We start from the raw sequence: 230686 nt of genomic DNA on the forward strand, positions 1-230686 counted from the left end.
TGGCCGCGCGTTGCGCCTGGTTCTTCGGGCCGGCACGCGTCATCATCATCGACCATATCGACTACCGATTAGAATTCGCCCGGAATTACGCCAAATGCGAAGCTTATAATTTTAAAGAGATGGCTGACCCGGTCGTATTCCTGAAAAAACTTACCGACTGGTATGGAGCGGACGTTTGCATTGACTGCGTGGGTTGTGAAGCCGAAGGCAATACTTTGCAAACCTTCAGCGGCCGCGTTACTTTAATGCAGGCCGGTGCAGCCACCGCTTTTCAATGGGCCATTAATTCCGTAAAGAAAGGCGGTATTGTCTCGGTGGTTGGTGTTTACGGCCCCCCGTTCAATCTTGCGCCCATTGGAAATATTGTCAACAAAGGCATCACCATCCGCGCCAACCAGGCTTCGGTTAAACGCCTCCTGCCCAAACTGATCGACCATGTGCTGTCGGGCAGGTTAAGCCCTAAAGAGTTAATTACCCACCGTGTTCCCTTAGCCGAAGTCGCAGACGCTTACCGCCTGTTCTCTTCCAAACTGGATAACTGTATCAAAACCGTATTGATCCCATGATAACGCAAAACGAAGACTATAAAAATATACCCGGCTGGGGCATGGATGCCGACCCGGAAAACGAACCGACCTACCCGATGAAAAATTATACCGGGGATGATCATAGTCGGATCAATTACGAACGCGCCGAACATCAGCCACAGGACGTGGAGATCCTGATGTCCAATGAACGGCCGGCGATGACCCGTGTTTTCGGTACTGCTGTACCGCCCTCGGGCTTGAGCGGCATGATCCGCCGCTATGCTTTCCAGCACAGCGAGGACCGTTACCGGCATTGGATACCCCTGATCCTGGCTGACCGGGTCAACGTATTCGAAGGTCTTATAGCAGACATCGGCACCGGCCATTTACCCAACTTCATCAAAGAACGCGGCCTGGCCATGGAATGGAAATACAACCGCACCGGCCTCCTTAAAAAGGCAGCTACAGCAGCGGTCATCGGCGTCGTATTAGTTGCCTGGATACGCAAAAAGAAATAAAGAAAAAGGTTGAATAGTGTAGAGGTAGGGCCGTCCCGGTAAAATGGGCGGCCTTTTTTGTCTACAAGTCTGCTAGTTCGATCCACACCGGCGCATGGTCGCTGGAATGATCCCAGCCGCGAACATGCTTATCGACGGCAGCCGATGCCAGCCGGCAAAGCAAAACGTCATTCAGCAGAAAATGATCTAACCGCAGACCCGCATCCCGGCCATAAGCATTCCGCAAATAATCCCAAAAAGTATAAATCCTTTCGTCAGGGTACAATTTACGGATGGCGTCTGTCCAGCCCGACTTGACCAACGCCCGCCACAGCTTGCGAGCCTCCGGTCTGAACAAAGCATTTTCGACATACTTTTCTGGTTTATACGTATCCAGTTCCGTCGGCATGATGTTATAATCACCGATCAAGGCCACCGGTAAACCAAAGCTCAATAATTTATCCGCATGCGCCTGCAGCCGTTTGATACAGCGCAGCTTATAATCAAATTTTGGCCCCGGGAAAGGATTACCGTTCGGCAAATACAAACAACCGATAACGACGCCGTTAATAAACGCTTCGATATACCGACTGTGCAGATCTTCATCCTCGCCATCCAAACCGCGACGGGTTTCCTGAATTTCTCCGTATCGGGAAAGGATCGCCACCCCGTTCCAGCTTTTTTGGCCCTGCCAGATCGCATGATAATCCGCGTCTAATAAAGTCCGTTTCGGGAACTTATGTTCCTCGCATTTCAATTCCTGCAAACACACCACGTCCGGCCTGGCATCCGCCAGCCAGCGCAGCAGGTTGTCGATGCGGCCATTGATACCGTTAATATTATAGGTTGCGATCTTCACCCGATGATAACACCAGTTATCCTTTGTAGTTTTCAATCGTTTCGCCGGAACGCATCTTCGCCCGTTCGGGATCATCACCCGCATCCCGGAATGCCCGGCGCTGGCGCAGCAAATCCCAGTACTGGTCCAGTTCGGACTGCACCGCATGCAGCGTTTTGATATCATCCTCACTCAAGTCCGGGTTGCCATACAGGTCTTCTTCCTTTTCGGTCAGCTGTTTAATGTGGTCCAGTACAGACTGGTCTTTGGTGTTTTCTTCCATGATCGTATATTTTAATTAGTCATTTTTCCATTGCCAGTCCAGAATCTCCGGCATATCTTTTCCGTTCGCGCCGATATAATGTTTATGCTCGATCAGCTTGTCCAGCAATTGTTGCTTCAGGTGGACACCCTTGCTGCCTGTTTGGGGCAAGCGGTCGATGACATCCATGACCAGGTGGAAACGATCCATCTCGTTGAGTACGGTCATGTCAAACGAGGTGGTGATCGTACCTTCCTCTTTGTAACCCCTGACGTGCATGTAAGCATTATTCGCGCGGTTATAGGTCAAACGGTGCACTAACCAGGGATAACCGTGAAACGCAAAGATCACCGGCTTGTCCATCGTGAACAGTTCATTATAAGCGTCGTCTGACAAGCCGTGGCTATGCTCACTGCTTTTTTGAAGCTTAAATAGATCCACGACATTAATTACCCTGACCTTGAGTTCCGGCAAATGTTCCCTTAAGATCGACACCGCCGCCAAAGTTTCAAGGGTAGGTACATCACCGCTGCAGGCCATTACTACATCAGGTTCCAATTCCTGCTCATTACTCGCGAAATCCCAGATTCCGATACCACGTGTACAATGGTTGACCGCCTGTTCCATCGTCAGCCATTGGGGCGCAGGGTGTTTACCTGCGACGATCACATTCACGTATTGCACACTGCGCAGGCAATGATCCATCACTGATAATAAACAATTGGCATCCGGCGGTAAATAGACCCGCACGATGGTTGCTTTCTTATTCACCACATGATCAATAAAGCCTGGGTCCTGGTGCGTAAAACCGTTATGGTCCTGCCGCCAAACGGTAGAGGTCAGCAAAATATTTAGCGAGGCAATGTTTCGTCTCCAGGGTAATTCCGAACTGGCCTTTAACCATTTCGCGTGCTGGTTAAACATCGAATCGACAATATGGATAAAGGCTTCATAGCAATTGAACAGACCGTGTCGGCCGGTTAAGAGATAACCTTCCAGCCAGCCCTCGCACTGGTGTTCGCTCAGCATTTCCATCACCCGGCCATCGGCGGCCTGGAACTCGTCTGTATTCACGACCGGTCCTTCCCATTGGCGGTTCGTCGCTTCAAAGATCACATCGAACCTATTGGAAACCGTTTCATCCGGCCCAAAAATGCGGAAGTTCCGTTCCTGGTCATTGGCTTTAATAATGTCCCGCAGAAAGCGGCCCGAGACGTAGGTGTCACCTTCACCCGCACAACCGGGCGCGGCTACTTCCGTCGCATAAGCCCGGAAGTCCGGTAAATGCAGTTGCTGGAGCAATTGCCCGCCATTGGCATGCGGGTTGGCACCCATACGGCATTTGCCCTGTGGGGCGAGTTCCTGGAGTTCGCTACGTAAGGTGCCGTTTTCGTCAAACAGCTCTTCCGGGTGATAGCTTTTCATCCAGTCTTCCAGCAGTTGCAGGTGTTCCGGCGGTGCCGATGCGGAAACCGCGAGCGGGATCTGGTGCGCACGGAAGTTGCCTTCTATTTTAAACCCGTCTACTTCTTTTGGCCCGGTCCAGCCTTTTGGCGAGCGCAGCACGATCATCGGCCAGCGCGCTCTTTCGGTCAGGCCGTTCGCTTTCGCATCGCATTTGATCTGGTGGATCTGGGTGATAACCTTTTCTAAGGTATTCGCCATGGCTTCATGCATCAGCATTGGGTCGTCGCCTTCCACGAAATAAGGTGTCCAGCCATATCCCATAAATAACTGTTCCAGTTCTTCATGAGTGATCCGCGCCAGAACCGTAGGATTAGAGATCTTATAGCCATTCAAATGCAGAATAGGCAGCACCACACCATCAGTTAACGGGTTCAGGAATTTATTGGAATGCCAAGCCGTAGCCAGCGGGCCCGTCTCGGCCTCGCCGTCACCCACCACGCAGGCCGCGATCAGTTCGGGGTTATCCAGCACTGCCCCAAAAGCGTGGCTTAATGAATACCCCAGTTCCCCGCCTTCATGGATAGAACCGGGTGTCTGGGGCGAAGCATGGCTGGAGATCCCGCCTGGATAAGAAAACTGCGTAAACAATTTCTGCAAGCCTTCCTCATCCTGCGAAATATCCGGGTAAACTTCACTGTAGGTTCCTTCCAGGTAAGTGGAGGCTACTACCGCCGGCCCGCCATGGCCAGGCCCGGAGATGTAAATCATGTCCAGGTCAAAGCGCTTGATCACCCGGTTCAGGTGGGTATAAATAAAGTTCTGTCCGGGCGTCGTTCCCCAGTGGCCCAGCAGCATGGCTTTGACATGCTCCAGCAGCAGCGGTTTTTTGAGCAAAGGATTATGCCGCAGGTAGAGCTGCCCGACCGACAGGTAGTTAGCCGCGCGCCAGTAAGCATCTATTTTTTGCAAAAGCTCATCCGTTAGGGTATCCTGTTCAGGGTTAATCAATACAGTTTCCATATCTTTTTATTTATTATCGTTTGGTATAACCCGCGTAATTAAGCGGGCCATCATTAAGGCTTCGTTGGTGGGTATCACATAGACTCGGGTCTTGCCGGTTGAAATAACTTCGGCGTTAATTAAATTCTGGCGGCTATCCAGTTCGATGCCCAGGAAGCCCAGCTTGCGGCAGATCTGGCCGCGGACTTCCGGTAGGTGTTCGCCGATGCCGCCGGAAAAGACAAGCGTGTCGATGCCGCCCATTGCTGCGGCATAAGCCCCGATATATTTGCTGACTTGGTAACAAAACAAGTTGATCGCATCAGCGGCCCGGTCATCCTGCTCCCGGATCTTTAGCAGCTCTTTGATATCCGGACTGGTTCCTGAAACCGACAGCAGGCCAGATTCATGGTTGACCAGGTGGTTGAATTGTTCACTATCTGATTTGACTTGCCGGAAGAGGTAGGCGGCTACGCCGGGGTCCATATCACCGCAGCGCGTACTCATGACCAATCCCGCACCCGGTGTAAAACCCATGCTGGTATCCATGCTCTTCCCGTTTTGGATGGCTGCCACACTGGCGCCGCTGCCCAGGTGAGCTATTACCACATTTTCATGTGGGATAGCTGTACTGACCTGTTCCAGATATTCGCACAAGTATTGATAAGAAAGACCATGGAACCCGTACCTGCGTAAGCCCAGCTGGCGATATTTGTCGGGGATAGCAATGGTTGTAGCCACCGCCGGCATCGTCTGATGAAACATCGTATCAAAGCAGGCCATTTGTTTAACTTCGTGAAATGCGGCAACAAATTCTTCGATCAGTTTAATTTCAGCGGGCATATGTTCCGGATCATAACTGACATAGGTTTTGAGTTCCGCAATGAGTGCCGGTGTGATCATTTCTGGCTGCGTATGTGCCATGCCATGGACAACCCGGTGCGCGATGGCGGAAAGCTGACCGATACCGGGCTGCTGCCGCAACCAGTCTATCAGATCCTGGTCTGCCGGCAGATCGGCCGTGTTCCCGGAAAAGAGCAAAGTTTCTTCGGCTCCCAACTGATAAAGCGCGAACTTCACGCTGGACGAACCGGCATTGATGGCTAAAACAAAATTTTGAGTGTCCCGCATGATCAGTTTTTTACGGGCTGGTGGGGTGGTGATCCAATCCCCGGACCGGTTAGCGGGGAAAAGGTAGTGTAATATGTAATTGAACAAGCACTCAAACCGTTTTATGTTTGAGCAAAGACGAACTATACTTAGGCGCCAGCCTTTCCGATCAGCTCAGCTACCAAGCCGGTCAGTCTGGCCACATCAAAAGGCTTGCACAAAAAACCGTCCGCACCACAAGCCTTACAGATGAGGTTCAGGTCGCATTCGGCCGACAAAAGGATAACCGGCAGGTCATGGGTAGCGGCAACCGATTTCAAGAGCAGACAGACCGCATCCCCGTTCTTTAACGCGCCTTTAAGCTGGACATCCATTAAGATCAGGTCCGGGAAAGGCTCGGCCATATCCCCCGCGGCATCACCGTTCTCTGAAAGTTCGACCTCGTAGCCTTCTTCCACAAAAATGTAGTAAAGAACCGCTTGAATATCCAGATCATCTTCAATGATCAATAATTTTTTGGGCATAATCGGGTATGGGTAAGCACTACTGCAATAAACCGCCCGTGATCGGCCGGCCAAGCCTTTTAATCCTTAACACGCTGCTTTGCACCACAATAGAAATCAAGCGTAATTTGGAGTCAGTCAATGCGCCGCTGTTATTAAGCCACAGCCGACACTTTGTTTTCATAAGTAGTCGTTTTAGGAAATATACCTTGCCCTATATAAAACTTAATTAACACCCAACGCTTGTATAGTCTATGGCAACAATCAAAAATGTGCAGCCACTCAGCGCGGAAAAGCTGTTTGACGTATTAAAAACAGGTTTCGCGGACTATATTAATGATAAACTGGGTTCCAACCTTGCTATCGAATACGCGCATGTATTCGATGAGATCAACGTGTCTTTTCCCGAAGTGATCGAAGGACCGGCGCTGAATATTACCGTGACCGATGTAGAACTGACGGTTAATGTATTGGCAACGGAGTCCGACTATAATACGGAATTATTGGAAGAGAACCTGATCAGTTTTTTGGCGCAACAGGCTGGGTAATGGGCAATATCGCTTTAGTCGTCGGTGCCAGCGGCATTGCCGGCAGCAACCTCGCCAAACAACTCATCGCGCAAGGCTGGGAAACATACGGCCTGGCCCGGAATCCGGCACCGATCGAGGGTTTAAACCCGGTCGCGGCAGACCTCTTAAATATAGCAAGCTTGCAGTCGGCCTTAGCCGCTGTTTCGCCGACACATGTCTACATCACCACCTGGATGCGAAATGATACGGAGGCGGAGAACATTCGGGTGAACAGCCTGATGATCCGCAATCTGCTCAACGCGCTTTCTCCAAAAAGATCGGTTCAGCACGTCGCGCTGGTTACCGGCCTGAAACATTATTTAGGCCCGTTCGAGGCTTACGCACAAGAAGGCTTTCTACCGGAAACCCCACTGCGGGAAGAACATCCGCGACTGACCATCGAGAATTTTTATTATGCCCAGGAGGACGAGGTCTATGCAGCCGCCGAACGCGACGGCTTTAGCTGGAGCATCCACCGCCCGCATACAGTCATCGGCCAGGCCGTGGGTAACGCGATGAACCTCGGCACAACCCTGGCGGTCTATGCAACAATTTGCAAAGAAACCGGCCGCCCTCTTATCTTTCCCGGTTCTGCCGCCCAATGGAACGGCTTATCCGATGTGACCGACGCAAGGATACTGGCCGCGCAACTCATGTGGGCATCGACTAACGATGCCGCCAGTAACCAAGCGTTCAATATCGTCAATGGCGATGTCTTCCGCTGGAGCCGCTTATGGAACCGGTTGGCGCGGTATTTTGCGATTGAACCGCAAGGTTTTGACGGCACCATTCATCCCTTAGAGCAAACCATGGCGAACGATAGCGACATCTGGAAAAATATCGCGCAAAAGTATAATTTGGAAGAAGCCGAACTTAGCCGCCTCGCCAGTCCGTGGCATACCGACCTGGATCTCGGCAGGCCCATAGAAGTGATGACCGATATGTCCAAAAGCCGCAAATTCGGCTTTACCGTTTATCAGGATACAGAAGATAGCTTTTATGACTTGTTTGCACAATTAAAGGAAGCAAGGCTTATTCCGTAAAGCTTAGCGCTTCAGACAAATAGTTCCTGCACCTTGGTATAGTAAGTCGTCCGTCCGCCGATCTTATCTTTTAAAATCTCTTCTCCCCTCGCCGTCTTTTTTATCGCCGGGTTATGGATAGCCATAAAATCGCGCAGTTCGCCGGTAAGTTCATCACCATTCGCTTCAGCAATATCCGCAATCGCCTTTTCTAATACCACCCGGATACTTTTAAAAAGCCGGAGCGCGGCTTTGTCCGGAATGGCATTGGCAATACTAAACGGCGAAATATGCGCATGGTAAAGAATTTCGTCGGCATAAGAATTGCCGATCCCGCGCATCACTTTTGGGTCCATCAGCAGGGTTTTAATGACCGAGCGTTTTTTTGCTAATAAATTGATAAAAGTGTCCTTTTCCAATTGCAGGGCATCCGGTGTTTCCGCCGGTTTGGGCTGCAAAGTCGGTGTGGCTGCTTTTTGCAGGTCAACGACCGCAAAGCCTCCGCCACCCTTGAAATGAAAGGCTATGATCTGAAAGCGAGGTACTTCGTCACTGTCCAAACTGATCACTTCGCCCCGGAGCATCAGGTGCAGACCTAAGACCTGGCCGCCCGCAAAATGAAACTGCAGGGTCTTGCCCTCACGGGAAACACCGGAAAGCTCGCGACCTTCCAGCGCTGACTTCAGTTCCGCTACGGTAACATTGAGTTTTTTAGTCACGGTCAACTCTACATGTGCCAGCACTTTACCTTTAAATCTCCTGGTCAGGATCTGCGCGAATACGGTCAGGTCGGGTAGTTCAGCCATGATGGTCTTTTTAAGGTCAACAGCTAAGCAGCTAAACTGTTGCCGGAAAACATAAAAACAATGGCGCCGGGCACCTGTTAGCAAAGGCATGGAATTTAAAGGGTTGGTAAAAGTTAAAGGTGCTCGGGAACATAACCTCAAAAACGTCAGCCTGGAAATTCCGCGGGATGCGCTCGTCGTGTTTACCGGTATCTCCGGCTCGGGCAAATCCTCCCTGGCATTCGGCACCTTATACGCCGAAGCGCAGCGCCGCTACCTCGAATCAGTGTCTCCCTATGCCCGCCGCCTGTTCAACCAGATGGCTATCCCCGAAGTGGATGAGATTGAGGGATTGCCGCCTGCCGTGGCTTTGCAGCAGCAGCGCGGTTCGGCCAGCACCCGTTCCTCGGTCGGTAGTGTCACCACCTTATCGAACCTGCTCCGCATGTTATACTCCCGCGCGGGCGATTACCCCGCAGGTCAGGAAATTATTTACGCAGAATCCTTTTCACCCAATACACCTGAAGGTGCCTGTCCGGAGTGCCACGGGCTAGGAAGGGTTTATGAGATCACGGAACAAACCATGGTGCCGGATGACAATTTGACCATCCGGGAAAAGGCTATTGCCGCCTGGCCCTCGGCCTGGCAGGGGCAGAACCAGCGCGACATTCTGACGACCCTGGGATACGACATCGATATTCCCTGGAAGGATATTCCCCAAAAAGACCGCAACTGGATCCTGTTCACCGAAGAGCAGCCGGTCGTACCGGTCTATTCAGGGTACAATCATGAAGAAATCCAGCGGTTCATCAAAAACAAGCGTCAGCCGGATTATATGGGCACCTTTACCGATGCCCGCCGCTATGTTCGCCATACGTTTGCTAATTCGCAAAGCGCGCTGATGAAAAAAAGGGTAAGCCATTACATGCTGAGCAGCGAATGCCCTTTGTGCCAGGGCAAAAGGCTGAAGCAGGAATCACTGAGCATTAAATTTGCCGGTTATGATATTGCCGAGCTGCCCGGCCTGGCGCTGAACAAGCTGGCTACGATCTTCCAGCGCTATGCCAAGGGGGATGCACCGGCACTGAAAAAGCTGGAAGCAAAAAATCCGGAAAAAGTGATCGTCGCCAAACGTATCGCCGAGGATTTCCTGGCGCGGCTGCAGGTCATGCTGGACCTCGGTCTGGGTTACCTGACCATAGAGCGTAGCACGCCGACCTTATCGCCGGGTGAGCTGCAGCGGTTAAGACTGGCCACCCAAGTGCGCTCTAATCTATTCGGTGTGGTTTATGTGTTGGATGAACCTTCAGCGGGTCTGCACCCGGCCGATACGGAGGCTTTGCTCCGGGCGCTGGATAAGTTAAAGGCGTCCGGCAATTCACTGTTCGTCGTCGAACACGAGATCGATGTCATCCGCCATGCCGACTGGATTGTCGATGTCGGCCCCGCACCCGGTGAAAAAGGCGGCCACATCCTGTATAGCGGTTTGCCCGAAGGTTTAAAAAAGGTGGAAGCTTCGCTGACCCGGCATTATATCTACGGAGAGGCAGCCAAACCAGCTAACGATCCACGGGAACCCAAAGGCTGGTTAAAGCTGGAAGGCGTCACCCGCAATAACCTCAACCAGTTAAATGCAGAATTTCCCCTTGGTGTGCTGACCAGCGTGACCGGCGTATCTGGTTCCGGTAAAAGCAGCCTGGTCAGCCAGGTGCTGGTGGAACTGGTCGCCGAACATTTAGGCGTGCAGGTGGATATCACCGATGAAACCGATGCGGATCCGCTAGAACAAACCGAAGTCCAAACGCTTGGGGGACGCATTACCGCGGGTGTGGATCAACTAAAACGGCTGGTCGTAGTCGACCAAAAGCCCATCGGCCGCACACCGCGTTCCAACTTGGCCACCTACACCGGACTGTTCGACCATGTGCGCAAACTCTTCGCGGCAACACCCATGGCCAAAACTAAAAAGTATGATGCCGGCCGCTTTTCTTTTAACGTGGCCAAAGGCCGCTGCCCGCATTGCGAAGGAGAAGGTTTTGTGATGGTCGAACTGCTGTTTCTGCCCAGTGTTTACACGCCCTGCCCGACCTGCGTCGGTACCCGTTATAATCCCCAAACCCTGGCCGTGGCTTATAAGGAAAAAAATATCGCTGAAGTGTTAGGCCTGACCGTAGACGAGGCGGCCAATTTCTTTGATGAAGAACCTGCCATCAGCCGCGCGCTGGAGGTCGTCCGCGAAGTAGGACTCGGCTATCTGCGCTTAGGTCAGCCGGCGACCGAACTTTCCGGCGGCGAGGCGCAGCGCATCAAGTTGGCCACTGAACTGCAGCGCGCACAGCACGGGCAAACTCTTTATATCCTGGACGAACCCACCACTGGCCTGCATCCCTCGGATGTCGAACGGCTGATGCTGCAACTGAACCGCCTGGTAGATGCCGGCAACACCGTGATCCTGGTGGAGCATGATATGAGCGTTATCGCAGCCAGCGACTGGGTGATCGATATCGGGCCGGGCGCGGGTGAAGACGGGGGCATAATCGTCGCCTCCGGGACACCTCCGGCCATTGCCCGGCACAGCTCCAGCCGGACCGCGCCCTACCTGGCCAAACACCTGAACTAACAATCCGGGGCTGACATTGTAGTAACAACATGGGAATTCAAACAAAGCATGGCTTAATGATCGATATGGATGGCGTGATCTACGCCGGTGAAGAACTCATCAAGGGCGCGGATGTTTTTATAAAACGGCTGCTGAAAGATAAGATACCATTCACCTTCTTGTCCAACAATAGTTCCAAGAGTCGCGCCGATGCCGTTGAAAAACTCGCGACTTTGGGCATAAAGGTCACTGAAAAACATATCTATACCAGCGCCATGGCAACGGCTACTTTTCTGACCGAACATTACCCGGACTGCAGCGTCCATGTGCTGGGCGAAGGGGGCTTATTGAAGAGTATCAAAAACGCCGGCATCCGTATGGTCGACAAAAAACCGGACCTGGTCGTCCTGGGTGAGGGCCTGGAATTCAGTCTCGATAAGGTTCACCAGGCGGTCGATATGATCCTGGCCGGGGCGCGGTTCATCGCTACGAACCGCGACCCTTCACCACGGCGCGAAGGCTGGAACAACCTGGGGATTGCCGCTACGGCCGCGATGATCGAAGAAGCTACGGGACGCGAACCATTCGTGATCGGTAAGCCCAGCCCGGTGATGATGCGCTCGGCCGCAGCTTATATGGACCTGCGGCCGGAACAGGTCACCGTTATCGGCGACACCATGGAAACGGATATCATTGGGGGGATCTATATGGGGTTCAAAACGATACTCGTCCTTTCCGGGATTGCGGACGAGGAAGAACTGATCAAGTATGGCTACCGGCCCAACCTCGTCGTTGGCTCCGTGAACAAGATCGAATTCCCGTTAAAGTGGTGGGCATAAGGATCGCACCTATTCGAACAACTCCTGACCTTCCGTATAATACGTTTTCCGGCTGGCGATCTCGGCAACAATGATAGGCTCGCCCTTGGGTGTGACCTTATGCTTAGGCAGATGCACCTTGAGAAAATCCCGTTCCTTTTCGGTAATGGTATCGGGGAAGTTCTTGCGGATATGGGCTTCCGCTTCTACCAGTACTTCTTCAATTGCTTTGGTCAGGACGCCGATCTTCTTTTCCGGTATTTTAGCAGCAATGGAGAATGGCGATAAATTCGCTGCATAAAGGATCTCGTCCACATAAGCGTTACCAATGCCCTGCACGACCTTTCCCTCCTGCAGTACGGTTTTGATGGGTTTGTTCTTCCCTTTTAACGCCTTTACGAGGTAGCCGACAGGCAAATGCAGCGCGTCAGGTACTTTGGAAACTTCCGGGTCAAGGGATAAGATCACCGCCTTTTGCCAGTCGGTAATGGCCAAACCGATACCGTCCGAAAACTGCAGCTCCGCTATCGTGAACTTGTTGTCGTTCTTGCCCTCGTACCAATGCATCGACCCGTAGAGCATCAATTGCAGGCTTAACACATGCTTATTCGCAAACTCGAAATACAATTGCTTACCGACCCGGTTGATCGCTACCAGCTTGTGTGCTTCCAGCGCTGTTTTGAAGTCCGCTTCCGGCAGTTTCAGCCTCCGGTCAATGAGGATACGGATATCTTTTAGCTTTTTCCCGACCAGCCGCTCAGCGAGGTTGGTACAAAATATATTCAGATCGGGTATTTCAGGCATAAGTGCTTTTATGATTGATTAAATATTCGGCTCCTGGTAGCTATCGATAAAAACCGCTAACCAGGCTTGCTCGGCATGGCTAAGGACATCGCCTTCAAAATGCTGCAATTCACCCTGCTTAAAGACAAATTTCCCGAGGTAGTCCGGGTTTTGTTCGTCCGGCAGTGCAGCATGTTCCTCGCTTTCTACCGGCTCGGTAAATAAATGCGTTTCGTCGCCAAAAGCGTCTTTATTACCTTGAACACACCGGTTGACCGCAGGCCCTGATCGCCATTCTTTTCCAGGACCGGCTCAATGATCACATAACGGTCGCTACCATCCGGCTGCGGGATCGTCGTTTGTACAGGATTGATCATCAGGCGCCTTTTTTTACTTTTAAACTGCTCATCAGCTGATCGTACAGATCATCACCCTTGGCCGCTTTCGGTTTTAATTTCTTGATGGTCGGGCGTTTGCCTTTAGCTTTCTGCTCAATAATATTCATCAGTTCCGTATGGTACTCATCCTTATATTTGGACAGGTCCAGCGGTTCGGCGTACTGTTCGATCAGCGCCAGGCCCATTTTTAGTTCCTTATCGCTGACTTTGATATCCTCATCCAGGTTAAGGTCTTCCTGGCTGCGGATCTGCTGGGCGAAACGGATACGGGTGACCACGATATCATTTTCTACCGGGTGCACGATACACAAACTCTCCGTGCTGCGCAGTACGAAGCGCGCCAGGCCTGCTTTACCGGATTTCTTCAAAGCGGCAAGCAGCAATGCATAGGCCTTATTTTTCTTGGTCGCCGGTTCGGTATAATACGAAGTTTCATAATACATCGGGTTGACCGACGCTACATCTACGAAGCTTTCGATCTCGATCACTTTACTCTTCTCCGGCGCCGCGGCCTCGAAGTCTGCATCCTCGATGATCACATAGTCCTCATCATATTTATAACCCTTAACGATCTTATCATAAGGAACTTCTTTCTTCGTGTTCTCGTTCACCCGCTGGAACTTGATATGCGCGTGGTCGCGGCTGTCCAGCATGTCCAGGTCAAGCCGGGTTTCCTGCACGGCCGAAAATAGTTTAATGGGGATGCTCACCAGGCCAAAGCCGATCGAACCGGTCCAGATACTTCTCATAGCTTTAATTTTCTAATGTTATCATTGATGCCATGCGGGTGGTGCCCTTCAATTTGGTCGGCCAGTAAGTGCAGTACTTCTTCATTAATCTCACCGGGGTTCTGGCAGACATGCAGAAAGTCCTGCGCATCCGGCTCAAAGCTGGCGACATACACGCCATTCTCAAATACTTTATACTTGCACTGCTCCTCATTATGGTGGGGATATTCGCCCACCTCGAAATGATGCATTGCTTTATCGACACTGATCGTGATCGGGTAATTTGCCATACTTACATAACTGTTTAACAACCGCATTGTTTAAGCGGTGCCTTTTGCGGATGTTTCCTGAATGATCTGGTCGAACTCATCGGCGCTCAGGGCCAGCATATTCATCAGTTCCTCACGCTCGGCCTCACTTTCTGCGCTGCGTAATAATTTGGTAAGGCCCATGATATTGGCGAGTGGCTTCCGTACCCCATGAGACTGGATAAAGCTGATCTCGTCCAGGTGCGTTTCGGCCAGGTTCAGTTTCGTTTTGATGTCTACAAACTCGGTAATATTATAACCTATGCAGAAAATATCCTGGGGCAAACCCTGCTTATCCAGCATCGCCTGCATTTGCCATTGGGTGGTCACGAACCCGCCCTGGCCATCATGTTTACGTAAAGTGACGGGAAAGAGGCGGCCGGGGTCCTGGAAACATTGCGGGCCGGCGGCTTCACAGAGGCGTACATCTTCCGGATGGAGCGTAACCGAAAAATGCTGTCCGCGCAACGTACCCTTGCCGAAACTAAAGTTCCGGTCATAGTTCGGGCTCACATAGGTATAAACGCTGTCCATACCGATCGCGATCGTATAAAAGAACGCCGAGGCATTTAAGAATTGGTTGATCTGTTCATAACGATGCATGCTGTCATAAGCGGGCCGGCGCCGGATTTGTTTTAAATTATTAATCACAACAATCCTTATAAAACTGCTGAATGCGATCCGGGAAAACATAGACTTATAGTTTAAGTCCGATACGAATTGGTCCTTTCACCGGTTCGCCGGTAACGGGCATCCCTTTTTGGGTAATCACCACCTGTCCTTTCTCCTGTAATTGAAAAGCTACGCCGCGCACTTCGTCCATGTGGCTACGCCATTCCGACGGAAAAAGCGCCCGGGCAATCTCGGAAGGGCAGGTCGTTTTCAAAGCACCGCGTTCTGCGGCGCTTTGCAGGATCGCTTTGGCGATATCAGGCTTAACGGACATGAGGTCAAAATAATCAGGACGCCTGTTTTAGTTTGGCGGCCATGCTCATGGTCGTATGCGGCACGGCGCGCAGGCGTTCTGCCGGAATCAGTGTTCCTGTCACCTTGCAAATACCATAAGTTTTATTTTGGATGCGGACCAGCGCGGCTTCCAGTTGTTCGATGAACTTTTTCTGACGGGCTGCCAATTGGTTGGTTTGTTCCTTTTCATAGGTCGCCGAACCGTCCTCCAGCGTTTTACCCGCAATGGCCGCATCATCGCCATTGCTGTTCGATGAGCTCAAGGCACCGGTCAATTCGCCCAGTTCTTCCCGGGCAATTTTTATTTTATTTTCTATGAGCTGCTGAAATTCCTGCAGCTCGGTGTCGTTATAGCGGGTTTTGTTGTATTCGTTTTGCATGTGCTTTCAACAACAGAACAGCCGGATGGTTTGCTGAAAACCTTTAATGTTCATGCTTTGTCCACACCAGTTTGGAGAAATCGTAACCTAAGCCCTGCGCCTGCTTAAGGTAAGCGCTCTGAATGGCCGGCGTGATACTTTTTTCTCGGGACAACAACCATAAATAGTTCAGTTTATTGCCGGCCACCAGGGCGTAACGGTAATCCGGATCTACTGCGATCACATTATAACCGGCATAGAACGGTCCAAAGAAGGATACCTTCAGGCGGCCTGTTCCGGCATCTTCGGCCGGCTTCGCTTTACCGATGCTTTCTTTCCATTTTTGCTGGACATAGTTATAGCCTTTATTATCCACCCGGATCGTACCGTCTGCGTTCAGCGAATAGGTCGCGCTCACGTCGGACAGGTTCTTTTCGAATTTAAAATCCATACGCGCTATCTCGTACCAGGTACCCAGGTAGCGGTGCTGATCGAAGGGCCTTACGGCTTTAGCGCCTTTTGGAATAGTGACACAGGAATTTAATAATACGGCAACGGTCGCAGCAGCGAGGCCGGTAGCGAGGCCGATCTCCCAGGTTTTTATTTTCATACAGGATTAACGCCTGAAACGCCGGTATGTTTAGTTACCCATACCGAACTATTTAGCCTCGGCTTTGTTGACAACCTATCAAAGCATATTAAAACACCAGATAATGAATAATTTTTTTCGTGGAATCATTGCCGCCTGGGGCGCCAAAAAACTGGGCAGCGGCTGTCTGTCCACTGTAGTGATCTTTGTGGTGATCTATATGCTGCTGGGTAAATGCAATAACGATCCCCGCGCCGAAACTATCAAACCCAAGCCGGTGGCTGTATGCGGCAAGATGCCCGGGAAGTGATACGGCACAGTCTTTGTAAAGCTTTGATGAACAGGCTAAAACATGACTGCATGATGACCTCGGATGAATTCAGAACCCTTAGCTATACCGAAAAAACAGAAGCTGTTTTAACCGGGACATTCCTGGCGACGCGGTCGAATGAGCACTGTTATATCAAACTGTATAATGTTGAAAATTTCTACGTGGAGGTATTCTTCGATAACCGCAGCCAGCTGATCATCCATTTCCGCGCATTTGAGCATACGCTTTTTGTGCTGCCTTACCTGGAAGATCTAAAGATCGCGGTTTAAGCGGAGTGTTCCCCCCTGATCTTTTCCCGGTGCTGCTTACCCATTTGATCATTTCCAGGATAATTTCACCAAAACTCTGGCAATAATCGGTCACGGTATACTCGACCGACACCGGCGTATCTGCAGTCACGGTGCGCTTCAGCAATTGATTCGCTTCCATTTCTTTGAGCTCGCGTGAAAGCATGCGGGTCGTAATGCCGGGGATACTCCTTTCAATATCGCGGAACCGCTTATTCCCGTTACATAATGAATTGATGATGGGAGCTTCCACTTCCCGCCAATAACATAGATCGTGTCCTGCAGAGCCTGAACCTCTTCCCGTTGGTTGCGCGGGTCCGATAAGATCGCCGCCGCCTTTTCCTGTTTCGTCATATTGGTATACTCGGTGATACTGGTAACAAATTTATACCAATTCCACGATAGATTTGCGGCATGGAAACACTAAAAAACAAAATAGCTCTGGTTACCGGGGGTAACAGCGGCATCGGCTATGCGACTGCCATGGAATTAAAAGCACAGGGTGCTACCGTCATCATCACAGGACGCCGCCAGGAAGCGGTAGACAAGGCAGCTGTGGAATTAGGCGTCACTGGCCTGATAGCTGATCAGTCCAGCGTCGCACAAATAGCAGCACTCGCACACCAGGTCAGCGCGAAATTCGAGAAGATCGATATCCTGTTCATCAATGCCGGCATCGTCGGCACAGCCGCCATCGCCGAAACCACAGAGGAACTTTTTGACGGCGTTTTCGATATTAATTTTAAGGGCGCATATTTTACCCTCAGCAAATTCATTCCCCTGCTCAACGATGGCGCTTCGGTCGTATTACTATCCTCCAACACCGCCAGTATGAACGGGGTCAATTCTTCGGTTTACTCTTCCGGGAAAGCGGCGCTGAACGCCGTGATGAGGATCGCGGCACTGGAACTGGCACCACGCCGTATCCGGGTCAATGCCGTCAGCCCGGGGCCGACGAAAACCGAGATCCTGAACAAACTGGGCCTGGACGAGACCGCCCGCAAAGGGCTGGATGACTGGATGATCGAAAGGATCCCGCTGAAAAAGATCGGTACCGCAGATGACGTCGGCCGGATGGTGGCCTATTTTTGCGGCGATGCGGCCAGCTTCATTACCGGAGCCGAAGTAGTCATGGATGGTGGGATGTCGCTGGCTTAACTAAACAAAGTCTGGGGCAATGCGTTCTTCCTTAAAAAGGAGGAAACCATGCCCTGGCCAAAAGGAGAATACCCGCCATCGTATAAGAACCAACCCAAATACCTGCGCGACAAAGCGGTCGAGATCGCTAACGAGGTATTAAAGACGACGCATAATGAAGGCGAAGCGATCGCCACCGGCCTCAAGCAGGCCCGTATCCATTTTGAACACCACCCGGAAGAAGTGCCGGCCGGACGAAAGAAAAAACCATGAGCGAGTTGAAACGTTTTTTGGAAGCCCAGCAGCGGGATTATGCAACAGCCCTGAGCGAGATCAAAGCCGGCCGCAAACGCAGCCACTGGATGTGGTACATCTTTCCGCAGATCGATGGGTTGGGTTATAGCGATATGGCGAAACGCTACGCGATCAAAGATTTGGCTGAAGCAACGGATTACTTAGCGCATCCAGTACTTGGAAAACGTTTAAAGGAAATTGCTGCGGCGCTACTGCAACTACCTGGCAACAATGCTACTCAGGTCATGGGCAGTCCCGACGACCTGAAGCTCCGTTCATCGATGACACTGTTCACACTTGTGGAGGGTAATGATTCGGTATTCGACAAGGTGCTCAAAAAACTCTTTGACGGCCATAAAGATCCGGCTACGCTGCAATTGGTACGGTAAGCTTAATATTCCTTCTCCACCGTGATCTTGAGTGTTTCCGGCAAACAAGGATGGCTCTGTCAATAAGCCGTGCGCTGCTGCCCGGTCAGGTTGCCATTCAGCCAGGTCTTCACATCGCCGCGCTCCAGGATCGCCGGCATCCGGTCATGGATCTCGGCCATCGCCCGGTTCGGCGGCATGGTGATCATCAAACAGGTTGGCAATAACACGTTCGTATCTATATCCATCCAGATATCCCAAAGCCCGGTAATATAGAACGGCTTCCCATCGGCGCGCTCGATGCGGTAAGATTTCTTTTGCTCCTTGTTGTATTCAAAAAAAGCCTGGATACGGATGACGCAATGCTTCCTGCTCAACTGCTGACGCCAAACGGTATGCAAATTTTCAATTTTCGCATGTTTGTGTCTTGCATGGATCTTCTCATCATCGGCTGTTTAACAGTCCCTAACGGTACTGCTGCACCTTATCCGGCAGCGCATCCGTCACCACCGTCAGCATACTGCCCGGGTTGCCGGTGCTGTTCGGCTTGGGCTTGAACTGCCGGCCATCCCGGCCCGTGATCACGATATCTTTCTGTTCGCCTACTAAAACGCTTCCGCACATAATAAATCCTAAACGAACAAAATTACTAAATATTTTAGTAATTAATTGAATTTATTAACTCAAACGATTTTGGAGTTCATTCCTTATTGCTTTATGAAACGTTTGCTTTGCCTTTTACTCCTGATCTCCTCGACGGCCCTGGCCCAGCAGAATATCATGTTAAGTACTTACGAGTATCCTTATCTCGTTAGTTACCTGGAGCTGAATAGTCAGCACCAGCAACTAAAGATGGCCTATATGGATGTTAAGCCGCAACGTCCGAATGGTCAGGTGGTCGTACTTCTCCACGGCAAAAACTTTGGTGGTGCTTACTGGAAAACGACGATAGCGGCGCTGAGCGAAGAAGGCTACCGGGTGATCGCACCCGACCAGATCGGCTTTGGCAAATCATCCAAGCCGGTAGGTTACCAGTTCACCTTTCAGCAACTGGCTATTAATACCAAAGCGCTGCTGGATAAATTGGGTATCAAGAAAATCTTCTTACTCGGTCATTCGATGGGTGGCATGCTCTCCATGCGTTTCACCTTAATGTATCCGGAGATAGTTGCTAAACTCATACTGGAAGATCCGCTCGGATTGGAAGATTGGAAACGCATGGCGCCTTACGCATCGATTGATTCCAATTACCAAAAAGAATTGAAAACCGATTTCGCCTCAGCCAAAAAATACCAGCAGGAAAACTATTACCACGGCAGCTGGAAACCTGAATATGATGAATGGGTCAAACTGCAAACAGCCGCTGTCGGCGACCCGCAATACCCCGTAGTGGCGATGAATAATGCGCTTACGTCCGACATGATCTTTACCCAGCCGGTGATTTATGAACTGAACCTGATCAAAGCGCCGACACTGCTGATCATTGGCAGCCTGGACAAAACCGCGATCAATAGGGACCTGGTCAAAGACCCGGCGGTGAAAGCACAAATGGGCAATTATCCCAAAATCGCTAAAGCAGCACAACAGCAGATCCCCGGTTCACAACTGGTCCTCATCGACGGCGTGGGACACCTGCCGCACATCGAAGCCTTTGACCGCTTTATCGGGCCTTTGGAACCTTTCCTGAAGAACTAAAACGCAACGCCGGTCAATCGCGCACATTCGGCCAGTAAGTGATCCTGCGCTGTAACATCGTACGCGGCATGATTGTACCGCGCCTGTTGCTGATGGTGAAAATACTGCCCGCTTACCTGCGTTGCCTGATCGTCGCTGGTAGCGAGCCAAACCTGCGTTTCATAACCTTTTTGCAGATTATCGGGGGCGCCTTTGCCGCCCATCTTCGTCGGCACCCAACCCGGATCGACCGCATTGGCATAAACCTCCGGCCATTTTCTGGCCAGTGCCTTCGCCAGCATCAGCATATGAAGCTTCGTATCCGAATAAGACGGCCGCTCCGTCCAATCCGGCTGGCCGGATAAATGCATACCCGAACTCAAATAGATCAATCTTTGGGGTCGGTGCATCAGCGCTGTAAGGCTATAGGGAGCTAATGTATTGACATGTAACAATTGCTGCGCACTTGCTTGATACACACCGGCATTGTGGATCACCGCGTCGAAAGTACCTAAAGCGTTGGCTTTTGCTGCCAGCGCTTTAACTTCCTCGATATCCGACAGATCGGCGATCAGCACCTCCTTGGCACCGGGGGCTTGTTGCAAAGCTTCTTGTCCGCGTATTTCACTGCGCGCATGAAGGACGACTTCGTGCCCTTGTTTTACTAATGCTTTTGCCGCCAGCAGGCCTAAGCCATCAGCTGAACCGGTAATAAATATCTTTGCCATGATTTGATAACAGCGTTCATTCATCTTTGTTGCAATGAAAAAACCGATGCCGTTTGATTTTTTGCTGGACTACCTGCCAGTAAATGTAGTGGTCAAACCCGCTATCGGCATGCACTATATTTATTTTGAAGGCAAGATCGTTTTGATCTTCCGCAAGGTCGCTAAAAATCCCCAGCTTAATGGCATTTGGATCGCCGCCCGGCGTGAAGATCACGCCAGTCTGAAATCGGCCATTCCTGCTTTCACTGATTTCGATTTTGGCGCGGAGGTTTTTGAACCCAATTGGCTGCAATTGAAAGACGGCCATGAAGATTTTGAAGCAGCCGCTATCGCCCTTTGCGAACTGGTGACCCGCCGCGACCCGCGGGTCGGCAAACCAACTGCCAAAGCCGTCCTGTTCACGAAAGGATAGCCGGGCAACCATTCATAAAAACATCTTTTATAGCGATCATTGCGGTTGTTTCTTTATTTTAGCATTTATCAATCGCTTAATCCTTGAAATAGCTCGCCTCCAAAATAAGCCGTTGCACATTAAAGTTGCTTTTAGTTTAATGACAGCAGACCGGTTATTGAATGAAAACAAACCTGATAGTGCGAATATGATAATACAGCCTATTCATCTTGAGAACCCGGATCTAATAGAACCACTATTATTATACAAAGCAAAAATAGCGGATGCTGCCAATCTTACTAAAATGGGTTACGATAGTATGGTTGTGCACTACAGTAAGAAGCCAAGTGGCAACTTGCAGAGAGCGATGGTTTTTTATGGAACCAAACTAGGCCTAACAAATGACGAAATAAGAAGGCAGGTTGATCGGCGACGTGATTCGACCAGCTATATCGCAACAAACTTTAGCCTATATAATTACCGGACCCTAAAAAGCGTAAGCTTGTCCGACTATTTAGGCAAGGTAATTTTGCTGACGTACTGGTACCCCGGATGCGGGCCCTGTCGGGCGGAATTTCCTTTTTTTGAGAAAGCAATAAAAAAGTTCAGCGGAAAAGATGTAGTTTATTTAGGTATAAACACATCAGAGTCTCAAAGCGGGTTTGTCCTCCCTTTTCTTAAAACAACAGGACATAGTTTTATACCTTTACTGGATAGCCCAAATCGAAACAAGGGAACGTTACCATCTCCATATGAACCTGCGAACTACCTAATTAATCAAAAAGGTAAAATTGTATTCAAGGACTTCCAAATCAGCGATCAAAATGAAGAAACCTTGGTATTAATGATAAGTGAATTATTAAAAGAAGGTCTCCAATTTGAAAATATGACTTCACTGGATTCCGCTAAAATGAAATGAAGCCATTACATATTGGTCAAAATCGAATCGTCAAATTTTTTCATAGTACTCTAGACATATTCATCATCAATTTTAAAGTAAAGTTGAGCGTAAAAGATTTCCTGCGATTGCCAAATTAGAAATATTTGGTAAGTGGCGGAAATGAAAGTGATATCCTTGCTTTGGTAGTAAATAAAACGGTCGTTTTGTTTACCAAACCTTTTTGAGTGTTCGCTAAAAATCACAGCACCAAAACCTCAATGTTAATATTATCGTATTTGGAAAAGATCAAAGCCCGTGATTGCGGGTTTGACGACATTTATTAAATCAACTCTCACTTCCGTAGACATGGCCCCTGATAACAATATCAGGGGCTTTCTTTTAGGTAATTATCTTTAAAAGAACAAGTCTTTCCCAGGTCATCCCACCTACCCCATGCTCTTTTGGTTGCCTATCAGCTTCGCCTGATTTGGAAGTTGTTTATGGAGTCAAGCATGATCCTAACTCGATATCAGCACACGAATTGATTTTTAAGTAATAAGTTGTTTTATTAACAATTGAGAAGGGCACTAAAAATACACAAATTGATTTAGACACTAACGTACCGTAAATAGGCCTAAAAACATCTTTGTGATCAATTATTGATCGAAATTTAAGGAGTTAAAAAGACACAAATTGTTTCGAACGACGCAAATATCTTAGGTTTGGGTTCGACGGCTTTTTGAAAAAGCTATTCGATCTGGAAACGTCGTACGCTTCAATACTACATTTCTCCTATAAACCTAAAAGGCATCGCGCTCCTAAGAATAAAAATATCTCCTGAATGCCTAAACAAAATTTTCAACAAATTCTCTTTAGGGTGTTGATCATACTATCAATCACATTAGCTGTTATATACTTATTGGCAACAGGATATTACTACTTTATTAACATTAAAATATCAATGGGTTGAGAGGCTATATGATTTTCACTTTACCGATGACCAATTCATCATATTTAGACCAATAATTCAGAAACTTCGATTTCCAGGTAATCAGCTATTACCATCAGGTTCAAGAGCGTCAATTTAGTTTTTCCTGTCTCTAATTTGCTATAAGCATTCTGAGAAATCTGTAATCTTCGAGCGACTTGTTCCTGAGACTTTCCTTTTGCTTTACGACTTTTCCGTACGTTGGACGCAACATTTTTTACTTTACTGTCTATTTCCCCACCCATAATGTTTGAATTAGCCTATACGGGTAGTGCTTCAAATGAGTAACATATACGGGGATAGATATATATAAGGAGTAATATCTATTTTTGTTTTAACTGTCTGATTTACAGATTATTTAAATGTGTTTAGCGAGGCTATCTATAAGTCGCGATCCCAAGTCACCAATATACATTCTTCCTCTCATTTAAATATTCAGGTTAGCCAAATCTCGCTCAATAGATCGCAACAACATCCTTCTGACCTTTACAAAAGCGTTTCTTTTGATCGCAATCAACATGCCTTTGGATTTAATAACCGGCATTTTTTTTTCGATGAATTGAATGGTTCCAACGGACTGTAGATATCCAGGCAGGTTTACGGTACTAAGGTGTTCGATAACGCCGTCATATCTTGCCAATGAGCGCTCAAGTGTTGCAACGTCTGCTTGACAAACCTCTTTTAAACCGCTGATTTCATTCTTGATTTCTAGTAGCTCTTGATGATAATTTTTCACTTCTCCTCCAGTTTTGTCCAATGCTAAACTTCAAAATTAACAAGCTTTCATGCACCGCAACGAGCGGGTATTAAATAGCTGTTAGTTAATAAGTTCTCCAGGGTTCTTTTGCTATCGATGGCTTCCTTTAAGGATAAGTTCATTAAGGCCGCAACGGTTCTGGGATAAAGATTTACGGCAAGATCAGAAAGAAGCTTAAAGGAGGCGATCTCGATAGCTTCCGCAACGATCAGGTGTGTTAAGATGATGGCATCTGTCTCTATGGATTTTTCCCCCACATGACCATGAAGAAACTTATCCAGGTCAAGGTTCCCTATTATATCTTTGGGTTCGGCTCCTTTTTGCAGTAACATAATTGCTAACCGAAGTCGAATCCGCTGCCCGTTGATGATCGTGCCTAAGTTAAGAATCGTGAACTTTAATTCATTTGATGTTGTTTTGCAAACGATAGAAGGCAGTAGGATCATCAGACAACTCTTAGACGTATATACATCTGCCAGGGTGATCACAAATAGGTTTACTATCTCCTGATGGGTTAACTTAGGTTGTTCTTCGGACGGCATTACCACGGAATTTTCCATTGGGCATCAATTTAAGGTATTGACAGCCAGGGACTCGTAGGTGCAGTAAATAATTGGTTTCTGAAAAGAGCTGTAACGTAATATACAATTTTTCCTCCAGGTTTTCCTTAAATTATTTAGTCTCTCCTATGACTTTTAAAATGAAGTTGTCTTAATGTTAAAGTGTGAAAATTTATTGTTCCTGATCTGGCAGGGTAAACCAAAATGTTGCACCTTCGCCCAAAGTGCTGTTAACACCAATTTCTCCCCCGTGCCGGCTGATTATCTGAGCGGAAATGTATAAGCCAAGACCCAATCCTGAAGTTTGGTTCTTATTGAATTTGGCGCGGTAATACCGGTCGAATACCTTGTTAAGGTCATCAGCGAGTAAACCTTGCCCCTTGTCGGTCACTGAAATTTTCACATCGTGCAATCGTTTTTCGGCCCGGATAATAATTTCCATTGAATTTGGTGCATACTTCACGGCATTGGTAACAAAGTTGACCAATACCTGGTCGATCTTCTGATGATCACCAAACACCTCTAAGTATTGTTCCCCATGAAATTTAATATTGTACTTACCTTCCATTTGTATATGACTGCAACAACTTTCAACAAGTTCGGATACAATAAAGCGGCTCTTATTTAAGGCAAGTTCTCCCTGTTCAATTTTTGTTGTATTGAGAAGATCAACAACTAAAAGGGATAATTTAGTAGCGCTTCGCTCTGCACGAACAAGTAGTTTTTTTAAGTTATCGGGAAACTGAATATCGTTAGAAACAATTCTGGAAATCAACTGCAAGGTAGCTTTTAAACTGGTGAGAGGCGTTTTCAGTTCGTGACTGGCTACGCTTATAAATTCCTCCTTTTGCTGACGGAGATTATATTTTTCAGTTACATCTTCGATGATCGTATAACCGAGAGTTTGCCCGTTATCGGGAAATAAAATAGACGTAATCTGGCACCAAATGATCGTACCATCTTTTTTTATTAGCTGTGTTTCCAGGCTAAACGATGGGGTTAATTCCTTCCAAAGCTTTTCCTGTAAATAAGACCAGTCCTTATGATGATCTATTGGAGCGAAATCAAGAATCCTTGTACCTACCAAATCCTCTTTTTGATCGTAACCGAGCAACTGTACCAAAGCTTGATTAACTTAAATAATTTTTAAGTCCGGGCCAATGATCTTATTGCCCAGACGCGAATTTTCAAATATCGTAGTGAAGCGCAGGTGTGTCTCCCGGAAAGCCTGGTTTTCTTTTTTGAGTACCGCGATTTCTTGCTTTAGAGATTGGGTTGTTTCCGGCATAGCATTTTTATCAGTGGAACCTAATAAAATGAGCCGGTTAAGCAAACTTAAGCGATCCTTCGTTTAGGAGTTATGTTAATAACAAATGCTGTCTAAATTGTTTGAGTGGCTTAACGTAAAAGGGGAAATTATTTAGTTAACAATCAGAAATATCCTTAAATAATAATGATTTGTTTTAGACACTCAATACTCACAAAATGCTTTATTCTACAATTGCTGTGTCGTACAGCAAAGCTTAATTTAAATAACTAATGAACTTGCATTTTGATCCGGCAGTGTGAACCAAAAAGCCGATCCTTCCCCGGGTTTACTTTCAACTCCAATATCGCCTCCATGACGCCGAATAATCTCTGCCGAAATATAGAGGCCGAGTCCCAGGCCAGAGCCCTGATGTGTATTTTCTTCTACGCGATAGTAGCGTTCAAACAACCGGCTTAGATGTCGCTGCGATATTCCCGCTCCCTCATCAATTACTGTAATTTTCACGCCAGATAGTAAGCGCTCCACACGCATGGTGATGACCAGACTTTCCGGAGCGTATTTCATAGCGTTATTAACCAAGTTCATAAGCACTTGCTCAACCTTTTGTTGATCGGCAAACATGACAATGGAATGATCGCCCTGAAAGGTCAACAGATACTTTCCTTCCAGTTCAATATGATTACAACAGCTATCCATAATTTCACTAACGGGAAAAGTGGTTTGGTTTAAGGCCAGTTGACCCTGCTCAATCCTAGTGGTGTTTAAAAGGTCTGTGATCAGATAATCTAATTTCCCGGTATTCTTTTCAGCTCCGCCTGCCAAACGGCGCAGGCCTTCACTTCCAATCTGTTCTTTATCCAACATTCGGTTCAGCAACTGCAAGGTCGCCTTCAATGAGGTTACCGGGGTTTTAAGTTCATGGCTGGCGACGCTTATAAATTCTTCCTTCTGCTTGCGTAAGTTATATTGTCCTGTGATATCCTCAATGATGGTATACCCCAGGGTTTGGTTATTATCGTTAAAAAGTATGGAAGTAACCTGGCACCAAACAATAGTGCAATCTTTGCGGATAAGGCACGTTTCCAGACTGAAAGAAGGGGCTGTAAGTTTCCATAGCTGTTGTTGAAGGTGCCTCCATGCTTGATGTTCTTCCGGCGGCGAGTAATCAAGGATTAGTTTACCTATTATATCATCTTTAGCGGTATATCCAAGTAGTTTTACAAGCGCTGCGTTAACCTGTAGAATTTTTAAATCGGAAGCAATGATTTTGTTTCCCATGCGCGAGGCCTCAAAAATCGCCTGGAAACGCGATTGACTTTCCTGATAAGCCCGGTTAACTTCTGCCGTCTGAATTGCAAGTTCGCTTAACCGCTCATTCTCGGCAGTAAGTTCTGCATTCTGTTTTTTTAGCGAATTGATTATATCCATATTATATCATAAAACAAAACGACACTTGAGTCATTTAAGTAGTGCCTAACACGTGACCAAACGGCTAATATCGTTGCCTGGTGGAGCCATTTATAAGTTTTAAAAAGAATAATATCACTGGTTCATACCTTTAAATTTAAACTCGTACATATTTAAAGCGACTATTATCATCACTTCTTTTTCTGTGGAGCCGTTTCTGTTTTACAAGCTTTAGTAAAATGTCGGAAAATTCTGGAGCCCTTACCTTCGAGCCGAATTGTTCTTTACAATGGTCAACAATGGCAGCGATCGACCGAGACTCGTTAAAGAAAGCAGTTTGAAGCAACTTACGCAGCATTTTAGTGGCACCAGGCTTTTTAAGTGCTATGGCCCCCATGTTTTTATTAGCTGCATTAATTTGACTTCCTTCGAGTGCAAGAAAATCGGAAGCACGATTTTCCATATCTTCAAATCCCATCTCTTGCAGTAATCGATCTACAATTCTGATCTGGACGGCTTCTGACTGAAAGGCATTTACAATCCTTGCCAATTCAGCAAGTTGATTTTTGAGTTTTTCTATGTGTTTGATCATTTACTACCTTAAAGCTATATATAGAAACTCGCGCGTTCGTATTCGTGTACCCACACCCCTTGGGAAGCAACGGCTATGCATAAGCGTAATCTATAAGCCCACGCGCATCTTTACTTAACGGTTTTCACGTGAGTTTATTTAAGCGATAATTATTTTCTTATAATGATAACAATCTGATTCTGTTTTTGTTAGTAATAAAACATTATTTAACATCAATATGGAAAATCAAACAAAATCGAGAAGCGAAGGCAAGGTTGCAACAGCAATTGAAGAACAAACAGCCAAGCTGCCCTCTGACCTGTTTTTATGGGCTGCCTTAGGGTCTATGGCTGCGTCACTAACCTTGAAAATCATGTCCAAGAAACATACAGCATTATTCATAGGGCAATGGGCGGCTCCATTTTTACTATTGGGCGTCTATAATAAACTGGTAAAACTGGACGGCCATGACCAGGAAAATAAAGCGTAGTCATAGCCCTTTGGCTTTTTTGTTACTAATTACCCATTAATCCTATGAAAAAAATTCTTTCCATTTTCGGCCTCCTAACAGTTTTCGCAGCTGTAGGGTGTAAGGGCCCATCAACCAGCGACAGCAAGGATGCAGCTGATAGTACCAATCAAGCGAAGACAGATAGCGGAACAATGAAAGTCGCATCATCGGCATCGGTGGATGACAGCAAATTCGCGGTCGCGGCCGCCAGCGGAGGTCTTGCAGAAGTCGAGCTTGGCCATCTTGCAGAACAGACATCGAAGGATCCAAGGGTGAAAGAATTTGGTTCCATGATGGTAGCAGATCATTCCAAAGCCAATAACGAGCTCGCTGACCTAGCCAAATCCAAGAACATCACCTTACCTCCGATACCTGGTGAAGAGGAGCAGAAGATAAAAAAGGATTTGACCGTAAAATCAGGTAAATACTTTGACAAAGCTTATATCAGCGAAATGGTGAAAGATCACGAAAAAGATATAAAACTTTTTGTCGACGCGCGTTCGACAGTGAAAGACCCTGATCTGTTAATGTATATCGACAAAACGCTTCCTGTGCTCAAAAGGCACTTACAGCATGTAGAAGGCATTAAGAAGAAAGTTAAATAGTTCTGGCGGATAATAGCATTACAAACTGGCAGTGAGTTGATTAGGCTAATATTACGTCAGACGGGTCTACAATTTATTGTATTGATAATTATTATGTTCACCTGAACGAGATCTTATAAGACGTTGTTTTTTAACAAGCTGTAACAAAACGCCAGATACTTCGGAAGCTTTGATATCAGCGTCAAACTCATTGTTTCCATGATCAACAATTTCCGCAATTGAATGCGGGGTATCGAAAAAATCAGTGAGCAATATTTGATTTAGTATTTTTGTAGCACCAGGCTTAATTGGCTTCGCCTTTGTAATTGAAAGAGCCGGATACTCTGGATTAGCTGTTTTATCTTGCATCAAAACCTGTATAACCCAGTCCACAACGCGGGTCTGTACAGCCTCAGACCGAAATGCATTAATCGCTTCTGCCAACAGCATTAATTGATTTTTTATTTGCTCTACTCGTTTGCTCATATTTTATAAGATGGACCGCAATCTGCTGGTAAAATGTTAACTCTTATTTAATAAGTTAGTTTGGGAGGTATCTACATATTTATATAAGGTAGGTTTGGTAATACCGACAAGTTCGCAGATTTTGCCTACCGTCATTTCGCGTTCATTGTAAAGCTTGATCACCAACTCCTTTTTATCCTTGTTCAATTTTTGGGGCCGTCCTCCTACCCGTCCCCTTGCCCTGGCTGATGACAGGCCAGCGTGCGAGCGTTTTTTAATAACGTTACTTTCAAATTCCGCAAGCGCACCGAAAATTTGAAAGATCAGTTTTCCGGACGATGTTGAGGTGTCCATGTTTTCCTGCAAACTCTTAAGTGCTATCTCTTCCTGCTCCAGCCAGGCCATCCACTCCAGCAAGTTTTTTAGAGACCGCCCAAGGCGATCCAACCGCCAAACTACAAAGGTGTCCCCTTTCCGCAAAAGTTCGCGGGCGTTCATAAGTGCTGGCCTTTCATTGGAGCTGCCCATAATTTTATCATTAAAAATCTATTCGCAGCCGGCTTGCTTCAAGGCATCAGTCTGCAAATTTGAAGTTTGGTCTAAAGTTGATACACGTTAATAGCCGATTAGCATGCAAAATAAATCTAAGAGTGAAACCATATTTTAATAGCAAATTAAACGGTCGTTTTATTTACTCGCAAAGGCCGCTATGTTGTTGATCTGTAGGGAAGCCACAGAATGGGCGGCATTAATTGGTTTCTCGAATAAGTTGAGGTGGCATAATATCTGAATAAGTTTAAATAGGTTGTCTCCACTAAAATTATTTTAAAAAATTATTTAAGAATAATTAATCGTTACCTTCACCTTGAGTTCTCCGTACTTTGTCATCTTCAGAAGTGCATTTTCGCACCCCGGCCATACTCTTTACATTTTTAATTCTTATAGTATGTGTACGGTTGAATTTGCAGTAAAATATCTATATGCTATTGAAAGAAAAAATCAAAAGTATTTAGTGACTATTATACCACAATAATGGCTTATGTTTTAATAATTGGCAAACAACCAATAAGTGTCCATGTCATTAATGAAGATTTACCCTTCGAAATTAAATATGAGATTGAATCTCTGTTTTGGATAAACTGAATAAAATCATCGTTTACTTGCCCCCTTTAAATCGACCGTCACAAGATATCCTTGTTAATTAGTTTCGTATTAGTTAACTTTGTTTTATTTCAAGCCGATACGTTTAAGCCGATACTACCCGTCTAATGACGGGTTTTTTATTTCAAGCCCGCCTACTCTGTTGGGTCAATTAGCGCCTTTTTATAAACAACTTTTTAATTTTGGCTTTACCTTGAAGTTTCCTAACGGATGTTCTGTTTTGTAATTGGTAAGTTCTTCAATGATCATCTTGAGGCACTCTATTTTGAAAGCAACACAACAGCATTTCAATCAATATGGCCGTCGACAAGATTTATCGTGGGTGACATTTGATGTTCCTGACAAATCAGTTTACGTACTTCATTCTGAATAAGTAAGCGGAAAATTTCCATAACTGTAAGTTAAGGGTAAGTTATAATCACTCAAGGGAGAGATGAGTCTTAATTTGGGCTTTAAAAATCGTTACGGAAGACGGATAACTAATCTAATAATGTGTAAGTTAACTAATGTTTAACGAGAGATTGCATTTAAATTTACTATGTCCAATTTCTCACTCTACTACACATTCAAAGCAAGCGGCTATATCTCGGGTATTTTAGGTTATACCTCAAATCGACTCAGCAATTCCATAGTAACAAGTATTTAGGGGTAAAATAGCATAATTGGAATATGTTGTTTTATTAACAATGTAAAAGCTACTAAAAATGGAATAATTTGTTTTATACACTAAGTGTATGTGATCGGCGACCATAGAAGGGCTTTTGAGATGACATCAGTGATTTCAAGACGGAACAATACACCACTTTTTTATGTATTGTCTAAAACAAATTGTGTGCGTTGTACCAAATAAATCACTCCCCATTAATAAAACAATTGTTAGTGATTTTATTTTATGGGGTTGTTCTAAACAAATGTAGTCGATGTTGAAAATTTATCGTTGTCAAAGCTTTCAGGACTGTAATGCGCCAATTTGCTGTAATAAAGCCAGGAAATCCGGTTGACCGAACTCTTCAATAATTTGACCATTTGAAAATAGGTAAAAATTAATCGCCCTAACTTCAATGCTTTTCCCAGTAGCTGGTATCCCTAAAAACACACCTTGATGGGTGCCTCGCATTGTAAACCGGGCAGCTATCTTATCGTCTTCTGAGATCATGTCCTCCAGTGTCCATTGAATATCTGGAAAACCAGAACGCATCATATTTATAATATCTATATAGCCGGATGGGCCTTTCAATGGGTTAGCTTGACCAGGGACGAAAAATAAGGCATTAGTTGAAATCAGCTCTTTTGCCAGTTCTTTATTCGCAGAGTTGATGAATTGGACAAAGCGCTCCATCGTTTGTTTATTATTCATATCCATTAAATTTTCTGTCCAAAGATCGATTAACCACATGAAACAATACCTTAATAAGTTTTAAGAAATAACCATAAGATATCTTAAGTTTCGTCTATTTTTTCACCAGATTGTTGCGAATGGTGCTCAGAAATTCAGGCGTAATGCCAAGATATGAGGCAATTTGTGATAGAGGAAGGCGGTTCGCAAGATGGGGAAATTGACCGACAAAAAACAAATACCGCTGCTCTGCAGTCGCGCTGATGTTTTGAAGTACTCGATCTTGAAGTTCGATGTATTTTTGTTCAATAATAACGCGAAAATTGCGATCAAATTTTGGATAGTGCGTGTACAAATTCAACATATCGTCATGCGAAATTTGCAGTACGATCATTGATTCTACAGCTTCGATATATAACTGGCTCGGCCTTTCAGAATAAAAGCTGCTTAGATCGGTTGCCCATTCATTTTCAATAATGAACTGGATATTATGTGCTTTTGCGTTCTGATCAACAGCAAACATCTTCGCACAACCTGTTATGACAAACGTAAAGTGACGACAAACATCACCCTGCTGGAGGAGGAACTGTTTTCTTCTAATCCTTCTTTCTACAAAAACAGATGCAATTGCGTCGAACTCCTCATCATTAAGTGGTAGGAAGTTATTGAAGTGTATATTTAGTTTTTCAATGGATAGCATCGCATAGTGTTTGTATAGAAATGGAAGTAAATTGCATAACTAAAGGCTTTTTTCATTCATTGACAATTTATCAAAAATAATCCAACCCGTGATTTTGAAATTAACAACTCACCGATTTTGTCCCATTACGAATTTACTATTATCAGATATAAACTTAAAGTTAGATAGCGCAAGCTACTGTTCTCCAAAAAAATTGTTCAAAAACGGCCGTTTTATGAACAGGGTGAAAAACAGCCATATTTCATGTGTTCAAATATTAGCCTTCAATAATGAACATGTTCATATATATTTGATACGTTATTGAACAGCTTGATCAAGTCTAAGGAACGTGACAAGTGGATTGAAATACGAATCAAGGCATTGATAGTTTCTTAAAAACGGCGATCTGGTAAATTTTTCCAATAGGTATTTCCAGTCTGCCTAACTGTATATGTGTCTTATTGAAAGAGATTACTTGGTTTATTGCGATTATATATGACCGATGTACCCGCAAAAACATCCCAGCTGGTAGCATCGCTTCCATTGCTGCCATGGAATACTTGGTAATAACCTGGCCGTCTGGGATTACAATTTTTACATAATCCTTGAGGCTTTCCACATATAGAATTTCTTTCAAAACTACTTTCACCATTTTGCGGTCAGCCCGGAAATATAGAAAATTTTCTTTTGCCAAAGTAGAGATATCTGCTTTTGTAACTGGGGGAGGTTGGTAATTCGGAAGAGCCCTGTTCACCGCTTTTACAAAGCGTTCAAATTTTATGGGCTTGAGCAGATAATCGGTCGCCTCAAGATCGTAACTTTCCAATGCATATTCGCTGTAGGCTGTTGTAAAAATAATCTTGGGGCGCCCCACTAGGGAGCTCACCAGTTCAAGCCCATTAAGCTGTGGCATTCGAATATCTAAAAACATAATATCCACCGGATTGGCGTGAAGGAAAGCAATCACCTGAAGCGCGTTGCTGCATTCACCTATAAGATTCAGCATGGGCAGTTTTGTTATGTAGCGTTTCAACACTTCGCGAGCGGGAGGTTCATCATCTACGATGAGGCAATTATATGTAGGCAGACTCATAATTCGCTTTCCGGTTGAGTTCAATGTTTAACGTTACAATGTACATTTCTTCTTCAGCGAGTATCTGCAGATCATGCCGCTGTGGGTATAATAAATTTAATCTCTTTCGGACATTGTCGATACCGATCCCACCTGGCTGGGGTACCAGTTCCTTGGTTTTGCCGTTGATGATTTTTAATGACATGGAATCCCCGTTCATGTTTAGTTGAATATTAATCCAAGGCATTTCCAGCACATCACTGGTTCCATGTTTGAAGCAGTTTTCGATAAATGGCAGGATCATCAGTGGCGCGATTAATAACTCAGCAGGAACGACAGGTAGCTGCACACTGATCTCCAGGTTATTGCCGTAGCGCTGCTTTTCCAGTCCCATGTATTCCAGCAACATATCTAATTCTTGCTTTAAAGGAACCAGCGGAGCATTGCAGGAATAAAGCATGTATCTCAACAGGGCAGAAAGTCCCAGGAGCATATCTGCCGCTACAGGGGCTTTATCCTGCGCATGAGCATAAATATTGTTTAGGGTATTGAATAAAAAATGTGGATGCAATTGTGCTTTTAGTGAGTGCAGTTCTGCCACCGCTTTTTCCTGTTCCAATATTAGTGCATGCTGTTGCTTTTCATAAAAGTATTTCATCAGTTTTATAGCCGCTGCCAGACCGCCTATGGTGATACTTCCGCGAAGCCCGGAGATCCATGCTAGAAACAACTGGATTGCGAATGGTGTTGGCCCTTGCCCAGGTAATAATCCCGGATGGCTAAGAAGATATTGTTGCCGATAATATTCTATGACAGTTAACGATACCAGGGCAGATAAACCGCCGGTAACGAACAATAGGCTAATGATGGCCAGAATAGCTTTAAAGTACTTAGCTGGTATAACAAGATTAGGAATCACCCAATAAAGCAATGTATAGGTAAGAAACAAAGCTGGAAACATATACCAGAAACTTTCGCCAAGGTTGACGCCGACCCGCTGCCAGAACGTTAACTTATTGAGCACGGGAGATGGTGTAAAGGAATAAAGGTAAACCTGAAAGACATACCAGCTAAACCAGAAAGTAATGTGGCGGCAGGCGCGCCATTTGAATTGACCCGAGAATACGAAATTTAATTGAGTCACAGGCATCGTTAATTTCATTAAAGGTAAGCAGCAGAAAAACTAATCACTAATCATTTCCGATAAAATAGACTAAGACCATTTTTTTAACAATGAAACGGTTTTGTCGTCGATAAAAGTTGTTTGTCATTTACAACCACCTTTGTAACCATCTTTAAGCCCCACTGGTCTACTTTAATAAAAAGCAACTATGGTAAATAATATTTTTGATGAAACATAAACTCAAATGATGAAAAAAGTATTTGTTATGCTATGGATCTTGGCCGGCACAATCCTCATAGTCAAAGCGCAAGACAGGTCGCTCGATGAAGCAGGCATCAAATCTACATTAGCACGTTTCGGAAACAGTTGGAAAAAAGGAGACTTTCGTGATATGAACGAATACCTGACGCCGGATTGCCACTGGATAAATATTGTCGGTATGCATTGGCATAATCTAAAAGAGGTGCAGTTCGCACACCAAGCATTTATTGGCTCTGCGTTAAAAGGCGTAGAAACAAAAGAGATTAGTATTGCTATCCGTTTTATAACTCAAGATGTCGCGATTGCCTATTGGCTCACCCATATAGGCACATTTTATCCGCCTGATGGTATTAACCGTGGCGGTAATAAACAGGGGGATAAAGATAATATTGCAACGGTGGTGCTGGTGAAGCAAAAGGGGCAGTGGTGGATAACTTCAGCGCAAAACAATGACGTGATCTCCCAGGCCGCAGCGAGCGACCCGGTCTTGCACATGAACAAGTAGGAGCTGATTTCCGAACTAAATTAAAGATGGATGCTGTCATCACTGCCGAAAAACTGAAACAACAATTGGAACCTTTGTTTAAAGCGAGCCAATTAGCGACAAGTGTCGTCGAATTAACTGTTTATAAATCAGGAAAAGGATTAAACGTTATCCGTAATTGATGAGAAAATACAAAACATCGAAAAATATTTAAATGAACCACAGTTAGCAGAATATCGGAAAATTTTGTCGGAGAACGACCTTTACTTATCTGACTGATTGTCCAATCGGATTGTGACGTTGTTTTTTGCAAATCCCTTTTAGCGTTCACCTATCTATAAGGGCTAAACTAAAAACAACTCACGTATTTCCCGCACGTTAAATCGGTAAAAACCATGATTATATGCATTTGATTATCACAGATATTTGAATGATTTAACGATCGAAATTCTGCTTCCGGCGCTTAAGGGTCGGCAAGTGAGCCAGTTTAATACCATTATTATTAAAAACAACTCTATGAAAACAACTCTTTACACCCTATTCTTTTGCTTAATTTTAGCACTGGGATCTTGTAAACCCGAAAGTCCGGTTGATCCTGAAAATCCATCAATTTCATTGGCGAAGACTGACGACAAGCCAAATCCTTTACCAATGCCTGGTGTTCCTTCTGCACTCCTACCCATAGTTATCGCGGGACAACCGAATGCTCCCGGTTTCGTGAACGGGCCGGGCCAGGTTGCACGGTTCAACCAGCCGCTGGGCATCTTTGTGAATCTTGACGGATCGATATTGGTTGCTGATTATGCAAATCAGTCCATTAGAAAGATCATTAGCAATAATTCAGTTAGTACGTTGGTCAAGGCAGACGATGTGGTACTTGATGTTGCCGCACTGAATAACGGAACCGTAGGAATCATCACCGACTCCGAAATAGAGTTTTACAAAAATGGTGTATTCAGACAACCATTTTATGAATGTTTTCATTGTACATTAACGGGTATTGACAAAGATCCTCGCGGTACTTTCTTTTGGTATACCGATTCAGAATCGGCCGGCCTCAACACTATTCAAAGTTACGTAAGCTCCATTACTGAAAACTTAACCACTCCACAGCCATCTAAAGGGATTACGAATACCTATAGTTCATCAATTAGCGTGTCTTCTAAAATAAATAAATTTTTCACTACGGAAAATGGTCTGTTCACATGCACCCAAAGCGGTTCCGTATCGGAAATATTACCAAACGTACCGTTTGCAGGACTGCAAGCCGTGGTTACAAATAAAGATAATACCAAATTGTATATAGCTGACGGTCGGGATATTAAATTAATAACACGATGTCCAACCTGCCCGACCTTGCTTACCAAATTAGTTTCAAACGTAGACGCTTCAGGGCTCGCCTTATCAAATAGCGAAAAGGTGCTTTATTTCACGAGTGCAAAACATCATACTGTTAGTAAAATCAACTTGTAGGATCATATCCTTTCATAGGAAGTATTAGAGTGGTAATAATATACTTAATAACCAATGGGGCATGTTAGTCATGTAACAGTGTCTTTTGCTTAGCTGGCGGCCAGGATACACAATCAATTTTTCAAAGACCTTCAATACAAAGTTATTATCAGAGGCATTTCTTTGTGAAACTGGGGTCATTTTTTTACTTTTAAGATTTTAAAAATGGGAATCATCATGGAGAACTTTTGAATCAGTCAGTTGTTCGTTTATTAGACTTAAAATAAATTTACCGTATTTTGAAAAGATCAAAGCCAGCGATTGCAGGTTGACGACATTTACTAATCAACTCTCATTTCAATAGACATGCCCCTGATGTTTTTATCAGGGGCTTCCTTTTAGGTAAGTATCTTGAAAAGAACAAGTCTTTCCCGTTCATGCCATTTACCCAATGCTCTTTTAGTTGCCTATCAACTTCGCCTGATTTTAAAGGTGTATAGAGAGTCAAACATGTTCCTAACTCGATATCAGCACACGAATTGATTTAAGTAATAAATTGTTATATTAACAATCGAGAAGAGTACTAAAAAGACACAATTTGGTTTAGACATGAATGTGAGGTAAATAGGCGTAAAAACATCTGTGATCAATTATTGATCGAAACTTAAAGAATAAAAAAAGACACAATTTGTTTGGAACAAGCATATTTATGAGCTGTTCCAAACAAATTAGTATCGTTCTGAAAAAACTATCAGTTTTTAATATAATAAACGGATCCAAGTTCAAAATAAATTTCAAATCAGTACGACGTAAAATAGCCTCCTGTTTGTACTTGACCTTAAAGCAGTTACTGTAAAACTATTGAATAATTACAGTTACGATTTCATTTAATTTGATTGTGCAAGAACCTATATAATATTCATCAGAAACGCGCTGTAAATAATTAATTTATTATAACAAACTGTTTATTAATATTTTATGGATATTTTTATTCTTTAATTTTAGCTATGAAAAAGTCTTGGACTGGATTTGTAATCTTGATAATTCGTATAACCTACATTGTATTTTGTGTAGCGCCTTTCATTCTTTATGCCTATTCTAAAATCTCTCCACTGTTGTGTTTGTCAATTGCATCTTTAAACGCTGTGTTAATAATCATTTGGTCATCTAGAAAAACCAAAATTACCTTCAAATATTTAAAATTTGACCGGCAGAAAGATGCGATCTCTGATGATCTGAAGGTAACAATGGTAGCTGCAACTTGTGGCCCAAATGACTCAAAAACGTTAGCCGGTCATTCGGAGAGATTTCCGAAATCAATACAAGACTTGGACATTGGTTTTGTTAAACATAAATTTCCAGAGGAAATGAAGGTAGGCGTTCAAGAAGAAGCTAGCATACAAATTTCGTTTAATAAAGAGTCTTTTTCTTTCTTAGAAAGTGAATCAACAGTTGAGGAACTGCGCATTACAAAGCTTATGAAAGCTTTTCTTCTAGATCAGGATGGGAAATTTGAGATCATTTCAGCAAATAATCCAGATCAAATCATTTTAGAAAACGACGAAACTTCTTGGAAGTGGTACATCAAACCAATAAAATCTGGACACGCATCTCTTGAATTAATAGTTAGTGCATATCTAAATGCAGATGGCCTCGGTTTAACAATGAAAGATATCGAGTCCTTTAAAAAAACTATTATTGTGCACATTAATCCATTGTATAGCACTAATCAGTTTTTGTTGAAAAATTGGCAGTGGATTATTGGAACAATTTGCGGTTCAGGTATATTCTTCACAATTTTGAAATTGACACATGTCATCCCAAGTTAATTTAGGAAGATACCCTTCCCAACGTAGCGGAATGCATGAACTCGTCCAAGAACAAATCGATCAACCTTTAGAAGAAGTCCGCCTCCATCTTGCCGACCGAGGCACGTACCAGGTCGAGCGGGCGTGAATTTAAACCTTCTTAAGGTGTTGTATTAAATCTATTAGTCAAGAATGACAAATAGGTTTGCTCTGAAATCAGGTGGTCAATATCAGCATGGCGCGGCTGAAAAGAAGTTAAGTAAGAAATAAGTAGTACTGATGCTCCTTAATTAAGCCCTACGATACTTATTATTACTCTAACATTGATACGCATAAAACCCAAGCGGCATAATCAAGTAAATTATCTCTTTAAACATATATATAAAATATACCGTGATTTGTTTACTAGGTTCTTTACTATTCATCATATGTAGGCAAATTAAAATTATTTGAATTATCTCATCAACTGATCAATTACATAGGTTTTATGTTCGTTTATCAGCGCTGGCAGAGAAAGAGGATGATTCAACCTGTGCCCATTCCATTGATGCAGCCGAAGAAGATCATATGGTGAAATCAAATAGATATAGTGGTAGTAAAACGGGACGCAAAATACTCCGATTGGTGAAGCACCACCGATTAAAGGAAAAAAGCCTGAAAAGCGTTAGAATTGTCAAACCAAAATTTGGCGAAAACGGAAGCAGCTGAAAGAGCGCCACCACTTTGTAGGATGAAGTTAAAAGTATGTTGCCAAGGTATAAAAAAAGGTGCTTAAGGCTCCTTTAAGTATTATTGTTGGAATGTATTATTTGTTCGGTTGGTGCTGAATCGTTAACCACATTCACTGCGATTTTCGTAAGCAGGCCATTAGTTTTCTTTTCTTCCTCCAACGTTTGCGTGAAAGTAACTCTTCGGCCTCCATATGTCTCAGTACGGCGGCAAGAGTATTTAATGTATCATAAAAAGCTATTGTGAGTAATAGGACCAAAACATGTTTTGTGAACTATTATTGATCAAACTAATACATGTCCCATTTATCAACGCTGATTTTTTGCTTTAAATTCACTTTGTTTTCAATTACTAATCTGTTATCAAATCTCATCTTAGAAACTAAATATCGGACATACAATTTGCGAAAAAGATGATGTAGGTTAATAAATGAAAATACTGACCCGGATAATATCCTAAGTTTTATTGAATTCTAAACCGCGGCTTGACCCTGTATCAGCAGGCGAGATATTGTGAAATGCAATTAAAAGAAACCCATTATTTATTTCGAACGATTTTGTTGCGCATCCTGCTGAGAAATTCCGGCGTTATGCCTAGATAAGAAGCAATCTGTTTTTGTGATAAGTGATCAACCATAATTGGGTAGCGCTTGCAGAAATTACTGAATCTTTCTTCAGCGGTCAGGGTGATATTATTCAAAAGGCGTTGCTGATTGGCAACCAATGCATTTTCAGTTAAAATTTGGAGAAAGCGTTCAAATTTTGGCACGTGATGATATAGGTTTCCTTATTCGTATTAGAAAGCATGAGGGTAGTTGTATCCGTTATCGCCGCAATATATAAACTTCCGGGGCGTTGGGAGAACAGGCTATACAGATCGGCAATCCACCATCCTGGTGGAGCGAAACTTAGCACATGTTCATTTCCCCGCTTATCAACTGTATAGCCGCGTAAACAGCCTTCCGTAATAAAAATAGAGTGTTTACAGATTTCACCATCAGTTAAAAGAAACGCTTTACGCTTCAAAAATTTAGTTTGAAGCAAACTAAGAAAGAATTCCTTTTCAAATTGATCAAGGTGAATGTGTTTTGAAACTTTATTTAACAGGAGTTCGAAGGTCAGTGCCCAGGAAATGCAGGTTCAGCAATTGGAAATAATAGAAATTGCAAAATTTATTCAGAAAAAGCAATCCTTGTAAATTTATGCTATAACGTTTGACTCGGGAATTGTAATGACATTATCAGCTATTACAAGTTTTGACAGGGTCAAATATCAGCCAAATATCAATAAACCGTTATGGGGATTGTAGGCTCCTGTTGATCAGATGAACGCTGAGGGATCAAACTCGCAAAATAATGTTATCCGAGTCGGATCAACTCGGATTAACTTTCAATTTTCTTCAGTCAATTTTGTATCAAAACGATGCATCTATTAGCGCGATGCATTAGGTTAAGCTCATGTCATCAGACATTTACGCAACCCAGATCAAATGATTTAACAAAATTGAGGATTATGGCAACAGAAATTATCACAAGGGAGGACCTGACCGAGTTCGGAGAAAAACTCGTAGGTCAGATCAAGGCATTATTGTTAGGCGGGTCGGCCGAAGGTCAACCGGCAAAATATCTTAAGAGTTACCAGGTCAAAAACCTGCTCAAAATCTCCAGCAATACCCTCCAGACACTCAGGGACAACGGTACCATTCCGTTCACCAAGATCGGTGGCATCTTATATTACAGCTTCGAGGATATTCAGAAAGTTTTGAGAGGGGAAGTTCAGAGCAAGCGAATTCGTATAGCAAAATAAAACTGTCTTTATAATATGGAGCAAGCCATGTTTTCGCTACGCTTAAACGGCTTGCTCCTTCGGAGGTAAGCAAGATTTTGCACTTCGTTTAAAATTAAAGATCATGGGAAGACCGGCTTTACAGGAATAGAATAAAAGGACTATTCAGGTCAATATCCGGCTCACGAAAGAAGAGAACGATATGGTTTGCAACTATGCCCAGGCATCGGCCATGACACCAGCTAACTGGATCAGGCAGAAAGCATTTACCGGCAGGTTCCCTGCCATCAAGCTGTCACCTATCAATGCAGCGCTTTACCAAGAGCTGCATAAGATCGGTGTTAACCTGAACCAGGCTGTTAAGCAACTGAACGCAGGTAAGTTATCTCCAGCTTTCGTAACGATACTGACTATTTTGATAAAAACCCAGAAGGACATACTTAACTGCTTAATGAAATGACAGCGGACCAGGTAAAAGGAAAGGGATTTAGGGGCGCATTGCGCTACAACCTGCAAAAGGTCGAGCATGGTAAGGCGAAAGTTCTGGATATGACTTTTACATCGGGCAAAGAGGATTCTATCATGCGTGAGGTGGCTTTGATCAGAATGTTAAGGCCAAACCTTCAAAAGTACTTCTATCATACCTCCCTCAACTTTCCGCCGAATGAGAACCTGGGTGATGAACAAATGAACATTATTGCAAATGAATATTTGAACAACATGGGATTTGACCAGCACCAGTTTGCCATCTTCCGACATTATGATGCGGATCATCCGCACCTGCATATCCTTGTTAACCGTATCGGCTACGACGGCAAAGTCGTTTCGGACAGCAAAGACTACCAGCGCAGCGAGCAGGTACTCAGAATGCTGGAAAAGCAGTATGGCTTGACAGAGGTCATCTCAAGTAGACAAGCCCAAGAAAGGGCGATGACGAAGAACGAACTAGAAATGATGAAGCGGACGAAGGAGCCGTCCTCCAAAATGAAATTGCAAGAAATCATTAAAGATGTGCTCAGCAAGAAGCCCAATACAGCACAATTCATTCAGGCCTTGGAATCTAAGGGTATCAACGTATTGTTTAACCGGGCCAGTACCGGTTTTGTGAGCGGCATATCCTACGGCTATGAAGGTATGCAGTTCAAAGGCGCTCAATTAGGTAATGTTTACAAATGGCAGGCCATTAAAAATGCTATCAGTTATGAACAAGAAAGAGATCGCACAGCAATTCACCAGGCAAATATTAGGACAAGAGCCTGGCAACAATCAGCAACAGCCGGTGAATCCGCCGCAAGAGGAACAGCAGCGGGAACTTACGGAGATACAAAAGTTGCTGCCGGAAATAGAAAGGCTATACAGCAAGGCGCTGGAAAACTACAGGATCAGATCAGAGCAAAAGATAGCAGAGACCAGCAGGCGGCTGGAGCTGATGGACAGCACAGCAACCAACCTCGCCTTTCAGATTCAAAGAATAGTCTCCAGCGCGGAACAGATCTACCAAGCCAACAACAAGTTCGGCAGCAGATGGTTCATCAGACTATACCTGGTAGCAATCTTATCGGGAGTTTGCTCGGCACTAATCACCCTACTGGTGATATGGATCAAAATGCATTGAATGAGTTCAAACGCAAACGTAAGAAGAGAAAAGGGCAAAGATTGGGTTAGTTATTAAGCTGGTTATTACAAAGTCCTTCGTGGCCTTTTCTTTCGTTCCTCGCTGCCTGGCCTAATTACCTTTTGATAAACGGGCTGTCTTTGCGGAGAAGAGGCTTTGGGCGAGTAGCTCGGTTTTGCAGCTGTTTCCTCATTGAGCTTAACGGTGAGTTGTTTCCCGTTCAGGTCAGAACCGTCCAATGCTTCCACTGCCGCCTCAGCTCCTTCCCGGTCATTCATTTCGATAAAGGCATAACCCTTACAAATCCGTGTTTTCTTATCACGGACGATCTTAATGGTGCTAATGTCACCATGCGGTGCAAACAACTTGGCCAGTTCCAGTTCGTCGATCTCCAGCGGGAAGCCGCCAACAAATAGTTTTACCAATTCCATAAGTAGCCTGCAAATGTAGAGATATAGAATCTAGATTTCTGTATTTGTAGAAATGAACATTTCTGTAAATGCAGAAAGTTAGAAATGCAGAAATATGCATTTCTAATAAACGAACTATGAAGGTCACGATAGCAAATAAAAAAAGCCCCTTTCGGAGCTTAATATTATTTGGAGTTTTTTAGAAGCTCGGTTTTTTCTCGTTCACTGGCTAGTAACCTTTCATAAAGATCAACAATTTTTTCTATCGTATTAAAAGTAGGTTGGTAGTTTAATGAACTTGCAATCAAGGTTGAACTGTCACTACTGGTATTATGGAATGTATTTGAAATGATATTAAATACGGCTTCTTCTGTAAAGGCTTTAATTGCTTCAGGCGTAAGGCCTAAGACATTAGCGATTTTGGCTAAAGCATCATCTTCCACCTCGGCGCTTTGTTCAATCTTGGAAACGGCTTGCTGACTGATACCAAGTTCTAAGGCAAGCGTTTCCTGCTTCATGCCGCGCAACTCACGAAGCTTGCTGATTTTTCTTCCGATGTGTAAAGTCTCTGCCATGGCGTAAATGTATCAATTATTGTAAATGTACGAAACAACCGCATCATTGTAAAGTACAAAATCGCTATGGTTCGGCACGTGGGTTTACTGCTATTCTTTTGTGTTGTCGGTCAATGCAGGCCGGTCACAATCCTTGAGTATGATCTCCACCAACTGGTTTAAGCCAAGCTGTTCAGCGGGTGTAATAGCTTCGTTAAACCTGCAATTGAAATTCATTAATGGCAATCTTACTGAATACCTCTTTACCTGCGTAGATGCTAACTCACCAGATCCATCTACGCTCTTTTTAAACGTTGGTTCGATCTCTCGCTGCTTGATGATCCATGCTGCTTCGTAAAGCTTTTGCATGTTCTCATATAAATAGATCACATCGCTGGTATCTAAGAACTCATCTGCCGAATGATTGGACAGGCCCGTTTCCAGCCACTCGTAAAGAAGATCAAGGTACTGATCGACTGTATAGACCTTGAAGAAATGACTAATGGCCAAATATGGGTTAATGCGTTCAACAGAGGACAGGTGAACAGGATAATGAAGCCATTCCTGCTCTTCCTGCTGCAATTGTTGATCGAAGTTAATATTAATCGCATCGGCAAGCTTCGACGCTCTTTTAGTACGGCTGATTAAGTAAACTGCCTCCACCAGCTTAGCATTTAACTGGTGCGTAAAGAGCAACCCGGCCGGACTTTTCTTAGGTTCATCCGTATAATAACCCTCTTCGATCACATGCTTACGCCATTCCAGTAAGCTTTCTAAATGTCCGGGTAGCCAGTCTGCGGAAAAGAAATCACTGATCACATTCAAAGGCTCGTCGATCTCATCCGGATCAAGATGTTTGGGATAAAAGTTCTGTACATCATATTGCTTTAAGTCCATGACTGATGCTATTGGTTGAGTCTGTATTAATGATCCTTCACCTTGGGACACATCCAGACCCTGACACCTTTTATCTTTTGATAATCACTAAGGAGCAAGACAAAACATCGGAACATCAGCTCTTAGATAAGATCGAGAAGAAATGCGGTCATCTGATTAATGTTTGTGCTATCGTTCATAAATCAGATGCTTTTATTAGGGGGCTTGAAGACGGAAGCCGCTTTTTCATCAATACATTACAAAAAAATAAGATTGCTTACCGGTCATCAAAGCTGGAGTTACCCGAACTACAAATTCCGGATGAAAAGTCTATCAGAGGTCAGGTAGAAGCTATATGGAACCGTTGGGGTAAGCAAGCAAAGGACTTTCTCGATACATCTTTAACTTGCGTTGATGATGGTAATTATAACTTAGCGGTGTTCCTGATGCATCAGGCAGTAGAAAGCACGCTAGTTCCATTATAAGAGTTAATTTAGGTTACCGGCTCTCCATTCATAATCTGGCCAGACAGCTAAAGATAACGTTGATCTGCACGGATGACTTAAAGAATGTATTTGACTTTAGTGTTGTAAGCGATGTGCAGCTTTTTGAGTTGTTACAAACGGCCTATTCGGCAGCAAGGTATAAAGACGATTTTTACGCTGACAAGGAAACAGTAAAGGCGTTATCGGACAAAGTTTGCAAGCTGTTCATAACTGCTGAAGGAATGTTTCAACAGATAATAGAGCAAATGAAAGATTAGCCCTTGCAGGAAGGCAGACAGTTTAACCACACGCTATCGCTACGGGTTCCATTACACCGACAACCTTCTTGCCGCTCAGGCAATACTATGGCTCGTTATCTCTCACCATAGCATTGCTTTACTCTCTGCATGGCAACTGACCACTACACCGCCATCACAAAATTAGCATCGCAGTAAAACTATCAAGGGTACATGAACGCTGCAACTATTTGATTTTATTGGCAGCAGCGCCCTTGACAGCTTTCCTGCTTGCTGCTGCCGGTTGTTTAAGCGATGCAATGGAGAAGTGTGTTTGAGAAAGTATGAAACATACTAAACAACTTCATCGTCTAGCATGTTACGGTTTTTAGGAACCGCATTTGCCATACAATGTTAAGGGTTTAGCAGACTATTATATCCCTAACATCTTTCATTTAGGGAAGATGTTACCATAATCCTACCCCACTACTAGCCCACTAGCCCAAATAAAACTATCTTTTAATGCCAAGGCTAATCCTCCAATGAGTTCCCCGGATGGATAAGCTTTGATTTCAGCTGATGTAGTTGGCGTGTGGCTTCCAAAGTTTCCAGCAATTTTCCGGATGGAAGTTAGCGTAGAAAAAACGTGTACAGGAACATCATCGTGATCATTAAGGTAATCCAAAATATCTTTAAGCCTAGTACCCGGGCTGTGTATTAAAGCTGCTCCAGCGAGGTACTTATCATTGATAATGTCTACAAGATGTTCGACTGTCCTACGCAAGGCGGACAAATTGTTTATTCTTAAAGGCACACTGGAAGAGAAATAGTTTTTGTTAATAAACAAATTGAACAGTAGTGCGAATGCTGCATCATCAAAATAGTTGTCTGCGAATTCAAATATTTCTGGATATGACCCAAGAAGGATTGCTTTATCAGTTTGCAAGTATTGCTCCCATATATGATTAATTAGCTGGTCTTCGTTACCTTTTTCGTAGATCGGACATTTAACCCTACTGGATAACCTTAACTTTAAGTCTGCGAATCCTGTGTTTATACAATAAGGTAATGTTAAACAATATTCCTTTTTTAATTCGTCTAAATCTCGCAATATAGCTACCAAGTTCATCTCATCCTCGGTTCCCTCTGCTTGCCCTTCATGCATATAAGCACGCGCATCTAAAACTACAAACTGATACTTCCTTGGGGAAGCTTTGATGATTTCAAATAATTCATCTGCATTATCAACCCATTTTGTTATAATACGCTGTTTTTGGGCTGTTGTCTTAAAACTTCCTGCATAATCTGCTTTATCGTCATATAATAAAATACTGATCGGTTTATCTGGTCTGGTCATGGAAGATAAATTTTAAAACGTACTTTAAATTGTGATTCACCTATTTCCTTCTTATCGGCTAAATGTAGCTCTCCATGGTGACTTTCTATAATTCTTTTAATATGGAAACCACCAAAGCCGGTACCTCTATGCCTATTAGTAGTTTGACCAACCATTTGGAATTTGGCTATATCAAATTCGACAGGAAATTCCTTGCCGTTGTTTTCTACAATAATCTCGTTAAAATCCTTGTTTACCGATTTATTTAAGATTCTTATGTTGATGAGGTTTTCCGCTTTTTTTAATCTTCCATGAAATCCGTGTTTGATGGCATTCTCAATTAGTCTTTTAAAAAGCACCTCCATCTGATATTTATCAGCCATTATTTCACGTTCATCGCCCTGTATAGAAATAGTACAATTAGTATTTGCAAATAAAGGCTTTATCACTTGGTTCAGGTATTGTTTTAACGGTATTTTTTCAGGAGCAAATACTCCTCCGCCTATATTAAGAATTTCCTCTGCTTTTGTAAGGGTGGTTTGCGCATCCTTAATTGCTGACACCATTCGATTCATGACATTCCTAAATAGCAAGTGCTTTTCTTCATCTGGATTTTGCCCTGGAAGTAATGGAACTACATGCTCATTCCAAGACAATGGGTCACCTGATTCAATTTTTCGTTCAAAAAAATCATTAAGAGTCGAAATGTCCATCCCTAGTGAAGAGACAGGTTGTTTCAACTCATGTTTCAAACTTGCTATAATGTTGTAAAGATCATCCTCCCGCTGTAGATCAACTGTATTTTTTACTTCTTCTAACTTTTTTCCATAGTATGAAGCAATAAAGTTTCGTTGATCCTCAATGGGAAGTGCTTTAATATGAATGTTGGTGAAGTCTGCCTTACTAAAATGCGGGACACCAATATTATGTCTTATGGCGTCAATCTGTTTAAGGACGTAATCACTTTGAAGTTGTGTAATTAAATATTCAGGCAGTAATTGACCTTCTAAAGTTTTTACAACTATGATATTCGGGTTACATAATGCAGGGCCATCATATCTGTACAAAGACGGTTTAAGTTTACTGCCGACCTTTGCTATCAAAACCGCTTTGTTAGGAATATATCTAGGGTTTTTCGTCAATAGTTCTTCATCACTGATAAAGTATTCTGCCTTAGAATTATCAACCTCATTTAGTCCTGTTGTTTCTGTTAAATCACCTAATTGCAAATAAGGTACACCGTGATCTTTATTGATATTACTTTTATTTACCCCCATTCCGGTGTAAATAATCTCACATAAACTTTGAAGAGGAACGTAGTTGCCGCCAATTGGCAATTCAAGAAGATAGCGCTTAGGGCTTAGATCATAATTTTTAAACGGAATTTCGTCTGGATTAACAAACGTGCTACTTTCTATACGAAGCTCATTATGATAGGCATTTATTATTTCAATTGACTTTGCTTCGAATGCATCAACAGTAAGTTTAGAACTATCAAAAAGAAATATTCCGCCCTTACGAGTTGTGTTTTTCTCGATAATTAATAGTGAGGTAGAAACGGAAAAATAAGGACGGAAGGTTGCACTTGGTAAAGAGATAATACCCTTTAATAAATTGGCGTGAATAAGCACTTGCCTTAAAAATAAGAAATCACGTTTTGCGCTAAAAAGAACGCCATCCGGAACAACAATGACCGCTTTGCCACCATCCTTTAACAAAGAAACAGTGGACAATATTCCAGCAGCAGTCGTATCAATCGATCCATCAAATGAGTTCCATTGATAATTGCTGAATAATCCGGGGTAGACACCTTTAAGTTCATATAGATATTTTTTTTGTCTTAATCCGAAAGGTGGTACTGTAACTACTAGATCTGCAGATTTCTCGCCTAGTGGACTTTCAAAAAAGTCATTAACAAAATATTCCACCTGATGATATCCGCTAACATATATATTCAATGCACCTATTATACTGGCAGAAAGAGAAATGTCATTTGCGATAAGCTTTGGCAAAAATTTATAATTGTGTTTATATGCTTGAAGCAAAGAACTTGCCGTACCGGCAAACGGGTCAACGATTGTTCCTTTTTCCGGCACCGAGAATATTGAACCCATGAAGGTGGAAAGAAATTGCGGGGATGAGTACTCACCGTTATGCAGGCTGTCTGCATTAGTAAACTCATTTACAATATCATTAAAGAATTTACTAAAATCACGCAATGGTGGCTTTGTAAAAGAACCGAATCTGAACAAGGAATTCCAAAACCAATGGAAGCGCTTATCATTAGCTCTCCGGATGAGACTATAGACTTCTTCCTGGCCGTTTGTTGGCAAAAAATCAAGGTTCGTCCTTATAAGTTTTCGAATATTATCTAAATCTGGAGTAATGAAATGTAACGTTGGGTCGTTATCTCGCCATCCAATAAATAACGCGATTACAGCAAGAAGTTTGTATTCAAAATAGCCGGACTTATCATCTCTTAGTTCATTTAAGATGTGGTAATATTCGTTTTTGAATTTTATAATATCTTTATTCACCAACGAAATATTTCCTTCAGGACTGATGTGGAATAACTGTGAATACTGGTTTACTCTAGCTGCTATCTGAGTAGCACTAACAGGCTGGCCATCCTTTCTTCTATAAATTTGAAGGGAATTAATTTTTTCAGCAATTTCTAGACTCGATTGCGGACCTTCTGAAAAAATCAATAGCTCTTGTATAGCCTCGTGTAACGTCATTGATGCAAAGATTATTCTCATCTGTGCAGTGTATCTGCACAGAACTTTATTGATCAAAGTTAACTACGCAAAGTTTGATTTGCCATTCAAATCATCGATTATGCCAATAATTTTCAAAGCATCATCGTCCTTAAAGATGCCAAGTATCCCCTGGTGATTAATGTCGGTGAACGGCCTATCAAAAAGCATAGCCCTATCTATAGTGCCGTTAATAGAAAGGTAGTTGATCAACGTGTCGATGAAGGTAATCTGCTCGGCTGATATTCCTTCTCGGTTTATGAATTCTGCAAAAAGAGCTTTTGCTGCTTGTATATCCAAACCAATGATGGAACGAACAAACTGGATAAAATGCTTACCGCTTAATACTTCTTCTAAATGCTGTGCGGCATCAGGATCTTCAGTAAATAGCAGGTTTTTAACCTGCTCAAGTTCCTCGGTAGAAATGGGCTCGTTATGCTTGATCTTGTTGATAGCGATATAATTAGCATGTTTTCTGATAAAAGAAGCCACCCGATCGTTATATCTTGCCAGTCCTGCTAAGGGGCCAATAATATCGACTACTTCGATTTCGCCGGTCAGTTCATCCTCAAAATCGGTATATACTTTGGGTTGATTCTGCTTTTCAATGAACTTCATAAGAGAACGGATATCCTCCCTTAAGCTTTCAAGCCCTTTTACTGTTATATTTTGCCAGTAGGTTTCGTTAAGCAGTGACTGCAGGACTTCCTTTTTCGCAGCTACTTGGGGAATAGTCGTTTGCTTTAAAAGTTCAACGGCTAAGTTTTTTACCAGCCTTATAAAACTTGCCAGTTGTTTATCCTCTCTAAGGTATGCGTCTGTAAGCCTATAACTTACAGAGTCGAATTTACGGGCATCAAAATCCGTGTCGGCAGACATTACAAGCGGTGCAAGATTTCTTTGTAGATCACGCACCTTTTCTTCAGTCAGACTGTTCCAATAATCACGATTGGAGAATTGCTCTATGAGGCGTAAATGCGGACGGTTAACGAAACTATCGCGGTTAAGCGCTGAGACATCCGAACACAGCTCATTTAGTAATTGTGCACGGTACTCACACAATTCGTCATCCTCTACAAGCGATTCTAAAGTAACAGCCAGCTTAACCTTCAACAGAAAGATGCGCTGTGTGAGTGACATGGAAGCGCTTGGTTCAACACCGTTGGGATTATCGCCAAAAAACTCAATGTTGCCGCAATAGTCAAATAGGTAAAAGATCTCTTTGTCTACGCCCGGCCCAAACACGTCTGGGCATAAGCGCGTACCTCTACCAACCATTTGCCAGTATTTTGCACTTGACTTTACCTCTTTAAAGAAAATGAGATTTAATATTTCCGGAACGTCAATACCGGTATCCAGCATGTCCACAGATACTACTATCTGTGGCAGCTTATCGGCTTGCTTAAACAGGTCAATTGTATTTTCAGGTTTATCAGATGCATAAGTAACTACTTCTAAAAAGTGCCCTTTAAGCATCGGGTACATTTGGTTAAAACAAGCTTCGATAAATTTTGCATGATTCTGGTTTTTAGCGAAGATGATGGTTTTACCTATCGTGTCGCCATTATTAACTTTTAAACCATTATCCATTAAAAGCTGCAACACTTTGTTGACTGTGTTTGCATTAAACAACCATTCGTTTAAGGCAGCCGAGTCAATTTGATCAGGAACATATTCGCTGTTCTCCGCAAATGTATCCTCGTATCGTTGTTTGTCCTCGTCAGATAATTCTGCGTATTTGATGCCTTGCCTTGGGAACTTAAGCGGCACTTTCATCGCCAGCGGCGGCCTCAAAAATTGATCGCTTACTGCCTGGTTCAACTCATAGGAGAATGTCGGTACACCTGTTTCGCAATGAAACAGTTCATAGGTGTCTTTTTGTGTTTCAGCTTTTGGCGTGGCTGTTAACCCCAACCGGATAGCATCAAAGTAGTTAAATATAGCTTTATACTTTTGGTAGATAGAACGGTGTACCTCGTCAAAAATGACCAGATCAAAGTACCCGACTGTAAATAATCGACGATCCCCCTCGAACTGCTCATCAATCTGATTGATCATTGTTTGATAGGTGGAAAAAACCATCCTAACCTGATCAAAAGCTTTTTCCTTTGAAAGGTTAACAGATGTCAACTGCGGTAGATATGCATTAAAGTTGTTTTTTGCTTGGCTTACCAGAGGTGTGCGGTCGGCAAGAAAGAGCACCCGTTTTACCCTGCCGCTTTTGATAAGTACATCGACGAGTGCGGCAGCCGTACGGGTTTTACCGCTGCCTGTCGCCATAATAAATAGCAAATCGCGCTTATGGGCTTCTAACGACTCTTTTGCGCGTTGTATGGCTTCTATCTGGTAGTGCCTGCCTGCAATATCGGTATTGACAGCTTGAGTGCTTAGCGGCTTCGCGGTAATGCGGCGGTTGATCAGCTTCTCCAGATCTTCTTTACTGTAAAATCCTTGTATCTGCCGGTACGGGTAATTGGTATCATCCCATATGTAATGCTCAAACCCGTTACTCACAAAAATAACGGGGCGTTTTCCAAATTCTCTTTGCAGCGCGTCGGCGTAGCGTTTGCCTTGGCCCAACCCTTGGTCTTTGCCGTCGACAGAGGTCTTTTTAGCTTCTACCACGGCAAGCGGTTTGCCATCGCTGCCTAACAGTACATAATCGGCCTTATCAGAGCCATTGGCGCTGTATTTTAAATTATACTCAGCAATGGTGCTGCTATCGCCAACTGTCCACCCGGCTTCTTTAAGCAATATGTCAATGTAAAGCTCGCGGGTAAGCTTTTCTGACGGCGAATGATAAACAACACCTTCCGGTGTTTCAGTAACGTTTGCCTCGGCAAGCGGAATTTGGGCTAACTCTTGGATTGGTGCTGTTAGTGCAACCTCTTCCTGAATTTTTGAGGTACGGAACGGCTCGCGGTAAACCGTATCGCCGTAATAGCTGGCCAGCCATTGCGCAAAGGCATGCAGGTTAAGCAGGCAAGTATACGCATCCTTGGTAGTTACCTTTCGCTTATTGTCTACGTGCACGGCCAGGTTACCTGTTTTACGAATGATATTGACATCCGTAAATAAGCTTTGGCCAACCAAGCGTATAAAGCCGGGCTTGTGCATCAGGATATTCAGTGTAGCATCTTCGTCAGGATGAATGGTTTCGAGCTGGCGATCTTGGTCGAACATCCAGATCACCATTTCTTCCAATGCTTTACGGCAAAAAATAGCGCAGGCTTCTTCATCCTGCTGCAAAAAGGTTTCGGCCTTCCGAGCAGCTTTGTAAAAAGCCCCGAACCTATCTGTTAAAAAATAAAAGTTACCCTCTTGCTGCATTGTGAAAAAGCCCTGGTTTTATAGGCTAATATAAAAAATTAATTTAAACCGCCATTGAACGCCTGTTGCAGTAGCGCCTGGAATAAATGTTCTGACTCCTGCATTTGGGCCTTTACTTTTTGCTTTTGCTGTTCTATGTTCTGAAATGTTTGAGCAAAATCGTTTTGAAGCTGGATTGGAGGAACGGGAGCCCAAAAGGATTTTACATCTTGTTGATTTATGCTCGATTGATTTATTGAATCTTTCGCTCGTCCCAATATTTGAGCCTTCATAAAGGGTTGTATAAGTATACGTGTTAAAAATACTGGATTGACAATGCTTTTATCAATTTCTAACCTCATCATATTTGATTCGAACAGTGTAGGTTCCTGAAGTTTGGGAATTAATGCACATTTTCCTAAATGACTTCTACTGTTTACACGATTAATGACTATATCACCCTCATAGATTTGAAACAGTTTTACTTCTTTCTCTGTTGCGTTGACTCTTTTCAATTTATCAACATTATACACAACACCATCATAAAACGAATCTATTCGCAGGATGGGTATCCCTGATCCATAGTCGTTTGCACTTTTATAAAGTCCATTTTGTGGCCCATCAAAGATCAAATTTCCTAATGTCTCAGTATTCCATCCTTTCTCATTTCGCAAAGGATCGCCAAACATATCAATGAACAAGCTTTGGGCAAGGTCGTCGTAGTGCTTTAGCAGTTGCTGGTTTTTTTTGCGCAAGGCGTCAGCTTTGTCTAATATTTCGGCGATGCGTTTTTGGGTGGTGAGGGGTGGTAGGGGAATTACTAAGTTATCAATATCTTCATTCCGTATATTATTGATATTTGCACCAGCTGATAGATGAGAAATTGTGCGTCTATAAGATGACGACCGGAAGTAATTAGCTAAATATCCATGGTCAATTCTCTCATTGGGTCTTACTACTTTGCAAAATGCGCCAAATGATGCCTCAATATCGTTCTCAATTGAAATTGCGCGACCAACAATATGCTTACTTCCACTACTAGCGGCAATTAGAATATCACCTTTCTTTAATAACTGCTTTTCAGAAATGCATTTCCGGCTAACATATACTAAATCATCTAACTTGATACCATATTCAGTAATGTTGTTGGCACGCAATATTGTTAAATAGTCTTTCGATAAAGTATCCGAAACGTCGGATGGCTTGTATGATACTCCTCTTATTTGTTTAGCGACATCATGTATTTTGACAATACTCATTTCTTCTATTTATACTGCTTCAATCCGTTGTTCACTCTGTTAATTATCGGTATTATTTTAATAAGGTTGTATATCTTAAGCCGATTCTCAGCAAGTCTGGTGTAAGAATTATACTGTGGCATTTTGCTGTTGAAGTAAGGCTTTTAATTCGGTCATCATTTCGCTACGTTCTTTATCCAGTTCAGTAATTCGCTCAATTATCACTTCCGGAACATCATAGATTTTCTCTTCGTGCTCCACCTCTTTGTAACGGTTAATGCTCAGGTCGTACCCGGCAGCATGTATTTCGGCATGAGGCACAAAAAAGCTTTGTTCGGTACGTAGGCGGTTAGATTCTGCATGGCGGTTGTTCCAGCGGGCAATAATATCCGGTATATTATTCTCGGCAACAGGCTGGCGCTTATCATCAAGACTTAGCCCGTCAGCCTTCATATCATAAAACCAAACTTTGTCCGTGCCGCCTGCACCGGTTTTGGTGAAAAATAACACGGCCGTGCTTACTCCTGCATAGGGCTTAAACACTCCACTCGGCATACTGATCACCCCGGTAAGCTGGTTGTTGTCCAGTATTTCTTTACGTATCTGCTTGTGGGCATTCGACGAACCGAAAAGCACGCCATCAGGCACGATGACCGCTGCACGACCGCCAACTTTAAGTCCCCGGAGTATCAAGGCCAGGAACAGCAATTCAGTTTTGGTAGTTTTCACAACGCTGCTCAAGCTGCCGTCAACCGAATCATGATCTAACGATCCTTTGAATGGCGGATTGGCCAGTATTAAAGTTGCCTTGTTCCTGAAGCTGCTGTTGGCCTCGCTCAATGCATCCACGTCCACCAATTGCGGATTTTCAATACCATGCAAGAGGAGGTTCATAGCGCCAATGCGGATCATGGTAGCATCGAACTCCATACCCATAAACATGTCATTCTCGTAATGCTTGCGCATTTCCGCATTCGTTAAAAGGTTGGGATGCTTTTCCAATATATATTCAGCAGCCTTTACCAAAAATCCGGAGGTACCCGCAGAAGGATCGCAAATCACATCTTCGGGGCCGGGATTGGTCATCTCCACCATCATGCGAATAATATGCCTTGGCGTACGGAATTGTCCGTTAGTGCCTGCGCTGGCTATTTTACTAAGCAGATACTCGTATACATCACCTTTGGTATCCCGGTCGTTCATGTCCACCGCCGAAAGCAAATCTACTACCAGTTGTAGCAAACGAGGCGTAGGTATCATAAAGGTAGCACCCTTCATGTACTTATTGAAAGACGAATCTTTAGATGCGCCCTTATTCTTCATAAAGTCGAAGACGCCGTCAACCTTTCTAAAAAGCTCGAACATAGATTCGGCGTCCATGTCCTTAAATACACCCCAGCGTAATGGCTGATCATCGATCTGATATATCGGGTCTTCCACAGATGTCCCTAATAAGGTAGCCTTACGTTCCTTTAAGGTCTGCAATTCGTCCAACCGACGGATGAACAGCAGGTAGGTAATCTGCTCAATTACTGTCAAAGGGTTGGATATACCACCCGACCAAAAGGTGGTCCATATCTTGTCTATTTGTGATCGTAGAGATTGGTTAAGCATTTAGTTTAAATATAAAATCGGTCCAAATTTAATCTTTATATTTCGTTGCAGCTTGTTGTAGCCGTTGATTTATTTTGTCTTGTAAGTGCAGTGGCGAAATAACCTTAACCCTATCTCCAAATGACAGAAGCAAGCTTTCTAACTCGAAATTACACATCACCTCGATAGATATTAATGTTCGTTCTTCCGTCTTAATTGTCTTTTGCGACCCATGCAGTGGTTTAGATAATACATAGGGTAAAGTTGATTCATTAAACTCTAAAAGTATCTTTTCAATTACACCTTCATCCGGCCTCGTTACACCAATAATATCTTCAAAATATTCGTTGAAATTATATTTGTCGTTATCATGATACGGCACGTCGCAAGTTGCTATGGATACTATCCGGTCAAGCGCTAGGTTAGTTAGTTTTTTAAGTTTTTCGTTAAGCCCAAATAAGAACCATCTGTTATTGTATTGCTTTAAATGATAAGGATGGATAATAAATTCGCCTGGCGCCAAACTTTTGTAAGATTGGTAACTGATTCTAACAACCTTCTTGTTTAGTACAGCATGGAATAGAGGACTGATATGTTCTACTCCTTTTAAATATTCATTACCGTCCAGTCCAATTATTGGATTGTCCGATTCAACTGTTAAAGATTGCTCTAATTTGGGAGCGAACTCATTTACCCACTCAAACTGCGGTAAACCTTTAAATCGCGATAGAATTTCGGCAGCAGCACTAAGTTGTTCTATCTCAGCGGAATTTAATGGCTGATTATCGATCGAAAAATTGATATCACGATACCTGAAATGCTTTTTCTTTCCAAAAGGTATGCGATCTATCTCTGCAGACCAGCCTTCTGCACTTTCCATGTATTGAATATCGTAAAGAATCTGCCTACGTTGAATGCCTTTTGAGTTGGGATCTATTTCAAAAAGTTGCTTATTACATTCTTCAATTAAATCCTCTATAAAATATTTTTTACCTGGATTGCGGAAACATCGATCTAAGATTTTATACCTTATAAGTGCTGCTTTATTAACTGCCATAGCTTCAATTTGTGATAGTGTTGGGCCTTTAAAAATACAAAATTCCTGTGCAGATACATTGCACAAGTACTTCTCACCTTTGATTTTATAAAGGAACGAATTCAATCAAAAGGAGATTCACAATGCAAGATTACAGACAACTTACCCGACAGTTAAGAAGCAGGCTTGATCCTGAAAATTTAATATTTGAGAAATCCATCAACGAAGAGCTTTCGAGTATCAGCTATGCAGACGTTTTGGAATATGTTCGATATGCAATGAACGGTGTTGAGCCAGCTTATACACAGCGAAGCAAAGAAGCTGGTGAAAGGGTGAAAACGCATTTAAAAAATGGTGGCATTTTAGATGCCGATTTTCAATATCAAGGTTCTGTATTGACTGATACTCACATTAAAGGATACAGCGATATAGACTTATTAGTTATTTCGAACAAATTTTATAGTTGGGATAGTGCAGGTGTAAGGCAGATTCTAAATGAAGGATATACCTCCGGTTATCAAACTACACAGTTGCAAAAACTTCGCTATGAGACAGAGTTAACTAACTATGCAGGAAACGCTTTAGACGATTTAAGAAAGCTAAGACTCGACAGTGAAGTAACTCTTCAAAGCAAATATCTGGTTTGCGATATCAACAAACCTAAATCCATTAAGATTGAGAACAAGGATTTGAAGAGGGAGGTAGATATTGTAATTGCCAATTGGTACGATGATGTGCTATCAATAGTAAATAATAAAGGTGCTTATCGCGGAATACAGGTTTATAATAAACATGAACACGCCAAGGGTAAGGTAGATTATCCATCTATAAGCATTGAGCGAATTAATGAAAGGAGCGCTTTGACTGCAGGCCGATTAAAGAAAATGATACGTTTTCTAAAAAATCTGAAAGCAAAGTCTGACTTGACCATTGACCTTACAAGCTTTGATATTAATGCAATTTGCTATGATATACAAGTATCAAGGTATCAAACAGCCGCGTTCTATCAACTTGTACCTATTCTTTATGCGCAACTGAAGCGACTTGCTGATAATATCAATGCTGCATATGCTTTGAAATCTGTAGATGGGAGAGAATATATTTTCTTTGGCAAACCGGAGAAGTTACAAAGCTTGCGCAACCTCATGACTGAAATAGATTCTATTTTAACTGATCTCAAAAACTCCCGTATAGTATTATGAAGAAACGAATTTTTATCGGATCATCATCCGAGCAGCTTACTACTTTAAATGAGATTATTACCCTCTTAGGTGATTCCGTTGAATGTATTCCCTGGACTGACGCTTTTGGATTGAATAAAAGCGGGCTTGACTCGCTCATCAAGCAAACAAAGTTGGCAGATTTCTCTATTCTATTAGCCACCAAAGATGATTTAACCAAGCAGCGCGGCGAGTCTTTAACTAAACCCCGCGATAACGTCGTTTTTGAGTTCGGATTATTTTTAGGTTCTGCAGGTTCAGAAAAATGCTATCTAATAGCTGAAGAAGATGCCGATTTACCGTCAGACCTGGATGGCATCACCGTAGCTAAATTTACCAGAAACCCAGGCCAGTATAATTCGCTGGACAAGATAGTAGAAAATATAAAATCGCAAATTGCTAAGGTCGGGGAAATGGCTCAACTTGGTTTGCTACCATCTACAGCGCTAGCTATAGGTTATTATAACAGTTTTCTAAAACGTGTATGCGAGGAGCTTCACAATTCTGGTGTTATAGAAATTGAAGGAAAGAAGCTAAGTGTAAAATGCTTTAAGATAAATGTAATAATTCCTGAGCGCCTTGATGATAATGGCGTTTCAAATTTTACAACACTATATAATAAAAAGCATAAGCTTAGCAAAGCTTCCACAACGAACAACACAGTAAGTCAAGGTACGCGTGGCTATCCCTTTCACTTTAAAGTTGACCCACCAGACGCCAATCAAGACAACCCTGTTGAAATTCAATTGTCTGACATACCTTCAACTTTAAGCACTATAGTAGATAGTCTCAAGCTATACTTGCCAACAAATCAGGTAGGACAAGATTTTGATACTGATTATCTTGAAATGAGAGAGCTCGAAAACTTCGCAAAAGTGTTAAATTTTCTCATTGGTAGGAACGCTGCTACCAAAGGGTTTGTGACGGTTTTCACGAATGTGAAACTTTAAAATGATCCGTTGAAGAAACTTGCAAATAATTCGTAAAAAGCACAACACAAAGAAGTTTTTAAAGATTGGTGCCATCGCTTAGATGCAAAAGTTATTATATTTGTATAACGATAGTACTTTAAAACGACGCAATTAATACGGTGGCCAATTAGTGCCTTCTGATTTTTGCGGTATATAATCGATTGAAAATTAATCCCTTATAGGAGTGGTTCGAGTCCCGTCCAAGCTGAATCATATCACGCAATATTTGAAATATTAGCATCAAAAGCAACCTTTGCTTGACAAGTTGTCATGAATTGATTATTTTTGCTAAAAGTAAAAAGCATGAAGACGATGACCGTTGGCGAATTCAAAAGCCATTTCTCGGATGTAGTTGACCAGGTTAAGGCCGGGGCTAGCTTTGCCGTCACTTATGGGCGCAAAAAAGAAATTGTTGGTTATTTCCTACCGGAAGCGCAAATAGTTAAACCGAAACGCAAACTGGGAATATTGGAAGGAAAGGCTAAGGCTACTTTCAAATCGGACTACCAGATGACTGAAGAAGATTTTTTAGGATGAATTATATTCTCGATTCCCACGTCTTCCTCTGGTCTTTGTTAGCGCCCAATAAATTAACTAAAAAAGTAAGGAAGATACTGGAAAACTCAGGTAATAACGTATTTATCAGCGCTGTCACTTTTTGGGAGATATCCTTGAAATTTGGTCTCGGAAAGCTTGATCTTAATGGCGTGTCACCCGATGAGCTGCCCAGGCTTGCAGAGCAAACAGGATTTGAACTGTTACCATTATTTTCGGAAGAGTCCGCAACTTATCATAAAGTGGAGGCGGCCTGGCACCGCGATCCATTCGACAGAATGCTGATTCGCCAGGCTATTTTAAAAGATTTTATTCTGATAAGCAAAGACGAGAAAGTCGCTCTTTACAAATCAATTGGTCTGAAGGTTGAGTGGTAGTCTATTTCTACAACTGCTACAATATCGATTAAATTGACCAAGAGGGTTGGAAATCGAAATGGGTTGAGATATTTCCGTTGTTGTGAAAAATACTTAATTTTGGGATGTCATCAGGCAGTGTACCAAAGTGAGTACCAGTTAAATTGAGCGGTCGATAACTAATTGTAGATCAGTCTATAATATTACAAGGTTCGGGGACAGTAACTCCCACCAAACGAAGCCCTTCAGATTAAGTTCTGAGGGGTTTTTTGTTGTAATAAAGTTTTTTGTTTAGCTTAAACAAGCTATAGTTTGTTTTCTTAAACAGCATGGCATGATTACTATCTATATAACTTAATTAATGGTGAAAACTATACTTATAAATTTTATCTGTAGTTTATATTTATGCGGATGTGCGGGCACAGGTAATAAGCATGAAAGTTTAGATTCAGCGCAAATTTTAAAGAGCCTATTTAACTCTGACAAAGTAATGGATGGGATTCCAAAAAACGTTAATACAATTTATGTAATTAAATCGCACAGGTTTAAATATTATAATAAATCCTGGCCGGGGGAAGTGAATAGGTTGAAAATTAGATATATTGAGGAAACCAAGAACTCAAATGAATCTCTAATACCCAAGGCAAAAATAACTGATAAACCTTTGAGGTATGTTGTGTCTAAGTTTTCTATAAATAGTAACGATTCGGCATTAGTTTCTCTTTATAGCATAAATCAGCGAATAGATTACAATTGCAAGTTTGTTAAAAAGAATGGTAAGTGGATAATTTCGCATATCAGTTGGCAAATCGAATGAAGGGGAAATCGAATGAAGGAGTTTACATGATCAAATCTGCTCTCTTCCACCAAATGAAGCCCTTCAGATTAAGTTCTGAGGGGCTTTTTGTTGGAATAAGGTTTTTTGTTTAGCTTACTCATAGAGCAACTATTTATTATTTTCTCTTCCAAATAAAACTAATGTAAACTTAAGGTTTACTCAAATTGTGTCAATTTAGTTTTATCTACAAATTATTATCAGTGCACTTTATCCAAAACGGGTTGTACGGGTGCTATGATCTGCTTATGAGCTAAAAATTTTGTGATCGTTGTAAATGATAGTCCTTGTTGCTTAAAACCCGCTATAAGTTGATGCATACGTTCGCTCATTTGCTTGCCGCTGTTTTTTGACACGTAGCCCGGAAAGCCAAAACGTGTTTTATCCTGCAAATCGGTAAACTCCCAGGGATGAAAGTAGATGTTTAAATAGCCATCGCGCCGATAGGTTTTATTGCACAACAACCTATAAAGCCATAGTGGAAAATTATGGAATGAGAGCCAGAATAAAGGGATACGCAACAGCGGACTTACCGATGCCGGTAATTGAATTACACTCTTTTCCAGAAAACAGGTGCGCGGCTTTTTCAGATTGTTGTACCGCCCGGGTAAGTATGTGGGGTTAATAGAACTGTTGTAAACATAGCCGGCTTTGTACACCTCTTCTTCGTCAACAGGCATCATACGCGCCATCCTGAAGCCATTTACAGGCTCGCAGGTAAGTTGCTCAAGTACTTGTTTGGATAGGGCCAGATGACTTGTCTCAAATTCTGAATGAAAATAACCATGCGAAGCCACTTCATGCCCTGCCTCAATTATATTTTTTATTAACTGTGGAGCCGCCAACGCAAATGTTGCTGTGCAAAAAAAGGTCGCTTTTACATTGTGCTTTTTCAATATACTCAATATCTCCCGGGTGCCTTGGGTAGATATTGCCATCTGATCATCAAACGAGATAGTTCGACCGTATTCAAAAGGCATGTCAAATTCCTCTATATCAAAACTTAGCAAGATCATAGCGCTTATCTAAACTGGTATTTCTGATGATATAATTAGGTCTTAATTTAGTTTGCAGGAATATTTTGCCTACATATATGCCTATCACTCCCATAAGCGTGATCTGCAAGCCGCCAAAAAACACAATGGTGGTGATGATTGACGCCCAGCCGGCAATAGCTTTACCGGCCATCAGGCTGTAAATTACATAAGGAAAGTATAACAGGGACAAAAAGGAAATACTAAATCCGATAAACACTGCGGTATACAAGGGTCTGATGCTAAATGAGGTGATGCCCTGCATGGCCAGCCTGAACATCTTTTTCAGTGAGTATTTACTTTTATCGGAAAAACGCTGTTCGGCATCGTAATCAATAGCATATTGCGAAAAGCCTACCCATTTCACAATTCCACGCAAAAAGGGCTCAATTTCGTTGAACTGCAATAAGATATCGGCAACCTTACGGTCAATAAGGCGAAAGTCGGCCGTGCCTTGTTCCAGCTTTACTTCAGATACCTTGTTGAGCAGGTTATAGAATAAGTTGGATGTGAATTTTTTATAAGCTGAATTACCTTCGCTGGCCCGGCGACGGCTGTATACAATTTCGTGCCCTTCTTCCCATTTTGATATGAATAGCGGCAGTAATTCGGGAGGGTGTTGCAGGTCACCATCCATCGAAATAATGCAATCCCCGCTGGCCATATCCATCCCGGCCTTTAAGGCATTCTGATGCCCAAAGTTTTTACTTAGTTCAATGTAATGGATGTTGCCGTTAAGTTCATGCATGCTTTTAAGCACGTCGGCTGTTGTGTCAACACTACCATCATCCACAAAAATATATTCATGATGATAGTTGAGCCGCATAAAAACTTTGTCTAACCGTTCGATGACTTTCAGAATATTGGTTGATTCATTGTATACAGGAATCACTACCGATATTTTTCTCGACGGATTTTCCCTCGAATAATTGTAATCAATTACAGATACCATAACCTGCTAATAATAGCTTAATTTAATTGTGAATAAGGAGTTGGTGTATTTCGTTTAAAGAGCATTTGATAGATCACTGCAAGCCAAACCAGCAGGTATGGTAAAACCTTTAACCTATAGGGTTTAATAATATTTACCCGCCATGATTTAGGAAAAAGATCGGTTGCGAAAAGGCTGCCAAAATAAATGGCAAACAACAATAAGCCTATTTCTAATTTGTTTACAGGTTGTTCAATCGACATATACCAGATGCCCACACCTGCAAACGCAATGATGTAAGTAACAAGTTCTGACCCTGAACTGAACAATACGGTAAACATCAGTATTGACGATAATGCCAGAAAACGGAACGATTGTTCGCTATATCTGCTGATACGTAAAAAGGGTAACGCCAACAGCAACATACCGCCGGCAATAAAAGGTAATGATGGTAAGCCATCATTATTAAATATTCGCCGTATCATCCCTGCTACAGATACGTCCTGGTATTGGCTCAATACATTTAATTGATTTTTTTGTACCAGGGAGTGATACCATCCCCCATAGGAGTTAATGATAAACTGCGGCGAAAAGAAGATCATTGGCAATACAAAAAGTATTACCGCCCAAAACAAAAGGCTTCCGATAAACTTCAGCTTCTGTTCGGAAAAAAGGAAAAATACTATCCCTACAATTCCGTATAGTTTAACGTATAGGCCAACTATAATACAAAATGCCGCCCAAAAGTCACTTCGGTTTTGGATAAATACCCAGCTTAAAATAATAAGCGCTGCAACAGCCCCATTGGTTTGAAACTCAATGAGCGAGGTATAAAGTTCCTGCGTGCATACAAAGCAAATGATGTTTTTATTTAATGTAGAAAGCGGTAATTGATGTATGGCAAAAAACAAAAGAAATACGTTGAAAATTTGCCAGGCATATAATTGTATCACATCGCTCATAATGGCGAAGGGAGCCATTATTAAACTGAACAGCGGGCCATAATGATTAGTGTCTCCATAAAATGTAGATGCTGCGTACAGATCTGTATGGTTTACTGCGTTTATAAACGCGTATTTAAATATGAGGTAATTATTAATAGCGTTTGCGTTTAGCCTGCCGTTGGTTATAAATACCGCCATGATAGCCCATATCACGAGCATTGAATATTTTCCGGTTGACAGTTTTTGCGCAACGCCCAGGTATTTTGAAAAAATACCGCGTTTTTCAGGCAAATCAATAGTATTAGTCATTAAAGCAATGCCTTATGGGCTTATTTCTTAATATTAATCAGGATTGTAATAAATCTATTACAAGATTACGTATAATGTATCACATTCGTTACAATCAAAGTGTCAATAATTTTCAATTTTTTTAGGCGCAAAAATAAATAGACGGGGAGTGAAACTAACTCGGGTTTATAGTGTAAAAAGGAGAAAGAATAAGCACCAAAAAGCCGGGAATCCAATTGAAGTTCCTGAATATAAATGATGGCAATATATTCCATTCCGGATACTATGATATGTCAATCTCTGAGGCGGGTAATGAACTTAGATTTTAGCCAAAACTTAATTTTAATTACAACTAAAAGAAATGGCGGTTAATTCGTGAATTAACCGCCATATATGCGTGAATGTAGCTATATTAAAATCGTTTATTCATTGCTTACTATCCAATTCGCCTCTTCTTTTCCTGATAGCATGATCACTGTATTTGAATCGGTAGTTTCCTTTTTTGACGGGGTAACAAGCTTAAATCGCTTTTCTTTAAAAACAGCAGACAGGTCGACAGCAAAACGACGCGGCTTGTTTGATAAATTCTTTAGCTTGAAACCTTTTGATGTAATTGTATAACGAATATTGTATTGCGGATTAGTAAACTCTATTGTTCCATAACCGTTTAGGTTTGGTTTGATACGTAAATCGGCATTTAATGCATGTTGGATACCTAAAAAATTATCTATAAGTACAGAGGTATAAACACATGGATATTCATAATACATATCGGCACCGTGCCAGTCTTTGTTATCCACATAATATACATGGTTCATGTCATATCTTTCACCCATGTAATAGGAGTCTTTCAGGGCTTCAGCGGCAACAGTTTGGAGTTGTTTATAAAGCATATCATTGTTGTTTCGCCATTTCCAGTATGAGGCATCCCACCACCAATAGCGCCCGGCGGCACAAAGATCATATGGGCCGCCGTCACCAATTTCATATTTATTGTAAGCCGCAACATCTGCCGAAATAAAACTTGGAAACCTTTGAAATTCGGCCAGGTTTGCATTCACCAGATTGCCCACCGCCTTGGTTTGCGCTTCTGTAGTATAGCCAAACATTACCGGCAATATGTTTGCCAGCAAGTGTATATGGTTATGTTTTACCCCGCTTCTGTCTACCCAATCTACAAACCGTTGTTCCTTTTCGTCCCAAAAGCCTTGTGGTAATGGCTGAACCAGTTGCCGGGCAATTTTTTTGGAGATACCGGTGTAATAGTCTGATTGTTGGCCCCGGTTCAAAATGCTTTCCATTTGCGCCAATAATTGAAAAGTGTAAGCAGCCAATGCACCCGACATGGTTTCCCGCCCGTCTTTCATTACCTGGTCCTCATAATATACGTCTGACCATACACGCCCATACTGGTCGGTGTTTGCGATGGTAAGTGCAGCTGCTTTTTCAAGGTTCCCAATATTTTTATTGAGCCATGACGAATCTTTGGTAGCTTCAAAATAGTGAAACGATTCTTCAAGAACTTCCATATTGCCCGTTAACAAAAACATATTGGCGTTCACCTTACCATTTTGGCTATTGCGGCGGATATGGTATTCCCGCTCACCACTGGGTTGCACAGAGCACGGGTCACGGAATAATCCTTCAGGGTCATCCTGCATTAATTTGAACTGAAGTTCAATCATTCGTTTCACCACATCAATATCAAGGTCGGAGGCAAAGGCAAGTCGTCCTTTTATTTGGAACTCATGATCTACATCGGGGTAAGAACCGGCATAAGCCTTCGGGTTTAATGTGCTGATCACGTATCCGCTTGAGTAGGGATAGTTTTTTGCTTTGGTTTTTTCAATTACTGATTGCAGCATGGTTCCCCAGTAAAAGCCTGCTAAAGTGTTTGCAAGGTTATCGCCACCTTGTATGCCGAGTGTATAACGGTTGTTAAAGCAATCGCTATGTGGGCGGGCTTCGGCTGTATAAAGCTCAAACCTTTTAGCATACACTTTTACTTTTAAATTGCCATTTTCGGTGATACTTGTGAGGGAGTCGGTGCCTGATAATTTGATCAGATATGAATTATCCTTTGAAAGTGCATCCTGAGGCAAAACCCACAAATTGGTGTTCGCGCTAATTTTTTCAGACAATCCATTTACGGGAAGTACATACCATTTATTATCCTCGCGATTTATACCTACGCAGGTTTGCGTTTGAAATGTTAGTTCAATGGGATTGTTGCCATCCGCGGCATTTACTTCCGAATGATCTTTTACAGTTTTGGTGTTTGCATTTTTAATGTTTAAAAGAATGCCCTTATGGTTTGATTGAGCATGGATCGCAAAGCTGTTGAGCAAAAGGATTGCGACTAAAAATTTTCTCATATATAATTGGTTTTGGGAAATACAAGCTTATTCGGGAACCAATATAAATGTTTAATGCCGCCTTCGGAAATTTGAGGGAAGGGATAAAGTAAGTAAGTACATCCTCCTAAGGTTTTTAGAGTATCACACCGCTGGCACAGGTTTTCTTTTAACTATTTTAAACAACGCAAAGGTAAGTAAGCCAGATGCCAAACCTGCAACAATGGCAAGGGATATGCTGCCGTATAAATATTGTTCGAGGTGAAGGCTTATTGATTTTAGAGAGAGGCTACCATCAAAAGGCATATCTGTAGTTTTATCACCAACCCAAAAGCCACCGGCTTTATAGCTCAGAAAAATAATGACCGGTATCATAGGGGCAAAGCTAATGTGGGCCGCTAAAATAACCAATGCTTTATTTAACCTGAACAGCATGGCCAGGGAAAACGCCACTAACAATTGAAAGCCCCATATAGGTACTATACCCATAAATATCCCGAAACCGATTGATAAAGCCTTGAGTTGCGCAGAATGATCAGGGTTAAACAGGTGTTGCTTTAAAAACTGCCTGCCTTTTTCTTTACTGAACAAACCGATGAAGGTATTGCCGTAGCGGGCTATCCAACGCCAAAGTTCTGAAAGTTTTATGCCTGCTTTTTTTATATAACTCATTGGTTTTAAGTTAAACAAAGCTTACCCAGTTAGGCTTCATTAAACCGGTGCAAAGATATGCATCTTTATTATACAGTAAGGCGATAACCACAATTGAGTTGATAATATGCTGATGCTCGCCCCCAATATAACAACCTAATGCACTAATGTAAATTGCAAGTTATAACGCACATTATTAGATAAATACGTGTTAAATTTTTATTAAAAAATTAGTCTACTAATCCTATAGTGCATATATTTGTAACAATTGTTAATTATCGTTCTAACCAATTAGTTCTTTATGGTAAATAATGAGGTCAGTCAACTAAAAAGAGAAAGCCATAAGCTTTCTCTTTTTCTCCCCCTTTAACAGCTGAGCCCTTTATTTTATTTGCCATAAAATTAAACAACCACTCATAGATGGTGTTAACCTTAAAACACATCACGCTATGATCGATCCTAAAGACACCTCACCTGCTGCCAAAGATGGCAAGTATGAATTTCATATCAGTTACTCGGGCCGGGAGCTGGCCTGCCGGGTAGAAAAAGAGCAGAACAAGTTGCATGTTTTTATAGATAACAACATCAACTCGGAACTGGAGATACAGCCGGATGGTAGTGTTATTCAAACCGGAGGTACTGATCTCCCCGATTCAAGCATTGAGTTTATTAAGAAACATGTTTTAGAACATTCGGATCAGTAGATCACGACAGTACTTCTTCCAGCACATCTGCCGAGCGTATATTGCCGAAGCCCTCAATATGCAGGGCATAGTACTCCAGTATTTTTTGTATCAGGTAACGGCGTTCATCATTGCTGAACTTTAATTGCTGCATATTTTCAAAACTGCATTGCAGCAACAAGCCAAAGTTTTGGGTGTGCGGTGGGGAAAGATATAGAAGACTATCGGGCCTGTACCTGCTGAAGGTGCCGTTTTTCATATCAAAATAATCGGCATTGGAGGCTAAATACCTGTCGGGGAAAAAGCCAAGATAGCGGGTAAGGTGAGCCAGGAACAGGAGATGGAAGTTGGATACATTGCCTGCCTGATGATCCAACCACTCTATGGCACTAAACACAAAGTCAAATAAACTTTCATCAGCCGATTGTTGCTTGATGGCCTTATATAACACTTCGTTCAAAAAAATAGCAATACAGCTTTTAATAACATCATAAGGGATGGTTTGCAATACCGGCGAGTTTTTTAGCTCGGATATGCGCTGTACACTGCCGGTGCTTTTATGATAAACCACCAGGTCAAGCAGGTGCAGCGGTTGCAGCATATTGCGGCCTATTTTGGCCTTTGGCTTTTTTGCTCCGTTAATGATGTATGATTGCAGGCCAAATTTTTCGGTAAACAGCTGCACTATCACGCTGCTTTCGCCATAATCAGTGGCTTTAAGTACAATACCCCTTGTTTTGTGCAGCATGTTTAAAACAATGAAATAATTTTAGGCACAAATATGATGGCTCCTGCCAGCAGGGCAAATGCAGCAACTATAACAACAGCACCGGCGCTTACATCTTTCACATGGCCGGCTTTGATATTGTAAGTAGGCGAAACCAGATCGGTCAGTGTTTCAATAGCTGTATTTAAAAGTTCGGCCGAGAGTACTGCCGCAATGCACAGGATTACCCATAGCCATTCCCCTGCAGAAATTTGCAATACAAAGCCGAGGGCCACAGCAATGGAGCCAGCCGTTAAATGTATCCGGAAATTAGGCTGGGTATCAAAGGCGTATTTTATTCCTTTAAACGCAAAGCCAAAACTTCTAAACAGTCTTTTCATATACAAAAATACACGTAATTAAGCTTTTAAAATCCAGTTATTTGAACTTGGCATCATTAAAAATTACAATTGAAGTTATGGTTTTGTCACAATGTCAACACGGGCAATCCGCACATAGATCAAAATTCGTAGTTTAGCAGCGCCCTTAATTCACTTATAATGTTCTGGAAATATATTGCTTCTTTTATCCTCAAAAACAGGCTCACCGTATTTATATGCGTTTTAATATTGAGCGCCTTTATGGGGTTTGAGGCATCAAAAGTAAAGATAACCTTTAACGGCGGCAAAGTATTGCCCGTTACCGACTCGGCCTATATACGGTACAATGAGTTCAAAAAAACCTTTGGCCAGGATGCTTCATCCATGGTAATCGGTATCAAATCAGACAAGATCTTTGATAAAGATGTATTTAACGACTGGTACCAGATAGGCACTCAGTTAAAAAAAGTTAAAGGCATCAAGGCAGTGGTATCTGTAGCCAATGTTTACAATCTGGAAAAAGATACCGCCCAGCACCGCTTTGTAGTAAAACCCCTGGTTAGTGGCATATTGCCATCGGCACAGGCGGTTGACAGCGTTAAGCAGCAATTGGCAAAGCTTCCTTTTTATAAAGGCCTGGTGTTGAGCAACGATGGCAAATCAACCCTGATGGCTATCACTTTTGATGATAAGATCATCAACACCCCATACAGGGTACCTATCATTAAAAAAATAGATCAGCTTGGCCATGAGTTTGAGCAAAAGCACGGCATAAAGGTACATTACTCCGGTCTGCCGCTTATACGCACTGTTGTGGGCGACCTGGTTTCGCATGAGTTTTCCATGTTTCTGAGCCTTTCTATTCTTATTACTGCACTAATACTGCTGCTATTCTTCCGCTCGTTTTTTCCAGTCATTTTCCCTGTGCTTATTGTGGTGCTTGGGGTAGTATGGAGTTTGGGCACGCTGGTTTTAATGCATTACGAAATGACCATCCTTACCGGTATCATCCCGCCGCTGGTGGTAGTTATCGGTATCCCCAACACTATTTTTATACTCAATAAATATTACCACGAGTTTGAACTATCGGGCGATAAAATGGGCGCCTTGAAAATAGCACTTGAAAAGGCAGGTATAACCACCTTTATAGCTAACATAACCACCGCTATTGGCTTTGGTGTATTGTGCTTTACCAACAGCGAATTGCTTACCCAGTTTGGTTTGGTAGCCTCTTTAAGCATACTGGCAACATTTGCGTTAAGCCTTATATTGGTGCCTATTGTATTTAGTTATTTGCCTCAGCCAAAGGCAAAACAGGCAGGTATTAAAGATGGCAAGTTAATGAAGAGCTTGTTGATTGGTTTAGATAATCTGGTGCATAACAAACGCAAAACTATCTACATCACCACCTTGGTATTGCTCATCATTTCGGCAGTTGGTGTTTACCGTATCAATATTAATGGTTATGTGGTTGATGATCTGCCGCAGCATAATCATACGCTGGAAGATCTTAAATTCTTTGAATCAAACTTTAACGGGGTGCTACCTTTGGAAGTAAGTATTGACAGCAAACGCAAAAATGGTGTGATGAACCAGGCAGTTATGCGCAAAGTTGAAAAGCTTGAAACCCTTATTTCTTCGTACCCGCAGTTTAGCCGGTCAATTTCCTTGATCCAGGTATTGAAATTTTCAACCCAGGCATTTTACGGCGGCAACCCTGAATACTACCGTTTACCCGATGGCATTGAACAAAATTTTATCCTCAACTACGCCAGTAACTCGGGCAAAAGCTCCTCGGGTGCGCTGAATACCTATTTGGATAGCACCCGGCGTGTAACCCGCGTAACATTTGAAATGGTGGATGCAGGGTCAAAAAAAATGAATGCCGTACTGGCCGAACTTCAGCCCCGCATCGATTCAATTTTTAATCCGGCTAAATTTCATGTAGAACTTACCGGCTCGAGCATTATATTTATAAAGGGGACTAATTACCTGTTAAAGAATTTATATGAGAGTTTGGCCTGGGCTATTTTTCTGATTGCCTGCGTTATGTGGATATTATTCAGGGGGGTGAAAATGATTGCTGTTTCGCTGGTGCCTAACCTGATACCGCTTATCATTACGGCCGGTATCATGGGCTTTTTCGGCATCCCCTTAAAACCATCAACCATACTGATATTCAGTATAGCAATGGGTATCTCGTCTGACCAAACCATATATTTTATAACCCGCTACCGTCACGAGTTGAGGCATACCAATAAAGGGATATCGCAAATAGTATCAGATACCATTCGCGAAACCGGAGTAAGTATGATATTTATTGCAACGGTACTGTTTTTTGGCTTTGGTATATTCGCGGTATCTAAATTTGGTGGTACCGTAGCTTTAGGGATCTTACTATCCATAACACTGTTAGTGGCTATGATCAGTAATTTAACCCTGCTGCCCGCGTTTTTGCTGAGCCTGGAAGGCGGCGTTGATCGTGATAAATTGAAAGGGCCGGATATTGACGAGGCTTAATGCCTCACCCCAGCTCTCTTCAAAGGAGTAACAGATCGTGAAAAGACACAATCTTTGAAATGGTCTGGAGTATAGTTGACTCACCCGGTCTACGCTTCGCTGGACCGCCCTCTCTTCAGCTTCGCTGGAAAGAGGGCAGGGAAAAAATAAAAGAAAATCCCCTCCTTTCGCCGCAGGCAAAGAGAGGGGTGACAAGCGCAGCGATGTCGGGGTGAGTCTAAAAGAAATTTAAATAAACGCCGAATAATTATTACCATGGATCTGAAACTCACCAACAAAGTAGCGGTAGTACTTGCCGCCAGCAAAGGATTAGGTAAAGCTATAGCCACCACGCTATCCGCTGAAGGCGCTAAAGTGATCATCGGCTCACGCGATGAAACGGAGCTTGCCAAAACAGCAAATGACATCAGCCAGCTTACGGGTAATGATGTAATAGCGATACCTGTTGATGTATCCAAAGCCGATGAGATCGAATTGTTTATCAAAAAATCAGCAGAGGCTTTTGGGCATATAGATATATTGCTCAATAACGCCGGTGGCCCTCCATTTGATAAGTTCGAGAATTTTGACGACGAGCAATGGCAAAAAGCATTTGATTTAAACCTGCTTAGTTTTGCCCGCTTGAGCAGGCTGGTGTTGCCCCATATGCAAAAAACAGGGAGCGGGCGTATCATCAATATTATCAGTGGTTCGGTAAAGGCGGTACTTAATGGTTCGGTGCTGTCAACCAGTATGCGCATGGGTGTTGTGGGCATGGCTAAGCTAATGGCCGATGAATTTGGCCCATATAACATCACGGTAAATAATGTAGCTCCCGGCCTCATCCTGACCGACAGGATAAAGCATACCCTCCCCAAAAATGTTGATGAGGAAACAGCTTTAAAAGAGAAAACCAAAAGCATTCCCCTTGGCCGTATTGGCAAACCCGAAGAGCTGGCAGCCATGGTGTAGCCTTCCTGGCATCAGAACAGGCAGCTTATATAAGCGGAACAACCATACAGGTTGATGGCGGAGCAAACAGGAGTATATATTAAGATTGTCTGAACCGGGATTTTTGGGATTAAGGGAATACTACGATTCATAAAGAAGATTTCAAATAAAAAAAAGGCACATCACATGTGTCTCTATATCATTAGAGGAAAAATCCAGTTAATTCTTATAAATCGTGGTTCAGACAAACCTACGCGCCCCTTTTACTTTCCCTTAAATAATCAATAACGAGAGTAACAATGCTGATGATACCGGCAAGCGTTAAACCTAAGGCGCCGCCCTGTACCAGGTCCTTCCATTTTGAATTATGTAACGCGGGAATCACCATTGATGCCGAAAACAGTATCACCGCAACTAATAACATTAATACTGTACGCTTTACTTTATTTTTCACCCGTCTAAATTAAAAAAATCATTTATAAATTCCGTATTTTTGCAACCTCTTAAAAAAGAGGTTATAAAAGGTATTATATATAGATGTACAAGGAATATAAGCAGTTAAACTTATCGCAAACAGGCAAAGAAATACTGGAGTTTTGGAAACAGAACAACATATTTGAAAAAAGTATCAGCAGCCGTCCGGCAAATAACCCCTATACGTTTTACGAAGGGCCGCCGAGCGCTAATGGTATGCCCGGTATTCACCACGTAATGGCGCGGTCAATAAAGGATATTTTTTGCCGTTACAAAACCCTGAAAGGTTTCCAGGTAAAGCGTAAGGGCGGCTGGGATACCCACGGCCTGCCTATTGAGCTGGCCGTTGAAAAAGCATTAGGCATAACCAAAGACGATATTGGCAAAAAAATAAGCGTTAAGGATTATAATGATGCCTGCCGCAAGGAAGTAATGCGCTATACCGACGTATGGAACGACCTGACCGAGAAGATGGGTTACTGGGTTGACCTTAACGATCCGTACATCACCTACAAAAACGAATACATTGAAAGCCTTTGGTGGATACTAAAGGAGTTTTATAATAAAGGCTGGTTATACAAAGGATATACAGTACAGCCTTATTCGCCAAAATCGGGTACCGGTTTAAGCTCGCACGAACTTAACCAGCCAGGTACTTACAAAATGGTGAAGGATACTTCAATAGTGGCCCAGTTTCATTTAAAGAACAATCAGCCGCATCCGCTGATCCCGGTTTTGTTTGAAGATGAAAACGAGATCACTACCATTTTAGCATGGACAACAACGCCGTGGACACTGCCATCAAACTGTGCGCTGGCCATTGGCGAAAACATCGACTATGTAAAAATACGCACCTTTAACCCTTATACCCATGAGCCGGTTAGCGTAGTGCTTGCCAAAGCGTTGGTTGGTAAATACTTTAAGGCTGAGGGCGAAAATGCACCGTTCCAGGATTATAAAGGTGGCGACAAAATTATCCCATGGGAAGTAAGAGCTGAATTTAAAGGTATTGAATTGATTGGCCTGCGCTATCATCAGCTGATGCCTTATGTAACAAATGAAGACCTGGAGCAAAACGCTTTCCGCGTTATACCGGCTGATTTTGTTACTACAGAAGATGGTACCGGCATAGTACACACAGCATCGGTTTTTGGTGCGGATGACTTCAGGGCCTGTAAAGAAAATAACGTGCCATCAGTAATGGTGAAGGACGAAGCAGGCAAGGACGTTCCTTTGGTTGATAAACAAGGCCGTTTTGTTGATGAGGTTACCGATTTTGCCAAACGCTACGTTAAAGACGAATACTATACCGATGCAGAACGTTCGGCACCTGATTTCAGGGGTACGGATGTACTCATCTCCATCAAATTAAAAACAGAAAATAAGGCGTTTGACGTTAAAAAATATGAGCACAGCTACCCGCACTCATGGCGTTCAGACGAGCCTATATTATATTACCCGCTTGATAGCTGGTTTATCCGTACAACTGCGGTAAAGGATAAAATGGTGGAGCTGAATAAAACCATCAACTGGAAACCGGAATCAACCGGAACCGGCCGTTTTGGTAACTGGCTCGAAAACCTGGTTGACTGGAACCTTTCCCGTTCACGCTACTGGGGTACCCCACTGCCTATCTGGCGTGAGGAAAACGGTGCCGAAGAAAAATGTATAGGTACCATAGCCGAGCTGAACGCAGAAATTGAAAAATCAATAGCAGCCGGCTTTATGCCAGCAGGGTTTAAGCTGGAAGATATGCACCGCCCGTATGTTGATGATGTGATATTAACTTCATCAAACAGCAACAAAATGTTCCGGGAGCCTGACCTGATCGACGTTTGGTTTGACTCGGGTGCTATGCCTTACGCGCAATGGCATTTCCCGTTTGAAAACCAGGAAGAATTTAAGAACGCCTACCCGGCCGATTTCATTGCCGAAGGTGTTGACCAAACCCGCGGTTGGTTTTTTACCCTGCACGCCATAGCTGTTATGCTTAGCGAAGCAAGCGACAAGGTAAAAGCTGTTAATGAGCAGGTTGGTAATAAAGGTGTAGCGTTTAAAAACGTAATTTCAAATGGTTTGGTGCTGGATAAAAACGGCAACAAAATGTCGAAACGTTTAGGCAATGGCGTTGACCCGTTTGAAACCATTGAGCAGTTTGGTGCTGATGCGCCACGCTGGTACATGATCAGCAATGCTTCGCCATGGGATAACCTGAAATTTAACACCGAGGGTATTGACGAGGTTAGGCGTAAGTTTTTTGGTACGTTATACAACACTTATTCGTTTTTTGTGCTGTATGCCAACATTGATAAATTTACTTACAGCGAGCCGGAAATAGCTATTTCGCAACGCCCGGAAATTGACCGCTGGATCATTTCGTTATTAAACACGCTGAGCCGCGAGGTTGATGGTTTTTATGCCGATTTTGAGCCAACGAAGGCTGCCCGTGCCATACAGGAATTTGTTGACGAGCACTTTAGCAACTGGTTTATCCGCTTAAGCCGCCGCCGTTTCTGGAGGTCAGATAATTCCGAAGATAAATTATCGGCTTACCAAACGCTGTATACCTGCCTGATCGCGATCAGCAAATTAATGTCGCCCATAGCGCCGTTCTTTGCCGATAGGTTATATAAAGATCTGAACGCGGTAACAGGTAAAGAGGAGTTTGAATCGGTTCACCTCGCTTACTTCCCTGAGTACCACGATGAACTGGTTGATGCCGACCTGGAAGAGCGTATGCAGCTGGCGCAGGATATATCATCGCTGGTATTATCATTAAGAAAAAAGGTAGGTATAAACGTACGCCAGCCGCTAAGTAAAATATTATTGCCTATATTGGATAAAGGTTTTGAGCAGCATGTGGAGCAGGTAAAAGAATTAGTTTTATCTGAAACAAACATTAAGAATATTGAGTATATTACCGACACGGCTGGTTTCATCAAGAAGAAGATAAAACCAAACTTTAAAGCCTTAGGGCAAAAGGTAGGTAAAGATATGAAGGCGGTTGCCGAAGCAATTAATAATTTTACGCAGGAAGATATAGCCAGACTGGATGCCGAAGGAAGTATTCAGGTGCTTGATAATAAGTACGATATAGGCTTAGCCGACGTTGAAATTATAGCAGAGGATGTTCCTGGGTGGCAAGTTGCAAATTTAGGAAAACTAACTGTCGCTTTAGATGTTACCATTACCGACGAACTGAAACAGGAGGGGATCTCGCGCGAGTTGATAAACCGCATCCAGAATCTGCGTAAGGGAAAAGAATTTGAGGTTACCGATAAGATAAATGTAAGCATCAGCAACCATCCGTTTATTAAAAAAGCGGTGGATAGTAATTTATCCTATATTTGCGCCGAAATTTTAGCCGAGAGCATAGTGCTTGAGAATGAGATGAATGATGGCGAATTGGTTACCATTGACGAAAATGAAATTTTTATTGTTATTAGTAAAGTATAAATGAAAGTAGAAACCGAAAAAACCAGATATTCTGAATCAGATCTGCAAGAGTTTAAAGCTCTTATTCTTGATAAACTGCGTATCGCTAAAGAAGAGTTAAACTCTTTGGCAACTTCATTAAGTTCGCCAAATGCTAACGGAACCGATGATACTGCAGGTACTTATAAAACTTTAGAAGATGGCTCGGCCACGCTGGAAAAGGAACAAATTAACCAGTTAGCCGCCCGCCAGAAAAAATTTATTGACCAGCTGGAAGCAGCCCTGGTACGTATTGAGAACAAAACTTATGGTATTTGCCGCGAAACCGGCAAGCTGATACCTAAAGAGCGCTTACGTGCTGTGCCGCATACCACCTTAACAATGGAAGCAAAATTAAAGCAATAAATGAAGGCTGCTTACACCAAACCTTTTTTAACTGCTATATTTATTATTCTTGCCGACCAGATTATTAAAACCTGGGTACGCGGACACATGTTCATGGGCGAAGAGATTCGCCTTTTAGGTAGTCGCGGCATGCTGCATTATACCGAAAACAATGGTATGGCGTTTGGCATGGAATGGGGCGGTGATGCAGGTAAGCTGGCTTTAACGTTGTTCCGTATTGTTGCGGTTTGTGGTATTGGCTATTGCCTTGTTTATTTAATAAAACACAAGTACCATCGCGGGCTTATCATGAACGTGGCACTTATTTTGGCAGGCGCCGTGGGTAACATTATCGACTCAACCTTTTATGGTATCATGTACAACTATGCTCCCCTGTTTCACGGGCGTGTGGTTGATATGTTTTACTTCCCTTTGTTAAGAGGTATATTCCCTGCATGGGTGCCTATTTGGGGTAATGAGGCTTACGAGTTTTTCAGACCGGTATTTAACCTGGCCGATGCCTCTATATGTGTGGGTGTTATCATGATACTGGTATTTCAGAAACACTACTTTAAACATGAGGTGCCTGAAGTAAACAGCCCCAACAGCGAAATGGTTGAAGAATAACAGATTTTAAAATTTACTATTAATAAAAAAGAGCCGCGATAAGCGGCTTTTTTTATATCTCAAAGTGTCATTTCGAACGATAGTGAGAAATCTTATACAGCTTTAAATACCGCCGAGTAAAAGATCTCTCCTCGTACCTCGTTCGAGATGACAGCTATGTTTTTTATATATTCCTCACCTATCTCAACTTCATATTCACCGGGTCCCAGTTAATAACCTTGTTTTCAAAATAGCTGTCGTTGCAGGCCAGGCACGGGGCTGCCGCGCGGAAACCAAAAGTGGCATCCTCAACAACCGGTTTGCCTGTACGTATGGAGTCGAAAAAATTGGCAAAATGATCATTAGATGCATTGTAGTTTTCCGGCTCGCGATAGATAATACCATCCATTTTTGGGGCCTGCTGATCGGCAGCCGAGTACTTTTTGTTGTACTCATCCCTTATTGCTTTTTGCATAGCTTCAGGATAGGTATTGAACGAATCCCATCCGCCATAGCCGGGAGCTACAGGCATTTTGCTTTTGTGTATGGTAAAACCATCACCATCGCTCATATCAATAACCCCTTCCGAGCCTATTATTTTGGTTACGGCCTTGTCGCCTTCGCCGCTTACAAAGTTTACCTGCAACGTGGCCTGAAAAGCCGGGTGCTCCGGCGACTCGGGATACGAAACTACAGCACTCATTACGTCAGGAACATTCCGGCCGTCTTTCCAGTAAGTTAAATCTCCAACAGAGAATATTTTCTCCGGACCTTTGGAGCCGGTAATAAAATGTATCCCCGAAAGCAAGTGCACAAATAAATCGCCGGCTACTCCGGTACCATACTCCCGGTAATTGCGCCATCTGAAAAAGCGGTTACTATCATAATCATATTTTTTCTTGCTGTTGGCCTGAAACTCATCCCATCTCACGGTTTGTTCCGATGCATCAAGCGGAATAGTATACTGCCAGGCGCCCAATGCGCTTTGCCTGCTAAAGGATGCCTCCACTGCGTTTATTTTGCCTATAGCACCGCTCTGGTACAGTTCCTGTGCCTTTTTAAAGGCAATGCTGCTTACCCGCTGACTGCCTACCTGAAAAACCGCTTTGGTTTCCTGCTGGGCCTTTATCTCCTTCAACCCCTCACTAATATGATGCACCATGGGTTTTTCACTGTAAACAGCTTTACCCTTGTGCATAGATTCAATAGATATAGGGCTGTGCCAATTGTCGCTGGTGGCTACAATAACGGCATCAATATCTTTTCGGTTTAATATATCCTGGTAGTTATCCGTTGTGTAAATATTAGCGCCATAAAGTTCTTTGACACGCTCAAGCCTGCCTTTGTACAGATCGCAGCAGGCTACCAGCTCTACGCCGGGTACGGTAAGCGCGGCACGGGTATCGTTAAAACCCATAATGCCCATACCTATTGTGGCAATCCTGATCTTATCGTTCGGTGTAATGCGTTTTTCAGCCTGTAGTATCCGTTTTTCATATTCCTCTTTAGCGGCTAGGCTACTGAGCGATGCCGATGTTAGGATAACCGAGGTGCCAAATTGTTTTAAAAACTTTCTTCTGTCAGTTGCCATAAGCAAGATAATTTAGGTTAGGTAAATGGGTAATAATTGGTTAATACCATCCGGATAATTGCGGGGAACAAATGCGGGGATCGTATTTATATGCAATATAAAAGAACAAAATTTAGCCTGCAACTTTTTAATATTATTTAAAAAGTTTAATTTGCGGAAACATTTCCAATTACTATAACCCTTTCTGTATGAAAAAACTATCCCTATTGCTCTGCTGTTGCCTGGCACATTTTTTATCATTTGGTCAAATAGCCCAGAGTGGCTTGTCAATTATTCCCGAACCGGTGAAAACCGCAAGATTCGCCGGCCAGTTTGTGCTGCCCAAAAATGTAATAATTGAAGCTGGCAGCAAGCCAGAACTTTTACCGGTAACCAGTTATCTGAAAAGTAAACTTACCACCGCCGCGGGCTCAACTGTTACTATAAAAAGCCTTGCACCAACCGCATCCATCAAATTGGTGTTGAATAAAACAGCCGATACAGTGTTGGGTACCGAGGGATATAATCTTTCAGTAAAGGCAAAAAAGATAGTGATCAGGGCTAATGAGGCTGCCGGTTTATTTTATGGTGTGCAAACCCTCATGCAGTTGTTGCCTTCAGAAATTGAAGGTAAAGAGCTTGCGAAAAACATAAAATGGACTGTTCCTTGTGTAGAAATTACCGATTACCCAAGATTTGGCTGGAGGGGTTTAATGTTTGACGTTGCGCGCCACTTTTTTACCAAAGCCGAAGTGAAACAATATATAGATGCTATGGTGAAGTATAAACTGAACCTGCTGCACCTCCACTTAACCGATGACGAAGGCTGGCGTGTGGAGATCAAAAGCCTGCCGCGCTTAACCGAAGTAGGTTCACATAATGTAAAAAAAGTTGGCCAGTTTGGCACCTTTACTCCACCGGCTGTTGATGAGCCCCGCACCTATGGCGGATACTATACTCAGGAAGATATTAAAGAACTGGTGCAATATGCTAAAGACAGATTTGTAAATATATTGCCTGAAATTGATGTACCGGGCCACAGTCTTGCCGCTGTTGTAGCCTATCCGGAGCTTTCATGCACCCCAGGTGCCGACAAATATGTGGTTAACTCCGGCGAACCTTTTATGGATTGGAGCGGTCCGCATAATAAGGCCATTGTTGACAATACTTTATGCCCGGCCAACGAAAATGTTTACACCTTTTTGGATAAGGTTGTAACCGAGGTAGCCCAGCTGTTCCCATTTGGATATATACACATGGGCGGCGATGAGTGCGCCAAGAATTTCTGGGAGCAAAGCGATGCCATTAAAGCATTGATGGCCAAAGAGAACCTGAAAACACAACAGGAGGTACAAAGCTATTTTGAGAAACGTTTGGAGAAAATAGTAGAATCAAAAGGTAAAAAGTTCATGGGTTGGGATGAGATCATTGAAGGAGGACTTGGCCCCAATGCTGCTGTTATGAGTTGGAGAGGTATTAAAGGCGGTATTGAGGCGGCTAAATTGGGCCACGAAGTAGTAATGAGCCCAACTACCTTTGCTTACCTTGATTACATGCAAAGCGACCGTGTGAATGAAACTAAGATATACGCCTCGCTGCGTTTGAGCAAATCATATGAGTTTGAACCGGTTCCGGATAGTGTTGATGCTAAATTGATCAAAGGAGGCCAGGCAAATTTATGGACAGAGCAGGTATACAACATTCGTCAGGCCGAATATATGACTTGGCCAAGGGGGATGGCTATAGCTGAGTCTGTATGGTCGCCTAAGGCAAAGAAAAACTGGAATTACTTTTTTGGCAAGGTAGAAAAACAGTTTAACCGCTTTGATGAAGCCGAGATCAAGTATGCACCAAGCGCTTATGACCCATCATTTACCGCTATAAAGAACACTGATGGTACCTTAAAAATAACGTTGACCAACGAAGTAGAAGGACTGGATACTTATTACAGTTTTGATAACTCCTTCCCCGACAGGTTTTACCCTAAATATACCGAGCCTATTGATGCCCCTAAAGATGCCACCACGCTAAGGGTGATCACCTACCGGGGTAAAAAACCAATTGGCCGTATGGTTACCATGCCGATCGCTGAGTTGAATAGCAGGATCAAATAAATACCCTTATAATAAGAAAGCCTTGCAGGTTATCCTGCAAGGCTTTCTTATTTGCTTGAATGTCATTGCAAGCATAGCGAAGCAATGACATTTTTTTAGCAGTTTACTTAATCAGCCCGCTCGCCTTTGGTTTTTGCTGCTATTTGTAAAGCCCTATAAGCATTCACTATGCCGCCGGTTTTGCTCAATGTGGCAAAATCAACCTTGATGGTTTTACTGCCTGGTTTATATACTTCAGTGCCTGTTAAAGGTGTTGCCGATTGCAGGATGATCTGTTTAAGCTGCTTTGCGCTCAGGGTTGGATAGTATTCTAAAAGCAGAGCAGCTACCCCCGCTGTAATAGGTGATGAAAAGCTGGTGCCATCTTCGGTCATAAATTCAGCATCGGTATCAACAGTAGTTACTTTAACGCCGGGTGCAAATATATCCACGTTTTTTTTGCCGTAATTGCTAAAGTCGCCTGCCAGGTGTTCATCTAACTTCGGTCCCGATGCACCAACATTGATCAGGTTATCAGCATCTGTTGATGAGCCATCTAAAAATGTATCGTTCGGAAAATCTGGCTTTACATCCATATCCTGGCTGTCGTTTCCAGCTGCCTGTACCAGTAGTACATCTTTCGCTGCTGCATATTTAAAAGCCTCGTCAAGCCATTCTTTGTGAGGTGATACCTGTTTGCCAAAGCTCATGTTAATGATCCTGGCACCATTATCAACAGCGTAATGAATAGCGTTGGCAATATCCTTATCATACTCATCACCGTTAGGTACAGCCTTGATGGCCATGATGCGAATGTTATCGGCCACACCGTTGATGCCATAGTTATTATTGCGAATGGCACCGATAAGCCCGGCCACGCCTGTTCCGTGCGATGCATCTGAAAATTTAAGGAGGTTATTGCCGTAAGGCTTATGATCCATACTGTCCACATTATCGCCAACAATGCGCTTACGTGCCTCCAGATCGGGCGAAAGATCATTGTTTAACTTGGCCAGGTATTCGCTTAGGTCTTTGATAATAGCAGCATTGTTTTTATTGCTGCCCTCCTGCGAAAATATGGAGTCCCATACATATTTGCTTTGTGAAAGGGTATCATTGGTCATTTTAAGCTTTACCAGGTCAGCCTGTTTAAAAGTGCCGTTGGCTGGCAGGCTAAGCCCTCTTTTAATATAACCGCTGGTAACCATAAGGGCGTTCATGATAGGCTGTAGTTGCTCGGTTTCTGTGCGGGCCTTGTTAACGGTGCTATCATATACGGTTTTAACGTGTTTCCAATAGGTATAATCCTTTTTGTCAACCGCATTGGTATCGGTAAGGGTAGCATATTTGTCTTTTAACTTATTGTATTCCCTAACCTCTTCAGTAGTTTCATTAAAGTCGGCTTTGCCATCGGGACCGCCTAAAAAATTCCAGCCGTGTATATCATCAATATACCCGTTATGGTCATCATCAATGCCATTACCCGGGATCTCTTTGGTATTTATCCATAAAATACTTTTCAGGTCTTTCTGCAGCGTATCCACACCGCTATCAATAGTGGCAACAACTACGGTTTTGCTTTTTTTGCCCTGCAAAAAAAGATAAGCAGGTTTAAGGCTGATGCCATAAAAGCCGTTTTCTTTTAAATCCATCAGCTGCCAGCCTTTGGGTGGTTCAGGATCTGGTTTAGGAAGTACTTGTGCCGAAGCGGGTAAACTTAAAGTTAATGATAGTGAAACTAATAAAGCGGTACCGGTAATGTAGTTGCGGAAATTGAACATGTACAAAAGTTAGTAGTAAAATATTTTAGAGGTCAAACTTAATGCCCTGCGCTAAAGGCAACGTTTTTGAGTAATTAATAGTATTAGTTTGGCGCCTCATGTAAACTTTCCATGCATCAGAGCCCGATTCGCGGCCGCCGCCGGTCTCTTTTTCGCCACCAAAAGCGCCGCCAATTTCAGCGCCCGATGTACCTATGTTTACATTAGCTATGCCGCAATCAGAACCCGCGTATGATAAAAATTGTTCTGCCTCACGCAAATTATTGGTCATGATGGCTGATGATAAACCTTGCGGAACACTGTTTTGCAGTTCGATGGCCTCATCAATAGTGCTGTATTTAATAAGGTATAATATAGGAGCGAACGTTTCGTGCTGAACAATTTTAAAATGGTTCTCTACTTCGGCAATGCATGGTTTTACGTAACATCCTGATAAATAGTTATCACCGTTAAGTTTACCTCCTTCTACCACAAACTTTCCACCTTCGGCCTTGCATTTTTCAATGGAGTCAAGATAAAGATTTACAGCATCGTGATCAATGAGTGGGCCCATATGGTTGTGCTCATCAAGCGGGTTACCAATACGGATCTGGCCGTATGCATTCACCAGTTTTTGTTTAAAGGCCTCATAAACGCTTTCGTGAATAATAAGCCTGCGTGTACTGGTGCAACGCTGGCCCGCGGTACCCACTGCGCCAAACACCGCGCCGATAAGCGACATATCCAGATCTGCGTTTTCGGTAATAATGATGGCATTGTTGCCGCCCAGCTCCAGCAGGCTTTTGCCTAAACGCGCGCCTACGGCAGCGCTAACCGCCTTGCCCATACGGGTAGAGCCGGTTGCTGATATTAGGGGCACACGGGTATCGGCGGCCATCAGCTCACCAATGTTTCGGTCGCCGATAACGAGGTTTGATACTCCATCCGGGATATTGTTTTGTTTAAAAACCTCCTGAACAATATGCTGGCAGGCAATAGCCGTTAAAGGTGTTTTTTCTGATGGTTTCCAGATACAAACATCGCCGCATACCCAGGCCAGCAGGGAGTTCCAGCTCCAAACGGCTACCGGAAAATTAAAGGCCGAAATGATACCCACAATTCCCAGCGGATGATATTGCTCGTACATACGGTGCTCCGGCCTTTCGGAGTGCATAGTGAGGCCGTAAAGCTGGCGGCTTAGGCCAACTGCAAAATCGGCAATGTCAATCATTTCCTGCACTTCGCCCAGGCCTTCCTGCAGGCTTTTACCCATTTCGTATGATACCAAGGCGCCCAGATCTTGTTTGTTGCTACGCAATGCTTCGCCAATCTGGCGTACAATTTCACCGCGTTTGGGAGCCGGTGTTGTGCGCCAAGTTTTAAAGGCTTTGGCAGCCTGCTCAACAACCTGGTTGTAATCGCTTTCGGCAGCAAATTTTACCGATGCTATTTTTTTACCGTCAACCGGTGATATAATATCTTTAACCGTAGAAGCGGCACTGCTGCCCCAGTTACCGCCAGTACTAAAAGCATCGTTAATATCGTTTATATGTAAACGTTTTAGAATATCTGAAATATCGAGGTTCATAATTGTTACTTTTGTCAAAGGTAAAAATCTTAAGGCAATTTTTTGTTTACCCACCTTTGGCCTGTAAATTGATACTAATTAATTATCAACGAATTGCACTGGAATTGTTGTAAAAGTGTGTGAATGTTGAAAACTTAATTGTCGTTTTGACGCATAGTTGTTGTATTTTGATCTCAATAAGTCTTTAAAAGCAATAACAATTGTTAATATAAAGCGGATGTTCTGCAAACAAAATTGAATGGAAGAAGAATTTGAATTTGGTTTTACCGAAGATCCAAAGTTTTCGGTAGAACGGTACGAGGAAATGATTCGAAATCACGACCAGTACTTTTTTGATGCCCAGGCGTTTGAGAACATAATCGACTACTACATCGAGAAAAATGATCCGGCGAAGGCATTACAAGTGGCAGAGTATGCACGTAATCAGCACCCTTTTGCAGCAGTATTTTTAATTAAACAGGCCCAGTTACTGGTGGTAACCAACAAAGTAACAGAGGCTTTTGCTGCTTTGGAGAAAGCTGCCATGCTTGAGGCTTCTGACGCCGATATTTACATAATCCGCGGTAATTTGTATGAGAGCATGGAGCGTTTTGGCGAAGCTCTTGAAAATTATGAAAAAGCATTAGGCCTTGCCGAAGAGACTGATGAGATATTGCTGCATATTGCCTACGTATACCAAAACATGGGCGATTATGATACCGCTATAACTTATCTGAAGCTTTGCCTAAAGCAAAACATGGAAAATCAGGATGCCCTTTACGAACTGGCTTTTTGCTACGATGTGATGGACAACCAGCAGGAAAGCGTTCAGTTTTATCAGCAGTATATTGATAACGAACCTTACAGCTATGCCGCATGGTATAACTTAGGTAACGCTTACACCAAGCTAAGCCTGTTTGAAAAAGCTATTGACGCGTATGACTATGCCATACTTATTAAGGATAGCTTTGCATCGGCTTACTTTAATAAAGGTAATGCCCTGGTTAACCTGGAAAAATATGCTGAGGCCATTGAGGTATACCGCCATACTTTTGAGTACGAGCAACCTAATGCCGATACCTATTGCGCCATTGGCGAATGCTATGAAAAGCTGGAGCAGATGGATGATGCCCGCGCTTTTTACAAGAAATCGGTTAAAATGGACCCTAAACTGGCCGATGCCTGGTTTGGGATTGGTGTTACCCTTGATTTTGAGGAACGTTATTTTGAGGCACTGCACTTCTACAAAAAAGCGCTTGACCTTGATATAGCCAATGCCGATTACTGGTTTGCCATTGCCGATGCTGAATACAAGCTGGGGCACATGACCGAGGCAGAGCAGGCTTATGAAAAAGTGGTAGAACTAAACCCGCTTGATGTTGATGCATGGCTTGACTATTCATCTATATTGTATGAGCAAAGCAGACTGCAGGGAGCTATCGAAATTATTGCAGAAGCTATAAAGAACAACCCGGAGGCGGCAGAACTATATTACCGTATGGTAGCTTATTTGTTTGCCAAAGGCGAGTATAATGAAGCGCTGAACCAGTTAGAACTTGCACTTGCATCTGACCCTGAAAAGCATTACATATTATTTGATTATCTGCCGCAATTGCACGAGAACAAAGTAATTGTGGATATTATAAACAGGTATACCAAGTAAATTGATCAGGTAGCTGATTAATATGCGCATTGATTGCGTAGTAATTTAATTGATTAAGCATATTAAGTATATATCTGCCGAAAGATCATTTCAAAAAAAGCTCAAACCTATTTAGGGTTTGAGCTTTTTTTGTATAATAATGTTGATATACAATGCCTTATAATATATTATCTTTGTATTGATTATGAGCTAATTAACCCCTAATGTTATGGCAAAGACTAAAGTGCAGCCCCCAAAGCCGGATGTTCAGATGTTAGCAGGTAAGGTTGGAACCAATCCGCTTTATAAAGGTTTTGTTAAAGCAGGGATTCAGGCAACAGACCCTAAAAAAGATCAGGACGCAAACAACAACAATCCAAGCAACATGGCTTAAGTAAAAACAAATTGTACTTGGTATGATTTCTTTTGAGCAAGTACAATTTGTTTATCGATCTTCTTCGGAAAAAATCCTCTCTAAAATTAAACTTTCCGTAAAATTTTTATTGTGTTAACCTAAACTACGGGATAATTTCCGACATTTGCGCCATTAGAACTTTTAGTTATAGGCTATAACCAAATATCTCATATGAACTACAACATCAATAATCTGCCCGAACGTACAGTTAAACCCCGTGATAAAGGTATTACCATGGTTATGGACAAGGGATTAAGTTTAAGGCAGGTTGAAGATTTTTTAGAGGTAGGTGGCCCATATACGGATATTGTTAAATTAGGCTGGGCAACTTCATATGTTACCCCCAACCTTACCGAAAAAATAAAGTTGTACCAGGAAGCGGGCATTCCGGTATATTTTGGCGGAACTTTGTTTGAAGCTTTTATTGTGCGCAACCAATTTGATGACTATTGTCGTATACTGGATAAATACAAACTGGAGCACTGCGAGGTATCTGACGGTTCAATTGAAATTGAGCATGATGTTAAATGTGAATACATCAGCAAACTGGCCAAACAGGTAACTGTAATATCTGAAGTTGGCTCTAAAGATGTACAAAAAATATTTGCGCCCTATAAATGGATCAAATTGATGAACGCCGAAATTGAGGCCGGTTCATGGAAGGTTATTGCCGAAGCCCGCGAAAGCGGTAATGTAGGTATATACCGTGATTCGGGCGAGGTAAGGCAGGGCCTGGTTGATGAGATCCTGACGCAGATACCGGAAGGAACCATTATTTGGGAAGCCCCGCAAAAGGCCCAGCAAGTTTGGTTCATTAAACTTATAGGCTCAAATGTAAGCCTGGGTAATATAGCCCCGGCAGATATTATCCCGCTTGAAACATTGCGGCTGGGTATTAGGAGTGATACATTTGATCACTTCATTAATTTGTAACTTTTTGACTGATCTTACTATAAAGTTAACGGAGCCCTCGGATTAATTTCTGAGGGCTTTTTTGTGTTATGGCGGGTTAACAAATTGGGTTCAATTTACTATCTTACCCTATGTAATGCCGAGGCTCATTTATTGAAACTTGAAAATAAATGCAATGACAACAAACGCCGAAACCACAAGTGAATCCCCGGTGCAGGTGTATTCAGATAATTCAATTGAAGTGGCCGCCCTGCTTACCCTTTCGGGCGGTTTTCTGGATGTGTTCACCTACATTGGTCATGGGCATGTTTTCGCCAATTCCATGACGGGTAATATTGTGTTTTTGGGAATGTATTCTGCAACCGGCAACTGGCAACAGGCCATGCGGCATATCCCTCCCATCGTAGCGTTTTTAATAGGAGTATTTATAGCATTCCGGATGCATTTGCCCTCGGTATTAAAATATCTGCCTAAGCCGGCATTAACCTGTTTGGGGTTGGAAATCATTGTGCTTTTGGGTGCCTCTTTTTTATCAGACTCCTTTCCAGATATATTGCTCGTACTGGCTATATCACTTGTGGCTGCCATGCAAAACTCAAGTTTTACTAAGCTTGAACTGTGGACATACAATTCGGTAATGACAACCGGCAACCTGCGCCGTTTTGCAGAAGCTTTTTTTAGGGGAACAATGCCTGCTCATGACCGGGTTGCACTCCGCGAGGCTCGTTTGTTTGGTTTCGTGTGCCTGTGCTTTTTGTCGGGAGCTATTTTAGCCGCGCTGGCTACACCTAAATTGCATGACTATGCTCTTTTAATACCTACCGGCACTTTATTTATTGCATTTGTTATTTGCTGGCGTCGACAGGAGGCAAGGTTTTTGTACTTTAAGCTAAAAGGAAAATTACCTCGTGCGCATCGGTAGTTTTTCATAACTTATTAAATTGTTGCTAATATTACGCCATGAAACAATACGGACTTATAGGCTATCCGCTTTCACATTCTTTTTCAAAGAAGTATTTTACCGAAAAATTTAAAAACGAAAATATTACCGATGCCGCTTATGAGCTGTATCCGCTTGAAAATGTAAAAGACCTGCAGGATCTGCTGGATAAGTATCCTAATATTAGTGGCCTTAATGTAACTATTCCGCATAAGGTAGCTGTATTGCCTTTTTTGGATTGGATTGAACACGATGCACGTAAAGCGGGCGCGGTAAACTGTATCTGCGTAATTGCCGAAAGTCCGCTGCAAGCTGCCTTTACCGGGGAGGTTGGTGTTGAAGGGCACGATTTCAGGCTGGAGGGCTATAACACTGATCTGTATGGTTTTGAAATGTCGATAAAGCCGCTGATTAAAGATAGTAATGACGAAGCCCTGGTACTGGGTGATGGCGGTGCTGCCCAGGCTGTAAAATGTGTATTAGAAAATTTGGGTATTGCCTTTAAAACAGTGACCCGCAAACCGCATCCCGGCTATATTTTATTTGATGACCTTAAGTCGCATCATATTAAACAACACAAGATCATTATCAATACAACACCGGTAGGTACAGCGCCTAAAATAGATGAATGTCCGCCAATTCCTTACGATGCCATTATGGATGAACATTTATTGTACGACCTGATATATAACCCGGAAGAAACTCTGTTTTTAAGAAAGGGCCGCGAACGTGGTGCTACAACCAAAAATGGTTACGAAATGCTGGTACTGCAAGCAGAGCGTTCATGGGAAATATGGAATATGAAAGATAACCGTTTATGAGATATACCGGTTTATTAATAGCGCTGTTCCTGTTTCTTTCAGCTTGCGGCGGCAACCATGATTATTCGCCCAAACCGCGTGGGTATTTCAGGATAACTTTCCCGAAAAAGGAATATCGGGAGTATAACACAGGCTGCCCTTATACGTTCAGCTACCCTAAGTATGCCATTATTGAGCCTGACAAAGCCAAAGGGGCAAAATCCTGCTGGGTAAATATGCAGTTTCCGCAGTTTAAGGCTACCCTGCACCTGAGCTATCAACCCGTAACTTCAAAAAAGGTGTTTAATGAACTGGTGGAAGATGCCCGCACATTTGCATTTAAGCACACGGTAAAAGCAACCTCCATTGATGAGGGCGTTATTGGCTATCCCGATCGTAAGGTTTATGGCATTTATTATACCATTGATGGCAACGCGGCATCATCAGCACAGTTTTTTCTGACTGATAGTACCAAAAATTATTTGCGTGGCGCTCTCTATTTTAACAGCGAACCCCGACTTGACTCTATACAGCCTGTCCTTAACTTCATTAAAAAGGATATGGAAGTAATGATCAAGAGTTTTAAGTGGAAGCAATAAATAAAGCAGGTATCTGAATCTGAATTAGTGCTTTTCTTAACTTAATAAAAAAATATTTTAATTTAAACCGAATTATTGAAATCCGCCCGTCAATTAATTTCGTTAGTATACCTAACCAATATACTAACGGGATGAAAGATTTGCTAAACTTTAAAATAAGAGCAATTGCAGCTAACATCAGAAATACCAGGGAAAGCTTGAATTATACCCAGGAATACCTGGCTGCAAAGTTGTCGATATCGCAAAATGCTTACAGCAAAATTGAATTAGGCTATACCAAAATAACAGTAGAAAGGCTTTTCCAGATAGCTGCCATATTAGAGACAGATGTGCATGAACTTATTGATACTGAAAAGGTAGTTGCTGCCTAATATTTAACCTGTTAAGCACAACAGGGCCTTTAACGATACTTATACCCCAATTTATCAAAGGCCTTCTGTTTTGCATTACCTCATTTTTTACCCCTGCTTTCTTCTTTATGCCATAAGCTTTAAACTTATCTTTGCGGCATATGGAAAACAACAGCCTTATAAATTCAACCGTGCAATTTGTACGTGACACCCTCCAAAATGCAGAGGGCGGACACGATTGGTGGCATATTCACCGGGTATGGACAAATGCCAAACTTATAGCGCAGACGGAAAATGCTGATATACTTGTAGTTGAGCTTGCTGCCCTATTGCATGATATTGCTGATAGTAAATTCCATAACGGCGATGAAGAAATTGGCCCTGCCACTGCCGGTAAATATTTACGCAGTATGAATGTTGATGAAGCCATTGTTGAGCATGTGCAGCAGATTATAAGACATATGTCGTTTAAGGCAAGTTTTGATAAGCAAGCTTTTCACTCATCTGAATTAGCTATCGTGCAGGATGCCGACCGCCTGGATGCTATTGGCGCCATAGGTATTGCCCGTGCGTTTACTTACGGCGGTTTTAAGGGCAGGGAGCTGTATAACCCGGAAATTAAGCCCAATTTAAATATGAGTAAAGAAGAATATAAAAACTCTTCGGCACCAACCATCAACCATTTTTACGAAAAGCTGTTATTGCTCAAAGATAAAATGAATACCCAAACCGGTAAAAAGCTGGCACAGCAAAGACACGATTTCATGCTGACTTATTTACAACAGTTCTATATGGAGTGCGGAAGCTGAGTTTTTAAATAAAGTTTAGTTTCTTTGCGCAAAAATTGAGGCTTATGAAAAAAACCTTATTGCTTGCTCTTGTCCTGCTGAATATCGCTTTTGTTTCCCATGCACAAGATACTTTAAAACAGCAACGTTTTAATTTACATTTCCAGCAAACCGTAATTACCCAGGCCAAACCTTCGTTTGGTGCCGATTATTCAGGGCTCAACAGTTTAAGCACTAAAGGCGAAACGCAAAGTTCATTAACTACTACCCTTTTTGGCGGGGCCCGTTTATGGAAGGGTGCCGAAGCTTATTTTAATCCTGAACTTTCCGGTGGTTCTGGTTTAAGTAAAACGCTGGGTGCTGCAGGTTTCCCCAACGGTGAAACGTTCAGGGTAGGTGCTGCTGAACCAAAAATTTACATTGCAAGATTGTATTTTACCCAAAACTTTGAGTGGGGTAAAGAAAAAGATACCCTTACCGATGATGCCAATCAACTGGCTGGGTTAAAAAGTAAACGCTATTTTTCTGTTACGGTGGGTAAATTCGGAATGGCCGATTTTTATGATGGCAATGAGTTTAGTCATGATCCGCGTACGCAGTTCATGAACTGGTCGTTGATGGATAATGGTGCCTGGGATTACCCTGCTAATACCCGGGGTTATGTGATAGGCTCGCATTTTGAATTGGGCCAGCCTACCTGGACACTGCGCTTCGCCTTTACCATGTCGACCACGACGGCCAATGGCGCCATATGGGATGCTAAGATCGGACATGCCAATACCCAAACCTTAGAGTACGAAAAACGCTATACCCTGAACGGTAATAAAGGGACTGTACGTGTATTAGGTTTCCGCAACAACGGTAAAATGGGCGACTATCGCCAGGCGCTCGCTGTAAATCCTACAAACCCTGTTGTGGATACCAACCTGGTTTATGGTAAGCATAAGTATGGCTTTGGTATTAGTGCAGATCAATACCTGAGTAAAGATTTTGGCGTATTTGCAAAAGTAAGCTACAACGATGGCCATACAGAAACCTGGTATTTTACCGAGATTGACCGCTCGCTGAGTTTTGGTGGTGTATTAAAAGGTACTTCATGGAAACGTACCGATGACGAACTTGGGCTTGCTTTTGTAGCTAACGGTTTATCGGCTCCGCATAAAGATTACCTTGCTGCCGGTGGTTACGGTTTTATAATTGGGGATGGTAAACTCAATTACAGCCATGAACTTATAGCAGAACTCTATTATAAGATTAACGCTTATCAAAAAAAGGTATGGATCACGCCCGATTACCAGTTTATCCTGAACCCGGCCTACAATAAAGATCGCGGCCCGGTGAATGTATTTTCACTGCGGGCGCATGTGGAGTTTTAACTAAGGAGTAACTTCGAAGTAAAGATTGTCATTTCGACGAGGAACGAGGAGAAATCTTGTACACTGTACTTATTTGCTTTTATCTTGAACAAGATTTCTCTTTCGCCCACACGCTTTTACCGCCTCATGCTCTATCGAAATGACATAGCATAATTTTTATTCTTCCAATAATCTTTTCACCCCCACACAGCCAACGCCCCAAAATAAATCAGCATACAGGCTGAACTTAAAAAGTTCATGCGCATAGCATTTTTAAAATTTGCATGCTCGGTTGACTGACCAACTTTGTAAAACCAGTAATTGAAAAACAGGAAGATTGGTAGGGCGCACAACAGGAAGAAGTAAAAATTAAGTATCATACCAGCGATATGCCAGTAATAGTATGACAGTCCGATGCCCGCGGCAAATAATACTCCCGAAAAAATGAATGAACCTTTATAGCCCAATAATAAACTTAGCGTGCGGTCGCCACGGCGGCTGTCTTCTGCATGTTGATAAACCTGGGTGAGCGGGTACGATGCACCAATTAAGCATGAACATATAGCACCCGCCACAATAAATCCGGTATCCCAATGGTCAAATAAGCTTGATCCACTTAGTGCCGTGTAGGTAGTATAATAAATAAAGGCACCCTGAAAGAAGAAAACCGTGAGGAAACTAATAATAGGATACTTTTTTAACCGGGTAGCGGGGTGGCTATACAGTTTTGACATAATGCCATACAATAACACAGCAAAAGCAAATTCCCAACTGATAAAAAAGCCCAGTAAAAAAGCTGCTGCCTCCAGCAATATCGAAAAATAATAAAGGCTGATATCAACTTCGGGCGGTTTGGCCAGGAGCGCTATACTATCCTCGTCGCGGTCAAAATAACTGTTGTAGCCGTTGCTTGCCGGGAAAGCCAGTACATGCCATATAAAAAATATCAATACAGCCTGCCATGCATGAGATACCTGCGCCTGACTAAACGCAAACAAATATACCGGAAGCAAAAAAATAGAAAAAACGAAACGAAGATGTGCCCATGCCGAGTGTGTTGGTATTAGCTGTTTGAATTTCATCCGGAAAACTTTATTTTAAGGCAATAAACAGTAGTAAACTTAATTAAATTTTTAAAGGCAACCCCTTATAGCTTAAAGTACGTACCTACATTAAATATAGTTGCTTTACTATTTTATATAAAAACGCATCAAAATTGCTACTGTTTAATATGTTATGTTTAATTGCAGCGTTTACTAAGCACACACTTGTATATCAATGAAGAAAATTTATGTTATCGCACTTTTAGCACTGTTAAGCAATACCGGTTTTGCGCAGGTTAAAACAGCCATCACCAAATCGGCTATCACTTTTACGATCAAAAATCTTGGACTTAATACCAGTGGTAATTTCAGTGGTTTACAGGCCGAAATACAATTTAAGCCAACAGATCTGGCGGGAAGTAATATCAATGCTACGGTTGATGCGGCTACCGTTAATACAGATAATACCATGCGCGATGACCACCTGAAAGGTGCCGATTATTTTAATGTAGCCACCTATCCCAAGATCACGCTTAAGTCGGTATCATTTAAACATACCAAAGGAGACAACTATTCAGGGAATTTCAACGTAACTATAAAAGATAAAACAAAGCTGGTTGAAGTGCCTTTTACTTATACTGAAACAGGGAACACTGCAAGTTTTAATGGCAGTTTTAAAATTAACCGTTCGGATTTTGGCATAGGTGGTAAAAATATGGTACTCTCAAATGAGGCTACCGTTATGGTAAATGCGGAAATCAGCAAGTAAATAGTACTTAATCATTTTAAATGAATAGTTGTATTAGCGCTATCGGGGTAGCCAACCCCGACAACCGTATTGCTCAAAATGATATTTACCATTTTATGGTGAATGCTTTTGGTTTGGATGCCAATAACGCGGCAAGACTTAAAAGTATTTATGATCATTCGGGGATTGATTATCGCTATTCGGTTATTCCTGATTTTGCGCATACTGATCCATCTCTATATACCTTTTTTGAGCAAACGGCCAATCTTGAACCTTTCCCAAGCACCAAAGAACGCTTAAAACTATACCAGACCGAAGCCATTGCCATAGCTGTTAAGGCTGTTGAAAATTGTTTAAGTGGTTATAAGGATGGTGTTCTGCAGCAAATAACGCATTTAGTTACGGTGAGCTGCACAGGTATGCATGCCCCCGGGATTGATATTGAACTTGTTGAAAAACTGCAGCTCAATCGCGATACTGAACGTACATGCATTAATTTTATGGGATGTTACGGTGCTATCAACGCGCTTAAAGTAGCCGATTACATTTGCCGTGCCGAGCCCAATGCCAAGGTATTGGTGGTAAGTATTGAATTATGTACCCTCCACTTTCAAAAAGCAAACACGCTTGATAATTGGGTGGCCAACTCACTGTTTAGCGATGGAGCAGCCGCTGTACTGGTTGAGCATACTGCTAATCGTTTAGGTAAGGGAACTTATCTATCACTAAAAAACTTTTATACCGAATTTGTAAGCGAGGCCCGCGATGATATGGGTTGGTATGTTGGCAATACCGGTTTTGAGATGATATTGACCTCAAGGGTATCTAAACAGATCAAAAAACACATCAAGCCTCTAATGGATCGCTTTTTACAAAAGGTTAAGCTTAATGCCGGGGATATAACATCCTATGCTGTTCACCCCGGCGGCCGTAAAATACTGGAAGCGGTTGAAACCGCTTTGGATCTGCCTGAGGAGAGTAACGTATTTGCTTATCAAACGCTGCAGGAGTACGGCAACATGTCATCCGCCACTATATTATTTGTTTTGCAGAAAATGCTGGCGGCGCAAAACCTCAATGGGCAAAAAATAATGAGTTTTGCTTTTGGTCCGGGTTTAACGGTTGAAGGCATGATCCTTGAAATGCACTAAGCCATGAATGATGTAATTGTAGTAGGCGGTGGTTTGGCAGGCTTGTTTAACGCCCTATTGCTTAACCGTGCAGGCCTTAAGGTTACAGTCATCGAAAAAAAAACGTACCCGATGCATCGTGTATGCGGCGAGTATATCTCTAATGAAGTTATCCCTTTTCTGCATACGCTGGGTATTGATCTGGATGAGCTGAATGTTGCCCGCATCAACAGGCTCGAAGTAACTGCTGTATCTGGTACCAAACTATCACAAAAGCTTGATCTGGGTGGTTTTGGCTTAAGCCGCTATACTTTTGATAATCTGCTGTACCAAAAAAGCCTGGCCGAGGGAGTGAATTTCATGACAAGCGTCCGGGTAGAGGATATCTGTTTTGTAAATAACCATTTTGAGGTAATAACACCGGGTAATGTACTGACAGCTCCCCTGGTGATCGGGGCATTTGGAAAGCGGTCTAACCTTGATCAAAAATTAAAGCGACCTTTTTTTTTAAAGCGAAGTCCATACCTGGCTGTTAAATTCCATATCCGTATGGATCTGCCTGATGATCTGATACAGCTGAATAATTATAAAGACGGTTATTGCGGCGTAAGCAAAACTGACGGCGACCGCTATTGCGTGTGCTATATGGCCCATCGGGATGATTTGCGCAAATATGGAACGCTGCAAGGGCTGGAAGAGAACGTGATCCGCAAAAACCCGTATCTGGATGACATTTTTCGCAATGCCGACTTTTTACTGGATAAACCCGAGGTAATTAACGAGATATCTTTTGAAAAGAAAGCTCCTGTTGATGATCATATATTGATGAGTGGTGATACCGCCGGCATGATAGCCCCGCTTTGTGGCAACGGCATGACCATGGCTATCCATTCGGCAAAAATATTATCTGAAAAGATCATGAAATATTATCGTCCCGGTAATTTTAGCACGAAAAACCGTGCGGCTCTCGAAGCTGATTATACCCAAAGTTGGAACAGCCAGTTTGCGCGTCGTTTATGGGTGGGGCGACAACTGCAGCGCTTATTCGGCAACAATAATTCAACCGCGCTTACTTTACATGTTTTAAACAACATGCCTGCGGTATCACGTTTTTTGATCAGTAAAACACATGGCAAACCTTTTGCCTGATGCCGACGTATTGATTACATGACAGACTTATCCGCGCGTGCCTTTGATGCCGAAATAATGGACGATTTTGATCTGCCTGCCAGTGAAGTTGCACCGGTTTTGGCAGGTTTAGGTAAAATGAACGCTTTATTTGGCGGGCATAATAACATTATTAAGGCATTAAAAAAGTTTCCCATACAAACAGGTTATTCGGTAAGTGACTGGGGCTGCGGCGGGGGCGATGCTCTGATAGCTGTTGCAAAATGGGCTGGTAAAAATGAACTTAATTTAAAGCTAACAGGTATCGATGCCGCCCGTTCTGCTGTTAATTTTGCTTTGGAAGCATCAGCGGGTTTTAGCAATATCAATTATTTGCAGGCCGATGTGATTGCCGATGCCTCTCTTATTCCTCAGTTTGACATTATCATCAGTAGCTTGTTCACGCACCATTTTGATGATCAGGATTGGGTACAGCTCATTAAAAATATGTATGCCTCGACACGTAAGGGTATCATCATTACTGATCTGCACCGGCACTGGGTTTTGTACTATGCTATTTGGATAATAACCCACGCTTTTACCCGCAGCAAAATGGCGCGTAATGATGGCCCGCTGTCTGTAAAACGCGCCTTTAAAAAAGCTGAATTGGTGGCTTTACTTAAAAATGCAGGAATTGATAACTATAATTTAACATGGCGCTGGCCATTCCGTTGGCAGTTAATCATTCGCAAATCGTAACTTTACGGATATGAATTTGCGTGTATTGGTTTTAATAACCGCTTTGGGCGTTGCTATAACGCTATCATCAGTTAATTTTTATTTTCAGCACAAGTGGTACGATGTAATGGTAACTTTTTTAGCTACACTGGTTACCAGCTATGTAGTTTTTTATTACCTGATTGAAAAATACATTTACTCGCGTATAAAACTTATATACAAGCTTATCCATAACCTGAAACTGGGCCGCGACCTGCGCGATGCCCTGGGCGAGCATGTGAGCGCCAACCCTATAAACGATGTGGAGCAGGAAGTAAAGGAATGGGCCAAGCAAAAGAAAATTGAAATCGACGAACTGCGTAAGCAGGAAAAATTCCGTCGCGATTTCTTGTCGAATATATCACACGAGTTTAAAACACCGCTTTTTGCTATCCAAGGATATATTGAGGCCCTTCAGGATGATGATTTTGACGACCGTGAAATGGCACGTCAATTCTTAGATAAGGCATCAAAAAATGTTGACAGGTTAAGTTATCTGATCAAAGATCTGGATGAAATATCTAAATTGGAATCAGGTGAAATTCCTATCAACTACAGCAAATTCAAGATCAACGATCTTATAAAAGAGGTTTTTGAATCATTGGAGATCAAAGGCAAGCAATATCATATTAAATTAATATTTAAACAAAAATATGATGAAGGCATCCTTGTGTATGCCGATCGTGAAAAAATAAGACAGGTTTTAGTTAACCTGATAGATAATTCTTTTAAATATGGTAAAGAAGAAGGCAGCACTGCGGTAAGCCTTTTTGTGCTGCATGATCAGGTATTGGTTGAGGTAACTGACGATGGTATTGGTATTGAAGAAAAGTTCCTTCCTCGTTTATTTGAGCGGTTTTATCGTACCGATACCAGCCGTTCAAGGCAAATTGGCGGCTCGGGCCTGGGACTGGCCATTGTTAAGCATATTATTGAGGCCCATCAGCAAACCATTAACGTGCGCAGTACCGAAGGACTGGGTTCTACATTTGGGTTCACATTGCAAATTGCTAAACAGACTATACATTTACCCAATATACCAGTGTTGAAAAGTTAACATTAACTTAACATTCCGACCGTACCTTTACTTTTAATTTAGAACAACTATGTCACTTAACAGCATATTCCAATATTTTGTACCCAAGGATAAAAAAATATTTTTTCCTTTATTTGAACAAGCGGCAAACAATGTAGTTATCATGGCTACCGTATTGGTTGAGGCTGTTAACTCCAACAATTCCGCTACGCAGGAAGAACTGTATAAGCAAATTGATAAATTAGAGAACAAAGGCGATGAACTTACCCACCAGATATACCTGGAGTTGGGTAAAAACTTCATTACTCCTTTTGATCGCGAAGATATACATGCCCTGGCAACTGCCATTGATGATGTGGCCGATTATATTCACGGAGCCGCAAACCGCATGAGCCTGTATAAAATTGATGATTTTAGCGAGCATATCCGCAAATTATCTGACCTGATCCTACAAGCCAGCATTGACCTTGAAAAAGCGGTTAAGGAATTAAAGGATCTTAGAAACGTACGTAACATTGCCGATTCGTGCATCAGGATAAATAGTGTGGAAAACCAGGCAGATTACGTATTTGACCGCGCCGTGGCTGATTTATTCCTTTACGAAAAAGATGCTATCCGCCTTATTAAATATAAAGAGATACTTGCTGCCCTGGAAACCGCAACCGATATGTGCGAAGATGCAGCCAATGTGATGGAATCAATTTTAGTTAAAAACGCGTAAGCATACTTAATCACCCCCATAGATGGTTACCTCCCTACTCGTAGTTGTTGTTGTTCTTGCCCTTTTGTTTGACTATACCAATGGTTTTCATGATGCTGCCAACTCAATTGCCACTATAGTATCAACTAAGGTACTAACCCCTTTTCAGGCAGTTTTAATGGCTGCCATATTTAATTTTATCGCCTACTTTTTTATTAAAGATCATAAGGTAGCCAATACCGTATCAAAAATTGTATTGGAGCACTTTGTTACCATACATGTAATACTGGCCGGCTTAATAGCTGCAATTTCCTGGAACCTGATCACCTGGTGGTTTGGTATCCCCTCAAGCTCATCGCATACACTGATAGGCGGTTTTGCGGGAGCAGGTATGGCAAATGCGCTTTACATGCACGTAAACCCGTTAAAAGCCATTGAAATGGACTATGTGCTTACCATTATAGCCTACATTGTGCTGGCGCCTTTTATTGGTTTGGCCATAGCCTATATTGTAACTATCCTTATACTACATATATGTAAAAGGGCAAGGCCGGCTGTTGCCGAGCGTTGGTTTAAAAGATTACAGCTGGTTTCGGCAGCTGCCCTAAGTTATGCTCACGGTGGTAACGATGCCCAAAAGGTAATGGGTATATTGTACGTAACGCTGGTTACATCAAACGTAATCAAGAGCGGAGCCCCAATGCCCGAGTGGATCCCGCTGGCCTGTTATTCGGCCATTGCAGCAGGTACCATGTCTGGTGGCTGGAAGATCGTTAAAACCATGGGTTCAAAAATTACCAAGGTAACCCCATTAGAGGGTGTGAGCGCGGAAAGCGCCGGTGCTATAACCCTGTTTATCACAGAGCGTTTTGGTATACCGGTTTCAACCACGCATACTATTACCGGTTCAATCATTGGTGTGGGCTTAACCAAACGGGTTTCGGCAGTACGCTGGGGTGTAACTATTAACCTTGTTTGGGCCTGGATTATTACCATTCCAATCTCGGCTCTCATTGCTGCCGGTATATTTGCTTTGTTAAGAGTGATAGGATAGCCTTTTTCATCTCCTGCTTTTTTTACTAAATTTAACCACCTATGAAATCAAAAATTTTAGTAATAACAGGCTTGCTGGCGTTCATAACTTTTGCCAGTGTTGATACGCTTCATCAATCGGCCATGGCCGCTACACCTGTACAGATTATCCCAACCAACTTAGAGATAGGCAACGGGTTAAAACAGGCGCTTGAAATTGCCACAAATAAAAGCTCTGATCAGCTTTCGTCGGTGAATGGCTTTTTTGGTAACGCTGCTGTTAAAATACTTTTCCCTCCCGAGGCGCAAAAGGCCGAAAAAACCTTGCGCAGTTTAGGTATGGGTAAATTGTGCGATAACGTTATATTATCCCTTAATCGCGCGGCAGAGGATGCAGCCAAGCAGGCTAAGCCTATTTTTGTTGATGCCCTTAAGCAAATGACCCTGCAAGATGTAAGCAATATTTTGTTGGGTAAGCAAGATGCCGCAACTCAATATTTTAAACGTACTACTACCACCCAGTTAACTGCCAAATTTAAGCCGGTGATTCAAACCAGCCTAAACAAAGCTAATGCAACCAAATATTATACAGATGCTGCGTTAACTTATAATAAGGTGCCCTTTGTAAAAAAGCTTAACCCAGATATTAGTGATTATGCTACCCAAAAAGCTATTGATGGATTATTTATGGAGATTGCCAAAGAGGAATTGAATATCCGCTCAAACTTAGGCGCTCGCAGCACCCCGTTATTGCAAAAGGTATTTGCCTTTGCAGATAAAAAGAAATCCTGAGAAAACTGCTTTTGTTATCCTGAGGAACGAAGGATCTATAGTGAGTAGAAATTCTTCGTTCCTGAGAATGACAAAGTTTTGTTTAGTTTAAATTATACTTGAAACCTTAGTATTAATCTTTAACTGAACTATCCGCTATTGCTTCTGAAATTTCACCTTCACATTAACTGTTTCAGGTTTGCCATTGGTATTACCTACCCAGGCCGAGCCATTTTTTATGAGGTCTGTTGCTTTTTGATCGGCTGCGGGATTAAGATTCTTTTTAATTTTGAAATCGCTTACTGTACCATCAGAATTAACTACGAAAGTTACATTTACAGAGCCCTCGGTACCATCCGGTAAATTGGCGTTATCGTGCAAGTATTTCTTAAAGTCGTCCCAACCAATTTGCGGATGAGCACCGGTAGTTTTTTTAGTACCGTAGCCAACTGTTACCACTTCACTAAGTGCACCACCAATCTCTTTCAGTTCAATTTTTACGCTGTCCCCTCTTTTTGCGCTTATTTGTTTACGTTCATAGCCTATGGAGGCAATATCCAATGTTTCGTTATCACCAGATACAGGCAAAGCAAAATATCCTTTAGTATCGGTTACGGTTGATTTATTAGTGCCTTTAACCCTTATAGCGGCACCAATTACCGGCGCCCCATCGGTTTTTGAGGTTATGATACCGGCAATACGGCGCGGATCATATTGTGCTCCTGATTGACTTGCAGGTACTGCGGTAACTCCGTTCACTCTTCCCTGTAACATGGTTGTGGCAGGTTTTCCGGAAGCTTTGGTTTTATTATTAGCGGCGAGATAATCCAGGCTATCCTGTTTGCTTTTTGAGGTATAATTCATCACCACTACCTCGCTTAGCTGCTGTGTATTATCTTTTTTTTCTTCCTGAGCTTTAACAGGAGGTGCGGAATAACCTGCCGCAACATTAGTTTCCGGAGCAGAAGCAGGCATACTGGCATCAGCCGCTGAAATTTCCTGCTGATACACAGACTTTTTCTCTAATGGCTTAACGGCTGGTTTTACTACCGAGGTTTCTTTAGAGACTACTTCGTTCTGGGCAACTAAGGGTGCTTTAGCTTTAACGTCAGAAGTAGAAGTAGGTGATGTATCTTTAGGTAATTCAATTTTGGTGTTGTCGGCAGGTAAAGCATTAGCGGTTTGTTTTTGCTCAGCGGGAGGTGTTTTTTTAAGCCATAGCCCCCCGATAGCTAATATGATCACCACAGATGCTGCTATTGACCACACCTTCCAGGGAATGATGCGGCCTTTTTTTTGCTCAGTACGTTGATGCAGGCGCTCGGTCATGAGGTTTAAATTAACCTGCTGGTCTTTGCCATTGGCTTCATACCCTTCCAAAGCCTCCATCAAAAATGGGTCATCAAGAGCCTCTTGCTCCAGTTTATGCATAGCCGGGGCATTAAGTTCGCCATTCAGGTACTTCCTTATCTGCAATATGTCTGCTTGTTTATTCCTCACTGCTCTTCTCCAGGCAAATTTTTAAGTTTCGTTTGCCGTTTTGTATATAACTCTTTACTTCATTTAAACTGAACCCGGTAATATCGGCCACCTCTTTGTAACACTTTTCCTTTAAATAAAACAGATCAATGCTTTGTTTTTGGCCTCCGGTTAGCTTATCAATACAGTTTTCTAAAACTTTATAAGCTTCTTCGCGGTTGTTAGTATCAGGATGCAGTAAAGGAGTAAATTCCATAACTTCATCCAAAGCAACTACATCCATCTTTTTATCAGTCCTTAACTGCATCAAGCAATAATTGCGCCCAAGTACGTATAACCAGCTTCTGAAAACAGTGATATTATGCTGTTGTACTTTCATAACCAGTTCTTCAAATATGCCCATCACCGCGTCTTTGGCTAAATCTTCATCCTTGAGGTACTTTAAGCAAATACCGTAAACCAAAGGCATGTACCGCTCATAAAGCTGACCTAATATAGTTAGGTCGCCGTTGTTGCGGTATGCAGACAGCAATTCGTCGTCAGTTGATGAACTCAGTTTATTTGGTTTGATAAAATTGGTCATTAAAAAGCGCAAAATAAATTTTTTAAACCGTTTATGGAAATTAAGCAGCTATTACATCCTTATTAAAAAAAGATCAGGATATGAAACAGCTACTATTCATTTTAATACTTGCGGGGTTTACAGGATTTAAATCTGCAGGTAACCGTCACATTAGCGGAACGGTTTATGATAACAACAAATCTGCATTGCCGGGTGTGCACGTACTGATAACCGGCACGCAGACCGCCGCACTTACCGATGTAAAAGGGCATTACAACATTGATGTGCCTGAAGGTAAAGCCAGTTTAACCTTTAGTTTTATTGGCTTTGAAACACAAACAGTAAAAGTTGGAAAAAACAATACTATTGATGTTTACCTGCAGGCATCAAACCTGCAATTGAATGAAGTGGTAGCAGTGGGTTATGGTTCCGAAAAGAAAAAAGATTTAACAGGTGCAGTAACAAGTATTAACCCGGCACCAGTGGCAGGACTACAGGGAAAGCTTGCCGGAGTTAGCGTTGCATCGGCACCGGCTGCCAAAGTGATGATAAGAGGGACTAACAGCATCCGCCGCTACAGTGCCAATGATATGATGATGATGCCCCCACCTGCTGAAAATACAGAAAGCTATAAGGGTATTACCGAAAACGGATTTAAGACTACCGAAAGCGAACCGCTATCAACCTTTTCTGTTGATGTAGATGCGGCATCATACAGCAATGTGAGGCGTTTTATTAACAGTGGGCAATTACCTCCTGCAGATGCGGTGAGGATAGAAGAAATGATCAATTACTTTCATTATAACCTGGCAGGCCCTACAAGCAATGAGCCTGTAGCCATTAATACTGAACTTTCCGCAGCTCCATGGAACAGTAATCACCGCTTATTGCGTATCGGTTTAAAGGCCAAAACTATTGCTACAGATAAATTACCGGCTTCAAACCTGGTGTTTTTGATAGATGTTTCTGGATCAATGGATGAACCAACGAAATTGCCTCTGGTACAATCTTCATTAAAAATGCTGGTTAACCAGTTACGGCCGAAGGATAAGGTAGCCATTGTAGTATACGCCGGTGCAGCTGGTGTAGTATTACCTGCAACATCCGGCGATAAAAAGACCACAATTAATAATGCCATTGATAACCTGCAGGCCGGTGGCTCAACAGCAGGCGGAGCAGGAATTAAGCTGGCCTACAAAATTGCACAGGAAAACTTTATGAAAGGCGGCAATAACCGTGTTATGCTGGCTACCGACGGTGATTTTAACGTTGGGGCATCAAGTGATGATGATATGGAAAAGCTGATAGAGAAAGAACGGGAAAGCGGTATATCATTGTCTGTTTTAGGGTTTGGTATGGGTAATTATAAAGATAGCAAAATGGAAACCCTTGCCGATAAAGGCAACGGTAACTACGCCTACATCGATAACATTACAGAGGCTCGTAAAACACTGATCAGCGAGTTTGGCGGCACCTTGTTCACTATTGCAAAAGATGTAAAGCTACAAGTAGAATTTAACCCCGCCAAAGTACAGGCTTACCGGCTGGTGGGCTACGAGAACCGGGCATTAAATAAGGAGGATTTTAACAATGATAAAAAGGATGCCGGGGATATGGGATCGGGACATACGGTAACGGCGTTTTATGAAATAATACCTGCCGGAGTTAAAGATGATTATTCGGGAAGTGTAGATCCGCTTAAATATCAGAAACCGAAGCCCGTGCAGTATACCAATATATCTGATGAAATGCTGACCATTAAGTTTCGCTATAAACAACCAACCTCATCGGTAAGTAAAATGAGCCATGTGGAGGTGTATGATAAACCGCTTGCATTAAATTCAACCTCAACCGATTTCAGGTTTGCGGCTGCTGTTGCCGAGTTTGGTATGCTGTTGCGCGATTCGCAGTTTAAGCAACATGCTACTTATGATCAGGCTATTAAAATGGCCCGCGCCGCCAAAGGTGACGATGCTGAAGGTTACCGGGCCGAGTTTATTAAACTGGCCGAAAGCGCCAAATTATTAAACCCAAACAAGACGTTGGCATCTGAAGAGTAATGTCAATTTTAAAGGAGAATATAAGCGGCTGCATTATAATTATAGTGCAGTCGCTTATGCATTATCGGCGTTATCTTCTCTTTGTCAAAAAGTTTATTGAGAACGCGCCATCAATGCAGTGCTTATCATTTATATGTAAATTGCAGTAAATTTTAAAAATTGAAACTCTACATAAAAAACATGGTATGCAACCGCTGTAAAATGGCGATACAAACCGAACTTGATAAGGCCGGAATTGAACCGTTGAACATGGAACTGGGGGAGATCACCCTTAAAGAAGCACCCACCTCATTGCAGTTGGAAGGTTTAGCAAAAGAGCTGAAAAGTTTGGGTTTTGAAATGATTGATAACCAGAAAAGCCGCCTCATAGAGCAGATCAAAACACAGATTATTAAACTGGTTCATTATACTGATACAGCTTCTCCATTAAAGCTTTCAACCATATTAACCGATCAGCTTAATCATGATTACAGCTACCTGAGCAACCTGTTTTCGGCAGTTGAAGGTACTACCATCGAGAAATATTATATCGCGCAGAAAATTGAAAGGGTAAAGGAACTGCTTATATACAACGAACTCAGTTTGTCAGAAATAGCGTATCAGCTTGGGTACAGCAGCGTGGCCTACCTGTCGGCGCAATTTAAGCAGGTAACCGGGATGACACCATCCACATTTAAAAACCTGCAAAGCCATGGCCGCCGAAATCTCGACGACTTGTAAAGCGATCTTTCCATCGCAGGAAAAAATCTTATAACATCTATCAATAATTCCGTAATGCTTGGGGAAGGCGCTGAAGGTAAATTTGTGTCATTAATTTAATCAATCAGAGATCATGACACATACATATCAAATTGCCGGCCTTACCTGCAGTGGCTGTCAAAATAAGGTTCAAACCCTGCTTTCGCAGGTAAAAGGTATTCAAAACGTAGACATTTCACTGGCCGAAGGCACAGCGGATATTACTATGTCTCCGCATGTTCCCACATCGGTACTGCAGGATGCTTTAAAAGATTATCCAAAATATCAACTTAGCGAGGCAGCCCATAGTCACCATAATATGAGTATGGAAATGATCGGCGAGGAAAACTCATCCTGGCTGGCTACCTACAAACCCATATTGCTCATATTTGGTTATATTTCAGTAATAGCAGTAGTTGCAGGCTATAGCATGGGGCATTTTATGACCATGACCGCCATGCGTGTTTTTATGAGTGGGTTTTTCCTGGTATTTTCTTTCTTCAAATTGCTTAATCTGCAAGGCTTTGCCGATAGCTACTCTATGTATGACATTGTAGCCAAACGCTTCAGGGCATGGGGATATATTTATGCTTTTATTGAACTGGGTTTGGGTTTGGCCTTTGCGTTGGATATTGAACCGTTTGCCGTGAATGCTATCACATTTGTAGTCATGACCGTGAGCCTGATAGGTGTATTGCAAAGCGTTTTGAACAAAAGAAAGATACAATGTGCCTGCCTGGGGGCGGTATTTAACCTGCCTATGAGTACCGTTACCATAGTGGAGGATGCGCTAATGATTGTGATGAGCGGGGCAGTATTGTTAAGTGTATTTTAACAAAATTTAAAAATGACATACGCTTATGTATGTCATTTTTTTGGGATGTAGCCATCATTATACACTTTAAAAGCATCTTATTCCCTACATTTGCGGTTTGCTCTAAATACGAAACAGGAAGGGCAATTTATCATAAACAGAAACTTCATGTACGATATTTGTTGCATAGGGCATATTACGTTAGATAAAGTGGTGACACCGAGGGCGGTTGCACACATGGCCGGCGGTACATCTTTTTATTTTTCAAGTGCTATCCGTAATATGGATGTAAGCTACACTTTGGTAACCTCACTGGCCGAAAGTGAAATGCATGTGGTAGAAACCTTGCGCGCCAAAGGCACCGAAGTACATGCTTCAACCTGTGCTCATACCGTATATTTTGAAAATATTTATTCAGGAAACCAGGATCACCGTACGCAGCGTGTGCTGCAAAAGGCCGATCCTTTTTCTGTTGAACAACTGGTTGATATTGATGCCAAAATATTTCACCTGGGCCCGCTGCTGGCCGATGATATTCCGGTGGAGCTGATCAAAGAACTGAGCAGCCGCGGCAGGGTATCGTTGGATGCTCAAGGTTATTTACGTAAGGTGGAAGACAAAAATGTGATCCCTGTTGATTGGCCCGCTAAAAAGGAAGCATTGCAATACATTGATATTTTAAAGGTTAACGAGCACGAACTGGAAGCGCTTACGGGCCTTACAGATATTAAAAAAGGTGCAGAAGTACTGGCGGATTGGGGTGTTAAAGAAGTGGTAATTACATTGGGCAGCATGGGTTCTGTAATTTATGCAGATGGGCTGTTTTACAACGTGCCCGCCTATATCCCAACCGCAGTGGTTGATGCTACGGGTTGTGGTGATACCTATATGGCTGGTTATTTATACCAGCGTACTAAAGGTGCTTTATACCAGGAAGCAGGCGAATTTGCCGCTGCAATGGCCAGCTTTAAAATTGAATCGTCAGGGCCATTTACCGGTACCAAAGAGGATGTATTGAACCTGCTGGAAGTTGGTCAGAAGACTTTTAGTTATTGATCGATTCCAAGTGAAATACGCTTGAAATGTTAAGCGAGTTAGCCATATAAAAATAGTCATTTAGATAGAGCATAGCGCTATGCGAAAGAGAAATCTTGTCCTGCTTAGTAAGCGAATTAAAAGGGGGTATAAGATTTCTCCTCACTCCATTCGTTCGAAATGACAACCTCCTTTTAATAAGGAGAAGGCCGACAAGCGACAGCATGTCAGAATGAGTCAATGGATTAATTTATATATCCCTTACATCATTAGCGCCAATCCAGCCCTCGTTGCCGTTAACAAGCCTGATTTTAATCCAGTCGTTATTGTGCTCCAGTACCTCTACTTTGGTGCCATCGTGCAGTACAAATAAATCTTTTGCTGTATGGGTAGGCGCGCTTTTAATAGTAACAGAATTGCTGAAAACAATAGCCTGCTGATGGCTTTCAAAATAATCGGCTTGCCTGCCTGCAATAAAAATAAATGACAGACCTAAAAACACTAAAGCTATAGCCGTGTAAAACGAAGCTTTTTTAACACCTACCGATTGGGTAAAACGATACAGGATAAGCGCCCCTGAGCCAGCTAATATGCTCAATACACTTAACACAGCCAGCGTACCTAACGAAAATGCCAGAATAAAGCTATGCCACCATTTGCTGATAAAAAACTCAGGAGCCTCATCAAGCTTGTCGGTAGTTTTCAGATTGGCCAGCTGCAGGTTTAATTTTATATCGTCATCGCCTGGCGAAAGCTTGTGTGCCTTTTCGTAATATAACAAAGCGGGTGCTATATCGCCATTTTTATAATAGGCGTTGCCAAGGTTAAAATATACAGGCACCGATTGGTAACCGCCATCAACCAGTTTTTGGTATGATGATATAGCCTCTTTATACTGGGCCTTAGCGTAATGATCATTCCCTTTTTTAAACAATGCCGATGTGCTGCTATCGCAGAAAGCCAATACCGGCGTTAGTATGAACAACAAGCATAAAATGCGCCTGATCATGTTATATTTTATCTTCAATGTCATTGATCATGTTTTTTGCTTTGTCAAATATCTGCTGTTCTGATATGCCCGACACCGGCGCATAACGAGCCATATCGCACAGGTCAAGTGTATCCAGCAGCTCATTGACCAGGGGTTCATCAAGGTTCCTGGATTTGAGTTCTGCGGCTATTTTTTCACGGTTAAGATCGGCGGCGGCAATATTCAGTTTATCACTTAAATAACCATAAAGGCCCTTGAAAACATTTTCATAAAACGCGTTTGAGTTTTTGGCCGACAGCTGCGCCTGAGCACTGGCCAGGTGTTTAGCTGCTATTTTGCTGGCCTTACGGCTCTTTACCTTCACCATGTCGCTGTTGGCACGCTCATACCAGCTACCATAAGCTAATGCGCCTAAAAATAGTAATGGACCGAATACCAATAAGCTATAGTATAATCCTGAACCATAAAAACCTTCGCCGCTTTTGCTGATATTACCATCATCACGTTTAATATAGCGAATATCTTTATTCAGCAGTTTCACATCCTGCTTATCGGCACCTGAATAGGCAGTCACATTATTTTCTGAAAGGCCTTTGTTAACCTTTATCTGGAATGGTTTTGTAGGCAGGGAAACATATTTTCCTGTAGTTGGGTTAAAATACGAGAACTTAACCGGATCAATAGTAAAATTACCCTGGTGCCTTGGTATCAATAAATAAGTATAGGTGCGGCTACCTGACTGGCCGTTAGCGTTTTCGGTGATCGTATCAGCTATTTTGGGATCGTATTTTTCAAAATCGGCTGGGAACGAAGTGCCCAGCGGTTTAATAAGTTTCAGGTTACCAGTTCCGGAGATCTTAATTTTGTAGTTAAGCGCCTCGTTTGCTTTAAGTTCCTTTTTATCTATACCCATACTTATGGAGAAACGGCCAACCGCGCCGCCAAAGCCATCCGGTTTGCCGGCAAGCGGCAGTGGCTTCACGTGAATAACAACCGGGGTACTTTTAATACGATATTTTACATCGTTGTATGAACCAAAAAACTGACCGAACATATCATCATCACTTGCACCGGCAGCTTCTCTTACTACGAAGAAAAAGGAGATAGGATCAAGCGTGATATCACCAGAGTGTTCGGGGAAAAGGATGGTTTGCTTGATATTGGCAACGTTGAATTTAGAGCCGTTATAAACCTCGGTTCGCCAGTGTACATTCTGATCAGGGTTTTTAATATCCTGACTGTAAAAGCCGTTCAGGTCAGGAAGCTTTTCGGGTTCGCTGCCTACAATGGCTACGCGGGTATATAGTTTGTAAGTTAATGTAATCTGTTCGCCCAGAAAAACACTCTTTTTATCAACATCAGCCCTGATAAATAGTGATTTGGATATATCGGTACCTGCTTTGTGCATGCTAACCCTGGTATCCGGACCGCTTTGCTGTTGTTGCGAAGGCGCAGCAGCGTTGTTATTTTGCGGAGCAGCCTGTCCCTTAACTACTTTAATGTTGATGGGCTTAGTGCTCAATTGCTTCCCGTTTACCACTATACTGGCCGGGCCAATGGTGTAGCTGCCAGGTTTTGCGGCAATAAGGACATAACTATACTCCATACTTGATGAAGCGTTACCATTAATGACCGACATGCTTGTAGATACATTAGGGCCGGCTACTATTAAAAACCCTGTGAACGATGGCGGAGTAAAGCGGTCGCCGTTGCCGTTTATGGCAAAAGTAACTTCAAACTGTTCAGTAGTACTTACTTCAGTTTTACTTACCGTGGCCGTGAAGTGGATATCGGCAGCAAAAAGCAGGCTGCTTTGCAGCATTAACAGCAATACTATGGAATATACTCTTTTCATTTATTTACTGTAGTAACGCTTACCAGTCTTTAGTGATACGCATTTTTGCGCCTTTTAATTTCTTGTTCTTCAGCTTATCCTGAGTTTGCTTTTCGTCGTTATTCAGGGCTTCCAGCATTCGTTCTGCATCATCTTTTGATACATTGTTTGGGTTAGGCTGCTGCTGATCTTTATTGTCCTGGTTCTGCTTATCCTTGTCTTTATCCTGGTTCTGCTTATCCTGGTCCTTTTTGTCTTTATCGTTCTTGTTCTTATCGTCTTTGTTTTTGTCCTTATTTTTATCCTTGTCCTTGTTGTCTTTATTCTTGTCTTTGTTGTTCTTATTATTTTTGTTGTTCTTGTCCTGGTTTTGCTTTTGTTTCAGCTTTTCCTGGGCATAAGCAAGATTGTAGCGGGTTTCATCATCCTGCGGGTTGTTGAGGAGCGATTTTTTATAGGCCGCTACACTTTCTTCCAGTTTTTTTGATTCCAAGAGGGAATTACCAAGGTTGTGATAAGCTTTTGCCAGTACCTGTTTATTATTTGAGCCCGATGCTATTTTATTAAACTGAGCACCTGCTTCAGCATATTTTTTTTGTTTGTATAAGGCATCGCCCAGGTTAAAGTTACCTTCAACTGTTTTATCTTTTTTACCTACCGATAGGCGGTAGCTTTTTTCGGCATCCTTGTAGTTTTGCTGCTGGTACAGTTCGTTACCCTTTTTAATATACTTTTTTTCTTGCTGGGCAAAAAGGAAAGAAGCCTGCAGCATTAATAATACGAGTATGATAAATTGCTTCATGACTTTTTTACTTCAAATAACTTTAATCCGCTTAACCGCATATTTTTACGGTTAGAGATGAAAAACTCTATCACTAGCAGTGCCAGCGCTATGGCCAGGAAAAACTGGAAGCGGTCCTCAAAATCCTTATACGTTTTGCTATCGTACATTTTACGCTGTACTTTACCAATCTGATTCATTACAATATCCAACCCGCTGTTGGAGTTATTGGCTCTTACATAAACGCCGCCACCAGCAGCCGATATGTCTTTACCCATGTTTTCGTCAAGCTTACTTACCACGGGTTTGCCTGCACTGTCGGTATGGAAACCGGCCGGCTGTCCGTCTTTATACATAGGAATAGGGGCGCCATCCGCCGAACCTACACCTACTACATTAATCATTACGCCTTTGCTTTGAGCCTGTGTGGCAGCCTCAACAGCATTGTCCTCATGATTTTCGCCATCGGTAATGATGATCATGGCCTTGCCGGTGCCATTTTTAAAATCAAACGACCGCATACCCAAATCTATAGCCGCCCCAATAGCAGTACCTTGAGTAGGTACCATATTGGTATTAATAGTATTTAAAAACAGCTTAGCCGCAGAGTAATCGGTGGTGATAGGCAATTGTACATAAGCCTGACCCGCAAATACAATGATACCAATACGGTCGTCATGCATTTTATCAATAAGCTGGGCAATGGCCTGCTTGGCGTTTTCAAGACGGTTAGGAGCCAGATCCTGTGCCAGCATACTGTTTGATACATCGAGCAATATCATAAGATCGGCACCTTTGCGTTTTACCTCTTCGGTTTTTGAACCCATCTGCGGATCGGCCATGCCAACTATAACACAGGCGTAAGCCACTATAAAGAAAATGAACTTAAGCCAGGGCCTTGAAAACGATACCTGCGGTATCATGAGCCGTACCACGTTTTTTTGACCAAGCGAAGCAACGGCCTTCTTTTTCCACCGGCTTACCAGTAAAAACAGCAGGATAAAAACCGGAATAACCAGCAGTCCCCATAAAATATCTATATGTGCAAAACGTAGCATTTTATTAGGTTAAAGCCCCTTTAAACAGGGTGTTTTTTAATAAAAATTCAAGCGATAGCAGCAGCAGGGCTAAAATGGCCCATGGCAAAAACATTTCCGTTTTTTTGCGGTACTGGGTTACATCAATTTTAGCTTTCTCTAATCTGTCTATCTGGGTGTAAATCTGTTTCAGGGTTTCATTATTGGTGGCCCTGAAATATTTACCACCGGTAATGTTGGCAATTTTCGATAACGTACCCTCGTCAATATCAACCTTCATACGCTGATATTGTATTCCAAATGGCGTTTGTACCGGATAAGGCGCGTAACCATTGGTGCCTAAACCAACTGTGTAAACACGCACACCAAACTGCTTGGCAATTTCAGCAGCGGTTATAGGCGGTATAGATCCCGAGTTGTTTGAACCATCTGTAAGTAAAATGATCACTTTACTTTTGGCATCGCTGGTACGTAAACGGTTTACAGCGGTGGCCAGGCCCATCCCAATGGCGGTACCATCCTCTATCATGCCATTTTTAATATCGGCATACAGGTTTATCAGCACATCATGATCAATGGTAAGCGGACATTGTGTAAAGCTTTCGCCGCTGAAGATCACCAGGCCTATACGATCATTGGGGCGATTCTTGATAAAATCGATAGCGATGTTTTTACCAGCCTCTAAACGGTTGGGTTTAAAATCTTCGGCAAGCATACTGCCCGATATATCAGAGGCAATCATAATATCGATACCCTCAGTAGTGCTATCCTGCCAGCTTAATGACGATTGCGGCCTTGCCAGTGCCACTATTAATGCCGCCATGGCTAATGAGCGCAGCACAATACCAACATGTCTGAAACGGGCCACATTGCTCTTTCTGCCTACAGCGAAACCTTTTAACGTTGGTACGCTCAGATTACCCTGCAGCTGGCGCTGTTTCCAGATATACCATGCAGCCATTAACGGTATAATGATCAGCAGCCAGAAAAATCCCGGGTGGGCAAATTCTATTCCTTTAAACCAGCTCATTTTTTATCCTCTTCCTTTGCAACCGGCGGCTGAAAAACCTGCTGTGTTTTTTTAACAAATGCCACGGCATTATCCATGCTTTGCTCGTTTTCAAAAGGCAATGGTTTTTCCTTGGCAAATTTTACTAAATCGGCCAGGATCAATACCTGCCTGAGCGCGTTCCTGTTCTCGTCAGAAATTTCCATGTAACGCAGGCTGGCAAATATCTCATCAGAGGTTTGCTCCATAGCCTGAATTGAGTAACGGCTTTCCAGGTACTCACGTATCACATCGGTTAATTCGGTATGGTACTGCTTGGTTTGTTCCTGCTGCCATAGTTTTTTATCGTTTATGGCAGTTAATTTTTGCAGAGCAATAATATGAGGAGGTACAACCGGAGCTGGAGGTTCAACCACTGTCTCCTTTTTAGGTCTTTTCTTCAGATAATAGATAATACCAGCAATAATGAGTGCAACGGCCAATACGCTAACAATCCATACCCAGTTATCGCGCAGCCAATCCCAAAAAGTATAGGAAATAGCAAGCGGCTGTTTAATATCATAAGCTGCCTTGGTGGTATCAACAATAACGGTGGCTACAGTAAGTTTTAAAGGTTGTGTATTAACATCGCCACCCTGTGTATGGAACGCGTAAGAAGGTATTACGTAATCGCCGCTGTCAAAAGCGGTAATAGTATAGTTGTGTCTGATGGTTTTCAGGCTTACATCATCTTTGTCAAATAAGGTATCGGCCTTGCTGCTTACAATTTGTATTTTGCCGCTAATGGTATCCGTCAGTTTTGGAAATTCAACCTTATCATTGGCATGAAAGCGCGCAATAAGGTGAAGCTGTGTTTGCTCGCCTATTTTAATGGCAAAACGATCCAGCTTGGCCTCTGCCTGCACTGTTTGTGCGCTGCTTTTATAGGCAAACGCGGTAAGCAGCAGGTTTAGGAACAGTACGTATTTAAAAAAACGCTTTATCATCTTTTGCCTTCCCGCTTTTTAAACAGTGTCATTAATGGTTTAACATATGATTCATGTGTGCCGATGCTGGTAAAATCAACTCCCGAGCGGCTAAAGGTTTCCCGCAATTGCCCGTTTCTTTTCAACGCCTCTGCTTTGAATGCCTTGCGTACGGCCTCATCGGCAGTATTTATCCAAATCAGTTCGTCAGTTTCTTCGTCTTTTACAGGGACGAGGCCGAGGTTTGGAAACTCTTCCTCATGCTTGTCATACAAACGCAAAGCAATAATATCATGCTTTTTGTTAGCAATCTTGAGTTCATCCTCAAAACCCGGACTAATAAAATCTGATATGATGAAAGCCGTACATTTTTTCTTGATGGCGCGGGTAAAAAACTTGAGAGCCTCGCCAACATTTGTTCCCTTATTTTCAGGAGTAAAAGCAATCAGTTCGCGAATGATCATCAGGATATGACTACGGCCTTTCTTTGGCGGAATAAATTTCTCTACCTTATCACTAAAGAACAGCACACCTACCTTATCATTGTTTTGTATGGCCGAAAATGCCAGTACGGCGCAAAGCTCGGTGGCTATATCCTGCTTTTGCTGGTTCTGGGTGCCAAAGTTTTCAGATCCGCTAACATCGATAAGGAGCATGAAGGTAAGCTCTCGCTCTTCATCAAAAACCTTAACATAAGGGTGGTTAAAACGTGCAGTCACGTTCCAGTCAATGGTTCTGATCTCATCGCCCAGCTGGTATTCACGTACCTCGCTAAAAGCCATACCACGGCCCTTGAAAGCCGAGTGATACTCGCCCGAAAATAGGTGGTTACTTAACCCCCGGGTCTTGATCTCGATCTTCCTTACTTTTTTAAGCAGTTCTTTGGTATCCTTAGCCATAATATTGGTGAAGAAGAATCAAGAGGTAAGAATCAGGAATCAAGACAAAAAATTAAATTTTCTGTCACAATGCCTCCTCTTATTTCTTATCTCTTGATTCTTATCTCTTAACTACTATCTCTTGGTTCTTGTCTCTTATTTCTTGCTTCTATCTATGGTACCTCCACCACATTCAGTATGCCGGTGATGATGTTTTCTGAGGTAATATTTTCGGCCTCAGCCTCGTAGCTTAAGCCAATACGGTGGCGTAGCACATCATGGCATATAGCGCGTACGTCCTCAGGTATCACATAGCCTCTGCGTTTAATAAAGGCGTAAGCTTTTGCAGCCAGCGCCAAATTAATACTTGCCCTTGGCGATGCGCCAAAGGTGATGAGGTTTTTATAATGTGCCAGTTTAAATTGTTCAGGGAAACGGGTGGCAAAAACAATATCAATAATGTACTGCTCAATTTTTTCGTCCATGTATACTTCCCTTACAATTTTGCGCGCACGCACAATTTCTTCTGGCTTAATAATAGGCGAAGGTTTTGGCATACCGCCCGGTAATATATTGGCACGTACAATTCTTTTTTCTTCTTCCTTATCCGGATAGTTGATCACTACCTTGAGCATAAAACGATCGACCTGTGCTTCGGGCAGTGGATAGGTACCCTCCTGCTCAATAGGGTTCTGGGTAGCCAGTACCAGGAACGGGTTGGGCAACGGGAAAGTGTTATCGCCAATGGTTACTTGGCGCTCCTGCATGGCTTCAAGCAACGCGCTCTGCACTTTGGCAGGGGCACGGTTGATCTCATCGGCCAGGATAAAGTTAGAGAACAGCGGGCCTTTACGCACAATGAACTCTTCCTTTTTCTGATTATATATCATGGTACCCAGTAAATCGGCAGGTAACAGATCGGGTGTAAACTGGATACGGCTGTAATCGGCCTGTATGGCTTTTGCCAGGGTATTGATGGCCAGCGTTTTTGCAAGCCCCGGTACACCTTCTAAAAGAATATGCCCATCGGCCAGTAAGCCGATCAGTAATCGCTCTACCATATATTTTTGGCCGATGATCACTTTATCCATCTCCATTTTCAGGAGGTCGATGAACGCGCTTTCTTTTTGTATCATTTCATTCAGCGCCCTGATATCGGTTGAATACGATAAGCTACCAGGTATAGCGCCTGATGAAACATTTTCGGTATTACTTTTAAATTCTTCCATGCAATCTTTTTAATTCGGTAGGCAAACTTAAACACACAAACTTTTTTTCGCCAAAAAAATTCCCCGCTTATTTGTTAAAAAGTGTTAAATTTTTGTTGTCAGCCGTAAATATATAGGTTTTTAGCAGGCGATTGGGCTAACAATTGCATGTTGTTGGGCTTTATTGCTTAAAGGAGTATTTATTGCTCTAATTTTCAATGCAAAGCAAAACTGATTAGTTATTTTTAGCCGCATATTACATTATCGCAGTATCATGTTTAATATCCCCCGTTTATTTAGTTTGCTGGTCATCTCATGCATTGGTTCATTGAGTATGGTTTATGGGCAAAATGCTTATAAAAATATCCCGCTGCCGCAGAGCATCAACGGTGTAAATGAAGAGTTTTCGGGGATGACCATGTATAACGGACGGGTTTACCTGGAGCCGCAATATGGCAACTATAAAGAAACCAAGCTTGATGGTGACTTTTACATATACAGCCTATTGGCAGATAGTGTTGGCCGGGTAATTGACGGGAAAGATACGGCACTCACCAGCTATCGTACTATCAGCGTTAAAAACCTTAATAAACTGCCCGATTCTGTAAAAACTTACTATGAAGGCTTTGAGGCCATTGCTATTATAAACAATACAGTTTATCTCTCCATTGAAACGAACGACACCTATGATTACTGCTTTTTATTGAAGGGAAAACTGAACGAAGCAAAAAATGAGCTAATTATCGATCCTCATCATTTTGTAACGCTTAAACGCCCATTGCATGTTGATAACGCTGGTTTTGAAAGCGTTGCCTGGCTGCCTCATGAAAAGAAACTGCTGGCGTATTACGAATACAATGGAGAGCCAAAAGGCGGTAGTGGTTATTTAATTGATATCGATTTTACAAAAGCTCCTGAGAAAATAGAAACTCCGCAACTTTATTTCAGGGTAACAGATATAGCAGTAACCGGTGATGATAAAATATATGGTATCAATTATTTCTGGAATGGCGATTATAATGCTTATCTGAATAACGGAGTGCTTAAAAACGAGGAAGAAAACATCAAACAAACCATTCCTGATCTTAAAGCAGGTTTGGATGCCGATACCGCATACCTGAAACAGAAAAGCACCAGCTATGGACGCATTGTAATGCTCAATAATTATAAAGATAAGCAGTGGAAACAGATTACCTCAGCTTTCCCTGCACCAAAAAATAACTGGGAAGGCTTAGCACTTTACCGTAAAGGAGCGCTTATTATTACTGATGCTAACCGCAGCAATAAGCAGCTTACCACGTTTGGTTATGTAGAATTTCAGGAAAATTAATTCATAGACTCATTTGCACATCTACACATTCGCATTAATGCTTATCGCCAAGGCCGAACTCTCTGTAAGTGTTAGGAGCGCTATCGGCATTTTTAAAAGCGAAGGTGAAGGTTGCTCCCCAGCTTTCAAAATCGGCGTTTTTGTCGGTTGATGCCTCGATGTGTACCGAGCTGATCATGTAAATGCCTTCGCGGCTCAGTTTAAAATAAACTTGCCCCTGGCCGTCTGAGCTTAATTTTTGCGGGAACACATTGCCGCTTATGGTGCGCGTGTAAACAATTACAACAGCATCTTTCAAAGGTTTGCCTTTAAATAATATCTGCGCGGTTACATCGTCGCCATAGCTGGCTTTATATGGGTTTTGTTGGATCACTATCTCGTAGTCCTCGCCCAGAGGTTTGTCAAAATCTTTACCGTTAGCTTTATCAATGGCTATCAGTGTTTTAACATAACGGTTTGATTTTTCAACAAAATATTGCTGATTGCTGTTTTTAGCATCTTCGGCAATTTTATCAAGACCTTCGTTACCCAGGTTTTTTAAAAACTTATTTCTTTCAGATTCTATGCTTTCAGTTTTTACAACTTCTATCAGCGCAAGGCCGCTATTTTCAAGTGTGTAATTCAATATGTTGGCCGAAGTATCTTTAGGGAGGTTATTCAGGTCAGTTTTTTTTGATCCCTCATACAACGTGAATTTTGAGATCTTGGCGTTTTGAGATTTGTATTCGGCCTCCTTTTGAAACTCGTTTCCGCTTAAAAGATGCAGGTTAAGCTTTTCGCCCTTCTTCATATAAAAGTTTTCCGGCAGCAAAAAGTAGTCCTGCGAGCTGGCTGCAAAACCGATCATCAATAATAACGCGCACAATAAAAAACCGAATTTTTTCATAGTTTCCAGATAGGATTGCCAAACATACAAAGTTTTAAAAACTTCAGTAGTTTTACGTTATGATTTTTGACCGTAAAACCCTGAATAACGAAAATTTAACACTTTTTTACAAAAAATTGTTAATGCCGCGCCTGGTTGAAGAGAAAATGCTGATCCTTTTAAGGCAGGGGCGCATTGGCAAATGGTTTTCAGGAATAGGGCAGGAAGCCATTGCCGTTGGCAGTACGCTGGCCATGCAAAATGATGAATATATTTTACCCATGCACCGTAATCTCGGTGTTTTTACCTCAAGGGATATTCCGCTTTCACGGCTCATGGCACAATGGCAGGGCAAGCCTTCGGGTTTTACCAAGGGGCGCGACCGCTCATTTCATTTTGGTACGCAGGAATACAAGATCATTGGTATGATATCTCACCTGGGCCCGCAGCTGGCTTTGGCTGATGGTATTGCACTGGCCGATGTTTTAGCTGAACGGAAAAGGTCAACCCTGGTGTTTACCGGCGAGGGGGCCACCAGCGAAGGAGATTTTCATGAAGCATTGAACATCGCCGCTGTTTGGAAACTGCCCGTTATATTTTTGATCGAGAATAACGGCTATGGCCTATCTACCCCAATCAACGAACAGTATGGCTGCCATAGCCTTGTTGATAAAGCCGTAGGCTATGGTATGGAGGGACGACGTATTGATGGAAACAACATATTAGAGGTTTACCATACCATTAATGAAATTAACCAAAGCATCCGTGAAAACCCACGACCTGTTTTAATAGAGTGCATGACCTTCAGGATGCGTGGTCATGAGGAGGCATCGGGTACTAAATACGTTCCGCAGAATTTATTTGAATGGTGGGCCGGTAAAGACCCGGTAGTAAACTTTGAAAGGTATTTACTTGGCGAAGGAGTTTTGAAACCTGAGGAGGTACCCATGATCAGGAAGGAAATGACTGCCCTTATTGAGGCTGAGATTGAAAAGGTTTATACCGAAGCAGATATTATCCCCGATGTTGAAACCGAAATTCGGGATATGTATTACCCCTATCGGTTTCCCGCAGCGCAGCCTGCCGCCACACCAGTAACCAGCAAACGTTACATTGATGCCATAAGCGATGGTTTGCGGCAGGGAATGCGCAAACATCATAACCTGGTGATCATGGGGCAGGATATTGCCGAGTATGGCGGCGCGTTTAAAATAACCCAGGGATTTACCGATGAGTTTGGCAAGGCACGCGTACGCAATACGCCAATATGTGAATCGGCAGTGGTTGGTGCAGGCATGGGCCTGGCACTCAATGGTTATAAGGCTATTGTTGAAATGCAGTTTGCCGACTTTGTTACCTGTGGTTTCAACCAAATTATTAACAACCTGGCCAAAACCCACTATCGCTGGGCGCAGGCCGTAGATGTTGTGATACGTATGCCCGCAGGCGCTGGTACTGGTGCCGGCCCTTTTCACTCACAAAGCAATGAGGCCTGGTTTACCAAAACTCCCGGACTTAAAGTGGTTTACCCCGCTTTCCCGGCGGATGCCAAGGGTTTGCTGCTGGCCGCTATTGATGATCCTAACCCGGTAATTTACTTTGAACATAAATACCTTTACCGCAGCATTAGCGGCGAGGTGCCCGATAATGATTGCCTGATTGAAATTGGCAAAGCCAATACGGTAAAGCAAGGCCAGCAGGCCAGTATAATTACCTTTGGCTTGGGTGTACACTGGGCCTTAGAATGTGCCGAAAAGCATCCGGAATTATCTATTGAGATTATTGATCTGCGCAGCTTGCTGCCCTGGGATCAGCAAGCGGTTGAAGCGAGCGTAAAAAAAACGGGCAGGGTATTGGTTTTGCATGAGGATACCCTCACCAGCGGCTTTGGTGCCGAAATAGCGGCCCATATTGCCGAACACTGTTTTAAATATTTGGATGCGCCGGTAATGCGCTGTGGTAGCCTTGATACGGCCATCCCGATGAATAAGGCCTTGGAAGACCAGTTTTTGGCTAAAGCAAGGTTGAAGGAAACTATGGATAGGTTGCTGGCCTATTAAGTGGATAATATAAAAAATGCCATCCTGATTATAGCTTTAGCTACATTTCGGGATGGCATTTTTTTAAGGGATAGCTTGCCGCTCTACTTATTCAGGTACATCGTAACTTATCACGACTGTTGGCAGTAGGGTTGCATACTCCAGAGGTACCTGATTGTAGGATATAATAGGCTTGCGCTGGCTGTAAAATTTATAAGCCTCCTTAATGGTAGCATTGCTGGCCATTGCAGGTGGATTAAAACTAATGGAAAAAGGGATGATAAAATCATGGAACTTTTCATGATCAGGAATAACCCATTTATGGTTCGATTTTTTTAGTGCTTCAATAATTGGCCCGGTTAAAACATAATCATCGGCATAGTAAACAATGATCTTTTTAATGCTACCCTTGGTATCGGCAGTGAATTTGAATACTGCGGTGCCGGTAGCTTTCTTTTTAATAATATCCGGCGATACCATCAGGCTATCTTTAAAAAAATGATTCATAATCGACGCACCGCCCTGAAAAGGAAATGCCAGTTCGGTTTGGGCCTTGCAATAAACAGACGATAAAATAGCTATAGTTAAAAACAGAATCTTCTTCATTTATACTTCTTTTGGTTCTCTTTTGCTGCCTTCATACAGCTCATATTCCAGTAAGCGGCAGTCAAGCTTACCATTATAAAATTCAATCCGGCGGGCCGGGCGCAAGCCAATTTTTTTGGCCAGATCCGGGTTGCCGGTAAATATATAACCACGGTAACCAAGGCATTTTTTCTTCATGAAATCGCCCATGCGTGCATAGGTGGCTTCCAGTTTGGAGTGTACACCCAAGCGCTCGCCGTATTCAGGGTTAAACATTACGATGCCCGCATCTTCCGGTACATCCGTATCCGCAAAGTCACAAACGCTAAAATCAATTAAATGTTCTACCCCGGCGGTTTTCGCGTTTTTCTGAGCGATGTCAACGGCATCGGCAGATATATCGGTAGCTATGATTTTGAAGTTGGTTTCTTTTTTTGATTTATCCTTCAGTTTGCGGCGTTCGGTGAAAAATACAGTTTCGTCATATCCTAAAATATGCATAAAACCATAGTTCATCCTGAACAAGCCCGGGCATTTATCGGTAGCCAGCAAGGCCGCCTCAATAGCCAGTGTACCTGAACCGCACATGGGGTTTATAAAAGTGCTTTGCCTGTCCCAGCGGGTAGCCATAATGGTTGATGTAGCCAGGGCTTCCAACATAGGTGCTTTGCCCGGTATTTTGCGATAGCTGTGTTTGGCCAGGGTTTCACCAGATGTATCAATGAATATATCGGCGTCGCTATCCTGCCAGTAAAGGTGTATGAGGGTTTTATTGGCTTCGGCACCCGAATTAGGCCTGATGCCTTTAACTGATTTTATTCTGTCGGCAATAGCATCCTTTACCTTAACGTTGGCAAACAACGGGGTAAGGATGTGCTCGTTATTAACATTAGATGATACGGAGAAATAACCCGAAAAATCAATTAGTTTTTCCCATTCAATGGTTACCAGCTCGTTATAAAGCTGGGTTGGGTCATCGGCTTTAAAGCTTTTTAATAAATATAATACCTGGCTGGCACAGCGCAGGTTAAGGTTAAGCACTATGGTATCGGTTACGGTACCTTTGAGCTCAACGCCTGTTTGAAAAACGCGGGTTGGTGTAAAACCCAGTGCCTCAACTTCCTGTTGCAGGTATGGTGACAACCTTTTATTACAGGTGATGATGATTTTACTTTCGGTGTGGAAAACTTGCATGATTATTTTGCGAATTTATGAATTAAAAACCCCTGATTTTAATTTCTTATCTATTAACTTTACATTTTAAATTTTTTTGAGAAGATAATTATGGAAGTTAAAGGTAAGGTATATGAAGTGTCGCCAACAGTGCAGGTAACTGAGTCACTTAAAAAACGCGAATTAATACTTGAATATATTGAGAACCCTCAATACCCTGAATATTTAAAGTTTGAAGCTATACAAGATCGTTGCAGCTTATTGGATGCTGTTAAGGTTGGCGATGATGTTGAAGTTTTCTTTAACCTGAAAGGCCGCCCATGGACTGATAAAACAGGTAAAAAAAGCTATTTTAACTCATTACAATTATGGAGAGTAAATGCTTTGGCAGCAGGCGCCGGTAGCGCAACTACACCAGAATATGCAGCACCTGCAGCAGATATCAGCTCATCAAATGATGATGACGATTTGCCATTCTAATTCATACGAACAATAGCATATATTGTTAATATAAAGAACTCCCTTTTAATTTTATTAGAAGGGAGTTTTTGGGTTTTAAAGGGTTTTTAGTTGCATATCCCTTTTATGCGCCTTCTTTAGATTTTCTCATCCCCTTTTTGTATATTGTATAATGGCTGATTTGTATTTTACTCAGGTAAAATAGCAAAGGGCTATATTTCAAACTGTTATTGCCGTAGGTAATTGTTAAATTTTGTTAAAAGCAATTATTATGTGCTTATTTAAAATAATTTTGTTTGTTAATACATGAAGAAAAGAAGTATCGGGTTGATCATTGGGCTAATGGCTTTTGCACTTTTGGGTGTAATGGCCATGCAATTGTACTTTTTAAGGCAATCGTACCAAATGCAATCTGAGCTTTTTGACCGGTCGGTTAACGAAGCGCTTAATAATGTGGTATCTAAAGTTAGTAAGCAGGATGCTGTTAACTTTTTAAACAACAAAGCGCAAAGAAGCGTTTCTGTTCCCAGCGATGATGTAAATGCCGGTATAAAGCAATTAAAAAGCAACGATAACGAACAATACGCTTTCAGGAAAAAGAAACAAAGCATCCGCGAAAAAAAAATAGCCCTGCTGCGTGATAGCCTTGAGCGGATGATCATGCATAAAAAAATGGATGATGAACTTGCCAGTCTGTTACAGCAGGAAGGTACGGTTGATTTTCAGGTAAGGGTTGAGGAATATACCGATGAATTTGGCGTGGTACATGGGCGGTTTACACCGCAAATAGTACGTACCCGTATTACCCGGACCCTAAATCGCCCTAAAAAGCTGCATAAATATGATACACTGCGATATGTTTATATCGATCCGCAGTTTGGCAAGCAATTAATTTCTGTACCTCAGATCAATCCGCTTTGGCAGCAGGATCAGATACGCAAACAAAAGGAACGGCAGGTTGCGCAGATCAAAAAGATGCTGGAAACCGATTCGCTGCAAAACCTCAACAGCGGTAAAACCACGGTAATAGAAAACCTGGCCGAAGAGTACCGCAAAACCGGCGAACCCCTGAAAAAACGCGTAAACCCGTTCTGGATAGATTCTTTATTACGATTTGAATTGCATAACAAAGGCATTTCCCTGCCCTTTAGCTATGAAGTAACAACCGCCAGCAACGATTCGCTTATATTTTCGAGTGCTATTGATAATGAAGGGAAGAAGCCTGTGTTTATCGCGGCTAACACCTATCAAACCCCCATTTTTAGTAAAGATGTGATCAATGATCCGGGTAAGATTAAACTGGCATTTCCACAGAAAAATTCATTGATACTACGAAATATGACAGCTACGGTGGGCACATCAGGCGCTTTGTTATTGGTACTTGTATTTTGTTTCGCCTATACTATCTTCTCAATTCTAAGGCAAAAGAAGGTGTCTGAAATGAAGATCGACTTCATCAACAACATGACCCACGAGTTTAAAACTCCCGTATCAACCATCATGATAGCCAGTGAAGCTTTGAGGGACGCAGAAATTACCGAGGATAAAAGTCGGGTATCGCGCCTGGCCAATATCATATTTGAAGAGAATGCCCGTTTGGGTAGTCATATAGAGCGGGTATTGAATATTGCCCGTATCGAAAAGAATGACTTTAAACTGGATAAAAAACCGCTTGATGTAAACGATATGGTGGCCGTTGTGCTGGATAGTATGGCGCTTAAACTACATAAGTTTGGAGCCAAAACTACCATGAACCTCACAGACGATAACACCGTTATTGTGGCCGACGAGCTGCATTTTTCAAATGTGCTTTACAACCTGATAGATAATGCGATAAAATACAGTGTTGGTACTCCCGAAATAACTATCAGCACCCAAGTGAAAAACGGACATGTGCTGATCCGGGTGGCTGATAAAGGAATTGGCATGAGCCGCGACCAGCAAACTAAAATATTTGAACAGTTTTACCGTATCCCCACCGGTAATTTGCACGATGTTAAAGGATTTGGCTTAGGGTTAAGCTATGTAAATACAATAGTAAAAAGACTTAACGGAGCCATAAGTGTAAAATCTGAAAAGGAAAAAGGTTCAGAATTTGAACTTAAGTTTTCATTGGCATAAATCGGAGCTTCCGGACTAAAAAACAAACATGAAAAAAATATTACTGGTTGAGGACGATGCCAATTTAGGGTTGCTATTACAGGACTACCTGCAGTTAAAAGGTAAATTTGATGTTGTTTTGTGTAAAGATGGCGAAGAGGGTTTACGTGCCTTTACCAAGCAGGTTTACGATTTGCTGATATTGGATGTAATGATGCCCAAAAAAGACGGTTTTACCTTGGGTAAAGACATCAGAAAAATTAACCCTCATGTGCCTATTATTTTCGCTACAGCTAAGGGCATGATTGAAGATAAGATGCAGGCCTTTAACCTTGGCGGCGACGATTATATTACCAAACCTTTCCGTATTGAAGAATTGTTGCTGCGTATCAACGCGCTTTTAAAAAGGACAGAAAACACTGATAAAAAGGAAGAAGAAAGGCAAACCACATTTAAAATAGGACGTTACACTTTTGATTATACCACGCAGTTTATCACCATTGGCGATACGCAGCAAAAGCTATCAACCAAAGAAGCAGAGTTGCTGCGTTTACTTTGTATGCGCAAAAATGAGGTGCTTACCCGCGAAGAAGCCCTGCTGAACATATGGCACGATGACAACTATTTTAACGGCCGCAGCATGGATGTGTTTTTAAGTAAGATACGTAAGTATCTAAAGGATGATCCTAACGTTGAGATCATCAACGTACACGGCAGGGGATATAAATTACTCATCAATTAGCCCACCTGCAATATTGCAACTACAGCGCATATAGCAGTTTTTACCCCATTGATTTTGCTTTCAAATAATTATTTTTATTGTGAATAAATACCTATACCTGTAACAACTTTGTTATCGCAGGCTTGTCCTTTTTAAATTTGATAATTTAGGTTTTTAATAGCTGATCACATTAATTTATTATTTATGAAACTAAAATTACTCTTTTCATGCCTTATTTCGGCGGGTTTAGCGTTCCCTGCTTTTGCACAGGAAACGGTTGATCCGGCTGTTGTTCAAAAAATAAGGGAAGAAGGGCTGAACCATTCAAAAGTAATGGAAACGGCCTTTTATTTAACCGATGTTTCCGGGCCGAGGCTATCAGGCTCGCCTGGTTTAAAACGTGCTCAGGACTGGGCTGTGAATCAATTGAAAACCTGGGGACTTGCAAATGCTAAATTGGAAGCATGGGGTAAGTTTGGTAAAGGCTGGGAAGTTCAAAAAAACTATGCAGCCATTACAGTACCATATTACCACGCCATCATAGCTATCCCAAAAGCCTGGACACCCGGTACCAATGGGGCAGTTAAAGGCGAAGTGGTGGTTATAAAAGCCGATTCGGCCGCGGAGCTTGATCAATATAAAGGCAAGCTGCAGGGCAAGGTGGTTATATTTGATGTGAAGCCGCTTGTTGAACGCAGCTTTAAATCAGATGCGGCACGTTATACCGATGAGGAACTGACCGAAATGGCCAACGCTACTGCTAAGCCGGCCGATGGCCGTAGGGGCGGCGATGCCAACTCCGCACAGTTTGTTGCCATGCGTAAATTACGTGCTTTCCAAACCACTGCCCGCGCCTTTTTGTATGACGAAAAAGTTGCATTGATACTAAGCCAGGCCCGCGGTACCGATGGTACTGTATTTACAACCAATGGCGCATCATATGCCGATACGGCTAAAACTGTAGCTCCTGAGCTGGAAACCAGCAGTGAAGATTATCAGCGCATTTTACGTTTGGCTAAAGCCGGACAAAAAGTAGAAATGGAAGCCGATATTAAAACCCAGTTTTTAACTAATGATCTGCAAGGATACGATGTAGTAGCCGAGATACCGGGTACAGATAAAAAGCTGAAAGACCAGGTGGTTATGATTGGCGGACACCTTGACTCATGGCACGCAGCTACCGGTGCTACTGATAATGCCGCTGGCAGCGCTGTAATGATGGAGGCTGTACGTATTTTAAAAGCCATTAATTTTAAACCAAAGCGTACCATTCGCATAGCTTTATGGAGTTCGGAAGAGCAGGGTTTGTATGGCTCACGCGGCTATGTGCTGAACCACTTTGGCGATCCTAAAACAATGCAGCTTAAACCTGAACAGGCTAAACTATCGGCTTATTATAACCTTGATAACGGTACCGGAAAAATCAGGGGGATATATCTGCAGGGTAACGAAGCTGTAAGGCCGATATTTAAATCATGGTTAGAGCCTTTTAAAGACCTTGGCGCTACAACAATAACCATTAATAATACTGGCGGAACCGATCATTTATCATATGATGCGGTAGGTATCCCGGGTTTCCAGTTTATTCAGGATGCTGTTGATTATGGTACACGTACACACCACAGCAACCAGGATACTTATGACCGTTTGAGCGAGGATGATCTTAAACAAGCGGCAACAATCATCGCTTCTTTTGTGTACAATACATCTGAACGTGCCGAAATGATACCAAGAAAAGAGTTGCCTAAACCGCAACCTGCAACAAGGTAGTATCAAAATAATCTAAAATAAAAGTTTGTCATTTCGACGAGAAACGAGGAGAAATCTTATACAAAGTGCATGGTTGTTTTGCAGGCCGTATAAGATTTCTCTTTCGCCCTATGCTTAAGCACACCTGTGCTCTCTCGAAATAACAAACTTTATACAAATACTACTCCAGCTCTATCTTCTGATGCTGATAGGGTATCTCGATATGTTTAAATCCTTTTTCTTTTAGCTTGTGACTAAAATGCTGCTGTACATCATACTCCCCATGAACAAGGAATATGGTTTTAACCTCTTCAGGGTTTTGTCCAGTCAGGAAACGGATCAGATCCTCATAGTCGCCGTGGGCGCTCATTGATTTGATAGATCTTACTTCGGCCTTTACCTCATATAACTCACCATAAATATGTACCTCCTTATCACCATTGATCAGGTGTCCGCCCAATGAATTTGGCTCTGCATAACCTACCATTAAAATAGTATTCTTATGGTTATTGATGTTATTTTTAATGTGATGCTTTACTCTCCCCGCTTCGGCCATGCCCGATGAGGAGATGATAACACATGGGCGCTCATCATTATTTAAAGCCTTTGATTCTTCAGTCGACTGTATAAATCGCAATCCCTTAAACCCAAACGGGTTGGCATCGGTTTTTAACACCTCCTTAACTTCTTTATTATAAACCTCTGGGTGGTTCATGAGTACTTCGGTAGCTTTTTGCGAAAGCGGGCTATCTACATAATACGGTATATCCGGCAATACACCTCTGATTTCAAGCGCATTTAAGGCATATAATAACTCCTGCGTACGGCCAACACTAAAGGCAGGAATAATTACCTTGCCTCTTTTTACCTCGCAGGTTTGTTTAATAATATCCAGTAAGGCATCCTCAATTGGCCCCAGATCTTTATGCAGCGAATCGCCATAGGTTGATTCAAGCAGGATATAATCGGCCTGATCAAATTGTTCCGGATCATTCAGCAGCATATCGTCATAACGGCCAACGTCGCCGCTAAAAGTAATACGGGTAAGTTTGCCGTCTTCCAAAATAGATAAATGTACAGCCGCGCTTCCTAAAATGTGCCCGGCATCGGTAAAGGTTAGTTTAACCCGCGCACTAATTTCATGCTCCTCATGGTATTCCACTATCTTAAATAAACGAAGGGCTTCCATGGCTTGTTCGTCGGTGTATAAAGGTGTTAATAACGGCAAGCCTTTACGTGAGCGCTGTTTATTGCTGTATTCTATATCCTGCATTTGTATATGTGCCGAGTCCATAAGCAGGATACGGGCCAGACCCATTGTTGCCGATGTGCAGAATATAGGTCCGTTAAAGCCCTCGGCAACCAGACGCGGTATTAATCCGCAATGGTCAATGTGCGCGTGCGACAAAACCATGCAGGTTACCTTTTTGGGGTCGAAGCCAAAATGCTCGTTCAGATCTTCAGAATGTTCGCCCATGCCCTGAAACATGCCGCAATCCAGCAAAATAGAAGTATTATCTTTTAGCTTGATCAAATGCTTGCTGCCGGTAACATTACGGGCAGCACCATGAAAGGTTATATTCATTATAAGTGGTATAAGAAATTGCTAACGAAGATGCACAATAAATGTTTACCAAAATAAAAACTAAAACTTTAGTTGTTATTTTGGTTTATACTATTTAACTTAGTTTAACCAATTGGATATTTTGATGTAGTGTTGGTTAATACATCAAAATTTTATTATGAACTATTATGGAAATTAAAGAGTTAACGCGCGCCGAAGAACAAATAATGCAGGTATTATGGCAACTTGAAAAAGGGTATGTAAAAGATGTGATCGATCAGCTGCCCGAACCCAAGCCTGCCTACAATACGGTATCAACCATTATCAGGATATTAGAAACCAAGGGTTTTGTGGGGCATACAGCATTTGGCAAAAGCCACCAGTACCATCCGGTGGTGAGTAAAGACCAATATCAGAATTTTGCTGCCGATAAACTGTTAAGTGGGTATTTTGATAACTCGGTTAATCGTATGCTATCGTTTTTTGTAAAAAAAGAAAAGATAGACCTGAAAGAGGCCGATGAAATCATGAAACTGATTGAGAAACTCAAAGACAAATAATTATGAGCTGGTGGCAATACCTATTACTGGTAAATATTTACCTGGTACTGTTTTATGCGTTTTATATTTTACTGCTGCGGAAAGAAACCTTCTTTCAGCTTAACCGGATTTACCTGGTAACGGCCGCGTTACTATCGTTCTTTATACCACTTATACAGGCAGATTGGGTTAAGAATTTGTTTATTACACAGCAGGTAAAGTATACCATTTACAGCAACCCGGTAATGATATACAGTTTTAGGCCGCCAGAGCCCTCACAAATTAGCATTGGGCAGATACTTGCAGTTTTATATGGTGCCGGAATATTGTGTTTATCCATACGCCTTATATGGCAGCTGATAATGTTGAAGAGAGTGATCAACCAACCGCGGGCAACCGCGGCTTACTCTTTTTTTGGCAAAATCAGGCTTGATGAGGCCAATGAGGATAACCGCATTATTGAGGCGCATGAGCAGGTGCATGCCCAACAATGGCACTCGGCCGATGTATTACTTGTTGAACTGGTAATGATCGTTAATTGGTTTAACCCAGTGGTGTATCTGTACCGGGTTTCGGTTAAGCACATTCATGAATACATTGCCGACAGGCAGGCCGTAAAAGCTGGCACCAACAAAGCCGAATACGCCCTGCTGCTGCTGAGCCAAACGTTTGAGACGCCCGCTCACCGATTGGTAAACCCATTTTATAATCACAGTTTATTAAAACAGCGTATTATCATGTTACAAAAAAATAAATCACAGCGAATATCGCTCATCAAATATGGCCTTTCGGCACCGTTGTTTATACTGATGCTCATACTGTCATCAGCAACAATAAACAACAGTAAGCCGGTTACGGTTATCAATAGTAAAGCCCATCAATTATTTAATGAACCTGCTCAAACAGATTTTTTAGAAAATACGGTAGTGGATGAACAACTGATAATTAAAAATGCGGCTGTTGTTAAGACTGCTGTAATTGATACAGTTAAGAAAAAATCAAACGTGTACACCTCTGTTGATAAAGTGCCCGAGTTTCCGGGTGGCCTTGAAGCATTTGGAAAATTTTTAGGTGCAAACGTTAGGTATCCGGCAGATGCGCGCGAACATGGCATACAGGGCAGGGTTATTGTAACTTTTGTAGTTGAACGGGATGGTTCCTTATCTGGCTACGAAGTGCGGAGAGGTGTTAATAAACAATTGGATGATGAGGCTGTAAGGGTACTTAAGCTATCGCCAAAATGGGAGCCGGGAGTACGTGGTAATGAAAAGGTACGTACCCAATATACAGTTCCGATTAACTTCAGCCTCGCTAAAGAAGATAATAAGCCATCTGCATCAAAATCAGGTGCTGTATTTACTTCCGTTGAACGGGTGCCCGAATTTCCGGGAGGGCTTGAGGGTTTAGGCCGCTTTTTGGCTACTCATATTAAATATCCTAAAGAAGATCGGGAAAAAAATATCCAGGGAAGGGTAATTGCTACGTTTGTGGTTGAGCCCGATGGTTCACTGTCTGATATTAAAATAGTCAGAGGTGTTAGCAAAGGCCTCGACGATGAATCGCTGCGCGTTTTGGCATTATCGCCAAAATGGAAACCGGGTTATCAAAGCAATACGCCTGTAAGGGTTCAGTATTCCATTCCTATAAGCTTTACTTTGGATGGGAGTAATGATGCTAAGAAGCCAGCGCCTGATAAAACCGGAAACATAGAAACAGGCAAAGGAAATACTAATTCTATGAGTTTCAAAGCTGTAAAGGATACAGCAAAAACCAATTTAAACAATACCAGGATCTCTTTCATGGACAAGGCAGCAAGTTCATCTAATCCGCTGTATGTGGTGGATGGTAAGGTGCTGAATTCTGGTGATTTAAGCACAATAAACCCTGATAATATCCAAAGCATAAACGTATTGAAAGATAAATCGGCCACAGCTATTTATGGTGCAAGAGGAGCAAATGGAGTTATCATAGTTACCACTAAAGGTTCAAAAACGAAGACTCCGGAACCTAAAGGTTAATAACCTAAAACCCGTTTAAAACAAAAGCCCTTTCGTATTTTACTACGAAGGGGCTTTGTCATAATTTGTCGCGGATTTTATTTCTTCTTTTTAGCGGCTTCGCCAATTGGTTTTACCACATCTTTTTTGCCCGATTGATAATCTGATGGCGCTTTTTTACTGCCTTCTGCAGCGGGTTTCTTTTTTTCTTTAACCGCTTGTCTGTCCTTGCTCATAGTTTTAATGTTTTAAAAGTTAGTATAACAGGATTGCAGATTTTGTTTTCCTTGCCTGTATTTATCGCAGAAGTTTACCGGGTTGTAACTTAATGCTCCGGCTTATTGAAAGAAAAGGATTGCTTTAATTTTTGAAACCTATATATTTGGCCCGTTATTGCAGCAATTGATTAAAGATAGCTTTTTTTAATTGGTAATAGATATAATACAGGGTAATTTATAATTATGCACATTTTAATGTGGAAACTGCCTGTATAATTGCTTAACTTTGACACGATTTTTGATACACATATATTTATATAGATAATTACATATCTCGCTCAAGATGAAAAGTTTTATTTCGCCAACACTGTATGCAGGTTTAAACTATGTGATAGCTCTTGTGCTTATAGCATCACCATGGTTATTTGGTTTTGAAGGTCATAAAATAGGTGCTGCTTTACTTTTACCTATGATCATAGGTTGGTTTCAGCTTATTATGGCTATTTTTAGTAACAACAGCTTAGGCTTTTTAAAGCAATTTCCTATGCAAATGCATTTCTTTTTAGATGTGCTTTCAGGATCATACCTGTTTTGCTCTCCATGGATATATGATTATGCTCACGTTACTTTTTGGCCGCAGGTTTTGATGGGTGGTTTATTGGTGATCATGGGTGCCTTTACTAAAGGTTCAAGGTTTACCACTCCTCCAGTTCATCACTATGACAAAGGCTTGGCCGGTATCAACGACTAATTACTGATCATCAGTTTCAAAATAAAAATAAAGGGCTCTGCAAAATATTTGCGGAGCCCTTTATTTTTAGACCAGTTTGGATTAATAGTTTAAAACACCTCGTTAAGCCCTAAAAAGAAGCCACTTGATCCGTAACTACCCCTTCCATAATCAATACACAGGTTTGATCGGGTATATTTATTGAACAGCAGCCGTAGCCCTACCCCGCCACCTGGTTCCCAATACCTGAGCAGCTTGATGTTGCGCTGGTTATCGGCTGATTCAATATTTACAAAAGTGACACCACTCAGCAGCTTATTATCCGTGATCGGGAAGCGGTATTCCGCCTCGTTATATACAAATGATAACCCTTTAAAACGGCCGATAATAAATGCCCGACCTATGCGGCCATAGGCATCACTGCCGGTACCGGGTAAATCAAGGTATGGTAATGAACCACTGATAAGATAGTTGGCCCAGTGCCAGAAGGCCAATACATTTTCAGGGTTTGAGCTTGACAGGCTCCAGTATTTCCTGAATTCGGTTCTTAATTGTAGCGCTTTGCGGTTACTGCCCAGCCATGTTTCGTTTTCCTTTAAAATAACGTCGGCGTAAACTCCCCTGAAGGGGCGGTTGGGCTGGTCGCGGTTATTGAACTGAAAGTTTATCAATATACCATTGGCTTGGTAGGCACTTGTTGGGTAGCCATTTTGAACGCTGTACCTGAAATTGTGGGTTTCGGTTATCGGGATGTTTTTACGGTCGTCATCTATATGACTGTAAAAATTAAAGCTCAGGCCCGCGCCAACATAAAATGCGGGGACAATCTTTCTGTAAATACGTTCATTCACTTTCAGATAAACATATCTTACCGGAAACTCATTAGGGTTGTTGGCAAAGTGCTCATTATTCATGTGTAGTTCGCCATCGCCAAAGCTACGCCTGCCGGTACCCAGGCCATTATCTTTAGCTATGGTTTTACCTACCTGAAAAACGCCCTGCAAATTCCATTTGTTTTCAGAAGAAAAAGCATTATGCTTAAGCTCAAATGTGGAGAGCTTGTTTGTTGAAATGTAAACACCCGCATTAACAACCGAAAGCGTGGTGTTGGCTGGATTGCCAAAATATTTACCACCCGACGAAATAGCCCCGATGGCAAAACCAACACTGGGGTTGTAAGCTGCAGATGGCAGGACCGACCAGCTACCTTCTTTGGTCATATCAACAACTTTTGGCGGCCTGTTTTTACCACTAAAAAAGTCACTCAAAATGCCATTCGCATCCCTCTGCGACTCCAGCGAATCGGCATGGTTTGCATATGATTGCGCAAACAAGGTTGAATTGAAAGTTAGGAGGAACACGGCAAGCGCATACCTGCAAACAGATCTGGTCAATTAGGTTAATTAATTAGTGTTTACCGCTAATATAAAATTATATGATGATTATAAAAATGACTTAACTATGAATGTTCTGCTGATTTTGACAAGATTTATAAAAAGATATCACAAGCGTGCCGTAGATACGATCCACCAAAGTTATCTACCTACGGTACATTTTAAATTCATTTTTATTATGCTACAAAGCTTTTGCACCGCTGGTGCAACTATGTGTATCTAATAAAGCTGCCTATATTTTACTAAGATTACTCATCAGAGAATCTCCCAGAGGGAGTATAGCTTTGTAGGAAAAAATATATTATGCAAACGTGCCGGAGGTACGAAACATATTGATATTAACCTGTTGGATCAATAACTCCTTATACCTCAAAGTTTTCTTCAAAACCATTTGTTTATAATATAAATAGCTGTATCTTTGCAGTCCCGAAAATGCGGGGTATAATAAACGTTTAAACAATTTAATTTAAAGCAAGTGAATACGTTAAGTTACAAAACTGTCTCAGCCAACAAAAAAACCGTTAACAAACAATGGGTTGTTGTTGACGCACAAGGCGAGATTTTGGGGCGCTTGTCCACTAAGATCGCAATGATCATCAGGGGTAAAACCAAGCCAGATTTCACCCCGAACGTAGACTGTGGTGATAATGTAATAGTTATCAATGCAGACAAGGTAAAGTTGACCGGAAACAAATTCAGTGACAAAACTTATGTTTCGTACACTGGTTATCCAGGTGGTCAGCGTTTCATTTCTCCTAAGGAGTTAATGGCAAAACATCCAACCCGCGTAATTGAAAAAGCGGTACGTGGTATGTTACCTAAAAGTCGTTTGGGCAAAGCATTATTTGGTAATCTGTATGTATATGCAGGTTCTGAGCATCCTCATGCAGCACAAAACCCAACAACCATTTAACTTTTAATTTTTAAAGGAGAAAAGAAATGCCAACAACTAACACTTCAGGCAGAAGAAAAACAGCCGTTGCCCGCATCTACCTTTCAGAAGGAAATGGTGCGATCATCGTAAACGGTAAAGACTACAAAGAGTACTTCCCAACATTGCCATTACAATACATCGTTACTCAGAGCACTGAGGTTTCTGGTTCAGCCGGAAAATTTGATGTTAAAGTAAATGTTGCAGGTGGTGGTGTAAAAGGACAGGCAGAAGCCGTTCGTTTAGCCATTGCTAAAGCCATCGTTGAACTGGATCCTGAAAAGAAACCAGCACTGCGCGCTAAAGGTATAATGACCCGTGATGACCGTATGGTTGAGCGTAAAAAACCAGGACGTAAGAAAGCACGTAAGAGATTCCAATTCAGTAAACGTTAATCAAAGGAGGACAACAAAATGGCAAGAACAACTTATCAGGATTTACTGGATGCAGGTGTACACTTTGGTCACCTTACCCGCAAATGGGATCCGAAAATGTCACAGTACATTTTCATGGAGCGTAACGGTATCCACATTATTGATTTAAATAAAACCTTAACCAAGGTTGAAGAAGCTGCTGCAGCTATCAAACAAATTGTAAAATCAGGCCGTAAGGTATTATTCGTTGCTACAAAGAAACAAGCGAAAGATATTGTTGCTGATTATGCAAAAAGCGTAAACATGCCATACATCACCGAGCGTTGGTTAGGTGGTATGTTAACTAACTTTGCAACTGTTCGTAAGTCGATCAAAAAGATGTCAAACATCGATAAATTGACTAAAGACGGTACTTACAGCAACCTTTCTAAAAAAGAAAGACTGATGATACAACGTGAGCGTATCAAATTAGAAACCCTTTTAGGTGGTATATCTGATTTGAACCGTTTACCTGCAGCATTATTCCTGATCGACGTTAAGAAAGAACATATCGCGGTTTCAGAAGCATTAAAGTTGAATATCCCTACATTTGCTATGGTTGATACCAACTCTGATCCTTCAAACATCGACTTCCCTATTCCTGCTAACGATGACGCTACTAAATCAATTTCATTGATCACCAGCATTATCATCAAAGCTATTGAAGAAGGTTTAGATGAGCGCAAACGCGAAAAAGAAGACGAAGCAGAAAAAGAAGCAGCTGTAGCGAAAGCTAAAGCAGATGCTCCTGAAGTAGCTGACAGAGCTGAAGGCGCTAAGAGAGCACGCAAAACTGCTGAAGTAGCAGACGTTGCTGCTGAAGCTGATGCTGAAACTCCTGCTGCCGAAACAGAAGAGTAATTAAATTGTGGGTTGTAAGTTGTGAGTTATAAGTTTTCTTGTAATTACAACTTACGGCCCATAGTTTTAATATTAAAAATAGTTTTAAGTTATAAGGGTACGTTAATTTCGCTCAACACTTAAAACTCATAACCCAAAACTTAAATTTAAAAAACATGTCTACAGTACAAATATCTGCAGCCGACGTAAATAAACTGCGCCAGCAAACTGGTGCCGGTATGATGGATTGCAAAAAAGCTTTGACCGAAACTAACGGTGATTTTGAAGCAGCTATCGATTTTTTAAGAAAAAAAGGTGCTAAAGTTGCAGCAAGCCGTCAGGACAGAGAATCAAATGAAGGTGTTGTTATTTCACGCACTTCTGCTGATGGTAAAACTGGTGTGATCATTGAATTAAACTGCGAAACTGATTTCGTAGCTAAAAATGCTGAGTTTATTGCTTTTGCAAATGAAATTGCAAACAAAGCAGTTGAAAACCAACCAAAAACTATCGAAGAGCTTTACGCTCTTTCTATCGATACTGATAACACCACTACTACTATTGGCGAAGCAGTTATTGATAAAACTGGTAAAATCGGCGAAAAGATCGGTGTATCTAAATTTGAAGTTATCACCGGCGAAAAAGTTGTTGCTTACGTACACGGTAATTTCCGTTTAGGAGTATTGGTTGCTTTAAATGCTAACCCAGCTGGTGTTGAAGAAGCAGGTAAAGACGTAGCTATGCAAATTGCTGCTATGAACCCAATTGCAGTTGATAAAGATGGTGTTGATGCATCAGTAATTGAGCGTGAGTTGGAGATTGCTAAAGATGTGATTCGTGCCGAAGGTAAACCAGAAGAAATGGTTGAAAAAATTTCTTTAGGTAAACTGAACAAATTCTACAAAGACTCAACCCTGTTAAATCAGGAGTTTGTTAAAGACCCTTCAAAATCTGTTGCTCAGTTCCTGAGCACTGTTGAAAAAGGTTTAACGGTAACGGCCTTTAAGCGAGTAGCTTTAGGAGCCTAAATATTTAATCCCTTCCGTTAGTTCGGAAGGGATTTTTTTTGCGATAATATTTTTGGCCCCGTCATCCTGAGCTTGTCGAAGGATCGCGCGGAGAGCCCTGACCTTCATGCTTCGATAAATTCAGCATGACATCTTTCCCTTTATGGGAACTAAGAACGACGTTACAAAGAATAATTACTATGATAACAGCGCTTCACAATCTCAAACTTATTTCTGGTGGTAACATCACCGAAGGCAAAGCCGTTTTAATATCAGGCAGCCAAATCATTGACGTAATTGCTGATACTGCTATTCCTCATGATGCGGAGAAGGTAAATCTGCAGGGTGCATATCTTGCTCCCGGTTTTATCGACCTGCAGATTTATGGCAGCGGTGGTCAGTTGTTTGCAGGCACCCCTACGGTTGAAGCATTAAGACAACTGGAAGACGATCTGCTAAATCAGGGAACCATCGGTGTTTTTGCTACTATAGGTACTAATACGAACGAAATTGTAGAAAAAGGTATTGAAGCAGCAAAAGCATTCCGCCCGCAAAGCAGAGGCGCTTTCTGGGGCCTGCACCTGGAGGGTCCGTATTTAAATCCAGCCAAAAAAGGAGCACACCCTGAAAAATTTATAAAAAAGGCTACGCTTGCTGAAGTAAAAGGCTGGGTTGAGAGTGCTGATGGGGTTATTAAAATGATCACCATAGCACCCGAGCTGCAGGATCAGGAAGTGATAGACTATTTACACAGCCAAGGTATTATTATCTCATCCGGACACAGTAATGCAACCTATGCCGAGGGTAAGGCGTTTTTAAATAAACCAATTCCGGCGGTAACACATTTGTTTAATGCCATGCCGCAAATGCATCACCGGGAGCCCGGCTATATTCCTGCTATTTTTGAGGAAAAACCCTATACCAGCATTGTTGCCGACGGTAACCATGTTGATTGGCCAATGATCAGACTGGCTAAACGTGAGTTGGGCGATAAACTATTTTTAATTACTGACGCTGTAACCGCGGCAACCGAAGGTGCATATCAACACCGGTTAGAGGGTGACAAATATGTAATGCCCGATGGTACGTTAAGCGGATCGAGCTTAACGATGTTAAAAGCAGTTGAAAATTGCGTTAAACAGGTAGGTATTGATTTGGCCGAGGCCGTAAATATGGCTTCACTATACCCGGCAGAATTATCTAAACAAACAAAAAAAGGCAAAATTGAAAAAGGTTTTGATGCCGATCTGGTTATTTTTACTGCCGATTTTGAAGTTAAAGACACTATTTTAAAGGGTGAGTTTTTAATAAATGCCTATGCGCACTAATTATTGCAGCCTTGCTAAACAGTCCTTTTATTGTGAAAATTCAAAAAATTATAGCTAATCAGCATATATTTTTTAACAAACACGAGATAAAATTTTAACACTGACTTTAATTAATTATTTTTGGCGAACTACTCCTGATATGAACAGAGCTTTATCAATTCATGATATACACACAAGCGAGTTCCATCTATTTCTATTTACAACAAATCACACCCAATGAAATACAAAAGAATCTTACTAAAACTTTCGGGCGAATCGCTCATGGGCACCAGGCAATATGGTATTGATAACAATCAGGTTTTACAATATGCCCATGATATTAAAAACGTATATGATGCAGGTATTGAAATTGCGATTGTAGTTGGTGGCGGTAACATTTTCAGAGGATTAAGTGCCGAAAAATCTGGTATGGAGCGTGCTCAGGCCGATTATATGGGTATGCTGGCTACCGTGATCAATTGTATGGCCCTGCAAAACGCACTGGAAAGCATCGGTGTGGAAACACGCTTGCAATCGGCCATAAAAATGGAGCAGATCTGCGAACCTTACATCCGTCGTCGTGCAATGCACCACTTAGAGGTTGGCAAAATTGTAATATTTGGTGCCGGTACAGGTAACCCTTATTTTACTACCGATACAGCCGCTTCCCTGCGTGCTATTGAAATTAAGGCCGATGTGGTATTAAAAGGTACTCGTGTTGATGGTATTTACACTGCCGATCCGGAAAAAGATCCTTCTGCAACTCGTTATGATGAAATTTCTTTCCAGGAAGTATATGACCAGGGTTTAAATGTAATGGACATGACCGCAATTACCCTTTGCCGCGAAAATAAATTACCCATCATAGTATTTGATATGAATCAGCCTGGTAACTTTATGAAAATAGCCAAGGGTGAAGACATAGGTACCCTGGTACGTTAATTAAATAAAATCTTCTATTGCCCGGGTATAACACGGGAGTATAAAAAGCATAAATGAACGCCATTAAAATAATGGCGCTTATTTATGCTTTTGTTGTTATAATACTTTTCAAATAGGAATGAATTTGCAAGAAAATGAAGATTATATGAAGTTAACCGTATAGGATTATAGGATACTGGTATTTTTATGTAATTTGCTTGCACCTAATGAATTATCGCCTTTTAGTTGAGTTATCCAAAATAGAAATTTATGGAACAAAACTATATTAAGGCAAAAGCTGGATCAGGTAAGATTACCACCATCGATAAACGGTCTGGTTTATCAAAAAAAGAACTTTATAGCGAATATGTAGATCGCAGTTTGCCTGTGATTTTAACCGATGCCATTGATAATTGGCCGGCGCTGGGCAAGTATACGCCTGCTTTTTTCAAAGAAAACTATGGGCATATTAATAAAACCATTAATGGGGTTACTTACAACATGAGTGATTTTATTGATCAAATGCTGGTATCCACTTCAGAAAATCAGGCTGTTTATCCTTTTAACTTTGATGTGAAAAAGGTGTTTCCGGAATTAATGGCCGATTTTACGCCAGAAGTTATTTACGGTAAAATGGATAGGATTAACCATCGTTTAATGCCTCAAACCATACTCAGAGGCACCACAGTGTATGAGCTATTTTTAGGCGGTAATGGGTCAAGCTTTCCGTATTTGCATTATGATGCCTTGTATATGCATACTCAGATATCGCAGTTGTATGGATCAAAGGACTTTTTAATGTACCCGCCAGAGTGTACACCTAATATGTACCCCTACCCAAATATGACCAAGTTTTCGCAAGTAAATTTTCTTGATCCTGATTATGAAAAGTTCCCTTTATTTAAGGAGGTGGAACCCATAACCGTAACTGTAGAGCAAGGCGAAACTATATTGTTCCCGGCTGGTTGGTGGCATACTACCAAAATAAATGAGCCTTGCATATCTTTAGGCAGGGCTCAGTTAAACGGCTGGAATTGGGATAACTTTATTAATGACCGGTATGATAACTGGAAAAAAAAGATATCCGTTTTAGCTTCCCCGATATTGGTGTATGGAAAAGTGGTTGGGGGCATCATGAATGCCCAGGAGCAGAAATTGAACTGATAATAAAAAGGCCACCTTTCAGGTGGCCTTTTTATTAGGGTATTATGATGGTTTACTTAACCTCTTTCAATTGTTTGATAGCATCATCAGCAACTGTTACCGACTGCGTATCATGTAATTGTGTACGCTGGGTTTCTATACTTTGCATAATTTGAGCAGCAAAATCAGCAGCACCATACATTTTATATTTGATACCAAAGGCTTTCAGCTCATTGATGCCCTGCTGTGCATATTCCGGCTTTTCAACACGGCCGGTCATTTCGGCAAATTTACGTACACTGTTAAATTTAACCTGGATACCTGCATTTTTAAATGTTTCCAATACAAAAGGCCATTGCTCAACACCGCCACTGGTAGCGTATATATTAAATATAGCATCAGATAAGGCGCCTTTATTGTCCTTTTCAAAGCCTTTTGCCAGTGTTAAAGCCTGAGCAGGCTCCAATTCGTTGATAGCTGTTAAAGCAGCTCCTTGTACGGCATATGACTCACTACCAAGTGCCTGCTTAAACAAGGTTAAGTTACCAGCCGATTTTAGTTTACCTAAGGCGCTAATAGCAGCTGCGCGTGCCAGGGTAATATCATCTGTTTGTGCAAGTGAAGCCAACACAGGTTGTGCTGCATTACGCACATCTTCATTAGTAAGGTTTAGCGCTTTAATAGCTTTAATGCGTAGGCCATAATACTTATCTTTTAAAGCCGCGATCAGTATTTTTTGGTTAGGTTTTTCTTTTTGATTGGCTGCCGCCGCCTCAATAGCCTCAAACCTGTCCATGTATAAAGGAGCGTTGAAATACTGATAAACAAATTCGTCTATACTTTTATTATCCGTTTTTTTGGCCAAGAGGATTTTATCACCGTCCACATTTACCAGGTCGGGTTTGGTGGCTACTTTGAAAGTTAAAGTATCAGCCTTGCTGTTCATCCAAACCTTATGGCGCTCTTTTTTACCTCCGGCGTAAATATCAATAGCCATTGGCAGTTTAAAGGTTTGGCCGTCCTGGCTTTGTTGCAGGTATACAGTTTGGGTTTTATTGGCATCATCCCATTTGTAGCTGATGTTCAGCACCGGATTGCCTGCGCCATAATACCATTGATTAAAGTACCAGTTAAGGTCCATGCCGCTGGCTTCTTCAAATGCAAGACGTAATTGTTGTGCCTCGCCATTTTTAAAGGCGTTGGTTTTCAGGTAAATATTCAGGCCTTTGAAAAAGGCTGCATCACCTAAATAATTGCGAAGCATATTTAAGATACGGCCACCCTTTTGATAGGTAACCACATCAAAAACATCCTCTTTATCTGCGTAATAAAAACGCACCAGGTTTTTAGTTTTGGCATCGCCAGAACGTAAATAGTTTACAAGGGCTTCATGATTATGCTCATCGCCTGCATCTTTACCGTATTTATGTTCGGCCCAAAGGGTTTCACTAAAATCGGCAAATGATTCGTTCACGGTAAGGTTGCTCCAGCTCTCGGCAGTAACATAATCGCCAAACCATTGGTGAAACAGCTCATGTACAATAGTGCTGCGACCGGCATTATAGTAAGCATCTATCAGCTCACGGTGTGTGGCTTGCACATATTCGCCGTGTAAAGTGGCTGTTGTGTTCTCCATAGCACCGCTCACATAATCGCGGGCTACAATCTGCGAGTATTTGTTCCACGGATAATCCACGCCTAAGGTTTTAGAGTAAAACTCCATTACTTCAGGTGTAAAACCGAATATTTCTTTGGCGTAGGGCGCATATTTAGGCTCCAGATAGTAATTCACCTCTTTATCGCGCCACTTATCCTTGTAAATTTTAAAATCGCCCACAGCCATCATAAATAAGTATGGCGAATGCGGTAACTCCATTTTCCAAGTATCGGTGCGTGTGCCGTCGGCATTAGTTTTTTGAGAAGCCAGCCTGCCGTTTGATAGGGTTACGTATTTGGCCGGTACGGTCATGCTTATTTCCTCAGTAGTTTTTTGGCTTGGCTTATCAATAGTTGGGAACCATGCCGATGAACTTTCAGTTTCGCCCTGTGTCCATATCTGTGTAGGTTTATCCTTTTCGGTACCATCAGGATTTATAAAATACAAACCCTTTGCATCGTTAATGGCGGCGCTTCCTTTTTGTTTCAGTTCATTAGGTTTGGCGGTGTAATCAATATAAACGGTGTAGCTTTCATTGTTTTGATAAACCTTATCCAGCTTAATGGCAACCGAGAGGCTATCCTGGTAAGTAAATTTAAGCGGTACATTCTTACCGTTTTTTACTATCGATATGTTTTTAAGGTCCATTCCCTTGGCATCAAGCCTTAAACTATCGGTTGGATAAAAGTGTGGTTTTAAAGTAACCCATTCCTTACCGTATAAATAGCGTTTTTTATAGTCAAAACGTACGTCCAGTTTGGTATGTACCAGATCATTGATCTTGGTGGGTACTGCACGATAGATTTTTAATGCCGGGTTTTCTGCTTGAGGCGCTTCCTGCGCAAAGGATGAGGTAATTGCTGCCGTTAACGCACAGGTTAACAACAACTTCGAAAAGTTTTTCAGATCAGTCATGCGCAATATTAATATTTTGCTTTGTAAAAAAATGTGTGGGATTCACAATTTATGATCAAACAGCCTGAGTAATTGCATTTTAAATACAATTGTGTTTTAAAATAATTTCTAAAACTGCGCAATGATGTGTTTATGATAAAACCGAACACCAATTGTACGATTACGAACGGTTTGTTATTTGAATTATTCATAACTATCACTAAATGAGTTTATTGTGAAATTGGCATACAAGTTATTATATAGTGTTGTTAAATTATGCTTTGCTAACGGATTACACTAAATAGATTACCGATGATCAAAAACTATTTAAAAATAGCTGTGCGTCAGTTGCGTAAACAAAAATTGTACGCTGCAATTAAAATCGGGGGCTTTGCGCTTAGTATTGCTGCCTGCCTGTTGATTGCCTTATATATTCGTCAGGAATTAAGTTTTGATAAAAGTTATCCAGATGCCGATCGTATTTACAGAATTGTGGGTGAATACAATTTTGATAATATCCATGCCAAAGGAACTGATTGGCCTGCGGCAATGGGCAAAACTGTTAAGGCCGACTTTCCTGAAGTGGAAAAATCTGGCAGGTTAATGTCTAACTCTCTTTTTTGGGGTGCGGGCAGTAACGAGCTAAAACGTGGCGACTCTCCCGATAATACCCATGAGGAGGGTTTTGCCTATGCAGACCAGTCCATGCTTGATATATTAAAGCTGCCTATGGTTTATGGGGATGCATCCCATGCACTCTCTGAGCCCTTAACTATGGTAATTTCAAAAAGTAAGGCAGATAAATATTATCCAAATCAAAATCCGGTTGGGAAGGTGATGTATCTTAATAATGATAAAAGCAAGCCGTATAAAATTGGCGCTGTTATGCAGGATATTCCGCCAACATCTCATCTGCACGATTATAGCTTTTTCCTGACACTGGAAGGTGTTGAGTTCTGGAAAGGCGAACAAACTACCTGGGGCGCAAGTAACTACAACATTTATGTTATGCTAAAACCCGGAGCCGATGTAGCCCGTTTCAACCATAAGCTAACCGATGGGATAATTAACAATTATTACCTCCCCGACTTGGTGAAGAGCGGAAATAAATTTGCTTCGATAATTAAGAACTCATTGAAATTGCGTTTGCAGAATGTTAAAGATATCAACCTTAAATCGTATGATATTCATGATGGCATGTCGCATGGGGATATTCGCTTTATTTGGTTATTTGGTGCCGTTGCCGGCTTTATACTGGTAATAGCATGCATCAACTTCATTAATCTTTCCACAGCAAAATCAGCTAACAGGGCCAAGGAAGTTGGCCTGCGTAAGGTAGTAGGCTCACAAAGGAGCGGCTTGATTAAACAGTTTTTAACTGAGTCGTTACTGTACAGCTTTTTTTCTTTTGTGTTAGGGTTATTTTTGGCGGCTTTATTATTACCATATTTTAATACGTTAACAGCAAAATCATTAACAATACCCTGGCTGCAATGGTGGCTATTACCAACTGTATTGGCATCAGCAATTTTAATTGGCGTAGTAGCGGGTATTTATCCGGCCTTTTATCTTTCAAGCTTTAAACCGGTTGAAGTTTTAAAAGGTAAGCTAAGTGCAGGCAGCAAAAGTTCAGTGCTCAGGAATGGTCTGGTTGTTTTTCAGTTTACAACTTCTATCATACTTATCATTAGTACTGTGGTCATATACAGCCAGATGCAGTACATCCTCAATAAAAAAGTAGGATTTGAGAAAGACCAGGTGGTAATGATTCAGGGTACTAATACCTTAGATAATGAAGTAAAAAGTTTTAAGAACGAATTATTAAAGTTGTCCTCAGTACAAAGCGTATCAATCAGCGACTTTTTACCAATAGCCGGTACCAAGCGTAATGGTAACCCATTTTATAACGAAGGGAAAAATAAGGTAGATGCTGCCATTGATGGCCAGCTTTGGGATATTGATTCGGATTATTTAAAAACCTTTGGCATGAAGCTGGTTGCCGGTCGCAATTTTAACCCGGCCATGAAAACTGATTCGCAAGCGGTTATTATAAATCAAACCTTAGCCAGGAAGCTTGATCTCAAAAATCCTGTTGGGAAAAGGATTACCAGTTGGGGCGATCCATTGCTGGTGATAGGAGTGGTTAAGGATTTTAATTATGAATCGTTCCGCGACGAGATAGGCGCTTTGGTAATGCGTCAGTCAAACAGCCCTTCAATTGTTTCCGTAAAAATAAAGGCCGATGACGTAAAAAATACGCTGGCACAAATTGAGGCAACCTGGAAAAAGTTTTCACCTAATCAAGCTATCCGTTATACGTTCATGGACGAACGCTTTGCCAATATGTATGCCGATATACAACGTATGGGCCGCATATTTACCAGCTGTGCCATACTGGCTATCTGTATTGCCTGCCTGGGCTTGTTTGCACTGGCCGCTTTCATGGCCGAGCAGCGGAGTAAAGAGATAGGCATTCGTAAAGTGCTTGGAGCTACTGTTAGCAATATTACTGCTTTGTTATCCATGAATTTTATAAAACTGGTATTCATTGCCATTATTATAGCATCGCCAATTGCCTGGTGGGCCATGACCAAATGGCTGCAGGATTTTACCTATCGCATAACCATAAGCTGGTGGATGTTTGCAACTGCCGGTATAGTAGCTATAATTATAGCCATTGCAACGGTTAGTTATCAGAGCATTAAAGCCGCGGTGATGAACCCTGTAAAAAGTTTAAAAGCAGAATAAAACCAAGAGTAATAAATAATTAAATAAAAAAGTTAAAGGCTTTTGACCTTTAGCTTTAAGCTAAAGTATATGATCAGGAACTATTTAAAAATAGCGTGGCGCAATTTGGTAAAGAACAAGGTTCATACTTTTATTAATATAGCCGGGCTTTCCGTTGGCCTAACTTGTAGCCTGCTCATTTTATTATGGGTACAAAATGAACTGAGTATTGACCAATATCCTAAAAATGGCAACAGGTTATATTCAGTATATGAACGTCTTTACTATGATAATAAAATTGCAGGGCAGTACGCTACCCCCGGACTTTTACCCGAAGAGCTGAAAAAGCAAATCCCCGAAGTGGAGGCAGCTACCGGTATTGCCTATGGCGAGGAAAGTACGTTTCAGTTGGGTGATAAAATATTAAAAATGAATGGTACCGATGCCGGGGCCGATTGCTTTAAAATGTTCGGTATACCACTATTGCAGGGGAACGCAGAAACAGCTTTAAACTCACCAGTAAGCCTGGCAATATCGCATAAAATGGCGGTGGCCTTTTTTGGCAGTCCAGAGGCCGCTATTGGTAAAACCATTCGTTACGAAAACAAAAAGAATTTTACGGTTACCGGGGTATTTGAAGATCTGCCTAAAACCGCATCTGAGCGATTCGACTTTGTTAAAAATTGGGACGATTATCTGCAGGAGAACAAGTGGGCAAAAGACTGGGACAATAATGGCCCCGGTACTGTTATTATGCTTCGTGCCGATGCAGACCCGGTAGCGGTTGAAAAAAAGCTTACTCACTTTTTAGATAACTTGAACAAAGCCCAAAAGAAAGGAACCTTTACAGAAGAGCTGGGCATACAACGTTTTGGCGACAAATATCTGCACAGTAATTTTGAAAACGGCAAAATTAGCGGTGGCCGCATTGAATATGTTCACATGTTTACCATTGTGGCTATTTTCATTTTATTGATAGCCTGTATCAATTTCATGAACCTGACCACTGCACGTTCGGTTAAGCGGTCGCGCGAGATTGGTGTGCGCAAAGTAGTAGGCGCTTTACGGTCAACCTTAATTAAGCAGTTCATTGGCGAATCGTTACTGGTAACTTGTATAGCGGTATCTGTATCATTGCTATTGTTGATGTTAATACTGCCCTTGTTTAATCAAATTACCCAAAAGGAGATAGCCCTGCCGTTTAATCAGCCTTTGTTTTGGTTAAAACTTACTGCCATTACGCTGGTAACCGGTTTAATATCGGGTAGTTATCCGGCTCTGTTCTTATCCTCATTTAATCCGGTTAAAGTGTTGAAAGGCACGCTGAAGTTAGATTCGACTTCTGTCATATTTCGTAAGGGACTGGTTGTATTTCAGTTTGCACTCTCAGTTATATTGATAACAGCTACTATAGTTATTTCCAGGCAAATGACTTATGTGCAGTCAAAGAACTTAGGGTATGACCGCGAAAACCTCATATATATACCTATGAACGGAACGCTGATACCTAAATACAGTACCTTTAAAGAACAGGCTATGCAAATGCCGGGCATACAATCTGTTAGTCGCGTAACCATTGCACCTACCAACATTGAAAACGGTACCGGAGATGTAGAATGGGAAGGGAAAGACCCCAATGTGAGTATTCAGTTTACGCAAGTATCAGTAGGCTACGACTTTGTAAAAACCATGAAGCTGAAAATGCTTGCCGGGCGGGATTTTTCAAAAGACTTCCCTACCGATTCAACCGGATATCTTGTTAATGAAGCCGCGCTTAAAAGGTTGGGATATACTAATCCGATTGGTAAACCACTCACTTTCTGGAAAAAGAAAGGACAAATCATAGGGTTGCTAAAAGATTTTCATTTCGACTCGATGCATGAGCAAATACGGCCGTTGATCATCCGTTTCGGTGAGCAGGATTACTATGGTAATATATTGGTTAAAACCCAGCCTGGTAAAACAAAGCAAGCTTTAGCCAGTCTGGAAAATATATGTAAGGAAATCAATCCTGCATTTCCGTTCAGCTACACTTTTTCCGATGAAGAGTATCAGAAACTGTATCAAAATGAACAGATTGTGACCAAACTCTCCAACGCGTTTGCTTTTCTGGCCATATTTATTTCTTGTCTTGGTTTGCTGGGACTTGCCATGTTCACAGCCGAACAGCGGGTTAAAGAGATCGGTATACGGAAAGTATTGGGAGCAAGTGTAACATCATTGTTTTCACTGTTATCATCAGAGTTTTTACTGCTGGTAGTTATGTCATTATTGATAGCGCTGCCGGTATCATGGTATGCCATGGGATATTGGTTACAGGGGTTTGCATATCGTACGCCTATGCAATGGTGGATGTTTGCATTATCGGGAGTGATCATCATATTCATAGCTATGGCAACCATAAGTTTCCAGGCCATGAAGGCAGCATTAATTAACCCTATAAAAAGTTTAAGAAGCGAGTAGTTGAGGTTTAGAATTTAATAATTGGTTTTAGAGTTTAGTAATTAGGTTTTACAATTTAAGAGAATCATGATCAGGAATTATCTAAAAACAGCCTGGCGCAACTTGATAAAAAACAAGGCGCACACGTTTATTAATATTGCTGGCCTATCGGTAGGGCTGGCCTGTAGCTTGCTTATTTTGTTGTGGGTGCAAAATGAGGTAGAGGTTGATGCCTTTCATAAAAATGGTTCACGGTTATATTCTGTAATTGAGCGGCAGTATTATGATAACAAGGTTGTTGGGCAGTATAACGTGCCCGGTTTGCTGGCCGATGAAATGAAAAAACAGATTCCTGAAGTTGAGTATGCCATCAATGCTGATTTTAACGATAAATATACTTTCCAGGTAGGCACTAAAATATTGAAAATGGATGGTGGCTTTGCCGGTACCGATTTTTTTAAGATGTTCAGCTTTCCCTTATTGCAAGGCAATGCTCAAACGGCTTTAAACTCGCCGGTGAGTATTTCCATTTCTCGCAAAATGGCCATAGCTTTTTTTGGGGACCCGCAGCAAGCTTTAGGCAAGACAATTCGTTACGAAAATAAAAAGGACTTTAAGGTAACGGCTGTATTTGAAGATGTACCAAGGGAGGCTTCCCAAAAGTTGGATTACATCATAAACTGGTTTACTTTTTTAGATGAGAGCGGATGGGCGAAAGACTGGGGCAACAACGGTCCGTTAGCTATGGTAATGTTGCGTGCAGATGCTAATCCTGCATTGGTTGAAAAAAAGGTAACTCATTTTCTGGATAATTTAAACAAAGATCAAAAGAAAGGAACCTTTACCGAAGAGCTTGGTCTGCAACGCTTTGGCGATGTATACCTGCATGGCAATTTGGCCAATGGCAAAATTGAGGGCGGCCGCATTGAGTATGTACACTTATTTACCATTGTAGCTATTTTCATATTGCTGATAGCCTGTATCAATTTCATGAACCTGACCACAGCACGATCGGTTAAACGTGCGCGCGAAATTGGGGTACGTAAAGTAGTAGGTGCCGTGCGTTCGGTGCTGATCAAACAGTTTATAGGTGAATCATTATTGGTAACCTCCTTAGCTGTAATAATTGCATTGGTACTGCTGGTACTGCTGCTGCCGGTGTTTAACCATGTTACCCTAAAGGAGATCGATCTGCCTTTTAATCAACCTGGTTTTTGGATAAAGTTAGTTCTCATTACTTTAACTACAGGTTTAATATCTGGTAGTTATCCCGCCTTGTTTTTATCGTCATTTAATCCTGTAAGGGTTTTAAAAGGAACACTGAAACTTGATTCGGGTACAACCCTATTCCGTAAGGGCTTGGTTATATTTCAGTTTTCACTGTCGGTTATATTGATAACAGCCACCATAATTGTGTCGAAACAGATGGATTATGTACAGTCTAAAAACCTGGGGTATGATCGTGAAAATCTCCTGTATATACCCATGAGTGGTGAGCTTATCGGCAAATACAGTACATTCAAGGATGAGGCATTGCGTATGCCGGGCGTACAATCTGTCACCCGTATCACTAATACTCCTACTGATATCGGAAGCAGTACAGGTGGGGTAAACTGGGAAGGTAAAGATCCTAATATAAATATTGAATTTACACAAGCCTCAATTGGTTATGATTTTGTAAAGACCATGAAATTGAAGTTGGTTGGAGGGCGCGATTTTTCAAAAGATTTTGCTACAGATTCAGTTGGGTATATCATCAATGAAGCCGGACTTAAAAGGATCAAATATGCCGATCCTATAGGTAAACCGATCACCATGTGGGGCAAAAAAGGAACCATTATAGGTGTGATCAAGGATTTTCACTTTAAATCAATGCATGAGCAAATTCAGCCGTTGATACTTCGTTATGGCGAACAGGAAAAGTATGGTAATATATTGATAAAAACACAACCCGGCAAAACCAAGGAAGCGCTGGCCAGTATCGAAAGCCTTTATAAACAAATTAACCCGGCGTTCCCATTCAGCTACAGTTTTTCTGACGAAGAGTATATGAAACTGTACCACAATGAACAAATAGTAACCAAGCTATCAAACGCGTTTGCCTTCCTGGCCATATTTATATCATGCCTTGGCCTGCTGGGATTGGCCATGTTCACTGCTGAGCAACGCATTAAGGAGATCGGTATCCGCAAAGTGTTAGGGGCAAGCATTAGTTCATTATTCTCACTATTATCTGTAGAGTTTTTATTGCTGATCATTATTTCATTATGTATTGCCTTACCTGCATCATGGTATGCAATGAGCCACTGGCTGCAGAGTTTTGCCTACCGTACGCCTATACAATGGTGGATGTTCGCGCTTTCTGGAGTGATAATCGTATTCATAGCCATGGCAACCATAAGTTTCCAGGCCCTGAAAGCAGCATTAATTAACCCCATAAAAAGCTTAAGGAGCGAATAACCGGCATTTAGAATTTAATAATTGGTTTTAGAGTTTAAAAGGATCATGTTAAGAAACTATCTAAAAATAGCCTGGCGTAATCTGGTGAAAAATAAGGCACATACCTTTATTAACATTGCCGGATTATCGGTTGGGATGGCTGTGGCCATGCTCATTGGTCTTTGGATCTGGGATGAATTATCATTTGATAAATATCACCAAAACTATGATCGTATTGCTGCGGTTATGCAACAGGAAACCCTGAATGGCGGCATAAACACGGGCAATACAATTCCGTTACCGCTTGATGCTGAATTGCGCAAGAGTTATGGGAGCGATTTTAAACATATCGCTTTATCATCATGGACAGAGAAACATGTTTTAATTGTTGGAGATAAAAATGTTTCTTTTTTAGGCAATTTTATGGGTGAGGAGGCTCCTGAAATATTTTCGTTGAATATGATAAGGGGAACCCGCAAAGGGTTAAAAGGACCTTCGTCAATCCTCATCTCCCAATCAGTTGCCAGGGCATTATTTGGTAATGCCGATCCCATCAACAAACTTATTAAGCTTGATAATAAAGCTGATTTTACAATTTCAGGTGTTTATGAAAATCTGCCCGCTAACACCACCCTGCATGATGTAGCTTTCATAGGTCCCTGGGATTATTACATCAATGTGCCTGAAAATCAAAGATCACCAACAGATTGGGGTGATAATTCGCTGTTCATGTATGTGCAAATGGCTGATAAGGCAGATATGACAAAAGTATCGGCCAAAATAAAAGATGTAAAGCTCAACCATATGGCTAAAGAGGATTTAAGGTTTAAGCCAGTACTCTTTTTGCAGCCTATGAGTAAATGGCATTTGTATTCTGAATTTAAAAACGGAGAAAATACGGGTGGCGCTATTCAGTATGTTTGGTTGTTTGGTACAATTGGGGTGTTTGTGCTGTTACTGGCCTGTATCAATTTCATGAATTTAAGCACAGCCCGAAGCGAAAAAAGGGCTAAAGAAGTAGGGATACGCAAAGCTGTGGGTTCAATCAGAAACCAGCTAATTAAACAGTTTTTCTGCGAATCGGTACTCATTTCAGTACTGGCTTTTACACTGGCTATCTTATTGGTGTGGGTGGCAGTTCCGTATTTTAATGAAATATCAAACAAAAACGTATCCATTTTATGGGATGCACCTGTGTTTTGGATGGCCTGTGTAGGGTTCACTTTATTTACCGGAATAATTGCAGGGAGCTATCCTGCCTTTTATCTGTCGTCATTTAGCCCGGTAAAGGTTTTGAAGGGAACGTTTAAAGTTGGGCGTTTGGCTGCTGTACCCCGTAAGGTGTTAGTGGTAGTTCAGTTTGTGGTTTCGGTAGTTCTCATCATTGGCACCGTTATAGTTTTTAAACAAATTCAGTTTGCTAAAAATCGCCCGGTAGGCTATAGTCGCGATGGGTTAGTAAATATTGAAGTAACCAATGACGACTTGCATAAACATTTTGAAGCATTGCGTACAGACCTGATCAATTCGGGAGCAGTGGCCGAAGTTGCAGAATCAACAAGCCCCACTACCGGGGTATATAATAACCGGGGTGATATTAGCTGGAAAGGAAAAGATCCTTCTCTGACTTCCTTTTTTGGTAATATCGCTGTTACTGCCGAATATGGTAAAACGGTGGGATGGCAGTTTGTTCAGGGGCGCGATTTTTCAAGGCAGTTCCTTACAGATTCAGCTGCAGTGGTATTAAACCAGGCGGCGGTGAAGCATATGAACCTTAAAAATCCGGTTGGCGAAGTAATAAGAATAGGCAAGAGGGATATGACAGTGGTTGGTGTGGTAAAAGATATGGTGATGGAATCACCGTATGAACCGGTTAAACAAACCATTTTCCGCATAGGCCGCAATTTTGATAATGTATTAATAAAGATCAACCCTAATTCAAGTACTCATGATGCGCTTGATAAAATAGCCGCAGTCTGTAAAATATACTCTCCCTCAGTCCCATTCTCCTATAAGTTTGCTGATGATGAATATGCCAAAAAATTCGCGGCCGAAGAGCGTGTTGGTAAGCTTGCAGGATGTTTTTCGGGCCTTGCCATATTTATCAGTTGCCTTGGCTTGTTCGGTATGGCCTCGTTCATGGCCGAGCAGCGGGTGAAAGAGATAGGCGTACGCAAGGTACTGGGTGCATCAGTGTTTGGTTTATGGCGACTCATGTCTAAAGATTTTGTAACGCTTGTACTCATATCATTATTTATAGCCATGCCAATAGCGCTTTATTTTATGCGCAGCTGGTTGCAGCATTATACCTATCGGGCAGAGCTTTCGGGGTGCATATTTGTGATAACGGCATTTGGGGCCGTTTTGATCACATTGTTAACGGTAAGCTTTCAGGCCGTTAAAGCGGCACTGGCCAACCCGGTAAAAAGTTTAAGAAGCGAGTAAAAAAAGCTAAAAGCAGAAGGCGTAAAGCCTAAAGCAATGTACCAATGAACTAATAAACAATCGAACCAATAAACTAACGGTCATGATCAGGAATTATTTAAAAATTGCATGGCGCAACCTTACTAAAAACAAGGTTCATTCGGCTATAAACTTGATAGGCCTATCGGTAGGTATGGCAATAGCAATGCTCATCGGTCTTTGGGTATGGGATGAGCTGTCGTTTGATAGATATCATAAAAACTATGATCGCGTAGGCCAAATCATGGTTACCCAAACCAATAATGGCGAAACGGGTACATTTGGGTCGACCGTTGTACCATTGAGTAATGAACTTCGTACTAAATATGCGGGAGATTTTAAGTTAACGGCCCTTACCTGGGAGAGCGCTCATATATTAGCGGTTGGCGATAAAAAGATATCTCAAACCGGGATGTGGGCCGAGGCTGATATGCCTGCTATCCTATCACTGAATATGGTAAAAGGCAGCTATTCGAGCTTTAAAGATCCTTCGTCATTTATGCTATCGCAATCAGTTGCCAAAGCGTTATTTGGTGATGCAGATCCCATCAATAAAACCGTACGCATCGATAATAAAACGGATATGAAGGTAATTGGTGTATTTGAGGATCTGCCTCATAATACCACATTTTACCAAACAAAGTTTATGTTGCCCTGGAATAACGCGGCAAACTGGTGGAGTACACAGTTGCAAGCATGGGACAATCATGGCAGCCATTTATTTGTGCTGATGAATGATCATGCCAGGTTTGATAACGTATCGGCTAAGATCAGGAACATTACCAAACCGCATTTTAAAATGAACGATGAAACTATTCAGGTTCATCCCATGTGTAAATGGCATTTATACAGCGATTTTAAAAACGGAATAGCTGCCGGCGGGCGCATAGAGTTTGTGTGGTTATTTGGCATTATAGGTTTATTTGTATTGCTATTGGCCTGCATCAATTTTATGAACCTAAGTACCGCCAAAAGCGAGAAACGGGCAAAAGAAGTGGGGATACGCAAAGCTATAGGTTCGCTTAGGAAACAACTTATAGGGCAGTTTTTAAGCGAGTCTTTATTGGTAGTAGCCTTATCATTGATATTAACCATTGTAATTGTACTGTTAACTATTCCCTATTTTAATCATATTGCTGATAAAGCGGTTTCTATCCCCTGGGGTAACCCCTTGTTTTGGCTGCTGACTTTAGGCTTCACTATTTTTACAGGTCTGATTTCGAGCAGTTACCCGGCGTTTTATTTGTCGGCGTTTAATCCGGTAAAGGTTTTAAAGGGAACATTCAGGGTTGGCCGTGTTGCCGCTATTCCGCGCAAGGTGCTGGTAGTAGTGCAATTTACAGTATCTATTGTTTTAATTATCGGAACCATCATTGTTTTAAGGCAAATTCAGTTTGCTAAAGACCGCCCTGTTGGCTACACACGTGCCGGTCTTATTTCTGTTGAAATGAACACCCCCGATATTTACGGTCATTACGAAGTAATGCGTTCCGATCTGCTGCAAACCGGAGCGGTAGAGGACATGGCCGAATCAAACAGCACAACAACCCAGATCTGGGCAAATAATGGTGGTTTTGATTGGGTTGGTAGAGCACCTGGGTACGATCCTACCTTTGGCACTATAAGCGTAACCTATGATTTTGGCCACACCGTTGGATGGAAGATATTACAGGGCCGCGATTTTTCACGTAGTTTCCCTACCGATACAAACTCCGTTATACTTAATGAATCGGCTCTTAAAGTGAGCGGGATTAAAGATCCGATAGGTAAAATCATGCGTTGGAAAGGCAGTAACCACGTAATTGTAGGTGTAGCAAAAGATATGGTTATGCAATCGCCCTATGAAAAAACTGTAAGTACCGTATTTTTTATGGATCCGGCTTGGGTTAACTGGATCACTGTACGTATAAAGCCAAATATGCCTATACGTGAAGCTTTGAGCAAAATTGAGCCGGTTTTTAAAAAATACAACCCCGGCAGCCCTTTTGAATATAAATTTAACGATGATGAATACGCTAACAAATTTTCTGATGAGGAGCGCATCGGTAATTTAGCTTCTACATTCGCGGTATTGGCTATCTTTATTTCATGCCTGGGCTTATTTGGGTTGGCATCATTTGTAGCTGAGCAGCGTGTTAAGGAAATTGGAGTACGCAAAGTGCTTGGCGCATCGGTAGCCAATTTGTGGCGACTGTTATCAACCGAGTTTGTAGTGTTGGTTTTTATATCGCTGCTTATAGCCATACCATTAGCTTATTACTTTATGCAGCACTGGTTGCAGGGCTACCAGTACAAAGCAGCAATTTCCTGGTGGATATTTGCTTTTGCCGGTGCCGGCTCTATAATCATTACGTTAATAACGGTAAGCTTTCAGGCTGTTAAAGCAGCTATGGCCAACCCGGTAAAAAGTTTACGTAGCGAATAAAAAGGTGAAAGAGTAAGGAGAACAACAACGGATGAACTAATGAACAATTGAACTAATAACCTGATTGTTATGTTAAAGAATTATTTAAAAATTGCCTGGCGTAACCTGATAAAGAATAAAGCACACACCTTTATCAATGTGGTTGGTCTATCGGTAGGTATGGCAGTGGCCATGCTTATCGGTCTTTGGATCTGGGATGAGTTATCTTACAATAAATACTTCAAAAACTACGATCGTATTGTGCAGGTATGGCAGCACCAAACGTTTAACGGCGATGTGGGCAGCCAAACAGCCATGCCTATTCCATTAGGGCTAAAGCTGCGTGAAGCTTACACAAGCGATTTTAAATATGTGGCACTTTCTACATGGACAATGGAGCATATCATTACCAACGGCGATAAAAAATTCACCAAGCTGGGTAACTATGTGCAGCCGGAAATGACTGAAATACTTACGCTGAAAATGCTTAAGGGAACGCGTGCAGGGCTAAAGGATTTGTCATCTATCATGATTTCCGCTTCATTGGCAAAAACACTTTTTGGTGATGCCGATCCAATTAACAAAACATTAAAGATTGATAACCAATGGGTGGTAAAAGTAACCGGTGTTTATGAGGATATGCCTAATAATACCGAATTTAGAGAAGTTACCTTTTTTGCACCATGGGATCTGTACATGACAACCATGCCATGGCTCAAAAATGCCGCTACCCGCTGGGGTAATAACTCATGGCAAATATTTGCGCAGATGGCACCCAATGCCGATGTTGATAAGGTATCGGCCAAGATCAAGAATGTTAAACTTATCAATATAGCAGCACAGGGCGACAAATTAGGAGCCGATTTTAAACCTGCCGTGTTTTTGCACCCCATGTACAAATGGCACTTATACTCGGAGTTTAAAAACGGAGTAAATATGGGTGGCGCTATACAATTTGTTTGGATGTTTGCCATTATAGGTGTGTTTGTGTTATTGTTGGCCTGTATCAACTTCATGAACCTGAGCACCGCCAGGTCTGAGAAAAGGGCCAAGGAAGTAGGTATCCGTAAAGCCATAGGTTCACAGCGGATACAGCTTATCGGGCAGTTTTTTATGGAATCCTTGCTCATAGTGGCCTTTGCCTTTGTTTTTTCAATAGTATTGGTACTGCTTACCCTGCCATGGTTTAATGGTGTTGCCGATAAAAAAATGGCAGTGTTATGGGGAAACCCCTGGTTTTGGATGCTTAGCCTGGTTTTTAGCCTGATAGCGGGGCTGGTCGCCGGTAGTTACCCTGCACTTTATCTATCATCGTTTAAGCCTATAAAGGTTTTAAAAGGAACATTTAAAGCAGGGCGGCTGGCTGCTATACCACGTAAGGTATTGGTAGTTTTGCAGTTTAGCGTTTCGGTAACCCTTATAATAGGTACACTCATTGTTTTTAAGCAGATACAATATGCCAAGAACAGGCCCATTGGCTACAGCCGGGAGGGGTTGGTTTATCTGGTGCAGAAAACGAACGATATTCATAATCATTACGTTGCTTTTAAGGATGAACTGATAAAGTCAGGAGCTGTTGTAGAAACCGCAGAGTCGGGCAGTCCGGTTACTGGTGTATGGAGCAACAACAGTGGCTTTGATTGGAGAGGAAAACCCGCAGGGATGCTGGATGATTTTGCAACTGTAGGTTTATCGCCCGATTTTGGCAAAACAGTAGGCTGGCAGTTTAAAGATGGGCGTGATTTTTCAGTAGCATTTAAAACTGATTCAAACGCTATCGTGATCAATGAGGCAGCTGCAAAGTTCATGAACTTTAAAAAACCGGTTGGCGAAATTGTAACCACAGATGGCAAGCCATACCACGTGATTGGGGTTATTAAGGATATGCTTATGTCATCGCCCTATGAACCGGTTAAACAAACTTTCTTTTTTCTTGATAAAGATCCTCAGGGCGTTGTAAACATCAGGATCAACCCGCGTATGAGCACACATGAAGCGCTCGATAAAATTGCTGTCATATACCAGAAATATGCACCTGCAGCGCCGTTTGATTATAAATTCGCAGATGAGGAATATGCCAAAAAGTTTGATGGAGAAACACGGATAGGAAAGCTGGCCGGCTTTTTTACCCTGCTGGCTATATTCATTAGCTGTATGGGATTGTTTGGAATGGCCTCATTCATGGCAGAGCAGCGTACCAAAGAGATTGGCGTGCGCAAAGTGCTTGGTGCATCGGTATTTAGCCTGTGGCGGTTAATGTCTAAAGACTTTGTGGCACTGGTAATAATATCATTGGGTATTGCCATACCTGTGGCCTATTACTTTATGCATGGCTGGCTTCAAAATTACCAATACCGGGCAGATCTGTCATGGTGGATATTTGCCGTAACAGGTGTAGGGGCTATCATTATTACTTTGGTTACGGTAAGTTATCAGAGTATTTCCGCTGCACTTACCAACCCGGTTAAAAGTTTAAAAACAGAGTAAGCTCTTAAAAATTATAAACCATAAAAAAAGCTGAAAGGATTACCCATTCAGCTTTTTGCTTTTATGCCTTTAGCTTAATTAGCAATATTGTTCAAATGCACCAATCAGGTTATCGGCAATCATTTGGGCAGGGCGGCCTTCTATCTGATGGCGCTCTATCATATGTACCAGTTTACCATCTTTAAATAATGCCATTGCTGGTGAAGATGGAGGATAAGGCAACATGTAGTTACGTGCAGTATCAACAGCATCTTTCTCCATACCTGCAAAAACTGTTACCAGTTTAGTAGGGTGTTTTTCATTAGCTGCTGCAATTCTTGCTGCCGGGCGAGCGTTTGCTGCGGCACAACCGCAAACAGAATTAACCATTACAAATACAGTTCCTTCACTTTCAATAGCTTGCTTTACAGCTTCAGCATCTTTCAACTCCTCAAAGCCAACTCTTGTTAAATCTTCCCGCATTGGGGCAACTAAATATTCTGGATACATAATTTTTTATTTACACTAAAATTTACCTAATACAAAAATAATAAATGATTAACAGTTTGTATCTATAAATCATAATAATAACAATTTGCTGACGATGCCCGCGTACGGAAACGCAACCGTTAATTTGTTTATTCCCACAAGTTTTATTTAAAACAGGCGTTATATTATTAAGGGTAATAAGTATCTTGCTGCCCCTAATTAACGAACTTGATGAACAAAAAGCCCTCCGACATTAGTACAGTTGTTATTATTAACAAGAACCAACAGCACACCAAATCTTTACAGATAAAAACAAAACATATTAACAGAATATGGCACTACGCATACAGCATTGTATCGGTAGTACTGGTATTAATTGGTGTTATTATTTACCTAAGATCGCAAAATTCAAAACAGGAACTGGAAAAACAAAGGCTGCTTGCCCAGATAGTAAAGCTTAAGGGAGCTATCCCTGTAGTTGCTGTTGAAAGTAAGGAAGTTAATGCCCAGTCATACATTCAGGCTATTGAAGGCAAGCTCAAAACCATTAACGGTTATTTAAAAAGACGGGGCTTAAAAGGTTTTTCAACCAAAGGGCTTGGCGGTGATGCCAATGCAGAAGGAAATAAGCTTTCCGACAAAGAAGTTTATTCATTATATAATGATTATTTAAACAGGCTGGTAGGTACCATAGCCTTTACACCTATGGGCTATCCGCGGGTAAGCTCTTTTACTTCATTTTTTGGATACCGGAGCGATCCTTTTGATGATGGCCGCGCCGAATTTCACCCTGGTATCGATTTTAAAGGACACAAAGGTGATGAGGTAAAATGCACCGCGAGCGGTAAGGTTGTTTTTGCCGGCTGGAGTGGTGGATATGGAAATTGTATCCGGATAGCTCATATCAACAACCTTGAAACTGTTTACGGGCATTTGTCACGCATTAAGGTAAAAGTAGGCCAGGAAGTAAATGTTGGCGACGAGATAGGTTTGGTAGGTTCAACCGGACACTCAACCGGGGCGCATTTGCACTATGAAGTGCGCAAAAACGGCCACCCGATAAATCCCGTTAATTTCTTGACGCTTAATAAGTAGGTTGTACGTAATACGTTTTACGTGATACGTGTTGACGTTTTTTGGTAAAAATTTGAAAGTAAGATGAAACACACAACCCAAAGTGTGTAAAAAACGTAAAACGTCGGACGTAAAACATCTAACCTAAAAAGTTTCCAAACTCAACATGGCTATTTTTGGTAAAAAAGACAAAGTTGCGCTTGATCTGCAAGCTATATCAACCCTTATAAGCGATGGTACCATTTTAGATGGCAATATTAAAGCCCCTGCCTTTGCGCGTATCGACGGACAAGTGAACGGGAATGTAAATATTGATGAGGGCCTTATACTTGGTGAAAAGGCATTGGTTATCGGCAACATTGATACTAAAGAAATTGTGGTTTACGGTACAGTAAAAGGTGATATCCAAACCGATTCGCTGGAGATTAAGGCAACCGGTAAAATTACCGGCGAAATAAAAACCCAAGCCCTAATGGTAGAAACCGGTGGCGTTTACAACGGCCGTCTCTCTATGCAAACTGCTGATAAATGATCTTTTAGGTTAATGTTTAATTATTGAGAAATGGCTCGCATTTCATTTTGATATTTTTATAAGTTAACTTTGCATTTCAAAATTGAAATGTTATGTCATCAGTAGAAACTGCATTCGTTAAATACAAAGTAAAAGACTTATCACTGGCCGATTGGGGCCGCAAGGAAATTGAACTCGCCGAAGCCGAAATGCCTGGCCTGATGGCTTTGCGTAAAGAGTATGGACCGTCACAACCTTTAAAAGGTGCGCGTATTGCAGGTTGCTTACACATGACCATCCAAACCGCTGTTTTAATTGAAACTTTAATTGAACTTGGCGCCGAAGTTACTTGGTCGTCATGTAATATATTCTCAACCCAGGATCATGCTGCTGCTGCAATTGCTGCTGCCGGTACCTCTGTTTATGCCTGGAAAGGTATGAATGCCGAAGAGTTTGACTGGTGTATTGAGCAAACCTTATTCTTTGGTGAAGATCGCAAACCACTAAACATGATTTTAGATGATGGAGGTGATTTAACCAACATGGTATTAGATAAATACCCTGAGCTTATTGCCGAAATAAAAGGTTTATCTGAAGAAACTACTACTGGTGTACATCGTTTATACGAGCGTATGAAAGCCGGTACTTTGCCAATGCCTGCTATTAACGTTAACGACTCAGTTACTAAATCAAAATTTGACAACAAATACGGCTGCCGCGAATCGTTGGTTGATGCAATCCGTCGTGCTACTGACGTGATGATGGCTGGTAAAGTTGCCGTTGTTTGTGGTTATGGCGACGTAGGTAAAGGCTCGGCAGATAGCTTGCGTAACTCAGGTGTACGTGTTATTGTTACCGAAATTGATCCTATCTGCGCGTTACAGGCAGCTATGGAAGGTTTTGAGGTTAAAAAATTAGGCACTGCTATTAAAGAAGCCGACATTGTAGTTACTGCAACCGGTAATAAAAACATTGTTCGCGAAGAGCATTTCCGCGCGTTGAAAGACAAAGCCATTGTTTGTAACATCGGTCACTTTGATAACGAAATTGATATGGCCTGGTTAAACAAAGCCTATGGCAATACCAAAATTGAAATTAAACCACAAGTTGATAAATACACCATTGATGGCAGCGATGTTATTGTTTTGGCCGAAGGCCGTTTGGTGAATTTAGGTTGCGCAACAGGTCACCCAAGCTTTGTAATGAGTAACTCATTCACCAACCAAACTTTGGCTCAGTTAGAGCTTTGGACAAATGGTTCTGCTTACAAGAACGAAGTATATACCCTGCCAAAACATCTTGATGAAAAAGTAGCCCGCCTGCACCTTGCCAAAATTGGTGTTGAGCTGGAAGTTTTAGACCAGGATCAGGCTGAGTACATTGGTGTAACTGTTGAAGGTCCGTTTAAACCTGAATACTACAGATACTAATTCAAAAGTAAAAATTCAAAAGTTAAAAGGCATGGTTTTAGGATCATGCCTTTTTTGTTAGTTCAAATAGATCATATGCTTGCTTTTATCTTCATTGTAATTGGTGTTTTATATTTTTTAATGAAACAAATCATTAATCACAAGTCAAGTCGGTTTTATTCTATTAATATAATGTTGATTATTATTTACAACGTTATTGGTTGGTGGTATATTTTTGAATTCTTAGGCACAGGAGGTGCAAGTTTAGGTCCTGGAATGATGCTAATATTTCTTACAGGTGTTCATTTAGTGTTATTGATTTTGATTGCAGTAATTAAAGGAATTATTAATTCTGGAAAAGAGCAAAATCGACTAAATTAAACCTCAATTATAAATAATATGATCAAGTAGCAGGTGCTGTTTGTAGTTCCTTAAATCGATATAAATAGAAGTTTTTAGAATATGCTTAGCGGTGAGGTAAATGCTTTTCTTTTTGTTGCCGGAAACGGTTTTGGAAAAAATTTGACTAATGCACTGTTCCAAAATGCCGATAGTTTCAACAGATGCTTGAAACTTGCTGTTGCTCATGCAATATAACTGTTCAATAACAGCATCGTACCTTTTTAACAGGCATTGCAGCAGATAGCTGTTTGATGGCGAGTACTCTACCAGATCATTCAGCAGTTCGTTGAGTTCGTTGAGCTGATTTACATATTCGGTCATATCGCAGGTATTTTGCAAAAGGGTTAGCGATTTTTTATAATCCCCTATTGTAAAAGGTTAGCTAAATATGTTCATTAATTAATTATAAGTCAATTTTTTATCGCAAATTGTAAACCATAACAAGCATTTTGTATACCAGAGTATCAGTATTTTACAAGCTTTGGAAGGTGATTTTCTCAGTTGGTCCCTTCAAATTCTTCTTCCACGCTTTCGCGCAGATCATACAGTAACCACTGTTTTTTTGCAATGGAGCCAGCTTCAGATTGCAACAATTTTATAAAATCGTTAACACCGGTAGGTTCATTACCGTTGCCATGTATCAACACAATACTGCCCGCCTGTGGTTGCTGCCCTTTTGCAAGCCATGCATCGGTGCCTATGGGGATAAGGCCGTAATCGGTTAGCTTATATACCAGCTGCTGGTCAGATACCAGACCCGGAAACCTGAAAAACACTGAAGGTAGCAATCCGTTTTTGAGCATGGCCTTTTCTGTTTCCAGTATCTCATAATTCATATCGGTGCCAGGTTCCAGTAAAAAGTTTTCTTTTAATGGTGCTTTCATACTCACCCTATGGTTGAAAGAATGATTTATCCAGGTGATATAAATTTCGCGCTTGGCTTGCATTTGTTTAAGCCATTCCAGATCCTGAGGGTGTTGGCGCATCCAAACGCCGGTAACGGATAACGCGATAGGTGCCGGACGCTCCACTTTTTGAAACTCCGTGAAAATATCAGTAAATATCCGCCTATCTAAAGGGCGATGCGAAGGGCAGAGATCAGCAGTTAAACTAATTCCTGTTTCTTTTGGGATACCGCTTTCTATCCCGGCATCCTGTAAAGCGATGGATTGTTTTTCGGCCTTACGCAGGGCTTTTTGATACGGTGTGCTTTTGAAAAAATCCCGGGCTTCTGCAATGCTCATTGGCTTAACCTGATAAAAACTGGGCTCGTCAATCTTTGTTACTAATGTTTGAGGATTCACGAGGAGGTAATAGGTTTTTCCTTCGTTTTCAAACTGGCGTAGTATCATCCAGTCCTGCGGTGCATCGTGTGCCCAACCATAGTATGGCTTATAGTTTTCTATTTTACGAAAATTGGCTTGTGCCTGTGTGGTTAACTGTAAGCAGATAGAGGCAAAAAATAAGAATAAGTTTTTAAGGGATTTGCTGTTCATTTTTGCTAAAATTCCAGTTTTTGCCTGTAAGTATAGATGTTATAACCAATATAAGCATAAAAATGATGATAGTGCCCGGTGTTATTTGCTTTATAAAAAAGAGCGTATTAGCGCTCCGATCATTAATCAGAGATTCAGTTTTCATCAAAGACGAAGATGGTTGATAAAATCTTTGCAAAGGTTTGGACGTCGTATCCATCAAGATAGATAAAGGATATAATACAGTGAGAAATGAAAAATTAGCGATCACCAACACCAGATTTTGTAGCTTTCTTTTATATCGATAAAAGCCCTCCCTAATCAAATAGATTAAGGTTACCATCATTAAAAATACTGGGATAACTAATACAGCAAAGCTGATAACGTAATAAGTATCATTGAAATTGATATCAAATGAGGCTTTTTTCCCCCACAAATCAATAAGTGGAGAGGCAAGCAATCGTATTGTTATATAAATAGCCAACAGCACAATAAACTCAATGATAAAGGTTTTGGGTTTCATGATTTAAATATAAACTTATCAATTCATAATAGGTTTATAATTATATTAATGAAACATTAACTTTGAGCCATGACCCGTTTATCTGTCAACATCAATAAAATAGCTACCCTGCGCAATTCGCGCGGAGGCAATAATCCCGATCTGATACAAGTTGCTAAAGATTGTGAACGTTTTGGTGCCCAGGGAATCACTGTGCATCCACGACCAGACGAAAGGCATATCAGGTATAACGATGTGTTTGAACTTAAGAAAATAGTTACAACGGAGTTTAACATAGAGGGGAATTGTCAGGAGCAAAAATTTATTGACCTGGTTTTGGCCAATAAGCCTGAGCAGGTTACTCTGGTGCCAGATGTATTAGGACAGATTACCTCAAATCATGGCTGGGATACCATCACCAATTATCATTACCTGACAGATATGATAGCAGTATTTAAAAATGCCGGCATACGGGTATCAATATTTGTTGACCCCGTTGCCAAAATGGTTGAAGGTGCTGCCAAAACCGGCACCGACCGTATAGAATTGTACACCGAAGGTTATGCTACCCACTTTCATCAGGGTAAGGAACTGGCTATTGCTCCTTACATTGAGGCTGCTAAAACAGCCCAAAGCCTTGGTTTAGGTATTAATGCCGGGCATGATCTTGATCTGCATAATCTAAAATATTTTGCCGAAAATATTCCTGGTTTACAGGAAGTTAGTATTGGTCACGCGCTTGTTAGCGATGCTTTATATTATGGGCTCGAAAATACCATACAACAATATTTAAGACAGTTGGCTTAATTATTCAGTGATGATCGCTCTATAGGAGCAAAAGCTTTGTAGAATACATAATTCAACATTTTTGGCGTGCCATTGGTACGCCATCCTGTTTTTTGCTGCAGAAGTTTTCACCCGTTGGGGAGAAAATATACTAATTGAATGATCTCTTCTGTGTTGGAATGAAAAGCAGCGAATTTTTGTCCCTTTATCTTTTGCCCTTTACCAAAAGATCTTGTAACCAATCTGTCAATAATATATTAGGCAATTGTTACTCAGGTTGCAAAAGTGTACCTTTGCGCTAAATTTAGAGGGACCCTTGATTCATGAAGTTGAACGCAGACTACCAGGAGAAGTTTCAATCGAGACATATTGCTCCAAATGAGGCCGATACGGCAAAAATGTTAAAAACTGTTGGTGTTAATTCATTAGATGAATTAATATCGCAAACGGTGCCTGAAAAAATCAGGTTAAAAAAACCACTTAATTTACCGGCCGCTAAAAGCGAATTTGATTACCTGAATACTTTAAAGCAAACAGCTTCAAAAAACAAGGTATTTAAATCGTATATCGGTAAGGGTTATTATGATGTTATTGTTCCTGGTGTAATACAGCGTAACATACTTGAAAATCCCGGATGGTATACACAATACACTCCTTATCAGGCCGAAATTGCACAGGGACGTTTGCAGGCGCTGCTTAATTTCCAAACCATGGTAATTGATTTAACCGGAATGGAAATAGCCAATGCATCATTACTTGACGAAGGTACTGCAGCAGCTGAGGCGATGTTTATGCAATATAGCCTGCGCAAAAATCAAAACGCAAATGTTTTCTTCGTATCTGAGGAGCTGTTTCCGCAAACTATCGATATTTTAAAAACCCGTTCAGAACCTTACGGTATCGAACTTCAAATAGGTGATCACCGTACAGTAGAGTTAACCGATAATATGTTCGGTGCCATTGTACAATATCCTGCAGGTAACGGTGCTGTATACAACTATACTGATTATGCTGCCAAAGCACATGAAAAAGGTATTAAGCTAACCGTTGTTGCCGATATCATGAGCCTTGTACTACTAACTCCTCCGGGCGAGTGGGGTGCTGATATCGTTGTGGGTTCAACTCAGCGTTTTGGTGTGCCAATGGGTTTTGGTGGTCCGCACGCCGCATTTTTTGCTACCAAAGAAGAATACAAACGCTCTATACCAGGCCGTATCATTGGTGTTACTATTGATAGTGCCGGTGATTATGCATTGCGTATGGCACTGCAAACACGTGAGCAGCATATCCGTAGAGATAAGGCAACTTCAAATATTTGTACTGCGCAGGCATTATTAGCCATTATGGCCGGTATGTATGCCGTATACCATGGTCCGCAGGGCATAAAATTAATTGCCGAAAGAATCCACGGTTTAGCAATATTGCTGGCGGGTTCATTGGAACAATTGGGCTATGAGCAATTAAACGAATCGTATTTTGATACCCTGAAGTTTGATGTTGGCGTATTAGCTGGCCCGATACATTCAGAGGCATTGAATAACGAAATGAACCTGAGCTATGAGGGTTCTGTAGTTACTATCGCTGTTGATGAAACCACCTCAGTTGAGGATATAAAAACAATAGTTAGGTTTTTTGCCAAAGTAAAAGGCAAAACCATTAATGATGTTGATTTAGATGGTTTAAAGGCTAACCTGGAAACAGTTATCCCTGCCGAATTGCAACGTAAATCTGCCTATTTAACACATAGTTTGTTCAATACGCATCATTCAGAGCATGAAATGCTGCGTTATATCAAATCGCTGGAGACCAAGGATCTTTCTCTTTGCCACTCTATGATAGCGCTGGGTTCATGCACCATGAAGCTTAACGCTACTACCGAAATGGTACCGATTACCTGGCCTCAATTCAGCAAGATACATCCCTTTGCCCCTGCCGATCAGGTAGGTGGTTACATGCAGCTGTTTGATGAAATCAACAACTGGTTAAGCGAGATCACAGGCTTTGCAGCCATGAGTTTGCAGCCAAACGCGGGAGCACAGGGCGAATATGCAGGCTTAATGGTTATCCGCGCGTATCATAATGACCGTGGCGATCATCATCGTAATATCGCGTTGATCCCTTCATCAGCACACGGTACCAACCCTGCATCAGCAGCAATGGCCGGCATGAAGATAGTTGTGGTTAAATGCGACGATAATGGCAATATTGATGTTGCCGATATGAAAGCCAAAGCCGAGCAATATAAAAATGAACTTTCGTGCTTAATGGTTACCTATCCATCTACTCACGGCGTATTTGAGGAGTCGATCATTGAGATATGTGATATCATTCACCAAAATGGTGGTCAGGTTTATATGGATGGTGCTAACATGAACGCCCAAGTAGGTTTAACCAGCCCGGCCAACATTGGTGCCGATGTTTGCCACCTTAATTTGCACAAAACCTTCTGTATCCCTCACGGTGGAGGTGGCCCAGGTATGGGGCCTATTGGTGTAGCTAAACATTTGGTGCCATATTTACCGGGCCATGCTGTGGTTGATATTGACAGAGGTAAATCTATACATGCTGTATCAGCAGCTCCATGGGGTTCTGCTTCTATCCTGATCATATCACACGCTTATATTGCTATGATGGGTGCGGATGGCTTAACCAATGCAACCCGTTATGCCATACTGAATGCTAATTATATCAAAGCCAGATTGCAGGATCATTTCCCTGTATTATATGCAGGAGCTAACGGTCGTTGTGCGCATGAAATGATATTGGATTGTCGTTCATTTAAGCCATTTGGTATTGAGGTTACTGACATTGCCAAGCGCCTGATGGATTATGGTTTCCATGCACCAACCGTATCGTTCCCGGTTGCGGGTACCGTTATGGTTGAGCCTACAGAGTCTGAGCCTAAGCATGAGCTTGATCGTTTTTGTGATGCTATGATTGCCATACGTCATGAAATTGCCGATGTTGCCGACGGTGTTTTAGATAAAACAGATAACCCGTTAAAAAATGCTCCACACACTGCCGCGGTAATTACCGGGAATAACTGGGAGCATTCATATACCCGTCAAAAAGCAGCGTTCCCGCTGCCTTACGTGGCCGCGTATAAATTCTGGCCTTCGGTTGGGCGTGTTAATGATACCTATGGCGACCGTACATTGATCTGTTCTTGCCCGCCATTAGAAGATTATGCTTTTGAAGAAAGTGTGATAGAGTAGTGTAACATTTTTGTTAATATACCAAGGAAACGCGTAGATGATTAAAGATCATCTGCGCGTTTTTGTTTAAGTTAATCAGTTTACTATTAAAACATTCTCATTTTGGTCATTTAGTTGACTGCTAATCATTTTATTCAGTATTCTATTGTGTTTTAAATCTTGAGTCTTAAATGTTTCCGGTACACTATAAAAAATAACGGTAAATTTTATTGGGTAAGAATATTGTAAAAAATGCCTTTTTTTGCTTCTGGGAGCTGTTTTTGTTTTAAAGAGCATAAAAATTGTACAAATTATGTATAATTTCGTTACACTAAATATGTTGTACTTAACATACAATATTACTCTTCATGAAATAAATATTCCGGTTTTGGATTATAATCATTATAATTAAAACAATATTCGGCAATACAACTTATGGGAATATAACTTTTTGATTCGACCAGCGTATAAAGCATTATCTATTTTAAATATAAACTAAGTACATCTATTCAAAGTGCCTTATGACAATTAACGACAAGCCTGTTAGCGTATTATTGGTTGATGATGATGAGATCAATAATTTCATCTCCATTAAATTAATAAAGAAGGCGCTGCTTAATACGGAGATTATGGCCTGTTTAAACGGAAAATTTGCTATAGATCAGCTGGCAGATATCCAGAAAAGAGATCCAAGCAAAATGCCCGATTACATTTTGCTGGATATAAATATGCCCATTATGAATGGCTGGGAATTTCTGGAAGAATTTAAGCGTTTGAATATAGACCCACTGGGTAAGAGCAAGATATATATTATTTCCTCATCTGTGTTTAGTAATGATATCAATAAGGCAAAATCATATCCGTTGGTGAAGGATTTTATATCCAAGCCACTAAACGTTGAAAAAATAAAAGAGCTATTTGAAGTTCAAAACCACCATTAAGCCGAGATCACTTTAAAGTGTTCGTCAGTTCGTTGTACGTTTCCTATTGCAAATGATTTAGAATGATAAAAAAGGCAGGTCCATCCTTCCTCAGCTGCCTTTTTTCCATATTCTTCACGTAGCATCATTGCTTTTCGCCCGTCCATATCATACTTGGCAATAAACTTTCGGATTAATTGCTCTGGTTCGGGAAGTTCATCGCCCCCAAAAAATACCTTTTTTCCTTCTGTCTCAATCCAAAATACCTGGTGGTATGGGCAATGGCCTCCTGAATGTTCATATCTTATACCTGGCTGTACTTCACCATTGCCCTCAACAAAGGTAATATTGGCGTTCTTCAACGCTTCAAATATTTCCTTATGATATGATGATGTTCGGCCGGCAAGCCCGGTTTCCCACTCCTGGCGTTGTATTACATGCTGAGCCCGGGGAAAGCTGGGTTTAAGTTTACCATTTCGTTCAACCACCAAACCACCTGAATGATCATAATGAAGGTGCGACATCAGTACCAGGGAAACATCCTCCGGGTCAAAGCCTGCATTGCGAATGTTTTGATGAATCAGCAGCTCGTCACGGGTATCTTTAAAACCAAGGCCGGTGTCCAGTACAATAAGGTCATGATCTGTTTTGATCAGAAACGGGTTTACATGAATAAATAACGATGCCGGGCGGTCTTTCGGGTTATCAAGCTCGGGATTAAAAGGGATAAATTTTTTGGTTGCATCAACCGAATATGAGCCTTCACCCAACGCGAAAATTTCCATAGTATATATTTTTAGTATCAGGTAGTTAGTATCAAGACTTTGAGGTCTTTACAAAAAAACGCAGATGTCTTGATACTTGATACTAACTACTTGATACTCGATTTAGTTATCTTTACTGCTTTTAAGCTACAAATGTAATGAATAAACGCTGGACGGTAAGAGATAATGCAGATCATGATGTGGTCAAAAAATTAGCTGCCGAACTTAATATCGATAGCGTTTTAAGTACTCTGCTGGTTAACAGGGGTATACATACTTTTGACGAGGCACGTTACTTTTTCAGACCCGATCAGCGGCACTTGCACGATCCTTTTTTGATGAAGGATATGGAAAAAGCCATTGAGCGCATTGAAGATGCCATAGCTGCCGGCGAAAAAATATTGATATACGGCGATTATGATGTGGATGGCACAACAGCTGTTGCAACTGTGTATGGCTTTTTTATAGAACGTTATGAAAACCTGGAGTATTACATCCCCGATCGTTACAAAGAGGGTTACGGTATATCAACCCAGGGTATTGATTACGCGGCAGATAACGGCTTTACGCTGATCATAGCGCTTGACTGCGGCATTAAATCTGTTGATAAAATTGATTATGCCAATAGCCGCGGTGTTGATTTTATTATTTGCGATCACCACCTTCCCGGGGCCGAGTTGCCTGCCGCGGTGGCGGTACTTGATCCTAAACGTAACGATTGTGAATATCCATATAAAGAACTTTCGGGTTGCGGTATTGGTTTTAAGTTGATACAGGCTTATGCAGAAACGCATGATATTCCATTTGAGGAAGTTGCCCGTTTTTTAGACTTGGTAGCTATCAGCATATCCTGCGATATAGTACATATTACAGGCGAAAACAGGGTACTTGCACATTTTGGCCTTCAAAAGATCAATACTGATCCCTGCATTGGTGTGAAAACACTGATGGAAGTTTCGGGCAGGACGGGGAGCTTTACTATATCTGATGTGGTGTTTTTGCTTGGCCCGCGTATTAATGCCGCCGGCCGAATTGATGATGCCAAACATGCAGTTGAACTGCTTATAGCCTGTGATGAAGATTTAGCTAAAGAAAAAGGCCAAATGATCAATATCCGTAATACGGAGCGCAAAGGTCATGATATGGACATTACCGGCGAGGCCTTAAACATTATAGATAATGATGAAGAGCTGATTAACCGGAAATCAACCGTTGTTTTTAATGAAAACTGGCATAAAGGGGTTATTGGTATTGTGGCATCGCGGCTTACCGAAAAGTATTACCGGCCAACTATTGTGCTTACCCGGTCAAACGGTCACGTGGCCGGTTCGGCCCGCTCAGTTTTGGGTTACGATCTTTACGAAGCTCTGTGTGAGTGCAAAGATCTGCTGATACAGTTTGGCGGACATAAATATGCCGCGGGCTTAACCATGGATCCCGAAAATGTAGAAGCTTTTAAAGCCCGTTTTGAGGAAGTAGTGAGCGCAACTATAGCGCCAGAACAATTGATACAGCAGATACAAATTGACGCTGAATTACGTTTAAGCCAGATAGAACCGAAATTTTTCAGAATATTGAATCAGTTTGCACCATTCGGGCCCGAAAATATGTCGCCGGTTTTCATTAGTAAAAATGTGTATGTTAGTGGCAATGCCAGCTTGGTTGGTGCCGCACATGTTAAAATGGCGGTAATGCAGGAAGGGTCGGTAGCGTTTGATTGCATTGCCTTTAACCATGGCGAGTACCTGCCGCAATTGAAAAGCGGTGTGCCGTTTGATATTTGTTACAGCATTGAAGAAAACGTATGGCGCGAAAGGCGAACCATTCAATTGAATATTAAAGGAATACGGATATAAGTCAAAATTAAAAGTTCAAAAGTCAAAAATTAACCGGCTTTTGAATCAGATATATAAGGCAAAACTAAAGTTGAGAATACTGTTTTTAAACTTTGGGATTTTGACTTTTGAATTTGCAACATGATTTTAAGAGCAGAGCATTTAGTAAAAAAATATAAGCAGCGTACGGTTGTTAATAACGTGTCGTTTGAGGTGGCTCAAGGTGAGATAGTTGGATTGCTCGGCCCAAATGGTGCAGGGAAAACCACCTCTTTTTACATGATAGTGGGGCTGATAAAACCTAATGAGGGTACCATTTTTCTGGATGATAAGGACATCACCGGCGATCCGATGTATCGTCGTGCTCAAAAGGGAATTGGATACCTGGCGCAAGAAGCTTCGGTATTTCGGAAACTTTCTGTAGAAGACAATATTAAAGCTGTTTTGGAAATGGGGGGAATGCCTAAAGACAGGCAGCGTGATAAACTGGAAGAGTTGATTGATGAGTTCAGCTTGCACAAAGTGCGCAAAAATCGTGGCGATCTCCTGTCTGGTGGTGAGCGGCGCCGTACCGAAATTGCAAGGGCGCTTGCAGCTGAGCCTAACTTTATTTTACTTGATGAACCTTTTGCCGGGGTTGACCCTATTGCGGTAGAAGAGATCCAGGCAATGGTAGCCAAATTGAGGCACCGTAATATTGGTATCCTGATCACCGACCACAATGTGCAGGAAACATTATCGATTACCGACAGGGCTTACCTGCTTTTTGAGGGCAAGATACTGGAATCGGGTGTGCCCGAGGTACTGGCCGAGAACGAAATGGTGCGTAAGGTGTACCTGGGGGCCAATTTTGTATTGAAAAGAAAAGTATTCCCGCAATAAGAATCAAGAGGTTAGAATCAAGCATCAGGACCTATCATGCTTTGTCATGAAACCCATGCATAGTCCTTTTAGGGATTAACCAAATTTTTCCTATCTTAACTCTTGATTCTAAATTCTTGACTCTCTTAGCATATTTTTCATATCTTGACTCCAGATTCTAATTTCTTGATTCTTTAATATGACAATCTTTAATTCTGTATTTACCTGGTTCATGAAAAAGCGCATTCACCAGATTGAGCTTTTTATGAAATATCCTAATGAGGTGCAGGAGGAATGGTTTGAGCAGCTGATATCAGGTGCAGAAAGTACAGAGTGGGGGCGAAAGTATCATTATAAAAGCATCGAAAACCTCAACCAGTTTAAGGAAAGGGTGCCCATTCAAAGTTACGACACGCTTAAGCCTTATATTGAGCGGATGCTTACCGGCGAAAAAAACGTGCTTTGGCCGTCTGAAATTAGATGGTTTGCCAAATCATCAGGAACCACTAATGACAGGAGTAAGTTTATACCCGTTAGTGAAGAGGCCTTAGAGGAGTGCCACTTTAAGGGCGGAAAAGATTTGCTCACCATCTATTTTAACAATCAACCTAATGCCCGTATGTTCACGGGAAAAATATTAACGCTGGGCGGCAGTCACCAGGTGAGCCAATTAAGTGCCGACACCTCCTTTGGTGATCTTTCGGCGGTAATTATGAAAAATCTTCCCCTTTGGGCCGAATTTCACCGCACCCCAGATCTGGATATAGCCCTGCTTGAAAACTTTGAAGAAAAGATAGAAAAGATTGCTTACGCTACCAAAGATGTTAATGTAACCAGCATTAGCGGCGTACCTACCTGGAACCTGGTGCTATTTAAGCGCATATTGGAAATTACCGGCAAAAAGAATTTGCTGGAGGTATGGCCAAATCTTGAAATGTATTTTCACGGAGCGGTTAATTTTACACCATATCGGGAGCAGTTTAAGGGCCTGATTCCAAATGATGATATGTATTATTTGGAGAATTATAATGCATCTGAGGGCTTCTTTGGTATTCAGGATACAAAAGAACCTGGTGAGATGCTGTTAATGCTTGATTACGGCATATTTTATGAGTTTTTGCCTCTCGAGCATTTGTACGATGATTATCCTGATACACTTACACTTGATGAGGTAGAGCTGGATAAAAATTATGCCCTTATCATCACTACCAACGCCGGACTATGGCGCTACATGATTGGTGATACCATTAAATTTACTTCCTTATCCCCGTTCCGTATACAGGTAACCGGGCGTACCAAACATTTTATTAATGCTTTTGGCGAAGAAGTGATCATTGATAATGCCGAACGCGCCCTCGAAGAAGCCTGTACGCAAACTGGAGCCATTATCCGCGAATATACTGCGGCACCTGTTTACTTTAACGGCGACCAATGTGGTGCCCATGAATGGATCATTGAATTTGAGAAAAAGCCCGCCGAGTTTGAACGCTTTGTGGATCTGCTTGATGAAACCCTGCGCCGCATTAATTCCGATTATGATGCTAAACGCTTTAAAGATATGGCCCTGCGTAGGCCTATAGTTCGCAGGGCTCCTGAAGGTACTTTCTTTAACTGGATGAAAGAAAAAGGGAAATTAGGAGGTCAGCATAAGGTACCCCGCTTAGCCAACAACCGCGAATATGTGGATGCCATTTTAAAAATAATGGAACCGGTGGTGTAGATAGATGCAAGACTTTTAGAGTCAGGATACAAGAGTCGTTTTCTTTCGCTGCCATAAGCGTCCCACTTGTGAGTTCAATTTTAAGTATTGATCTTTTGCCGTCATGCTGAATTTATTTCGGTATCCCACTTGCATGGCTCTGTATTGACTTGTAAGATGGGATACTGAAACAAGTTCAGCATGACGCTTTTATAACAAAAAAGCCTTGCATAAAAAATGCAAGGCTCCATAGTAATATGATAATAGGTCGGTTACGACATTTTGAGCTTCTTCTGAATGTCTGCAACGTAACCTTTAAATTTCTTATCGGTGTCAATAAGGTCCTCAACGGTTTGACAAGCGTATATTACGGTAGAATGGTCACGGCCGCCAAAAAAGTGGCCAATTGATTTTAATGAACTTTTAGTATGTGCCTTGGCCAGATACATAGATATTTGGCGGGCCTGTACAATTTCGCGTTTGCGGGTTTGTGATTTTACCATCTCAATAGGCACTTCAAAGTACTCGCAAACCAGGCTCTGTATATACTCCATCGAAATTTCTTTGGATGAATTTTTAACAAAGTTTTTCAGCATTTGCTTAGCCAGGTTCAAATCTATCTCCTTACGATTAAGGGTTGACTGTGCAAGCAAAGATACCATGGCGCCTTCCAACTCACGCACATTGTTATCAATGTTGTGAGCAACGTATTCGATAACGTCGTTTGAAAGCTCAATACCGTCCTGGTAAATTTTGTTTTTCAGGATAGCCATACGGGTTTCCAGATCAGGGATCTGCAAATCTGCAGATAGGCCCCATTTAAACCTCGAAAGTAAGCGTTCTTCTAAACCAGCCAGATCTTTAGGTGCTTTATCCGATGTAATGATCAACTGCTTGCCAGATTGGTGCAGGTGATTAAAAATATGGAAAAAGAAATCCTGGGTCTTTTCTTTACCGGCAAAGTTGTGTACGTCGTCCATGATCAGTACATCAATAGCCTGGTAAAAATTCACAAAGTCGTTAATGTTATTATGTTTAAGCGCGTCGACAAATTGTTGTGTAAATTTTTCGCACGATACATAAAGTACCAGTTTATCGGGCAGGGAACGTTTAATTTCGTTACCTATAGCTTGTGCAAGGTGAGTTTTACCCAAACCTACACCGCCATAAATCATCAAAGGGTTAAATGAGGTGCCACCTGGTTTTGCAGCTACGGCATAACCGGCAGACCGTGCCAAACGGTTACAATCACCTTCAACAAAATTTTCAAAGGTGTAATTCCTGTTCAGCTGCGGATCTACATTTAACTTTTTCAAGCCGGGTATCACAAAAGGGTTTTTGATGTCCTTATTAATTGAGATAGGAATCGGCATTGACTGATTTTTTGACTCGGCCCCATTTCCGTTTGAAGGCATATTTGTTGTGTATGGTTTACTTGATGATTGCTCAACAACTATATTATACTCTAAACGTCCTTCGTCGCCTAATTGTTTTTTAATTGTTTTGCGCAGTAAACCTACATAGTGCTCTTCAAGCCATTCGTAAAAGAACAAACTTGGTACTTGTATCGTTAAGACGCTTCCTTCCATACGCAAAGCTTTTATTGGTTCAAACCAAGTTTTAAAGCTTTGTGCCGGGATGTTATCTTTTATGATCTGGAGGCAGCTATTCCAAACGTTAGTACAAGTTTTTTCCATATAGTTTTTAGTAAAATATTGATTTCCAACCCTCAGCGAAACATCTTTTGGGCCTGCTACGGAACATCGAATATTGCCATAAAAAAGCTAATAAAAAAATTATATTTTCACTTTTTTGACAAATAAATTTATGATATGATAATCGCTTTTTTGATAAGAAATCCACATAAAATGTTATGTTCCACAACAAAAATCGCAATCATAAATTGAGCCTGTTCCTTGCCGATACCGATGGTTTAATTTAACAAAATATTCACATAAGTATCAGTGTTATAATAATTTATTATACGGAAGGCCGCCTGCAAATGTTGAGCCATTTAGGTATTAGCTCTACCGTTAATGCCTAAAACTCTGGTATTCTGCCTGATAAAATTCAAGGCGGAATTTAATTTTCCACATTTTTATTTAGGGTGATTTTTCTTTAAAACCAGAGGTTGTATCAGTGCTCTCCAAACACCTCTCTGAGGGTGTCGGCTATCTCACCAAGGGTGGCATATTGTTCCACTGCTGAGAGGATAAACGGCATTAGATTTTGCTGGCCTTTAGCGGCATTTTGGAGTTGATTGAGGCTGGATAAAACCGCCTGATTATCGCGGTTGTTTTTAAGTAAGATCAATTTTTCCGTCTGCATTTTGCGGATGCTATCATCAACCCTGAACACATTGATGGCGGCTTCTTCCTGCTGGGTAAAACGGTTCACACCTACCAATACTTTTTCGCCGCTTTCAATGTCGTTTTGATATTGATAAGCAGAAGCAGCAATCTCCTGTTGAATGTAATCCTGCTCAATGGCTTTCACCGCCCCGCCCATGGCATCTATCTTATCTATGTATAATTGTGCGGCTGCCTCAATCTCGTTGGTTAAGGCCTCTACAAAATAGGAACCCGCCAGCGGATCAACGGTATCAGTTACCCCACTCTCAAAAGCAATAATCTGTTGTGTTCGCAAGGCTATTTTGGCTGCTGCCTCTGTAGGTAAGGAAAGTGCTTCATCATAACCATTAGTATGTAACGATTGTGTGCCGCCCAATACTGCGGCCAAGGCCTGGTTACTTACCCTTATAATATTATTAAGCGGTTGTTGCGCGGTTAAGGTAGATCCGCCGGTTTGGGTATGGAAGCGGAGCTTTTGAGCCCCGGCATCGGTAGCGCCAAGCTGTTTGGTAATATGCGCCCACATGCGGCGGGCAGCTCTGAATTTAGCTATCTCCTCAAAAAAATTGTTATGACAATTAAAAAAGAAGGATAGCCGTTTGGCAAATACATTAATATCAAGACCCTTATCAAGGGCTGCCTTAAGATAGGCTTTGCCATTGGCCAGGGTAAACGCCAGTTCCTGAACCGCCGTTGAACCTGCTTCACGGATGTGGTATCCTGAAATAGAAATAGTGTTCCATTTGGGCACTTCTTTACTGCAGTATTCAAAAACATCAGTTATCAATCGCATGGAGGCTGCAGGTGGATATATATAGGTACCGCGCGCGGCGTACTCCTTTAATATATCGTTTTGTACCGTACCCGAAATCTGCGTTAAATCGGCTCCCTGTTTTTTGGCCAGCGCTATATACATAGCTAATAATATAGGAGCAGTAGCATTAATAGTCATGGATGTAGTGATATCCTTGAGGGCTATCCCATCAAACAGTATCTCTATATCTTTTAACGAGTCGATAGCTACGCCTACTTTACCTACCTCACCTTCGGCAAGATCATGGTCAGAGTCATAGCCAATTTGCGTGGGCAGATCAAACGCTACTGATAAACCTGTTGTGCCCTGGCTTAAAAGGTAGTGATAACGTTTATTCGATTCTTCGGCTGTTGAAAATCCAGCATACTGGCGCATGGTCCAGGCTTTGCCCCGGTACATATCCTTTTGTATGCCGCGGGTAAAGGGAAACTCACCCGGCAATTCGTTCATTCCCGAAGGTTCGGTGTAAACCTCCTTAATTTCGATACCTGAAGTGGTGCTGAATTTTTTTTTTGCCATAAGGTTAAAATAACTCTTCCATATCCTGCCTTATTAATCCGGTGGCTATTTCATATGGGTCTTGCTCCAGTTTACTTAAATGAATAAGAATGGTTTTAGCCATATCGGTACCTGAAGCATCAGGCGGTAAGTTCTTAACAGCGCTGTTTACCAGGCTCAGAGTATCTTCTTTTACCCGTTTAACTACGTTCCAAACACGATGGCTTACATAAATTTGTTGCGTAACGTTATGCTGAAATTCATTACGGACCTCGGTGATAATCAAAAGCTGCAATTCGGTTGCCGACATGCCCGAGGCGTTGAGCCGCACCAGCATGCTTGCAGGATTTACCCTTTCTATAAATAGTACAACGCGCTCGTAAGCCTGTAAGCGCAGCGGAAGTGTTTGATTGCTTATGGTTCTTTTGAGCTCCAGTAACTGTACATGTTCGGCCCGGTCAAGATAAGGTTTAAACAGATACAACGCCACCCATACAACGCCAATGCCGGCAATGGTATATTTTAAAATATCAAGTAAGTAGGGTAAGGTTTGCATAGATAATGAAAATGTTAAACAGAGGTCATAAAATACCGGTTGCAACAAAAATCCACATTTTACCTTATATTTGTGTAGTTAAATAAAAATAAGATGAGTACTGCTGTTGAAATTGCACCGGTATCCTTTACTCCAGGAGCCGTTAAAGAACTTTTTAAATTAAGAGATCAGCAAGAAATAGGTGAAGACTTTGGCTTGCGCGTTGGTGTTGAAGGTGGTGGTTGCTCAGGCATGAACTACATTTTGGGTTTTGACCAGAAAAAAGATGGTGACCAGGAACATTATATCGACGGATTAAAGGTGTTTATGCATAAAGCCCATGGTATGTACCTGATGGGAATGCAAATTGATTTCCAGGACGGCCTTAACGCTCGTGGATTTACATTTAACAACCCGAACGCTGCAAGTACCTGCGGCTGCGGAACTTCTTTCTCGGTATAAATTAAATCATATGATATTATAAAAGGGCAGCCATTGGCTGCCCTTTTTTTGTGCTCACTTTTGTGGTTTTTAACGGCAACTCCGAGGCTGATTCGGTCACATCGATCAGGGTGTTAAATGCCTTTGGTATCATATATAATCTTACACTATAAATATCCTAAAATAGTTGATTTTCAGATATTTTATGCGTAAATTCAATTAACCAATAAACGCGAAACCTAAATTTATAAGAAAGGAGATCTATTGCCTTTTTATGGCTTTTTCATGAACATTTTTACCTCTTGGTAAGGTATGTTATAAATAATAATCCTCACAAATAAACCAATCAAAATCACCCTTAAACTTAAACGATATGAAAAAAATCATGATAGTTGCAGTTTTGATAATTTTTGCAATTGCAGGCTGCAAGCAACCGAAAAGTGCCCCTCCAGTTACTCAGGCTGGTGTGTATAAATTGGAAAAGCAAATGGTTAGTGGTGGTGGAAAGGATACAGTTTATAAAAGGATTCAACGGAAAATATATACAGATGATCATTTTATGTATGCGGCATTTGCTCCCGACTCATCAGTTGGGTTTGGCGTAGGCTCTTATAAAATGGATTCAGTTAATAAAATGACCGAGCAAAATATTTATAGCAGCCGCCTGCTTGATTCGGCAGGTACTTTTAACCTGGAAATTACCAGAACCGCGAGAGGGTACACCCAGGTTATTCCTACCCTGGCTAAAGTGCGGGATGTAACCTATAAGATGATTGAAGATTACACCACTGTACCGCCTAAGGATACAACTGCTCTGGATGGCCTGTGGAAAATGGAATCGGCTTATGTGGTAACCGGAAAGGACACTGTAAACCTGAAGCCATCGCAGTATAAAATATTTCAGAAAGGATATTTTATGTTTGTTCACCGGTATACGATTGATAAAGAAGGTAAAAAATTCAAGAACGGTTTTGGATATGGCGTTTTCAGCCTAAGAAACGATACACTTAGAGAAGAGGATGAGCTGTCAAGCCACGCCCAGTTACTGCATAGGAAATTTGCCATCAAAATTACTTTTAAGGGTAATGACGAATATTCGCAGGTAATAACCGATTCTGTGCAAAAATCAATAGAAATTTACAGACGGATAAGGTAAAAGGGTGCTTCCGGATTTATGTAGGGCAAAGGCCGTTGTGAATTATATTTCAATAATTCATGATGGCCTTGTTTATTATAATGGCATTTAGTAGTGAGGTTATTTAATAAATATTATATATTATTTTAAAGGTGTAATCATAGCAGCTATATTTATATAATGTGCTGTAACAAATTGGTATAATGCACAGTCAAAACCGCGAAGATTTTTTATTTTTATACCATGCCGGTTAAAACATCCTATAAAGAAAATATTTCCATAGCGCTACAATCTATAGCCGGCAACAGGCTCCGTACATCTTTAACATCACTAATTATTGCTATCGGTATCATGGCCCTGATAGGTATCTTAACTGCTATTGAAGGTATCAGGCAGTTTACAAATGATGCTTTTTCTGATCTTGGTGCCAACTCATTCACTATTCAAAGCCGTGGAGAAGGCCTCAACTTTGGTAATGGCGGCCATAAAAAAGCTTATCCTCCTATTACATATGATCAGGCAGAGCGCTTTAAAAAAACTTTTAAACTACCTGTGGTAACAGCCATTAACTTAGATGTTACCGGTACTGCGGTAGCTAAATACGGCAGCCTGAAAACCAATCCTAATATTTCTATATCCGGGTCAAACGAAAACTACCTGGCTACTTCCGGGAAAAAGCTATCCTTCGGTCGTAATTTTTCAGCTTCAGAACTGGAGCATGGCGCTAATGTGGTATTGATAGGCGATGAGATAAAAACAAAGTTGTTTAAACAAGAGAACCCGGTTAATAAATCGCTTTTTATAGGTAATAATAAATACCGCGTAGTTGGTGTAATTGCGTCAAAGGGTTCAAGCTCATTTGGTGGTGATAAGTTTTGTATCATCCCCATACTTAAAGCAAAGCAAATTGATACTGCACGTAATTTATCTTACTCCATAACGGTTAAGGTAAACGGCCCCGGCGCTTTGGATGCCAGTATAGGCGAGGCAACATCCCTGATAAGGAACGTGCGCAGCCTTAACATCGCCAATGAAGACAATTTTGAAATAACCCGCAGCGACTCGATACAACAAGAACTATCCAGCCAGTTGCTTGGTATTACCATTGCAGGTTTTGCGGTAGGTATCATTACCTTAATAGGAGCAGCAATTGGGTTAATGAATATTATGCTGGTATCTGTTACCGAGCGTACCCGTGAAATAGGTGTGCGTAAGGCTATTGGAGCTACCCCGGCCGTAATACGTAAACAGTTTTTGATTGAGGCTATTGTGATATGCTTTATTGGAGGTATAGCAGGGATGGTACTGGGCATAGCTGCCGGAAACCTCATAGCTGTTCAAATTAGCGGGACCTTTGTTGTGCCATGGGGCTGGCTCATTTTTGCCATATTGCTATGTACATTCATCGGCCTTATATCTGGATATTACCCGGCCAAGAAAGCTGCCCGGCTTGACCCGGTTGAAGCGTTAAGATACGAATAGTAGAAATTGAATAACAAAAGAACAAGGGCTAAGAAATTTACTTTCTTAGCCCTTGTTCTTTTGTTGCTTACTTAAAAGAGTAAGCTGTTTTTTAATGGATAATCAAAAAGCAGCTTTTCGATATAAGTAGTATTGAGTGCATCTTTCAAAGCAGCAGCGTGCTTGGTATGGTGCATATCGCTTGATATAAAATCAATAAGCTCATGATCTACCAAAGTTTCTGCCAGCTTTTTTGATTCCTTGCCATAATATCCGGTTAATGATATGGTATTGAGCTGGAAGCTGCAGCCCCAGTTATGCAGGTTTTTAAACTGCTCCAGATCCATGTAAGGATATCTTTCCGGGTGTGCCAGAATGGGTTTGTAGCCCAAATCATTCATCTTTTGTATAACCGGTACAGCATTGGGTGGCTTATTGATAAATGAAAACTCAAATAGCGCATAATTATCACCCAAGGTAATCAGCCGACCTTCTTTTACCCTGGCTTCAAAGGTTTCATCAAAATAGTGTTCGGCAGCAGCCTCAACAGGTATATCGATATTTTCTTTTATCAGCTCGGCTTTGAGTATGTTAAGCGCGTTGGTAATAGTTTCAGGAGTGTTCCTGTAAAAATCAATCATAACATGAGGAGTGGCTATAATTTTTTTTATACCCAGCTCCATCATTTTTCGTATCAGTATAATGGAATCTTCCGGTGTTTTGGCTCCATCATCAATTCCAGGAAGCACGTGCGAGTGCATATCAACCATGATTGATTCATAGTTAAAATTCGCATGTCTTTTTTCAGGTTTCTTTTTAAATAAACCAAACATAATTAACGGTTAGTATGCTATTCATCATGGTATAGTCTGATTTAAGGCTTAGGCAAAATAAATACAAGCCTTAAACCAGTACAATCATAAACAATCTTTTGTAATGTTTAATTACAAAGGATTTTGTGATATGTATTTTTCCCATTCCCAGGCCGATGACATCATATCGTCTATCCCCAGCTTGGCTTTCCATCCTAATTTATTGGTTGATTTAGTTACATCTCCCCAAACCTGCTCCACATCTCCGCCGCGGCGAGGGCCAATTTCGTAATTTAACTTTACGCCAGTGGCACGTTCAAAGGCATGTATGATCTGTAGCACAGTAGTACCGTTGCCGGTACCAATGTTAAATACATCGTATCCTTTAAAATTATCTTTTTGCATTAATTTAAGAGCCGCAACGTGAGCCTTGGCCAAATCAACAACATGTATATAATCACGAACGCAGCTGCCGTCAGGTGTATTGTAATCATCGCCAAAAACAGTAATTTTTTGGCGTTTGCCGATGGCTGTTTGGGTAATAAACGGCACCAGGTTTTGAGGAACACCAATTGGAAGTTCGCCGATAAGCGCGCTGTCATGGGCACCTACCGGGTTAAAATAACGTAACGAAACTACCTTGTAATCGCTGCCAGAAGCTATCATATCCTGTAATATTTCCTCAGCAATTTGCTTAGTGTTACCATAAGGCGATTGCGCAGATTGTACCGGTGCAGCTTCGGTAACTGGCAGTTGTTCAGGTTGCCCGTAAACTGTACAGCTCGACGAGAAAACAAAATTTAATGCCTTGCCATGATAAGCCTCCAATAAATTGATAAGGGAATAAAAATTATTACGATAATACTTTAATGGCTTTTGCACCGATTCGCCTACGGCTTTATAGGCGGCAAAATGAATAATACCTTCAATATCGGGTTCATTAACGGCCAGTTCTTTTACGCTGTGCTCGTTGCACAGGTCAAGTTTATGAAAAACAGGTTTGTAACCTATAATTTTGGCTATCTGATCTAATATCTTAGGATCGGAGTTTGACAGATCGTCAACAATAACAGGTTCGTAACCTGCATTTACCAATTCAACAACAGTGTGGGAGCCTATAAAACCCAGGCCGCCTGTTACTAATATTTTCATTTTAAGTAGAGTATGTTATCGTTTATTGTAATATGCAAAATCCTTATGGTTTATTTCCTTTTCGGGGAGAGATTTAAAGTACTCAAAAGTGATCTTTAGCCCCTCGCTCCTGGATACCTTCGGTTCCCAACCTAAAATGCTTTTGGCCTTGGTAATATCCGGGCGGCGTTGCTTAGGATCATCAACCGGCAAAGGCAAACTAATAAGTTTTTGATCGGTACCTGTTAGTTTAATGATCTCCTCGCCAAATTGTTTTATGGTGATTTCATCAGGGTTACCAATATTCATCGGTTGTGCATAATCGCTATGCAGTAAACGGTAAATACCTTCAACCAGATCATCAACATAGCAAAACGAACGGGTTTGTGAACCATCGCCAAACATGGTTAATGGCTCGCCTCTCAGGGCCTGGCCAATAAATGCAGGCAATACACGTCCGTCATTCAGGCGCATACGAGGGCCATAGGTATTAAATATACGTACTATACGTGTTTCCAAACCATGGAAAGTATGGTAAGCCATGGTTATAGCTTCCTGAAAGCGCTTAGCCTCATCATAAACACCACGCGGTCCAACCGGGTTCACGTTACCCCAGTATTCCTCAGTTTGAGGGCTTATATTCGGATCGCCGTAAACCTCAGATGTAGAGGCTATCAGCATCCGGGCACCTTTGGCTAAAGCCAGGCCTAATAAATTGTGAGTGCCTAATGAACCAACTTTTAAGGTTTGGATAGGTATTTTTAAATAATCAATAGGGCTTGCCGGAGAAGCAAAGTGCAATATATAATGCAGCTCGCCAGATACGTGCACAAATTTGGAAACATCATGATTGTAAAACTCAAAGTTTTCGAGTTTAAATAGATGTTCGATGTTGCGAAGATCGCCGGTGATCAGGTTGTCCATACCAATTACATGGTAATCTTCCTTGATAAATCTGTCGCACAAATGCGATCCTAAGAATCCGGCTGCTCCGGTTATTAATATCCGTTTACGAGTTGACATTTATTTCCTCCTGGTTGTTTGGTTTAATTTGCACACAGTTACTTTTATATAGTTAATGATAAAATCAGCACTATCAAAAAAAGACTTATTTTAATAACATTTTTATATTCTTAAAATTGGGATTACTGTAAACCATTTGCTTAGTTAAAGAAGTTACAGCATACGGATGACTCATACGTATTTATTGTAATTATTGTTATTACTTTTATGCCCGGCTAAGATAATCATTCATACTTAAATTGATGTTTTTATATAACATTGGAATCAAACTATATTACTTTGCTGTATGGCTTGCTTCTTTTTTTAATGCCAAGGCAGGCTTATGGATAAAAGGCAGAAGACAGCAAAAGCTTACCTCATTCAGCAGCAGCATATGGTTCCATTTTGCATCATTGGGCGAGTTTGAACAGGGTAGGCCAATTTTAGAGGCCATGAGAAATAAGCATCCCGAAAAAGAAATCGTGGTCACTTTTTTTTCACCTTCGGGTTACGAGATCAGGAAAAATACCCCCCTTGCCGATGCGGTTTATTATTTACCCTTAGATACCGCCAATAATGCCCATGAGTTTATAGATGCCATAAAACCTACTATGGCTGTATTCACCAAATACGAATATTGGTACCATTATTTTAATGAGTTGCATCAACGGCAGATTCCGCTGTATATCATTTCGGGAATTTTTAGACCCGGACAAGTATTTTTTAAATGGTACGGTGGCTTGCATCGCAAGATTTTAAGCATGGTTACACACTTTTTTCTGCAAGACGAGCAATCAAGGCAATTGCTTAGTAATGTGGGTTTAAATAATACAACCATTAGTGGGGATACCCGTTTTGACCGTGTTTGGGCTAATGCCGAGCAGCCTAAACAAATACCCGGTGCGGGCGAATTTAAAAACGGGCAAAAGTTATTTATTGCCGGAAGTACCTGGCCCGAAGATGAAAAGCTATTGGCTACTTTGCCAGCCCTATACCCCGATTGGAAGTTTATTTTTGCCCCGCATGAGGTTGAAGCAGAAAAAATAAACAACCTGATTAACTTATTACCAAAAGGTTCGGCAGTAAAATATTCAGAATGGGTTAAAAATAATTCAAAAATCAAAAGTCAAAAGCCAAAAGATGGAGTGGAAATATCCGCACCCCGTTCTCCGCACCTTGGGCCTCGCACCTTAATAATTGATAACATTGGTATGCTGTCGTCACTTTATGCATATGGTGATATTGCTTATATAGGTGGCGGCTTTGGAGTAGGTATACATAATACGCTTGAGGCAGCTGCATTTGGTTTGCCGGTTATTTTTGGTCCTAATTATTCAAAATTCAATGAGGCCCGCGAGTTAGTTGCCCTAAAGGCAGGTTTCAGCATTAATAACGAAACCGAACTGCAAGGTATTACGAACACTTTGGTCACCGACAGGGGATTCTACAACCTAACCAGCAAAAAAATATACAGTTACGTACGTGAACATACCGGGGCTACACAAATGATCATGGAACTGGTAAACCCTCCTGACCCCTATAGTGGGGCATTAATGTAATTGCTCATCAAAAAGTTCCTCCTTCTGGGAGTTAGGGGGCAAATAATTCTTAATATTGCCTTAATGGGTTTTTTACATCTACCCGGTTTGGGTAAAGCGCATTTTCACGAATATGGTACGGGTCAGAAACCGTTGCTGGCCTTTCACGGTTACGGAATGACGGGCAAACAGTTTCATGTGCTCGAAAAATCAATACTGCCCAAATATCATATTTACGGCTTTGATCATTTTTTCCATGGTGGCAGCCAACTTGAAGGGTGGACAGATGAGCAGATCAGGGCAGGTATGCCCAAGGAGATGGTGCGCAGTTACATGCAGGAATGGTTTAAAACTTACGGTGAACAGCGTTTTTCGGTTATGGGGTACTCGATAGGTGCAAATCTTGCCTTGATACTGCTTGAAGAATATGCCCACCTTATTGATGATGTGATCTTAATGGCCCCGGATGGTTTGTCTGTATATAAAGGATTTCATTTTTTGTTACATAACCCATTGGGCAAATTTCTTTTTCGGGGCGTTACAAAAAGCAAATGGCTGGCACCTTTTGTGCTTAAGTGTGCAAAAAAAGCAGGTATGATAGATAATAGCCTGTACCAGATTGCCTATAATGAAATTGACACCGAACAAAAAAGGCTGGATACTTATTATACGCTAAATTTGATACGTTTATTAAAGCCCGATGTTAAAAAAGTGGCCATGCAAATAAACCGGTATAAAATTAATTGCCTGCTGATATTTGGTAAAGATGATAAGCTGTTCCCAAAATCGGCGGCTATGCCGTTTATTGAAATGCTTGATAATGCCGAGGTACATGAGCTGGCTCTGGGCCATTGGCTCGTTATTAAAGCACTCGACGAATACTTAGTACAATAAAATATGCTGCCATCACGCCAAAATGATACCCTAAGTAAAATGTTCTTCCGCTTTATGCGCTGGTGGATGGGGCGTAATTTCAAGGAAATTAACATACAGCCTTTTGAGCCCATGCCTGGGCATTCTATCTTGCTGCTCACCAATCACTTTAGCTGGTGGGATGGCTTTTTTGCAAACTATGCTGCTTTCAATAATTTAAAGCGCCGTCTTTTTATCATGATGCAGCACGATCATTTTGTAAATCACTGGTATTTTAAATATTTGGGCGCTTTCTCTATGAAAAAAGGATCAAGAGAAATACTGGAATCACTTACCTACTCGGCAAATTTGCTGAACAATCCTGAAAACCTGGTTACCATATTCCCGCAAGGCGAACTTTGTTCTAACCATATTACCCACATCCATATTGAAAAAGGAATAGAGCGACTTATTAAACAAATAAAAGGCCCATGCCAGGTTGTTTATCAGTGTACGTTAATTGATTATTTTGAAAGTTTAAAGCCGCGGGCCTACATACATCATTTTAACTGCGGTATCGCCGGCGAAATATCTTTTGAAGAACTTAAGCAAAGCATTAATGATTTTCACCAGCAGGCATTAAAAAATCAGGTAAACATGGCTCACTGATTGAATTTGTTTTTCAATCAGTATCTTGCAACTCATGATCCGTTCGCAAAAAAACAGTTTAATACATTGGTTTTTTCATCGTTATCTGTTGCGGATAGTGGGACGTAATTTTCATGAAGTAAAGTTTGAACAGGTACCCCCACGTACAGATAAGGCTGTTTTGCTATTGGCTAATCATTTTAGCTGGTGGGACGGTTTTTTAATGTACTGTGTTAATCATAAATTACTGGGTAAAAAGTTTCATATCATGGTATTGGAAGAAACCGTGCGCCAGGTTTGGTTCTTTAAATATATGGGCGCATTTTCGGTTAATAAAAACTCCAGGGATATGATTGCTTCGCTTAACTATGCCGCTGAATTATTGAACGATCCGCAAAACATGGTGCTTATTTTTCCGCAAGGCAAGCTGTATTCTAATTTTATTGATCGGGTATCATTTCAAAAAGGGTTAATGAAAATTGTAGATGGAGCGCAACAAAACTTCGATTTATTGTTTGCGGCAACATTTGTGGAGAATTTTAAACATAAAAAGCCTACTGCAACCGTTTATTTAAAAACCATTACAGGTAATTTAGCTTATAAAAGCATAGATGAGCTAACCACCGCTTATCAACAACATTACAATTCAGCAAAACAACTGCAAACCGAAATAGTATTATAAAAAGTGATCATTGCCATATCAATAACCCTCTTTTTTATCATCCTTCGTTTTTCGGTTACACTGTTTAATTTTATATCGAACCCTAAATTACACCGGGTTGGTAAACAGTATACCGATAGGGTATCCATATTGATACCGGCCCGTAACGAGGCTGGTAATATCCTAACGCTGCTGCAATCTATTCATGAGCAGGAATATGAGAACTACGAAGTGATAGTGCTTGATGACGAATCGGCTGATGATACTTATGCTGTATGTTCGGCATTTGCTGCAAAACATTCGCGTTTTAAAGTTATAAAAGGTAGTAAACTACCAGATGGCTGGATAGGTAAAAATTACGCCTGTCACCAATTGGCCCAACAGGCCGATGGCAAATATTTGCTGTTTCTGGATGCCGATGAGGAGGTAAAACAGGGTTTAATAAACAGCGCGGTGCACCGGATGCATCTGCACCAGCTGGGCTTGTTGAGCTTGTTTACCAATCAGCTAATGAAAACCCCGGGAGAGTGGGCTGTTGTGCCGCTCATGCATTTTATATTGCTTAATCTGCTGCCCTTACGATTAATATACCTCGTAAAAAATGCATCGGTTGCAGCAGCAAGTGGGCAATTCATGATGTTTGACGCTGCTGTTTATCATAAAAATCAATGGCATAAAGCAGTAAGAAGTAAAGTGGTTGAGGATGTGGAGATCATGCGACTGGTAAAGGCAGAAGCTTATAACGGCGAGGCATTACTGGCTAATGGTATGATCAGTTGTCGCATGTATAGAAGCCATAATGAAGCCATTGCCGGTTTTAGTAAAAACTTTTTGGCGGCTTTTAATTACAGTATTATTGGTTTTCTGGTTTACATAGTGATCATTATAGGCGGCCCTATGATCGTGATCATGACACTGAACCTTCCGCTGTTATTTTTTATGTTTGGATTGATCATCCTTACACGTGTCATGATTTCGCTCCTTTCTGACCAAAGCCCTGTAAAAAATATTATCCTGCATCCTTTGCAAATGCTGAATATGCTGATTATTGCGGTTACCTCTATACAGCGCTACTTAACTAAAACTACCGTATGGAAAGGGCGCAAAATTTGAAAGCATTAATGCGTTACGCGCAAACCCCTAAGGAGCGGGTAGCTGTGATCATTGTAATACTATTTCACATGGTTGGGCTTATCGGTTTCATAGTGCCGCCGTTTGATTCTATTTTTTTAGATATAGTTCCCTGGCATTTATTGCTCATGATGGGTGTGATACTGTTTAGTCACAGCGAGTTAAATGGCAAGTTTTTGTTATTTGCCATAATAATATTTGTCATTGGCTTCGGGGCTGAATTTATCGGGGTACACACAGGTTGGTTGTTCGGCAATTATTCCTATGGTGAAACACTGGGTGTAAAATGGTTTAATATCCCTTTAATGATTGGCGTAAATTGGTTTTTGCTTATTTATTCAACCGGGGTGAGTATGCGGCGCAGCCGAATAAGGAATAGTTTTATCAGGATAATAATAGGTGCCCTGATACTGCTTGTGCTTGATATGCTTATAGAGCCTATTGCTATTCATTTTGATTACTGGCACTGGGCCGGCAATGGGATTCCTGTTAAAAACTATGTTTGCTGGTTTCTGCTAAGTGCTGTTCTCCTTTTTATTTTTGAGCAGTTTAAATTTAAGCAGCAAGGTATAGTGGCGCCTGTGTTGTTAATTATGCAGTTTGTGTTTTTTATGGGATTGGGGATATTTAATTAGGACTTGAAGACTCCTTATTAAAATTCACACAATGATTACTATCAACCGTTATTTTTGCTGTAAATTTGTAACGCAATGGGAGAGTATCAGTTAAAAGTTACTATTGATCAGGATTCGGGCTTTTGCTTTGGCGTAGTATACGCCATTGATATGGCCGAAGAGATATTGGCCGAAGAAGGTTATTTGTATTGCCTTGGCGATATAGTTCACAATGATGAGGAAGTAGAGCGTTTAAAGGCCCTTGGTTTACGCATCATTGAACATGCCGAACTGAAAAATTTAAACAACGAAAAAGTACTTATCCGTGCCCATGGCGAGGCTCCCGAAACTTACCGTGTAGCCTTAGAAAATAACATTACACTTATTGATGCATCGTGCCCTGTGGTTTTAAAACTGCAGAACAGGATAAAAACATCCTATGATGCCAATGAAAAGATCCTGATATTCGGGAAGCATGGCCACGCCGAAGTAATCGGTTTGCAGGGACAAACCAATGACGAAGCTCTGGTTTTTCAGGACATTGCTGAACTGGACAATGTAGAGCTGCCGCAAAATATTACGCTATATACTCAAACTACCAAAAGTATGGAGAAGTTTTACGGTATAAAAGACGAGCTTATTGCCCGCGGCTATAACCTGAAAGCTAATGATACCATTTGTCGCCAGGTATCAAACCGTGATAAAGACTTGCCTAAGTTTGTGAGCCGGTTTGATAAAATTGTGTTTGTATCGGGGCGTAAATCATCAAACGGAAAAGTGTTGTTTGAGGTATGCCGCAAGCACAATCCTAATACTTATTTCATATCCTCATCAAGCGAACTGGATAAAAACATGTTTTCAGCAAATGATACCATCGGCATAGCCGGTGCTACATCTACCCCAATGTGGCTGATGCAGGAGGTAAAATCCGAGCTGGAAAAATTTTAACAGCACGCTTTTTGCTGTTATATCAATTACATGCAAAAAAGCCAATCAAATACAGGTTTATGGATTGCCCTGCTGGTAATAGGTTGTTGGGCAACGTCCATCATATTATTGATGCAATGGCAATTTAGCTTTGCTAATCCTCTGGTTTATCTTTTTATTTTAGTGCAGATGCATTTATATACAGGTTTGTTTATAACTGCTCATGATGCAATGCACGGTACGGTATCTCCAAACCGAGGAATAAATAACTTTATTGGCTATCTCTGCACATTTTTATACGCCTCGTTCTGGTATCCGCAGTTGTATACCAAACATCATAAACATCATAGCCAGGTGCATACCAGTGAAGATCCCGATTATCATCAGGGTGGCTTCTGGAGCTGGTATATAAGGTTTATCCGCAATTACCTTTCACTATGGCAAATTGTGGTAATGGCTATATTATTCAATATTTTAAAACTTTGGATTCCGCAGCAAAACCTGATCATGTTTTGGGTGGTGCCGTCACTGATCAGTACACTTCAGCTGTTTTACTTTGGTACCTATCAACCTCACAAAGGTGAGCATGATAATTCTTATTTCGCCCGGAGTCAGCCTAAAAACCATGTGTTAGCTTTTTTTAGCTGTTATTTTTTTGGATATCACTATGAACATCATGATTCGCCGGGTACTCCCTGGTGGAAATTGTGGAAAGCCCCCCGGCCCCCTAAAGGGGGAGTTGCTACGCATATTAGCAATCATTAGTTTGTAAATTGTTCTTTAATTAAAAGGTTAAGGGCTTTTATTTTATATTTTTGCACCTGAATATTATGGGTAAAAAAGCAGTTTTATTGGTGAATTTAGGTACACCAGACAGCCCTTCAACGGCAGATGTACGTACCTATCTGAATGAATTTTTAATGGACCCGCGGGTAATTGACATCAACCCAATATCCCGGGCGCTTTTGGTAAGAGGTATTATTACCCCTTTCAGGGCTCCAAAATCAGCTAAATTATATCAGGCTATTTGGGATAAAGAAACAGGTTCTCCATTAATGCATTATAGCCTTTTACAGCAAAAAGCTTTACAACAACGCCTCGGCAATGAGTATATTGTTGAGTTGGCTATGCGATACCAAAACCCATCAATTGAGTCGGCCCTGAACAGGCTTAAAGCAGCTTTGGTTGATGATATACAGGTGATCGCATTGTTCCCTCAATACGCATCGGCCAGTACAGGCTCTGTTTATGATAAAGTGATGGAGTTGTTATTAAAATGGCCTACAAAACCCACAATTTCGTTTGTTAATTCATTTCACGATAATGAGGGCATGATAGCCACATTTGCCGATAATGCATTAAAGTACAAACCCGAAACGTACGATCACATATTATTCAGTTTTCACGGTTTGCCACAAAGGCAACTGATTAAAGCCGATCATACCCAACAACATTGCTTAAAAAGTGCTGATTGCTGCCAGACTTTAACAGATGTCAATAAATTCTGCTATTCAGCACAATCGCACCATACGGCTCAGCTGATAGCCCAAAAACTGAATATTCCCAAAGAAAAATATACCATTTGCTTTCAATCTCGCCTGGGTAACGACCCTTGGGTACAGCCTTACACCAGCGAAATTGTAGCCAAATTGGCCAAAGAAGGTAAGAAAAGCCTGCTGGTATTTTGCCCTGCATTTGTGGCAGACTGCCTGGAAACTGTTTACGAGGTTACCACCGAATATGGCGATGAGTTTAAAGCCTTAGGTGGCGAAAAGGTTCAGCTGGTAGAAAGCCTGAATGATTCGCCTATATGGATTGATGCTCTGGAGAAAATGGTTAGGGAAAACCATGTAGCAGCGTAAATTATAGTTTGTCATTGCGAGGAACGAAGCAATCGCAAACTATGCACATTCGCGATTGCTTCGCTCCGCTCGCAATGACAGGAGAATTATATCACCCTTTCAAAGCCTCTATTTCCTTTAATGTTTTAGGTAAATATTTTCCTAACAAATGACTGCCGGTTTCGGTAATCAGGAAGTTGTCCTCAATGCGGATACCACCAAAATCGCGATAGGTTTCCAGCACATCATAGTTGATAAAATCAGCATATTTCTTTTCAGCCTTCCATCGGTCTATCAGTTCAGGGATAATGTAAATGCCAGGCTCAACAGTTAATACATAACCTGCTTCCAGTTCGCGGCCCAGGCGCAGCGATTTTAACCCAAATATAGTTTCTTTTTTCAGCGTATCGGTATAGCCAACATATTGTTCGCCCAGGTCTTCCATATCGTGGGTATCCATACCCAGCATATGGCCTAATCCGCATTGAAAAAACATGGTGTGTGCACCTGCAGCAACAGCTTCGGCAGCATCGCCTTTCATGAGGTTAACCTGGGTTAGCCCTTCCACCAGTTTCTGGCAGGCGGCTAAGTGAATGTCTTTGTATCTTACACCTGGTTTCAACATGCTGATGGCATGATCCATAGAGGTTAATACCACCTCATATAATTCTTTTTGACGATTGGTAAAGCTTCGCCCTACAGGGAAAGTACGGGTAAGGTCGCCGCCGTAATGCATGTCATTTTCGGCACCGATGTCGCTCAGTACCATGTTACCATCCTGCAGGGTGTTGCCGTAATAGTGAGTATGCAATGTTTGGCCATGAGTAGTGATAATAGCGCCGTAGCCTAAGCGGCCATTGGCAGCCAAGGCAATTTCATTGGCTTTTGCCACCAGTTCAAACTCTTTTATACCCGGGCGGGTGGCTTTAATTACAGCCAGCTGCATATCGATACTAATGTCAACCGCTTTTTCCATCTCCTGGATCTCCAAAGGCGTTTTGATCACTCGCTGTGCGATAACCGTCTTGATCAGTTTCAAAGAAACATGATCCTGAACATCCTGTAAGCTCACATTAAACCAGTTAGCAAGTTTAATGCGGTTTTCCGGACGGTATGGAGGCAAAATATGAACCTTTCTGCCGGCTATAACTGCCTTATGCACATGATGAATGATCTGATCGTAAGGTTTGGTTTGGTTAACCCCAACCAGGGCCGCCATTTCACGAACAGTAGGCAAGGTGCCTGTCCAGATAATATCATCTATACTAAGTTCATTACCAAAAATAAATTCTTCGCCGGTTTCGGTATCAATAACGGCAGCAAGGTTTTGCACGTCGAGCCCGAAGTAGTACAAGAAACTGCTATCCTGCCTGAAAGGGTAGCAATTGTCTTTGTAGTTCATGCTGCTGTCTTCGTTGCCCAGCAACAGGATGATACCATCCGAGCCGATATTTTGCTTTAGCACCTGCCTGCGATCAGCGTAAACCTGCTTATCAAAAAGTTGAAGTTTCATAGTCGTGTTTTTAAATAGCACTGTACTACCCTATCCAATCGCTCACAATTTTTGCCGAAAGCAAGCAAAGGGGGATACCCCCGCCAGGGTGTACACTGCCGCCACAAAAATAGAGGTTTTTAATTTGAGAAGCCTTGTTGGCTTGTCTTAAAAATGCTGCGAATTGACTGTTTGAGCTGGTGCCGTAAAGCGAACCCTGGTAAGAGGAGGTTTTGCTTTCAATACTACGCGGGTCGAGGATGCTTTCGCAAACAATCAGCTGACTGATGTCTTCGCCGAGCAGGTGGTTCAACTTTTTTAATATGTTTTGCCTGGCTTCGGTTATCAGGCTATCCCAGTTTTGCCCGGTGTTGGCAGGTACATTGATCATGGTAAACCAATTCTCGCAGTCTTCGGGTGCATCGTCAGGTTTGTATTTTGAACTTATGTTGAGGTATACCGTTGGGTCATGATAAATATTTCCCTGCTTCCAGATATGGTCAAATTCAGCCTTGTAATCTGCACTAAAGAAAATATTATGAAGGTTGAGCCTGTGGAATTGTTTTTTAATGCCCCAATAAAATATTAATGCCGAACTGCTGCGCTCCTGTTGCAGGATCTTTTTAGGGAATAGCTCAGGATGTTGTTTTAACAGTTTGTGATAAGTGAACCAAACATCCATGTTGGATACGATCAGATCACCCTGAATAATTTGATTATTCACCTTGATACCTTTCGCTAATGATCCTTCTAAAATTATTTCCTCAACCAACGAATTATAATAGAATACAACACCCAATTCCTCTGCCAGCGTTACCAGGCTGTTAATAATACTGTACATGCCACCTTCAGGAAAATAAGCACCATAATGCTGCTCCAGATGAGGTATCACATTGAGTGTAGCCGGAGCCTTATAAGGGTTTGATCCATTATAGGTGGCGTAGCGGTCATAAAACTGCACCATGCGGGTATCCTTAAAAAAGCCTCGATTGGCTTTATGCATGCTGCGGAACGCATCTATCTGCGGGAACAGGAATATGGATTTCACCGCATCCCAATTCAAATATGTTTTTAGGCGATGCAATGATCGTTCTAAAAAAACATGGTTGGTGATGCTGTAAATATTGCTGCTGTTGTTCAGGTATTTTTCTACAAAATCTGTCGGTTCGCCGGTTTGTTTATGAACTTCTGCTGCAAATTTATCGGTATCTGCATAAGCTGTAAGATGTGTGCCATCTGCATAAAAGTATTTACAAACCACATCCAGCTTTTGGTATCTGAAAAAATCGATAGGGTTTTTACCGGCCATGGTAAACAGCTCATCAACATATTGAGGCATGGTGAAAAGACTTGGGCCGGCATCAAACCTGAAACCCTCCTGTTCAAACTGGCTAAGTTTACCACCCGGGTAATTGTTTGCCTCAAAAATCTCAACCTGATAGCCTTTTGCAGCCAAACGAATAGCCGAAGCAATTCCGGCAATCCCGGCACCTATGATCAATACTTTTTTTGAGGGCATGGGGTAAAGATAAAACCTGTAGCAATAAAAAGGGCAGAACCGCTAACGATTCTACCCCCAGTTAGGTTATTGTACTGAATTTGCCTTTTGAGTTAAATTAAACAGGCTTCACAGCGTGTTTGATAGCAAACTCTGTATAATAAGCATGATAAAATTACAGGCAGGATAGCTATATGGTTTTGACTATTTGAAATTAGGTGGTTAAATAGCTGATTTACAAATTACTGTATTTAGGTTATTTCCCTTCAATATGCTGCAATGCGAAATTGATAAAGTTGCTCGTAAGTCCATAATCCTCGGTTCCTTTGCGGCGTATAAAAAAGAAATCACGGGTGATTTTTAGTCCTTCAACAGGTACTTCAATCAGATCGCCATCGGCAAGTTGGCGAATGATGGATGGACGCGGCATAAAGCCCAGGCACTGATCGGCCAGGATAAAATTTTTCAAAGCCTCGGTACCACCCAGCCTGATCTTTACCGACAGATCTGCCGGCTTAATGTGCAGGGCCGATAATGATTTTAATACCGCGTTTAACGTACCTGAACCGCGTTCACGAACGGCAAGGGGTGTTTTTATCAACTGCTTTAAGGTAAGTGATTTACCCGCCAGCGGACTTTTAGCCGAGCATACCGGTATCACCTCATCGCTCATAAAGGGTTTGTAGGATACGGTGGTTAATTTATTATCAACCTCAATAATGCCAATATCAACCTCATGATTAAGCAGAGCGTTAAGGATATACTCGGAGTTTCGGTTTACCAGCTGCACATCTACATTGGCGTATTCACGCTGAAAACCGGATAATATAGATGGTAAAATATATAATGCAATAGTAGTACTGGCGCCCAAACGCAAATGCCCGGCAGCTTGCGACAGGTTACTCAGAACAGAAAGATCATACTCTATCTTGCGTTCAATTTCGGTAGCCTGCTGCAGGTACTCGTTCAGTTTGTTGCCCGCTTCAGTAAGCAGAATACTGTTGCCTTTACGTTCAAATAAAGGTACTTTGTATTGATCTTCCAGTGCTTTAACGTGTTTGCTGATAGCGGGTTGTGTTACAAATAACACTTGTGCTGCCTTGCTAAAGCTAAGGTTAGCGGCAACTTCCATAAAAACACGGTGAGCAAAGGATATCATTAGGCTAAGTTAACTTTTTAACTTCTCAAAAAAACGGCCGTTGAATTTATAGGGAATAAATTTACGGGTCATTTTATGATTGTAATCAACCAGCGGGGTGTAAATGGTTTGTTTAGACGGATCGAAATATATACTTGGGTATGATTTCCAGTCGGCAATAGAGCTTACGTCAAAATCATAATGTAACTGACTATATACACCTGTAGGAGTTTTTATCAGTGGAGGGTTACTGATCAGCGAACCTTTATCAATGGTAAAGATCCTTAAACCCTGTCCGGCTTTTGCAGGCGAATAAACAGAATTATAAGGTGCTAAATAGTAAGTTTTATTGCTGTTGGTAAAGGTGTAAATTTTTGAATACCAAAGTGGTAAACTTCCCTTTTTGCCCACGGTATCCATTTTTAAAAGTGCAGTGGTTTTTCCGTTGTTTTTATATTGCAGTACGTTATAAATGTCAAAGCCTTTAGTGCCAAGCTGGGTGTTCCATGAATAAGTACGAAACTGTCCGTCGGCAGAAGTTGCTATTACCAATTTTGCTTTGATCAGCGAAGTAAAGGGCTGGCTAATGGTTGCCGGGTATTTGGAAGTGTAATATTTGAGCTTAAACCCAAAGATCTTGTTTTGCTTTTGCAGAGAATCAATGGCTTTCCACTGTTTTTTGTGCGAGCCATAATAGTTTACCTTTTGAAGTATACGCAACAGATCAGCTTCAATGGCTTGCGGGCTGTCTTGGGCAAACAAGCGGGTTGAAGCTAAACAGCAACAGAAAACAACTATTAGTTTAATGGTTTTCATGGCAGGCAAGTTTAAATAAAAAAAGGGATAATCAAATGATCATCCCTTTTATTTATCTTGTTCAGATTGAAATTTATGCTTCAACCGGCTGGCCAATTAACTGAGCAGCAGCAAGGTATTCGGCAATTTGTACAGCGTTGGTAGCAGCGCCCTTGCGCAAATTGTCTGATACTATCCAGCAGTTTAATGTATTGTCCTGAGTTTCGTCACGACGGATACGGCCTACAAAAACCTCATCTTTATCATGCGCGTCAAGCGGCATTGGATATTTAAGGTTAGCAGGATCATCAACCACAACAATGCCTGGTGATTTTGCCAATAGCTCACGTACCTCGGCCAGATCAAAATCATTGGCAAACTCAATGTTCACTGATTCTGAGTGCCCCCCCATAACTGGGATACGCACAGTTGTAGCGGTAACTTTTATGCTATCATCGCCCATGATCTTTTTGGTTTCCAGGATCATTTTCATTTCCTCTTTGGTATAACCATTCTCGGTGAAAACGTCAATCTGAGGGATAACGTTAAGGTCGATGGTGTAAGGATAAACCTTAGGGCCGTCGATACCTTTACGCTCGTTAAACAGCTGGTCAACAGCTTTAACGCCGGTGCCGGTAACTGATTGATAGGTAGATACAACTACTCTTTTAATTTTATATTTATCATGCAGTGGTTTTAAGGCCACTACCATTTGTATGGTTGAGCAATTAGGGTTGGCAATTATCTTGTCATCGGCAGTTAATACATTGGCGTTAACTTCGGGCACAACCAGTTTTTTGGTTGGGTCCATGCGCCATGCCGATGAATTGTCAATAACGGTTGTACCAGCGGCTGCAAATAAAGGAGCCTGCTGTAATGAAGTGCTTCCGCCGGCCGAGAAAATCGCTACGTCCGGCTTCATCTTAATCGCATCCTCAACAGAAACTACCTTAAACTGCTTACCCTTAAAAGTAATTTCTTTACCAATACTTTTTTCTGAAGCTACGGGAATTAATTCTGTAACGGGGAAGTTGCGTTCTGCAAGAACCTGCAACATTTTGGTGCCTACTAATCCTGTAGCACCTACTACTGCGACTTTCATTTTGTTAAACTGTTTTTGATCTGTAATGAAGCTTCCATTGGAGGTTTCATTTTGTTAATTTGTTATATAATAAAAACTTGAACCCCAAATATGCACATTTTTTTGGGTTTATTATAATAGTTGTCCTATAAGATTAGTATATTTTAATGAATGGTTAAACGGGGGTAAACCGGAAGCTGAAAAAATCAATATGTTCATTTTAGTTAAATAAGCTGTTACTTTCCCTATAAACTTGATGAACTACCTCAACAGATTTCGCCCAAATTTTTACCTTTGCGCAAACTCAATATTGCATGAGCGAAAAGATTATAGTGATTGGCGCCAACGGCCAAATAGGTACAGAGCTGGTTGTAGCTTTGAGAAAGATACACGGTGCAGAAAATGTAATAGCATCTGATATAAATGATCCGAGTTATGCTATACGCCACGGCGGACCGTTCGAGATTGTGAATGTGCTTGATAAAGATAATTTGCACCATATATTTGATAAACATCGCCCTACCCAGGTTTATCTGCTGGCCGCCATACTATCGGCCGTAGGCGAGCAAAAACCCAAATTGGCCTGGGATTTGAACATGACCGGCCTTCTCCACATACTTGACTTTGCTGTTGAGTTTAAAACACAAAAAGTTTTCTGGCCAAGTTCAATCGCTGTATTCGGCCCCAACTCACCACAGTTTCATACACCACAATATTGCGTAATGGATCCAAATACAGTTTATGGATTCAGCAAACTGGCAGGTGAGCGTTGGTGTGAGTATTATTTTAATAAATACGGACTTGATGTGCGCAGCATCCGTTACCCGGGGCTGATAGGCTGGAGAGCTAATCCGGGAGGCGGCACAACTGATTATGCCGTACATATATTTCACGAGGCATTAAAAAAAGGAAGCTATACCAGTTTCCTTTCGGCCGATACCGCTTTACCTATGATGTATATGGATGATGCCATCAGGGCCACCATTTCATTAATGGATGCACCGGCCGAGCAACTTACCATCCGTTCGTCATATAACTTGGCAGGCATTAGCTTTACCCCTACACAACTGGCAGCCGAAATAAAAAAACAGATACCTGATTTTGAAATAAGCTATTCCGAAAATGATCCGCGCCAGGCTATTGCCGATAGCTGGCCAAAATCAATTGACGATAGCTATGCCGAAAGGGACTGGGGCTGGAAATTAGAATATGACCTGGCTGCCATGGCCAATGATATGCTGACTAATTTGAAAGATACTATAATAAGTTAAAGGGCCAAAAGCGTAAAGCAAAAAGCTAAGCGTTTGAAACTTATATAAAACAAATATTATATTTAACCACTTTACCCTTATTGGGTGAGCAGTTAATCAATACAAGGGTTGATGTATCAGCCAAGAATAATGAACTAAGAAAACATGGGAAGAGCATTTGAATTCCGCAAAGAAAGAAAGTTTAAACGCTGGGCTAAAATGGCCGTGCAGTTTACCCGTTTAGGAAAAGAGATTGTAATGGCCGTAAAAGCGGGCGGCGGTGATGTTACTACCAACTCGCGTTTAAGAACGGCGGTGCAAAACGCTAAAGCCGTAAACATGCCGAAAGATCGTGTTGAAGCCGCTATAAAAAGGGCTACTAGCCGGGATGAAAAGGATTACGAAGAATTAGTTTACGAAGGGTACGCTCCTTACGGCGTTGCTGTATTGGTTGAAACAGCTACCGATAATACCAACCGTACCGTGGCCAATGTGCGCAGCTACTTTACCAAAACCGGTGGTTCATTAGGCAAAACAGGCTCGCTTGATTTTATTTTTACGCGCAAATCTGTTTTTACATTTATTCCCGGCGACCGCGATCTGGAAGAGTTGGAATTTGAATTAATTGATGCGGGTTTGGAAGATTTGTTTGTTGAGGCGGATGAAGAAGGAAACGATATTGGAGTAATCCACACGGCTTTTGAGGATTTCGGTAAGATGCAAAAGACCCTCGAGGAATTAGGCATTGAAGTAAAATCGGCCAAATTGGAGCGTGTTCCCCAGTCATTTCACCAGGTAACCGAAGAGCAGGTTGCTGATATCATGAAACTGATTGATAAGCTGGAAGAGGATGACGACGTGCAGGCGGTTTATCATAATATGGCCGAGTAAAATTGATTTCGGAAATCGGATTTTCGATTTCGGATTTATTTTTAATAATTATCTCTCATTGCGAGGTACGAAGCAATCGCGAATATTGTATTCAAAAGGCTTTTGACTTTTGAATTTAACTTTTGAATTAAAAACATGCCATTATTCAGCTCACGTAAGGAAGAGAAGAAAGTAAAGGTAACCTTTGCTAACGGCTTACTTTTTGTTGAGAAACCGGATGGCAAACAACAGGCGTTTCCGCTGGAATGGTTTCCGAAACTGATGAACGCCACCGATGAGGAACGTGCAGACTGGAAGCAGACAGATAAAGGTATCCACTTTAATCAGCTGGATATTGATGTTGCATTTTAAGCAGATATGAGATATTAGATGTGAGATGTTAGATAAGGGAGAATAGTAACTTAAGCAAGTTAATGTCTCATATCTCACATCTCATATCTCAAATCTAATGATATGACCTTCGAAGAGTTTTTTAAAAAGAAAAAGATTGATCTGTTGGCTCTGCAGCAGGGTGAGCAATCGTTGTTTTCTGAATTTAAAACTCATTACGAACAGATGGGCGAAAAAAGCTTTGATCATACCAAAAAATATTGGTTCAATAAGCTCAGACGCCGTTTTCCAGCATCACCGGAAATAAAAACAGAAAAGTTACGGATAGAAAATCAGCTGGCCGAACAAACCATTACCGAGAGCCTGATAGAGCCGGTAAAAGCTACGCCAAAAATTGGGTTCACGCCCAAATTCAAAGCAGCTGGTGTTACTGCCAAGCCTGCCGAAGAAAAAAGTGAAATCAAGCCAGAAGAAGGTACTACGCCGTCAGGAGAGTCAACTGCTCCAAAACCGGCTTTTAAGCCTCGTTTTAATCCGGCTATGGTAAACCCAAAGGCCGAATTAGATGAGGCAACTCCTGAACAAAAGCCTGAAATAAAAGAGGAAGAGGTTGTTAAGGATACTACTGAAGCCCCTAAGCCCGGCTTTAAGCCACGTTTTAATGCGGCAATGGTCAAACCAAAACCTACAGAAAACACTGAAACGCCTGCAGAAAAAGCTGAAGCTAAAAGCGAAGAAACTAAGCCGGCTACAGAAACTCCGAAGCCTGGTTTTAAGCCCCGTTTTAATGCGGCCATGATGAAACCTAAACCGGTTGAGAATGAACCACCTGTAGCTAAAGAGAAACCCGAGGTTAAATCAGAAGCAGAGGTTGTTCCCGAAATTGAGGCTCCTTCGGCCAAACCTGCATACAAACCTCGTTTTCAGGCAGGGATGGTAAAGCCCAAGCCTGTTGAAGACGAGGTTAGGCCCGAAGAAAAGCCAGAGGATATGTCAAATGTATCTTCGCCAGATGGACCTGCCGCCAAGCCTGCTTACAAGCCCCGGTTTAACATGAAGAATATCCCACCAAAGCCTAAAGAGGAAGAATAGTCAATAATTTTAAGAAAGGCTATAATATCAAAACGGTTTTTATTCAGAGCGTATAAATTTTGTCATTGCGAGCGATAGCGTAGCAATCGCGAACTGAAAGGAAACTTGCATAGCGTGCGATTGCTTCGTCGTTCCTGCTCACAATAACAAAAGATCAAATTCAAAGTGTCGTCTTTAATAGAGCGGCTGATTATTTACTGTGCGAAAACAGCCAGCTTAATAATTCAGGTTCTTTGAAGGCATAATCCCAGCTGTTGTGGTCAACGCCTTGATAAAGGGTAAATTTAGGATCGCCGCCTGCTTCTTTAATGGCTGCTACTATAACTTCTGAATGATCGGCAGGCACCACACTGTCCTTACTGCCGTGGAATATCCATAGCGGAACTTTTTTTGCATACTTTTTAGCATTAAGGGTGTTATCGCCTCCAGCAATGGAAAAAGCCGCAGCAAATATTTTAGGTTCACGCCCAATGATCTCCAATGTGCCCATGCCTCCCATACTTAAGCCTCCAATGTAAACGCGATGTTTATCAACAAAGGGTTTGTCTAAAAACTGATCAACCAAGCCCATTAGTAGACTCATAGCTATGGTAGGTTGTTCATTTACCTGAAATACGAATTTTCTTTTCTGTGTTGCCGGGTCGGTTTCCTGCTGTACGTTTGACCAATAACTATTCGCCGGGCATTGCGGAAAAACCACAATAGCTTCATATTTTTCACGTACGCTGTCCTGCAAAAGGCGTGAAGGTCCATATTTTAGCTGAGCCTCGTTATTATTGCCGCGTTCGCCCGAACCGTGCAGAACAAATAGCAGAGGATATTTTTTGTTAGGATCAAAATGTTTAGGAAATAATAAACGGTAAGGAAGTGTATCGCCTTTCATGGCAAAACTACCCCTGTCAAAAGATGATAAGTTTTGTTGAGAACGTGCTGAAAAAGAAAATGCTAAGAGCAAACTTAGCATTCCTATAAAAACTTTTATATGATTCATGGGGCTGTGTTGGTGACTCGTTTTGCAGATGTTTGTTAGTTAAAACAAATCTAACGCCTTTTGATTTACAATGTTTAATATTTTTTATTGTTCAAGTCAGGTATTATTTGTTTTCAATTGTCATTTCGACCGAAGGGAGAAATCTTTTACCTCAGGCGTTGCAGCATGTAAGATTTCTCCTCGTTCCTCGTCGAAATGACAAGAATGTTATTTTTTAGCCAGCTCCGGACTTTCGAAGCCAAGTTTTTTAAGGCCGTTTTGTATTTCGGGGCAGCTCATGAATAATTTCCATAACAAGCCGGTGCGATAGTTCTCGATCATTACTATAATTGGACCCTGATCGATAGCCAGGTATGATTTAGCATACCAGTTGTGCGATTCGCTAAAGGCATCGGTAAAGCCATATTCGCCCCATATCTTATCGCCCAGGTCATAATAAAAATGACGTAGTGCTTTCATAGAGTAATCCGGCGTGTAAGGGAATGCCGAAAGCGCACCTGTTGGAGTGATCACCCCCAGGTCATTAGTTGGCGAGTGTGCATTATAACCCTCAAAGTTATCACTTGCGGTAAGTCCCCAACAGTTTTCGCCATAACCTTTAAACTTTTTAGGGTTATCAACACAGTAAGCATGATTAATAAGCGTATGGTTTTTATTTTGCTCCCAATAATCGGCATATTGATCTTTTAATCCTTTAGGGTTAAGACCCAGAAATGAATATTGCGAAAAGAATAAAGGCCCACCATAATCGAAGCCTAAAGGCAATTTAATCCCATAAAAGGTTCTGCCGTTTTTAAAGAAATCACTTTGTGCCCAACCGCGGTTGTAAACTTCAGGAGGAGCCGGATAACGATTGGCCGATGCAGCCAGTATATAAGTGATCAGGCATTCGTTAAAACCATGTATAGGGAAATTCATGGCCCAGCCATTATTTGGCGACCAATGCCAATATAGGGCATCGCGGCCGTCGCGGGTGTACCAGTTCCATTCCATATCGTCCCACATCCCATTAATCATATCACGTATATGGCTTTCTTGAGGAGTGTTGGCAGTAAAATATTGCCGTGCACATAACAAGCCTTGAAAAAGATAGGCAGATTCCACTATGTCGGCACCATCATCTTTTCGGCCAAAACGGATCACTTTGCCAGTTTCGCCATTTAACCAATGCGGAAAGGCACCGTGAAAGGAATCGGCCTTGTATAAAAACTCAACAATTTTAATCATGCGGGTAACTGCCTGCTCATGACTTATCCATTTGCGACTATCGGCTACTATGAGGGCCATGATGCCAAAACCGGAGCCACCTGTGGTTACTACTTCGTCGCCATAATTAAAAGATTTATTGCTGCGCTCACGAGCCAGCCCGCTCACCGGATGACCAAAATCCCAGAAATAACGAAACGTTTGTCGTTGAACTATCTCAAGCAGCGCATTGTCAGAAAGGTTTTTAATAATACCAACAGGTTTAATGGTATCAGTACTGCTTGTAACTGGCTTTTGAGCCATACAGTAAATAGCAAGCAGCAATAAAACAGGGGTTAAAAAGAATTTTTTCATGTAAAGTATGTATTTGCTTCAGCAGGTAAAGAATATTAAAAGGCTGCCTGCTTATAACGCGAGGCAGCCTTAACTTAAATCAACCCCACTAAATTAATATCCTGGGTTTTGTTTGAGCCTGCCCCCGCTTAAATCAATTTGTGTTTGCGGTACAGGAAACAAGGCATTTTTGGCACTCCATGTTTTGCCATGAGCTGCAAATGCAGTGGCAGCCCGGCCAGGCATTACCGCATCCTGACGAACGATATCAAAGAAACGATCATGTTCTTCGGCCAGTTCCATGCGACGTTCATGCCATATGTTTAATAGGGATGCGGTAGATGCTGGCAACCCTGCCCGGGTACGTACCATGTTAAGATCTGTAGTGGCTTCACCTGCACGACCGATCTGGAAAGCAGCTTCTGCATTTATCAATAGAATATCCGCATAACGTAAAACGCGAACCTGTTTAGGCAAATGGTCAGTATTACCTCCGCAATTATCTTCGGCTGTACGGCTATGGTATGCCTTATAGCTATAAGTCCCATTTTGAACTGAGTCGCGGCTCGGAATGCGGAAACCATCCCACAGCACGGTTCCATGATCCTGTATGGTAATCACGGTTGCAGCCTTGCGTACATCGTTGGCTTCATATTCGGCAAGCAGACTTGCTGATGGGTTATTGAAGCCAAAGCCCAGATCGGCCCAGCCAAACTTGCCCCCGGCGCGTGGCCCCTGTGATACCGTGTATAAGTTGATACCTGAAGAACAATCCTTATTTATACCCGCCTGTATCTCAAAAATTGATTCGCTGTTGTTATTGCCGCCATCGCCATTAACAGCTTTTTGCCGCCAAATAAGCGAATAGTCTTTAACTAATGTGTACTTGCCGCCATCCATAACAGCTTTTGACAGGTCATAAGCTTTTTGATAATTTTGCATATACAGATAAACTTTAGCTTCGAGTGCCTGGGCAGCGCTTTTTGTAGCCCGGCCAACATCCGTAGCACCTTTGTCAGGGAGATTAGCAGCCGCGAAATCCAGATCACCTATAATGAATTTATAAATATCATCCGAAGATGCGCGGGTTTGGTACTTATCCTGATTGGCCTCACTCGCTGGCGGAACCTGGTCAAGCAAAGGCACACCTCCATATAAGCGTACCAGGTTAAAATAGAACAAGGCTCTTAAAAAACGGGCTTCGCCAATAAGGGCATTTTTAGTGGCTGCCTCAAATTGGGCGTTTTGAAGCTGCCCTAATGCCTGGTTAGCTCGTGCTATGCCCTGGTAATGACCTGCCCATACATTATTTAATACCCCGTTTGATGCTGATGGAGTAAGATTATCAATTTGTAATGCATCACCATAATCATCGGGCGAGCTTCCTTTATCAGCATCGTCAGAGGCGATATCGGTCATGATCACAAATTGAAAGCTATCGATATCGGGATCAAAGCCTCCTATGTAAAATACATTATAAATACCTATTACCAGGTTTTTGGCGGCATTAGGGTCAGATGCGATCTCGCTTTGGGTTATCTGGCCCTGAGGGGGCACCTCCAGGTAATGTTTACAGGCGCTGAGCGTAGCGGTAATAACCAGCATGCAAACAGCTATCATATTTAAATTTTTATTATATATCGTTTTCATGTTGCTGATAATTAAAATTGAAGATTTACACCGAGAGCAAAAGTGCGGGTTACCGGATAGTTGGTTGCATCAATACCCGACTGTAAAATATCGGTCTGGAATAGTTCTGCTGATGAACCGCTGTAACGCTTAAGGGTGAACAGGTTTTGCGAAGTGAGGTAAATTCTCAATCGTGAAATATTAGCCTTTTTTAACATGGCCGATGGCAGGGTATAACCAAGCGTTAGGTTATTGCAACGTAAATAAGCACCTGACTCAATAAAATAGGTTGATGGCGGTGTTGAAGAAGTAATGGTGATAGGATCGGTACTTGATGGCCGGGAGGTTGTAAAACGGCTATCGGCATAAGAGGCTTCAATGTTGTCATTTTCACTTCCTCTCGAGTTCTTTTTGCCGTTATAAATTTTATTACCCCAGTTACCGCTAAAATCGGTACTGAGGTCAAAATGGGTGTAATTAATACCGAGGGTAAAACCACCATAATACTTAGGTTGGTATGAGCCGGAAAAGGCACGGTCATTTGCATCAATTTTACCATCCTTATTTAAATCGGCATACTTGAAGCCGCCAACCTTGTTAGCCTCATATGTATTGGTTGGTGCGGCATCAACCTCGGCCTGGGTTTGGAAAATGCCTGTTTCCTGCAATACATAATAGCTGGCAATTGGTTGCCCATTGTCTGTACGGGTAACTGTTTTGGAGTTTATGCCACCGGCATCTAAAAACTGGCCGCCATTTAAGCCAATAACATTGTTTTTATTATAGCTGAGGTTAAAGCCAATGTTATAGGATATTTTATCATTGATCTTATCATTCCATTTTAAACCTAACTCCAAACCTTTGTTACTGTATGAGGCGGCGTTGGTTATAAATAAATTATCGGGGTCACCTAAAATAGCGGGAATTGATATTTTTGTTAAGGCATCAGATACCTTTTTGTTATAGTAATCTAAAGTACCGCTTAAACGATTGTTCAATAAAGCGAAATCTAAACCGATATCATATTGTGTGGTGGTTTCCCATTTCAGATTGGTGTTCTTGATATCCTGAATTACGCTGCCTAAGTTTAACGTTCCGTTATAATAGTAAGGCAGGTTGGTTGTAGCGGTTATAATGTATAAGGCCTGGTCAATATTATCGTTACCTAATTTACCATAACTACCACGGAGTTTCAATTGGTCAAATATCTTATTGTCTTTCATGAAAGCCTCTTCAGAAATAACCCAGCCACCGCCAAAGGTGTAAAAGTTGCCCCAGTGCTGATTAAATTTGGAACTACCATCACGGCGAAAGGAAGCACTTAACAAATATTTTCCATCGTAACCGTAATTGGCTCGTGATACTAATGATTGGCGGGTAAATAAACCACCACCATTAGCGTCAGATGCCCCAACATCTGGATTACCCAGGCTCAGGAACCACAGTTCCTGACTTGCCGGAACATCCTGGCGGGTGCCATTTAAAAAGTTTGACCGATTTTTTTCTGTTACAAAACCACCCAGCAAAGTAATATGGTGCTTGCCATAGGTTTGATCAAAGGTTATGGTATTATCCCATGTATATTGGTAATTGTTATCATTTTGAACAAACAAATTACTTAAGTTTTGATATTGATTACCGCCACCAACATTGTACGTATTGTTATCGGCTAAAAACTGGTAGGTGTAGTTCTTTTCGTTATTGAAATTAATATCAGTATTAAAGGCAGAGTGTAAGGTGAGCGAGGTTATGGGCTTATAATCCAAAGCTACATTTCCCTGTACCCGGTTATTAAGTTTAAAATCGTTGCCCTTATCTAATTGAAGAAGCGGGTTACCTACGTTTCCCCATGCAGAGGTGTTTCCATATTTTCCGTCTATTTTAGATGGGATAATAGGCGCTGCACGGTAAACGTTGCCGTATATGCCGCCAAAATTGATGGCTTGCTCAGCTCCGCGAGTTAGCGACAATTGTTCACTGAATTTTAACTTTTTAGAGATGTTTACCTCGTTGTTAGCGCGAATAGTAAAGCGCTGGAAGCCGTTGGTTTGTATAACGCCCTTATCATCAAGATAGTTTGCGCTGATGAAATAGGTATTGGTTTCGCCGCCGCCAGATACTGAGATGTTATGATTGGTGGTAAAGGCATTCCTCGAAACCGCTTTTAACCAATCTGTTGTACCCGGAAATGTAACCGGCGAATTAACATCGGCAGAGGGGTTGGCATCCTTCAAATAATCAGAATATTGAGCCCGGTTTGCCATTTGAATGGGGCTGGCTATCTTTCGCACGCCTACAGTTGCATCGTAACTTACAGTTGGCGGGCCGCTTTTGCCTTTTTTGGTGGTAATTATTACCACACCATTGGCACCACGCACACCATAAATGGCCGCAGATGCATCCTTAAGTACATCAAGCGTTAAGATGTCTGAGCTATTAACATTTCGTATATCATTGGTTAGCACCCCGTCAACTACATAAAGCGGGTCGGCACCTGCCAGTACAGATCCTGTACCACGAATACGCAATATAGGCGCTGAGTTTGGCTGACCGGATGATAACACCTGTACGCCTGATACTTTACCTTGTAATGCCTGGGTTGGAGTTTGCACAGGTTGCTTGGCCAGCAGATCGCCGTTTACGCTGGCAACAGAACCGGTTACATCGCGTTTCTTTTGTGTACCGTAACCGATAACAACCACCTGTTGCAACTCTTTTGCCTCGGGCTGCAACTTTATAACTAATTGGGTTTGATTATTGACCGGTACCGATAACGTGGTATAGCCAATATAACTTAAAACAAGAGTTGCATCTGGTGGTGCCTGCAATGTAAAGGCGCCATTAACATCGGATTGAACTCCTGTGGTGGTTCCCTTTATTGCAACACTTACGCCAATCAGCGGTTCGCCGGTTACAGCATCGGTAATTTTGCCTTTTACCGCGGCATTTTGAGCGAATGAAGCATCAGCAAAAAATAAAGAAAATAGCACTAACACAGGAATAGTAAACATTCTTTTCATAACGGTTAGCTAATAAGAATTGGTTAGAAAATAATTGATCTATTATTTTAATAAAACGGAATGGATATTGTGTGCTTATTAAAAAAATAAACTCAACATTAATACATCACAAAACAAAGGCATTCTCAGTGATTGTGGTTTAAATTTTTATTGTAATGACAGTCAGATGTTTATTGGCTATTGGTTTGTGACAACTATAATACAAGTATGCGAGCAAAGTGTTTGAGTAATGTCTATAATATCTTTATCAGTTAAAAAATTCGGATTCTGTTGTCCTTTATTTATATGGCATAACTATTGATTTATATATGTATATGATATTATATATAAAAATAAATAAGCATCCGAATGAATTTATAACATGCTGTTGATCAAGTTAAAGTATAGCAATGGGTTGTTGTAGATGTTGGTGTATTTGGTTATATTGCATATAAACAATTCATAAATCTTTAAAACATGAAAAAACTTCTCACGATGCTATTGCTCGCTGTAATGAGTTTTGGCGCAATTACTACTTATGCTTTGCCGCAAACCAAAAAAGACGGCACGCCTGACAAGCGATATAAAACCAACAAAGTAAAATTAAAATCAGACGGAACACCGGATAAGCGCTATAAGTCAAATGCAACTGCTGCACCAGCTAAAGCAGATAAACCGGCTAAAGCAGAAAAACCTGCTAAAGACAAGAAAAAAAGCTAAGATCTGATCGAAATTCACTTAAAAAAAGAAGCCCTGTGAATGTATCACAGGGCTTCTTTTTTATCAGGCTGTTATGCCAGCTGAATTTTTTCTTTTTTCAATGTGTTTACCGGTTGCGGAACTTTTACGTAGTAGCCTGTACCATCATACTCGCGCTTGCGGGGATGACTTTGGCAGGCATCGCTGCAGCAGCCTTCCATTTTGGTGCCACATTCATCGCATTGGGTAAAATGCTCATTGCACTCCGGATTAGCACAGTTGATCATTTTAGGTGTTGTTTTACCACAATTGCGGCAGGTTGATATAACAACAGGATTCACATTATTTACATCAACAGAAAGGCGGTTATCAAAAACATAGCACTTGCCTTCAAAGTCTTCGCCGCCGGCTTCCTTGCCGTATTTAATAATACCGCCATGTAGCTGGTATACTTCGGGAAAACCTTCGTGCAGTAACAGGGCTGATGCTTTTTCGCATTTTATGCCGCCTGTACAATAAGTTAGTATCTTTTTATCCTTGTATTTGGCCAGTTCATTGATCATAGCCGGGAAGTCCCTGAAATTTTCAATATCAAGCGTTACCGCGTTTTTGAACTTGCCTAAAGAATGCTCATAGTTTGAACGTACATCCAAAACTACCACATCATCCCTATCCTTCATGGCCAAAAATTCTTTTGGGTCAAGATGTTTACCAGTTTTTTGCTGTGGATTGATGATTTCAGGATCACGTAAGCCGGAGTGTACGATCTCTGATTTATAGCGAACATGCATTTTTACGAACGAAGGTGTATCAACTTCATCTATCTTGAAATCAATACCGGCAAAACGTTCGTCGGCATGTACAGTGTCCATATAGGTTTTGCAGGCCTCGGCCGTTCCGGAAACTGTGCCATTGAGCCCTTCGGTAGCCACGATAATGCGACCGGTTAATCCTAAGCTTTTACAAAATTTTAAATGATCGGCAGCAAATTGCTCCGCATCAGCTATTGTTGAATAACAATAGTACAGTAGTGTGTTATATAATGCCATAAACCATTGATACTGTTGCAAACAGTGTTAAATGAGGCGCAAAGATAGTTAATTGAGCAGAAAGCTCAAAGTAAAAACCTGAATGCCAAAAGCTTTAAGCCTTTCGCCTTAGGCTTTCAGTCTATCTTATACCATAAAATATTCTGAAGCCCTGGATGTATTTTTGATTTCCGGCGTAGGATATACCATAATCAACCCGGAATATGAGGCGTTGTACACCTATGTAAAATTCCCGGTAATTGGTATTGCCTTTGGTGGTAAGATAATTGGCTCCAATTACTTCTTCCAACTTAAATTTGCGGAGGATAGGTACTTTGTTGAGTATGGAGCCTGCAAAATTGTGCTGAAAATGGGCCTCGAAAAAAGCGCCATTTGTGCTGTAAGTATAAAACGGTAAAAAATGGAAGCTACCCACATAGGTTGGGTCGAAGGTAAGGCCCTGGTTGCCTAAAAAGTGGTTGTAATCCATGTAATATAGCCTGTTGTTATTAAAAAAGTCGCCGGCGGTTAGTTTGAATGACGAAAATCCGGTTAAACCCAGGCGAATATTATATTGCGAGATATCAAGTGAGGCAAAATCATAATCAACATCTGACCCGAAAGCGCTTTTTATACCCTTGCGGTAGTTAACCGTTAATGTAGGATATTTTGATGGTATGTTAAACTTGGCAGTTGGGCGGGTTTCATAACGTTGATCAAAGGTAAAAGTTGCCGCGAGTGCAAAGGTTAAAGCTTGATTTTGCGGAAATAGAACCGAGCGGTCATCGGCCGGTGTACCTGCAGGTGCCAGCGGATTGTTTGATGTATACTCACGGTCTTTCACATTTTTAATATGTCCGAATGCGGTGTTATAAAGTTGACTTCTGCTGGCATAGGTCAGGCTTCCGTTCAATAAAAAGCCATTCAGCACTTCGCGCTGATACCCGAACATACCATATTGCGAGCGGTAATATTTTACATAATTGTTTTCGCTCAGCAATGTACTTAAGGTATTGAAATAGAGAGAACGCGTACCTACATTGTTGAGGTCAAGTACATCGCTGCCAAAGCCTCCAAAAAATTTGGCTGCATGAAACGGATCATTTTTATACTCACTATATATGTTGGCGCTGAACAGTTTATTTGAAAATCCGTAGCGTGCATCAGGCGTAATGCTAAATGAATGAAAATCATCAATGGTATGGGTATACCTTACCTTGGCATTAATGCCAAAGCCTTCTACCGTATTGTAATAAAAGGTTTGTATAAAGGGGAATATATATAGTGAATCTTTCTCGTGGCGATTGCTGGCGCTATACCCAAATATCAGATACCCCGGATAATTGATGCGGTTTTTGGTATGCTGTAATGTATCCAGATACTGATCTGTTTTTTTGTAAGCATCTATGCTGTCCTTTTTATGAAAATCACGTGCCTCCTGCCGGGTTGAAGGAACGGGGCGCACCGATGTCCAGTAATCCTCTTTTTTAGAGTTTGCTGTTGTATCAACCTTTAATATTTCGCCCGTAAAATAACCGTCGGGAAAAGTTGGGTTGATTTTATAATTGTTGTAAATAGTATTGTAGTATCCACCAAATTTAAACCCGAACACCTTTCCTTTAAAACTCAGCTGCGCCGAGGCGGGCATCCATATACTATCAGTAATAGCGATGTATTGCTGTTTTATTTGCAGTGTATCAATCAGGTTGATGTTACTCATGGTATTGGTAACATACAGGTCGGCGCTGTAAATGCGCCAGTCGCCCTCCACAATATAAATATTACCCTGAAAATACTGTCCGTGCTGGCGGCGCGGTATCACCTGAATCTTATCAATGGTGCGGCCATTTTCAATGGAGGTGCCCAACAGTTTATACTTGTAAAAGATATTTGCATAAGATGCCAGCGGCGATACAAAACCCCTGGTGCTTAGTCCGTTTATACTGAATACATTTCTGTAAAAGTTTACATCAAGGTCTGATGCTTTGCTGTAACTGAATGCGGTATTTAAACCCGTAATTCTTTTGGCAATGGTTACCTCCCTGATCTGGTTAGTTTTTTTAAAGCTGTAATCAGATAACGATTCTGATTGGTAAAGAATGCCCCTTCCGTTTGAATCGAGATCAAGGGCATTTACCACTTCTTTTGAAAGCAATGCCTTTGGGGCACTCATTAGCTTTTGTACCCCCTTTACATAAACCGCGCAGGAGTATGAGGTAGCTTCGTCAAGATAATATTTGCGTTTCTGAATAACCTGTTTCATGATGGTATCGGCAGCATCGCGATTTTTGATATAGACAGATGCTACACGATTTGTGGCAAATACTTCATCATCCAGCTGCACATCAAGCCGTTTGTTATCGGCTCCAATTGTAACCTGTATTACCTTTTCCTGATAACCAACTATTCGGTACACAACACTATAATCACCCGGGGATAGTTTAAACTGGTACAACCCGTCCTCGTTACTTGTAGTGCCGTATGTAGAATTTTTAATATAAACAGAGGCAAACGGGATAATATTATTTTGATGGTTGGTAACGCGACCCGACAACAAATACTGCTGTGCCGATGCGTTTAAGGTGTATAAGGTGATAATAGTCAGGAGTATGTGTTTTTTCATATGCTATAAATCAACTAATACTTATTAACCATAAAATGTTTTAAACTACGCTTAATAAATAATTAAGGTTCAATTAACCCTGTCAAATGCCTGTTAATGCTTAATTTTGCACCCTCTAAATAGCATATAATATGTATAACACACTAAAGCCGGTTTTGCAGCAGGAGCTTGCTGATATTGAAAGTGCCGGATTGTATAAGAAAGAACGCATCATTACATCAGCACAAGGTGCTGATATTACAGTTCAGGGTGGTAAAGAAGTGATAAACTTTTGCGCCAATAATTACCTTGGCCTTTCGGGCAATCCAAAAGTAATTCAGGCAGCTAAAAACGTGATGGATACGCATGGGTACGGTTTATCGTCTGTGCGTTTTATTTGCGGTACACAGGATATTCACAAACAGCTTGAAGCTAAAATATCTGAGTTTTTAGGCACTGAGGATACCATATTATATGCCGCGGCGTTTGATGCCAACGGAGGTGTTTTTGAACCGCTGTTTAACGATCAGGATGCCATTATATCCGACGAGCTGAATCACGCGTCTATTATTGATGGTGTGCGTTTGTGCAAGGCTCAGCGCTACCGCTATAAGCATGATGATATGGCCGATCTGGAAGAGAAATTAAAAGCTACCAAAGATCTGCGTCACCGTATTATTGTAACCGACGGTGCCTTCAGCATGGACGGAACCATTGCCCAGCTTGATAAAATTTGCGCCCTTGCCGAGCAGTATAATGCCCTGGTGATGATTGATGAGAGTCATTGCTCTGGTTTTATGGGTAAAACAGGTCGCGGTACGCATGAGCACCATAATGTAATGGGGCAGATTGATATTATTACAGGTACCCTGGGTAAAGCTCTGGGCGGTGCATCAGGTGGTTTTACATCTGGCCGTAAAGAAATTATCGATATGCTGCGTCAGCGCTCACGTCCTTACTTGTTTTCAAACACGCTGGCTCCGGCTATCACCGGTGCATCTATTGCGGTGCTTGATATGCTGAGCGAAACAACCTCCCTGCGTGATAAGCTGGAAGCTAATACCCAATACTTCCGTCAAAAAATGACCGAAGCTGGTTTTGATATCAAGCCAGGTGTGCACCCAATTGTGCCGGTTATGTTGTACGATGCAAAACTTGCCCAGGAATTTGCCGCCAAAATGCTTGACGAAGGCATTTATGTTATCGGCTTTTACTATCCGGTAGTACCTCAGGGTAAAGCACGTATCAGGGTACAGATATCTGCCGCGCATGATACACAACATTTAGATAAGGCTATAGCCGCTTTTACCAAAGTAGGTAAGGAATTAGCGGTAATTAAATAATAGTTCTGCTTTTTTTATATTTGCACACTTGCCGGTATTGTGAGGGTTCACTTTACCGGCAAGTTATGCTGGTTTAATACCGGTAAAATTTAAATAATATCATACAATGCAAGCTCAAATTGATCAGTATACGTCCGAAATAAATGCATTTTCACCGGCCAACGCCGATGAACTGGAAACATTCCGCATCAAATTTTTAGGTACCAAGGGAATTATCAAAGACCTTTTTGAGCAATTTAAAACCGTTGGTCCGGAAGAAAAGCGCACTTTTGGTAAAGTACTTAACCAATTTAAACAACTGGCTGAGGCTAAGTATAACGAACTGAAAGAGCAGCACAGTGCCGAAAGCAGCACCCAAAACGCGCAGGATCTTACCTTGCCGGGCGATGACTTTGCTGTTGGTTCACGCCATCCGCTTTCGCTGGTACGTAATGAGATCATTGATATATTTAAACGTTTAGGATTTGTAGTTGCCGAGGGTCCGGAAATTGAAGACGACTGGCATAACTTTTCGGCACTAAATTTTCCGGAAGAACACCCTGCTCGTGATATGCAGGATACTTTCTTTATTAAAAAGAACAATGGTAAGGATGATATTGCCTTGCGTACACACACTTCATCAGTACAGGTGAGGATGATGGAGCATGGTAAACCACCGTTCAGGGCTATTATGCCAGGCAGGGTTTACCGTAATGAGGCTATATCTGCGCGGGCGCATTGCTTTTTTCACCAGGTAGAAGGTTTGTATGTTGACGAAAATGTATCATTCTCTGATCTGAAGCAAACACTTTATCACTTTGTACAGGAGTTGTATGGTGCAGGTACTAAAGTACGTTTCCGCCCGTCATATTTCCCGTTCACAGAACCATCTGCCGAAATGGATATATCATGTACCATTTGCGGAGGTTCTGGGTGTAACATGTGTAAACACACTGGCTGGGTTGAGATATTAGGATGTGGAATGGTTGACCCTAATGTTTTGGAAAACTGTGGCATAGATAGCAAGAAATATACAGGCTTTGCATTTGGTATGGGTATGGAAAGAATAGCCAACCTGAAATATGTTATAAAGGATCTGCGTTTATTCTCAGAGAACGATGTTCGTTTCTTAAAACAGTTTCAAACAGAAATGCTATGAGGAAGCTCGTACTGGTACTATTAACAGGTATTTGTATTTTTTCATGCGGAAAAGGGAATCAAGTTCCAAGCCCTCCTATTAATTTTCAGGCAGATATTAATCCCAAATATAGTGCACTTAACAGTGTAGGTGGTTATGCTTATGTGCCAGGATATGGTGTAGCTGGTTTGCTCTTATATCACTCACAAACGAGGGGAATTGTTGCATACGATCGTTGCAGTAGTTATCAGCCTGAAAAAAAGTGCGCAGTTACTGTTGATGATACCGGTTTTCAGGCTGTTGATGCATGTAGTGGCTCTAAGTTTTCATTGGAAGACGGCACTCCAGTAAAGGCACCCGCTACTCAATCACTGCGATCGTACCAGGTAGCAACCACTCAATTCACTATTCAAGTCTTTAATTAATAAATGGAAGCCGATAAAATAAAAGATAGTATTAAAAGGGCGGCGCAGGATCTGTTCCGTAAATTCGGTTACCATAAAACCAGTGTTAACGAAATTGCCAAGAAGGCAAAAATTGCAAAGGCCACTATTTATAAATACTTTGATAGTAAAGAGGCTGTTTTGCACATTTTGTTAATGGATTATATTAAAGCCAGTGTTGATGACCTGGTGCAAAGCAACACGCTTGATTTGGATGAGGAAGCCTATTTGAACAACCTCATCATGAAAACCTGCCGCTTGTCATACACCATATGTAATGAATTTATAGGCTGGGATTTTATCAGGGAATCAACCAATTCGCAGGATTTTTTGAAAAACCTATCGAACGAACTCGAGGAGTTATTGATGGCTTCCTTTGTTCAGTTACCGGGTATACGTAAGTATGAAACTTATCAGCAGCGCCTGCGTTTCCTGATCAAGTGCAGTAAAAGCATTGTGTTCAGTTTTGCCTTTACATCAGTAAGCGATTCAGATGTACGCAAGAATTTTGTTTCTTTTCAAAAGGAGATCCTTCCATATTTAGTGAAAGCGGCTATTTCGGTTTAGTTTTTTTGATGAATAATTATTTGGAATGATAAAATCTTCTTTGTTACTTTGAAATACAAAGTAGATTTGAAATTTGTAACAGGCCAAATGGCCTTAATTTTTAGATGTTTACTTTGTAATTCAAAGTACTTTATAATAAATCATCATTATGCATACAAGCAATTATTGGATAGGTCATTTCAAGATAAATGCATCTATAAAAAGAGTAAACTGGAATTTACGTCCTGTAATAACTCCTGAAGAAGTTAAGGTGATATTGCCATCTTTACAAGCCTGGCAGTTAGGTGAAACATCAGACGGGAAAAACTTAATCGCCGCATCTACTGAATATGCAGATAAAATGGACGCCCCGGATTATGTGGAAGCCGTAAAGCTTTTTATAAAGGAAGAACAAAAGCACGGCAATAATCTGGGTATGTATCTGGATGCCATCGGGCAACCCCGGATTAAGAAAGATTGGGGCGATAGCCTTTTCAGAAAAGTTCGATACCTAAATACAAGCATGGAAATATGGACATTGGCTGTTATTGTTGTTGAAAGTACTGCACAGATATTTTACCAATCATTAAAAGATGCTACAAATTGCGGTCTGTTGAAAGAGATCTGCACGGATATTTTAATAGACGAAGCATATCATATTACTTTTCAAACAGAGCGGTTGGCTATGATATATGAACGCAAAAATTCCTTCTCACAAAGCTGGCGCAAACAAGTTTACCGGTATTTTTTTTATGCCACATCAACCTTAGTATGGTTGGCTCATAAACAAATATTTAAGGCTGGAGGCAATACCTATGAATCATACAAAAGGAAAATGGAATATAAATATATCAAAACCATAAAAATGATCACCAATACGCAGGAAATCCAATGGGATTACTAAGCATTGTAACAATTAATAAAATACTGTATACTGATTTGGTTTTTGGTATTAAATTTACTATGTTAGCATAGTAAATTTTTTATCATGAGCCGCGAACTGACAGAATTTTCAGACCAGATTGATGAGCAATTTGACATAGCCATAGCCGATATGGATGCAGATGATTTTGTATCTTACATTATGAGCTTGTTTGCTTGATGGTTCTTCTTTCCTTATCGTAATTCGCTTTTAGCGAAATGGTATTTTATTGCCTTATCTTGTAAACTCTTTCCATGTTTTCTTATTTCTTGAATCTTATATTTTGACTTTACTATCCCGTTAGCTTCATAGTTTTTCTTATTTCTTGACTCTCACCTCTTGCTTCTCTCTCCCCCGCCATTTCAGGATTAAATAAATACGGTTAACTTTGCAGCCTGATGAATAAAGTTGCTAAACAGAAGTTTTTTGAGGATGTTCGGATCATTGATATTGCCGAAGAAGGTAAGGGCGTAGGTAAAACCGACGACTTTGTGCTTTTTGTGGATAAAGCCATTCCCGGCGACGTAGCCGATGTACAGGTTTATAAAAGCAAAAAGAATTTTGGTGAAGGAAAGATCGTGACGCTTAAACAGCCGTCGGAATACCGGGTTGAACCGTTTTGCGAGCATTTTGGTACCTGTGGTGGCTGTAAATGGCAGCATATGGATTATACAGGTCAGTTGAAATTTAAACAAAAATCTGTAGCCGATGCACTGGGTCGTATAGCTAAAATTGATGTTGAAGATATGATGGATATTGTGCCATCCCCTGCCGATCGTTATTACCGCAATAAACTGGAATATACTTTTAGCGATAAGCGCTGGTTATACGATGGCGAGAATAAAGAAGACGAAACACTGAACATGAACGCGCTGGGCTTTCACATCCCTGGCCGTTTTGATAAAATATTGGATGTAAAGCACTGCTATCTGCAAGCTGAACCATCAAACACCTTGCGCAACAGCATCCGCGATTTTGTAATTGCTCAGGGTTATACTTTTTATAACCTCCGAAACCACGAGGGTTCGCTGCGCAACCTGATCGTACGAACCTCATCAACCGGCGAGATTATGGTGATTGTGGTATTTGCCTATGTAAGTGAAGAGGAGGTTAACAAGCTGATGAACTTTATTGATGCCGGTTTTCCGGAGATCACATCACTATTGTACATCATCAACCAAAAAAAGAACGATACCATTTTTGATCAGGATGTTGTAGCCTTTAAGGGCCCTGAATATATTCATGAGGAAATGAACGGGATAAAATTCCGGATCGGTCCAAAATCATTTTATCAAACCAACAGCATCCAGGCTCTGCGCCTATATGAAATAACCCGCGACTTTGCAGGTTTTAAAGGCGATGAACTGGTTTATGACCTGTATACAGGAGCTGGTACCATAGCCAACTTTATTGCCGGCCATGTAAGGGAGGTAGTTGGAGTTGAATACGTGCCAACCGCTATAGAAGATGCTAAAGTAAACTCGGCCATTAATAATATAACCAACACAAAATTTTATGCCGGTGATATGAAAGATGTGCTTGTAGCCGATTTTGTAGCAGAACATGGCAAGCCGGATGTAATTATTACCGATCCTCCCCGCGCAGGTATGCACCCTGATGTAGTAAACCGCCTGATGGAAATTGAAGCTGAAAAAATTGTTTACGTAAGCTGCAATGCTGCCACGCAGGCTCGCGATTTGCTGGTACTTAAAGAAAAATACGATACTGTAAAAATACAACCAGTTGATATGTTTCCGCACACACAACACGTAGAAAACGTAGTGTTATTAGTGCTAAGGAAAGACTGATAAAGGATTTATAGACGAAGGACTAAGGGATAAAAGAGTAAAGACAAAAAATCCAATAATCTTTTAATCTGTTTATTCCTGGTTCAGACAAAAAAGTATCAACGAAATCAACGTAATCAAAAATAAATCAACGGTCAAATTATGCAACCCGAAGATCTGTTAAACGAAGGTAATGAAAGTAAGAAACCGGCAGCTGATAGCCCGCTGTTGAGTGTGGAACGTGACCTTAAAATATTTAAAGAATCTATCCATGAGGTAGCTGTAGAAATTATGATGGAGGGACTTTCATCTTACCCTATTTTTATAGCTCACCAGCATGAACTTAAACTGGGCGAGGTAATATTGGACAGGAACGATTTAAACTCTGAGTGGAGCATTCATGCCTCAACACTTGAGGAGTTTGAAGAGCGAGGCGTTATTAAGCCAGAACTGAAAGACCGCTTTATTAATAGCTACAAAAATCCTAACGAGTATATGTGCGTTTTTGTGGTAGTGCCCGAAGGTGCCAATTTTGTATACTTTCCGTATGCGAAGTAGTAATTGAAGTTATTGGTGGGTAGTTAATTTTATATATTTACATCAGTATTTTATTATCCGAACATGTCCGAAAAGAAACTCCTGATATTAAACCAGCAGCAGATACAACAAAAGATTGACCGTATTGCCTACCAGATACTGGAAGATAACTTTGACGAAGAGGAAATACTGATAGCAGGCATATTACCCCGGGGTAACCATATAGCTCAACGTATAAAAAACATTTTAGATACAATTGCGCCTTTCAAAAGCAAGCTGTTAACCATCGAGATTGAAAAACAAAGCAGCACACTTCAGGCCATTATTGATTTTGATAAACAGGAGTGCAATAATAAAGTAGTGATCCTAGTTGATGATGTACTAAACAGCGGCAAAACCCTGGCCTATGGCTTTGGTGTTTTTCTGGATGTGCCATTGAAAAAGCTGCGTACTGTAGTACTGATCGATCGTAATCACAAAAGCTTCCCAATAACAACGGATTTTGCAGGTGTTGCCCTTTCAACCGTGATCAAAGAACACGTAGATGTTGTTTTGACCGAAACAGGTGGTGAAGACGCTGTTTATTTGATGTAGAATCGTTAAATTTGTTTATATACTTTCGATTATGTCAGTAGCTGAAATCAAAAAAACAAAATCAAATTTAATAGCCTGGATTGAGCAGCTTTCCGACTCAAATATGTTGCTGGTTTTAGATGGATTGAGAAATAGCAAAACTGATAAGGATTGGTGGTACGATTTATCTGAGGCGCAAAAGCAACACATTGATGAAGGAATAAGTGATGCCGAAAGTGGCCGGGTTATCTCATCAAATACGTTTTGGAATAATCTAAAGGATGCCTGAAAATGCCTCTGTCGGTATTATTTTTACCAAGCGTTCAAATACCGACGCAATAGCTACCAAAAATTATTTACTCAATAAGTTTACTCAAAAAGAAGTAGCCAAATTTTACCGATTACTTGAAATATTTGAAAGCGTGGTAACAGTATTTCATGAGCTTTATCCCTTAAGTTCAAAAGGTAAAAATATTCGTAGGGCGGTTTTAAGCAAGCAATTGTCAGTTTTTTACAAGATTGGCGAAAATCAAATTACGGTACTAACGATATTAGATAATCGGTTAGATTATTCTAAATGGCCTTAATTCCCAAAGCCTCTTCCAGTTTTTCTACTGACATATCAATTCCTTCAACAATATTGCTCGCTTGCAGGTAATAACTTTCGCGCTCTGCAAGTTTACCTGTAATAAATTCTACAAGCTCGTCCCCTTTTTTGCCTTGCAATACCGGACGTATGGTTTTGCTGTTTTCAAGCCTGTCGGCAAGTGTTTTTGGTGATAATTTGATATATAAACTCTTGCCATTGGAATTCATCCATTGCATATGGTCAAAAAAGCATGGTAGCCCGCCACCGGTTGATACCACTACATTTTCAGGATATTCAGTATGCTTTAGTACATCTGATTCCAGTTTGCGGAAAGCGTCTTCTCCAAAGCTCGAAAAATACTCGGCAATGCTCATACCGGCCTTTGCTTCCAGTACATGGTCAAGATCAATAAATTCGTAGCCTAATTTGGCTGCCAGTTTTCGGCTCCAGGTGGTTTTGCCACAGCCCATAAAGCCGACTAAAAAATACTTCATAATAATATATCAGCTTAATTTTACCCGCGGATCTATCCAAACATAAATAATATCAACCAAAATACTGATCACCACAAAAATAAAAGCGATGAAAAGTATAGAGCCCATCACCACCGGGAAATCTGACATTTCCAGTGCATCAACCGTAGCTTTACCCAAGCCATTGTACCCAAAAATGTATTCTACAAAAAATGATCCGGCCAGTAACGACGCAAACCAGTTGGCAATAGCTGTGATTACAGGGTTTAACGCGTTTTTAAGTGCATGGCGGTAAATAATTGTACTACTGCCCAAACCTTTTGCCCGGGCGGTACGGATATAATCCTGACCCAAAACATCGAGCATGGCATTGCGTGTTAACTGAACTACAATAGCCAGCGGACGCAAGCCCAAAGTGATCATGGGCAATATCAGATTCCGGATACTGATCACCTCACCTCTGAAAGGGTCATAACTGTACAAACTGCCCGACATGTTCAAGCCGGTATACTTACTCAGTTCAAACCCGAATATCCAGGCGATAATGATGCCCGCGAAAAATGATGGAGCTGATATTCCTAAGGTTGAAAAGCTTATAGCCAATTTATCAATCCATGTATCCTTGTTCACCGCGCTCAACACACCTAAAAATACGCCTATAATTATAGCGAATATCATAGCTGTGGTTGCCAATACCAAAGTGTTTGGAATAACATCCATTAAAAGACTTGCTACATCCTTACGTGTTTGGTATGAACGGCGCAGGTAGGGCCATTTTATAGCCAATACTTTTGTTGTACCAATCGGGAATAGCTTGGCGTAATGGTATCGTTGCTGTTCGTCGGCATTATTTAAATGGATACCGATAGGTGAAAGATCATTAAGGTAGTAGGCAAATTGTACAGGGATGGGTTTATCCAATCCAAATTCTTTACGTACTGCCTGTAAGGATTGTACATCAGCACGCTGGCCCTGCGTCATCCGGGCCGGGTCAACAGGTAAAATATTGAAAAGGAAAAAAACAACCAGCACCACGCCCAACATTACGGCCAGTCCGTAAAATATTTTGCGGATGAGGTAGCTGATCATTATTACTGGTGTTGAAAATATTTTTTTACCATACCGTCATAAGTAGGCACCGAGTGGTAATGCCATTTATTAACGATGGTTCCGTTTTTAAGCAGCAGCACCCCAGGGTTGGCACGCACCATTGATTTAAGTGGTACACCATCGGCATAAAAAATTTCAGTGACCAATTTGTGAGCTTTGGCAAAGGCCTCCGCGCTTTGGGCAGAATTTGAGGTAAGCAGTACTGTACGAATATTATAATTCTCCGTAGCATTAATAGCCAGGGCATTTAAGCGGTTAATGGCTTCTCCGCTGGTTTTATCCAGGTCATAAGCTACTATAACGAGGCTATAAAAAGGATTGCTAAGCAGTTCTTTAGTATAGTCGTTTCCCTGACCGTCTTGTATCGAAAGGTCGCGGATCTTAGGCTCAAAACCTTTTTTAATGAGGCGGCTTTCAGGGTTACCTACTACTTCCCAGTTAGCATCTTTCCAAATGTTGGTACTGAGATATTCCTTATCGCTCATTGTTTTGCTTTCACCTGTCTTTTTGTTTTTAAGATTGTAGGTAACCTCAAAAATATCCAGAGGAGCGCCTGCCGGTATCTTCATTTCGTCTAATATATTGGCTCCTACCTTGTAAGGTAAAAAGTCAATAACAGGCATAAAGTTGTAAGTGTAAATACCAAACCCTACCGATACAATGGCTGCACCTATCAACCATTTATCACCGGCTTTAGGTTTAAACAACGGGCTTATTTTGGTGCGGTTAACAAAAAGAACTAATACAAGTACAAGTAATACCATATCCTTACTAAACGATTGCCATGGTGTAAGCGGAATGGCATCGCCAAAACAGCCGCAGGTTTGTACCACCTTAAAAAAGGCCGAATAAAATGTTAAAAAGCCAAAAAATATAATGAGTAATAACAGGCCCCAGGTTATTTTTACAGCCCTCACGCCTATCAGTAATGCAAAGCCAAGCAACATTTCCAATGCACAGAGCAATATAGCCATGCTCAGCGCAAACCCGTTCAGGAACATGATGTGGAAAACTTCAAAGTATTCTTCCAGCTTGTACGAGAATCCTAATGGGTCATTAGCCTTGATCAGGCCCGAAAAAATGAATAGCAAGCCAACGGCTATTCTGCAAAACCAAATAAGGCTGTTTTTCATTCAGGTAATATTATGCTCCAAGTTTAATTAAGGCAAATACCGAATAGTTAAGCATATCCTGGTAATTAGCCTTTACTCCTTCTGATGCTTCGGTAAGGCCCTGGTTATCCTCAATTTGCTTAACGCGCAGTAATTTCATCAGTATCAGATCAGTTAATGAACTGATACGCATTTCGCGCCAGGCTTCGCCATAATCATGGTTTTTAGCAAACATGAGGGCTTTGGTTTCCTTCACCTTTTCATCAAATAATACTTCTACGTGATCAGGTGCAAGTTCGTTAGGGGTATTGGCAGGGCATTCCAGCTGCATCATGGCTATAACGCAATAGTTTACTATGCCAATATATTCGCCTGTGATGTCTTCGCCAACTTTCGACACCTTTTTTTCTTCCAGTGTGCGTATGCGCTGCGCCTTGATGAATATCTGATCGGTGATGGATTGTGGGCGTAAAATGCGCCATGCGGTGCCATAATCACGAGTCTTTTTCATGAAAAGGCCCTTGCAAATGTTAATAACTGCGTCGTATTCTGCTGATGTATTGCTCAACTTATTGATCTGTTTTAGGGGTTGATGTGTTTTATTTAAAAGCTGTTAGGGCTACGTAAAGATTAAATTAACTTTGCATCGTTCATCTAAACAGCGTTTATATAAAAACAGTGGCTAAAGATACATTTTTTCATAAAAAGGTTACCCTAAATGCCGGCGGTAAACTTATCGACATATCCTCGCCCAAAGTTATGGGTATTATTAACCTAACGCCCGATTCATTTTATGAAGGCAGCCGTAAACCCGGTATTGAGGAAGCTCTGAAGCAAGCCGAAAAAATGATGACCGATGGTGCAACCTTTTTAGATATCGGAGCTTATTCCTCTCGTCCGGGCGCTACAGATATTTCCATAGCTGAAGAAACAGACCGTTTGCTGCCCATTGTAGAGGCAATTATTGCCGCTTTCCCCGAAGCTATACTTTCTATCGATACTTTCCGTGCCCTGGTTGCCGAGGCCGCCATTAAAGCCGGAGCGCATATTATTAATGATATATCCGGCGGGCAGTTGGATAACGATATGTTCGCTACGGTAGCCCGTTTGCAAATTCCCTATATATTAATGCATATGAAGGGCACACCTCAAACTATGACACAGCTTGCGCAGTATGATAATGTGTTTTTGGATGTGTATGATCATTTGGCATCCCGCTATCAACAGTTGAAACAGTTGGGTGTTCACGATGTAATTATTGATCCCGGTTTTGGGTTTGCCAAAAAACAAGAGCATAATTATGCCTTGATGAACCGTTTGCAGGATTTTCAGGTATTGGGCTTACCCGTACTGGCAGGTATATCCCGTAAAAAAATGATATACGGTTTGCTGGAGAACACTGCAGCGGAAGCGCTGAACGGTACCACTGTTTTGAATACCATAAGCTTGATGAAGGGCGCAAATATATTACGGGTGCACGATGTGAAAGAGGCGGTGGAAGCAGTTAAGATCTGGGGGGTGTTGGCACAATCTTAAACTAAGGTGATATTGGCAGGTAAACATTATCGGCGATTAATTATATTAGTAAGTCAGTAATCTTTATGAAAAAATTGATCACACTAATCGTTATCATGATCCTGTCTGTTAGGGGTTATGCTCAGCAAACCGATCAGGATGCTATCAAACAAACCATCAATACCATGTTTGATGCCATGCGCAAGGGCGATAGCACTTTATTGCGAAGCACTTTTGCCAAAGGGATCGCTTTTCAGGGTGTAGCCAATAAAAAGGATGGCTCAGTAGCTTTGGAAACTGAAAATGCCGATGATTTTATAAAAGCGGTGGGTACACCGCATAAAGGTGTGTGGGATGAGCAGGTTATTTTTAAAGATATTAAGATTGATGGCCCTTTATCCAGTGTTTGGGCTCCATACAAGTTTTACCTCGATAAAACTTTTAGCCATTGCGGTGTAGATGTATTTCAGCTGATGAAAACTAAAGATGGCTGGAAGATCATTTATATTGTAGATACCCGCCGAAAAGATAATTGCCCGGAGTAGTTTACTGATTTATGAAAGCAAAAAGACTTTGGATTGATATTAGAGTAAATAACTCGGGGATCGCAAAATATGAGGATTTTACAAGGTATGGCGTTTTCGTGGGTAATTTGTTTACCTTTCACCTCCCTGAGATTGCAGTGAATAAGGTGAGTAAAATTGTGGTAGAGTTTTCTCGTCATCCCGATGAAATAGATATATCATCTTTTAACAGTATTCATACCATAAAAGAAACGTTCCCTTTTAATAAATTTAGTAAACAGGATTTTTTAGGGAAAGTTAAGCTATTATCAGAATGTGTGTATAAATGTTTAACTGCTCTGTATGAGAAGTTAAATTTTAATTTAGGTCAGTTAGATTTTGGTTACCAAGAAATATTAAATAATGGTTTTAAGTTAAGCAAGGAGTTATTTAAAGGAGCTAAGTATAATAAAACCAAAACCATCAAAGCTGTTGTAATGGCCAACTTCCTTTTTGATTATACAGAAATAAAAATCAGTTTTTTGGATAAAAAAGGTGTAGTAGTTACAGAACAGATATTGTTTAAAACTCATCCGGGATGGTTTTTCTATACGCGATTACTAGAATCTGCAAAATGGGTAGATAATGATACATTTGAATTGTCCGGTTTAAATAATGAAATAAAATTGAGAATCAGGGTTGATGGGCAAATCGCTCCTTATTATAGCCCGATAAACAGAGATATAAGCGGCATCAAAGAAGAAATTCGATACTTCACATCAGAGGTTATGTTCAAAATGTAACTACAGCAATTTTTTTAAATTATAATACTCCGAGCTTTACCATACCATAAAATAAGCCTGCGCAGTGCATGGCTTGTACTATCTTATTTTCAAGCAGTAACTGCTTTACCTCATCTATAGTATATTCTTCAACAATCAGTTCTTCGTGATCATCAAGTGCCTGGCCCTGCACTTTTTTACCGCCTTTAGCCAGGTAGGTAAATGTTTTGTTGTTTGCAGTTGAAGGATTGCCGTAAACTGTACAGATCAGTTCAAAATCATCAAATTGGTAGCCGGTTTCTTCGAGCAGCTCACGACGCAGGCCCTCTACTGGCGATTCATCACCATCAATTACACCTCCGGGTATTTCCAGCGAAACAATACCTGCAGCATGGCGGTATTGGCGTACCATTAATACCTTATTATCTTCGGTTATAGCTACGGCATTAACCCAATTGCTATATTCTAATACGTAATAGTCATTTACAATGCGGCCGTCGGGCATTTCACATTTATCAATGCGTAAAGTAGCCCATGGGCCTTTGTGTATATAATGTGATGAAAGTAATTTCCAGGTGAGATCCATGTATAATAATTATTGAATTATCTATTAAGTGAATTATTGATTGGAAAGAAGACCAATTGAATGAATTATTGATTTTATAAATCATGATGGCTCAATAAACAATCAATAATCCACTAATTGCAATGTTTACCAGCTGCCGCTTGAACCGCCGCCGCCGCCGCTGCCTCCGCCAAATCCTCCGAAGCCGCCACCGCCACTATCGCCGCCCCCTCCGGAGAAACCTCCCCAGTCAGAGCCGCCGCTCCTGCCGCTTCCGCCAAGCATATTGCCCGCTAAAAACCACCAGAACGGGCTGGCACCACCCCTGCCACCAATGATTTGCCTTCCGCCACCACCGCCTCCGCGGTTACGAAACACAATGATGAGTATCACAATCACAATGATAATCAATATAAAAGCGCTGCCGCCACCTTTATTGGCTTTTGACTGCTTTTTATCGGCTTTATATTCGCCTTTGGTGTATTTGATGATGCTGCTGGTAGCTGCATCAAGGCCGCCATAATAATCACCCTGTTTAAAACGTGGTTTTATATCGTTCTGGATAATCTCCTGGGTTATAATATCAGGTAAAGCACCTTCGGCTCCGTATCCGGTTTGGATGGATACTTTGCGGTCGCCAACGGCAACCAGCACCAAAATTCCATTGTTTTTATCTTTTTGGCCAATACCCCATTTACGTAACAGCGCAACACCGTAGGCATTAATATCGTAACTACCCACCGATTTCAGGATCACCACAGCAATCTGCGTACTGGTTGAGTCATTAAAGGCAACGAGTTTATTTTCGAGTTTTTGCTTATCGTCTGCAGACAGAGTGTTGGTATAATCTGTTACGAGTGTAGTTGAGCGCTCGGGAAAATCCTGCGCCAAAGCTATAAAGGTGCTTAGCAACAGGCTAAAGAACAATATGATTTTTTTGAACATGAGTTTAAGTGTTAATCGCCATCCATGAAGGCAATGTCATCGGGCAACTCATTAATGTCGCCCTTGTTATGAGGGAAATATTTTTGCAGCTGTTCTCCCGCTATTTTAAGGCCGGTAATGATGCCTTCTACAATATCACCATATTTAAAATGCTGCATCATATCCTCTTTGGTGCTGTCCCAAAAATTGGGTGGAACAACCTGGTTTATACCGGCATCGCCTATGATGGCAAACTTACGGTCAACGGTGGCTACATAAATAAGTACACCGTGACGCAGCTTGGTTTTTTGCATATTAAGCTGAAAAAAGTACTTCGCGGCGCGGTCAAGCACATCTTCGCTGCACTTTTTTTCAATGCACACACGAATCTCGCCCGAACTCCTGTTCTCCGCCTCTTCAATAGCTTTGCGGATTCGCTGCTGCTCTTCTTCGTTAAATACTGCCATGTTTTTTGTTGATGATTTAGTGAATTATCGATTTAGTGAGTTTTTAAATATTGAATTATCAAGTCCGCAGATCCGATGACCTGTAACTTCGATAATTCAACATTCACTAATCATTCATTAAAACTGAACCTTTGGTGCTTTATCAGCTCCTGGCTCGGCAGTGAAATAGCCTTTTTCACTAAAGCCAAACATTTTAGCGGTTATATTAGCCGGGAACGAGCGAATGGTGGTATTAAATTCCTGAACGGCGGTATTAAAATCCTGGCGGGATACCTGTATGCGGTTTTCGGTACCTTCTATTTGAGCTTGCAAGCCCAGGAAGTTTTCGTTGGTTTTTAAATTAGGGTAATTTTCTGTTACCACCAATAACCTTCCTAATGCCGAACTTAATTCGCCCTGAGCAGATTGGAATGCCTTGATAGATTCGGGGGTTAGCTTAGTAGGGTCAACCTGTACCGAAGTGGCTTTGGCACGTGCCTCAACAACTGCGGTTAAGGTGCTTTTTTCAAAATTAGCAGCACCTTTCACTGTATTTACCAGGTTAGGTATCAGATCGCTGCGGCGTTGATACTGGCTTTGCACAGCTGCCCACTTGGTTTTAATGTTCTCGTCCATTTTAACCATGCTGTTATAGCTGCATGAGCTTAACGACATGGCGGCTGTTATTATTAATATTACAGATAATAGCTTTTTCATTTAATTATGTTTTTTTGAGATGTGATTTTTCTGTTAGATTACAAATTGCGTACCGTTGTTACAACCGATTGCGGTTAGTGACAACATGGCAATATACACGTCTATAAAGATAATTAAAACATTTAAGCTATCAGGAATATTAGAGAACACTTAAAAAAATAAGCGTGGCCTCCTGCCGCTTCGTGGTTCAGGCTATGAGTGCCTGAACTTTGCGTATTTAGTAATCTTTCGAGGGGAGGACTTGAAGAAGAACAACAAGTAGGGTAAGGATTACCCTGCCATACAATGTTGTTCGCGGGAGGTGAGTTTGGTTATCATTTCTTTCAGTACGTTACGGGCACGATATAGTGTGGTGCGTGAAAGTAGTTCAGTCATGCCTAAGGAGTTACCTATTTCCTGGTGTGAGTACCCTTCAATGGCATACATGCTAAATACAGAACGGTAAGTTTTAGGCAGCTTTTGTACCAGTTTCATCAGGTCTTTTGCTTCCAGTCCGTTTTCGTTATATGATTTGCTGATAGGCATATTACTTTCAGCCGCAAAATCATCAACCAGCATCATTGGCTTTAATTTGCGGTAGCGTGATATGGCACAATGTACCATGATACGACGGATCCAGCCTTCCAGGCTGCCATCGCCCCGGTAGTTGTTCATGTTCCTGAACATTTTTATAAAACCTTCCTGCAGTATATCCTGTGCTTCGTCTTTATCGGTTGCATAACGCATGCATACAGCCAGCATTCTGGGTGCCAATAATCTGTATAGTTGTTCCTGTTGCTTACGGTCGTTTTTTAAACATCCTTCCCAAAGGGTCATTAAGCGGTCTTCAGCGATATTCATTTTGTGTTGTATTTTTATACTGTGTCTATGCCAATACAGGTGCCATTTTATAAGTATTTGATTTTCAATAAAATAATTTTATATGGCCTTTTAAAACTGTTCGATAGCGGACGGTCAATGTGCACGTACGGACGGTTTTACTCACTCTTACATCGCTGCGCTCGCTATCCCTCTCTTCGGCTTCGCCGGAAAGAGGGAGTGAGGAAAAGTTTGTTATAGTTCCTTATTTTATTTCCCTCTTTGCGAAGCAGAGAGGGTTGTCGAGCACAACGATGACGGGGTGAGTTAACTCTGCTTATATGATTTTGAAGTGCGATTTTTCTTACCTTTGTACTAATCCGGGATAAAAACTCGGCCGCATGTATGATCAAAGAAGTAGAAATAGTTTGCCCCACCGGGCAGCAGGAAGATGAAACCGTAATAACCCGCTTAGCGGCGGCTTCCCTGAATATCCAGCCTAAAAATATATCGGCAGTAAAAGTTTTAAAGCGCTCCATTGATGCCCGCGGCCGCAAGGTGGTGTACCGTATGCAGGTAAAGGTGTTTTTAAATGAGGTTTATCAGCCCGAAATATTTACCATTAATTATCCTGATGTACAATTTGGCCGACCTGTTATTATAGTAGGTGCGGGCCCTGCTGGTTTGTTCGCTGCATTACAGTGTATTCAATCAGGATTAAAACCGGTTATTATTGAGCGGGGTAAAGATGTGAAACAACGGCGCCGTGATTTGGCCAATATCAATAAACAAGGTCTGGTAAACCCCGAATCAAACTATTGTTTTGGAGAAGGTGGGGCCGGAACTTATTCGGATGGTAAGCTTTACACGCGCTCAACCAAACGTGGTGATGTAAACCAGGTGCTAAAAATGTTTGTGGCCCACGGGGCAGATGAAAATATTTTGGTAGATGCGCGTCCGCATATCGGTACCAATAAATTACCGCAGATCATCACTGCCATGCGCGAAACCATATTAAATGCCGGCGGCGAAATATTGTTTGATACCAAGGTAACCGCTCTGCTGGTTGAGTTTGGTAAAATAAAAGGTGTAAAACTGGCCAACGGTGAAAAGCTAACATCCGATGCGGTGATCCTGGCCACAGGCCATTCCGCACGTGATGTTTTTGAAATGCTGCATCATCAAAATATCCTGATAGAAGCTAAACCTTTTGCTTTGGGTGTAAGGATTGAGCATCCGCAGGAAATTATTGACCGTGCACAGTACCATTGCGAATACCGCGGTCCCGATCTGCCTCCATCGTATTATAACCTTGTTGAACAGGTAGATGATCGTGGTGTGTTTTCTTTTTGCATGTGCCCGGGTGGTATCATTGCTCCCTGCGCAACAGAGGCCAATGAAATTGTGGTAAACGGCTGGAGCCCGTCTAAACGTAATAATCCATTTGCCAACTCAGGTACGGTAGTACAGATCAATATGGAGGATGTTGAAGGTGATGACAGCGATCCGTTTAAGATGCTACATTTTCAACAACAGATAGAACATGCTGCGTATATTGCAGGAGGCGGTAGCCTGGTAGCCCCTGGCCAGCGTATGGTTGATTTTGTAGAAGGG

Annotated in this window: 218 protein-coding genes (2 of these 218 running past the window's edge); 118 read left to right on the forward strand and 100 right to left on the reverse strand. The window is 41.8% G+C overall.

Going from position 1 to position 230686, the window contains the following annotated elements:
- Together QWZ01_RS22660 and QWZ01_RS22665 are read left to right on the forward strand one after the other, a co-directional pair.
- A protein-coding gene (locus QWZ01_RS22660; protein WP_290327412.1) for a zinc-dependent alcohol dehydrogenase crosses the window boundary here: on the forward strand, window positions 1-566 show its 3' portion. Its footprint begins 565 nt before the window's first position; the window shows 566 of its 1131 coding nt (coding positions 566-1131); its start codon lies beyond the left edge, outside the window; it ends in the stop codon at window positions 564-566.
- Window positions 563-1045: a hypothetical protein gene (locus QWZ01_RS22665; protein ID WP_243487536.1), complete on the forward strand. Its 483-nt coding sequence runs from the start codon at window positions 563-565 to the stop codon at window positions 1043-1045. Before QWZ01_RS22660 ends, QWZ01_RS22665 begins: the two co-directional genes overlap by 4 nt.
- Before the next feature lie 61 nt (window positions 1046-1106).
- On the opposite strand, the gene xth is transcribed toward QWZ01_RS22665, so the two are convergent.
- The 5 genes from xth to QWZ01_RS22690 form a co-directional block, all read right to left on the reverse strand.
- Window positions 1107-1883, reverse strand: coding sequence for an exodeoxyribonuclease III (gene xth, locus QWZ01_RS22670; protein WP_290327417.1), 777 nt, complete (start codon window positions 1881-1883; stop codon window positions 1107-1109).
- Window positions 1884-1899: 16 nt separating this feature from the next.
- Window positions 1900-2145: a DUF2630 family protein gene (locus tag QWZ01_RS22675; protein ID WP_290327419.1), complete on the reverse strand. Its 246-nt coding sequence runs from the start codon at window positions 2143-2145 to the stop codon at window positions 1900-1902.
- A gap of 15 nt (window positions 2146-2160) precedes the next feature.
- Complete coding sequence (locus QWZ01_RS22680; protein ID WP_290327422.1) at window positions 2161-4551, reverse strand: phosphoketolase family protein; 2391 nt, start codon at window positions 4549-4551, stop codon at window positions 2161-2163.
- Between the two features lie 6 nt (window positions 4552-4557).
- Complete coding sequence (locus QWZ01_RS22685) at window positions 4558-5661, reverse strand: acetate/propionate family kinase (protein WP_290327423.1); 1104 nt, start codon at window positions 5659-5661, stop codon at window positions 4558-4560.
- 128 nt (window positions 5662-5789) lie between these two features.
- A complete protein-coding gene (locus QWZ01_RS22690) occupies window positions 5790-6164 on the reverse strand; it encodes a response regulator transcription factor (protein ID WP_290327425.1) in 375 nt (124 codons plus the stop codon).
- Between the two features lie 233 nt (window positions 6165-6397).
- Between QWZ01_RS22690 and QWZ01_RS22695 the strand changes: the two genes are divergently transcribed.
- Both QWZ01_RS22695 and QWZ01_RS22700 read left to right on the forward strand, forming a co-directional pair.
- Window positions 6398-6691 (forward strand): hypothetical protein, encoded by a 294-nt coding sequence (locus QWZ01_RS22695; RefSeq protein WP_243487530.1) that lies wholly within the window; start codon window positions 6398-6400, stop codon window positions 6689-6691.
- Window positions 6691-7755 (forward strand): SDR family oxidoreductase, encoded by a 1065-nt coding sequence (locus tag QWZ01_RS22700; protein WP_290327427.1) that lies wholly within the window; start codon window positions 6691-6693, stop codon window positions 7753-7755. The genes QWZ01_RS22695 and QWZ01_RS22700 overlap by 1 nt, the downstream gene beginning before the upstream one ends.
- Before the next feature lie 11 nt (window positions 7756-7766).
- Here the strand turns inward: QWZ01_RS22700 and QWZ01_RS22705 are convergent, their stop codons facing one another.
- Window positions 7767-8540, reverse strand: a complete 774-nt coding sequence (locus QWZ01_RS22705; RefSeq protein ID WP_290327429.1) for a DNA-formamidopyrimidine glycosylase family protein — start codon at window positions 8538-8540, stop codon at window positions 7767-7769.
- Window positions 8541-8628: 88 nt separating this feature from the next.
- Here QWZ01_RS22705 and uvrA point away from each other — a divergent pair, with 88 nt between their 5' ends.
- Both uvrA and QWZ01_RS22715 read left to right on the forward strand, forming a co-directional pair.
- Entirely contained in the window at window positions 8629-11139 is a 2511-nt protein-coding gene (gene uvrA / locus QWZ01_RS22710) for an excinuclease ABC subunit UvrA (RefSeq protein ID WP_290327431.1), read from the forward strand.
- A 29-nt stretch (window positions 11140-11168) separates the two neighbouring features.
- Entirely contained in the window at window positions 11169-11957 is a 789-nt protein-coding gene (locus tag QWZ01_RS22715; RefSeq protein ID WP_290327432.1) for an HAD-IIA family hydrolase, read from the forward strand.
- A gap of 9 nt (window positions 11958-11966) precedes the next feature.
- Here the strand turns inward: QWZ01_RS22715 and QWZ01_RS22720 are convergent, their stop codons facing one another.
- From QWZ01_RS22720 to QWZ01_RS22755, 8 genes are all read right to left on the reverse strand, one after another.
- Window positions 11967-12740: a DNA-formamidopyrimidine glycosylase family protein gene (locus tag QWZ01_RS22720; protein WP_290327433.1), complete on the reverse strand. Its 774-nt coding sequence runs from the start codon at window positions 12738-12740 to the stop codon at window positions 11967-11969.
- Between the two features lie 185 nt (window positions 12741-12925).
- Window positions 12926-13096 carry a hypothetical protein gene (locus tag QWZ01_RS22725; RefSeq protein WP_290327434.1) on the reverse strand — a complete coding sequence of 57 codons (171 nt, stop codon included), beginning with the start codon at window positions 13094-13096 and terminating at the stop codon, window positions 12926-12928.
- The gene (ku, locus tag QWZ01_RS22730) at window positions 13096-13866 is read right to left on the reverse strand and encodes a non-homologous end joining protein Ku (RefSeq protein WP_243487523.1); all 771 of its coding nucleotides are present in this window, start codon (window positions 13864-13866) and stop codon (window positions 13096-13098) included. The genes QWZ01_RS22725 and ku overlap by 1 nt, the downstream gene beginning before the upstream one ends.
- Complete coding sequence (locus tag QWZ01_RS22735; protein ID WP_290327435.1) at window positions 13863-14135, reverse strand: hypothetical protein; 273 nt, start codon at window positions 14133-14135, stop codon at window positions 13863-13865. The genes ku and QWZ01_RS22735 overlap by 4 nt, the downstream gene beginning before the upstream one ends.
- 30 nt (window positions 14136-14165) lie before the next feature.
- Entirely contained in the window at window positions 14166-14846 is a 681-nt protein-coding gene (locus QWZ01_RS22740; RefSeq protein ID WP_353959432.1) for a PAS domain-containing protein, read from the reverse strand.
- A 4-nt stretch (window positions 14847-14850) separates the two neighbouring features.
- On the reverse strand, window positions 14851-15099 hold the full coding sequence (locus QWZ01_RS22745) for a DUF3253 domain-containing protein (RefSeq protein WP_290327438.1): 249 nt from the start codon (window positions 15097-15099) through the stop codon (window positions 14851-14853).
- 13 nt (window positions 15100-15112) lie between these two features.
- Window positions 15113-15499: a TraR/DksA family transcriptional regulator gene (locus QWZ01_RS22750; RefSeq protein ID WP_290327440.1), complete on the reverse strand. Its 387-nt coding sequence runs from the start codon at window positions 15497-15499 to the stop codon at window positions 15113-15115.
- 43 nt (window positions 15500-15542) lie between these two features.
- Window positions 15543-16088, reverse strand: a complete 546-nt coding sequence (locus QWZ01_RS22755) for a lipocalin family protein (protein ID WP_290327441.1) — start codon at window positions 16086-16088, stop codon at window positions 15543-15545.
- A gap of 67 nt (window positions 16089-16155) precedes the next feature.
- On the opposite strand from QWZ01_RS22755, the gene QWZ01_RS22760 reads away from it, so the two are divergent.
- Together QWZ01_RS22760 and QWZ01_RS22765 are read left to right on the forward strand one after the other, a co-directional pair.
- Window positions 16156-16377 carry a hypothetical protein gene (locus QWZ01_RS22760; protein ID WP_290327443.1) on the forward strand — a complete coding sequence of 74 codons (222 nt, stop codon included), beginning with the start codon at window positions 16156-16158 and terminating at the stop codon, window positions 16375-16377.
- A 26-nt stretch (window positions 16378-16403) separates the two neighbouring features.
- Window positions 16404-16667 (forward strand): hypothetical protein, encoded by a 264-nt coding sequence (locus QWZ01_RS22765; RefSeq protein WP_290327846.1) that lies wholly within the window; start codon window positions 16404-16406, stop codon window positions 16665-16667.
- Here the strand turns inward: QWZ01_RS22765 and QWZ01_RS22770 are convergent.
- Entirely contained in the window at window positions 16594-16938 is a 345-nt protein-coding gene (locus QWZ01_RS22770; protein ID WP_290327445.1) for a winged helix-turn-helix transcriptional regulator, read from the reverse strand. The two genes, QWZ01_RS22765 and QWZ01_RS22770, sit on opposite strands and share 74 nt — an antisense overlap.
- A 161-nt stretch (window positions 16939-17099) precedes the next feature.
- Here QWZ01_RS22770 and QWZ01_RS22775 point away from each other — a divergent pair, with 161 nt between their 5' ends.
- The 3 genes from QWZ01_RS22775 to QWZ01_RS22785 are packed head-to-tail and all read left to right on the forward strand — an operon-like array spanning window position 17100 to window position 18505.
- Window positions 17100-17843, forward strand: coding sequence for an SDR family oxidoreductase (locus QWZ01_RS22775; protein WP_290327447.1), 744 nt, complete (start codon window positions 17100-17102; stop codon window positions 17841-17843).
- Window positions 17844-17891: 48 nt separating this feature from the next.
- On the forward strand, window positions 17892-18095 hold the full coding sequence (locus QWZ01_RS22780) for a DUF2188 domain-containing protein (RefSeq protein WP_290327449.1): 204 nt from the start codon (window positions 17892-17894) through the stop codon (window positions 18093-18095).
- Window positions 18092-18505: a DUF1810 domain-containing protein gene (locus QWZ01_RS22785; RefSeq protein WP_290327451.1), complete on the forward strand. Its 414-nt coding sequence runs from the start codon at window positions 18092-18094 to the stop codon at window positions 18503-18505. The genes QWZ01_RS22780 and QWZ01_RS22785 overlap by 4 nt, the downstream gene beginning before the upstream one ends.
- Window positions 18506-18564: 59 nt before the next feature.
- On the opposite strand, the gene QWZ01_RS22790 is transcribed toward QWZ01_RS22785, so the two are convergent.
- Window positions 18565-18921, reverse strand: a complete 357-nt coding sequence (locus QWZ01_RS22790; protein WP_290327840.1) for an SOS response-associated peptidase family protein — start codon at window positions 18919-18921, stop codon at window positions 18565-18567.
- 280 nt (window positions 18922-19201) lie between these two features.
- Here QWZ01_RS22790 and QWZ01_RS22795 point away from each other — a divergent pair, with 280 nt between their 5' ends.
- Window positions 19202-20179: an alpha/beta fold hydrolase gene (locus QWZ01_RS22795; protein WP_290327453.1), complete on the forward strand. Its 978-nt coding sequence runs from the start codon at window positions 19202-19204 to the stop codon at window positions 20177-20179.
- On the opposite strand, the gene QWZ01_RS22800 is transcribed toward QWZ01_RS22795, so the two are convergent.
- Entirely contained in the window at window positions 20176-20886 is a 711-nt protein-coding gene (locus tag QWZ01_RS22800) for an SDR family NAD(P)-dependent oxidoreductase (protein ID WP_290327455.1), read from the reverse strand. The two genes, QWZ01_RS22795 and QWZ01_RS22800, sit on opposite strands and share 4 nt — an antisense overlap.
- Window positions 20887-20920: 34 nt before the next feature.
- Between QWZ01_RS22800 and QWZ01_RS22805 the strand changes: the two genes are divergently transcribed.
- Together QWZ01_RS22805 and QWZ01_RS22810 are read left to right on the forward strand one after the other, a co-directional pair.
- Window positions 20921-21298: a hypothetical protein gene (locus QWZ01_RS22805; RefSeq protein ID WP_290327457.1), complete on the forward strand. Its 378-nt coding sequence runs from the start codon at window positions 20921-20923 to the stop codon at window positions 21296-21298.
- A 139-nt stretch (window positions 21299-21437) separates the two neighbouring features.
- Complete coding sequence (locus tag QWZ01_RS22810; protein WP_290327460.1) at window positions 21438-22196, forward strand: TlpA disulfide reductase family protein; 759 nt, start codon at window positions 21438-21440, stop codon at window positions 22194-22196.
- A gap of 975 nt (window positions 22197-23171) precedes the next feature.
- Here the strand turns inward: QWZ01_RS22810 and QWZ01_RS22815 are convergent.
- The 6 genes from QWZ01_RS22815 to QWZ01_RS22840 form a co-directional block, all read right to left on the reverse strand.
- On the reverse strand, window positions 23172-23390 hold the full coding sequence (locus QWZ01_RS22815; RefSeq protein WP_290327461.1) for a helix-turn-helix domain-containing protein: 219 nt from the start codon (window positions 23388-23390) through the stop codon (window positions 23172-23174).
- Window positions 23391-23572: 182 nt separating this feature from the next.
- Window positions 23573-23902, reverse strand: coding sequence for a hypothetical protein (locus tag QWZ01_RS22820; RefSeq protein ID WP_290327463.1), 330 nt, complete (start codon window positions 23900-23902; stop codon window positions 23573-23575).
- Between the two features lie 26 nt (window positions 23903-23928).
- The gene (locus QWZ01_RS22825; RefSeq protein WP_290327464.1) at window positions 23929-24462 is read right to left on the reverse strand and encodes a DUF892 family protein; all 534 of its coding nucleotides are present in this window, start codon (window positions 24460-24462) and stop codon (window positions 23929-23931) included.
- A gap of 172 nt (window positions 24463-24634) precedes the next feature.
- On the reverse strand, window positions 24635-25585 hold the full coding sequence (locus tag QWZ01_RS22830; protein WP_290327466.1) for a PAS domain-containing sensor histidine kinase: 951 nt from the start codon (window positions 25583-25585) through the stop codon (window positions 24635-24637).
- A 405-nt stretch (window positions 25586-25990) separates the two neighbouring features.
- Complete coding sequence (locus QWZ01_RS22835; RefSeq protein WP_290327469.1) at window positions 25991-27160, reverse strand: PAS domain-containing sensor histidine kinase; 1170 nt, start codon at window positions 27158-27160, stop codon at window positions 25991-25993.
- A gap of 136 nt (window positions 27161-27296) precedes the next feature.
- Window positions 27297-27731 (reverse strand): hypothetical protein, encoded by a 435-nt coding sequence (locus QWZ01_RS22840; RefSeq protein ID WP_290327471.1) that lies wholly within the window; start codon window positions 27729-27731, stop codon window positions 27297-27299.
- Between the two features lie 217 nt (window positions 27732-27948).
- Between QWZ01_RS22840 and QWZ01_RS22845 the strand changes: the two genes are divergently transcribed.
- Together QWZ01_RS22845 and QWZ01_RS22850 are read left to right on the forward strand one after the other, a co-directional pair.
- Window positions 27949-28200, forward strand: coding sequence for a hypothetical protein (locus QWZ01_RS22845; RefSeq protein ID WP_290327473.1), 252 nt, complete (start codon window positions 27949-27951; stop codon window positions 28198-28200).
- A 44-nt stretch (window positions 28201-28244) separates the two neighbouring features.
- Window positions 28245-28826 (forward strand): DUF4142 domain-containing protein, encoded by a 582-nt coding sequence (locus tag QWZ01_RS22850; protein WP_290327474.1) that lies wholly within the window; start codon window positions 28245-28247, stop codon window positions 28824-28826.
- Window positions 28827-28892: 66 nt separating this feature from the next.
- Here QWZ01_RS22850 and QWZ01_RS22855 read toward each other — a convergent pair whose 3' ends face one another.
- From QWZ01_RS22855 to QWZ01_RS22880, 6 genes are all read right to left on the reverse strand, one after another.
- On the reverse strand, window positions 28893-29291 hold the full coding sequence (locus QWZ01_RS22855) for a hypothetical protein (protein ID WP_290327476.1): 399 nt from the start codon (window positions 29289-29291) through the stop codon (window positions 28893-28895).
- 36 nt (window positions 29292-29327) lie between these two features.
- Window positions 29328-29816, reverse strand: coding sequence for a recombinase family protein (locus QWZ01_RS22860; protein WP_353959438.1), 489 nt, complete (start codon window positions 29814-29816; stop codon window positions 29328-29330).
- A 1564-nt stretch (window positions 29817-31380) separates the two neighbouring features.
- On the reverse strand, window positions 31381-31827 hold the full coding sequence (locus tag QWZ01_RS22865; protein WP_290327478.1) for an ester cyclase: 447 nt from the start codon (window positions 31825-31827) through the stop codon (window positions 31381-31383).
- 55 nt (window positions 31828-31882) lie between these two features.
- On the reverse strand, window positions 31883-32467 hold the full coding sequence (locus tag QWZ01_RS22870; protein ID WP_290327480.1) for a Crp/Fnr family transcriptional regulator: 585 nt from the start codon (window positions 32465-32467) through the stop codon (window positions 31883-31885).
- Window positions 32468-32819: 352 nt separating this feature from the next.
- Window positions 32820-33539: a LytR/AlgR family response regulator transcription factor gene (locus tag QWZ01_RS22875; RefSeq protein WP_290327482.1), complete on the reverse strand. Its 720-nt coding sequence runs from the start codon at window positions 33537-33539 to the stop codon at window positions 32820-32822.
- Window positions 33520-34680, reverse strand: coding sequence for a sensor histidine kinase (locus tag QWZ01_RS22880; RefSeq protein WP_290327484.1), 1161 nt, complete (start codon window positions 34678-34680; stop codon window positions 33520-33522). Before QWZ01_RS22880 ends, QWZ01_RS22875 begins: the two co-directional genes overlap by 20 nt.
- Window positions 34681-34885: 205 nt before the next feature.
- On the opposite strand from QWZ01_RS22880, the gene QWZ01_RS22885 reads away from it, so the two are divergent.
- From QWZ01_RS22885 to QWZ01_RS22895, 3 genes are all read left to right on the forward strand, one after another.
- A complete protein-coding gene (locus tag QWZ01_RS22885; protein WP_290327486.1) occupies window positions 34886-35407 on the forward strand; it encodes an SgcJ/EcaC family oxidoreductase in 522 nt (173 codons plus the stop codon).
- 495 nt (window positions 35408-35902) lie between these two features.
- Window positions 35903-36859 carry an NHL repeat-containing protein gene (locus tag QWZ01_RS22890; protein WP_290327488.1) on the forward strand — a complete coding sequence of 319 codons (957 nt, stop codon included), beginning with the start codon at window positions 35903-35905 and terminating at the stop codon, window positions 36857-36859.
- 986 nt (window positions 36860-37845) lie between these two features.
- Complete coding sequence (locus QWZ01_RS22895) at window positions 37846-38667, forward strand: hypothetical protein (protein WP_290327490.1); 822 nt, start codon at window positions 37846-37848, stop codon at window positions 38665-38667.
- Between the two features lie 1245 nt (window positions 38668-39912).
- Here the strand turns inward: QWZ01_RS22895 and QWZ01_RS22900 are convergent.
- Together QWZ01_RS22900 and QWZ01_RS22905 are read right to left on the reverse strand one after the other, a co-directional pair.
- Window positions 39913-40143, reverse strand: coding sequence for a Crp/Fnr family transcriptional regulator (locus QWZ01_RS22900; RefSeq protein ID WP_290327848.1), 231 nt, complete (start codon window positions 40141-40143; stop codon window positions 39913-39915).
- On the reverse strand, window positions 40110-40418 hold the full coding sequence (locus tag QWZ01_RS22905) for a Crp/Fnr family transcriptional regulator (protein ID WP_353959434.1): 309 nt from the start codon (window positions 40416-40418) through the stop codon (window positions 40110-40112). The genes QWZ01_RS22900 and QWZ01_RS22905 overlap by 34 nt, the downstream gene beginning before the upstream one ends.
- Window positions 40419-40886: 468 nt before the next feature.
- On the opposite strand from QWZ01_RS22905, the gene QWZ01_RS22910 reads away from it, so the two are divergent.
- The 3 genes from QWZ01_RS22910 (at window position 40887) to QWZ01_RS22920 (ending at window position 42824) form a co-directional block, all read left to right on the forward strand.
- A complete protein-coding gene (locus QWZ01_RS22910; protein WP_290327494.1) occupies window positions 40887-41180 on the forward strand; it encodes a helix-turn-helix domain-containing protein in 294 nt (97 codons plus the stop codon).
- A 142-nt stretch (window positions 41181-41322) separates the two neighbouring features.
- Window positions 41323-41619: a plasmid mobilization protein gene (locus QWZ01_RS22915; RefSeq protein ID WP_290327845.1), complete on the forward strand. Its 297-nt coding sequence runs from the start codon at window positions 41323-41325 to the stop codon at window positions 41617-41619.
- Entirely contained in the window at window positions 41616-42824 is a 1209-nt protein-coding gene (locus QWZ01_RS22920; RefSeq protein ID WP_290327496.1) for a relaxase/mobilization nuclease domain-containing protein, read from the forward strand. The genes QWZ01_RS22915 and QWZ01_RS22920 overlap by 4 nt, the downstream gene beginning before the upstream one ends.
- Window positions 42825-42839: 15 nt before the next feature.
- On the opposite strand, the gene QWZ01_RS22925 is transcribed toward QWZ01_RS22920, so the two are convergent.
- From QWZ01_RS22925 to QWZ01_RS22935, 3 genes are all read right to left on the reverse strand, one after another.
- Entirely contained in the window at window positions 42840-43205 is a 366-nt protein-coding gene (locus QWZ01_RS22925; protein WP_290327498.1) for an RNA recognition motif domain-containing protein, read from the reverse strand.
- 164 nt (window positions 43206-43369) lie between these two features.
- Window positions 43370-43759: a helix-turn-helix domain-containing protein gene (locus QWZ01_RS22930; RefSeq protein ID WP_290327499.1), complete on the reverse strand. Its 390-nt coding sequence runs from the start codon at window positions 43757-43759 to the stop codon at window positions 43370-43372.
- 90 nt (window positions 43760-43849) lie between these two features.
- The gene (locus QWZ01_RS22935) at window positions 43850-44635 is read right to left on the reverse strand and encodes a hypothetical protein (protein ID WP_290327501.1); all 786 of its coding nucleotides are present in this window, start codon (window positions 44633-44635) and stop codon (window positions 43850-43852) included.
- A gap of 5 nt (window positions 44636-44640) precedes the next feature.
- Here QWZ01_RS22935 and QWZ01_RS22940 point away from each other — a divergent pair, with 5 nt between their 5' ends.
- Window positions 44641-45099 carry a HEPN domain-containing protein gene (locus QWZ01_RS22940; RefSeq protein ID WP_290327503.1) on the forward strand — a complete coding sequence of 153 codons (459 nt, stop codon included), beginning with the start codon at window positions 44641-44643 and terminating at the stop codon, window positions 45097-45099.
- Window positions 45100-45813: 714 nt separating this feature from the next.
- On the opposite strand, the gene QWZ01_RS22945 is transcribed toward QWZ01_RS22940, so the two are convergent.
- The 6 genes from QWZ01_RS22945 to QWZ01_RS22970 form a co-directional block, all read right to left on the reverse strand.
- Window positions 45814-46692: a hypothetical protein gene (locus tag QWZ01_RS22945; protein ID WP_290327504.1), complete on the reverse strand. Its 879-nt coding sequence runs from the start codon at window positions 46690-46692 to the stop codon at window positions 45814-45816.
- Window positions 46689-49409, reverse strand: coding sequence for an N-6 DNA methylase (locus tag QWZ01_RS22950; RefSeq protein ID WP_290327506.1), 2721 nt, complete (start codon window positions 49407-49409; stop codon window positions 46689-46691). Before QWZ01_RS22950 ends, QWZ01_RS22945 begins: the two co-directional genes overlap by 4 nt.
- A 63-nt stretch (window positions 49410-49472) precedes the next feature.
- On the reverse strand, window positions 49473-52757 hold the full coding sequence (locus tag QWZ01_RS22955) for a DEAD/DEAH box helicase family protein (RefSeq protein WP_290327508.1): 3285 nt from the start codon (window positions 52755-52757) through the stop codon (window positions 49473-49475).
- A gap of 38 nt (window positions 52758-52795) precedes the next feature.
- Entirely contained in the window at window positions 52796-53995 is a 1200-nt protein-coding gene (locus QWZ01_RS22960; protein WP_290327510.1) for a restriction endonuclease subunit S, read from the reverse strand.
- A 108-nt stretch (window positions 53996-54103) separates the two neighbouring features.
- Window positions 54104-55588 carry a type I restriction-modification system subunit M gene (locus QWZ01_RS22965; RefSeq protein WP_290327512.1) on the reverse strand — a complete coding sequence of 495 codons (1485 nt, stop codon included), beginning with the start codon at window positions 55586-55588 and terminating at the stop codon, window positions 54104-54106.
- Window positions 55589-55616: 28 nt separating this feature from the next.
- Window positions 55617-56624, reverse strand: coding sequence for a helix-turn-helix transcriptional regulator (locus tag QWZ01_RS22970; RefSeq protein WP_290327514.1), 1008 nt, complete (start codon window positions 56622-56624; stop codon window positions 55617-55619).
- A 122-nt stretch (window positions 56625-56746) separates the two neighbouring features.
- On the opposite strand from QWZ01_RS22970, the gene QWZ01_RS22975 reads away from it, so the two are divergent.
- From QWZ01_RS22975 to QWZ01_RS22990, 4 genes are all read left to right on the forward strand, one after another.
- Complete coding sequence (locus QWZ01_RS22975) at window positions 56747-57805, forward strand: nucleotidyltransferase-like protein (RefSeq protein WP_290327515.1); 1059 nt, start codon at window positions 56747-56749, stop codon at window positions 57803-57805.
- Complete coding sequence (gene cap12, locus QWZ01_RS22980) at window positions 57802-58773, forward strand: CBASS system CD-NTase-associated NAD(+) hydrolase Cap12 (protein WP_290327517.1); 972 nt, start codon at window positions 57802-57804, stop codon at window positions 58771-58773. The genes QWZ01_RS22975 and cap12 overlap by 4 nt, the downstream gene beginning before the upstream one ends.
- Window positions 58774-59097: 324 nt before the next feature.
- Complete coding sequence (locus QWZ01_RS22985; RefSeq protein WP_290327518.1) at window positions 59098-59331, forward strand: type II toxin-antitoxin system Phd/YefM family antitoxin; 234 nt, start codon at window positions 59098-59100, stop codon at window positions 59329-59331.
- A complete protein-coding gene (locus QWZ01_RS22990) occupies window positions 59328-59726 on the forward strand; it encodes a type II toxin-antitoxin system VapC family toxin (RefSeq protein ID WP_290327519.1) in 399 nt (132 codons plus the stop codon). Before QWZ01_RS22985 ends, QWZ01_RS22990 begins: the two co-directional genes overlap by 4 nt.
- A 1014-nt stretch (window positions 59727-60740) precedes the next feature.
- Here QWZ01_RS22990 and QWZ01_RS22995 read toward each other — a convergent pair.
- The 5 genes from QWZ01_RS22995 to QWZ01_RS23015 form a co-directional block, all read right to left on the reverse strand.
- Window positions 60741-61556, reverse strand: a complete 816-nt coding sequence (locus tag QWZ01_RS22995) for a polysaccharide deacetylase family protein (RefSeq protein ID WP_290327521.1) — start codon at window positions 61554-61556, stop codon at window positions 60741-60743.
- A complete protein-coding gene (locus tag QWZ01_RS23000) occupies window positions 61537-62526 on the reverse strand; it encodes a glycosyltransferase family 2 protein (RefSeq protein WP_290327523.1) in 990 nt (329 codons plus the stop codon). The genes QWZ01_RS22995 and QWZ01_RS23000 overlap by 20 nt, the downstream gene beginning before the upstream one ends.
- Before the next feature lie 17 nt (window positions 62527-62543).
- Window positions 62544-63758, reverse strand: a complete 1215-nt coding sequence (locus QWZ01_RS23005; protein WP_290327525.1) for a glycosyltransferase family 87 protein — start codon at window positions 63756-63758, stop codon at window positions 62544-62546.
- A 401-nt stretch (window positions 63759-64159) separates the two neighbouring features.
- On the reverse strand, window positions 64160-66112 hold the full coding sequence (locus QWZ01_RS23010; RefSeq protein WP_290327527.1) for a hypothetical protein: 1953 nt from the start codon (window positions 66110-66112) through the stop codon (window positions 64160-64162).
- A gap of 123 nt (window positions 66113-66235) precedes the next feature.
- Window positions 66236-66763, reverse strand: a complete 528-nt coding sequence (locus tag QWZ01_RS23015) for a DUF2062 domain-containing protein (protein ID WP_290327529.1) — start codon at window positions 66761-66763, stop codon at window positions 66236-66238.
- Between the two features lie 428 nt (window positions 66764-67191).
- Between QWZ01_RS23015 and QWZ01_RS23020 the strand changes: the two genes are divergently transcribed.
- Window positions 67192-67446, forward strand: a complete 255-nt coding sequence (locus QWZ01_RS23020; protein ID WP_290327531.1) for a hypothetical protein — start codon at window positions 67192-67194, stop codon at window positions 67444-67446.
- 1 nt (window position 67447) lies between these two features.
- Here QWZ01_RS23020 and recO read toward each other — a convergent pair whose 3' ends face one another.
- Complete coding sequence (gene recO / locus QWZ01_RS23025; protein ID WP_290327532.1) at window positions 67448-68173, reverse strand: DNA repair protein RecO; 726 nt, start codon at window positions 68171-68173, stop codon at window positions 67448-67450.
- Window positions 68174-68175: 2 nt separating this feature from the next.
- Window positions 68176-68532 (reverse strand): diacylglycerol kinase family protein, encoded by a 357-nt coding sequence (locus QWZ01_RS23030; RefSeq protein ID WP_290327534.1) that lies wholly within the window; start codon window positions 68530-68532, stop codon window positions 68176-68178.
- A 159-nt stretch (window positions 68533-68691) separates the two neighbouring features.
- Between QWZ01_RS23030 and QWZ01_RS23035 the strand changes: the two genes are divergently transcribed.
- Together QWZ01_RS23035 and QWZ01_RS23040 are read left to right on the forward strand one after the other, a co-directional pair.
- Window positions 68692-71031, forward strand: a complete 2340-nt coding sequence (locus QWZ01_RS23035; protein ID WP_290327536.1) for an efflux RND transporter permease subunit — start codon at window positions 68692-68694, stop codon at window positions 71029-71031.
- Between the two features lie 255 nt (window positions 71032-71286).
- Window positions 71287-71982 carry an SDR family NAD(P)-dependent oxidoreductase gene (locus QWZ01_RS23040; RefSeq protein WP_290327537.1) on the forward strand — a complete coding sequence of 232 codons (696 nt, stop codon included), beginning with the start codon at window positions 71287-71289 and terminating at the stop codon, window positions 71980-71982.
- 229 nt (window positions 71983-72211) lie between these two features.
- Here QWZ01_RS23040 and QWZ01_RS23045 read toward each other — a convergent pair whose 3' ends face one another.
- A complete protein-coding gene (locus QWZ01_RS23045) occupies window positions 72212-72415 on the reverse strand; it encodes a hypothetical protein (protein WP_290327539.1) in 204 nt (67 codons plus the stop codon).
- An 83-nt stretch (window positions 72416-72498) separates the two neighbouring features.
- On the opposite strand from QWZ01_RS23045, the gene ileS reads away from it, so the two are divergent.
- Genes ileS through QWZ01_RS23060 form a run of 3 tightly spaced genes read left to right on the forward strand, consistent with a single transcriptional unit; the run spans window position 72499 to window position 76881 of the window.
- Window positions 72499-75891: an isoleucine--tRNA ligase gene (ileS, locus tag QWZ01_RS23050; RefSeq protein WP_290327541.1), complete on the forward strand. Its 3393-nt coding sequence runs from the start codon at window positions 72499-72501 to the stop codon at window positions 75889-75891.
- Window positions 75892-76275 (forward strand): TraR/DksA family transcriptional regulator, encoded by a 384-nt coding sequence (locus QWZ01_RS23055; protein ID WP_290327544.1) that lies wholly within the window; start codon window positions 75892-75894, stop codon window positions 76273-76275.
- Window positions 76276-76881: a lipoprotein signal peptidase gene (locus QWZ01_RS23060; RefSeq protein ID WP_290327546.1), complete on the forward strand. Its 606-nt coding sequence runs from the start codon at window positions 76276-76278 to the stop codon at window positions 76879-76881.
- A gap of 178 nt (window positions 76882-77059) precedes the next feature.
- On the opposite strand, the gene QWZ01_RS23065 is transcribed toward QWZ01_RS23060, so the two are convergent.
- Complete coding sequence (locus tag QWZ01_RS23065) at window positions 77060-78451, reverse strand: Gfo/Idh/MocA family protein (RefSeq protein ID WP_290327548.1); 1392 nt, start codon at window positions 78449-78451, stop codon at window positions 77060-77062.
- 188 nt (window positions 78452-78639) lie between these two features.
- Here QWZ01_RS23065 and QWZ01_RS23070 point away from each other — a divergent pair, with 188 nt between their 5' ends.
- Window positions 78640-80544, forward strand: a complete 1905-nt coding sequence (locus tag QWZ01_RS23070) for a beta-N-acetylhexosaminidase (protein WP_290327550.1) — start codon at window positions 78640-78642, stop codon at window positions 80542-80544.
- Between the two features lie 107 nt (window positions 80545-80651).
- On the opposite strand, the gene QWZ01_RS23075 is transcribed toward QWZ01_RS23070, so the two are convergent.
- Window positions 80652-82304 carry a S8 family serine peptidase gene (locus tag QWZ01_RS23075; protein WP_290327552.1) on the reverse strand — a complete coding sequence of 551 codons (1653 nt, stop codon included), beginning with the start codon at window positions 82302-82304 and terminating at the stop codon, window positions 80652-80654.
- 25 nt (window positions 82305-82329) lie between these two features.
- Entirely contained in the window at window positions 82330-83871 is a 1542-nt protein-coding gene (amaB, locus tag QWZ01_RS23080; RefSeq protein ID WP_290327554.1) for an L-piperidine-6-carboxylate dehydrogenase, read from the reverse strand.
- Window positions 83872-84109: 238 nt separating this feature from the next.
- Between amaB and QWZ01_RS23085 the strand changes: the two genes are divergently transcribed.
- From QWZ01_RS23085 to QWZ01_RS23125, 9 genes are all read left to right on the forward strand, one after another.
- Window positions 84110-85513 carry a tetratricopeptide repeat protein gene (locus QWZ01_RS23085; RefSeq protein ID WP_290327556.1) on the forward strand — a complete coding sequence of 468 codons (1404 nt, stop codon included), beginning with the start codon at window positions 84110-84112 and terminating at the stop codon, window positions 85511-85513.
- A 208-nt stretch (window positions 85514-85721) separates the two neighbouring features.
- Window positions 85722-85886, forward strand: a complete 165-nt coding sequence (locus QWZ01_RS23090; RefSeq protein WP_290327557.1) for a hypothetical protein — start codon at window positions 85722-85724, stop codon at window positions 85884-85886.
- A 192-nt stretch (window positions 85887-86078) separates the two neighbouring features.
- On the forward strand, window positions 86079-86840 hold the full coding sequence (locus QWZ01_RS23095; protein ID WP_290327560.1) for a phosphosulfolactate synthase: 762 nt from the start codon (window positions 86079-86081) through the stop codon (window positions 86838-86840).
- Window positions 86841-86994: 154 nt separating this feature from the next.
- The gene (locus QWZ01_RS23100; RefSeq protein ID WP_290327561.1) at window positions 86995-87741 is read left to right on the forward strand and encodes a YoaK family protein; all 747 of its coding nucleotides are present in this window, start codon (window positions 86995-86997) and stop codon (window positions 87739-87741) included.
- 38 nt (window positions 87742-87779) lie between these two features.
- A complete protein-coding gene (locus tag QWZ01_RS23105; protein WP_290327564.1) occupies window positions 87780-88580 on the forward strand; it encodes a shikimate dehydrogenase family protein in 801 nt (266 codons plus the stop codon).
- The gene (gldD, locus tag QWZ01_RS23110; RefSeq protein WP_290327566.1) at window positions 88577-89158 is read left to right on the forward strand and encodes a gliding motility lipoprotein GldD; all 582 of its coding nucleotides are present in this window, start codon (window positions 88577-88579) and stop codon (window positions 89156-89158) included. The genes QWZ01_RS23105 and gldD overlap by 4 nt, the downstream gene beginning before the upstream one ends.
- A 131-nt stretch (window positions 89159-89289) precedes the next feature.
- Entirely contained in the window at window positions 89290-89529 is a 240-nt protein-coding gene (locus QWZ01_RS23115; RefSeq protein WP_290327568.1) for a helix-turn-helix domain-containing protein, read from the forward strand.
- Between the two features lie 140 nt (window positions 89530-89669).
- Window positions 89670-90317: an HD domain-containing protein gene (locus QWZ01_RS23120; protein ID WP_290327570.1), complete on the forward strand. Its 648-nt coding sequence runs from the start codon at window positions 89670-89672 to the stop codon at window positions 90315-90317.
- 44 nt (window positions 90318-90361) lie between these two features.
- Window positions 90362-91672, forward strand: a complete 1311-nt coding sequence (locus tag QWZ01_RS23125) for a carbohydrate porin (protein ID WP_290327572.1) — start codon at window positions 90362-90364, stop codon at window positions 91670-91672.
- Between the two features lie 176 nt (window positions 91673-91848).
- On the opposite strand, the gene QWZ01_RS23130 is transcribed toward QWZ01_RS23125, so the two are convergent.
- A complete protein-coding gene (locus tag QWZ01_RS23130; RefSeq protein WP_290327575.1) occupies window positions 91849-92733 on the reverse strand; it encodes a UbiA family prenyltransferase in 885 nt (294 codons plus the stop codon).
- A 196-nt stretch (window positions 92734-92929) separates the two neighbouring features.
- On the opposite strand from QWZ01_RS23130, the gene QWZ01_RS23135 reads away from it, so the two are divergent.
- From QWZ01_RS23135 to QWZ01_RS23170, 8 genes are read left to right on the forward strand one after another with little or no spacing between them, the layout of a single operon-like run.
- The gene (locus tag QWZ01_RS23135; protein ID WP_290327577.1) at window positions 92930-93463 is read left to right on the forward strand and encodes a YceI family protein; all 534 of its coding nucleotides are present in this window, start codon (window positions 92930-92932) and stop codon (window positions 93461-93463) included.
- 20 nt (window positions 93464-93483) lie between these two features.
- A complete protein-coding gene (locus QWZ01_RS23140) occupies window positions 93484-94593 on the forward strand; it encodes a type III polyketide synthase (protein ID WP_290327579.1) in 1110 nt (369 codons plus the stop codon).
- A 3-nt stretch (window positions 94594-94596) separates the two neighbouring features.
- Entirely contained in the window at window positions 94597-95721 is a 1125-nt protein-coding gene (locus QWZ01_RS23145; RefSeq protein ID WP_290327581.1) for an NAD(P)/FAD-dependent oxidoreductase, read from the forward strand.
- Between the two features lie 18 nt (window positions 95722-95739).
- Window positions 95740-96438 (forward strand): methyltransferase domain-containing protein, encoded by a 699-nt coding sequence (locus QWZ01_RS23150; protein WP_290327584.1) that lies wholly within the window; start codon window positions 95740-95742, stop codon window positions 96436-96438.
- 10 nt (window positions 96439-96448) lie between these two features.
- Window positions 96449-97513 (forward strand): sensor histidine kinase, encoded by a 1065-nt coding sequence (locus QWZ01_RS23155; protein ID WP_290327586.1) that lies wholly within the window; start codon window positions 96449-96451, stop codon window positions 97511-97513.
- Window positions 97514-97562: 49 nt separating this feature from the next.
- On the forward strand, window positions 97563-98213 hold the full coding sequence (locus tag QWZ01_RS23160) for a DUF47 domain-containing protein (RefSeq protein ID WP_290327588.1): 651 nt from the start codon (window positions 97563-97565) through the stop codon (window positions 98211-98213).
- Window positions 98214-98235: 22 nt separating this feature from the next.
- Window positions 98236-99246: an inorganic phosphate transporter gene (locus QWZ01_RS23165; RefSeq protein WP_290327589.1), complete on the forward strand. Its 1011-nt coding sequence runs from the start codon at window positions 98236-98238 to the stop codon at window positions 99244-99246.
- Between the two features lie 41 nt (window positions 99247-99287).
- A complete protein-coding gene (locus tag QWZ01_RS23170) occupies window positions 99288-100016 on the forward strand; it encodes a DUF4197 domain-containing protein (protein ID WP_290327591.1) in 729 nt (242 codons plus the stop codon).
- A gap of 135 nt (window positions 100017-100151) precedes the next feature.
- On the opposite strand, the gene QWZ01_RS23175 is transcribed toward QWZ01_RS23170, so the two are convergent.
- Both QWZ01_RS23175 and QWZ01_RS23180 read right to left on the reverse strand, forming a co-directional pair.
- A complete protein-coding gene (locus tag QWZ01_RS23175; RefSeq protein ID WP_290327593.1) occupies window positions 100152-101471 on the reverse strand; it encodes an energy transducer TonB in 1320 nt (439 codons plus the stop codon).
- A gap of 13 nt (window positions 101472-101484) precedes the next feature.
- Complete coding sequence (locus QWZ01_RS23180; protein WP_290327595.1) at window positions 101485-102057, reverse strand: RNA polymerase sigma factor; 573 nt, start codon at window positions 102055-102057, stop codon at window positions 101485-101487.
- Between the two features lie 80 nt (window positions 102058-102137).
- Between QWZ01_RS23180 and QWZ01_RS23185 the strand changes: the two genes are divergently transcribed.
- From QWZ01_RS23185 to QWZ01_RS23200, 4 genes are all read left to right on the forward strand, one after another.
- The gene (locus tag QWZ01_RS23185; RefSeq protein ID WP_290327597.1) at window positions 102138-104096 is read left to right on the forward strand and encodes a vWA domain-containing protein; all 1959 of its coding nucleotides are present in this window, start codon (window positions 102138-102140) and stop codon (window positions 104094-104096) included.
- A gap of 201 nt (window positions 104097-104297) precedes the next feature.
- Complete coding sequence (locus QWZ01_RS23190; protein ID WP_290327599.1) at window positions 104298-104816, forward strand: helix-turn-helix domain-containing protein; 519 nt, start codon at window positions 104298-104300, stop codon at window positions 104814-104816.
- 112 nt (window positions 104817-104928) lie between these two features.
- The gene (locus QWZ01_RS23195) at window positions 104929-105669 is read left to right on the forward strand and encodes a heavy-metal-associated domain-containing protein (protein ID WP_290327601.1); all 741 of its coding nucleotides are present in this window, start codon (window positions 104929-104931) and stop codon (window positions 105667-105669) included.
- Window positions 105670-105816: 147 nt separating this feature from the next.
- Entirely contained in the window at window positions 105817-106704 is an 888-nt protein-coding gene (locus QWZ01_RS23200; RefSeq protein ID WP_290327603.1) for a PfkB family carbohydrate kinase, read from the forward strand.
- A gap of 229 nt (window positions 106705-106933) precedes the next feature.
- On the opposite strand, the gene QWZ01_RS23205 is transcribed toward QWZ01_RS23200, so the two are convergent.
- The 8 genes from QWZ01_RS23205 to QWZ01_RS23240 all read right to left on the reverse strand — a co-directional run bounded on the left by QWZ01_RS23205 (window position 106934) and on the right by QWZ01_RS23240 (window position 115407).
- Window positions 106934-107716, reverse strand: coding sequence for a tetratricopeptide repeat protein (locus tag QWZ01_RS23205; RefSeq protein ID WP_290327605.1), 783 nt, complete (start codon window positions 107714-107716; stop codon window positions 106934-106936).
- A complete protein-coding gene (locus tag QWZ01_RS23210; RefSeq protein WP_290327607.1) occupies window positions 107694-109529 on the reverse strand; it encodes a BatD family protein in 1836 nt (611 codons plus the stop codon). Before QWZ01_RS23210 ends, QWZ01_RS23205 begins: the two co-directional genes overlap by 23 nt.
- 19 nt (window positions 109530-109548) lie before the next feature.
- A complete protein-coding gene (locus QWZ01_RS23215) occupies window positions 109549-110310 on the reverse strand; it encodes a tetratricopeptide repeat protein (RefSeq protein ID WP_290327609.1) in 762 nt (253 codons plus the stop codon).
- Window positions 110307-111347, reverse strand: a complete 1041-nt coding sequence (locus QWZ01_RS23220) for a vWA domain-containing protein (protein WP_290327611.1) — start codon at window positions 111345-111347, stop codon at window positions 110307-110309. Before QWZ01_RS23220 ends, QWZ01_RS23215 begins: the two co-directional genes overlap by 4 nt.
- A 4-nt stretch (window positions 111348-111351) precedes the next feature.
- On the reverse strand, window positions 111352-112356 hold the full coding sequence (locus QWZ01_RS23225; protein ID WP_290327613.1) for a vWA domain-containing protein: 1005 nt from the start codon (window positions 112354-112356) through the stop codon (window positions 111352-111354).
- Window positions 112353-113321, reverse strand: a complete 969-nt coding sequence (locus tag QWZ01_RS23230; protein WP_290327615.1) for a BatD family protein — start codon at window positions 113319-113321, stop codon at window positions 112353-112355. The genes QWZ01_RS23225 and QWZ01_RS23230 overlap by 4 nt, the downstream gene beginning before the upstream one ends.
- The gene (locus QWZ01_RS23235) at window positions 113318-114199 is read right to left on the reverse strand and encodes a DUF58 domain-containing protein (RefSeq protein ID WP_290327617.1); all 882 of its coding nucleotides are present in this window, start codon (window positions 114197-114199) and stop codon (window positions 113318-113320) included. Before QWZ01_RS23235 ends, QWZ01_RS23230 begins: the two co-directional genes overlap by 4 nt.
- 152 nt (window positions 114200-114351) lie before the next feature.
- Window positions 114352-115407, reverse strand: a complete 1056-nt coding sequence (locus tag QWZ01_RS23240) for an AAA family ATPase (protein WP_290327619.1) — start codon at window positions 115405-115407, stop codon at window positions 114352-114354.
- A gap of 253 nt (window positions 115408-115660) precedes the next feature.
- Here QWZ01_RS23240 and QWZ01_RS23245 point away from each other — a divergent pair, with 253 nt between their 5' ends.
- Complete coding sequence (locus QWZ01_RS23245) at window positions 115661-116716, forward strand: hypothetical protein (RefSeq protein ID WP_290327621.1); 1056 nt, start codon at window positions 115661-115663, stop codon at window positions 116714-116716.
- A gap of 34 nt (window positions 116717-116750) precedes the next feature.
- Here QWZ01_RS23245 and QWZ01_RS23250 read toward each other — a convergent pair whose 3' ends face one another.
- Entirely contained in the window at window positions 116751-117602 is an 852-nt protein-coding gene (locus QWZ01_RS23250; RefSeq protein WP_290327623.1) for a DUF4198 domain-containing protein, read from the reverse strand.
- A gap of 59 nt (window positions 117603-117661) precedes the next feature.
- Between QWZ01_RS23250 and QWZ01_RS23255 the strand changes: the two genes are divergently transcribed.
- Window positions 117662-119641: an alpha-ketoacid dehydrogenase subunit alpha/beta gene (locus QWZ01_RS23255; protein ID WP_290327625.1), complete on the forward strand. Its 1980-nt coding sequence runs from the start codon at window positions 117662-117664 to the stop codon at window positions 119639-119641.
- An 87-nt stretch (window positions 119642-119728) separates the two neighbouring features.
- Here the strand turns inward: QWZ01_RS23255 and QWZ01_RS23260 are convergent, their stop codons facing one another.
- Both QWZ01_RS23260 and QWZ01_RS23265 read right to left on the reverse strand, forming a co-directional pair.
- A complete protein-coding gene (locus QWZ01_RS23260; protein ID WP_290327627.1) occupies window positions 119729-120226 on the reverse strand; it encodes a hypothetical protein in 498 nt (165 codons plus the stop codon).
- Window positions 120227-121399 carry a THUMP domain-containing class I SAM-dependent RNA methyltransferase gene (locus QWZ01_RS23265; RefSeq protein WP_290327629.1) on the reverse strand — a complete coding sequence of 391 codons (1173 nt, stop codon included), beginning with the start codon at window positions 121397-121399 and terminating at the stop codon, window positions 120227-120229.
- A gap of 90 nt (window positions 121400-121489) precedes the next feature.
- Between QWZ01_RS23265 and QWZ01_RS23270 the strand changes: the two genes are divergently transcribed.
- The 4 genes from QWZ01_RS23270 (at window position 121490) to QWZ01_RS23285 (ending at window position 126428) form a co-directional block, all read left to right on the forward strand.
- Window positions 121490-121858 (forward strand): DUF3127 domain-containing protein, encoded by a 369-nt coding sequence (locus QWZ01_RS23270; RefSeq protein ID WP_290327631.1) that lies wholly within the window; start codon window positions 121490-121492, stop codon window positions 121856-121858.
- A gap of 285 nt (window positions 121859-122143) precedes the next feature.
- Window positions 122144-123958 (forward strand): sensor histidine kinase, encoded by a 1815-nt coding sequence (locus tag QWZ01_RS23275; RefSeq protein ID WP_290327633.1) that lies wholly within the window; start codon window positions 122144-122146, stop codon window positions 123956-123958.
- A 28-nt stretch (window positions 123959-123986) separates the two neighbouring features.
- Entirely contained in the window at window positions 123987-124679 is a 693-nt protein-coding gene (locus QWZ01_RS23280; RefSeq protein ID WP_290327634.1) for a response regulator transcription factor, read from the forward strand.
- A 183-nt stretch (window positions 124680-124862) separates the two neighbouring features.
- Window positions 124863-126428, forward strand: coding sequence for a M20/M25/M40 family metallo-hydrolase (locus QWZ01_RS23285; protein ID WP_290327636.1), 1566 nt, complete (start codon window positions 124863-124865; stop codon window positions 126426-126428).
- Window positions 126429-126588: 160 nt separating this feature from the next.
- Here QWZ01_RS23285 and QWZ01_RS23290 read toward each other — a convergent pair whose 3' ends face one another.
- The gene (locus tag QWZ01_RS23290) at window positions 126589-127992 is read right to left on the reverse strand and encodes an MBL fold metallo-hydrolase (RefSeq protein WP_290327638.1); all 1404 of its coding nucleotides are present in this window, start codon (window positions 127990-127992) and stop codon (window positions 126589-126591) included.
- A 167-nt stretch (window positions 127993-128159) separates the two neighbouring features.
- On the opposite strand from QWZ01_RS23290, the gene QWZ01_RS23295 reads away from it, so the two are divergent.
- Window positions 128160-128531 carry a BlaI/MecI/CopY family transcriptional regulator gene (locus QWZ01_RS23295; RefSeq protein WP_290327639.1) on the forward strand — a complete coding sequence of 124 codons (372 nt, stop codon included), beginning with the start codon at window positions 128160-128162 and terminating at the stop codon, window positions 128529-128531.
- A 2-nt stretch (window positions 128532-128533) separates the two neighbouring features.
- Window positions 128534-130528 carry a TonB family protein gene (locus QWZ01_RS26065; RefSeq protein ID WP_353959435.1) on the forward strand — a complete coding sequence of 665 codons (1995 nt, stop codon included), beginning with the start codon at window positions 128534-128536 and terminating at the stop codon, window positions 130526-130528.
- 77 nt (window positions 130529-130605) lie between these two features.
- On the opposite strand, the gene QWZ01_RS23310 is transcribed toward QWZ01_RS26065, so the two are convergent.
- Complete coding sequence (locus tag QWZ01_RS23310; protein WP_175614058.1) at window positions 130606-130743, reverse strand: hypothetical protein; 138 nt, start codon at window positions 130741-130743, stop codon at window positions 130606-130608.
- Between the two features lie 325 nt (window positions 130744-131068).
- On the opposite strand from QWZ01_RS23310, the gene QWZ01_RS23315 reads away from it, so the two are divergent.
- Window positions 131069-131476 (forward strand): SPW repeat domain-containing protein, encoded by a 408-nt coding sequence (locus QWZ01_RS23315; RefSeq protein ID WP_290327646.1) that lies wholly within the window; start codon window positions 131069-131071, stop codon window positions 131474-131476.
- 89 nt (window positions 131477-131565) lie between these two features.
- Here QWZ01_RS23315 and QWZ01_RS23320 read toward each other — a convergent pair whose 3' ends face one another.
- Window positions 131566-132849 (reverse strand): BamA/TamA family outer membrane protein, encoded by a 1284-nt coding sequence (locus tag QWZ01_RS23320; protein WP_290327648.1) that lies wholly within the window; start codon window positions 132847-132849, stop codon window positions 131566-131568.
- A gap of 475 nt (window positions 132850-133324) precedes the next feature.
- Here QWZ01_RS23320 and rplM point away from each other — a divergent pair, with 475 nt between their 5' ends.
- The 7 genes from rplM (at window position 133325) to QWZ01_RS23355 (ending at window position 139432) form a co-directional block, all read left to right on the forward strand.
- On the forward strand, window positions 133325-133762 hold the full coding sequence (gene rplM, locus QWZ01_RS23325) for a 50S ribosomal protein L13 (RefSeq protein WP_290327650.1): 438 nt from the start codon (window positions 133325-133327) through the stop codon (window positions 133760-133762).
- Between the two features lie 26 nt (window positions 133763-133788).
- Complete coding sequence (gene rpsI, locus QWZ01_RS23330) at window positions 133789-134175, forward strand: 30S ribosomal protein S9 (protein ID WP_290327652.1); 387 nt, start codon at window positions 133789-133791, stop codon at window positions 134173-134175.
- Between the two features lie 18 nt (window positions 134176-134193).
- The gene (rpsB, locus tag QWZ01_RS23335) at window positions 134194-135054 is read left to right on the forward strand and encodes a 30S ribosomal protein S2 (protein WP_290327654.1); all 861 of its coding nucleotides are present in this window, start codon (window positions 134194-134196) and stop codon (window positions 135052-135054) included.
- A gap of 155 nt (window positions 135055-135209) precedes the next feature.
- Window positions 135210-136061 (forward strand): translation elongation factor Ts, encoded by an 852-nt coding sequence (tsf, locus tag QWZ01_RS23340; RefSeq protein WP_290327655.1) that lies wholly within the window; start codon window positions 135210-135212, stop codon window positions 136059-136061.
- A gap of 179 nt (window positions 136062-136240) precedes the next feature.
- Window positions 136241-137368: an N-acetylglucosamine-6-phosphate deacetylase gene (gene nagA, locus QWZ01_RS23345; RefSeq protein WP_290327657.1), complete on the forward strand. Its 1128-nt coding sequence runs from the start codon at window positions 136241-136243 to the stop codon at window positions 137366-137368.
- A 216-nt stretch (window positions 137369-137584) separates the two neighbouring features.
- Complete coding sequence (pyrH, locus tag QWZ01_RS23350; RefSeq protein WP_290327659.1) at window positions 137585-138289, forward strand: UMP kinase; 705 nt, start codon at window positions 137585-137587, stop codon at window positions 138287-138289.
- A 249-nt stretch (window positions 138290-138538) separates the two neighbouring features.
- Window positions 138539-139432, forward strand: a complete 894-nt coding sequence (locus tag QWZ01_RS23355) for a cupin-like domain-containing protein (RefSeq protein ID WP_290327662.1) — start codon at window positions 138539-138541, stop codon at window positions 139430-139432.
- A gap of 52 nt (window positions 139433-139484) precedes the next feature.
- On the opposite strand, the gene QWZ01_RS23360 is transcribed toward QWZ01_RS23355, so the two are convergent.
- The gene (locus QWZ01_RS23360) at window positions 139485-141983 is read right to left on the reverse strand and encodes a M1 family aminopeptidase (RefSeq protein ID WP_290327664.1); all 2499 of its coding nucleotides are present in this window, start codon (window positions 141981-141983) and stop codon (window positions 139485-139487) included.
- A gap of 291 nt (window positions 141984-142274) precedes the next feature.
- Between QWZ01_RS23360 and QWZ01_RS23365 the strand changes: the two genes are divergently transcribed.
- The 6 genes from QWZ01_RS23365 to QWZ01_RS23390 all read left to right on the forward strand — a co-directional run bounded on the left by QWZ01_RS23365 (window position 142275) and on the right by QWZ01_RS23390 (window position 156924).
- Entirely contained in the window at window positions 142275-144710 is a 2436-nt protein-coding gene (locus tag QWZ01_RS23365) for an ABC transporter permease (protein WP_290327665.1), read from the forward strand.
- 69 nt (window positions 144711-144779) lie between these two features.
- Window positions 144780-147152, forward strand: coding sequence for an ABC transporter permease (locus QWZ01_RS23370; RefSeq protein ID WP_290327667.1), 2373 nt, complete (start codon window positions 144780-144782; stop codon window positions 147150-147152).
- Window positions 147153-147218: 66 nt separating this feature from the next.
- Window positions 147219-149591: an ABC transporter permease gene (locus QWZ01_RS23375; protein ID WP_290327669.1), complete on the forward strand. Its 2373-nt coding sequence runs from the start codon at window positions 147219-147221 to the stop codon at window positions 149589-149591.
- Between the two features lie 45 nt (window positions 149592-149636).
- On the forward strand, window positions 149637-152015 hold the full coding sequence (locus QWZ01_RS23380) for an ABC transporter permease (protein WP_290327671.1): 2379 nt from the start codon (window positions 149637-149639) through the stop codon (window positions 152013-152015).
- Window positions 152016-152097: 82 nt separating this feature from the next.
- Window positions 152098-154458: an ABC transporter permease gene (locus QWZ01_RS23385; RefSeq protein ID WP_290327673.1), complete on the forward strand. Its 2361-nt coding sequence runs from the start codon at window positions 152098-152100 to the stop codon at window positions 154456-154458.
- A gap of 69 nt (window positions 154459-154527) precedes the next feature.
- Window positions 154528-156924, forward strand: coding sequence for an ABC transporter permease (locus QWZ01_RS23390; protein ID WP_290327675.1), 2397 nt, complete (start codon window positions 154528-154530; stop codon window positions 156922-156924).
- Between the two features lie 78 nt (window positions 156925-157002).
- Here QWZ01_RS23390 and QWZ01_RS23395 read toward each other — a convergent pair whose 3' ends face one another.
- A complete protein-coding gene (locus QWZ01_RS23395; protein WP_290327678.1) occupies window positions 157003-157413 on the reverse strand; it encodes a BrxA/BrxB family bacilliredoxin in 411 nt (136 codons plus the stop codon).
- Between the two features lie 210 nt (window positions 157414-157623).
- Between QWZ01_RS23395 and QWZ01_RS23400 the strand changes: the two genes are divergently transcribed.
- From QWZ01_RS23400 to QWZ01_RS23415, 4 genes are all read left to right on the forward strand, one after another.
- Window positions 157624-158487, forward strand: a complete 864-nt coding sequence (locus tag QWZ01_RS23400; RefSeq protein WP_290327680.1) for a M23 family metallopeptidase — start codon at window positions 157624-157626, stop codon at window positions 158485-158487.
- Between the two features lie 145 nt (window positions 158488-158632).
- Window positions 158633-158998 carry a bactofilin family protein gene (locus tag QWZ01_RS23405; RefSeq protein ID WP_290327683.1) on the forward strand — a complete coding sequence of 122 codons (366 nt, stop codon included), beginning with the start codon at window positions 158633-158635 and terminating at the stop codon, window positions 158996-158998.
- Between the two features lie 92 nt (window positions 158999-159090).
- Window positions 159091-160407, forward strand: coding sequence for an adenosylhomocysteinase (ahcY, locus tag QWZ01_RS23410; RefSeq protein ID WP_290327685.1), 1317 nt, complete (start codon window positions 159091-159093; stop codon window positions 160405-160407).
- Window positions 160408-160527: 120 nt separating this feature from the next.
- Entirely contained in the window at window positions 160528-160767 is a 240-nt protein-coding gene (locus QWZ01_RS23415; protein WP_290327687.1) for a hypothetical protein, read from the forward strand.
- A gap of 3 nt (window positions 160768-160770) precedes the next feature.
- Here QWZ01_RS23415 and QWZ01_RS23420 read toward each other — a convergent pair whose 3' ends face one another.
- The 3 genes from QWZ01_RS23420 to QWZ01_RS23430 all read right to left on the reverse strand — a co-directional run bounded on the left by QWZ01_RS23420 (window position 160771) and on the right by QWZ01_RS23430 (window position 162786).
- Window positions 160771-161109 carry a hypothetical protein gene (locus tag QWZ01_RS23420; protein WP_290327689.1) on the reverse strand — a complete coding sequence of 113 codons (339 nt, stop codon included), beginning with the start codon at window positions 161107-161109 and terminating at the stop codon, window positions 160771-160773.
- 176 nt (window positions 161110-161285) lie between these two features.
- The gene (locus QWZ01_RS23425; RefSeq protein WP_290327691.1) at window positions 161286-162284 is read right to left on the reverse strand and encodes a polysaccharide deacetylase family protein; all 999 of its coding nucleotides are present in this window, start codon (window positions 162282-162284) and stop codon (window positions 161286-161288) included.
- On the reverse strand, window positions 162265-162786 hold the full coding sequence (locus tag QWZ01_RS23430; RefSeq protein ID WP_290327693.1) for a hypothetical protein: 522 nt from the start codon (window positions 162784-162786) through the stop codon (window positions 162265-162267). Before QWZ01_RS23430 ends, QWZ01_RS23425 begins: the two co-directional genes overlap by 20 nt.
- Before the next feature lie 69 nt (window positions 162787-162855).
- On the opposite strand from QWZ01_RS23430, the gene QWZ01_RS23435 reads away from it, so the two are divergent.
- From QWZ01_RS23435 to QWZ01_RS23445, 3 genes are all read left to right on the forward strand, one after another.
- Window positions 162856-163572 carry a pyridoxine 5'-phosphate synthase gene (locus QWZ01_RS23435; RefSeq protein WP_290327695.1) on the forward strand — a complete coding sequence of 239 codons (717 nt, stop codon included), beginning with the start codon at window positions 162856-162858 and terminating at the stop codon, window positions 163570-163572.
- 302 nt (window positions 163573-163874) lie between these two features.
- On the forward strand, window positions 163875-166766 hold the full coding sequence (gene gcvP, locus QWZ01_RS23440) for an aminomethyl-transferring glycine dehydrogenase (RefSeq protein ID WP_290327696.1): 2892 nt from the start codon (window positions 163875-163877) through the stop codon (window positions 166764-166766).
- Between the two features lie 500 nt (window positions 166767-167266).
- Complete coding sequence (locus QWZ01_RS23445; protein WP_290327697.1) at window positions 167267-167686, forward strand: response regulator; 420 nt, start codon at window positions 167267-167269, stop codon at window positions 167684-167686.
- Here QWZ01_RS23445 and QWZ01_RS23450 read toward each other — a convergent pair.
- On the reverse strand, window positions 167683-168450 hold the full coding sequence (locus QWZ01_RS23450) for an MBL fold metallo-hydrolase (RefSeq protein ID WP_290327698.1): 768 nt from the start codon (window positions 168448-168450) through the stop codon (window positions 167683-167685). The genes QWZ01_RS23445 and QWZ01_RS23450 overlap by 4 nt on opposite strands.
- Before the next feature lie 137 nt (window positions 168451-168587).
- Here QWZ01_RS23450 and recJ point away from each other — a divergent pair, with 137 nt between their 5' ends.
- The 3 genes from recJ to QWZ01_RS23465 all read left to right on the forward strand — a co-directional run bounded on the left by recJ (window position 168588) and on the right by QWZ01_RS23465 (window position 172845).
- Window positions 168588-170285, forward strand: a complete 1698-nt coding sequence (gene recJ, locus QWZ01_RS23455; protein ID WP_290327699.1) for a single-stranded-DNA-specific exonuclease RecJ — start codon at window positions 168588-168590, stop codon at window positions 170283-170285.
- A 120-nt stretch (window positions 170286-170405) separates the two neighbouring features.
- The gene (lptB, locus tag QWZ01_RS23460) at window positions 170406-171146 is read left to right on the forward strand and encodes an LPS export ABC transporter ATP-binding protein (protein WP_290327700.1); all 741 of its coding nucleotides are present in this window, start codon (window positions 170406-170408) and stop codon (window positions 171144-171146) included.
- A 178-nt stretch (window positions 171147-171324) separates the two neighbouring features.
- On the forward strand, window positions 171325-172845 hold the full coding sequence (locus QWZ01_RS23465) for a GH3 auxin-responsive promoter family protein (protein ID WP_290327701.1): 1521 nt from the start codon (window positions 171325-171327) through the stop codon (window positions 172843-172845).
- Window positions 172846-173096: 251 nt separating this feature from the next.
- Here QWZ01_RS23465 and dnaA read toward each other — a convergent pair whose 3' ends face one another.
- The 3 genes from dnaA to QWZ01_RS23480 all read right to left on the reverse strand — a co-directional run bounded on the left by dnaA (window position 173097) and on the right by QWZ01_RS23480 (window position 177043).
- A complete protein-coding gene (gene dnaA, locus QWZ01_RS23470) occupies window positions 173097-174521 on the reverse strand; it encodes a chromosomal replication initiator protein DnaA (protein ID WP_290327702.1) in 1425 nt (474 codons plus the stop codon).
- 439 nt (window positions 174522-174960) lie between these two features.
- Window positions 174961-176508, reverse strand: a complete 1548-nt coding sequence (locus QWZ01_RS23475) for an acyl-CoA mutase large subunit family protein (RefSeq protein WP_290327703.1) — start codon at window positions 176506-176508, stop codon at window positions 174961-174963.
- A gap of 4 nt (window positions 176509-176512) precedes the next feature.
- Window positions 176513-177043, reverse strand: a complete 531-nt coding sequence (locus QWZ01_RS23480; RefSeq protein ID WP_290327704.1) for a DUF7935 family protein — start codon at window positions 177041-177043, stop codon at window positions 176513-176515.
- A 93-nt stretch (window positions 177044-177136) separates the two neighbouring features.
- Here QWZ01_RS23480 and QWZ01_RS23485 point away from each other — a divergent pair, with 93 nt between their 5' ends.
- The 3 genes from QWZ01_RS23485 (at window position 177137) to QWZ01_RS23495 (ending at window position 180080) form a co-directional block, all read left to right on the forward strand.
- On the forward strand, window positions 177137-177484 hold the full coding sequence (locus QWZ01_RS23485; protein WP_290327705.1) for a HesB/IscA family protein: 348 nt from the start codon (window positions 177137-177139) through the stop codon (window positions 177482-177484).
- A 352-nt stretch (window positions 177485-177836) separates the two neighbouring features.
- Window positions 177837-178619, forward strand: a complete 783-nt coding sequence (locus tag QWZ01_RS23490) for a hypothetical protein (protein WP_290327706.1) — start codon at window positions 177837-177839, stop codon at window positions 178617-178619.
- A 222-nt stretch (window positions 178620-178841) separates the two neighbouring features.
- Entirely contained in the window at window positions 178842-180080 is a 1239-nt protein-coding gene (locus tag QWZ01_RS23495; RefSeq protein WP_290327707.1) for an ABC transporter permease, read from the forward strand.
- Window positions 180081-180151: 71 nt separating this feature from the next.
- Here QWZ01_RS23495 and QWZ01_RS23500 read toward each other — a convergent pair whose 3' ends face one another.
- The 3 genes from QWZ01_RS23500 to QWZ01_RS23510 all read right to left on the reverse strand — a co-directional run bounded on the left by QWZ01_RS23500 (window position 180152) and on the right by QWZ01_RS23510 (window position 183025).
- On the reverse strand, window positions 180152-180892 hold the full coding sequence (locus QWZ01_RS23500) for a tyrosine-protein phosphatase (RefSeq protein ID WP_290327708.1): 741 nt from the start codon (window positions 180890-180892) through the stop codon (window positions 180152-180154).
- 111 nt (window positions 180893-181003) lie between these two features.
- Window positions 181004-182023 (reverse strand): UDP-glucose 4-epimerase GalE, encoded by a 1020-nt coding sequence (gene galE / locus QWZ01_RS23505; protein WP_290327709.1) that lies wholly within the window; start codon window positions 182021-182023, stop codon window positions 181004-181006.
- Window positions 182024-182038: 15 nt separating this feature from the next.
- A complete protein-coding gene (locus QWZ01_RS23510) occupies window positions 182039-183025 on the reverse strand; it encodes a UDP-glucuronic acid decarboxylase family protein (protein ID WP_290327710.1) in 987 nt (328 codons plus the stop codon).
- 242 nt (window positions 183026-183267) lie between these two features.
- On the opposite strand from QWZ01_RS23510, the gene QWZ01_RS23515 reads away from it, so the two are divergent.
- The 9 genes from QWZ01_RS23515 (at window position 183268) to hemH (ending at window position 191237) form a co-directional block, all read left to right on the forward strand.
- Window positions 183268-184563, forward strand: a complete 1296-nt coding sequence (locus QWZ01_RS23515) for a 3-deoxy-D-manno-octulosonic acid transferase (RefSeq protein ID WP_353959436.1) — start codon at window positions 183268-183270, stop codon at window positions 184561-184563.
- Between the two features lie 63 nt (window positions 184564-184626).
- Complete coding sequence (locus QWZ01_RS23520) at window positions 184627-185436, forward strand: alpha/beta fold hydrolase (RefSeq protein WP_290327712.1); 810 nt, start codon at window positions 184627-184629, stop codon at window positions 185434-185436.
- Between the two features lie 3 nt (window positions 185437-185439).
- Entirely contained in the window at window positions 185440-186063 is a 624-nt protein-coding gene (locus QWZ01_RS23525) for a lysophospholipid acyltransferase family protein (protein ID WP_290327713.1), read from the forward strand.
- 34 nt (window positions 186064-186097) lie between these two features.
- Window positions 186098-186724, forward strand: a complete 627-nt coding sequence (locus QWZ01_RS23530) for a lysophospholipid acyltransferase family protein (RefSeq protein ID WP_290327714.1) — start codon at window positions 186098-186100, stop codon at window positions 186722-186724.
- Window positions 186725-186727: 3 nt separating this feature from the next.
- Window positions 186728-187816, forward strand: coding sequence for a glycosyltransferase family 2 protein (locus QWZ01_RS23535; protein ID WP_290327715.1), 1089 nt, complete (start codon window positions 186728-186730; stop codon window positions 187814-187816).
- Window positions 187795-188469, forward strand: a complete 675-nt coding sequence (locus QWZ01_RS23540; protein WP_290327716.1) for a carotenoid biosynthesis protein — start codon at window positions 187795-187797, stop codon at window positions 188467-188469. Before QWZ01_RS23535 ends, QWZ01_RS23540 begins: the two co-directional genes overlap by 22 nt.
- Window positions 188470-188544: 75 nt before the next feature.
- Window positions 188545-189396, forward strand: a complete 852-nt coding sequence (locus tag QWZ01_RS23545) for a 4-hydroxy-3-methylbut-2-enyl diphosphate reductase (protein WP_290327717.1) — start codon at window positions 188545-188547, stop codon at window positions 189394-189396.
- 30 nt (window positions 189397-189426) lie between these two features.
- Window positions 189427-190140, forward strand: a complete 714-nt coding sequence (locus QWZ01_RS23550; RefSeq protein WP_290327719.1) for a fatty acid desaturase — start codon at window positions 189427-189429, stop codon at window positions 190138-190140.
- Window positions 190141-190205: 65 nt separating this feature from the next.
- Window positions 190206-191237, forward strand: coding sequence for a ferrochelatase (gene hemH, locus QWZ01_RS23555; RefSeq protein ID WP_290327721.1), 1032 nt, complete (start codon window positions 190206-190208; stop codon window positions 191235-191237).
- Window positions 191238-191328: 91 nt separating this feature from the next.
- Here hemH and QWZ01_RS23560 read toward each other — a convergent pair whose 3' ends face one another.
- The 5 genes from QWZ01_RS23560 to QWZ01_RS23580 all read right to left on the reverse strand — a co-directional run bounded on the left by QWZ01_RS23560 (window position 191329) and on the right by QWZ01_RS23580 (window position 197241).
- Entirely contained in the window at window positions 191329-192729 is a 1401-nt protein-coding gene (locus QWZ01_RS23560; RefSeq protein WP_290327723.1) for an aminopeptidase P family protein, read from the reverse strand.
- A 25-nt stretch (window positions 192730-192754) separates the two neighbouring features.
- A complete protein-coding gene (gene crtD, locus QWZ01_RS23565) occupies window positions 192755-194227 on the reverse strand; it encodes a 1-hydroxycarotenoid 3,4-desaturase CrtD (protein ID WP_290327725.1) in 1473 nt (490 codons plus the stop codon).
- A 235-nt stretch (window positions 194228-194462) separates the two neighbouring features.
- The gene (locus QWZ01_RS23570) at window positions 194463-195365 is read right to left on the reverse strand and encodes a LysR family transcriptional regulator (protein WP_290327728.1); all 903 of its coding nucleotides are present in this window, start codon (window positions 195363-195365) and stop codon (window positions 194463-194465) included.
- 9 nt (window positions 195366-195374) lie between these two features.
- On the reverse strand, window positions 195375-196160 hold the full coding sequence (locus tag QWZ01_RS23575; protein ID WP_290327730.1) for a hypothetical protein: 786 nt from the start codon (window positions 196158-196160) through the stop codon (window positions 195375-195377).
- A 73-nt stretch (window positions 196161-196233) separates the two neighbouring features.
- Window positions 196234-197241 (reverse strand): aspartate-semialdehyde dehydrogenase, encoded by a 1008-nt coding sequence (locus QWZ01_RS23580; RefSeq protein ID WP_290327732.1) that lies wholly within the window; start codon window positions 197239-197241, stop codon window positions 196234-196236.
- A gap of 293 nt (window positions 197242-197534) precedes the next feature.
- Here QWZ01_RS23580 and QWZ01_RS23585 point away from each other — a divergent pair, with 293 nt between their 5' ends.
- From QWZ01_RS23585 to QWZ01_RS23600, 4 genes are all read left to right on the forward strand, one after another.
- Complete coding sequence (locus QWZ01_RS23585; protein ID WP_290327734.1) at window positions 197535-198491, forward strand: NAD-dependent epimerase/dehydratase family protein; 957 nt, start codon at window positions 197535-197537, stop codon at window positions 198489-198491.
- Between the two features lie 144 nt (window positions 198492-198635).
- Window positions 198636-199361, forward strand: a complete 726-nt coding sequence (locus QWZ01_RS23590; protein ID WP_290327736.1) for a YebC/PmpR family DNA-binding transcriptional regulator — start codon at window positions 198636-198638, stop codon at window positions 199359-199361.
- 135 nt (window positions 199362-199496) lie between these two features.
- Window positions 199497-199712: a DUF2442 domain-containing protein gene (locus QWZ01_RS23595; protein ID WP_290327738.1), complete on the forward strand. Its 216-nt coding sequence runs from the start codon at window positions 199497-199499 to the stop codon at window positions 199710-199712.
- 102 nt (window positions 199713-199814) lie between these two features.
- Entirely contained in the window at window positions 199815-200783 is a 969-nt protein-coding gene (locus QWZ01_RS23600; protein WP_290327740.1) for a hypothetical protein, read from the forward strand.
- A 190-nt stretch (window positions 200784-200973) separates the two neighbouring features.
- Here the strand turns inward: QWZ01_RS23600 and QWZ01_RS23605 are convergent, their stop codons facing one another.
- The 4 genes from QWZ01_RS23605 to QWZ01_RS23620 all read right to left on the reverse strand — a co-directional run bounded on the left by QWZ01_RS23605 (window position 200974) and on the right by QWZ01_RS23620 (window position 207962).
- Window positions 200974-201774 (reverse strand): carboxylesterase family protein, encoded by an 801-nt coding sequence (locus tag QWZ01_RS23605; RefSeq protein WP_290327743.1) that lies wholly within the window; start codon window positions 201772-201774, stop codon window positions 200974-200976.
- 207 nt (window positions 201775-201981) lie between these two features.
- Complete coding sequence (locus QWZ01_RS23610) at window positions 201982-203334, reverse strand: glucoamylase family protein (protein WP_290327745.1); 1353 nt, start codon at window positions 203332-203334, stop codon at window positions 201982-201984.
- Between the two features lie 93 nt (window positions 203335-203427).
- Window positions 203428-204963 (reverse strand): RagB/SusD family nutrient uptake outer membrane protein, encoded by a 1536-nt coding sequence (locus QWZ01_RS23615; protein ID WP_290327747.1) that lies wholly within the window; start codon window positions 204961-204963, stop codon window positions 203428-203430.
- Between the two features lie 11 nt (window positions 204964-204974).
- Window positions 204975-207962: a SusC/RagA family TonB-linked outer membrane protein gene (locus QWZ01_RS23620; RefSeq protein ID WP_290327767.1), complete on the reverse strand. Its 2988-nt coding sequence runs from the start codon at window positions 207960-207962 to the stop codon at window positions 204975-204977.
- A gap of 456 nt (window positions 207963-208418) precedes the next feature.
- On the opposite strand from QWZ01_RS23620, the gene QWZ01_RS23625 reads away from it, so the two are divergent.
- The gene (locus QWZ01_RS23625) at window positions 208419-208661 is read left to right on the forward strand and encodes a hypothetical protein (protein ID WP_290327769.1); all 243 of its coding nucleotides are present in this window, start codon (window positions 208419-208421) and stop codon (window positions 208659-208661) included.
- A 71-nt stretch (window positions 208662-208732) separates the two neighbouring features.
- Here the strand turns inward: QWZ01_RS23625 and trhO are convergent, their stop codons facing one another.
- Both trhO and QWZ01_RS23635 read right to left on the reverse strand, forming a co-directional pair.
- Window positions 208733-209689, reverse strand: a complete 957-nt coding sequence (gene trhO / locus QWZ01_RS23630; protein ID WP_290327771.1) for an oxygen-dependent tRNA uridine(34) hydroxylase TrhO — start codon at window positions 209687-209689, stop codon at window positions 208733-208735.
- A gap of 121 nt (window positions 209690-209810) precedes the next feature.
- Window positions 209811-212291 carry a DUF5686 and carboxypeptidase regulatory-like domain-containing protein gene (locus QWZ01_RS23635; protein WP_290327773.1) on the reverse strand — a complete coding sequence of 827 codons (2481 nt, stop codon included), beginning with the start codon at window positions 212289-212291 and terminating at the stop codon, window positions 209811-209813.
- Window positions 212292-212422: 131 nt separating this feature from the next.
- Here QWZ01_RS23635 and kbl point away from each other — a divergent pair, with 131 nt between their 5' ends.
- The 10 genes from kbl to QWZ01_RS23685 all read left to right on the forward strand — a co-directional run bounded on the left by kbl (window position 212423) and on the right by QWZ01_RS23685 (window position 220125).
- Window positions 212423-213613 (forward strand): glycine C-acetyltransferase, encoded by a 1191-nt coding sequence (gene kbl / locus QWZ01_RS23640; protein WP_290327775.1) that lies wholly within the window; start codon window positions 212423-212425, stop codon window positions 213611-213613.
- Window positions 213614-213719: 106 nt separating this feature from the next.
- The gene (pheS, locus tag QWZ01_RS23645; RefSeq protein ID WP_290327776.1) at window positions 213720-214751 is read left to right on the forward strand and encodes a phenylalanine--tRNA ligase subunit alpha; all 1032 of its coding nucleotides are present in this window, start codon (window positions 213720-213722) and stop codon (window positions 214749-214751) included.
- On the forward strand, window positions 214748-215155 hold the full coding sequence (locus QWZ01_RS23650) for a Rieske (2Fe-2S) protein (RefSeq protein ID WP_290327778.1): 408 nt from the start codon (window positions 214748-214750) through the stop codon (window positions 215153-215155). Before pheS ends, QWZ01_RS23650 begins: the two co-directional genes overlap by 4 nt.
- 3 nt (window positions 215156-215158) lie before the next feature.
- A complete protein-coding gene (locus tag QWZ01_RS23655) occupies window positions 215159-215740 on the forward strand; it encodes a TetR/AcrR family transcriptional regulator (RefSeq protein WP_290327780.1) in 582 nt (193 codons plus the stop codon).
- A 148-nt stretch (window positions 215741-215888) separates the two neighbouring features.
- The gene (locus QWZ01_RS23660; protein WP_290327781.1) at window positions 215889-216623 is read left to right on the forward strand and encodes a ferritin-like domain-containing protein; all 735 of its coding nucleotides are present in this window, start codon (window positions 215889-215891) and stop codon (window positions 216621-216623) included.
- Between the two features lie 416 nt (window positions 216624-217039).
- Complete coding sequence (gene rlmD, locus QWZ01_RS23665) at window positions 217040-218449, forward strand: 23S rRNA (uracil(1939)-C(5))-methyltransferase RlmD (protein WP_290327783.1); 1410 nt, start codon at window positions 217040-217042, stop codon at window positions 218447-218449.
- A 141-nt stretch (window positions 218450-218590) separates the two neighbouring features.
- A complete protein-coding gene (locus QWZ01_RS23670; RefSeq protein WP_290327785.1) occupies window positions 218591-218986 on the forward strand; it encodes a hypothetical protein in 396 nt (131 codons plus the stop codon).
- Window positions 218987-219049: 63 nt separating this feature from the next.
- Window positions 219050-219559: a phosphoribosyltransferase family protein gene (locus tag QWZ01_RS23675; protein ID WP_290327787.1), complete on the forward strand. Its 510-nt coding sequence runs from the start codon at window positions 219050-219052 to the stop codon at window positions 219557-219559.
- Window positions 219560-219590: 31 nt separating this feature from the next.
- The gene (locus QWZ01_RS23680; protein WP_290327789.1) at window positions 219591-219827 is read left to right on the forward strand and encodes a hypothetical protein; all 237 of its coding nucleotides are present in this window, start codon (window positions 219591-219593) and stop codon (window positions 219825-219827) included.
- Window positions 219820-220125, forward strand: coding sequence for a hypothetical protein (locus QWZ01_RS23685; protein ID WP_290327791.1), 306 nt, complete (start codon window positions 219820-219822; stop codon window positions 220123-220125). The genes QWZ01_RS23680 and QWZ01_RS23685 overlap by 8 nt, the downstream gene beginning before the upstream one ends.
- On the opposite strand, the gene QWZ01_RS23690 is transcribed toward QWZ01_RS23685, so the two are convergent.
- From QWZ01_RS23690 to QWZ01_RS23705, 4 genes are read right to left on the reverse strand one after another with little or no spacing between them, the layout of a single operon-like run.
- A complete protein-coding gene (locus QWZ01_RS23690; RefSeq protein WP_290327792.1) occupies window positions 220112-220621 on the reverse strand; it encodes a shikimate kinase in 510 nt (169 codons plus the stop codon). The two genes, QWZ01_RS23685 and QWZ01_RS23690, sit on opposite strands and share 14 nt — an antisense overlap.
- A 9-nt stretch (window positions 220622-220630) precedes the next feature.
- A complete protein-coding gene (locus QWZ01_RS23695) occupies window positions 220631-221689 on the reverse strand; it encodes an ABC transporter permease (RefSeq protein WP_290327794.1) in 1059 nt (352 codons plus the stop codon).
- A gap of 2 nt (window positions 221690-221691) precedes the next feature.
- Window positions 221692-222843, reverse strand: coding sequence for a BT_3928 family protein (locus QWZ01_RS23700; protein WP_290327796.1), 1152 nt, complete (start codon window positions 222841-222843; stop codon window positions 221692-221694).
- Window positions 222844-222853: 10 nt separating this feature from the next.
- On the reverse strand, window positions 222854-223333 hold the full coding sequence (locus QWZ01_RS23705) for a DUF1599 domain-containing protein (RefSeq protein ID WP_290327798.1): 480 nt from the start codon (window positions 223331-223333) through the stop codon (window positions 222854-222856).
- 167 nt (window positions 223334-223500) lie between these two features.
- On the opposite strand from QWZ01_RS23705, the gene folP reads away from it, so the two are divergent.
- The 3 genes from folP (at window position 223501) to QWZ01_RS23720 (ending at window position 225643) form a co-directional block, all read left to right on the forward strand.
- Entirely contained in the window at window positions 223501-224358 is an 858-nt protein-coding gene (gene folP / locus QWZ01_RS23710; protein ID WP_290327800.1) for a dihydropteroate synthase, read from the forward strand.
- Between the two features lie 65 nt (window positions 224359-224423).
- Window positions 224424-224882, forward strand: a complete 459-nt coding sequence (locus QWZ01_RS23715; protein WP_290327802.1) for a nuclear transport factor 2 family protein — start codon at window positions 224424-224426, stop codon at window positions 224880-224882.
- An 11-nt stretch (window positions 224883-224893) separates the two neighbouring features.
- Window positions 224894-225643 carry a hypothetical protein gene (locus tag QWZ01_RS23720; protein ID WP_290327803.1) on the forward strand — a complete coding sequence of 250 codons (750 nt, stop codon included), beginning with the start codon at window positions 224894-224896 and terminating at the stop codon, window positions 225641-225643.
- Window positions 225644-225662: 19 nt separating this feature from the next.
- Here the strand turns inward: QWZ01_RS23720 and QWZ01_RS23725 are convergent, their stop codons facing one another.
- From QWZ01_RS23725 to QWZ01_RS23745, 5 genes are all read right to left on the reverse strand, one after another.
- On the reverse strand, window positions 225663-226208 hold the full coding sequence (locus tag QWZ01_RS23725; RefSeq protein WP_290327806.1) for an NUDIX hydrolase: 546 nt from the start codon (window positions 226206-226208) through the stop codon (window positions 225663-225665).
- Between the two features lie 126 nt (window positions 226209-226334).
- Window positions 226335-227132 carry a TPM domain-containing protein gene (locus tag QWZ01_RS23730; protein WP_290327807.1) on the reverse strand — a complete coding sequence of 266 codons (798 nt, stop codon included), beginning with the start codon at window positions 227130-227132 and terminating at the stop codon, window positions 226335-226337.
- 11 nt (window positions 227133-227143) lie between these two features.
- On the reverse strand, window positions 227144-227578 hold the full coding sequence (locus QWZ01_RS23735; RefSeq protein WP_290327809.1) for a TPM domain-containing protein: 435 nt from the start codon (window positions 227576-227578) through the stop codon (window positions 227144-227146).
- Window positions 227579-227695: 117 nt separating this feature from the next.
- Entirely contained in the window at window positions 227696-228274 is a 579-nt protein-coding gene (locus QWZ01_RS23740) for a LemA family protein (RefSeq protein ID WP_290327811.1), read from the reverse strand.
- A gap of 270 nt (window positions 228275-228544) precedes the next feature.
- On the reverse strand, window positions 228545-229114 hold the full coding sequence (locus QWZ01_RS23745; protein WP_290327813.1) for an RNA polymerase sigma factor: 570 nt from the start codon (window positions 229112-229114) through the stop codon (window positions 228545-228547).
- 363 nt (window positions 229115-229477) lie between these two features.
- Here QWZ01_RS23745 and QWZ01_RS23750 point away from each other — a divergent pair, with 363 nt between their 5' ends.
- On the forward strand, window positions 229478-230686 hold the 5' portion of the coding sequence (locus QWZ01_RS23750; RefSeq protein ID WP_290327815.1) for an NAD(P)/FAD-dependent oxidoreductase. 342 nt of this gene lie beyond the right edge of the window; 1209 of the gene's 1551 nt are visible here — the first part of the coding sequence; it begins with the start codon at window positions 229478-229480; the stop codon falls past the right edge of the window.

The sequence above is a fragment of the Mucilaginibacter aquaedulcis genome (genome assembly GCF_030409325.1).
In the GTDB taxonomy this organism is placed as follows: Bacteria; Bacteroidota; Bacteroidia; order Sphingobacteriales; family Sphingobacteriaceae; genus Mucilaginibacter; species Mucilaginibacter aquaedulcis.

Coding starts and splice junctions, on each gene's coding strand:
- QWZ01_RS23200 (WP_290327603.1), top strand. CDS start 105,817: ATGTACGATATTTGTTGCATAGGGCATATTACGTTAGATAAAGTGGTG.
- QWZ01_RS23285 (WP_290327636.1), top strand. CDS start 124,863: ATGAAACTAAAATTACTCTTTTCATGCCTTATTTCGGCGGGTTTAGCG.
- QWZ01_RS23595 (WP_290327738.1), top strand. CDS start 199,497: ATGCCATTATTCAGCTCACGTAAGGAAGAGAAGAAAGTAAAGGTAACC.
- QWZ01_RS23615 (WP_290327747.1), bottom strand. CDS start 204,963: ATGAAAACGATATATAATAAAAATTTAAATATGATAGCTGTTTGCATG.
- QWZ01_RS22745 (WP_290327438.1), bottom strand. CDS start 15,099: ATGTCCGTTAAGCCTGATATCGCCAAAGCGATCCTGCAAAGCGCCGCA.
- nagA (WP_290327657.1), top strand. CDS start 136,241: ATGATAACAGCGCTTCACAATCTCAAACTTATTTCTGGTGGTAACATC.
- QWZ01_RS23085 (WP_290327556.1), top strand. CDS start 84,110: ATGGAAGAAGAATTTGAATTTGGTTTTACCGAAGATCCAAAGTTTTCG.
- QWZ01_RS22875 (WP_290327482.1), bottom strand. CDS start 33,539: ATGAGTCTGCCTACATATAATTGCCTCATCGTAGATGATGAACCTCCC.
- QWZ01_RS22750 (WP_290327440.1), bottom strand. CDS start 15,499: ATGCAAAACGAATACAACAAAACCCGCTATAACGACACCGAGCTGCAG.
- QWZ01_RS22850 (WP_290327474.1), top strand. CDS start 28,245: ATGAAAAAAATTCTTTCCATTTTCGGCCTCCTAACAGTTTTCGCAGCT.
- QWZ01_RS22675 (WP_290327419.1), bottom strand. CDS start 2,145: ATGGAAGAAAACACCAAAGACCAGTCTGTACTGGACCACATTAAACAG.
- QWZ01_RS23590 (WP_290327736.1), top strand. CDS start 198,636: ATGGGAAGAGCATTTGAATTCCGCAAAGAAAGAAAGTTTAAACGCTGG.
- QWZ01_RS22865 (WP_290327478.1), bottom strand. CDS start 31,827: ATGTGGTTAATCGATCTTTGGACAGAAAATTTAATGGATATGAATAAT.
- QWZ01_RS23485 (WP_290327705.1), top strand. CDS start 177,137: ATGAGTACTGCTGTTGAAATTGCACCGGTATCCTTTACTCCAGGAGCC.
- QWZ01_RS23205 (WP_290327605.1), bottom strand. CDS start 107,716: ATGACATTGAAGATAAAATATAACATGATCAGGCGCATTTTATGCTTG.
- QWZ01_RS23525 (WP_290327713.1), top strand. CDS start 185,440: ATGCTGCCATCACGCCAAAATGATACCCTAAGTAAAATGTTCTTCCGC.
- QWZ01_RS23165 (WP_290327589.1), top strand. CDS start 98,236: ATGGTTACCTCCCTACTCGTAGTTGTTGTTGTTCTTGCCCTTTTGTTT.
- QWZ01_RS22910 (WP_290327494.1), top strand. CDS start 40,887: ATGGCAACAGAAATTATCACAAGGGAGGACCTGACCGAGTTCGGAGAA.
- gldD (WP_290327566.1), top strand. CDS start 88,577: ATGAGATATACCGGTTTATTAATAGCGCTGTTCCTGTTTCTTTCAGCT.
- QWZ01_RS22740 (WP_353959432.1), bottom strand. CDS start 14,846: ATGTTTTCCCGGATCGCATTCAGCAGTTTTATAAGGATTGTTGTGATT.
- pheS (WP_290327776.1), top strand. CDS start 213,720: ATGCAAGCTCAAATTGATCAGTATACGTCCGAAATAAATGCATTTTCA.
- dnaA (WP_290327702.1), bottom strand. CDS start 174,521: ATGGAAAAAACTTGTACTAACGTTTGGAATAGCTGCCTCCAGATCATA.
- QWZ01_RS22895 (WP_290327490.1), top strand. CDS start 37,846: ATGAAAAAGTCTTGGACTGGATTTGTAATCTTGATAATTCGTATAACC.
- ileS (WP_290327541.1), top strand. CDS start 72,499: ATGTACAAGGAATATAAGCAGTTAAACTTATCGCAAACAGGCAAAGAA.
- QWZ01_RS23610 (WP_290327745.1), bottom strand. CDS start 203,334: ATGAAAAAATTCTTTTTAACCCCTGTTTTATTGCTGCTTGCTATTTAC.
- QWZ01_RS23515 (WP_353959436.1), top strand. CDS start 183,268: ATGTTTTTATATAACATTGGAATCAAACTATATTACTTTGCTGTATGG.
- QWZ01_RS23140 (WP_290327579.1), top strand. CDS start 93,484: ATGAATAGTTGTATTAGCGCTATCGGGGTAGCCAACCCCGACAACCGT.
- QWZ01_RS23100 (WP_290327561.1), top strand. CDS start 86,995: ATGACAACAAACGCCGAAACCACAAGTGAATCCCCGGTGCAGGTGTAT.
- QWZ01_RS22890 (WP_290327488.1), top strand. CDS start 35,903: ATGAAAACAACTCTTTACACCCTATTCTTTTGCTTAATTTTAGCACTG.
- QWZ01_RS23480 (WP_290327704.1), bottom strand. CDS start 177,043: ATGCAAACCTTACCCTACTTACTTGATATTTTAAAATATACCATTGCC.
- QWZ01_RS23575 (WP_290327730.1), bottom strand. CDS start 196,160: ATGAAAACCATTAAACTAATAGTTGTTTTCTGTTGCTGTTTAGCTTCA.
- QWZ01_RS23385 (WP_290327673.1), top strand. CDS start 152,098: ATGATCAGGAATTATTTAAAAATTGCATGGCGCAACCTTACTAAAAAC.
- QWZ01_RS23035 (WP_290327536.1), top strand. CDS start 68,692: ATGTTCTGGAAATATATTGCTTCTTTTATCCTCAAAAACAGGCTCACC.
- QWZ01_RS22685 (WP_290327423.1), bottom strand. CDS start 5,661: ATGCGGGACACTCAAAATTTTGTTTTAGCCATCAATGCCGGTTCGTCC.
- QWZ01_RS23055 (WP_290327544.1), top strand. CDS start 75,892: ATGAAAGTAGAAACCGAAAAAACCAGATATTCTGAATCAGATCTGCAA.
- QWZ01_RS23275 (WP_290327633.1), top strand. CDS start 122,144: ATGAAGAAAAGAAGTATCGGGTTGATCATTGGGCTAATGGCTTTTGCA.
- QWZ01_RS23120 (WP_290327570.1), top strand. CDS start 89,670: ATGGAAAACAACAGCCTTATAAATTCAACCGTGCAATTTGTACGTGAC.
- QWZ01_RS22815 (WP_290327461.1), bottom strand. CDS start 23,390: ATGGGTGGGGAAATAGACAGTAAAGTAAAAAATGTTGCGTCCAACGTA.
- QWZ01_RS23105 (WP_290327564.1), top strand. CDS start 87,780: ATGAAACAATACGGACTTATAGGCTATCCGCTTTCACATTCTTTTTCA.
- QWZ01_RS22995 (WP_290327521.1), bottom strand. CDS start 61,556: ATGATCTTGCTAAGTTTTGATATAGAGGAATTTGACATGCCTTTTGAA.
- QWZ01_RS23015 (WP_290327529.1), bottom strand. CDS start 66,763: ATGAGTTATATAAAAAAAGCAGGCATAAAACTTTCAGAACTTTGGCGT.
- QWZ01_RS23620 (WP_290327767.1), bottom strand. CDS start 207,962: ATGAAAAGAATGTTTACTATTCCTGTGTTAGTGCTATTTTCTTTATTT.
- QWZ01_RS23635 (WP_290327773.1), bottom strand. CDS start 212,291: ATGAAAAAACACATACTCCTGACTATTATCACCTTATACACCTTAAAC.
- QWZ01_RS23060 (WP_290327546.1), top strand. CDS start 76,276: ATGAAGGCTGCTTACACCAAACCTTTTTTAACTGCTATATTTATTATT.
- QWZ01_RS22765 (WP_290327846.1), top strand. CDS start 16,404: ATGAACAGGCTAAAACATGACTGCATGATGACCTCGGATGAATTCAGA.
- QWZ01_RS23650 (WP_290327778.1), top strand. CDS start 214,748: ATGAGGAAGCTCGTACTGGTACTATTAACAGGTATTTGTATTTTTTCA.
- QWZ01_RS23295 (WP_290327639.1), top strand. CDS start 128,160: ATGGAAATTAAAGAGTTAACGCGCGCCGAAGAACAAATAATGCAGGTA.
- QWZ01_RS23475 (WP_290327703.1), bottom strand. CDS start 176,508: ATGGCAAAAAAAAAATTCAGCACCACTTCAGGTATCGAAATTAAGGAG.
- QWZ01_RS23745 (WP_290327813.1), bottom strand. CDS start 229,114: ATGAATATCGCTGAAGACCGCTTAATGACCCTTTGGGAAGGATGTTTA.
- QWZ01_RS23010 (WP_290327527.1), bottom strand. CDS start 66,112: ATGAGAAAATTTTTAGTCGCAATCCTTTTGCTCAACAGCTTTGCGATC.
- QWZ01_RS23490 (WP_290327706.1), top strand. CDS start 177,837: ATGAAAAAAATCATGATAGTTGCAGTTTTGATAATTTTTGCAATTGCA.
- QWZ01_RS23705 (WP_290327798.1), bottom strand. CDS start 223,333: ATGAAAAAGACTCGTGATTATGGCACCGCATGGCGCATTTTACGCCCA.
- QWZ01_RS23500 (WP_290327708.1), bottom strand. CDS start 180,892: ATGTTTGGTTTATTTAAAAAGAAACCTGAAAAAAGACATGCGAATTTT.
- QWZ01_RS22840 (WP_290327471.1), bottom strand. CDS start 27,731: ATGATCAAACACATAGAAAAACTCAAAAATCAACTTGCTGAATTGGCA.
- QWZ01_RS22800 (WP_290327455.1), bottom strand. CDS start 20,886: ATGGCAAAGATATTTATTACCGGTTCAGCTGATGGCTTAGGCCTGCTG.
- QWZ01_RS23270 (WP_290327631.1), top strand. CDS start 121,490: ATGGAAGTTAAAGGTAAGGTATATGAAGTGTCGCCAACAGTGCAGGTA.
- QWZ01_RS23395 (WP_290327678.1), bottom strand. CDS start 157,413: ATGTATCCAGAATATTTAGTTGCCCCAATGCGGGAAGATTTAACAAGA.
- pyrH (WP_290327659.1), top strand. CDS start 137,585: ATGAAATACAAAAGAATCTTACTAAAACTTTCGGGCGAATCGCTCATG.
- QWZ01_RS23230 (WP_290327615.1), bottom strand. CDS start 113,321: ATGATAAAGCGTTTTTTTAAATACGTACTGTTCCTAAACCTGCTGCTT.
- QWZ01_RS22690 (WP_290327425.1), bottom strand. CDS start 6,164: ATGCCCAAAAAATTATTGATCATTGAAGATGATCTGGATATTCAAGCG.
- QWZ01_RS23740 (WP_290327811.1), bottom strand. CDS start 228,274: ATGAAAAAGCTATTATCTGTAATATTAATAATAACAGCCGCCATGTCG.
- QWZ01_RS26065 (WP_353959435.1), top strand. CDS start 128,534: ATGAGCTGGTGGCAATACCTATTACTGGTAAATATTTACCTGGTACTG.
- QWZ01_RS23445 (WP_290327697.1), top strand. CDS start 167,267: ATGACAATTAACGACAAGCCTGTTAGCGTATTATTGGTTGATGATGAT.
- QWZ01_RS22925 (WP_290327498.1), bottom strand. CDS start 43,205: ATGGAATTGGTAAAACTATTTGTTGGCGGCTTCCCGCTGGAGATCGAC.
- recO (WP_290327532.1), bottom strand. CDS start 68,173: ATGCTGCACAAAACAAGGGGTATTGTACTTAAAGCCACTGATTATGGC.
- galE (WP_290327709.1), bottom strand. CDS start 182,023: ATGAAAATATTAGTAACAGGCGGCCTGGGTTTTATAGGCTCCCACACT.
- QWZ01_RS22825 (WP_290327464.1), bottom strand. CDS start 24,462: ATGGAAAATTCCGTGGTAATGCCGTCCGAAGAACAACCTAAGTTAACC.
- kbl (WP_290327775.1), top strand. CDS start 212,423: ATGTATAACACACTAAAGCCGGTTTTGCAGCAGGAGCTTGCTGATATT.
- QWZ01_RS22950 (WP_290327506.1), bottom strand. CDS start 49,409: ATGACGTTACACGAGGCTATACAAGAGCTATTGATTTTTTCAGAAGGT.
- QWZ01_RS22735 (WP_290327435.1), bottom strand. CDS start 14,135: ATGGCAAATTACCCGATCACGATCAGTGTCGATAAAGCAATGCATCAT.
- rpsI (WP_290327652.1), top strand. CDS start 133,789: ATGCCAACAACTAACACTTCAGGCAGAAGAAAAACAGCCGTTGCCCGC.
- QWZ01_RS23695 (WP_290327794.1), bottom strand. CDS start 221,689: ATGATCAGCTACCTCATCCGCAAAATATTTTACGGACTGGCCGTAATG.
- lptB (WP_290327700.1), top strand. CDS start 170,406: ATGATTTTAAGAGCAGAGCATTTAGTAAAAAAATATAAGCAGCGTACG.
- rlmD (WP_290327783.1), top strand. CDS start 217,040: ATGAATAAAGTTGCTAAACAGAAGTTTTTTGAGGATGTTCGGATCATT.
- cap12 (WP_290327517.1), top strand. CDS start 57,802: ATGAAGAAACGAATTTTTATCGGATCATCATCCGAGCAGCTTACTACT.
- QWZ01_RS23545 (WP_290327717.1), top strand. CDS start 188,545: ATGGGAGAGTATCAGTTAAAAGTTACTATTGATCAGGATTCGGGCTTT.
- QWZ01_RS22885 (WP_290327486.1), top strand. CDS start 34,886: ATGATGAAAAAAGTATTTGTTATGCTATGGATCTTGGCCGGCACAATC.
- QWZ01_RS22695 (WP_243487530.1), top strand. CDS start 6,398: ATGGCAACAATCAAAAATGTGCAGCCACTCAGCGCGGAAAAGCTGTTT.
- QWZ01_RS22720 (WP_290327433.1), bottom strand. CDS start 12,740: ATGCCTGAAATACCCGATCTGAATATATTTTGTACCAACCTCGCTGAG.
- QWZ01_RS23405 (WP_290327683.1), top strand. CDS start 158,633: ATGGCTATTTTTGGTAAAAAAGACAAAGTTGCGCTTGATCTGCAAGCT.
- amaB (WP_290327554.1), bottom strand. CDS start 83,871: ATGAACCTCGATATTTCAGATATTCTAAAACGTTTACATATAAACGAT.
- QWZ01_RS23195 (WP_290327601.1), top strand. CDS start 104,929: ATGACACATACATATCAAATTGCCGGCCTTACCTGCAGTGGCTGTCAA.
- QWZ01_RS23725 (WP_290327806.1), bottom strand. CDS start 226,208: ATGGATCTCACCTGGAAATTACTTTCATCACATTATATACACAAAGGC.
- QWZ01_RS23560 (WP_290327723.1), bottom strand. CDS start 192,729: ATGAAACTTCAACTTTTTGATAAGCAGGTTTACGCTGATCGCAGGCAG.
- QWZ01_RS23130 (WP_290327575.1), bottom strand. CDS start 92,733: ATGAAATTCAAACAGCTAATACCAACACACTCGGCATGGGCACATCTT.
- ku (WP_243487523.1), bottom strand. CDS start 13,866: ATGAGAAGTATCTGGACCGGTTCGATCGGCTTTGGCCTGGTGAGCATC.
- QWZ01_RS23390 (WP_290327675.1), top strand. CDS start 154,528: ATGTTAAAGAATTATTTAAAAATTGCCTGGCGTAACCTGATAAAGAAT.
- QWZ01_RS23430 (WP_290327693.1), bottom strand. CDS start 162,786: ATGAAACCCAAAACCTTTATCATTGAGTTTATTGTGCTGTTGGCTATT.
- QWZ01_RS23715 (WP_290327802.1), top strand. CDS start 224,424: ATGAAAAAATTGATCACACTAATCGTTATCATGATCCTGTCTGTTAGG.
- QWZ01_RS23040 (WP_290327537.1), top strand. CDS start 71,287: ATGGATCTGAAACTCACCAACAAAGTAGCGGTAGTACTTGCCGCCAGC.
- QWZ01_RS23730 (WP_290327807.1), bottom strand. CDS start 227,132: ATGTTCAAAAAAATCATATTGTTCTTTAGCCTGTTGCTAAGCACCTTT.
- QWZ01_RS23250 (WP_290327623.1), bottom strand. CDS start 117,602: ATGAAAAAATTCGGTTTTTTATTGTGCGCGTTATTATTGATGATCGGT.
- QWZ01_RS22870 (WP_290327480.1), bottom strand. CDS start 32,467: ATGCTATCCATTGAAAAACTAAATATACACTTCAATAACTTCCTACCA.
- QWZ01_RS23005 (WP_290327525.1), bottom strand. CDS start 63,758: ATGACTAATACTATTGATTTGCCTGAAAAACGCGGTATTTTTTCAAAA.
- QWZ01_RS23600 (WP_290327740.1), top strand. CDS start 199,815: ATGACCTTCGAAGAGTTTTTTAAAAAGAAAAAGATTGATCTGTTGGCT.
- QWZ01_RS23540 (WP_290327716.1), top strand. CDS start 187,795: ATGGAAAGGGCGCAAAATTTGAAAGCATTAATGCGTTACGCGCAAACC.
- QWZ01_RS23580 (WP_290327732.1), bottom strand. CDS start 197,241: ATGAAAGTCGCAGTAGTAGGTGCTACAGGATTAGTAGGCACCAAAATG.
- QWZ01_RS23655 (WP_290327780.1), top strand. CDS start 215,159: ATGGAAGCCGATAAAATAAAAGATAGTATTAAAAGGGCGGCGCAGGAT.
- QWZ01_RS23605 (WP_290327743.1), bottom strand. CDS start 201,774: ATGAATCATATAAAAGTTTTTATAGGAATGCTAAGTTTGCTCTTAGCA.
- QWZ01_RS23400 (WP_290327680.1), top strand. CDS start 157,624: ATGAACAAAAAGCCCTCCGACATTAGTACAGTTGTTATTATTAACAAG.
- QWZ01_RS23550 (WP_290327719.1), top strand. CDS start 189,427: ATGCAAAAAAGCCAATCAAATACAGGTTTATGGATTGCCCTGCTGGTA.
- QWZ01_RS22975 (WP_290327515.1), top strand. CDS start 56,747: ATGCAAGATTACAGACAACTTACCCGACAGTTAAGAAGCAGGCTTGAT.
- QWZ01_RS23670 (WP_290327785.1), top strand. CDS start 218,591: ATGCAACCCGAAGATCTGTTAAACGAAGGTAATGAAAGTAAGAAACCG.
- QWZ01_RS22945 (WP_290327504.1), bottom strand. CDS start 46,692: ATGACCAGACCAGATAAACCGATCAGTATTTTATTATATGACGATAAA.
- QWZ01_RS23135 (WP_290327577.1), top strand. CDS start 92,930: ATGAAGAAAATTTATGTTATCGCACTTTTAGCACTGTTAAGCAATACC.
- QWZ01_RS23220 (WP_290327611.1), bottom strand. CDS start 111,347: ATGCTACGTTTTGCACATATAGATATTTTATGGGGACTGCTGGTTATT.
- QWZ01_RS23115 (WP_290327568.1), top strand. CDS start 89,290: ATGAAAGATTTGCTAAACTTTAAAATAAGAGCAATTGCAGCTAACATC.
- gcvP (WP_290327696.1), top strand. CDS start 163,875: ATGAAGTTGAACGCAGACTACCAGGAGAAGTTTCAATCGAGACATATT.
- QWZ01_RS23660 (WP_290327781.1), top strand. CDS start 215,889: ATGCATACAAGCAATTATTGGATAGGTCATTTCAAGATAAATGCATCT.
- QWZ01_RS23435 (WP_290327695.1), top strand. CDS start 162,856: ATGACCCGTTTATCTGTCAACATCAATAAAATAGCTACCCTGCGCAAT.
- QWZ01_RS23530 (WP_290327714.1), top strand. CDS start 186,098: ATGATCCGTTCGCAAAAAAACAGTTTAATACATTGGTTTTTTCATCGT.
- QWZ01_RS23370 (WP_290327667.1), top strand. CDS start 144,780: ATGATCAGGAACTATTTAAAAATAGCGTGGCGCAATTTGGTAAAGAAC.
- QWZ01_RS22930 (WP_290327499.1), bottom strand. CDS start 43,759: ATGGCAGAGACTTTACACATCGGAAGAAAAATCAGCAAGCTTCGTGAG.
- QWZ01_RS22990 (WP_290327519.1), top strand. CDS start 59,328: ATGAATTATATTCTCGATTCCCACGTCTTCCTCTGGTCTTTGTTAGCG.
- QWZ01_RS23245 (WP_290327621.1), top strand. CDS start 115,661: ATGTTTAATATCCCCCGTTTATTTAGTTTGCTGGTCATCTCATGCATT.
- QWZ01_RS23155 (WP_290327586.1), top strand. CDS start 96,449: ATGAATTTGCGTGTATTGGTTTTAATAACCGCTTTGGGCGTTGCTATA.
- QWZ01_RS23170 (WP_290327591.1), top strand. CDS start 99,288: ATGAAATCAAAAATTTTAGTAATAACAGGCTTGCTGGCGTTCATAACT.
- QWZ01_RS22810 (WP_290327460.1), top strand. CDS start 21,438: ATGACAGCAGACCGGTTATTGAATGAAAACAAACCTGATAGTGCGAAT.
- QWZ01_RS23380 (WP_290327671.1), top strand. CDS start 149,637: ATGTTAAGAAACTATCTAAAAATAGCCTGGCGTAATCTGGTGAAAAAT.
- QWZ01_RS23090 (WP_290327557.1), top strand. CDS start 85,722: ATGGCAAAGACTAAAGTGCAGCCCCCAAAGCCGGATGTTCAGATGTTA.
- QWZ01_RS23675 (WP_290327787.1), top strand. CDS start 219,050: ATGTCCGAAAAGAAACTCCTGATATTAAACCAGCAGCAGATACAACAA.
- QWZ01_RS23355 (WP_290327662.1), top strand. CDS start 138,539: ATGGAACAAAACTATATTAAGGCAAAAGCTGGATCAGGTAAGATTACC.
- QWZ01_RS23265 (WP_290327629.1), bottom strand. CDS start 121,399: ATGCAAGTTTTCCACACCGAAAGTAAAATCATCATCACCTGTAATAAA.
- QWZ01_RS23215 (WP_290327609.1), bottom strand. CDS start 110,310: ATGAAGCAATTTATCATACTCGTATTATTAATGCTGCAGGCTTCTTTC.
- QWZ01_RS23375 (WP_290327669.1), top strand. CDS start 147,219: ATGATCAGGAATTATCTAAAAACAGCCTGGCGCAACTTGATAAAAAAC.
- QWZ01_RS23210 (WP_290327607.1), bottom strand. CDS start 109,529: ATGAAAAGAGTATATTCCATAGTATTGCTGTTAATGCTGCAAAGCAGC.
- QWZ01_RS22680 (WP_290327422.1), bottom strand. CDS start 4,551: ATGGAAACTGTATTGATTAACCCTGAACAGGATACCCTAACGGATGAG.
- QWZ01_RS23420 (WP_290327689.1), bottom strand. CDS start 161,109: ATGACCGAATATGTAAATCAGCTCAACGAACTCAACGAACTGCTGAAT.
- QWZ01_RS22845 (WP_290327473.1), top strand. CDS start 27,949: ATGGAAAATCAAACAAAATCGAGAAGCGAAGGCAAGGTTGCAACAGCA.
- QWZ01_RS23465 (WP_290327701.1), top strand. CDS start 171,325: ATGACAATCTTTAATTCTGTATTTACCTGGTTCATGAAAAAGCGCATT.
- rpsB (WP_290327654.1), top strand. CDS start 134,194: ATGGCAAGAACAACTTATCAGGATTTACTGGATGCAGGTGTACACTTT.
- QWZ01_RS23720 (WP_290327803.1), top strand. CDS start 224,894: ATGAAAGCAAAAAGACTTTGGATTGATATTAGAGTAAATAACTCGGGG.
- QWZ01_RS23510 (WP_290327710.1), bottom strand. CDS start 183,025: ATGTCAACTCGTAAACGGATATTAATAACCGGAGCAGCCGGATTCTTA.
- QWZ01_RS23680 (WP_290327789.1), top strand. CDS start 219,591: ATGTCAGTAGCTGAAATCAAAAAAACAAAATCAAATTTAATAGCCTGG.
- QWZ01_RS22725 (WP_290327434.1), bottom strand. CDS start 13,096: ATGATCAATCCTGTACAAACGACGATCCCGCAGCCGGATGGTAGCGAC.
- QWZ01_RS22855 (WP_290327476.1), bottom strand. CDS start 29,291: ATGAGCAAACGAGTAGAGCAAATAAAAAATCAATTAATGCTGTTGGCA.
- QWZ01_RS23685 (WP_290327791.1), top strand. CDS start 219,820: ATGCCTGAAAATGCCTCTGTCGGTATTATTTTTACCAAGCGTTCAAAT.
- QWZ01_RS23190 (WP_290327599.1), top strand. CDS start 104,298: ATGGCGATACAAACCGAACTTGATAAGGCCGGAATTGAACCGTTGAAC.
- QWZ01_RS23735 (WP_290327809.1), bottom strand. CDS start 227,578: ATGGCAGTATTTAACGAAGAAGAGCAGCAGCGAATCCGCAAAGCTATT.
- crtD (WP_290327725.1), bottom strand. CDS start 194,227: ATGCCCTCAAAAAAAGTATTGATCATAGGTGCCGGGATTGCCGGAATT.
- QWZ01_RS23365 (WP_290327665.1), top strand. CDS start 142,275: ATGATCAAAAACTATTTAAAAATAGCTGTGCGTCAGTTGCGTAAACAA.
- QWZ01_RS23065 (WP_290327548.1), bottom strand. CDS start 78,451: ATGGCAACTGACAGAAGAAAGTTTTTAAAACAATTTGGCACCTCGGTT.
- QWZ01_RS23020 (WP_290327531.1), top strand. CDS start 67,192: ATGATCGATCCTAAAGACACCTCACCTGCTGCCAAAGATGGCAAGTAT.
- QWZ01_RS23030 (WP_290327534.1), bottom strand. CDS start 68,532: ATGAAAAGACTGTTTAGAAGTTTTGGCTTTGCGTTTAAAGGAATAAAA.
- ahcY (WP_290327685.1), top strand. CDS start 159,091: ATGTCATCAGTAGAAACTGCATTCGTTAAATACAAAGTAAAAGACTTA.
- QWZ01_RS22705 (WP_290327429.1), bottom strand. CDS start 8,540: ATGGCTGAACTACCCGACCTGACCGTATTCGCGCAGATCCTGACCAGG.
- QWZ01_RS23425 (WP_290327691.1), bottom strand. CDS start 162,284: ATGAACAGCAAATCCCTTAAAAACTTATTCTTATTTTTTGCCTCTATC.
- tsf (WP_290327655.1), top strand. CDS start 135,210: ATGTCTACAGTACAAATATCTGCAGCCGACGTAAATAAACTGCGCCAG.
- QWZ01_RS22805 (WP_290327457.1), top strand. CDS start 20,921: ATGAAAAAACCGATGCCGTTTGATTTTTTGCTGGACTACCTGCCAGTA.
- QWZ01_RS23520 (WP_290327712.1), top strand. CDS start 184,627: ATGGGTTTTTTACATCTACCCGGTTTGGGTAAAGCGCATTTTCACGAA.
- QWZ01_RS23235 (WP_290327617.1), bottom strand. CDS start 114,199: ATGGCTAAGGATACCAAAGAACTGCTTAAAAAAGTAAGGAAGATCGAG.
- QWZ01_RS23690 (WP_290327792.1), bottom strand. CDS start 220,621: ATGAAGTATTTTTTAGTCGGCTTTATGGGCTGTGGCAAAACCACCTGG.
- QWZ01_RS23700 (WP_290327796.1), bottom strand. CDS start 222,843: ATGAAAAACAGCCTTATTTGGTTTTGCAGAATAGCCGTTGGCTTGCTA.
- QWZ01_RS23585 (WP_290327734.1), top strand. CDS start 197,535: ATGAGCGAAAAGATTATAGTGATTGGCGCCAACGGCCAAATAGGTACA.
- QWZ01_RS22795 (WP_290327453.1), top strand. CDS start 19,202: ATGAAACGTTTGCTTTGCCTTTTACTCCTGATCTCCTCGACGGCCCTG.
- uvrA (WP_290327431.1), top strand. CDS start 8,629: ATGGAATTTAAAGGGTTGGTAAAAGTTAAAGGTGCTCGGGAACATAAC.
- QWZ01_RS23095 (WP_290327560.1), top strand. CDS start 86,079: ATGAACTACAACATCAATAATCTGCCCGAACGTACAGTTAAACCCCGT.
- QWZ01_RS22665 (WP_243487536.1), top strand. CDS start 563: ATGATAACGCAAAACGAAGACTATAAAAATATACCCGGCTGGGGCATG.
- QWZ01_RS22960 (WP_290327510.1), bottom strand. CDS start 53,995: ATGAGTATTGTCAAAATACATGATGTCGCTAAACAAATAAGAGGAGTA.
- QWZ01_RS22755 (WP_290327441.1), bottom strand. CDS start 16,088: ATGAAAATAAAAACCTGGGAGATCGGCCTCGCTACCGGCCTCGCTGCT.
- QWZ01_RS23000 (WP_290327523.1), bottom strand. CDS start 62,526: ATGGTATCTGTAATTGATTACAATTATTCGAGGGAAAATCCGTCGAGA.
- QWZ01_RS22940 (WP_290327503.1), top strand. CDS start 44,641: ATGCTATTGGTTGAGTCTGTATTAATGATCCTTCACCTTGGGACACAT.
- QWZ01_RS22780 (WP_290327449.1), top strand. CDS start 17,892: ATGCCCTGGCCAAAAGGAGAATACCCGCCATCGTATAAGAACCAACCC.
- QWZ01_RS22965 (WP_290327512.1), bottom strand. CDS start 55,588: ATGCTTAACCAATCTCTACGATCACAAATAGACAAGATATGGACCACC.
- QWZ01_RS22785 (WP_290327451.1), top strand. CDS start 18,092: ATGAGCGAGTTGAAACGTTTTTTGGAAGCCCAGCAGCGGGATTATGCA.
- QWZ01_RS23150 (WP_290327584.1), top strand. CDS start 95,740: ATGACAGACTTATCCGCGCGTGCCTTTGATGCCGAAATAATGGACGAT.
- QWZ01_RS23075 (WP_290327552.1), bottom strand. CDS start 82,304: ATGTTCAATTTCCGCAACTACATTACCGGTACCGCTTTATTAGTTTCA.
- trhO (WP_290327771.1), bottom strand. CDS start 209,689: ATGGCATTATATAACACACTACTGTACTATTGTTATTCAACAATAGCT.
- QWZ01_RS23290 (WP_290327638.1), bottom strand. CDS start 127,992: ATGAATATAACCTTTCATGGTGCTGCCCGTAATGTTACCGGCAGCAAG.
- QWZ01_RS23160 (WP_290327588.1), top strand. CDS start 97,563: ATGTCACTTAACAGCATATTCCAATATTTTGTACCCAAGGATAAAAAA.
- QWZ01_RS22985 (WP_290327518.1), top strand. CDS start 59,098: ATGAAGACGATGACCGTTGGCGAATTCAAAAGCCATTTCTCGGATGTA.
- QWZ01_RS22935 (WP_290327501.1), bottom strand. CDS start 44,635: ATGGACTTAAAGCAATATGATGTACAGAACTTTTATCCCAAACATCTT.
- QWZ01_RS22835 (WP_290327469.1), bottom strand. CDS start 27,160: ATGGATATAATCAATTCGCTAAAAAAACAGAATGCAGAACTTACTGCC.
- QWZ01_RS23315 (WP_290327646.1), top strand. CDS start 131,069: ATGAAAAGTTTTATTTCGCCAACACTGTATGCAGGTTTAAACTATGTG.
- QWZ01_RS22970 (WP_290327514.1), bottom strand. CDS start 56,624: ATGGCAGTTAATAAAGCAGCACTTATAAGGTATAAAATCTTAGATCGA.
- QWZ01_RS22920 (WP_290327496.1), top strand. CDS start 41,616: ATGACAGCGGACCAGGTAAAAGGAAAGGGATTTAGGGGCGCATTGCGC.
- recJ (WP_290327699.1), top strand. CDS start 168,588: ATGAATAAACGCTGGACGGTAAGAGATAATGCAGATCATGATGTGGTC.
- QWZ01_RS23495 (WP_290327707.1), top strand. CDS start 178,842: ATGCCGGTTAAAACATCCTATAAAGAAAATATTTCCATAGCGCTACAA.
- QWZ01_RS23450 (WP_290327698.1), bottom strand. CDS start 168,450: ATGGAAATTTTCGCGTTGGGTGAAGGCTCATATTCGGTTGATGCAACC.
- QWZ01_RS23225 (WP_290327613.1), bottom strand. CDS start 112,356: ATGAGCTGGTTTAAAGGAATAGAATTTGCCCACCCGGGATTTTTCTGG.
- QWZ01_RS23255 (WP_290327625.1), top strand. CDS start 117,662: ATGATTTTTGACCGTAAAACCCTGAATAACGAAAATTTAACACTTTTT.
- QWZ01_RS22775 (WP_290327447.1), top strand. CDS start 17,100: ATGGAAACACTAAAAAACAAAATAGCTCTGGTTACCGGGGGTAACAGC.
- QWZ01_RS22715 (WP_290327432.1), top strand. CDS start 11,169: ATGGGAATTCAAACAAAGCATGGCTTAATGATCGATATGGATGGCGTG.
- QWZ01_RS23185 (WP_290327597.1), top strand. CDS start 102,138: ATGAAACAGCTACTATTCATTTTAATACTTGCGGGGTTTACAGGATTT.
- QWZ01_RS23070 (WP_290327550.1), top strand. CDS start 78,640: ATGAAAAAACTATCCCTATTGCTCTGCTGTTGCCTGGCACATTTTTTA.
- QWZ01_RS23310 (WP_175614058.1), bottom strand. CDS start 130,743: ATGAGCAAGGACAGACAAGCGGTTAAAGAAAAAAAGAAACCCGCTGCA.
- QWZ01_RS23145 (WP_290327581.1), top strand. CDS start 94,597: ATGAATGATGTAATTGTAGTAGGCGGTGGTTTGGCAGGCTTGTTTAAC.
- QWZ01_RS23240 (WP_290327619.1), bottom strand. CDS start 115,407: ATGGAAGAATTTAAAAGTAATACCGAAAATGTTTCATCAGGCGCTATA.
- QWZ01_RS23180 (WP_290327595.1), bottom strand. CDS start 102,057: ATGACCAATTTTATCAAACCAAATAAACTGAGTTCATCAACTGACGAC.
- QWZ01_RS23360 (WP_290327664.1), bottom strand. CDS start 141,983: ATGACTGATCTGAAAAACTTTTCGAAGTTGTTGTTAACCTGTGCGTTA.
- QWZ01_RS22880 (WP_290327484.1), bottom strand. CDS start 34,680: ATGAAATTAACGATGCCTGTGACTCAATTAAATTTCGTATTCTCGGGT.
- QWZ01_RS23625 (WP_290327769.1), top strand. CDS start 208,419: ATGAAAAAACTTCTCACGATGCTATTGCTCGCTGTAATGAGTTTTGGC.
- QWZ01_RS23280 (WP_290327634.1), top strand. CDS start 123,987: ATGAAAAAAATATTACTGGTTGAGGACGATGCCAATTTAGGGTTGCTA.
- QWZ01_RS23125 (WP_290327572.1), top strand. CDS start 90,362: ATGAAAAAAACCTTATTGCTTGCTCTTGTCCTGCTGAATATCGCTTTT.
- QWZ01_RS23260 (WP_290327627.1), bottom strand. CDS start 120,226: ATGAAGAAGATTCTGTTTTTAACTATAGCTATTTTATCGTCTGTTTAT.
- hemH (WP_290327721.1), top strand. CDS start 190,206: ATGGGTAAAAAAGCAGTTTTATTGGTGAATTTAGGTACACCAGACAGC.
- QWZ01_RS22700 (WP_290327427.1), top strand. CDS start 6,691: ATGGGCAATATCGCTTTAGTCGTCGGTGCCAGCGGCATTGCCGGCAGC.
- QWZ01_RS23570 (WP_290327728.1), bottom strand. CDS start 195,365: ATGATATCCTTTGCTCACCGTGTTTTTATGGAAGTTGCCGCTAACCTT.
- QWZ01_RS23415 (WP_290327687.1), top strand. CDS start 160,528: ATGAAACAAATCATTAATCACAAGTCAAGTCGGTTTTATTCTATTAAT.
- QWZ01_RS22955 (WP_290327508.1), bottom strand. CDS start 52,757: ATGCAGCAAGAGGGTAACTTTTATTTTTTAACAGATAGGTTCGGGGCT.